The 225,706-nt window shown below is 74.8% G+C and carries 218 protein-coding genes, 1 other RNA gene and 1 riboswitch (2 of these 220 cut by a window edge); of the genes, 94 read left to right on the forward strand and 125 right to left on the reverse strand.

The features are described 5' to 3' along the window. The 5 genes in view from KPF22_RS18405 to KPF22_RS18425 are tightly spaced (at most 59 nt apart) and all read right to left on the reverse strand, a layout consistent with a single transcriptional unit that may run on beyond the window. On the reverse strand, positions 1–545 hold the 5' portion of the coding sequence (locus KPF22_RS18405; protein WP_208819579.1) for a carbohydrate ABC transporter permease. Its footprint begins 352 nt before the window's first position; the window shows 545 of its 897 coding nt (coding positions 1–545); it begins with the start codon at positions 543–545; the stop codon falls past the left edge of the window. Further along, positions 542–1,408, reverse strand: coding sequence for a carbohydrate ABC transporter permease (locus KPF22_RS18410; protein WP_062402601.1), 867 nt, complete (start codon positions 1,406–1,408; stop codon positions 542–544). Before KPF22_RS18410 ends, KPF22_RS18405 begins: the two co-directional genes overlap by 4 nt. 39 nt (positions 1,409–1,447) lie before the next feature. Further along, positions 1,448–2,782, reverse strand: coding sequence for an ABC transporter substrate-binding protein (locus KPF22_RS18415; protein WP_224402791.1), 1,335 nt, complete (start codon positions 2,780–2,782; stop codon positions 1,448–1,450). Positions 2,783–2,794: 12 nt separating this feature from the next. Next, positions 2,795–4,114, reverse strand: coding sequence for a histidinol dehydrogenase (gene hisD, locus KPF22_RS18420; protein ID WP_224402792.1), 1,320 nt, complete (start codon positions 4,112–4,114; stop codon positions 2,795–2,797). A gap of 59 nt (positions 4,115–4,173) precedes the next feature. Next, the gene (locus KPF22_RS18425) at positions 4,174–5,487 is read right to left on the reverse strand and encodes an extracellular solute-binding protein (protein ID WP_224402793.1); all 1,314 of its coding nucleotides are present in this window, start codon (positions 5,485–5,487) and stop codon (positions 4,174–4,176) included. Positions 5,488–5,593: 106 nt separating this feature from the next. On the opposite strand from KPF22_RS18425, the gene KPF22_RS18430 reads away from it, so the two are divergent. The 6 genes from KPF22_RS18430 to KPF22_RS18455 all read left to right on the forward strand — a co-directional run bounded on the left by KPF22_RS18430 (position 5,594) and on the right by KPF22_RS18455 (position 11,663). Beyond that, positions 5,594–6,574, forward strand: a complete 981-nt coding sequence (locus KPF22_RS18430) for an NlpC/P60 family protein (protein ID WP_208819576.1) — start codon at positions 5,594–5,596, stop codon at positions 6,572–6,574. Positions 6,575–6,650: 76 nt separating this feature from the next. Beyond that, positions 6,651–7,880, forward strand: a complete 1,230-nt coding sequence (locus tag KPF22_RS18435; RefSeq protein ID WP_224402794.1) for a precorrin-3B synthase — start codon at positions 6,651–6,653, stop codon at positions 7,878–7,880. After that, positions 7,877–8,518, forward strand: coding sequence for a precorrin-8X methylmutase (locus tag KPF22_RS18440; protein WP_224402978.1), 642 nt, complete (start codon positions 7,877–7,879; stop codon positions 8,516–8,518). Before KPF22_RS18435 ends, KPF22_RS18440 begins: the two co-directional genes overlap by 4 nt. Then, the gene (locus KPF22_RS18445; RefSeq protein ID WP_224402795.1) at positions 8,515–10,071 is read left to right on the forward strand and encodes a precorrin-2 C(20)-methyltransferase; all 1,557 of its coding nucleotides are present in this window, start codon (positions 8,515–8,517) and stop codon (positions 10,069–10,071) included. The genes KPF22_RS18440 and KPF22_RS18445 overlap by 4 nt, the downstream gene beginning before the upstream one ends. A gap of 58 nt (positions 10,072–10,129) precedes the next feature. Then, positions 10,130–10,585 (forward strand): GNAT family N-acetyltransferase, encoded by a 456-nt coding sequence (locus KPF22_RS18450; RefSeq protein WP_208819573.1) that lies wholly within the window; start codon positions 10,130–10,132, stop codon positions 10,583–10,585. A gap of 61 nt (positions 10,586–10,646) precedes the next feature. After that, positions 10,647–11,663, forward strand: coding sequence for an alcohol dehydrogenase catalytic domain-containing protein (locus tag KPF22_RS18455; RefSeq protein WP_224402796.1), 1,017 nt, complete (start codon positions 10,647–10,649; stop codon positions 11,661–11,663). Positions 11,664–11,714: 51 nt separating this feature from the next. Here KPF22_RS18455 and KPF22_RS18460 read toward each other — a convergent pair whose 3' ends face one another. Then, a complete protein-coding gene (locus tag KPF22_RS18460) occupies positions 11,715–12,470 on the reverse strand; it encodes a cobalt-precorrin-6A reductase (RefSeq protein WP_224402797.1) in 756 nt (251 codons plus the stop codon). Positions 12,471–12,488: 18 nt separating this feature from the next. Here KPF22_RS18460 and KPF22_RS18465 point away from each other — a divergent pair, with 18 nt between their 5' ends. Then, a complete protein-coding gene (locus KPF22_RS18465; protein WP_208819570.1) occupies positions 12,489–13,151 on the forward strand; it encodes a haloacid dehalogenase type II in 663 nt (220 codons plus the stop codon). A 42-nt stretch (positions 13,152–13,193) separates the two neighbouring features. Here KPF22_RS18465 and KPF22_RS18470 read toward each other — a convergent pair whose 3' ends face one another. From KPF22_RS18470 to KPF22_RS18500, 7 genes are all read right to left on the reverse strand, one after another. Continuing rightward, positions 13,194–14,366, reverse strand: a complete 1,173-nt coding sequence (locus KPF22_RS18470) for an ROK family protein (RefSeq protein WP_062404671.1) — start codon at positions 14,364–14,366, stop codon at positions 13,194–13,196. 1 nt (position 14,367) lies between these two features. After that, positions 14,368–15,870: an ABC transporter permease gene (locus tag KPF22_RS18475; protein ID WP_208819569.1), complete on the reverse strand. Its 1,503-nt coding sequence runs from the start codon at positions 15,868–15,870 to the stop codon at positions 14,368–14,370. Beyond that, complete coding sequence (locus tag KPF22_RS18480) at positions 15,870–16,643, reverse strand: ATP-binding cassette domain-containing protein (RefSeq protein ID WP_100880336.1); 774 nt, start codon at positions 16,641–16,643, stop codon at positions 15,870–15,872. The genes KPF22_RS18475 and KPF22_RS18480 overlap by 1 nt, the downstream gene beginning before the upstream one ends. Before the next feature lie 74 nt (positions 16,644–16,717). Then, positions 16,718–17,866 (reverse strand): sugar ABC transporter substrate-binding protein, encoded by a 1,149-nt coding sequence (locus tag KPF22_RS18485; protein ID WP_208819568.1) that lies wholly within the window; start codon positions 17,864–17,866, stop codon positions 16,718–16,720. Between the two features lie 251 nt (positions 17,867–18,117). Next, the gene (locus tag KPF22_RS18490; RefSeq protein ID WP_224402799.1) at positions 18,118–18,846 is read right to left on the reverse strand and encodes an ABC transporter ATP-binding protein; all 729 of its coding nucleotides are present in this window, start codon (positions 18,844–18,846) and stop codon (positions 18,118–18,120) included. After that, on the reverse strand, positions 18,843–19,610 hold the full coding sequence (locus KPF22_RS18495; RefSeq protein WP_224402800.1) for an ABC transporter permease: 768 nt from the start codon (positions 19,608–19,610) through the stop codon (positions 18,843–18,845). The genes KPF22_RS18490 and KPF22_RS18495 overlap by 4 nt, the downstream gene beginning before the upstream one ends. Beyond that, positions 19,607–20,632, reverse strand: a complete 1,026-nt coding sequence (locus KPF22_RS18500) for an ABC transporter substrate-binding protein (RefSeq protein ID WP_224402801.1) — start codon at positions 20,630–20,632, stop codon at positions 19,607–19,609. Before KPF22_RS18500 ends, KPF22_RS18495 begins: the two co-directional genes overlap by 4 nt. Continuing rightward, positions 20,624–20,737: riboswitch (TPP riboswitch) on the reverse strand. (Overlaps the previous gene by 9 nt.) 226 nt (positions 20,738–20,963) lie before the next feature. On the opposite strand from KPF22_RS18500, the gene KPF22_RS18505 reads away from it, so the two are divergent. Continuing rightward, positions 20,964–21,686, forward strand: coding sequence for a hypothetical protein (locus tag KPF22_RS18505; protein ID WP_224402802.1), 723 nt, complete (start codon positions 20,964–20,966; stop codon positions 21,684–21,686). 7 nt (positions 21,687–21,693) lie between these two features. Here KPF22_RS18505 and KPF22_RS18510 read toward each other — a convergent pair whose 3' ends face one another. Next, positions 21,694–22,119, reverse strand: a complete 426-nt coding sequence (locus tag KPF22_RS18510; RefSeq protein WP_208819562.1) for a hypothetical protein — start codon at positions 22,117–22,119, stop codon at positions 21,694–21,696. Positions 22,120–22,240: 121 nt separating this feature from the next. On the opposite strand from KPF22_RS18510, the gene KPF22_RS18515 reads away from it, so the two are divergent. Beyond that, positions 22,241–23,944 carry a choline dehydrogenase gene (locus KPF22_RS18515; protein WP_208819560.1) on the forward strand — a complete coding sequence of 568 codons (1,704 nt, stop codon included), beginning with the start codon at positions 22,241–22,243 and terminating at the stop codon, positions 23,942–23,944. Between the two features lie 92 nt (positions 23,945–24,036). Here the strand turns inward: KPF22_RS18515 and KPF22_RS18520 are convergent, their stop codons facing one another. Next, complete coding sequence (locus tag KPF22_RS18520) at positions 24,037–24,222, reverse strand: hypothetical protein (protein ID WP_062402550.1); 186 nt, start codon at positions 24,220–24,222, stop codon at positions 24,037–24,039. 362 nt (positions 24,223–24,584) lie between these two features. Between KPF22_RS18520 and KPF22_RS18525 the strand changes: the two genes are divergently transcribed. Beyond that, positions 24,585–25,448 carry a DMT family transporter gene (locus KPF22_RS18525; protein ID WP_208819642.1) on the forward strand — a complete coding sequence of 288 codons (864 nt, stop codon included), beginning with the start codon at positions 24,585–24,587 and terminating at the stop codon, positions 25,446–25,448. A 341-nt stretch (positions 25,449–25,789) separates the two neighbouring features. On the opposite strand, the gene KPF22_RS18530 is transcribed toward KPF22_RS18525, so the two are convergent. Both KPF22_RS18530 and KPF22_RS18535 read right to left on the reverse strand, forming a co-directional pair. Continuing rightward, on the reverse strand, positions 25,790–27,517 hold the full coding sequence (locus KPF22_RS18530) for a DEAD/DEAH box helicase (protein ID WP_224402803.1): 1,728 nt from the start codon (positions 27,515–27,517) through the stop codon (positions 25,790–25,792). A 167-nt stretch (positions 27,518–27,684) separates the two neighbouring features. After that, positions 27,685–28,320 (reverse strand): class I SAM-dependent methyltransferase, encoded by a 636-nt coding sequence (locus tag KPF22_RS18535; RefSeq protein WP_208819558.1) that lies wholly within the window; start codon positions 28,318–28,320, stop codon positions 27,685–27,687. Positions 28,321–28,434: 114 nt separating this feature from the next. Between KPF22_RS18535 and KPF22_RS18540 the strand changes: the two genes are divergently transcribed. From KPF22_RS18540 to KPF22_RS18550, 3 genes are all read left to right on the forward strand, one after another. Then, complete coding sequence (locus KPF22_RS18540) at positions 28,435–30,177, forward strand: hypothetical protein (protein ID WP_224402804.1); 1,743 nt, start codon at positions 28,435–28,437, stop codon at positions 30,175–30,177. A gap of 76 nt (positions 30,178–30,253) precedes the next feature. Continuing rightward, entirely contained in the window at positions 30,254–31,099 is an 846-nt protein-coding gene (locus KPF22_RS18545) for an alpha/beta fold hydrolase (RefSeq protein ID WP_062404658.1), read from the forward strand. Between the two features lie 57 nt (positions 31,100–31,156). Further along, positions 31,157–31,717 (forward strand): N-acetyltransferase, encoded by a 561-nt coding sequence (locus KPF22_RS18550; RefSeq protein ID WP_224402805.1) that lies wholly within the window; start codon positions 31,157–31,159, stop codon positions 31,715–31,717. Between the two features lie 6 nt (positions 31,718–31,723). Here KPF22_RS18550 and KPF22_RS18555 read toward each other — a convergent pair whose 3' ends face one another. Genes KPF22_RS18555 through KPF22_RS18565 form a run of 3 tightly spaced genes read right to left on the reverse strand, consistent with a single transcriptional unit; the run spans position 31,724 to position 33,295 of the window. Next, the gene (locus KPF22_RS18555) at positions 31,724–31,978 is read right to left on the reverse strand and encodes a DUF3039 domain-containing protein (RefSeq protein WP_062404655.1); all 255 of its coding nucleotides are present in this window, start codon (positions 31,976–31,978) and stop codon (positions 31,724–31,726) included. 26 nt (positions 31,979–32,004) lie between these two features. Then, positions 32,005–32,403: a DUF3099 domain-containing protein gene (locus tag KPF22_RS18560; protein ID WP_224402806.1), complete on the reverse strand. Its 399-nt coding sequence runs from the start codon at positions 32,401–32,403 to the stop codon at positions 32,005–32,007. Continuing rightward, positions 32,396–33,295 carry an alpha/beta fold hydrolase gene (locus KPF22_RS18565; RefSeq protein ID WP_224402807.1) on the reverse strand — a complete coding sequence of 300 codons (900 nt, stop codon included), beginning with the start codon at positions 33,293–33,295 and terminating at the stop codon, positions 32,396–32,398. Before KPF22_RS18565 ends, KPF22_RS18560 begins: the two co-directional genes overlap by 8 nt. Positions 33,296–33,335: 40 nt before the next feature. On the opposite strand from KPF22_RS18565, the gene KPF22_RS18570 reads away from it, so the two are divergent. Continuing rightward, positions 33,336–35,075 (forward strand): GNAT family N-acetyltransferase, encoded by a 1,740-nt coding sequence (locus KPF22_RS18570; protein ID WP_208819549.1) that lies wholly within the window; start codon positions 33,336–33,338, stop codon positions 35,073–35,075. A 25-nt stretch (positions 35,076–35,100) separates the two neighbouring features. On the opposite strand, the gene KPF22_RS18575 is transcribed toward KPF22_RS18570, so the two are convergent. The 3 genes from KPF22_RS18575 to KPF22_RS18585 are packed head-to-tail and all read right to left on the reverse strand — an operon-like array spanning position 35,101 to position 37,313. Beyond that, positions 35,101–36,291 carry an AMP nucleosidase gene (locus tag KPF22_RS18575; protein ID WP_100880327.1) on the reverse strand — a complete coding sequence of 397 codons (1,191 nt, stop codon included), beginning with the start codon at positions 36,289–36,291 and terminating at the stop codon, positions 35,101–35,103. Further along, positions 36,288–36,695: a helix-turn-helix transcriptional regulator gene (locus tag KPF22_RS18580; protein WP_062402532.1), complete on the reverse strand. Its 408-nt coding sequence runs from the start codon at positions 36,693–36,695 to the stop codon at positions 36,288–36,290. The genes KPF22_RS18575 and KPF22_RS18580 overlap by 4 nt, the downstream gene beginning before the upstream one ends. 27 nt (positions 36,696–36,722) lie before the next feature. Next, positions 36,723–37,313 carry an HhH-GPD-type base excision DNA repair protein gene (locus KPF22_RS18585; protein WP_179760274.1) on the reverse strand — a complete coding sequence of 197 codons (591 nt, stop codon included), beginning with the start codon at positions 37,311–37,313 and terminating at the stop codon, positions 36,723–36,725. A 31-nt stretch (positions 37,314–37,344) separates the two neighbouring features. On the opposite strand from KPF22_RS18585, the gene KPF22_RS18590 reads away from it, so the two are divergent. From KPF22_RS18590 to KPF22_RS18600, 3 genes are all read left to right on the forward strand, one after another. Continuing rightward, positions 37,345–38,904 carry a methyltransferase gene (locus tag KPF22_RS18590; RefSeq protein ID WP_224402808.1) on the forward strand — a complete coding sequence of 520 codons (1,560 nt, stop codon included), beginning with the start codon at positions 37,345–37,347 and terminating at the stop codon, positions 38,902–38,904. Then, positions 38,901–39,362 carry a D-aminoacyl-tRNA deacylase gene (gene dtd, locus KPF22_RS18595; RefSeq protein ID WP_208819543.1) on the forward strand — a complete coding sequence of 154 codons (462 nt, stop codon included), beginning with the start codon at positions 38,901–38,903 and terminating at the stop codon, positions 39,360–39,362. Before KPF22_RS18590 ends, dtd begins: the two co-directional genes overlap by 4 nt. 69 nt (positions 39,363–39,431) lie before the next feature. Then, positions 39,432–39,716 carry a YggT family protein gene (locus tag KPF22_RS18600; protein WP_224402809.1) on the forward strand — a complete coding sequence of 95 codons (285 nt, stop codon included), beginning with the start codon at positions 39,432–39,434 and terminating at the stop codon, positions 39,714–39,716. A gap of 13 nt (positions 39,717–39,729) precedes the next feature. Here KPF22_RS18600 and KPF22_RS18605 read toward each other — a convergent pair whose 3' ends face one another. From KPF22_RS18605 to KPF22_RS18620, 4 genes are all read right to left on the reverse strand, one after another. Continuing rightward, positions 39,730–41,040 carry a patatin-like phospholipase family protein gene (locus tag KPF22_RS18605; RefSeq protein ID WP_224402810.1) on the reverse strand — a complete coding sequence of 437 codons (1,311 nt, stop codon included), beginning with the start codon at positions 41,038–41,040 and terminating at the stop codon, positions 39,730–39,732. A gap of 103 nt (positions 41,041–41,143) precedes the next feature. Further along, positions 41,144–41,506: a hypothetical protein gene (locus KPF22_RS18610; protein WP_062402515.1), complete on the reverse strand. Its 363-nt coding sequence runs from the start codon at positions 41,504–41,506 to the stop codon at positions 41,144–41,146. A 109-nt stretch (positions 41,507–41,615) separates the two neighbouring features. Next, a complete protein-coding gene (locus tag KPF22_RS18615; protein WP_224402811.1) occupies positions 41,616–42,113 on the reverse strand; it encodes a helix-turn-helix domain-containing protein in 498 nt (165 codons plus the stop codon). 220 nt (positions 42,114–42,333) lie between these two features. Beyond that, a complete protein-coding gene (locus KPF22_RS18620; RefSeq protein ID WP_224402812.1) occupies positions 42,334–44,124 on the reverse strand; it encodes an alpha/beta hydrolase in 1,791 nt (596 codons plus the stop codon). A gap of 335 nt (positions 44,125–44,459) precedes the next feature. Here KPF22_RS18620 and KPF22_RS18625 point away from each other — a divergent pair, with 335 nt between their 5' ends. From KPF22_RS18625 to KPF22_RS18640, 4 genes are all read left to right on the forward strand, one after another. After that, complete coding sequence (locus KPF22_RS18625) at positions 44,460–45,746, forward strand: alpha/beta fold hydrolase (protein WP_062402508.1); 1,287 nt, start codon at positions 44,460–44,462, stop codon at positions 45,744–45,746. 203 nt (positions 45,747–45,949) lie between these two features. Next, positions 45,950–47,098 carry a sigma-70 family RNA polymerase sigma factor gene (locus KPF22_RS18630; protein ID WP_224402813.1) on the forward strand — a complete coding sequence of 383 codons (1,149 nt, stop codon included), beginning with the start codon at positions 45,950–45,952 and terminating at the stop codon, positions 47,096–47,098. A gap of 257 nt (positions 47,099–47,355) precedes the next feature. Next, positions 47,356–47,871 (forward strand): flavin reductase family protein, encoded by a 516-nt coding sequence (locus tag KPF22_RS18635; protein WP_208819535.1) that lies wholly within the window; start codon positions 47,356–47,358, stop codon positions 47,869–47,871. Further along, a complete protein-coding gene (locus tag KPF22_RS18640; RefSeq protein WP_224402814.1) occupies positions 47,868–48,413 on the forward strand; it encodes an NAD(P)H-dependent oxidoreductase in 546 nt (181 codons plus the stop codon). Before KPF22_RS18635 ends, KPF22_RS18640 begins: the two co-directional genes overlap by 4 nt. 15 nt (positions 48,414–48,428) lie before the next feature. Here the strand turns inward: KPF22_RS18640 and KPF22_RS18645 are convergent, their stop codons facing one another. The 6 genes from KPF22_RS18645 to KPF22_RS18670 form a co-directional block, all read right to left on the reverse strand. Further along, entirely contained in the window at positions 48,429–49,328 is a 900-nt protein-coding gene (locus KPF22_RS18645) for a pseudouridine-5'-phosphate glycosidase (RefSeq protein ID WP_224402815.1), read from the reverse strand. Next, positions 49,325–49,660 carry a hypothetical protein gene (locus KPF22_RS18650; protein ID WP_224402816.1) on the reverse strand — a complete coding sequence of 112 codons (336 nt, stop codon included), beginning with the start codon at positions 49,658–49,660 and terminating at the stop codon, positions 49,325–49,327. Before KPF22_RS18650 ends, KPF22_RS18645 begins: the two co-directional genes overlap by 4 nt. Before the next feature lie 33 nt (positions 49,661–49,693). Continuing rightward, on the reverse strand, positions 49,694–51,052 hold the full coding sequence (locus tag KPF22_RS18655) for an MFS transporter (protein ID WP_208819529.1): 1,359 nt from the start codon (positions 51,050–51,052) through the stop codon (positions 49,694–49,696). A gap of 63 nt (positions 51,053–51,115) precedes the next feature. Further along, positions 51,116–51,790: an HAD family hydrolase gene (locus KPF22_RS18660; RefSeq protein WP_224402817.1), complete on the reverse strand. Its 675-nt coding sequence runs from the start codon at positions 51,788–51,790 to the stop codon at positions 51,116–51,118. Between the two features lie 86 nt (positions 51,791–51,876). Then, a complete protein-coding gene (locus KPF22_RS18665; RefSeq protein ID WP_224402818.1) occupies positions 51,877–52,425 on the reverse strand; it encodes a GNAT family N-acetyltransferase in 549 nt (182 codons plus the stop codon). A gap of 35 nt (positions 52,426–52,460) precedes the next feature. After that, positions 52,461–54,158, reverse strand: a complete 1,698-nt coding sequence (locus KPF22_RS18670) for an L-lactate permease (RefSeq protein WP_224402819.1) — start codon at positions 54,156–54,158, stop codon at positions 52,461–52,463. A 180-nt stretch (positions 54,159–54,338) separates the two neighbouring features. Between KPF22_RS18670 and KPF22_RS18675 the strand changes: the two genes are divergently transcribed. Further along, positions 54,339–55,553, forward strand: coding sequence for a cytochrome P450 (locus tag KPF22_RS18675; RefSeq protein WP_208826713.1), 1,215 nt, complete (start codon positions 54,339–54,341; stop codon positions 55,551–55,553). A 22-nt stretch (positions 55,554–55,575) separates the two neighbouring features. Further along, a complete protein-coding gene (locus KPF22_RS18680; protein WP_062402483.1) occupies positions 55,576–56,196 on the forward strand; it encodes a TetR/AcrR family transcriptional regulator in 621 nt (206 codons plus the stop codon). Between the two features lie 195 nt (positions 56,197–56,391). Here KPF22_RS18680 and KPF22_RS18685 read toward each other — a convergent pair whose 3' ends face one another. After that, positions 56,392–57,438, reverse strand: a complete 1,047-nt coding sequence (locus KPF22_RS18685; RefSeq protein WP_224402820.1) for an ABC transporter substrate-binding protein — start codon at positions 57,436–57,438, stop codon at positions 56,392–56,394. Between the two features lie 81 nt (positions 57,439–57,519). Beyond that, positions 57,520–59,448, reverse strand: a complete 1,929-nt coding sequence (gene htpG / locus KPF22_RS18690; RefSeq protein WP_224402821.1) for a molecular chaperone HtpG — start codon at positions 59,446–59,448, stop codon at positions 57,520–57,522. 156 nt (positions 59,449–59,604) lie between these two features. On the opposite strand from htpG, the gene KPF22_RS18695 reads away from it, so the two are divergent. Together KPF22_RS18695 and secD are read left to right on the forward strand one after the other, a co-directional pair. After that, positions 59,605–59,973, forward strand: coding sequence for a hypothetical protein (locus tag KPF22_RS18695; protein WP_208826711.1), 369 nt, complete (start codon positions 59,605–59,607; stop codon positions 59,971–59,973). Positions 59,974–60,068: 95 nt separating this feature from the next. Then, entirely contained in the window at positions 60,069–62,375 is a 2,307-nt protein-coding gene (secD, locus tag KPF22_RS18700) for a protein translocase subunit SecD (protein WP_224402822.1), read from the forward strand. Between the two features lie 11 nt (positions 62,376–62,386). Here the strand turns inward: secD and KPF22_RS18705 are convergent, their stop codons facing one another. The 3 genes from KPF22_RS18705 to KPF22_RS18715 form a co-directional block, all read right to left on the reverse strand. Further along, positions 62,387–62,863: a hypothetical protein gene (locus KPF22_RS18705; RefSeq protein ID WP_224402823.1), complete on the reverse strand. Its 477-nt coding sequence runs from the start codon at positions 62,861–62,863 to the stop codon at positions 62,387–62,389. 67 nt (positions 62,864–62,930) lie between these two features. After that, a complete protein-coding gene (locus KPF22_RS18710; protein ID WP_224402824.1) occupies positions 62,931–63,440 on the reverse strand; it encodes a hypothetical protein in 510 nt (169 codons plus the stop codon). Between the two features lie 51 nt (positions 63,441–63,491). Continuing rightward, on the reverse strand, positions 63,492–64,409 hold the full coding sequence (locus KPF22_RS18715; RefSeq protein WP_224402825.1) for a LysR family transcriptional regulator: 918 nt from the start codon (positions 64,407–64,409) through the stop codon (positions 63,492–63,494). An 87-nt stretch (positions 64,410–64,496) separates the two neighbouring features. Between KPF22_RS18715 and KPF22_RS18720 the strand changes: the two genes are divergently transcribed. After that, positions 64,497–64,910 carry a VOC family protein gene (locus KPF22_RS18720; protein ID WP_208820245.1) on the forward strand — a complete coding sequence of 138 codons (414 nt, stop codon included), beginning with the start codon at positions 64,497–64,499 and terminating at the stop codon, positions 64,908–64,910. 16 nt (positions 64,911–64,926) lie between these two features. Here KPF22_RS18720 and KPF22_RS18725 read toward each other — a convergent pair whose 3' ends face one another. Both KPF22_RS18725 and KPF22_RS18730 read right to left on the reverse strand, forming a co-directional pair. Continuing rightward, positions 64,927–65,631, reverse strand: a complete 705-nt coding sequence (locus KPF22_RS18725) for a hypothetical protein (protein WP_224402826.1) — start codon at positions 65,629–65,631, stop codon at positions 64,927–64,929. A 62-nt stretch (positions 65,632–65,693) separates the two neighbouring features. Beyond that, positions 65,694–66,287 (reverse strand): DinB family protein, encoded by a 594-nt coding sequence (locus KPF22_RS18730; RefSeq protein ID WP_224402827.1) that lies wholly within the window; start codon positions 66,285–66,287, stop codon positions 65,694–65,696. Positions 66,288–66,485: 198 nt separating this feature from the next. On the opposite strand from KPF22_RS18730, the gene KPF22_RS18735 reads away from it, so the two are divergent. Beyond that, positions 66,486–67,124, forward strand: coding sequence for a LysE family translocator (locus tag KPF22_RS18735; protein ID WP_224402828.1), 639 nt, complete (start codon positions 66,486–66,488; stop codon positions 67,122–67,124). A gap of 46 nt (positions 67,125–67,170) precedes the next feature. Here the strand turns inward: KPF22_RS18735 and rnpB are convergent. After that, positions 67,171–67,573: RNase P RNA component class A (rnpB, locus tag KPF22_RS18740), an RNA gene on the reverse strand. 19 nt (positions 67,574–67,592) lie between these two features. Beyond that, entirely contained in the window at positions 67,593–68,882 is a 1,290-nt protein-coding gene (locus tag KPF22_RS18745) for an NAD(P)/FAD-dependent oxidoreductase (protein WP_224402829.1), read from the reverse strand. A 58-nt stretch (positions 68,883–68,940) separates the two neighbouring features. Here KPF22_RS18745 and KPF22_RS18750 point away from each other — a divergent pair, with 58 nt between their 5' ends. Continuing rightward, positions 68,941–69,576: a TetR/AcrR family transcriptional regulator gene (locus KPF22_RS18750; RefSeq protein ID WP_224402830.1), complete on the forward strand. Its 636-nt coding sequence runs from the start codon at positions 68,941–68,943 to the stop codon at positions 69,574–69,576. Here the strand turns inward: KPF22_RS18750 and KPF22_RS18755 are convergent. After that, entirely contained in the window at positions 69,554–70,981 is a 1,428-nt protein-coding gene (locus tag KPF22_RS18755; protein ID WP_208820240.1) for a YdiU family protein, read from the reverse strand. The two genes, KPF22_RS18750 and KPF22_RS18755, sit on opposite strands and share 23 nt — an antisense overlap. A 74-nt stretch (positions 70,982–71,055) precedes the next feature. Here KPF22_RS18755 and KPF22_RS18760 point away from each other — a divergent pair, with 74 nt between their 5' ends. Further along, positions 71,056–71,820, forward strand: coding sequence for a sulfite exporter TauE/SafE family protein (locus KPF22_RS18760; protein WP_208820239.1), 765 nt, complete (start codon positions 71,056–71,058; stop codon positions 71,818–71,820). Continuing rightward, positions 71,817–73,073 (forward strand): SLC13 family permease, encoded by a 1,257-nt coding sequence (locus tag KPF22_RS18765; protein ID WP_208820237.1) that lies wholly within the window; start codon positions 71,817–71,819, stop codon positions 73,071–73,073. The genes KPF22_RS18760 and KPF22_RS18765 overlap by 4 nt, the downstream gene beginning before the upstream one ends. 70 nt (positions 73,074–73,143) lie before the next feature. On the opposite strand, the gene KPF22_RS18770 is transcribed toward KPF22_RS18765, so the two are convergent. From KPF22_RS18770 to cobC, 5 genes are all read right to left on the reverse strand, one after another. Continuing rightward, complete coding sequence (locus tag KPF22_RS18770) at positions 73,144–73,311, reverse strand: hypothetical protein (RefSeq protein WP_020622575.1); 168 nt, start codon at positions 73,309–73,311, stop codon at positions 73,144–73,146. Between the two features lie 187 nt (positions 73,312–73,498). Continuing rightward, the gene (locus KPF22_RS18775) at positions 73,499–74,644 is read right to left on the reverse strand and encodes a bifunctional RNase H/acid phosphatase (protein WP_208820270.1); all 1,146 of its coding nucleotides are present in this window, start codon (positions 74,642–74,644) and stop codon (positions 73,499–73,501) included. 2 nt (positions 74,645–74,646) lie between these two features. Continuing rightward, complete coding sequence (locus tag KPF22_RS18780) at positions 74,647–75,372, reverse strand: zinc ribbon domain-containing protein (protein WP_224402831.1); 726 nt, start codon at positions 75,370–75,372, stop codon at positions 74,647–74,649. Beyond that, positions 75,369–76,547, reverse strand: a complete 1,179-nt coding sequence (locus KPF22_RS18785) for a Nif3-like dinuclear metal center hexameric protein (protein ID WP_374107512.1) — start codon at positions 76,545–76,547, stop codon at positions 75,369–75,371. Before KPF22_RS18785 ends, KPF22_RS18780 begins: the two co-directional genes overlap by 4 nt. Positions 76,548–76,552: 5 nt before the next feature. After that, on the reverse strand, positions 76,553–77,644 hold the full coding sequence (gene cobC, locus KPF22_RS18790; RefSeq protein WP_224402832.1) for an Rv2231c family pyridoxal phosphate-dependent protein CobC: 1,092 nt from the start codon (positions 77,642–77,644) through the stop codon (positions 76,553–76,555). Positions 77,645–77,752: 108 nt separating this feature from the next. Between cobC and KPF22_RS18795 the strand changes: the two genes are divergently transcribed. Together KPF22_RS18795 and KPF22_RS18800 are read left to right on the forward strand one after the other, a co-directional pair. Then, on the forward strand, positions 77,753–78,211 hold the full coding sequence (locus KPF22_RS18795; protein WP_224402833.1) for a low molecular weight protein-tyrosine-phosphatase: 459 nt from the start codon (positions 77,753–77,755) through the stop codon (positions 78,209–78,211). Continuing rightward, entirely contained in the window at positions 78,208–79,053 is an 846-nt protein-coding gene (locus KPF22_RS18800; RefSeq protein ID WP_374107501.1) for a fructosamine kinase family protein, read from the forward strand. Before KPF22_RS18795 ends, KPF22_RS18800 begins: the two co-directional genes overlap by 4 nt. 9 nt (positions 79,054–79,062) lie before the next feature. Here KPF22_RS18800 and KPF22_RS18805 read toward each other — a convergent pair whose 3' ends face one another. After that, positions 79,063–80,340, reverse strand: coding sequence for a class I SAM-dependent methyltransferase (locus tag KPF22_RS18805; protein WP_224402834.1), 1,278 nt, complete (start codon positions 80,338–80,340; stop codon positions 79,063–79,065). Between the two features lie 38 nt (positions 80,341–80,378). Continuing rightward, positions 80,379–81,743, reverse strand: coding sequence for an FAD-binding oxidoreductase (locus KPF22_RS18810; protein WP_224402835.1), 1,365 nt, complete (start codon positions 81,741–81,743; stop codon positions 80,379–80,381). A 120-nt stretch (positions 81,744–81,863) separates the two neighbouring features. Here KPF22_RS18810 and KPF22_RS18815 point away from each other — a divergent pair, with 120 nt between their 5' ends. Then, positions 81,864–82,568 (forward strand): dienelactone hydrolase family protein, encoded by a 705-nt coding sequence (locus tag KPF22_RS18815; RefSeq protein WP_224402836.1) that lies wholly within the window; start codon positions 81,864–81,866, stop codon positions 82,566–82,568. A gap of 4 nt (positions 82,569–82,572) precedes the next feature. Here KPF22_RS18815 and KPF22_RS18820 read toward each other — a convergent pair whose 3' ends face one another. From KPF22_RS18820 to KPF22_RS18845, 6 genes are all read right to left on the reverse strand, one after another. After that, positions 82,573–83,559 (reverse strand): aldo/keto reductase, encoded by a 987-nt coding sequence (locus KPF22_RS18820; protein ID WP_224402837.1) that lies wholly within the window; start codon positions 83,557–83,559, stop codon positions 82,573–82,575. Positions 83,560–83,608: 49 nt separating this feature from the next. Further along, complete coding sequence (locus KPF22_RS18825) at positions 83,609–85,144, reverse strand: AbgT family transporter (RefSeq protein ID WP_208820218.1); 1,536 nt, start codon at positions 85,142–85,144, stop codon at positions 83,609–83,611. Then, positions 85,141–86,166 (reverse strand): PHB depolymerase family esterase, encoded by a 1,026-nt coding sequence (locus tag KPF22_RS18830; protein WP_224402838.1) that lies wholly within the window; start codon positions 86,164–86,166, stop codon positions 85,141–85,143. The genes KPF22_RS18825 and KPF22_RS18830 overlap by 4 nt, the downstream gene beginning before the upstream one ends. A 229-nt stretch (positions 86,167–86,395) precedes the next feature. Continuing rightward, positions 86,396–87,160 (reverse strand): creatininase family protein, encoded by a 765-nt coding sequence (locus tag KPF22_RS18835; protein WP_224402839.1) that lies wholly within the window; start codon positions 87,158–87,160, stop codon positions 86,396–86,398. After that, on the reverse strand, positions 87,157–87,819 hold the full coding sequence (locus KPF22_RS18840) for a FadR/GntR family transcriptional regulator (protein ID WP_224402840.1): 663 nt from the start codon (positions 87,817–87,819) through the stop codon (positions 87,157–87,159). Before KPF22_RS18840 ends, KPF22_RS18835 begins: the two co-directional genes overlap by 4 nt. Before the next feature lie 368 nt (positions 87,820–88,187). Beyond that, the gene (locus KPF22_RS18845) at positions 88,188–89,291 is read right to left on the reverse strand and encodes an alpha/beta fold hydrolase (RefSeq protein WP_208820212.1); all 1,104 of its coding nucleotides are present in this window, start codon (positions 89,289–89,291) and stop codon (positions 88,188–88,190) included. 84 nt (positions 89,292–89,375) lie between these two features. On the opposite strand from KPF22_RS18845, the gene KPF22_RS18850 reads away from it, so the two are divergent. Further along, the gene (locus KPF22_RS18850) at positions 89,376–90,524 is read left to right on the forward strand and encodes an acyl-CoA dehydrogenase family protein (protein WP_208820210.1); all 1,149 of its coding nucleotides are present in this window, start codon (positions 89,376–89,378) and stop codon (positions 90,522–90,524) included. Here KPF22_RS18850 and KPF22_RS18855 read toward each other — a convergent pair. From KPF22_RS18855 to KPF22_RS18870, 4 genes are read right to left on the reverse strand one after another with little or no spacing between them, the layout of a single operon-like run. Next, positions 90,514–91,737, reverse strand: coding sequence for a PLP-dependent aspartate aminotransferase family protein (locus KPF22_RS18855; protein ID WP_224402841.1), 1,224 nt, complete (start codon positions 91,735–91,737; stop codon positions 90,514–90,516). The genes KPF22_RS18850 and KPF22_RS18855 overlap by 11 nt on opposite strands. Positions 91,738–91,745: 8 nt before the next feature. After that, positions 91,746–92,642 (reverse strand): ABC transporter ATP-binding protein, encoded by an 897-nt coding sequence (locus tag KPF22_RS18860; RefSeq protein ID WP_224402842.1) that lies wholly within the window; start codon positions 92,640–92,642, stop codon positions 91,746–91,748. Continuing rightward, positions 92,639–93,739, reverse strand: coding sequence for an iron chelate uptake ABC transporter family permease subunit (locus KPF22_RS18865; protein ID WP_224402843.1), 1,101 nt, complete (start codon positions 93,737–93,739; stop codon positions 92,639–92,641). The genes KPF22_RS18860 and KPF22_RS18865 overlap by 4 nt, the downstream gene beginning before the upstream one ends. Continuing rightward, positions 93,736–94,791, reverse strand: coding sequence for an iron ABC transporter permease (locus KPF22_RS18870; protein ID WP_224402844.1), 1,056 nt, complete (start codon positions 94,789–94,791; stop codon positions 93,736–93,738). The genes KPF22_RS18865 and KPF22_RS18870 overlap by 4 nt, the downstream gene beginning before the upstream one ends. A gap of 131 nt (positions 94,792–94,922) precedes the next feature. Between KPF22_RS18870 and KPF22_RS18875 the strand changes: the two genes are divergently transcribed. The 16 genes from KPF22_RS18875 to KPF22_RS18950 all read left to right on the forward strand — a co-directional run bounded on the left by KPF22_RS18875 (position 94,923) and on the right by KPF22_RS18950 (position 107,398). Next, positions 94,923–95,645: a dihydrofolate reductase family protein gene (locus KPF22_RS18875; RefSeq protein ID WP_224402845.1), complete on the forward strand. Its 723-nt coding sequence runs from the start codon at positions 94,923–94,925 to the stop codon at positions 95,643–95,645. 98 nt (positions 95,646–95,743) lie between these two features. Beyond that, positions 95,744–96,238: an Asp23/Gls24 family envelope stress response protein gene (locus KPF22_RS18880; protein ID WP_224402846.1), complete on the forward strand. Its 495-nt coding sequence runs from the start codon at positions 95,744–95,746 to the stop codon at positions 96,236–96,238. A 2-nt stretch (positions 96,239–96,240) separates the two neighbouring features. After that, positions 96,241–96,621: a hypothetical protein gene (locus KPF22_RS18885; protein ID WP_224402847.1), complete on the forward strand. Its 381-nt coding sequence runs from the start codon at positions 96,241–96,243 to the stop codon at positions 96,619–96,621. Between the two features lie 18 nt (positions 96,622–96,639). After that, a complete protein-coding gene (locus KPF22_RS18890) occupies positions 96,640–96,987 on the forward strand; it encodes a hypothetical protein (protein ID WP_224402848.1) in 348 nt (115 codons plus the stop codon). Continuing rightward, on the forward strand, positions 96,984–97,160 hold the full coding sequence (locus tag KPF22_RS18895; protein WP_167410056.1) for a hypothetical protein: 177 nt from the start codon (positions 96,984–96,986) through the stop codon (positions 97,158–97,160). Before KPF22_RS18890 ends, KPF22_RS18895 begins: the two co-directional genes overlap by 4 nt. Next, on the forward strand, positions 97,157–97,585 hold the full coding sequence (locus tag KPF22_RS18900) for an Asp23/Gls24 family envelope stress response protein (RefSeq protein ID WP_208820199.1): 429 nt from the start codon (positions 97,157–97,159) through the stop codon (positions 97,583–97,585). The genes KPF22_RS18895 and KPF22_RS18900 overlap by 4 nt, the downstream gene beginning before the upstream one ends. Positions 97,586–97,628: 43 nt before the next feature. Beyond that, on the forward strand, positions 97,629–98,177 hold the full coding sequence (locus KPF22_RS18905) for a DUF6286 domain-containing protein (RefSeq protein ID WP_208820197.1): 549 nt from the start codon (positions 97,629–97,631) through the stop codon (positions 98,175–98,177). Beyond that, a complete protein-coding gene (locus tag KPF22_RS18910) occupies positions 98,177–98,854 on the forward strand; it encodes an alkaline shock response membrane anchor protein AmaP (protein WP_208820195.1) in 678 nt (225 codons plus the stop codon). The genes KPF22_RS18905 and KPF22_RS18910 overlap by 1 nt, the downstream gene beginning before the upstream one ends. 67 nt (positions 98,855–98,921) lie before the next feature. Beyond that, the gene (locus tag KPF22_RS18915; RefSeq protein ID WP_178375173.1) at positions 98,922–99,674 is read left to right on the forward strand and encodes a 3-hydroxybutyrate dehydrogenase; all 753 of its coding nucleotides are present in this window, start codon (positions 98,922–98,924) and stop codon (positions 99,672–99,674) included. 53 nt (positions 99,675–99,727) lie between these two features. Beyond that, positions 99,728–101,308, forward strand: coding sequence for an alpha/beta hydrolase (locus KPF22_RS18920; protein WP_208820190.1), 1,581 nt, complete (start codon positions 99,728–99,730; stop codon positions 101,306–101,308). 410 nt (positions 101,309–101,718) lie between these two features. Next, positions 101,719–102,402: an ABC transporter permease gene (locus tag KPF22_RS18925; RefSeq protein WP_208820188.1), complete on the forward strand. Its 684-nt coding sequence runs from the start codon at positions 101,719–101,721 to the stop codon at positions 102,400–102,402. 13 nt (positions 102,403–102,415) lie between these two features. After that, positions 102,416–103,468, forward strand: coding sequence for an ABC transporter ATP-binding protein (locus tag KPF22_RS18930; protein ID WP_062402403.1), 1,053 nt, complete (start codon positions 102,416–102,418; stop codon positions 103,466–103,468). Next, positions 103,465–104,271 (forward strand): ABC transporter permease, encoded by an 807-nt coding sequence (locus KPF22_RS18935; protein ID WP_208820186.1) that lies wholly within the window; start codon positions 103,465–103,467, stop codon positions 104,269–104,271. The genes KPF22_RS18930 and KPF22_RS18935 overlap by 4 nt, the downstream gene beginning before the upstream one ends. 55 nt (positions 104,272–104,326) lie before the next feature. Further along, entirely contained in the window at positions 104,327–105,298 is a 972-nt protein-coding gene (locus tag KPF22_RS18940) for a glycine betaine ABC transporter substrate-binding protein (RefSeq protein ID WP_224402849.1), read from the forward strand. Positions 105,299–105,457: 159 nt separating this feature from the next. After that, positions 105,458–106,432 (forward strand): glycine betaine ABC transporter substrate-binding protein, encoded by a 975-nt coding sequence (locus tag KPF22_RS18945; RefSeq protein ID WP_224402850.1) that lies wholly within the window; start codon positions 105,458–105,460, stop codon positions 106,430–106,432. Positions 106,433–106,435: 3 nt separating this feature from the next. Beyond that, positions 106,436–107,398 (forward strand): ATP-dependent DNA ligase, encoded by a 963-nt coding sequence (locus tag KPF22_RS18950; RefSeq protein ID WP_208820183.1) that lies wholly within the window; start codon positions 106,436–106,438, stop codon positions 107,396–107,398. Here KPF22_RS18950 and KPF22_RS18955 read toward each other — a convergent pair whose 3' ends face one another. Next, a complete protein-coding gene (locus tag KPF22_RS18955) occupies positions 107,399–107,593 on the reverse strand; it encodes a hypothetical protein (protein WP_062402385.1) in 195 nt (64 codons plus the stop codon). A gap of 71 nt (positions 107,594–107,664) precedes the next feature. Continuing rightward, entirely contained in the window at positions 107,665–108,456 is a 792-nt protein-coding gene (locus KPF22_RS18960; RefSeq protein ID WP_224402851.1) for a hypothetical protein, read from the reverse strand. Between the two features lie 189 nt (positions 108,457–108,645). Between KPF22_RS18960 and KPF22_RS18965 the strand changes: the two genes are divergently transcribed. From KPF22_RS18965 to KPF22_RS18975, 3 genes are read left to right on the forward strand one after another with little or no spacing between them, the layout of a single operon-like run. Next, complete coding sequence (locus tag KPF22_RS18965) at positions 108,646–109,269, forward strand: hypothetical protein (protein ID WP_224402852.1); 624 nt, start codon at positions 108,646–108,648, stop codon at positions 109,267–109,269. 7 nt (positions 109,270–109,276) lie between these two features. Next, the gene (locus tag KPF22_RS18970; protein ID WP_224402853.1) at positions 109,277–110,458 is read left to right on the forward strand and encodes a sensor histidine kinase; all 1,182 of its coding nucleotides are present in this window, start codon (positions 109,277–109,279) and stop codon (positions 110,456–110,458) included. Beyond that, positions 110,455–111,129 (forward strand): response regulator transcription factor, encoded by a 675-nt coding sequence (locus KPF22_RS18975; protein WP_208820172.1) that lies wholly within the window; start codon positions 110,455–110,457, stop codon positions 111,127–111,129. Before KPF22_RS18970 ends, KPF22_RS18975 begins: the two co-directional genes overlap by 4 nt. Positions 111,130–111,135: 6 nt before the next feature. Here the strand turns inward: KPF22_RS18975 and ligD are convergent, their stop codons facing one another. Further along, on the reverse strand, positions 111,136–112,164 hold the full coding sequence (gene ligD, locus KPF22_RS18980; RefSeq protein ID WP_374107502.1) for a non-homologous end-joining DNA ligase: 1,029 nt from the start codon (positions 112,162–112,164) through the stop codon (positions 111,136–111,138). A gap of 35 nt (positions 112,165–112,199) precedes the next feature. Here ligD and KPF22_RS18985 point away from each other — a divergent pair, with 35 nt between their 5' ends. Next, positions 112,200–112,481 carry a hypothetical protein gene (locus tag KPF22_RS18985; RefSeq protein ID WP_062402379.1) on the forward strand — a complete coding sequence of 94 codons (282 nt, stop codon included), beginning with the start codon at positions 112,200–112,202 and terminating at the stop codon, positions 112,479–112,481. 42 nt (positions 112,482–112,523) lie between these two features. Then, positions 112,524–112,976 (forward strand): peptide-methionine (R)-S-oxide reductase MsrB, encoded by a 453-nt coding sequence (gene msrB / locus KPF22_RS18990; RefSeq protein ID WP_208820170.1) that lies wholly within the window; start codon positions 112,524–112,526, stop codon positions 112,974–112,976. A gap of 31 nt (positions 112,977–113,007) precedes the next feature. Here the strand turns inward: msrB and hemQ are convergent, their stop codons facing one another. The 3 genes from hemQ to hemE are packed head-to-tail and all read right to left on the reverse strand — an operon-like array spanning position 113,008 to position 116,381. After that, entirely contained in the window at positions 113,008–113,703 is a 696-nt protein-coding gene (gene hemQ, locus KPF22_RS18995; RefSeq protein WP_224402854.1) for a hydrogen peroxide-dependent heme synthase, read from the reverse strand. 33 nt (positions 113,704–113,736) lie between these two features. After that, a complete protein-coding gene (hemG, locus tag KPF22_RS19000) occupies positions 113,737–115,290 on the reverse strand; it encodes a protoporphyrinogen oxidase (protein ID WP_224402855.1) in 1,554 nt (517 codons plus the stop codon). Continuing rightward, positions 115,287–116,381, reverse strand: coding sequence for a uroporphyrinogen decarboxylase (hemE, locus tag KPF22_RS19005; protein WP_208820164.1), 1,095 nt, complete (start codon positions 116,379–116,381; stop codon positions 115,287–115,289). The genes hemG and hemE overlap by 4 nt, the downstream gene beginning before the upstream one ends. A gap of 95 nt (positions 116,382–116,476) precedes the next feature. Here hemE and KPF22_RS19010 point away from each other — a divergent pair, with 95 nt between their 5' ends. The 3 genes from KPF22_RS19010 to KPF22_RS19020 all read left to right on the forward strand — a co-directional run bounded on the left by KPF22_RS19010 (position 116,477) and on the right by KPF22_RS19020 (position 119,344). After that, positions 116,477–117,097 carry a DUF3000 domain-containing protein gene (locus KPF22_RS19010; protein ID WP_179760319.1) on the forward strand — a complete coding sequence of 207 codons (621 nt, stop codon included), beginning with the start codon at positions 116,477–116,479 and terminating at the stop codon, positions 117,095–117,097. A gap of 418 nt (positions 117,098–117,515) precedes the next feature. Then, positions 117,516–118,076, forward strand: a complete 561-nt coding sequence (locus KPF22_RS19015; RefSeq protein WP_029239699.1) for a response regulator transcription factor — start codon at positions 117,516–117,518, stop codon at positions 118,074–118,076. 86 nt (positions 118,077–118,162) lie between these two features. Further along, positions 118,163–119,344 carry a ribonuclease D gene (locus tag KPF22_RS19020; RefSeq protein WP_224402981.1) on the forward strand — a complete coding sequence of 394 codons (1,182 nt, stop codon included), beginning with the start codon at positions 118,163–118,165 and terminating at the stop codon, positions 119,342–119,344. A gap of 79 nt (positions 119,345–119,423) precedes the next feature. Here KPF22_RS19020 and KPF22_RS19025 read toward each other — a convergent pair whose 3' ends face one another. The 3 genes from KPF22_RS19025 to dxs are packed head-to-tail and all read right to left on the reverse strand — an operon-like array spanning position 119,424 to position 123,212. Next, on the reverse strand, positions 119,424–120,590 hold the full coding sequence (locus tag KPF22_RS19025; protein WP_224402856.1) for a cell wall metabolism sensor histidine kinase WalK: 1,167 nt from the start codon (positions 120,588–120,590) through the stop codon (positions 119,424–119,426). Positions 120,591–120,594: 4 nt separating this feature from the next. Continuing rightward, entirely contained in the window at positions 120,595–121,272 is a 678-nt protein-coding gene (locus KPF22_RS19030) for a response regulator transcription factor (RefSeq protein WP_224402857.1), read from the reverse strand. Continuing rightward, complete coding sequence (gene dxs / locus KPF22_RS19035) at positions 121,272–123,212, reverse strand: 1-deoxy-D-xylulose-5-phosphate synthase (protein ID WP_208820160.1); 1,941 nt, start codon at positions 123,210–123,212, stop codon at positions 121,272–121,274. Before dxs ends, KPF22_RS19030 begins: the two co-directional genes overlap by 1 nt. A 669-nt stretch (positions 123,213–123,881) precedes the next feature. Between dxs and KPF22_RS19040 the strand changes: the two genes are divergently transcribed. After that, positions 123,882–125,261, forward strand: coding sequence for a diguanylate cyclase (locus KPF22_RS19040; RefSeq protein WP_208820158.1), 1,380 nt, complete (start codon positions 123,882–123,884; stop codon positions 125,259–125,261). Between the two features lie 171 nt (positions 125,262–125,432). On the opposite strand, the gene KPF22_RS33210 is transcribed toward KPF22_RS19040, so the two are convergent. The 4 genes from KPF22_RS33210 to KPF22_RS19060 all read right to left on the reverse strand — a co-directional run bounded on the left by KPF22_RS33210 (position 125,433) and on the right by KPF22_RS19060 (position 129,604). Further along, entirely contained in the window at positions 125,433–126,752 is a 1,320-nt protein-coding gene (locus KPF22_RS33210) for a GGDEF domain-containing protein (RefSeq protein ID WP_224402858.1), read from the reverse strand. 199 nt (positions 126,753–126,951) lie between these two features. Continuing rightward, positions 126,952–128,286 (reverse strand): MFS transporter, encoded by a 1,335-nt coding sequence (locus KPF22_RS19050; protein ID WP_208820154.1) that lies wholly within the window; start codon positions 128,284–128,286, stop codon positions 126,952–126,954. A 291-nt stretch (positions 128,287–128,577) separates the two neighbouring features. Further along, the gene (locus KPF22_RS19055) at positions 128,578–129,174 is read right to left on the reverse strand and encodes a histidine phosphatase family protein (protein WP_208820152.1); all 597 of its coding nucleotides are present in this window, start codon (positions 129,172–129,174) and stop codon (positions 128,578–128,580) included. A 4-nt stretch (positions 129,175–129,178) separates the two neighbouring features. Continuing rightward, on the reverse strand, positions 129,179–129,604 hold the full coding sequence (locus tag KPF22_RS19060; RefSeq protein WP_208820150.1) for an HIT family protein: 426 nt from the start codon (positions 129,602–129,604) through the stop codon (positions 129,179–129,181). 79 nt (positions 129,605–129,683) lie between these two features. Here KPF22_RS19060 and KPF22_RS19065 point away from each other — a divergent pair, with 79 nt between their 5' ends. The 3 genes from KPF22_RS19065 (at position 129,684) to treY (ending at position 134,859) form a co-directional block, all read left to right on the forward strand. Continuing rightward, a complete protein-coding gene (locus tag KPF22_RS19065; RefSeq protein WP_208820148.1) occupies positions 129,684–130,151 on the forward strand; it encodes a PPOX class F420-dependent oxidoreductase in 468 nt (155 codons plus the stop codon). A gap of 169 nt (positions 130,152–130,320) precedes the next feature. Further along, positions 130,321–132,489, forward strand: coding sequence for a glycogen debranching protein GlgX (gene glgX, locus KPF22_RS19070; RefSeq protein WP_208820144.1), 2,169 nt, complete (start codon positions 130,321–130,323; stop codon positions 132,487–132,489). A 3-nt stretch (positions 132,490–132,492) separates the two neighbouring features. Beyond that, on the forward strand, positions 132,493–134,859 hold the full coding sequence (treY, locus tag KPF22_RS19075) for a malto-oligosyltrehalose synthase (RefSeq protein ID WP_224402859.1): 2,367 nt from the start codon (positions 132,493–132,495) through the stop codon (positions 134,857–134,859). An 88-nt stretch (positions 134,860–134,947) separates the two neighbouring features. On the opposite strand, the gene KPF22_RS19080 is transcribed toward treY, so the two are convergent. Continuing rightward, on the reverse strand, positions 134,948–135,460 hold the full coding sequence (locus KPF22_RS19080) for a DUF5709 domain-containing protein (protein WP_224402860.1): 513 nt from the start codon (positions 135,458–135,460) through the stop codon (positions 134,948–134,950). A gap of 81 nt (positions 135,461–135,541) precedes the next feature. On the opposite strand from KPF22_RS19080, the gene treZ reads away from it, so the two are divergent. From treZ to KPF22_RS19125, 9 genes are all read left to right on the forward strand, one after another. After that, complete coding sequence (gene treZ, locus KPF22_RS19085; RefSeq protein WP_208820138.1) at positions 135,542–137,287, forward strand: malto-oligosyltrehalose trehalohydrolase; 1,746 nt, start codon at positions 135,542–135,544, stop codon at positions 137,285–137,287. 147 nt (positions 137,288–137,434) lie between these two features. Beyond that, positions 137,435–138,397: a carbohydrate ABC transporter permease gene (locus KPF22_RS19090; protein WP_224402861.1), complete on the forward strand. Its 963-nt coding sequence runs from the start codon at positions 137,435–137,437 to the stop codon at positions 138,395–138,397. Then, positions 138,394–139,269, forward strand: coding sequence for a carbohydrate ABC transporter permease (locus KPF22_RS19095; protein ID WP_202416725.1), 876 nt, complete (start codon positions 138,394–138,396; stop codon positions 139,267–139,269). The genes KPF22_RS19090 and KPF22_RS19095 overlap by 4 nt, the downstream gene beginning before the upstream one ends. Positions 139,270–139,316: 47 nt before the next feature. Next, a complete protein-coding gene (locus KPF22_RS19100; RefSeq protein WP_224402862.1) occupies positions 139,317–140,648 on the forward strand; it encodes an ABC transporter substrate-binding protein in 1,332 nt (443 codons plus the stop codon). 15 nt (positions 140,649–140,663) lie between these two features. Further along, entirely contained in the window at positions 140,664–141,728 is a 1,065-nt protein-coding gene (locus KPF22_RS19105) for an ABC transporter ATP-binding protein (RefSeq protein WP_224402863.1), read from the forward strand. Between the two features lie 288 nt (positions 141,729–142,016). Beyond that, positions 142,017–144,218 carry a catalase/peroxidase HPI gene (gene katG / locus KPF22_RS19110; RefSeq protein WP_224402864.1) on the forward strand — a complete coding sequence of 734 codons (2,202 nt, stop codon included), beginning with the start codon at positions 142,017–142,019 and terminating at the stop codon, positions 144,216–144,218. A gap of 663 nt (positions 144,219–144,881) precedes the next feature. Then, positions 144,882–145,361: an MSMEG_3727 family PQQ-associated protein gene (locus KPF22_RS19115; protein WP_062402320.1), complete on the forward strand. Its 480-nt coding sequence runs from the start codon at positions 144,882–144,884 to the stop codon at positions 145,359–145,361. Positions 145,362–145,376: 15 nt separating this feature from the next. Then, positions 145,377–147,059, forward strand: a complete 1,683-nt coding sequence (locus tag KPF22_RS19120; RefSeq protein ID WP_208820129.1) for a PQQ-dependent dehydrogenase, methanol/ethanol family — start codon at positions 145,377–145,379, stop codon at positions 147,057–147,059. 104 nt (positions 147,060–147,163) lie between these two features. After that, on the forward strand, positions 147,164–147,361 hold the full coding sequence (locus KPF22_RS19125; RefSeq protein ID WP_178375198.1) for a recombination activating protein 1: 198 nt from the start codon (positions 147,164–147,166) through the stop codon (positions 147,359–147,361). A 15-nt stretch (positions 147,362–147,376) separates the two neighbouring features. Here the strand turns inward: KPF22_RS19125 and KPF22_RS19130 are convergent, their stop codons facing one another. Further along, complete coding sequence (locus KPF22_RS19130) at positions 147,377–148,774, reverse strand: DNA-binding protein (RefSeq protein ID WP_208820126.1); 1,398 nt, start codon at positions 148,772–148,774, stop codon at positions 147,377–147,379. Positions 148,775–149,126: 352 nt separating this feature from the next. Here KPF22_RS19130 and KPF22_RS19135 point away from each other — a divergent pair, with 352 nt between their 5' ends. Then, the gene (locus tag KPF22_RS19135) at positions 149,127–150,584 is read left to right on the forward strand and encodes a DNA-binding protein (protein WP_224402865.1); all 1,458 of its coding nucleotides are present in this window, start codon (positions 149,127–149,129) and stop codon (positions 150,582–150,584) included. Here the strand turns inward: KPF22_RS19135 and rpe are convergent, their stop codons facing one another. Next, positions 150,585–151,292 carry a ribulose-phosphate 3-epimerase gene (gene rpe / locus KPF22_RS19140; RefSeq protein WP_224402866.1) on the reverse strand — a complete coding sequence of 236 codons (708 nt, stop codon included), beginning with the start codon at positions 151,290–151,292 and terminating at the stop codon, positions 150,585–150,587. Positions 151,293–151,443: 151 nt separating this feature from the next. On the opposite strand from rpe, the gene hxlA (KPF22_RS19145) reads away from it, so the two are divergent. Both hxlA (KPF22_RS19145) and KPF22_RS19150 read left to right on the forward strand, forming a co-directional pair. After that, positions 151,444–152,073 (forward strand): 3-hexulose-6-phosphate synthase, encoded by a 630-nt coding sequence (hxlA, locus tag KPF22_RS19145; protein WP_224402867.1) that lies wholly within the window; start codon positions 151,444–151,446, stop codon positions 152,071–152,073. Positions 152,074–152,090: 17 nt separating this feature from the next. Beyond that, positions 152,091–152,363 carry a hypothetical protein gene (locus KPF22_RS19150; RefSeq protein WP_208827026.1) on the forward strand — a complete coding sequence of 91 codons (273 nt, stop codon included), beginning with the start codon at positions 152,091–152,093 and terminating at the stop codon, positions 152,361–152,363. A 123-nt stretch (positions 152,364–152,486) separates the two neighbouring features. On the opposite strand, the gene KPF22_RS19155 is transcribed toward KPF22_RS19150, so the two are convergent. Genes KPF22_RS19155 through hxlA (KPF22_RS19175) form a run of 5 tightly spaced genes read right to left on the reverse strand, consistent with a single transcriptional unit; the run spans position 152,487 to position 158,248 of the window. Further along, on the reverse strand, positions 152,487–153,857 hold the full coding sequence (locus KPF22_RS19155) for an ATP-dependent 6-phosphofructokinase (protein ID WP_208827022.1): 1,371 nt from the start codon (positions 153,855–153,857) through the stop codon (positions 152,487–152,489). After that, positions 153,854–154,825 (reverse strand): fructose-bisphosphatase class II family protein, encoded by a 972-nt coding sequence (locus KPF22_RS19160; protein ID WP_208827020.1) that lies wholly within the window; start codon positions 154,823–154,825, stop codon positions 153,854–153,856. The genes KPF22_RS19155 and KPF22_RS19160 overlap by 4 nt, the downstream gene beginning before the upstream one ends. A gap of 42 nt (positions 154,826–154,867) precedes the next feature. Beyond that, the gene (gene hxlB, locus KPF22_RS19165) at positions 154,868–155,455 is read right to left on the reverse strand and encodes a 6-phospho-3-hexuloisomerase (protein WP_073573858.1); all 588 of its coding nucleotides are present in this window, start codon (positions 155,453–155,455) and stop codon (positions 154,868–154,870) included. 31 nt (positions 155,456–155,486) lie between these two features. Next, complete coding sequence (gene tkt, locus KPF22_RS19170) at positions 155,487–157,589, reverse strand: transketolase (RefSeq protein ID WP_224402868.1); 2,103 nt, start codon at positions 157,587–157,589, stop codon at positions 155,487–155,489. Positions 157,590–157,618: 29 nt separating this feature from the next. Further along, positions 157,619–158,248: a 3-hexulose-6-phosphate synthase gene (hxlA, locus tag KPF22_RS19175; RefSeq protein WP_224402869.1), complete on the reverse strand. Its 630-nt coding sequence runs from the start codon at positions 158,246–158,248 to the stop codon at positions 157,619–157,621. Positions 158,249–158,761: 513 nt separating this feature from the next. Here hxlA (KPF22_RS19175) and KPF22_RS19180 point away from each other — a divergent pair. From KPF22_RS19180 to KPF22_RS19190, 3 genes are read left to right on the forward strand one after another with little or no spacing between them, the layout of a single operon-like run. Next, positions 158,762–159,754, forward strand: coding sequence for a LysR family transcriptional regulator (locus KPF22_RS19180; RefSeq protein ID WP_208820795.1), 993 nt, complete (start codon positions 158,762–158,764; stop codon positions 159,752–159,754). A gap of 35 nt (positions 159,755–159,789) precedes the next feature. Beyond that, positions 159,790–160,767 (forward strand): class I fructose-bisphosphate aldolase, encoded by a 978-nt coding sequence (locus KPF22_RS19185; RefSeq protein WP_224402870.1) that lies wholly within the window; start codon positions 159,790–159,792, stop codon positions 160,765–160,767. Between the two features lie 37 nt (positions 160,768–160,804). After that, positions 160,805–161,770, forward strand: coding sequence for a fructose-bisphosphatase class II (locus KPF22_RS19190; protein WP_224402871.1), 966 nt, complete (start codon positions 160,805–160,807; stop codon positions 161,768–161,770). Here the strand turns inward: KPF22_RS19190 and KPF22_RS19195 are convergent. Then, a complete protein-coding gene (locus KPF22_RS19195; protein WP_208820791.1) occupies positions 161,763–162,749 on the reverse strand; it encodes a malate dehydrogenase in 987 nt (328 codons plus the stop codon). The two genes, KPF22_RS19190 and KPF22_RS19195, sit on opposite strands and share 8 nt — an antisense overlap. Positions 162,750–162,848: 99 nt before the next feature. Between KPF22_RS19195 and KPF22_RS19200 the strand changes: the two genes are divergently transcribed. From KPF22_RS19200 to KPF22_RS19210, 3 genes are all read left to right on the forward strand, one after another. Continuing rightward, on the forward strand, positions 162,849–164,111 hold the full coding sequence (locus KPF22_RS19200) for a DUF418 domain-containing protein (RefSeq protein WP_224402872.1): 1,263 nt from the start codon (positions 162,849–162,851) through the stop codon (positions 164,109–164,111). A 112-nt stretch (positions 164,112–164,223) separates the two neighbouring features. Beyond that, positions 164,224–164,766 carry a hypothetical protein gene (locus KPF22_RS19205; RefSeq protein WP_208820787.1) on the forward strand — a complete coding sequence of 181 codons (543 nt, stop codon included), beginning with the start codon at positions 164,224–164,226 and terminating at the stop codon, positions 164,764–164,766. A 258-nt stretch (positions 164,767–165,024) separates the two neighbouring features. Beyond that, the gene (locus KPF22_RS19210; RefSeq protein WP_062402294.1) at positions 165,025–165,249 is read left to right on the forward strand and encodes a hypothetical protein; all 225 of its coding nucleotides are present in this window, start codon (positions 165,025–165,027) and stop codon (positions 165,247–165,249) included. A 121-nt stretch (positions 165,250–165,370) separates the two neighbouring features. Here KPF22_RS19210 and KPF22_RS19215 read toward each other — a convergent pair whose 3' ends face one another. From KPF22_RS19215 to pyk, 5 genes are read right to left on the reverse strand one after another with little or no spacing between them, the layout of a single operon-like run. Then, positions 165,371–165,850, reverse strand: a complete 480-nt coding sequence (locus KPF22_RS19215) for a CoA-binding protein (protein ID WP_224402873.1) — start codon at positions 165,848–165,850, stop codon at positions 165,371–165,373. Further along, positions 165,847–167,160 (reverse strand): O-acetylhomoserine aminocarboxypropyltransferase/cysteine synthase family protein, encoded by a 1,314-nt coding sequence (locus tag KPF22_RS19220; RefSeq protein ID WP_374107503.1) that lies wholly within the window; start codon positions 167,158–167,160, stop codon positions 165,847–165,849. The genes KPF22_RS19215 and KPF22_RS19220 overlap by 4 nt, the downstream gene beginning before the upstream one ends. Positions 167,161–167,179: 19 nt before the next feature. Next, complete coding sequence (locus tag KPF22_RS19225) at positions 167,180–167,890, reverse strand: dienelactone hydrolase family protein (protein WP_208820781.1); 711 nt, start codon at positions 167,888–167,890, stop codon at positions 167,180–167,182. After that, on the reverse strand, positions 167,887–168,804 hold the full coding sequence (locus tag KPF22_RS19230) for an acyl-CoA thioesterase II (RefSeq protein ID WP_224402874.1): 918 nt from the start codon (positions 168,802–168,804) through the stop codon (positions 167,887–167,889). Before KPF22_RS19230 ends, KPF22_RS19225 begins: the two co-directional genes overlap by 4 nt. Before the next feature lie 25 nt (positions 168,805–168,829). Next, positions 168,830–170,254: a pyruvate kinase gene (gene pyk, locus KPF22_RS19235; RefSeq protein ID WP_208820777.1), complete on the reverse strand. Its 1,425-nt coding sequence runs from the start codon at positions 170,252–170,254 to the stop codon at positions 168,830–168,832. A gap of 112 nt (positions 170,255–170,366) precedes the next feature. On the opposite strand from pyk, the gene KPF22_RS19240 reads away from it, so the two are divergent. Beyond that, entirely contained in the window at positions 170,367–170,717 is a 351-nt protein-coding gene (locus tag KPF22_RS19240; RefSeq protein WP_224402875.1) for a VanZ family protein, read from the forward strand. 43 nt (positions 170,718–170,760) lie between these two features. On the opposite strand, the gene KPF22_RS19245 is transcribed toward KPF22_RS19240, so the two are convergent. The 6 genes from KPF22_RS19245 to KPF22_RS19270 all read right to left on the reverse strand — a co-directional run bounded on the left by KPF22_RS19245 (position 170,761) and on the right by KPF22_RS19270 (position 176,720). Beyond that, positions 170,761–171,792, reverse strand: a complete 1,032-nt coding sequence (locus KPF22_RS19245) for a M28 family peptidase (RefSeq protein ID WP_224402876.1) — start codon at positions 171,790–171,792, stop codon at positions 170,761–170,763. A gap of 177 nt (positions 171,793–171,969) precedes the next feature. Next, a complete protein-coding gene (locus tag KPF22_RS19250; RefSeq protein ID WP_208820773.1) occupies positions 171,970–172,608 on the reverse strand; it encodes a DUF2461 domain-containing protein in 639 nt (212 codons plus the stop codon). Beyond that, on the reverse strand, positions 172,605–173,537 hold the full coding sequence (gene lgt / locus KPF22_RS19255) for a prolipoprotein diacylglyceryl transferase (protein WP_224402877.1): 933 nt from the start codon (positions 173,535–173,537) through the stop codon (positions 172,605–172,607). Before lgt ends, KPF22_RS19250 begins: the two co-directional genes overlap by 4 nt. A gap of 3 nt (positions 173,538–173,540) precedes the next feature. Continuing rightward, a complete protein-coding gene (gene trpC, locus KPF22_RS19260) occupies positions 173,541–174,410 on the reverse strand; it encodes an indole-3-glycerol phosphate synthase TrpC (protein ID WP_307799238.1) in 870 nt (289 codons plus the stop codon). Between the two features lie 49 nt (positions 174,411–174,459). Continuing rightward, entirely contained in the window at positions 174,460–175,110 is a 651-nt protein-coding gene (locus KPF22_RS19265) for a Trp biosynthesis-associated membrane protein (RefSeq protein ID WP_083474955.1), read from the reverse strand. Then, positions 175,107–176,720, reverse strand: coding sequence for an anthranilate synthase component I (locus tag KPF22_RS19270; protein ID WP_224402878.1), 1,614 nt, complete (start codon positions 176,718–176,720; stop codon positions 175,107–175,109). The genes KPF22_RS19265 and KPF22_RS19270 overlap by 4 nt, the downstream gene beginning before the upstream one ends. 57 nt (positions 176,721–176,777) lie before the next feature. On the opposite strand from KPF22_RS19270, the gene KPF22_RS19275 reads away from it, so the two are divergent. Further along, entirely contained in the window at positions 176,778–177,425 is a 648-nt protein-coding gene (locus KPF22_RS19275; protein WP_224402879.1) for a TetR family transcriptional regulator, read from the forward strand. Here KPF22_RS19275 and KPF22_RS19280 read toward each other — a convergent pair. After that, positions 177,383–178,051: a response regulator transcription factor gene (locus KPF22_RS19280; RefSeq protein WP_208820767.1), complete on the reverse strand. Its 669-nt coding sequence runs from the start codon at positions 178,049–178,051 to the stop codon at positions 177,383–177,385. The two genes, KPF22_RS19275 and KPF22_RS19280, sit on opposite strands and share 43 nt — an antisense overlap. A 28-nt stretch (positions 178,052–178,079) precedes the next feature. After that, complete coding sequence (locus KPF22_RS33215) at positions 178,080–179,321, reverse strand: histidine kinase (RefSeq protein ID WP_224402880.1); 1,242 nt, start codon at positions 179,319–179,321, stop codon at positions 178,080–178,082. Positions 179,322–179,431: 110 nt separating this feature from the next. Between KPF22_RS33215 and KPF22_RS19290 the strand changes: the two genes are divergently transcribed. Beyond that, on the forward strand, positions 179,432–180,319 hold the full coding sequence (locus KPF22_RS19290; RefSeq protein ID WP_224402881.1) for a hypothetical protein: 888 nt from the start codon (positions 179,432–179,434) through the stop codon (positions 180,317–180,319). Between the two features lie 53 nt (positions 180,320–180,372). Further along, on the forward strand, positions 180,373–181,293 hold the full coding sequence (locus KPF22_RS19295) for an oxygenase MpaB family protein (RefSeq protein ID WP_224402882.1): 921 nt from the start codon (positions 180,373–180,375) through the stop codon (positions 181,291–181,293). A gap of 12 nt (positions 181,294–181,305) precedes the next feature. On the opposite strand, the gene hisI is transcribed toward KPF22_RS19295, so the two are convergent. From hisI to priA, 3 genes are read right to left on the reverse strand one after another with little or no spacing between them, the layout of a single operon-like run. Next, a complete protein-coding gene (gene hisI, locus KPF22_RS19300; protein WP_224402883.1) occupies positions 181,306–181,683 on the reverse strand; it encodes a phosphoribosyl-AMP cyclohydrolase in 378 nt (125 codons plus the stop codon). Further along, positions 181,680–182,453 carry an imidazole glycerol phosphate synthase subunit HisF gene (gene hisF, locus KPF22_RS19305; protein ID WP_208820757.1) on the reverse strand — a complete coding sequence of 258 codons (774 nt, stop codon included), beginning with the start codon at positions 182,451–182,453 and terminating at the stop codon, positions 181,680–181,682. The genes hisI and hisF overlap by 4 nt, the downstream gene beginning before the upstream one ends. Beyond that, positions 182,453–183,202, reverse strand: a complete 750-nt coding sequence (gene priA, locus KPF22_RS19310) for a bifunctional 1-(5-phosphoribosyl)-5-((5-phosphoribosylamino)methylideneamino)imidazole-4-carboxamide isomerase/phosphoribosylanthranilate isomerase PriA (protein WP_208820754.1) — start codon at positions 183,200–183,202, stop codon at positions 182,453–182,455. Before priA ends, hisF begins: the two co-directional genes overlap by 1 nt. A 37-nt stretch (positions 183,203–183,239) precedes the next feature. On the opposite strand from priA, the gene KPF22_RS19315 reads away from it, so the two are divergent. Then, a complete protein-coding gene (locus KPF22_RS19315; protein ID WP_208820752.1) occupies positions 183,240–184,022 on the forward strand; it encodes an Fpg/Nei family DNA glycosylase in 783 nt (260 codons plus the stop codon). Positions 184,023–184,059: 37 nt separating this feature from the next. Then, positions 184,060–184,746: an SDR family oxidoreductase gene (locus KPF22_RS19320; protein ID WP_208820750.1), complete on the forward strand. Its 687-nt coding sequence runs from the start codon at positions 184,060–184,062 to the stop codon at positions 184,744–184,746. A 49-nt stretch (positions 184,747–184,795) separates the two neighbouring features. Here KPF22_RS19320 and hisH read toward each other — a convergent pair whose 3' ends face one another. Together hisH and KPF22_RS19330 are read right to left on the reverse strand one after the other, a co-directional pair. Continuing rightward, positions 184,796–185,431, reverse strand: a complete 636-nt coding sequence (gene hisH / locus KPF22_RS19325; protein ID WP_224402884.1) for an imidazole glycerol phosphate synthase subunit HisH — start codon at positions 185,429–185,431, stop codon at positions 184,796–184,798. 288 nt (positions 185,432–185,719) lie between these two features. Next, complete coding sequence (locus tag KPF22_RS19330; RefSeq protein WP_224402885.1) at positions 185,720–186,460, reverse strand: helix-turn-helix domain-containing protein; 741 nt, start codon at positions 186,458–186,460, stop codon at positions 185,720–185,722. 65 nt (positions 186,461–186,525) lie between these two features. On the opposite strand from KPF22_RS19330, the gene KPF22_RS19335 reads away from it, so the two are divergent. Then, a complete protein-coding gene (locus KPF22_RS19335; protein WP_208820807.1) occupies positions 186,526–187,911 on the forward strand; it encodes a CoA transferase in 1,386 nt (461 codons plus the stop codon). On the opposite strand, the gene KPF22_RS19340 is transcribed toward KPF22_RS19335, so the two are convergent. From KPF22_RS19340 to hisD (KPF22_RS19355), 4 genes are read right to left on the reverse strand one after another with little or no spacing between them, the layout of a single operon-like run. Next, entirely contained in the window at positions 187,878–188,930 is a 1,053-nt protein-coding gene (locus tag KPF22_RS19340) for an LLM class flavin-dependent oxidoreductase (RefSeq protein ID WP_178375225.1), read from the reverse strand. The genes KPF22_RS19335 and KPF22_RS19340 overlap by 34 nt on opposite strands. A 36-nt stretch (positions 188,931–188,966) precedes the next feature. Further along, a complete protein-coding gene (gene hisB, locus KPF22_RS19345) occupies positions 188,967–189,566 on the reverse strand; it encodes an imidazoleglycerol-phosphate dehydratase HisB (protein WP_224402982.1) in 600 nt (199 codons plus the stop codon). Between the two features lie 11 nt (positions 189,567–189,577). Continuing rightward, positions 189,578–190,699, reverse strand: a complete 1,122-nt coding sequence (locus tag KPF22_RS19350; RefSeq protein ID WP_224402886.1) for a histidinol-phosphate transaminase — start codon at positions 190,697–190,699, stop codon at positions 189,578–189,580. Next, the gene (hisD, locus tag KPF22_RS19355; protein WP_062404579.1) at positions 190,696–192,024 is read right to left on the reverse strand and encodes a histidinol dehydrogenase; all 1,329 of its coding nucleotides are present in this window, start codon (positions 192,022–192,024) and stop codon (positions 190,696–190,698) included. Before hisD (KPF22_RS19355) ends, KPF22_RS19350 begins: the two co-directional genes overlap by 4 nt. Positions 192,025–192,117: 93 nt before the next feature. Between hisD (KPF22_RS19355) and KPF22_RS19360 the strand changes: the two genes are divergently transcribed. Next, a complete protein-coding gene (locus tag KPF22_RS19360) occupies positions 192,118–193,308 on the forward strand; it encodes a winged helix DNA-binding domain-containing protein (RefSeq protein WP_224402887.1) in 1,191 nt (396 codons plus the stop codon). A gap of 76 nt (positions 193,309–193,384) precedes the next feature. On the opposite strand, the gene nadC is transcribed toward KPF22_RS19360, so the two are convergent. Genes nadC through nadA form a run of 3 tightly spaced genes read right to left on the reverse strand, consistent with a single transcriptional unit; the run spans position 193,385 to position 196,865 of the window. Beyond that, complete coding sequence (gene nadC / locus KPF22_RS19365) at positions 193,385–194,272, reverse strand: carboxylating nicotinate-nucleotide diphosphorylase (protein ID WP_208820742.1); 888 nt, start codon at positions 194,270–194,272, stop codon at positions 193,385–193,387. Then, the gene (locus KPF22_RS19370) at positions 194,269–195,870 is read right to left on the reverse strand and encodes an L-aspartate oxidase (RefSeq protein ID WP_224402888.1); all 1,602 of its coding nucleotides are present in this window, start codon (positions 195,868–195,870) and stop codon (positions 194,269–194,271) included. Before KPF22_RS19370 ends, nadC begins: the two co-directional genes overlap by 4 nt. Continuing rightward, on the reverse strand, positions 195,867–196,865 hold the full coding sequence (gene nadA / locus KPF22_RS19375; RefSeq protein ID WP_062402227.1) for a quinolinate synthase NadA: 999 nt from the start codon (positions 196,863–196,865) through the stop codon (positions 195,867–195,869). The genes KPF22_RS19370 and nadA overlap by 4 nt, the downstream gene beginning before the upstream one ends. A gap of 166 nt (positions 196,866–197,031) precedes the next feature. Between nadA and KPF22_RS19380 the strand changes: the two genes are divergently transcribed. Both KPF22_RS19380 and KPF22_RS19385 read left to right on the forward strand, forming a co-directional pair. Beyond that, positions 197,032–197,742 carry an NUDIX domain-containing protein gene (locus KPF22_RS19380; RefSeq protein ID WP_307799233.1) on the forward strand — a complete coding sequence of 237 codons (711 nt, stop codon included), beginning with the start codon at positions 197,032–197,034 and terminating at the stop codon, positions 197,740–197,742. Between the two features lie 13 nt (positions 197,743–197,755). Continuing rightward, positions 197,756–198,427 carry an LON peptidase substrate-binding domain-containing protein gene (locus tag KPF22_RS19385; protein ID WP_208820803.1) on the forward strand — a complete coding sequence of 224 codons (672 nt, stop codon included), beginning with the start codon at positions 197,756–197,758 and terminating at the stop codon, positions 198,425–198,427. Positions 198,428–198,429: 2 nt separating this feature from the next. Here KPF22_RS19385 and KPF22_RS19390 read toward each other — a convergent pair whose 3' ends face one another. Together KPF22_RS19390 and KPF22_RS19395 are read right to left on the reverse strand one after the other, a co-directional pair. Next, a complete protein-coding gene (locus tag KPF22_RS19390) occupies positions 198,430–200,058 on the reverse strand; it encodes an ABC-F family ATP-binding cassette domain-containing protein (protein WP_224402889.1) in 1,629 nt (542 codons plus the stop codon). 128 nt (positions 200,059–200,186) lie between these two features. Beyond that, complete coding sequence (locus KPF22_RS19395) at positions 200,187–200,723, reverse strand: type II toxin-antitoxin system PemK/MazF family toxin (RefSeq protein WP_208820733.1); 537 nt, start codon at positions 200,721–200,723, stop codon at positions 200,187–200,189. Between the two features lie 80 nt (positions 200,724–200,803). Between KPF22_RS19395 and KPF22_RS19400 the strand changes: the two genes are divergently transcribed. Continuing rightward, the gene (locus tag KPF22_RS19400; RefSeq protein ID WP_224402890.1) at positions 200,804–201,841 is read left to right on the forward strand and encodes a zinc-dependent alcohol dehydrogenase family protein; all 1,038 of its coding nucleotides are present in this window, start codon (positions 200,804–200,806) and stop codon (positions 201,839–201,841) included. A 58-nt stretch (positions 201,842–201,899) separates the two neighbouring features. On the opposite strand, the gene KPF22_RS19405 is transcribed toward KPF22_RS19400, so the two are convergent. The 7 genes from KPF22_RS19405 to KPF22_RS19435 all read right to left on the reverse strand — a co-directional run bounded on the left by KPF22_RS19405 (position 201,900) and on the right by KPF22_RS19435 (position 209,445). Then, positions 201,900–202,121 (reverse strand): hypothetical protein, encoded by a 222-nt coding sequence (locus KPF22_RS19405; protein ID WP_218622632.1) that lies wholly within the window; start codon positions 202,119–202,121, stop codon positions 201,900–201,902. Continuing rightward, complete coding sequence (gene bioB, locus KPF22_RS19410) at positions 202,118–203,125, reverse strand: biotin synthase BioB (protein ID WP_224402891.1); 1,008 nt, start codon at positions 203,123–203,125, stop codon at positions 202,118–202,120. The genes KPF22_RS19405 and bioB overlap by 4 nt, the downstream gene beginning before the upstream one ends. After that, the gene (gene bioD / locus KPF22_RS19415) at positions 203,122–203,826 is read right to left on the reverse strand and encodes a dethiobiotin synthase (protein ID WP_208820727.1); all 705 of its coding nucleotides are present in this window, start codon (positions 203,824–203,826) and stop codon (positions 203,122–203,124) included. The genes bioB and bioD overlap by 4 nt, the downstream gene beginning before the upstream one ends. After that, complete coding sequence (locus KPF22_RS19420) at positions 203,823–205,004, reverse strand: 8-amino-7-oxononanoate synthase (protein WP_062404560.1); 1,182 nt, start codon at positions 205,002–205,004, stop codon at positions 203,823–203,825. Before KPF22_RS19420 ends, bioD begins: the two co-directional genes overlap by 4 nt. Before the next feature lie 75 nt (positions 205,005–205,079). Further along, on the reverse strand, positions 205,080–205,469 hold the full coding sequence (locus KPF22_RS19425) for a co-chaperone YbbN (protein ID WP_062402218.1): 390 nt from the start codon (positions 205,467–205,469) through the stop codon (positions 205,080–205,082). Positions 205,470–205,518: 49 nt separating this feature from the next. Next, complete coding sequence (locus tag KPF22_RS33220; RefSeq protein ID WP_224402892.1) at positions 205,519–207,828, reverse strand: bifunctional SulP family inorganic anion transporter/carbonic anhydrase; 2,310 nt, start codon at positions 207,826–207,828, stop codon at positions 205,519–205,521. A gap of 279 nt (positions 207,829–208,107) precedes the next feature. Then, a complete protein-coding gene (locus tag KPF22_RS19435) occupies positions 208,108–209,445 on the reverse strand; it encodes an adenosylmethionine--8-amino-7-oxononanoate transaminase (RefSeq protein ID WP_224402893.1) in 1,338 nt (445 codons plus the stop codon). Positions 209,446–209,486: 41 nt separating this feature from the next. On the opposite strand from KPF22_RS19435, the gene KPF22_RS19440 reads away from it, so the two are divergent. Then, on the forward strand, positions 209,487–210,422 hold the full coding sequence (locus KPF22_RS19440; RefSeq protein ID WP_224402894.1) for a PaaX family transcriptional regulator C-terminal domain-containing protein: 936 nt from the start codon (positions 209,487–209,489) through the stop codon (positions 210,420–210,422). 145 nt (positions 210,423–210,567) lie between these two features. Here the strand turns inward: KPF22_RS19440 and dnaE are convergent, their stop codons facing one another. Beyond that, positions 210,568–214,116, reverse strand: coding sequence for a DNA polymerase III subunit alpha (dnaE, locus tag KPF22_RS19445; protein ID WP_224402895.1), 3,549 nt, complete (start codon positions 214,114–214,116; stop codon positions 210,568–210,570). Between the two features lie 344 nt (positions 214,117–214,460). Between dnaE and KPF22_RS19450 the strand changes: the two genes are divergently transcribed. After that, a complete protein-coding gene (locus KPF22_RS19450) occupies positions 214,461–215,087 on the forward strand; it encodes an HAD-IA family hydrolase (protein ID WP_208820719.1) in 627 nt (208 codons plus the stop codon). A gap of 253 nt (positions 215,088–215,340) precedes the next feature. Here the strand turns inward: KPF22_RS19450 and KPF22_RS19455 are convergent, their stop codons facing one another. From KPF22_RS19455 to KPF22_RS19475, 5 genes are read right to left on the reverse strand one after another with little or no spacing between them, the layout of a single operon-like run. Beyond that, the gene (locus KPF22_RS19455) at positions 215,341–216,063 is read right to left on the reverse strand and encodes a hypothetical protein (RefSeq protein ID WP_224402896.1); all 723 of its coding nucleotides are present in this window, start codon (positions 216,061–216,063) and stop codon (positions 215,341–215,343) included. A gap of 3 nt (positions 216,064–216,066) precedes the next feature. Continuing rightward, entirely contained in the window at positions 216,067–216,978 is a 912-nt protein-coding gene (locus KPF22_RS19460) for an RluA family pseudouridine synthase (protein WP_062404557.1), read from the reverse strand. A 10-nt stretch (positions 216,979–216,988) separates the two neighbouring features. Beyond that, complete coding sequence (gene lspA / locus KPF22_RS19465; protein ID WP_224402897.1) at positions 216,989–217,537, reverse strand: signal peptidase II; 549 nt, start codon at positions 217,535–217,537, stop codon at positions 216,989–216,991. A 43-nt stretch (positions 217,538–217,580) separates the two neighbouring features. Then, positions 217,581–219,074 (reverse strand): potassium/proton antiporter, encoded by a 1,494-nt coding sequence (locus KPF22_RS19470; protein WP_208820715.1) that lies wholly within the window; start codon positions 219,072–219,074, stop codon positions 217,581–217,583. Positions 219,075–219,087: 13 nt separating this feature from the next. Further along, positions 219,088–219,897: a methyltransferase domain-containing protein gene (locus tag KPF22_RS19475; RefSeq protein ID WP_224402898.1), complete on the reverse strand. Its 810-nt coding sequence runs from the start codon at positions 219,895–219,897 to the stop codon at positions 219,088–219,090. 66 nt (positions 219,898–219,963) lie between these two features. On the opposite strand from KPF22_RS19475, the gene KPF22_RS19480 reads away from it, so the two are divergent. Further along, positions 219,964–220,572 (forward strand): hypothetical protein, encoded by a 609-nt coding sequence (locus KPF22_RS19480; RefSeq protein WP_224402899.1) that lies wholly within the window; start codon positions 219,964–219,966, stop codon positions 220,570–220,572. Between the two features lie 23 nt (positions 220,573–220,595). On the opposite strand, the gene ileS is transcribed toward KPF22_RS19480, so the two are convergent. The 3 genes from ileS to KPF22_RS19495 all read right to left on the reverse strand — a co-directional run. Then, entirely contained in the window at positions 220,596–223,781 is a 3,186-nt protein-coding gene (ileS, locus tag KPF22_RS19485) for an isoleucine--tRNA ligase (RefSeq protein WP_224402900.1), read from the reverse strand. A gap of 266 nt (positions 223,782–224,047) precedes the next feature. Continuing rightward, positions 224,048–225,598 carry a hypothetical protein gene (locus tag KPF22_RS19490; RefSeq protein WP_224402901.1) on the reverse strand — a complete coding sequence of 517 codons (1,551 nt, stop codon included), beginning with the start codon at positions 225,596–225,598 and terminating at the stop codon, positions 224,048–224,050. Between the two features lie 88 nt (positions 225,599–225,686). Continuing rightward, on the reverse strand, positions 225,687–225,706 hold the 3' end of the coding sequence (locus tag KPF22_RS19495) for a DivIVA domain-containing protein (protein WP_062402187.1). Its footprint extends 835 nt past the window's final position; only the last 20 of its 855 coding nucleotides appear in the window; its start codon lies off the right edge, out of view; the stop codon is at positions 225,687–225,689.

Here is a 225,706-nt window from a genome sequence, read left to right on the forward strand (position 1 = left end):
TTGCGCAGCAGCCAGATGGAGAACGGCTGGTTGATCGCCACGAGCGCCGCGGCGACGGCGAAGGTCGTGTCGTAGATCCCCAGCGAACGCGACAGCTCGTACATCGGCAGCACGACCGCGAACCGGGGCAGCGCGCGGAAGATCAGCGCCGCGATGAGCAGCGCGACCGACACCCAGCCCGGGTAGCGCGACAGCGCGTACGCGGCGGGGATGCCGATCAGCAGCGCGATGACCGTGCTGATCAGCGCGACGACCAGGGTGTTGAGCAGGTACCGGTAGAACTCGGTGGTCTGCCACAGGTCGACGAACGCGGTGAAGGTGGGCTCCCAGGTGAACACCGGCGGGTCGAGGAAGGCGACGTCGGTCGGCTTGGTGACCGACATGGCCGTCCACAGCACCGGGCTCAGCATCACCCAGCAGATCACCAGCAGCAGGCCGCCGACCAGGACGGTCCGCCCGCGCGGGCGGCGGCGGGCCGGGGCGGGGCCGGTGTCGTCGGGCGGGCCGGGGGTGGTCGCCGGCGGGGCGGTCTGCACGCTGCTCACTGGCGGGCCTCCTTGGCCATGTCCCGGATGAACGGGGAGAGCAGCAGCACGATCAGGACGATGAGCAGCACGTTGATCGCGCTGCCGAGCCCCAGCTGCTGGCCGCCGTCCTGGAAGGCGATGTTGTAGATGTAGAGCATGATCGACTCGTTGCCGATCTGCGGTGCCTGCGGCGAGAGCGGGACGAGCTGGTCGAACGTCCGCAGCACGTCCATGATCGAGATGATCGAGACGAAGGTGAGGACGCCCCGGATGCTCGGCACGATCACGTGCCAGTGCACCCGCCAGCCGGTGGCGCCGTCGATCCGGGCGGCCTCGACGATCTCCCCCGGGACGCCCTGCAGCCCGGCGAGGATCACCAGCATGGCGAACGGCAGCATGAACCAGACCGTGTTGAGACCGATCATCACCCGGTTCGCCCACGGCTCGGTGAACCAGAGGATCTCGGCCCCGGTGAGCTCGGTGATCAGGTAGTTGACGACGCCGCCGAAGTTGGAGTCGAACAGCCAGGAGAACATCGTGGCGCCGACGACGTTGGGCACGACGTAGGACACCAGGAGCACGCCGAGCACCCAGGGGCGGGACCGGCCGAGCCCGTTGACCAGCACGGCGAGCAGGTAGCCCCCGACCAGCAGGACGGCGACGACGGCGACGGTCAGGCCGACGGTGAACAGCACCGCCCGCCCGAGCCGCGGGTCGGACAGGGCCTGGGCGTAGTTGTCCAGGCCGAGGAAGGTGCCGGGTTCGCCGTAGTTGACCCGCTGCAGGCTCCACTCCACGGTCTTGTAGAGCGGGAACAGCAGCAGGCCGAGCATCACCAGCAGGCTCGGGGAGACCAGTCCCAGGAACTCGCGCCTGCGCATGGTCGCCTCACCTCGCTCTCGTGGGTGGTGGGAAGGGGGTCAGCGCCGGTACTCGGCGACGATCGCGGTCGCGATCTCCTGCATCCGCTGCTGACCGTCCGGGATCGTCGTCCGGCCGGCCAGCACGTCGGCGACGACCGGGCGGGTCTCGTTGCTGATCCGTGAGGTCCACGGGAACGGCTCCGGCGGGGACGCCCGGCCGATCGCGTCGAGCTGGGCCGCGGCGAACGGGCTGCTCGCCGGGGTCACCATGCCCTCGCGGGCCGGGAACGCCGCGGGTACCGCGGCCCGCGACGACTCCTCCCCCACCGACGCGGCGACCAGCCGGAACAGCAGATCCTTGTCCACCTCGGTGTTCTCCGGGATGGCCCAGCCGTCCACCGACAGCGCGTTGTAGAGGACGTCCCCGCCGGCGACCGACGGCGGTGGGGCGAACGCGAAGTCGGTCGCGAACCGGCTGTTCGCCGGCAGGGTGAGGTCGAGCATACGGCCGCTGAACATGATCGCGATCGCCGCCGAGCCGTTGTACATCTGCTGCTGCACCGCGGGCTGGGCGAACGTCGTCACCTGCGGGTCCATGAACGGCAGCAGCGACCGCAGCTCGGTGAACGCCCGTGCCGCGGCCGGGGTGGTGAAGTTCGGGCGGCCGGTGTCGCGGTCGACGTAGTCGGTGCCCAGCGAGCCCAGTGCCGCGTCGTAGGCCGTCGCGACGTCCGAGCTCGCCAGCAGCGGCAGGGCCAGCGGGTAGCGGATCCCGCCGTCGCGCTGGATGCGGCCTGCGACCTCGCGCAGCTCGGCGAAGGTCCGCGGCGGGGTGATGCCGAGGCGGTCGAACACGTCGCGGCGGTAGGCCATGACGAAGGTCTGCGCCTGCATCGGGATGCCGTAGAGCTTCCCGTCGTAGGACAGCGCCGCGCGCATCTGCGGGTCGAGCCGGTCGAGCCCGAACTGCGCTCCGTAGCGGTTCATCAGGTCGTCGAGCGGGTGCAGCTTGCCGGTCGAGGCCTGCTGCGGGACGACGAACCCGTAGGTCTCGAGGATGTCGTAGGTGCCGTAGCGCCCGGCCAGCGTGGCCGTCGTCTTCTGCGACTGGCCCGCGTAGTCGACCGGCTCGTGGTGCAGGGTCACCCCGTCCTTGGAACAGCTGCGCACCATCGAGTTGGTGAACGGGTCGATCGCCGAGGAGTTGTAGGCCAGGACGTTCACGTCCACCGACGACGGTGGCGGTGGGAAGTCGCACGGGACGAGCGTGGCGGTGGCGGCGGGTGTCCGCGACCCGGCGCCGCACCCGGCGAGCAGCAGGACGACGGCGACCACCACCGCGACCATCGGCGGACGGGCGCCACGGCCGCCGGAAGCGGCTCGCTCGTACATACGCATGCGCGTTCAGTCCCGGAGCGCGTCGAGTCGGATGCGGGCGCTGTCGCGGTGCCCGACGAGCTGCTCGAAGTCCGAGACGGTGACCGTCGGCCCGGCCTGGGCGAGCGTGGCCTCGCGGGTCGCCCGCTGGTAGGTCAGCTGCTTGAGGAAGCCGGCCACCGACAGCCCGCCGGTGTAGCGCGCGCCCCGGGTCGTCGGCAACACGTGGTTGGTACCGGACATGCCCTTGTCGGCGTAGGCCACCGTCGAGTGCGGACCGAGGAACAGCGATCCGTAGTTGCGCAGCCGGCCCAGCCACCAGTCGAGGTCCTCGGCGATCACTTCGAGGTGCTCCGGAGCGAGGACGTCCATGACCCGGGCGACCGTCTCCCGGTCCGGTGCCAGGTAGACCGTGCCGTGGTCGCGCCAGGCCGCCCCGGCGATCGGGGCGGTCGCCAGGCCCGCGAGCTGCTTCTCGATCTCCCGCGGCACCTCCTCGGCCAGCCGCCCGGAGGTCGTGACCAGGGATGCGGGCGAGGTCGGCCCGTGCTCGGCCTGGGCCAGCAGGTCCGCGGCGACGGTCGCGGCGTCGGCGGTGTCGTCGGCGATCACGGCGACCTCCGACGGCCCGGCCAGCACGTCGATGCCCACCTGTCCGTAGAGCTGGCGCTTGGCCTCGGCCACGTAGGCGTTGCCGGCGCCGACGATCATGTCCGAGGGCGTCCCGTCGAGCAGCCCGAACGCCATGGCCGCGAGCGCCTGCACACCGCCGACGGCGTAGACCGCGTCGGCACCGCTGATGTGCGCCGCGTAGAGCACGGCCGGGTGCGGGCGGCCGTCGCGCGAGGGCGGGGTGGCCGCGACGACGTTCGGCACGCCCGCGACCCCGGCCACGCCGACGGTCATGAACGCGCCGGCCAGCAGCGGGAACCGGCCCGCGGGGAGGTAGGCGCCGACGTTCTGCACAGGGACCAGGCGCTGTCCGCACACGACCCCGGGCAGCACCTCGGACTCGAAGTCCTGCAGCCGCGCCCGCTGCATCCCGGCGAACCGGCGGGTCCGGTCGGCGCCCGCGTCGAGCGCCGAGCGCAGGTCCGCGGGCAGCTCGTCCCCGGCCCGGGCGAGCTCGGCGGGACCGACGAGCAGGTCGGAGCCGGTGAACCCGTCGAGGTCACGGGCGTAGCGCAGCACCGCGTCCATCCCGCCTGCGGAGATGGTGCGCAGCATCTCCGAGACGGTGGCGACCACGGCCGGGTCGCGCAGGTCCGCGCTGTCGGCGACGGCCGGCGCCTTCGCCACGGTGACGGGCGAGCCGATCCGCCGCATGTCCGCTTCAGTGAGGTGCATACGCATACACTAGAAGTCGCGGGCCGCACCTGACAAGGGCCGGACGACGCCCGGGCGGCTCAGCCCACCTCCCGGTACTCGGCGACGATCGCCGTGGCGATGTCCTGCATCCGCTGCTGCCCCTGGTCCACGGGGATCCGCCCGGCCAGCACGTCGGCCACCACCGGCCGCGTCGCGACCGAGATGCGCGAGGTCCACGGGAACGGCTCGGGCGGCGGGGCCTTCCCCAGCGCCTCCAGTTGTGCCGGCGCGAACGGGCTGCTGGCCGGCGTCACGCTGCCCAGCCGCGACGGGAACGCCGCCGGCACCGCCGCGCGCGCCGACTCCGGTCCCACCGACGCGGCCAGGAACCGGAACAGCAGGTCCGGGTCGACCTCGGTGTTGGCCGGGATCGCCCAGCCGTCGACCGACAGCGAGTTGTAGAGCACGTCGCCACCGGCGACCGACGGCGGCGGGGCGAACGCGAACTCCCGGGAGAAGCGGCTGTTGCGCTCCTGGACCAGGTCGAACATCCGGCCGCTGTACATGATCGCGATCGCCGCCGAGCCGTTGTACATCTGCTGCTGCACCGCGGGCTGGGCGAACGTCGTCACCTGCGGGTCCATGAACGGCAGCAGCGACCGCAGCTCGGTGAACGCCCGTGCCGCGGCCGGGGTGGTGAAGTTCGGGCGGCCGGTGTCGCGGTCGACGTAGTCGGTGCCCAGCGAGCCGAGCGCGGCGTCGTAGGCGGTGGCGATGTCGGCGCTCGCGAGCAACGGCAGCGCCAGCGGGTAGCGGATCCCGCCGTCGCGCTGCACCCGGGCCGCGACCTCGCGCAGCTCGGCGAAGGTCCGGGGTGGGGCCAGGCCGAGCCGGTCGAACACGTCGCGGCGGTAGACGAGCGTGAACGGCTGGGCCATGGTCGGCAGCCCGTAGAGCTTCCCGTCGTAGGACAGCGCCGCCAGCATCTCCGGGCTCAGCCGGTCCAGGCCGTACTCCTCGCGGTACCGGGCGACGAGGTCGTCGAGCGGTCGCAGCTTCCCGGTCGAGGCGAACTGCGGCACCACCAGCCCGTAGGTCTCGACGATGTCGTAGGTGCCGTAGCGCCCGGACAGCGTCGCGATGGTCTTCTGGGTCTGCCCGGCGAAGTCGATCGGCTCGTGGCGCAGCGTCACGCCGTCCCTGGAGCAGCTGCGGACCATCGTGTTCGTGAACGGGTCGACGGCCGAGGAGTTGTAGGCCAGCACCCGCACGTCGAGGCTCTGCGCGGGCGGCGGGAACGCGCACGGCACGAGCGTCGCCGTCGCGGCCGGGGTGCGTGAGCCCGCACCGCAGCCGGCCAGGAGCAGGGCCAGCACCGTCACGACGGCCGCGGTGATCCGGTGGGGGCGCACCGCACCATGAGAACCCACCCGTGTGGGCGGGGCCACTCCACCCGTCGTGGTGACCCGGCGGTGTGGCTGCTTGCCCCGGCCCACCCGGCTGTCGAGAGTCCCCGCCGTGCCCCGTGTCCTGTCCGTCCTGTTCGCCGCGGTGCTCGGCTGCGCCGTCCTGCCCGCGGTCGCCCTGCCCGCGGCCGCCGACGGACCGGGGCGCACGTTCGTCGCCGTGTCGGTCGCGACCGTGTGGACCTCACCGGACAGCCCGCGCCCGCGGGACCGGGCCGCCGTCGCCGCCCCGGCCGACCCGGCCGCGTGGATGGGGTCGATGAGCAGCGCGGACCGCCGCGAGCTCACCACCGCCTCGCGGACCCAGACCCAGGCGCTGCTCGGCGCCCCGGTGACCGTGACCGAGCGCCGCGACGGGTGGGCGCGGGTCGTCGTGCCCGGCCAGCCGTCGGGCAAGGACGGCCGCGGCTACCCCGGCTGGGTCCCCGCGGCCCAGCTCGTCGACGACCCCGCGTTCGGCGCGCTCGCCGCGGGGGCGCCCACCGGCACCGTCGACGGGGTCGCGACGGCCTGGCTGTACCGCGACCCGGCACGCACCGAACGGCTGCGCGAGGTCAGCGTGGGCACCCGGCTGCCGGTCGTCGGCGAGGCGGGCGACGCGGTCCGGGTCGCGCTGCCCGGCGGCGACCAGGCGTGGCTGGCGGCGGGTGAGCTGCGCGGAGGGGCCCCGCCCTCCCCGACCGGAGAGGGTCTGGTCACGACCGCGCGGCTGTTCCTGGACCGCCCCTACCTGTGGGGCGGGCGTTCCGGGTTCGGCCCGGACTGCTCGGGGCTGACCGGGCTGACCTACGCCCTGCACGGGATCACCGTCGGGCGGGACGCCTCCGACCAGTCCCGCGGCGGGCGCCCGGTCGACGACCCCGCCGACCTGCGCCCCGGTGACCTGCTGTTCTGGAACTCCCCGGCGACGCACGTCGCGATGTACGCCGGCGACGGCACGATGATCGAGGCCTTCGACGCGGCCACCCCGGTCCGGGTGACCCCGGTGCGGTTCGACGCGGCCTACTCCGGTGCCCGCCGGTACCTGCCGTGACCTGAACACCTGACGAGGTGTGACCGCCGCCCCGGGCGGGTCCCCCCACCGGTCGTGGATGCCTACAGTGTCCGGCGTGCCGTCGCCGACCACCCGTACCCGCGCCGACGCCTGCCCCGGCGTCGTGTCGCCGCACGCGGCGGCGGACGGGGCCCTGGCGCGGGTCCGGCTGCCCGGCGGGACGGTCACCGCGGCGGCGCTGCGTGCGGTCGCGGCGCTGGCCCGCGACGCCGGCGACGGCGCCGTCCACCTGACCTCGCGCGGGAACCTGCAGCTGCGCGGCCTCGACCCGGCCGACCCGCGCCCGGTGGAGCGGCTGACGGCGGCCGGGCTGCTGCCGTCGAGGACCCACGAGCGGGTCCGCAACGTGCTGGCCTCCCCCCTGTCGGGGATCGACGGCGGCCTCGCCGACGTCCGCGGCCTGGCCACCGTGCTCGACCGCGGCCTGTGCGCGCGCCCCACGCTGTCGGCGCTGCCCGGCCGGTTCCTGTTCGCCCTCGACGACGGCCGCGGCGACGTCGCCGCCGAGCGCCCCGACCTGTGCTGGCGGGCGCGGGGCTCCGACGGGGGCGAGCTGGTCGTGGCGGGCGAGACGACCGGCCTCTCCTGTCCCCCCGCCGAGGCCCCCGTGCTGCTGCTCGACGCGGCCGCGGCGTTCCTCGACCTGCGGGCCGCCCACAGCGCCGACCCGGCCGCGCGGGCCTGGCGCGCCGCGGAGCTGCCCGGAGCCGCGACCGGGATCCCGGCCCGGCTCTCCGGCCGCAGGACGACGCCCGCGCCGGGACCCGGAGCCCGGTCCGCGGGCGACACCGGTGGTCGATCGGCACGTTCCCGCCGCGCGGAGGGCGCGAACGTGCTCGTCGGCGTGTCCGACGGCGGAGCACTGGGCGTCGCGCCCCTGCTCGGGCAGCTCTCGGCCGCGCAGCTCGACGTGCTGGCCGGTGAGGCCCCGGGGCTGCTGGTCACCCCGTGGCGCACCCTCGTGCTGCCCACCCCGGCAGCCGGTGCCGCCGACCGGCTGGCCGGGGCGGGACTCGTCGTCGACCCCGGGCACCCCGCGCTGCGGGTGAGCGCCTGCGCCGGATCGCCGGGCTGCGCGAAGTCCCTGGCCGACGTGCGTGCCCATGCGCTCGATCTGATCGGCCGGGGCGGCCCGCGGACGGGCGCGGGGCCGGACATGCTGCACGTCGTCGGCTGCGCCCGCCGCTGCGGCGCCCCGCACACCGCGCACCGCGTCGCCGTGGCCACCGGGCCGGGCACCTACGTCATCGACGGACACACGATCACGACCGAGGAGCTCCGCTGAGCGGGTACGACTACATCACCGACGGCAACGAGATCTACCGCCGCTCGTTCGCGACGATCCGCGCGGAGACCGACCTCTCCGGACTCCCGCCCGGCGTCGACGACATCGCCGTCCGCATGATCCACGCCTGCGGCCAGGTCGACCTCGTCGACGACATCGCCGCCTCCGACGGCGTCGTCGCGGCCGCACGCGCCGCGCTGCGGGCCGGTGCCCCGATCCTGTGCGACGCGATGATGGTCGCCTCCGGGGTGACCTCCGCCCGGCTGCCCGCGGACAACGAGGTGCTCTGCCTGCTGCGCGACGCCCGGGTGCCCGACCACGCGCGCCGGATCGGCAACACCCGGTCCGCGGCCGCGCTGGAGCTGCTCGCCGACCGCTTCGAGGGCGCGGTGCTCGCGATCGGGAACGCCCCGACCGCGCTGTTCCACGTGCTGGACCTCATCGACCGCGGCGACGCACCCCGCCCGGCCGCGGTCATCGGCATCCCGGTGGGGTTCATCGGCGCCGCCGAGTCCAAGGCCGCCCTCGCCGAGCGGACCGACCTGGAGCACCTCGTCGTCCACGGCCGGCGTGGCGGGTCGGCGATCACCGCGGCGGCGCTGAACGCGTTGGCCCACGAGCAGGAGATCATCGCGTGACAGGCACCCTCTACGGCGTCGGCCTCGGTCCGGGCGACCCCGAGCTGACCACGATCAAGGCCGCCCGGCTCGTCCGCGACGCCGACGTGATCGCCTACCACTCGGCCCGGCACGGCCGCTCCATCGCGCGCCGGATCGCCGAACCGCACCTGTCGGGCACCGCGATCGAGGAGGCGCTGGTCTACCCGGTCACCACCGAGGCCACCGACCACCCCGGCGGCTACCAGGGTGCGATCGACGCGTTCTACACCGAGGCCGCCGCCCGGCTCGCCGCGCACCTCGACGCGGGCCGCGACGTCGTACTGCTCGCCGAGGGCGACCCGCTCTTCTACGGCTCCTACATGCACATGCACAAGCGGCTGGCCGGGCGCTACCCGACCGAGGTCGTCCCGGGCGTCACCTCGATCAGCGGCGCCGCCGCGGCGATCGGGCAGCCGCTGGTGGAGCGCGACGAGGTGCTCACCGTGCTGCCGGGCACGCTGCCCCGCGAGGAGCTCGCGAGGCGGCTCGCGGGCACCGACTCGGCGGCGGTGATGAAGCTCGGGCGCACCTTCACCACGGTCCGCGGGGCGATGGCCGACGCCGGCGTGCTCGACCGCGCCCGCTACGTCGAACGGGCCACGATGGAGGGCCAGCGGACCGGCCCGCTGTCCGACGTGGACCCCTCGGACGTGCCCTACTTCGCGATCGCCCTGGTCCCCGGTGAGGTCGCCGCCTCGGTGCCCGAGGAGGCCGTCGCGTCCGTCGTGGAGCCCGCAGGCGCGGCGGCCGAGGAGCGGTCGGTGCGCGGGCCGGGTGAGGTCGTCGTGGTCGGGACCGGTCCCGCCGGGCGGGACTGGCTGACCCCGCAGGTCGCCCGCGCCCTGTCGGAGGTGGACGACCTCGTCGGCTACGGCCCCTACCTGGACCGGGTGGCGCCGAACCCGCGCCAGACCCGGCACGCCTCGGACAACAGGGTCGAGTCCGAGCGGGCGGCGCACGCGCTGGACCTGGCCGCCTCGGGGCGGCGGGTCGCCGTCGTCTCCGCCGGGGACCCGGGGGTGTTCGCGATGGCGACCGCGGTGCTGGAGGTGGCGGCGGAGCCGAAGTACCACGACGTCCCGGTCCGGGTGCTGCCCGGCATGTCCGCGGCGCAGGCCGTGGCGGCCGCCGTCGGTGCCCCGCTGGGGCACGACCACGCCCTGATCTCGTTGTCCGACCGGCTCAAGCCGTGGGACGTGGTCGCGGACCGGCTGCGTGCCGTGGCCGCGGCGGACCTGGCGATCGCGATCTACAACCCGCGCTCGAAGGCCCGGCCGTGGCAGGTCGGCGCGGCCCGTGACGTGCTGCTGGAGCACCGTGCACCGGAGACCCCGGTGGTGCTGGGCCGCGACGTCGGCGGCGCCGGGCAGCGGATCGTCGTCACCACGCTGGGCGAGCTGGACCCGGAGCAGGTCGACATGCGCACCCTGGTGGTGGTCGGCTCGTCGACGACCCGGGCGGTCGAGCGCGGCGGCGCGACCGTCGTGTTCACGCCCCGGCACTACGGCCCCGGCGGCACGACGACCGACTGACCACATCCGCCGGTTGTCGACATCCTGACGGATGCCGGTTCCGCGCTAGCGTCACGCCGTGCAACTGCAGGTGCGGCGCTTCGGGCCCGACGACTGGGAGCCGGCCCGCGCAGCCCGGCTCGCCTCGGTACGGGACGGCTTCGGTGAGGACAGCGACTTCTACCGCGAGCAGGCGGCCATGGAACCGGCCGCCTGGCGGCTGGTCCTGGCCGAGCACGTCCGTTTCGGCGCCTTCGACGGCGACCGGCCGGTCGGCACCGCCTGCTGGCGGGCCGGTGACGACGGCGACGGGCAGCTCTACGGCATGTGGGTCCATCCCGACGCGCGCGGGACCGGGCTGGCCGACGCGCTCGTCGACGCCGTCGTCGCGGCCGCGCGTGAGCTCGGCTCGGCCACCCTGTCGCTGAAGGTCGAACCGGGCAACGCCCGGGCGATCGCCTTCTACGTCCGCACCGGTTTCGTCGCCGACGGCGACCCCGGCCCGGGGCTGGTCGTCATGACCCGCCCGGTCTGACCGCGTCGGCGAGCCCCGGCAGGGCCGTCAGCCCGGTCAGGCCCGCTGGGAGGATCGCCCCATGCGAGCAGTACGGATCACCGCGTTCGGCGCGCCGCCCGAGGTCGTGGACCTGCCGGACCCCACCCCGCCCGCGGGTGGGGTCGTCGTGCGGGTGGAGGCGACCGGGCTGTGCGCCAGCGACCGGTTCGCCTGGGCCGGGCACGACGGTGACGTGACGCTCCCCCACGTGCCCGGCCACGAGCTGGTCGGGCACGTGGTCGCGACCGGCGCCGGGGTCACCCGGTTCCGGTCCGGTGACCGGGTCACGACGCCGTTCGTCTGCGGCTGCGGTGTCTGCCCGGACTGCCGGGCGGGCCGCGCGCAGGTCTGCCCGCACCAGCAGCAGCCCGGGTTCACCCACGACGGGTCCTTCGCCGAGCTCGTCGCGCTGCACCACGCCGACCACAACCTGGTGCCGGTCCCCGACGACACCGACGCCGCCGGCGCCGCACTGCTCGGCTGCCGGGTCGCCACCGCGCACCGGGCGCTCGTCGGGCGCGGCCGGCTGACCTCCGGGGAGCGGGTCCTCGTGCTCGGAGCGGGTGGGGTCGGGCTGGCCGCGGTGCTGATCGCGTCGGCTCTGGGCGCCGAGGCGGTCGTCGCGGACCCCTCGCCCGCGGCGCGGGCCCGGGCGGTCGGGCTGGGCGCGGTCGCGGCGGTGGACACCGCGGACGGCCCGGACGCGGTGCGCGGGGCCGTCGGCGACGGCGGCGCCCGCCTCGCGGTGGAGGCCGCGGGCCGCGCGGACGCCCTGGACCTCGGCGTCCGGTCGCTGCGCAGGCAGGGGACGCTGGTGCAGGTCGGTCTGCTCTCCCGGGAGCCGGTGGTGCCGGTGCCGCTGATGATCGCGCACGAGCTGACCGTCACCGGCAGCCACGGCATGGCCGCATCGGACTACCCGGAGCTGATGGCGCTCGTCGCCGACGGGCGGCTCGACCCGGGCCGGCTGGTCACCCGGCGGGCCGGGCTGGACGCGCTCGCCGGGGCGCTGGCCGCGGCTCCCGAGCCGGGCGGGATCCTCGTCGGTCTGCCGTGAGACCCGGCCGCGGCCCGCTCGGCCCTCCCGGTGCAGCCGGTCCCCGGGTGATCAGTCCCCGAGCAGCCGGGCCAGCGCCGCGTCCACCGTGGGCTCCACCGCGACCCCGCCGGGCAGCGGCGGCCGGTCGACGACGAGGACCGGCACCCCGCGCTCCCGGGCGGCGGTGAGCTTCGGCGCGGTCGCCGCACCGCCGGAGTCCTTGGTGACCAGCACGTGCGGGACCACGGCCCCGAACAGGGCGCGCTCGTCGTCGAGGGCGAACGGGCCCCGGTCGAGCAGCAGCTCGTGCCGGGCGGGCAGCGGGCCGTCGGGCGGGTCGACCGCGCGGATCCAGAACGCCGCGTCGACAGCCGCGAAGTGCGCCAGTCCCCCGCGGCCGGTCGTCAGCAGGACCCGCCCGGCCGGGCCGGGGAGCAGGCCGGGCAGCGCGGCCGCCGCGGCGGCGACCGAGGCGACCCGGTGCCACCGGTCCCCCGGACCGGGCGTCCAGCCCGGCCGGCGCAGCACGACCAGCGGCACCCCGGTCCCCGCGCAGGCGGCGGCCGCGTTCGCGGTCATCGTCGAGGCGAACGGATGGGTCGCGTCGAGCACCGCCACGACCCGCTCGGCGCGCAGGTGCGCGGCCAGCCCCTCGGCACCGCCGAAGCCGCCGATGCGGACCTCGCCGTCGGGCAGGGCCGGGCTGCGCACCGCCCCGGCCAGCGACGACACGACCCGGACGTCGTCCCGGCCTGCCAGCGCGGCGGCCGCGGCCCGGCCCTCGGTGGTACCGCCGAGGACCAGCACCGTGCGGGGAGCGCTCACACCCGTCAGGGTAGGGGGATGGCGATCACGACCGTGGTGTTCGACGTCAACGAGACCCTGTCGGACCTGGCCCCGATGGGGGCCCGGTTCGCCGCGCTGGGCGCTCCGGAGGGGCTCGGGCCGCTGTGGTTCGCCGCGACCCTGCGCGAGGGCATGGCGCAGGCCGCCGGTGGGGAGCTGACGCCCTTCGCCGAGCTGGCGACGGCGACCGCGGCCGGGCTGCTGCGCCGGCACGGCGTCGCCGACCCCGACGCGGGCGCGCGGCACGTCGTCGACGGGTTCCTGGAGCTGCCGGTGCACGACGACGTCCACGGCGGGGTCGCGGCACTGCGGTCCGCGGGGCTGCGGCTGGTGACGCTGTCGAACGGCGCCGCGTCGGTGGCCGAGCGGCTGCTCGGCGACCACGGCCTGCGCGAGCAGTTCGACGCGGTGCTGTCGGTGGAGGACGCCGGGGTCTGGAAGCCGGCTCCCGCCTCCTACGCGTACGCGCTGCGGGCCTGCGGGGTCGACGCGGCCGAGTCGGTGATGGTCGCGGTGCACCCGTGGGATCTCCACGGCGCCGCCCGGGCCGGGATGGCGACGGCCTGGCTGGACCGCCACGGCGACACCTGGCCCGGGTACCTCACCCCACCGACCTTCACCGTCGGCGCGCTGCCCGAGCTGGCCGGCCACCTGGCCTGAGCCCGCGGGACGCCGGGAGCGGCGCCGTCCGGCCCGCTCCCGTCAGACCGCCGCCAGGACCGGCTCGAACGCGATCTCGGCCGCGCCGACCAGCGCGCCGTCGCGGCCGAGCGGAGAGACCGCGAGCCGGGTCCCGCCCGCGGCCCGGCTCACCAGGCTGCGCCGGCGCAGCTCGGACCCGATCCGCTCGACCACCGAGGGCGGCAGCGCGCCGAACAGGTCGCCCAGCACGACGAGCTCGGGGGCCAGCATGTTCACCACGGTGACCAGCCCGGCGGTCATCCACCCGGCGTAGCCCTCCAGCAGCCGGTCGGCCCGGCCCGGCACGACGGCCAGGTCGCGCAGCTCCGCGACGAGCACCCCGCGCGGGGTGTCCTCGGGCAGGCCGAGCGCGCGGCACAGCGCGGGCTCGCCGACCTCGGTCTCCCAGCAGCCGTGCGAGCCGCAGAAACACTCCCGCCCGTCCGGGCGGACCATGAGGTGGCCGAGCTCGCCGACGTAGCCGCCGGTGCCGCGCAGCGGCTGCCCGCCGGACACCACGCCGCCGCCGACGCCGACGTCGGCCGAGAGGTAGACCATGTCGGCGACGTCGCGGCCGATCCCGCGCAGGTGCTCGGCGAGTGCGCCGGCCTCCGCGTCGTTGGCGACCTGCACCGGCCGGGCGAGGACGGCGGCGAGCCGGGCCCCCAGCTCGACGTCGCGCCAGCCGAGGTTGGGCGCCTCGTGCACGAAGCCGTCGGAGCGCCGCACGACGCCGGGGACCGAGACCCCGACCGCCTGCTCGGCGACGCCCAGCTCGTCGCGCAGCAGGGCGGCGGACTCGGCGAGGTGGGTGATCACCTCGCCGGGCAGCCGGGTGGTGCGGTGCAGGTTCCAGCTGTGCCGGCCCAGGATCTGGCCGCCGATGCCGACCATCGCCAGCGCGACCTGCTCGACCCGGATGTCGACGGCGAGCACCACCGCCGCCTGCGGGTCGGGCAGCACCAGCAGCGACGGCCGCCCGGCCCCGGAGCGCTGGGCCGGGACGGCCTCGGTGACGACGCCCGCCTCGGCGAGCCCGTCCACCACCGCCTTGATCGTGCTGCGGTTGAGGCCGAGCTCGCCGGCCAGCGTCGCGCGGGTGCAGGGACCCTCGACGTGCAGCCGGCGCAACAGGACGGCCCGGTTGTGCCGGCGCGCGTCGTCGGGTCGGGTCCCCGATCCGGGCTGGGTCATGTCACCGGCCGCTGGCCGCCGCCCGGCGCCGTGACGCCACGTCGACACCGGCCGCGAGCAGCAACACCAGGCCGGTCACCACGAACACGACGGCGGCGGGCTGCTTGAGCAGGCCCAGACCGTTCTGCACCGTGGCGAGCACCGTGCCGCCGATGACGGCGTTGCTGATGCGGCCGCGGCCGCCGAACAGCGACGTGCCGCCGATGACCGCGGCGCCGACCGCGAACAGCAGGGTGTTGCCGCCACCGGCCGCCGGGTTCACCGACCCGATCTTCGACGAGTAGACGATCGCGCCGATCGCGGCGAAGGCGGTGGAGATGACGAACACCGACGCCCGGATGCGGGCGACGTCGATGCCGGCCCGGCGCGCGGCCTCCCGGTTGCCGCCGACGGCGTAGACGTGACGGCCGAACCGGGTCCGGTCGAGCACCCAGGTGCCCGCGACGAGCAGCACCAGCACGACCGGGACGACGTAGGGGATCCCGGCGATCGCGATGACGCCGGGCGAGCGGTCCTGCACGAGTGCGAACGTCACCAGCCCGCCGAGCACCACCACCGCTCCGATCTTGAGTGCGACCAGCCCCGTCGGCGGCGCGACCAGCCCGCCGCGGAGCCGGGTCCGCAGGCGCACCACCTGGACGGCCGCGTAGCCGCCGGCGACGACCACGAACAGCACCCAGGACGCCGTGACCGAGAGATTGCCGTTCGCCACGGCGTTGATCAAGGGGTCGCGCAGCGCGATGGTGCCGCCGTCGCCGATGAGCTGCAGGATCACGCCCTGCCACGTGATGAACAACGCCAGCGTCACGACGAACGACGGCATCCCGATCCGGGCCACGAGGAACCCGGTGAGGCAGCCGATCACCACCCCGACGCCGACGGCGAGCCCCATCACGGTGAACGCGTTCGCCGGTACCCCGATCACGAGCACGACCGCGGTGAGCAGGCTGATCACCGACCCGGCCCACACCCGGACCAGCGCGGCGAGCACGGCACCGGCCAGCATCACCGCCACCAGCAGCACGAACACGGTGGTGCCGGTGGCGCCGAGCACGTTGCCGTCGCTCATCAGGTGCAGCGCCATCAGCGCCGCCGCCAGCCCGGACGCCGTACCGGCGGCCAGGTCGATCTCCCCGGTGAGCAGCACGAACACCAGGCCCATCGCGATGATGGTCGGGCCGGCGCCCTGCTGGAGCAGGTTCGCCAGGTTGAGCAGGCTCGGGAAGGTGCCGCCCGAGTCCAGCACGCTGAACAGCACGAACAGCGCGGCCAGGCCGAGCAGCGCCGGCAGCGAGCCCAGGTCACCGCCACGCAGGCCGCGCAGGTACGCCGTGATCGCCTCGCGGGTGGTGCGGGCGGTGGTGTCGATGCCGAAGTCGGCGGCCCGGTTACCGGGGTTCGCCCGGCGGGCCGCGCTCTGCTCCTGCTCGGGCGCGGGCGTCCGTTCGGTCACGGTGTCTCCTCCCGGGCCGGCGGGGCCGGACGGATCGGGGTGGGGGGCCATCAGGTCACCGCCTGCTCGGGCCGCGGCAGCCCGAGCTCGCCGGAGCGGCCCGCGGTGATGAGCTGGACGACGTCGGAGTGGGTGACCTCGCGGGTCGGGACCTGCGCGACCATCCGGCCGAGGTAGAGGCAGGCGATCCGGTCGGACACCTCGAACACGTCGGCCATGTTGTGGCTGATGAGCACGACGCCGAGGCCCTGCTCGGCCAGCCGTCGCACGAGGTCGAGCACCTGGCGGGTCTGGGCGACGCCGAGCGCCGCGGTCGGCTCGTCGAGCAGCACGACGCGCGAGTCCCAGAGCACCGCCTTGGCGATGGCGACGGTCTGGCGCTGCCCGCCGGACAGCGACGCGACCGGGGTCCGGACCGAGGTGACGGTGCGGACCGAGAGCGACGCGAGGGTGTCGCGGGCGGCCTGCTCCATCGAGCCCTCGTCGAGCATCCAGGAGCGGCCGCGCTCGCGGCCGAGGAACATGTTCTGGACGATGTCGAGGTTGTCGGCCAGCGCGAGGTCCTGGTAGACGACCTCGATGCCGAGCCGGGATGCGTCCGACGGCCCGGCGACGGTCACCGGCGCCCCTTCGAACAGGACCTCGCCGGAGTCGATCGGGTGGATACCCGCGACGCACTTGACCAGGGTGGACTTGCCCGCGCCGTTGTCGCCGACGAGCGCGGTGACCTCGCCGGCGCGCACGGTCAGGTCGACGTCGTGCAGGACCTGCACGGCGCCGAAGCTCTTCGACACACCGCGCAGGGAGAGGATGGGGTCGGCCACTTCGGGCACCTTCCACGTGGGCGTCGGCCGGGCCGCGGCGGGGTCTCCGCCGCGGCCCGGTCCGGCTGCGGGTCCTACTTGATGCCGAGCTGGCCGCAGGCGGCCTGGGTCTCGGCGTTGCAGATCTCCGAGGCCTTGACGTAGCCGGCGTCGGTGACCTTCTTGACCGAGTCCTTGGTGATGAGCTGCGGCTCGAGCAGCACCGACTTGACGTCGCGGTTGCCCTTCGGGTCCTCGACCGTCTGGGTGGCGACGCCGTCGGCGGCCGCGGTGTCGCCCTTGGCCAGGGCACCGGCGAGCTTCGCGGCGGCCTCGGCCTCCTGCTCGATCGGCTTGAACACCGTCATGTACTGGTCCCCGCGCAGGATCGCGGCGAGTCCGTCGGCGGTGGCGTCCTGGCCGGTGACCACGACCTTGCCGTTCAGGCCGTACTTGGCCAGCACCGTGACGATGGCGCCGGCGAGGCCGTCGTTGGCGGCGACGACGCCGTCGACCTTGCCGCCGTTACCGGTGAGGATCTGCTCGAAGGTGGTGCCACCGACCTGGTTGTCCCACTTGTCGATCTTCTGGCTCTGCACCAGCTTCAGCGCCCCGGACTCGTACTTGGGCTTCAGCACGGTCTGCTGGCCGTTGTAGAACAGGGTCGCGTTGTTGTCGGTCGGCGCGCCCTCGATCTCGATGACCTGGGCGCCCGGCTTGTCGCCGATGCCCTGGACCAGGCCCTCGCCCTGCAGGGCGCCGACCTTCTCGTTGTCGAAGGAGACGTAGTAGTCGCTGACGCCGCCGAGGTTGAGCCGGTCGTAGTCGATGACCGGGATGCCCTGGGCCTTGGCCTTCTGGGCGACGGCGGTCCCGCCGTCGCTGCTGATCGAGGCGATGATCATGACCTTGACGCCGCTGGAGATCATGCCGTCGGCCAGGGTGGAGAACTTCTGCTCGTCACCCTGGGCGTTCTGGATGTCGGGGTCCATGCCCTGGGCGCGCAGCGCCTTGTCCAGCATGGGCTTGTCGAAGCCCTCCCAGCGGGCCGAGGAGTCGGTCTCGGGGAGGATCACCCCGACCTTCACCCCGCCGCCGGACCCGCCGGACCCGCCGCCGGCGGCCTCCCCGCCGCCGCCGGCGCTGTTCTGTCCGCAGCCCGCGACGGCCAGCAGCAGGCCGAGACCCGCCGCCGCGACCGCCCGACGCAGCCGGGGACCGCGCCCCGTGTTCCGTGCCCCCATCGGGGTCTCCCTCCACCACGTTGTGGACCGCTCGCATGATCACGAACGGGTGAATGTTGCGAGCGCCAACGTATTGGGCGGAACCGGTTCTGCGACAGCCTTCTGAATCGAGAGAGTTCCCCTTCTGACATCACGATCCGGTTACGAACATCGACTTTGTTGCCCTGCGGCACGATCCGGACGGCCGCAACGGCACCGGAACGCAGTGGCGGGCGGCGACCACCGGTCCCTGCCCCCGGGGTCGATCCACCTCAGCCGCGCAGGGTCTCCAGCAGGTCCGCCTCGACCGCGGCCAGGGTCGGGTCGGTACGGTTGCGCGGCCGCCCGGCGTCGACGACGACCTCCCGCACCACGGTCGCCGGGCGCGGCGAGAAGACCAGCACCCGGTCCGAGAGCAGGACCGCCTCCCGCACGTCGTGGGTGATCAGGACCGTCGTCCAGCCGTAGCGGGCGCGCACCGACTCCAGCCAGTCCTGCATCGCGGTCCGGGTGAGCGCGTCCAGCGCGCCGAACGGCTCGTCGAGCAGCAGCACCTCGCGCCCCCCGACGACGGTGCGCAGCAGCGCCGCGCGCTGGCGCATGCCGCCCGACAGCGCACCCGGGCGGGCGTCCTCGAAGCCGGCGAGCCCGAACGGCTCGAACAGCGCGCGGGCACGCTCGCGGGCCTCGCGGCGCCCCACGCCGGCGACCTCCAGCCCGAGGGTGGTGTTGTCGAGCACGGTGCGCCACGGGAACAGCAGGTCCTGCTGGGGCATCAGGCCGAACGGGGCGCCGCGCACCGGGCCGCCGTCGACCTCGATCCCGCCGGTCACCGTCGCCCCGTCGAGGATGCCCGCCAGGGCCCCGAACAGCGTCGACTTGCCGCATCCCGACGGCCCGACGAGCGACACGAACTCCCCCGGCGCGACGTCCAGGCTCACCCCGGACAGCACCGGCAGGTCGCCGTAGGAGACCGACAGGTCGCGCACCACGACCTTCACCGCGCACCGTGCCCGTCGTGGTCGGCCACGTACCAGGGCGTGACCAGGCGCTGCAGCAGGAAGGTCAGCGCGAACAGTGTCACCGACAGCACCGCGGTCACGCCGACGGCGGCGAGCACCAGGTCGGTGCGGAACTGGTTCTTCTGCAGCTGCATGAAGATGCCCAGGCCGGCCCGGGCGCCGACGTACTCGGCGAAGATCGCCCCGGTGACGGCGTAGGTGATCGCGATCCGCAGCGCCGTGAAGAACGACGGCAGCGCCCCGGGCAGCCGCACGTAGCGGAACCGCTGCCAGCGCGAGGCCCCCATCGACCGCAGCAGCGCGGTCGCGGACCGGTCGGTCGCGGCGAAGCCCTCGATCAGCCCGACCGCCACCGGGAAGAACGTCACCAGCGCGATGACCAGCACCTTCGGCAGCAGGCCGAACCCGAACCAGATGATGAGCAGCGGGGCGATCGCGACCACCGGCAACGTCTGCGAGGCCACCAGCAGCGGGGTCAGCGCCCGGCGCAGCCACGGCGAGAAGTCCACCGCGACCGCGGCCGCCCAGGCCAGCGCCATCGAGACGGTGAACCCGATCAGCGTCACCTGGACCGTCGGCAGCGTGTTCGCCCACAGCTCGGCCCGGAACGCCCAGCCCTGCTCGACCACCCGCAGCGGCGAGGGCAGTAGCTGGGGGCGGGTGCCGGCGACGGTGACCGCGACCTGCCAGGCGACCAGCAGGGCGGTGACCAGCGCCGCGGCCGGCCACAGCCGGCGGATCACGGTGCCAGGTAGTCGTTGGTGAACCAGGTCGAGAAGTCCGGCTTCTGCCGCACCGGGGCGCCGTCCGGCCCCGCGACGGTGCCCGTGTCGTAGAGGAACCCGGAGAACCCGGCCCACTGCTGCGGGGTCTGGAACCCGACGCGGCCCTGCGTGTCGCGCAGGAAGCGCTCGCTGAGCATCTGCGCGCCCCGGTCGACCAGCGCGTCGGAGGTGAAGGCTCCGGGGTTGGCCTCCTTCAGCATCCGGGCTGCGGTCGCCGGGTCCTGCGCGGCCAGCGCATAGCCCTTCTGGACGGCCTGCACGAACGCGCGGGCCCGGTCGGGGTTGTCACGCAACCAGGTCGAGTTGCCCAGCAGCAGCACGTTGTAGGAGTCCGGGAAGCCGTAGTCGGTGTAGCGGAAGGTGCGGATCGGCTCGCCCCGAAGCTGCGCCTCGATGCCCTCGACGTTGACGAACGGCTCGGTGAAGTCGGCCTGGCCGGAGTAGAGCGCCTCGTAGGCCGCGGTGGACAGGACCTCGGTGCGGAAGTCGCCGCGCCCGCCGTCGGCCCGGATCACGGCCTGCATCTTCTGGTTCTCACCGGGCCCGCCGAACCCGGCGTAGACCTTGCCGTCGAGGTCACGCGGGCGCCGGATGTCGGTGCGGTCGGAGCGCACCGCGATCTCGGTCGCCCAGTGCTGCAGGATCGCCATCACCGAGGTGATGTCGGCGCCCGCGGCCTTCGAGAACGTGAAGGAGTCCTGGAAGCCGATGCCGAAGTCCGCGGCGCCGGAACCGACCAGGGTGTCCGGTGAGGTCTGGTTGTAGGGCAGGAACTCGACGTCGAGGCCGGCGTCGCGGAAGTAGCCCGCCTGCTGGGCGGCGAACAGCCCGATGTGGTTGGTGTTCGGCGTCCAGTCCAGGGCGACGCGGATCGGCCCGCCCCCGGCGGGGCCGCCGGGGCCGTCGGCCACGGCGCAGCCGGACAGGGCCAGCGCGAGCGCCAGCGCGACGGCGAGCGGACGGAGAGCACGTGACAACACGGAGCGGCCTCCCTACGCCGGTGTGACCCGGATCAGGTTCGAACGGTCGGCGGCCGGTCCTGCCGCCCTCTCAGCCTCGGTGCGCGGGCTCCCGCGGTACGTCCTCCGAACCTTACGCGGCCCACCCGGTCCTGCCGGGGGGACCTCCGTCGCACCGGCCGACCGGACACCCCCGGTCACCGGAGCCTCCGGTTCCGTCACCTGCGGTGATCGCCGGGACGGGCCGGGCGAGCCGCCGTCCGCGGCGGCGACCACGATCGTTATCCTCGCCACCACACCCGCGACGCTGTGTCACGAACCCGCTCGCGGGAGCTGACGCGGAAGGGACGAGATGGCGGCCTCGCTCTGGACCTCCGGTACGACCGGGCGGCCGACCCCCGACCCGGCACCCGCCCTGGTGCGGGTCGCGTTGCAGGCCGGCGCCACCTCCGTGGCGCACGCCGACGTCGCCGCGATGCTGTCCGGGATCTGTGTCGCGCTGGTGCCCGCCGCCCGGGTCGGGGGTGCCGCGCTGCTGCTGCGCGAGCCCGCCGACCCCCGCGACCCCGAGGCCCGGCGGGTGTTCGGCTCCGACACCGCCGCGCTGCGCCTGGGTGAGCTGCAGCGCCGGGCCGACGCCGGGCCGGGCCCCGCCGCCGAGCGCGGCGACCGCACGCTGACCACCCCGGACCTGACCCGGTCCGGACCGCCCGAGCTGGCCGCCGCCGCGGCCGACTGCGGCCTGGTCCGCTCGCTGTCGGTGCCGGTCCCGGTCGCCGGGCGCACCGCGGGCGTCCTGCAGCTGTTCGCCCGCGGCGGGCCCGACGACCCGCTCGGCGAGCGTCTGGTCGTCGCGCTGGCGCCGGTGGTGACCGCGCTGGCGGCCCGGCTCACCGACGTCCGCGAGCTGGCCCGGCTGCAGCTGCGCGCCGCGCAGCCGTCGGTGCCGGAACAGCCCGACGCGCTCGACCGCACCGCGCTGATCCCGGCGGCCCGCCGCCCCCCCGTGGTGCCGGTGGCGCCGCGGGTGCCCGTCCAGCGGCAGGCGCGGCACCGCAGGCACGACCAGGGCTGACCCGGGTTCAGGCTTCCGGCCGGTCCCGGCGGGCCGCACAGCGTTCGAGGAGCTGCTGGTGTTCCTGCAGGTAGGCCGACACGCGCTGGCGGCTGACCCCGAACAGCCTGCCGATTCCGGCGATCGTCTCGCCCTCGCCGTGCAGCGCGACGGCCTCCTCGCGTCGGAACCGGCCACCGACGGCGCCCAGGCCGTCGAGGGTGCGGGTGAGGGTCTCCACGATCAGCGGCCGTGCCTCGCGCGGGACGATCGCCCGCCAGCTCAACCCCTGCGACCGCAGCTCCTGCAGCTCGGCCACCCGTTCACGGGCCGAGGACAGCTCGGCGACCGACGCCTCCAGCTGGGCGGCGAGGGCGGCCAACGCGGCGTCGGCGTCGTCCGCGGCGGCGTCGCGGAGGTGCGCTCCGTCCTCGGCGTCACGCTCGGTCGTCATCACACCATCGAGCCTACGGGGGCGGCGGCGACGGCCGGTGGGCGCGGCGTACCGTGATCCACGCAAGGGGGGTTGCTCCCTCGAACAGGGCAATCCCGACAGTGGGTGTGGAGGGCGCGCAATGGGCCGGTACGACGTCGTCATCGTCGGCGGGGGATCCGCGGGGTCGGTGCTGGCCGCCCGGCTCACCGAGGATCCCACGCGCCGGGTGCTGATGCTCGAGGCGGGCCGGCCCGACCACCGCTGGGACCCCATCATCCGGATGCCCGCCGCGCTGTCGAAGGCGTGGGGCAACCCCCGCTACGACTGGTGCTACGTCACCGAGCCCGAGGCCGGTCTGGCCGGGCGCCGGATCGCCGTCCCGCGCGGGAAGGTGCTGGGCGGCAGCAGCAGCATCAACGGGATGGTCTACCAGCGGGCCCATCCGGGCGACTACGACCGCTGGTCCCGCCTGCCCGGCTGCGGACAGTGGAGCTCGGCCCACCTGCTGCCCTACTTCCGCCGCCTGGAGCGGCGGATGTCCGAGCACGGCACCCCGCTGGCCGACGGCGGCCACGGGCCGCAGGTCCTCGAGCGCGCCCCGGCCGCGGGCCCGCTGAACGCGGCGTTCCTGGCCGCGGCGCAGCAGGCCGGGCACGCGCTGCTCGACTCGACGAACGGCCCGGTCCAGGAGGGCTTCTCGCGCACCGAGCGCACGATCTCGCGCGGGCGCCGCTTCTCGGCGACCGACGCCTGGCTGCACCCGGTCGCCGACTCGCGGCCCAACCTGACCGTCCGCACCGGCGCCCTGGTCCGCGCGCTGCGCACCGACGCCCGCGGTACCCGGGTCATCGGCGTCCGCTACCGCGCCGCCGACGGCACCCTCCGCGACGTCGACGCCGGCGAGACCCTGCTGGCCGCCGGCTCCATCGCCACCCCGCAGCTGCTCCAGGTGTCCGGCTTCGGCGACCCGGAGCACCTCGCGGGCATCGGCGTCGAGACCCGGGTGGCGCTGCCCGGGGTCGGCGCGAACCTGCAGGACCACCTCGCGGTGCACCTGCAGCACGCCTGCTCCCAGCCCATCTCGCTGGCCCCGCACCGGGCCCCGCACCGGCTGCCCGCCGCGGCGGCCCGCTGGCTCGTCTCGGGCACCGGGATCGGGGCCAGCAACCACTTCGAGATCGGCGGGTTCGCCTCCACCTCGATGGCCGGGGGCATCCCCGACGTGATGATGCTGTTCGCGCCGGTCGCGATGCGCTTCGCGCCGGACGTCCCGCCGGTCGGGCACGGCTACGAGATGCACGTCTCGGTGATGGCGGGCGACGTCCGCGGGACGGTGCGGGCGGTGTCCCGCGACACCGCCGTCCCGCCGCGCCTGGTGCAGAACTACCTGGTCACCGACGGCGACCGGCGTCGCTGGGTGGAGGCCGTCGGCCTGGCCCGGGAGATCCTCACCCAGCCGGCGTTCGCGGGTCTCGACGCCGGGGAGACCTTCCCCGGTGAGGGTGTCCGCTCCGACGCCGAGATCCTCGACTGGGTGTCCCGGCGCGCCCAGAACGGGCTGCACCCGACCAGCACCGCGCGGATGGGTACCGACGCCGACGCCGTCGTGGACCCGTCGACGCTGCGCGTGCACGGCACCGAGGGTCTGCGGGTCGTCGACGCGTCGATCTTCCCGGACGTGCCCAACGCCAACACCTACGGCCCGGTGGTGATGGTGGCCGAGCGGGCCGCCGACATCGTCACCGGCGCCACGCCGCTGCCCGCCGACCCGGCGCCGTCGCGGCCGGCCGGGGCGTACGGGGGCCCGGGCACCGGCCCGGAGCCGCTCGCACCGGTGTCCTGAGCACCCCCGGACATGCCGAACGGGGCGGGGATCCGATCGGATCCCCGCCCCGTTCGCGGGTCTGAGTGGGGGCGCGGGTGGCGCCCCGGGTGTCACTCCCCGGTCTGCACCTGCACCCCGGACTCACGCAGCTTGGCGGCGTGGGCGTTGCCGTGGTGGTTGCAGAACAGGAGTTCCCCACCGGAGGGCAGGATCGCGCGCACCTTGGCAGCCGCACCGCAGCGGTCGCAACGGTCGGCAAGGGTCAGTTCGGGCCGGGTCAGCGTTTCGGGCTGCATAGCGGTCTCCCTCCGTCGCGGCGGCGGGCTTCGGGCGCTCGCCGCCGTATCACTGTGACGACCGCACGAGCGGCTCGCCCACACCTGTACAGACGCCCGAGGCCCCTGTACGTGTTCCCGGGATGCGTCGCGACGTCCGTCACGTGTGGCGTGCGCCGCACGGTTCGGTGGCGCCGCGATGTACCCGCGGTGACCGATTGCGTATGAAGTTGACTGCGTGTGAATCATGCGGGCAACTCGCCCGACGTGCAAGCGCGCCACGGTAAATACGGTGTGTCGCGGTCTACGTTGGCCGGGTGAGTCCCCGCCCGTCGCCCGATCGTGTTCCCGCTCCGTTGCTGTTCCTGGCCGGTGGGACCTCGATGTACGTGGGGGCCGCGCTGGCCGTCGGGCTGTTCGACCGGCTCGCGCCGTCGGCGGTCGCCGAGCTGCGCCTCATCGGTGCCGCGCTGGTCCTGCTGGCGTGGCGCCGTCCCGGCCGCGACGCCTGGCGTGGCGTCCGGCTCGTCCGCGCGGGGACGTTCGGGCTGGCCACGGCGCTGATGAACGTCGCCTACTACGAGGCGATCGCGCGGCTGCCGCTCGGCACCGCGGTGGCGGTCGAGTTCACCGGCCCGGTCCTGGTCGCGGCGCTCGCCTCGCGCCGGTTCCGCGACGTCGGCGCGGTCGGCCTGGCCGCGGCGGGCGTGCTCCTCATCGCCGACGTCCGCTGGTCCGGCAGTCCCGCCGGGGTGCTGTGGGCGCTGGGTGCGGCGGCGATGTGGGCGGCCTACATCGTGCTGGGCAAGCGGGTCGCGCGGGCCGGTTCCGGCATCGACGACCTGGCGACCGGGTTCACCGTGGCCGCCGTCGTCCTGGTCCCGCTGCTGTTCACCGGGGGTGCGGGTGCCGCGACCGGGTTCGGCGTCGCGAACCTCGCGCCGCTCGCCGATCCGGTGGTGCTCGGCCTGTCCGTCGGGCTGGGTGTGCTCAGCTCGGTGGTCCCCTACGTGCTGGACCAGGTCGTGCTGCGCCGGGTCGGGCAGGCCCGGTTCGCGGTCCTGCTGGCGCTGCTGCCCGCCACCGCGACGCTGGTCGGGCTCGTCGTGCTGGGGCAGCTCCCGGGGGCGCTGGAGGCGGTCGGGATCGGCCTGGTGGTCCTCGCCGTGGCGCTGCGGTCCCGCGACGGCGACGAGCCCGTCCCCGTCCCCGCCGCGTCCGCCCGGGATCGGTCCGCCCCGTCCTGACCGCTCGGGCGGTGCCACGTCCGCTCGCCGACCCGCGGCCGCGCGCCGAGCCGCAGTCCGCGCGCAGATCCACGGTTCGCGCGCAGATCCACGGTTCGCGCGCAGATCCGCTCGGCGCGCGTGTCCGGCCGCGCGCGCCGAGCGGATCTGCGCGCGCAGAACGGATCACCGGGTGGCCGGCCGCGCCGTCGTCGCTGTCGCCGCGCCGATGTCGTGGTCGTCGCGGTGGCGCGGAGGTCCCGCGGCGGTGGCGGGCCGACCCCGCCGCGCCCGCACGGGCCGCGACGGCCTCCGGCAGGACAGGGCCAGGACGGCGACACGGCGGCCCGGCAGGGCGGCTCTCAGCGCCAGGACCGCAGGGTCGCGATGCGTTCCTCGAGCTGCACGATGGTCGCCATCGCCACCGGCGGGCCGCCGCAGTGCGCCCGCAGCTCGTTGTGGATCTTCCCGTGCGGCTTGCGGGTCTTGTGGTTGTGCAGCGCGACCAGGGTGTTGAGCTCCTTGCGCAGCGTCTGCAGCCGCTCCCGCACGCTCTGGCCGCGCTCGGCGGCCGGCGGCGGGGTGGGCTCGGTCGCCGGGGTGGCGCGGGCCTGGGCGCCGGTGCGCGGCGAGCCCTTCGCGATCCAGTCGGCCTGCCGCTGGGACAGCAGGGTGCGCACCTGGTCGGGCTCCAGCAGCCCGGGCAGCCCGAGGTAGTCCTCCTCGTCGGCGGAGTAGGTGGCGCCCTCGTAGATCAGCTGGTCCAGCTCGGCGTCGGCGCCGAGGGAGGTGAACGCCTTCTCCTGCTCGCCGGGCTCGTCCTTGACCTTGTTGGCCTCGTTGAGCTCGGCGTCGTTCCAGACCTCCTCGGGCCGCTGCGGCTTGCCGAGGACGTGGTCGCGCTGGGCCTCCAGCTCGCTGGCCAGGCCGAGCAGCACCGGGACACTGGGGACGAACACCGACGCGGTCTCGCCCTGCCGCCGCGACCGCACGAACCGGCCGATGGCCTGGGCGAAGTACAGCGGGGTGGAGGCGCTGGTGGCGTAGACGCCGACGGCCAGGCGCGGCACGTCGACACCCTCGGACACCATCCGGACCGCGACCATCCACCGCTCGGTCGAGCGGGAGAACTCCGCGATCCGGTCCGAGCCGCCCGCCTCGTCGGACAGGACGACCGCGGGCCGGACCCCGGTGATGCCGGTGAGCAGCGCGGCGTAGGCACGGGCGGCCGTCTGGTCGGTGGCGATGACGAGGCCGCCCGCGTCGGGCATGCCGCCGTCGCGGTGGCTCTGCAGGCGCCGGTCGGCAGCGGCGAGCACCGCGGGCATCCAGTCGCCCGAGGGGTCCAGCGCGGTCCGCCAGGCCATCGCGGTCTGCTCGCGGGTCAGCGGCTCCCCCAGCCGGGCGGAGATCTCCTCGCCCGCGCTGGTGCGCCAGTTGGACGTACCGGAGTAGGCCAGGAAGACGACCGGCCGGACCACGTTGTCGGCCAGCGCCTCGGCGTAGCCGTACTGGTGGTCGGCCCGGCTGCGCGGGGCGCCCTCGGCGTCGGGGACGTACTCGACGAACGGGATCGGGTTGTCGTCGGAGCGGAACGGCGTCCCGGTCAGGGCGAGGCGCCGGGTGGCGGGCTCGAACGCCTCGTAGACGCCCTCGCCCCAGCTCTTGGCGTCGCCCGCGTGGTGGATCTCGTCGAGGATCACCAGCATCCGGCGGTTCTCGGTGCGGTTGCGGTGCAGCATCGGGTGCGCGGCGACACCGGCGTAGGTGATCGCGATGCCCTGGTAGTCCCGCGAGGTACCGCCCGCGGAGTTGCGGAACTCCGGGTCGAGCGCGACGCCGGCGGCCGCGGCCGACTCGGCCCACTGGTACTTCAGGTGCTCGGTCGGGGTGACGACGGTGATCGCGTCGACGACCCGGTCGCGCAGCAGCTCCGACGCGACGCGCAGGGCGAAGGTCGTCTTGCCCGCGCCCGGGGTCGCGACCGCGAGGAAGTCCCGCGGCGAGGTCGCGAGGTAGCGGGCGAGTGCGCTGCGCTGCCACGCGCGCAGCGGGCGGGTCTCGGGCGACACGAGCTGGGTCTGCGACACACGTCTCCCCTGGTCCGTGGGTCGTTCCCGGGCGGGAACCGGCGATCCCCGGCAGGTCCGCGCGTCGACGCCGACCGGGCTGCGGGGCGCGGATCAGGGTAGCCGGGGGCCGCACCGTCACCGCCCGGTGGGCGGGCCCGGGACCTCCCCGGCGGCGACGGGCCAGGTCAGCCCCGGGGCGGCCGCGGACGGCGGGCGGTGAGGACGAACGCGGGCGGGACGTTGGCGAGCACCGTGCGGCCGTGCACGACCTCCTCGAACGCCGCGGCGAGCCGCCGCCGGAGCCGCCGGGCGGGCGGCAGGGCCCGGGTCACCGAGTAGCCGAACTGGGTCAGGGCGCCGTCGGGGTGCAGGCAGCCGGCGACGACGTCGGTCAGCCAGGGCTCGTCGCGCGGGTAGGCCGCCCACGGCAGCCCGGAGACCACGACGTCGGCGCCGCCGAGCCCGCGGGCGGCGAGCAGCGCGGGCAGCTCGGCCGCGTCGGCGACGGCGACGTCGAGCCCGGGGTGGCGGGCCCGCAGCAGCGCGGCCAGGCGCGGGTTCAGCTCGACGGCCAGGTGGTGGCCGCGGCCGCCGAGCCGCTCGGCGACGACGTCGGTGAACGCCCCGGTGCCCGGCCCCAGCTCGACGACGACCGGGTCCCCGGTCGCGGGGACCGGTGCGGTGGCGGCGAGGGCCAGCGCCCGGGAGCTCGGCAGTGCCGACGCCGTGCGCAGCGGGTCGCGCAGGAACTCCCGCAGGAACGCACCCGTCCCGGCCGGGGACGCCTGCGGGGACGGGGTGGACGGGGTGACGGTGCTCATCGGGCTCCGGGGTCTCGTGCGGCGCGACCGGGTCACCGTGCCGGTCCGGTCCGAACGCCGTCCGACGACGGGGTGAACGCGCCGCGACCGGTGGCGGTGGGGATGATGGAGGTGATGAGCGAGCGCGACCGCACCCCAGCCGACGCCGGCCCCCTCGCCCTGCCCGCGGCGGGACTGCGGCTGGCGGCCGCGGTCTCCGCCCGGCCGCTGCTGCTCCTGCGCCGCGGCGGCGACTGGGTCGCCGAGCTGGGCCGGGTCGGCCTGGGCCGCTCCGCCCTCGCCCCGGACGTGCCCGCCGGTCCGGTCGCGCCGGTGGCGCGGTGCGCGGCCCAGGTGCTGCTCGCGACGACCGGGGCGGTCTCCGGGCTGCTCGACGACGCCGTCGCGAGCCCGGACGTGCCGCTGCCCGCCGCGGACGCCGAGCGGCTGCGCGCGACCCTCGCGGGGCTGACCGCCCTGCTGCTCCCCGGCCCGGGCCCCCTCGTGATCACCGGATCGGAAGGGAACGCTGCCACCGACGGCATCGATCCCTTCCCGGACGACGATCACGGTCGGGTCGCCCTCGGGACCGCGGGCCCCCAGGACTCCCCGGCAGCGGCCGAGGTCGCCGACCGGGTCTTCACACCGCCCGGCGCCGACACGCCCTCGGTGCCCTTCGACACCGGCGCCCGCGACGCCCGGGGCGGCCCCGTCCCCGGCCGCGACGTCGCCGCCACGCCCGGCGCGGTCGTCCTGCGCACCCCGATGTTCGAGCTGCTGCAGTACCTGCCGCGGACCGAGAAGGTGCACGACACCCCGGTGCTGGTCGTCCCGCCGCTGGTGCACCGCTACTGGCTGGCCGACCTCGCGCCCGGGTACTCCCTGGTCGAGCACCTGCTCGGGAAGGGCCTGCAGGTGTTCGCGCTGTCCTGGCGCCCGGCGGGCCCCGCCGACGCCGATCGCGACCTCGACGCGCACGCCGCCGCCGTCCTCGACGCCGTCGACGCCTGCGGGCGCATCACCCGCGCCCCGCGGGTGTCGCTGCTCGGCGTCCGCACCGGCGGGCTGCTGACCGCGGCGGTGCAGGCCCACCAGGCCGCGATCGGGCTCGACGACCGGGTCGCCGCCGTCGCCTACCTGGCGACCGTCCTCGACCAGTCCGACGCGCTGCCCGGCTTCGCCCCCGACCCGGCGACCGTCGCCGAGACCGCGGGCCTGGCCGCCCGCGACGGCGTCCTCGACGGCGCGACGGCGGTGCGGGCCTGGGCGTGGCGGCGCGGGCCGGACCGGGTGCTGCCGTGGGCGGTGCCGCACGGTGGCGGGACCGCCGACCTGGACGGGCGCGCCGCGCGGGCGATGCGGGCCTGGGTGTCCGACCTGCTGCCGCTGCCCGCCGGGCTGCACACCGACCTCGCCGCGCTGGCCGCGGCCTCCGGCGACGGCGCGGGCCCGGACCGGCCCGACGTGCGGGTCCTCGGCACCCCCGTGCGGTTCGCCGAGCTGCGTCGCGACAGCTACCTCGTCGCCGCCGACGACGACCCGGTGCAGCCCTGGACGGGCGGGTACCGCACCGCGCAGCGCCTCGGGGGAGCCTGCCGGCTCGTCCTGGCCCCCGGCGACCAGGCGGGCGCGCTGATCGCGCCGCCGTCGGTGGCGACCGGGTTCCGCGCGGCACCCTGCTCCACCGGCGACGGCGTGGCGCAGCGCTGGCGGGCCGGGGCCGAGGCCGTCGGGGGCTCCTGGTGGGACGACCTGGCCGCCTGGCTGGTCGAACGCTCCGGCACGATGCGCGACGCGCCCCCGGAGCTGGGCGGACGTCGTCTGCGCCCGCTGTTCCCGGCCCCGGGGACCTACCTGGGCGAGCCCGCCCCCGTCTGAGGGTGGGGTCCGGGATCGTCACACCCGGGGCCGTCCGCACCCCACCGCCCGGCCGTGGCACCTAGGCTCGGCGGTGATGACCACTTCCAGCTCCCGGCCCGTGGGCGGCGCGGGCCTCGAGGAGCACGACGTGCTCGTCGGCGGCCGTGCCCTGCGCGTCGTGCGTCGCCCCGCCTCCGGCCCGGGCCCCCGCCGCACCCCGCTGCTGCTGTGCAACGGCATCGGCGCCGCCACCGACGTGCTCGACCCGCTGGTCGCGGCGCTGCCCGCGGACCTCGACGTCATCCGGTTCGACCCGCCGGGCATCGGCGGGTCGGCGGTGCCGCGGATGCCGTACCACCTGACGTGGATGGCGCACCGGCTCGGGCAGGTGCTGACGAAGCTGGGCGTGCGGGAGGCCGACGTCCTGGGGTTCTCCTGGGGCGGGATGCTGGCCCAGCAGCTGGCGATCAGCCGTCGCCGCCGGGTGCGCAAGCTCGTGCTGGCCGCGACCGGTCCGGGGGCGCTGATGATCCCGGCGTCGCCGCGGGTGATGGCGGTCATGACCTCGCCGAAGCGCCACCAGGACCCGTCCTACGTCGACGCCGTCGCCGCCCGCATCTACGGCGGCTCGCTGCGCGACCACCCGGAACGGGCCGCGGAGGCGCTCGGCGCGGGGGCCCGGCGCGGCCCGATGCGCGGCTACTACTACCAGCTGATGGCGCTCTCGGGCTGGACCAGCCTGCCGCTGCTGCCGGCGATCACCGCGGACACCCTGATCATCGCCGGCGACGACGACCCGATCGTCCCGCGCGGCAACGCCACGATGCTGCACCGCGGGATCCGCCGCTCCCGGATCAGCCGCTACCCCGGCGGCCACCTGGAGCTGCTGCTCGACCCGGAGCCGTTCGCGGCGGAGATCGACGCCTTCCTGCGGTCCTGACCCCGCCACCGCGGCCCCGGCCGAGCGGGACCGCGCGGGTGGACGCACGATGGCCGGGTGGCGACCCCCGCACGGACGACCGGTGAACGCACGACGCCCGCACGCCCGGCCCGGGACTCCGTCCTGCGCCCGTGGCGCGGCCCGGCGGACTCCGCCGCACTGGCCGCGCTCGACGACGGCGCCCCGGGCATCGGCGTCGCCTGCGGACCGGAGTGGCACGACGACGCCGCGGCCGACCCCGCGCGGCTGCACCTGCTCCTGGAACGCCCGGGCGAGCCCGGCCCGGCGGGCTACGCCGTGCTGGCCGCACCCCGCGGCCCGGAACCGGGGGTCGAGCTGCACCGGCTCGTGGTCCACCCCGACCGGCGCGGCACCGGGGCCGGACGGGCCCTGCTCGGTGCCGCCCTCGCCGTCGCCGGGGTGCCCGGAGCGAGCGGCGACGCCCCCGAGGGGCCGCCGTGGGCGGGCCCGGGGCGGCTGTGGCTCGAGGTGGCCGCGGACAACGTCGCGGCGCTGGCGCTCTACCGGTCGGCCGGGATGGTCACCGAGACCGTGCTGCGCACGGTGCCCGGCGATCCGTCCTCCACCCCGCTGCGGATGCTGCTCGCGCGGGGCTGAGGGGTCTCACTCCCCGTCGCCGCCACCCGGGGGGAGCCCCTCGAAGATCTCCTTGCACTGCGGGCACACCGGCGACCCCGGCTTGGGCGACTTGGTCACCGGGAAGGTCTCGCCGCACAGCGCCACGACCATGTTCCCCAGGACCGCGCTCTCGGCGATCCGGTCCTTCTTGACGTAGTGGAACATGTCCGGCCGGTCGTCACCGGTCTTGTCGGTGGTCTCCGGCCGGGTGTCGACCTCGGGCAGCGTCGTCGTGGACATGGCGTCCATGATGCCCGAGACCGACCTCAGGGCGGGGAGGCGGTGCCGCCCCCCGTGGTCCCCGTGGGCTGTTCGTCGTCGGTGGTGGGCCGGGGGCCGGCGGGATCGTCGCCGCCCTGGTCGATCACCGGACGCGGGCCGGTCTCGATCGCCCGGTGGTCCTGCCGGTGCCGGTTGGGCGTCTCCGCCTTGCGCGGCAGCCGGTCGTTCGCGATGAGCACCGCGATCCACGGCAACGGCACCGAGATCGCGAGCAGGGTCACCGCGACCCACGGGATCTGGTAGAAGACGCCGGCGAGGATCATGCACGGGATCCGCATGCCCATCGTCCACTTGTAGCGCCGCTTGCGGATCTCCAGTTCCTCTTCGTAGGACATCTGCGCGTCCGTGATGAGAACGGGGTCCACGCGTCGCCGCTCAGCCACTGTCGAACCACCTCCCTTTCCATGGTGACACCCCTACGCGATCCCCGCGCGGGCGCCCGCCGGTCGCCTCGCGCACACCCGCGGGCCCGCCGTCGACGGTGGGGTCGAGCGTCTCCCAGCGGCGCAGCCGCGCGGCGAGCAGCCGCGACCACCAGACGACGTCGTCCGGGGTCGCCGCGATCGACAGTCCGGCCGCGGGCAGCCGCTCCCGCAGGGTCTGCGCGGTGGACTCCGGATGGCCCGGGTCCCCGGTCCAGGCCAGTACCTGCACCGGCACCGTGATCCGCTCCAGCTCCTCCGGTGCGGGGAGGTCGGTGGCGGCCGCGCCGCGCAGGATCGCCGGGAGCAGCTCGGCACGCACGTCGGGCCCGGTCCGCGGGCGGCCCCGGGCGGCCGGGGGCAGGTCCGCGTCGTCGGCACCGGCGTCGAGCGCCGCGACACCGTCGGCCTCCACGGCCGACGCGGACCGCTCGTAGTCGCGGGACCGGGCGCGGCGGGTCCCCCAGGCGGTCGGCGGCAGCATGAGGGTGAGGCTGGCGAACCGGCCCGGTTCGGCCAGCGCGGCGTGCAGCAGCGTCCCGGCGCCCATCGACGGCCCGACCCCGTGCACCCGCTCCCCCGGCACGACGTGGTCGAGCAGCCCCAGCAGGTCCCGGGCCAGCGCGGGCCACCGGTAGTCCGCGGGATCGGCGGTACCACCGGAGCGGCCGTGGCCGCGCGCGTCGTAGCGCAGCAGCCGCACGCCCTCGACCCGGGAGGCGATGTCGAGCCGCATCAGGGCCTCACGGCGACGGCTGGAGGTGAGGCCGTGCAGCGCCACCACCGCCGGACCACCGGAGGTGTCGCGGACGTCGAAGTCCAGTGTCGCCCCGGCGATCCCGAACGTGGCCATGCGCTACGCCTCCCGATCTTCGTCGGCCTAGGTTATGGCCATGCGGCTGACGAGCGTGACGCACCTGCGCCTGCCCTACGGGACGCTGCTCGGCTACGACGTCGCCGTCGGCCGGACCGGGCACCCGGTCCCGGTCTCGTTCGACCAGCGCCGCCACGTCGGCCGCGGGGACCGGCCGGGCTCGTGGATGGCGATCACCTGCCGGCTGCCCGCGGTGGACCTCGACGCGCTGGCCGGGGCCTGGCTGGCGGTGCTGCGCCGGCACGGGACGCTGCGCACGGTGTTCTCCCCCGGCCCGGCCGGCCCCCGGCTGCACGAGGTGGACCTGCGTCCCGGCCGCTGGGTCACCCACCCGGTCGCGCCCGGCCAGGCCGTCGACGACGCCGTCCGCCGGATGCTCGACGAGCGCTGCACCCCCTATGCGGCGCCGTCGCACCGGCTCTGCGTGATCCTCACCGCGGACCGGCCGACGCTCGTCGTGGCCGCCGACCACGCCCACGTGGACATGTGGTCGCTGCTGGTGGTCCTGCGCGACCTCGTGCAGGGCCTGGGCGGGACGCTGCCGCCCGGGACCGTGCGCCCCTTCGCCGAGCACACCGCCGCCCTGGCCGGCCGGGAGCCCGCGCCCGACGGGGTCCGGCAGCGCTGGGCCGAGATCCTGGCCGCGGGCGGCGACGTGATGCCCCGCTTCCCGCTGCCGCTGGGCGAGCTCACCCCCGCTCCCCCGGAGCGCGTCGAGGTGCGTGACGTGCTCGGCGTCGACGACTGCGCGCTGTTCGAGCGCCGGGCCCGCCGGTCCGGGGTCTCGACGCTGGCACTGGTCACCTCGGTCATGACCCGCACCACCCGGGAGCTGGCGCACGCCCCGCTGCGCGCGGTGTTCCCCGTGCACAGCCGCTACGACGACCGCTGGCACGGCTCGGTCGGCTGGTTCATCACCAACGCGGTGATCGACGCGCGCGACCCGGACCCGCGGGCCTGCGCCGACGCCGTCCGCGAGGCCGTGCGGCTCGGCTCCTGGCCGCTCGACGACGTGCTGGCCCCGTGGGGCGGGATGCCCGAGGCGCCCGGCATGTTCGCGATCTCGTGGCTGGACCTGCGACGGCTGCCGGTGCGCATCGACCACGCCGGGCTCGACGCGCAGTACGTCAGCTCGGCGGGCGACGCCGACGGCGTGATGGTGTGGTTCATCCTCGACGAGGCGGGTCTGCACCTGCGCTGCCGCTACCCCGACACCGACGAGGCCCGGGAGAACGTCGGCGCCTGGCTGGACCGGGTCGTGGACGGCGTCCGGTCCAGCGCCCACCCGGCGGGCGCGGACGTCGTGCTGGCCGGGGACCGGCTCGTCGTCGACCGGGCCACCCGGGCCGACGTGGCGGCGGTCGTCGCGCTGCTGTCGGGTTCCGGGGACGCCGACGCCGACGACCCGGACCTCGCGCCCTACGAGGAGGCCTTCGACGCCCTGGACCGCGACCCCGGCCGGTTCCTCGCGGTCGCCCGCGCCGGCGACGGCCGGGTGGTCGCGACCGTGCAGCTGACGATCCTGCCCGGGCCCGCCCTGCGCGGCGCGACCCGGCTGCAGGTCGAGGGGCTGCGGGTCGCCGTCGGGTGGCGACGGCGCGGGGTCGGGTCGGCGCTGGTGGAGTGGGCGCACGAGCACGGGCGGGCCCGCGGCGCCGTCCTGGCGCAGGCCGGGGACACCGCCGGGGACGGGCCGCACCGGTTCCTGGCGCGGCTGGGCTACGAGCCCGACCGGACCGGGTACACGCGGCCGCTCTGACCCCCGCCGTCGCCCGGGCCGCCGGTCAGGCGCCGTCGGGCCCGTTGCCGAGCAGCGGCTCGTCGGCGGAGCGGACCTCGGAGCCGGGCAGGCCGTCGGGGTGCTCGTCGCGGACCCGGTCCAGCGCGTCCAGCGCGATCCCGAGGTGCTTGCGCTTGCTCGCCTCGTAGAACGCCCGCGCGCCGCCGGCCAGCTTGGGCTCGGCGTGCAGCGGCTTGTCCGACACGCACAGCAGGGTCGCGTTCGGGATCCGGTAGCGGAACCCGTTGGCGGCGATCGTCGCGGACTCCATGTCCACCGCGACCGCGCGGGCCAGCCGCATCCGGTGCAGCGTCGCGGCCTGGTTGAACTCCCAGTTGCGGTTGTCGGTGGTGTGCACGACCCCCGGCCGCCAGGTCGCCTCGGCCGCGCCGAGCGCGTCCATCAGGTAGCCGTTGAGCCGGATGCTCGGGATGACCGGCACGTCGGCCGGGAGCACCTCGTCGAGCACGTGGTCGGCCCGCTGGTAGGCGGTGGCCAGCACGAAGTCGCCCAGCTCCTGGCGGTTCCGCAGGCCCCCGCAGTGCCCGATCATGATCATGGTGTCCGGGCGGAGCACGGCGAGGTGGTCGGTGACGGTCTTGGCGTTGGCCGGGCCCACGCCGATGTTCACCAGGGTCACGCCGTCGCCGTCGGCGCCCGGGTGGTGGTAGGCGGGCATCTGGACGCCGGCGCGGTCGGGCCGCTCGGCGTCGGGGAAGCGCTCCAGGAACGACTCGACGTGCATCGCGTAGTTGGTGAACAGCACGTGCCGCTGGAAGGACTCGGCGGGGGTGCCGGTGTAGTGCGAGAGGCGGTCCAGCGAGAGCGCCATGCGCTCCGGGCCGAACAGGAACAGCTTCTTGACCCGCAGGTCGAAGCGGTCCTCGTCGAGCGCGGCGAAGAACTCCGGGTCAGTGAACGCCCGGGCCGGGCGGGCCGCGCGGGCGGTGACGGTGGCCCCGGCGGCGAGCAGTCCGCGCAGCTCCCGGTGCAGGTAGCGGCGGATCGCGCACGGCCGGGCGAACTCCCCGGAGATGCGCGGGTTGTGCGTCGACCAGGGGCGCACGACCTCGAGCTCGGGGTACCAGCCGTCGTCGTAGACCGACTGGAGGGCGTCGAGCAGCCGGGCGATCTCGTGGTCGAGCTTCTCCGCCGGGACCGGCGGGCGGACCTGCTCGATCATCGCGGGCGTCACGACGCGTCCCCGTCGTCGGCGCCGTGCGCATGCAGCGCGCCCGGGGCGACGGCGACCGCCGACACGATCTCCAGCACGCGGCGGGCGAGCCCGTCGGTCAGCCGGTAGCGGACCAGCCGCCCCTCCCGGTGGGCGGTGACCATGCCGTGCGCGCGCAGCAGCCGCAGCGCGTGCGAGACGGCCGAGTCGCTCATCCCGACGGCGACGGCGAGGTCGGAGACGCAGAGGTCCCCGGCGTGCTGCAGCGCGAGCAGCAGCGACAGGCGGTTGACCTCGCCCAGGACGTCCAGGACGGTCGCGACCTCGGCCACCTTGGTGGCGTCGGCGAGCACCGCGACGGCGTCGCAGACCTGGTCCGGGTCGATCACGCGTGCGCCGGCGAGCGCCTCCGGAACCTTGTGCACGCCTGTGATGCTAGCCCTGCCGGCGGATCACTTCGCCGCAGCGGCCTTCTTCTCGCGCGCCGCGGCCTTGATCGCCTTCTTCGTGTCGCGCACCTCGAGCAGGGTCCGGGAGTCGACGACGTCGGCCGCGGAGAGCCGGGTGCCGTCGGCGCCGTAGTCCCCGGCGGCCTCCCGCCAGCCGTCCGGGGTGACCCCGTACTGCTTGCCGAGGATCGCGACGAAGATCTTCGCCTTCTGCTCGCCGTAGCCGGGCAGCGCCTTGAGCCTGCGCAGCACCTCGCGCCCGTCGGGGTCGTCGCGGGTCCAGATCGCGGCCGGGTCCCCGTCCCAGTCCTCGACGATCGCGCGGCACATCTCCTGCACCCGCCTGGCCATCGAGCCGCCGTAGCGGTGGATGGCGGGCGGGGTGGTGGCCAGCGTCGCGAACCCCTCGGGGTCGTGGTCGGCGATGACGCGCACGTCGAGCCCGCCGAGGCGTTCGTGCAGCTTCAGCGGGCCGCGGAACGCGACCTCCATCTGGATCTGCTGGTCGAGCAGCATGCCGATCAGCAGCGCGAGGGGCTCGCGTTCCAGCAGCGCGTCGGCCTCCGGTTCCTGGGCGATGCAGATCCCGCTCATGCCGCACAGGATGGCACGCGACAATGGGCGGGTGCTCCCCCATCTCGACGCCGGTGACATCGAACGCGTCCGCGGCTGCCTGCTCGACGCCGGCTACACCCCGGACGGCGTGCGCGCCCTGCTGGGCCGCTCCGCGCACGACGCGCTGACCCGCGGCGAGCCGGAGCCCGCCGCCCGGGCCAGCCGCGACGGCGGGGAGCTCGGCACCCTGGTGCGGCTGTTCCTGCTGGAGGACACCGAGCCCGAGCCGGCGGTGACCGCGGCGCTCGGCGACCTGGACCCGCTGCTGGAGGGCCGGATCCTGCGCCGCACCCCGGAGGGCATCCGGGCCGCACTGGACGTGCGCCCCTACGGCGAGGGCCCCGGCGGCGACGGCGAGCCGGGCACCGACTGGTGGGTCGTGTCCGACATCGACACCCCGGCCGCGCGGCAGGACCGCGAGCACGTCACCGGCGTCGGCGGGGCGTCGCTGACGCTGGCCGCGGCGACCGTCCGCCGCCCGGTCGGCACCCTGCTCGACCTGGGCACCGGCTGCGGGGTGCAGGCGCTGCACGGCTCCCGGCACGCGCTGCGGGTCACCGCGACCGACGTGCTGCCGCGCGCGCTGGCGCTGGCCCGGCTGTCGCTGGGGCTGTCCGGGGTGGAGGTCGACCTGCGGGAGGGCCCGTGGTTCGCCCCGGTGGCCGGGGAGCGCTTCGACCAGGTGGTGTCCAACCCGCCGTTCGTGCCGGGCCCGCCGCGGGTGGACTACGTCTACCGCGACTCCGGTGCGGCCGGGGACTCCGCGCTGGCCGGACTGCTGGGCGAGCTGCCCGGCCTGCTCAACCCGGGCGGGGTCGCGCAGCTGCTGGGGTCGTGGCTGCACGTGCGCGGCGAGGACTGGCCGGACCGGGTGCGGTCCTGGCTGCCCGACGGCGTCGACGCCTGGGTCCTGCAGCGCGAGGTCGTCGACCCGGGCCTGCACGTCGGCACCTGGCAGCGCGACGCCGGGCTGGTCCCGACCTCCCGGGCGGCCCGCGAGCAGGCCGGGGCGTGGCTGGACTGGATGGCCGCCGAGCGGGTCGAGGGGGTCGGGTTCGGCTTCCTCATGCTGCGCCGCACCGACAGCGAGCCGACCGTCGTGGTCGAGGACCTGCCCGGCGAGCTGGGCGAGGGCCTGGGCCGGGAGATGACCGGCTGGCTGGACCGGGTGGACTGGCTGCGCGCCCACACCCGCGACGAGGACCTGCTCGGCGCGCGGCTGCTGCTCGCCCCGGAGACGGTGCTCGAGTCGGCCTCGTCGGTCGACCCGGACGGCGGCTGGGCCGAGCTGTCGACGACCGTGCGCCGCTGGGGCGGCCCCGGCTGGGAACACCCCGTCGACGCCCCGGCCGCGGCGCTGCTGGCCGGCTGCCGCGGCGACCTGCCGCTGTCCGAGCTGCTCGCGCTGCTGTCCTACGCCCACGACCTGCCGGTCGACGCGCTCGTCGCGGCGACGCTGCCCGCGGTGCGGGAGTTCGTCCGGCACGGCCTGCTCCAGCCGGTCGACGGCTGGCCGCACCCGGTGCCCGCGCGGACCGCGGCCGCGTCGCCGTCGGGGCCGGTCGGGTGAGGGCCGTCGTCGCCCGCGTACGACGGGCGTCGGTGACGGTCGAGGCGCCCGACGGCACACCGCTGCGGGTGTCCGGTGAGATCGGGCCCGGGCTGCTGGTGCTGCTCGGCGTGCACGCCGACGACGTCGGCACCGACCCCGCCGCGACCGCGCGGAAGGTCGACACGATGGCCCGCAAGCTGCACGAGCTGCGCCTCCTGCGCGACGAGCGCTCGTGCGCGGACGCCGGCGCCCCGCTGCTGGTGGTCAGCCAGTTCACCCTGTACGGCGAGACCCGCAAGGGACGCAGGCCGTCCTGGTCGGCGGCGGCCCGCCCGCAGGACGCCGAGCCGGTCGTCGACGCGGTGGTGGCCGCGTTGCGCGGGCGCGGCGCCACGGTCGGGACCGGGGAGTTCGGCGCGCAGATGGCCGTGGAGTCGGTCAACGACGGCCCGTTCACGGTCCTGGTCGAGGTCTGAGCCCGGTACCGGGCCCACGTCTCAGCCGTCTCTCACCGGACTCTCAGCCGGAAAGGGGACGATGGGGACATGGTCGCCTACCTGCTGTCCTGGCTGTTGGGGCTGTTCCAGCTCGTGCTGGTCGCCCGGGTCGTCGTGGACTGGATCGACGTGCTCGGCTCCGGGCGCGGCGGCGCCGTGCTCGACACCGCCCGCCGCGTCACCCACGGCCTGACCGAGCCGGTCGTCGCCCCGATCCGCCGCCGCGTCCAGCCGGTCCGGATGGGCGCGGTCGGGCTGGACCTGTCGGTGCTGATCGTGTTCGTGGCCGTGCTGCTGGCGCGGCTGGTCGTGGTGCCGCTGATCCCGTTCTGATCCGGGCCCGGGGTCAGGGGCGTGGCCCGAGCCGCAGCGCGGTGACCCGGCCGTCGTCGTCGAGGCCGGCCTCGGCCAGCCCGTCGGTGACACCGCCGTCGCGGTGCACCCGCACCGCCCACTCCGCGGTGTCGCGGGCGACCTGCTTGCGGGTCGGGTCGACGGTGAACTCCCCGTCGAGCAGCTCACCGAGGTGGGCGAGCAGCGGCACCGGGGACGGCCGCTCCCGGAACGGGGCGGTCGAGGTCAGGGTCGCGTCCGGGGTGACGGCGGCCGCGAGCGCGACCGGGTCGCCGTCGCGCACCGCCCGTTCGAAGGCCAGCGCGCCGAGGAACCGGTCGGCCGCGGCGGCGCCCCGGCGCTGCAGGTGGTCGAGGAACGCGACGTCGCGGTCGATCTTGGAGGCGGCACCGAGCAACCGGGACCGCACCGCGCCGGCCGGCATCTCCAGCACCCGGACGGTCACCTGCCGGTAGCCCGAGTCCGGGCCGAGGCTCCCGTCGGCGAGCAGCCGGTCGATCGTCTCGATGAACCCGAGCTCCTGGTTGAGCGACAGGTTGCCGGCCAGTGCGTTGCGCCGGTCGGCGATCTCGATCGGGCTGCGCGGCTCGCCGTCGATCTCCGACGGGTTGATCTGCACGACCCACAGCTCGTCGGGGTCGGTGTCGAGCAGGTCGCGGGTGGGCGGGTTCTGCGAGAACAGCCCGTCCCAGTAGACGCCGCCCGCGGTGTGCACCGCGCGGAACAGGGTGGGGATCGCGGCCGAGGCGAGCACGGTCTCGGCGGTCAGGGTGTCGGTGCGGCTGGAGAACGCCCGGAACTCCCCCGTCAGCACGTCGACGGCGCCGAGCAGCAGCAGCGGCGCGGCGCCTGCCGGGTCCGGACCGATGGCGGCGAAGTCCACGTGCCGCGAGACCAGGTCGAGGAACTGGCGGGTGCCGTCGAACGGGCGCGGCACCAGGTACGGGGTGCCTGCCGGGACGAGCCCGAGCCCCTGCAGCGCGCCCGCCGTCACCACGCCCAGGTTGGTGAGGCGCTCCAGCGGGGTGCGGGCGGCGTTGTCGGCCCAGAACTCCTCCAGCGCCGTCGCCGCGGCCTCGCGCCGGTCGGGGGTCTGGCCGTCGCGCAGCCGGTCCCAGGCGACGAGTGCGCAGATCGCGCCGCCCGAGGTGCCCGAGATCGCGACGACCTCGGCCGGGTCCGCGGCGGAGCCGAGCGCGTCCGAGCGCAGCAGCCGGGCCAGGACGCCCGCGGTGAACGCGGTGTGGCTGCCCCCGCCCTGGCAGGCGATCGCGATGCGGCGGGGCCGGGTGCGGGGGCTCATGGGGCCACCCTGGCGCGGACCGGTGGGTAGGGACAGCGCGACCCGGTCACACACGACGACGGCCCCCACCCGAGGGCCGGGTGGGGGCCGTCGTCGCGCGGGGTCACTTGCCGGCGGCGCTCCGGGTGGCGCGCGCGGTCTTCTCCGCGGCGGCCTCGGTGCTGCGCCCGGCGTGCTCGGTCACGGCCTCGGCGGCCTTGGTCGCCTGCTCGGTGACCTGGTCGAACACCGAGGTGCCCGCGCCGACGACGGTACGGGCGAACTCGCGCTGGTGGCCGAGCACCTGCTCGTAGAAGTCGAAGACGCGCTCGACGGCGGCACCCGCGTCGGGCAGCTGCGGGCGGTCACCGGCGCCGAACTGGCGGGCCAGGCCGCTCGCGGCCTCGGTCCACCCGCGGACGGACTCGGTGACCAGGTCCTGGCCGCGCTTGGCGATGTCGACGAACTGCTCGGTGGAGGCGGTCATCGGTACTTCCCTCCCGGGAGACGTTTCTCGGCGTGGACGGGGTGCTGACGAGCACCCCGGCATGCCAAGAAAACTACGCACACCCGTTAAGTATGTCAAGCAGGGCAGCTCAGTCCCGCTGCACGAAGCTCCGGTACACCCCCAGCAGGGCCGCCTTCTGCTCGTCGGACAGCCGCGCGTCGGATTCGATCGCGGCCTCGACACCCGGCGGCGGCGCGGCCACGGAGGCGGCCTCCTCGGCCGGCGCGGCGTCGCCCGCGGTGTCCGGGTCGCCGACCGACCAGCCGGCCCGGCTGAGCATCTGGTCGGTGTTGAGGTGCAGCGCGTCGGCGATCGAGCGCAGCACCTTCAGCGACGGCTGGTGCAACCCCCGCTCGACCTGACTGAGGTAGGCGTTGGACACCTTGGTCATCGCCGCCATCTCGCGCAGCGAGAGCTTGGCCATCTGGCGCTGCGCCCGGATGAACCCGCCCAGGGCGTTCACCTGAGCACTCCACGCGTCCTCGGCGGCCCGGCGGCCGTTCTCGCGCAGCTCGTCGGCGGCGGTCTCCCCGGCGGTCCGCGGCCGGCGCCCGCCGTGCGTGCGGGCCTCCCCCGCGCGGCTCACGGCGTCCCCGCCCGGAGGGTCCCGCGCGGCGGTCGCCGGCACGCGGGCACAGAACGTACGCGGTCCATGGCGACGCATTCTCCCCGCCGGACGGCGGTTGCGCACGCATCCGATGCAGTGTCGACAGTGGACAGCACGGACCAGCGTCCATCGTGGACACGCCACCGCCCCGGTGACCAGCGGTGATCACCGGGGCGGCGGCGGGGTGGCGGGCGGCGGCTCAGCCGCTCAGCACGTAACGGCCGGGAGCGGGCTCCAGCGGCGGGTGCGCGTCCGACCCGATCTTCTTCGGCGCCGCGACCTCCTTGCCCGCGCGCTCGGCGATCCACGGCGTCCAGTCCTCCCACCAGGAGGCCTTGCGCTCGGTGGCGTCGTCGCGCCAGTCCTCGGCGCGGGCCGGGAGGTCGTCGCTCTCGCCGAACCAGTGCCGCGACTTCGGCGACGGCGGGTTGACCACGCCCGCGATGTGCCCGGAGTTCGACAGCACGAACCGCACCGTACCGCCGAGCTTCGACGCCCCGGTGTAGACCGACTTCCAGGGCGCGATGTGGTCCGACTCGGCGGTGACGATGTAGCTGTCGGGCCGGATGTCGGCCACGTCGAGCCGCTCCCCCGCGAGCTCCAGCTTGCCCTCGGCGAAGCGGTTCTCCAGGTACAGCGTGCGCAGGTACTCGGTCTGCATGGCGGCCGGCATGCGGGTGGAGTCGGAGTTCCAGGTCAGCATGTCGAACGGCTTCGGGTCCTCGCCGAGCATCCAGTCGTTGACGACGTAGTTCCAGACCAGGTCGGTGGCCCGCAGCAGGTCGAAGGTCGTCTTCATGCTGGTGGCGGGCAGGTACCCGTCCTTGCGCATGCTCCGCTCGAGCCGGTCCACCGTCTTCTCGTCGGTGAACACGCCCAGCTGGCCCGGGCCGGAGTAGTCGAGCAGCGTGTTCATCAGGGTCAGCGAGTTGACGCGCTGGTCGCCCTTGGCCTCCAGCCACGCCGTCATCGCGGCGGAGAGCGCGCCGCCCAGGCAGAGCCCGGCGACGTTGACCGTGTCCCGGCCGGTGATCTCGCGGACGACGTCCAGGGCCGTGACCGGGCCCTCCTGCAGGTAGTCGCTCATCGTCACGTCGGCCAGCGACGAGTCCGGGTTGCGGTAGCTGATCATGAAGACGGTGTGGCCGTGCTGCACCGCCCACTCCACCAGCGACTTCTGCGGCGCGAGGTCCATGATGTAGTACTTGTTGATCCACGGCGGGCTCATGAGCAGCGGGACCTCGTGCACCTTGTCCGTCTGCGGCTCGTACTGGATGAGCTCGATCAGCCGGTTGCGGAAGACCACGTGGCCCGGGGTGACCGCGAGGTCCTTGCCCACCTGGAAGGCGCCGGGGGTGACCTGGCGCGGCATCCCCTGGTTCTGCACGGCGTCGCGCAGCATGTTGCGCGCGCCCCGCACGATGTTCAGCCCGCCGGTCTCGACGATCTTCTTCGGCCAGGCCGGGTTGGTGACGATCGCGTTCGGCGGGGCCAGCGCCTCGACGATCTGGCCGACCAGCCAGTCCAGCTTGCGGCGCGCGGTCGGCGAGACGCGGGCGGCCTGCGACAGCTCGGTCAGCCGGTCGGCGAGCAGGCTGTGCTCCTGGCGGGCCAGGTAGTACCAGGCGTTGCCCTCCCAGGCCGGGTCGGCGTAGCGCTTGTCCTTCTCGGGCAGCGACGCCGGACCGGTGGTCGTCCGGCCGACGGCGCGCGCGGCCGCGGCGGACACGGCCTTGGCCGAGTCGACGCCGAAGCCCAGCCCGGTGCGCAGCACCGCGCCGGGCCGGGTGGCCAGCGAGCGGGCGGCCTCGCCGAGCGCCCCGCCGAAGCCGACCGGGTCGACCTTCGCGGCGAGCCCCTCGGGGCTGGCGAGCTCGCGCAGGTCCCGCACGAGGCCGGCCGCCTGCCGTCGCAGCACCTCCGCGGCCTGGTTCGACGCGGCGGCGCTGCCGTTCTCGGACTCGGGCTGGGGTACGGGCTGCGTGGTCACTGTTCGTCACTCCTGACGGCCGGTTCGGTCTCCGTGCCTGGGTTCCCGCGCTCCCTGAGGGAACGGGAGGCGCAACGGGATGGACACATGGTGACCGCGTACTCACCGGTAGGCAGCCCCGGATTGTTGTAAGGCCTCTCACCTGCGCTAAGCGAAGCAAGCACTACTCCGGAGTAGGCCAGCGCTTGCTTGGCATACCGATCGCGTTTTACCGTTCGGTAACCCGGATAGCCCCCGGTCATCAGAGTTGATGGGAGAGGCCCATGAGCACGGCGATCACCCGACGGTCCGCACCCTCCAGGGAGCACGGACCGCGTGCCCTTCCCGAGACCCCCGTGGCCGCGGCCACCGGGAGCGACGACCGGCCGGACCCCCTCCGGTACCTCGTGTCGTACAACACCCGGAACCTGACCAAGGTGGTGGCCGAGGTCGGCCGGGCCACCGGCGCCTACTGGATCGACGCGGTCCAGCGGATCGCCCGGCCCGGTGACGCCGCCCGGCGCGGGCTCCTGTGGATCTCGGCGATGGCCGACCGGCGCGAGCCGACCTGGCACCTGGCCAACGAGGTCGTGCTGTCGACGCCGTTCGCGTCGCTGCGTGACTTCACCGCCGCCGAGCACCGCGACGACGACGTGGTCCCCACCCTGGTGCTGCCGCCCCAGGCCGGGCACTCCTCGACCGTCGTGGACTACTCGCCGCAGCAGAGCCAGATCGCCATGATCCGCGCCTCGGGCCTGACGAAGGTCTACGCGCTGGACTGGCGGCCCGCCACGACCGCGACGAAGAACGTCACGATCACCGACTACCTCGAGGTGATCGACCGGTCCATCCGGCGGATGGGCGGGAAGGCCAACCTGGTGGGCGACTGCCAGGGCGGCTGGCTGGCGACGATCTACGCCGCACTGCACCCGGACCGGGTGAACACCCTGACCCTGGCCGGGGCGCCGATCGACTTCCACGCCGGCGAGTCGGTGATCGCCGCCTCGACCCGGCTGATGGCGGGGACGATGGGGATGGCGCCGTACAAGGCGCTGGTCGCCGCGGGCGGCGGCAACATGCCGGGCTCGGCGGTGCTGTCGAACTTCATCTCGATCCAGCCGCAGTCGGAGATCTCCCGGCAGCTGCAGCTGCTGGAGAACATCGACGACCCCACCCACGTCGAGCGCTACCGGGTGTTCGAGGACTGGTTCAAGTACACCCAGGACATCCCCGGCGCGTTCTACCTGTGGCTGGTGGAGAACCTGTTCTGGAAGAACCGGCTGATCAAGGGCACGCTCACCGTCGACGGCCGGACCGTCGACATGGGGGCGATCGACTGCCCGCTGCTGCTGCTGGCGGGCTCCGCGGACCACATCACCCCGGCCCCGCAGCTGTTCGCGGCGGCGGAGAAGGTCGGGACCCCGGCCGCGGACGTCACCTACCGGACGGCGACCGCGGGCCACCTGGGGCTGTTCATGGGCCGTGACGCACTGCGCCACGACTGGCCGGTGCTGATGGAGACCGTCTACGGCCACTCGGTGCCGTCGAAGAAGGACACCGGGGCCGGCAAGGCGTCGCGGCGGCGCAGCAGCGTCCGCGCCGTGGCCGACCCACGGGACACCCCGCGGGTGCCCGCGCCCTGACCGGTACGCCCGGCGGGCTCGCTCTCTAAGAGGACCCTGAGAGAACCGCAACTGCATGTGACCGACGACACGGCCCCGCAGGCACATTTCCCGGCCTGCGGGGCCGCGTCGTGGGAACGATCCCCGGAACGGATGCGTTGACCCCGTACAGGGCAAGCGGTGAGGCCCATCAATCGCCCGCCGCAGCCCGCGCAGGGGAGGAAATGCACATGACGGTGACCACGACCGCTCCGGCCGTACCCGGCCCGCGCCTCACGACCGAGGCCCCCGCTCGCGCCACCGTGTCGTCGTCCGGCGCGAAGCGGACCGCCCCGAAGGTCGCTCGCAGCTCCCGCCGTCGCACCGACGGCGACGGAGGCACCGCACTGGAAGCCACCGTACCCGGTGCCGCGGCCGCGGTGGCGGAGGATCTCGACGCCCAGAGTCCCGCCGCGGACCTGGTGCGCGTCTACCTCAACGGGATCGGCAAGACCGCACTGCTGACCGCGGCGCAGGAGGTCGAGCTGGCCCGGCGCATCGAGGCCGGCGTGTTCGCCCAGCACCGGCTGGACACCGCCGCCGCCGACGGCACGCTGGACGGGCTGGACCTGCAGTACCGCCGCGACCTGCGCGCGGTCGTCCGCGACGGGCTGCTGGCCAAGAACCACCTGCTGGAGGCGAACCTCCGGCTGGTGGTCTCGCTCGCCAAGCGCTACACCGGGCGCGGGATGCCGCTGCTGGACCTGATCCAGGAGGGCAACCTCGGCCTGATCCGCGCGGTGGAGAAGTTCGACTACACCAAGGGCTTCAAGTTCTCGACCTACGCGACCTGGTGGATCCGGCAGGCCATCACGCGGGGCATGGCCGACCAGGCCCGCACCATCCGGCTGCCCGTGCACCTGGTCGAGCAGGTCAACAAGCTGGCCCGGATCAAGCGGGACATGCACCAGCGCCAGGGCCGCGAGCCCAGCGACGCCGAGCTGTCGGCCGAGTCGGGGATCCCGGAGCACAAGATCCAGGACCTGCTCGACCACGCCCGCGACCCGGTGAGCCTGGACATGCCGGTCGGGTCCGAGGAGGAGGCGCCGCTCGGTGACTTCATCGAGGACGCCGAGGCGACCGACGCCGAGAACACCGTGATCTCGAGCCTGCTGCACGACGACCTCCGCCGGGTGCTGGCGACCCTGGAGGACCGCGAGCAGAAGGTCATCCGGATGCGCTTCGGCCTCGACGACGGCCAGCCGCACACGCTCGACCAGATCGGGCGCGCCTTCAAGCTCTCCCGCGAGCGGGTGCGCCAGATCGAGCGCGAGGTCATGTCGAAGCTGCGGGTCGGCGAGCGCGCCGACAAGCTGCGCGCCTACGCGAGCTGACCCGGGCCGGCCGGGCGTCCCCCCACCCGGCCCCCGGCGACGGACGGCCGGCGGAGCGATCGCTCCGCCGGCCGTTGCCGTCTCGGGCACCCCGGGGCTCCCCACGAGTTCGGGATGCACGGCACGGGGAGTTCTACCGGATCGATTCCGCAGCGGTCACGGCGACACGGTGGCGGCCGCGGCACGGCACGGCGTGTTCCCCACCACCCCGGGCCGGATCGTTGGCCGAGCGCTCCGTCCCCGCCTAGGGTCGGGTCATGTCGCGTTCCCTCCCCGGCCCGGTCACCCCCGTCGTGACCCCGGAGTCCATGCGCGACGCACTGGGCGCGTTCGCGTCCGGCGTCGTCGTCGTCACCGCGATCGGCCCGGACGGGCCCATCGGGTTCACCTGTCAGTCCTTCGCGTCGCTGTCGCTGGACCCGCCGCTGGTGAGCTTCGCGCCGTCACGCGGGTCCTCGACCTGGCCGCGCATCCGCGAGGTGGGCCGGTTCTGCGTGAACGTGCTGGCCGCCGACCACGAGCACCACAGCGCCGGGTTCGCCCGCTCCGGGGTCGACAAGTTCGCCGGGGTGACCTGGGCGGCGGCGCCGTCCGGCTCGCCGGTCCTCGAGGGCGTCGGCGCCTGGGTCGACTGCGCCCTGTGGAACGAGTACGACGGCGGCGACCACACGATCGTCGTCGCCCGGGTCGACGCGCTCGGCGCGGACCCGGACCGGCTGCCGCTGCTGTTCCACCGCGGCACCTACGCCCTCACCCCCCGGGCCGGCTCGTGAGCGGCACCGTGGGCCGGATCATCGGGGTCGTCGCGGGCCCGGAGCCGGGCGGGCGCACGGCGGCCGCCGTCGCCGGGATCCTCGCCGGCACCGGGGCCGACACCGCCCTGATCGAGCTGTCGCAGACCCCCGTCGCCGAGGTCACCGCGGCCTTCGCCGACGCCGACGCCGTCGTGTTCGGCAGCCCGGTCTACCGGGCCGGGCACACGGCGTCGCTGCGGGCGCTGCTGGAGGCCACCGAGCGCGGGAAGTGGGGCGAGAAGACCGCCCCGCTCCAGGGCAAGGCGGCCGCGGTCGTGCTGACCGGCGCGAGCGGGCACCACTTCCTCGCCGTCGACGGGCTCCGGTCGGTGCTGGCCGGGTTCTTCGCCGTCCAGGTCCTCTCCCCCGGGCTCTACCTCGACCACTCCGGCTACGTCGACCGCAACACCCTCACCGAGCAGTCCGCGGAGCTCGCGGCGGCGCACGGGCGGGCACTGGCCGACCTGACCACGGCGGTACGCGGCTCCGAGGCGCTGCGGGCGATCACGCCCGTCGTCTGAGGCGGCACCGGCGCGTCACCGCCCGGCCAGGGCGGTGGCGATCCGGGCGCCCAGCGCCACGTTGTGCCGGTACACCGCGACGTTGACCTCCAGGCTGGCCTCGCCGGTCGCGGCGCGGACCCGCGCCAGCAGGAACGGGGTCGCGTCCTGCCCGCCGATCCCGGCGTCGTCGAGTGCGGCCAGGGCGTCGGCCAGGGCGGTGTCGTGGAGCGCGGGCGGGAGCTGCTCGGCGGCCGGGACCGGGTTCGCCACCAGCAGGGCCCCGGGCAGGCCGAGGTCGCGGGCGGCCCGCCAGGCCGCGGCGACCTGCTCCGGGGACTCCAGCCGCTGCCCGACCCGGTGCCCGGAGTCGGCCACGTAGAAGCCGGGGAAGGCGTGCGTGCGGTACCCGGCGACGGTCACGCCGAGGGTCTCCAGCCGCTCCAGGGTGGCCGGCACGTCGAGCACCGACTTCACCCCGGCGCTGACCACGACCAGCGGCAGCGCGGCGAGCGCGGTCAGGTCGGCCGACTCGTCGAACGTGCGCGCGGCACCGCGGTGCACCCCGCCGAGGCCGCCGGTGGCGAACACCCGGATGCCGGCCCGGTGCGCGAGGTGCGCGGTCGCGGCGACCGTCGTGCCCCCACTCGCGCCGGTGGCGACGGCGACCGGGAGGTCCCGGGCGGACAGCTTCACCACGCCCGGGGCGGTCGCCAGCCGGGCCAGCTCGTCGTCGGTCAGCCCGACGACGACCTCGCCGTCGAGCACCCCGACGGTCGCGGGGACCACCCCGAGCGCGGCCACGAGCTCCTCGGCCTCCCGGGCGACGGCGAGGTTGCGCGGCGCGGGCAGGCCGTGGGTGACGATCGTCGACTCGCACGCCAGCACCGGGCGGCCGACGGCCAGGGCGTGGGCGACCCGCTCCCCCACCCTCATGCGGCAGCCGGCGCACGCAGGGCGGCCTCGCCGCCGTCGACGGGTGAGGTGCCGGACGCGGTCACCGAGCCGGGCGCGTGCCGGTGCACCCGGTCCGCCACCCGCTCGAACAGCTCCGGGCACTGCGGGGGCGTGCGGAACCCGCCGCCGCGGGCGGGCGGCGCCGCGGTGACCCGCGGCAGCCCGTCGTCCGGGCCGACGAGGACCTCGGTCGTCCCGGTCCCGGCCGCGCGGTGGCCGTCGCGGCCCCGTTCCGGGGCGGCGGGCACGGGCGCCGGGTCGTACCCCGGGATCCGCGCCGGGTCGGAGCCGATCACCAGCAGCGTCGTCACGTCCCCGCACGCTGCTCGCCGCGGCACCGGCCGTCAACCCTGCGGCGCCGGGACCGGGGTGCGGGCTGCCGAGCGGGCACAGACCAGCGCGACGAGTGCGCCGAGCAGCGTGAACCCGGTCGCGACCAGTACGGCGACGTGCCAGCCGGCCAGCAGCTCCGGCACCGGCTCGTCGCCCGCCGGTGAGGTCAGCACCGAGGTCAGCGTGACGCCGACGGCGGCGCCCAGGTAGCGGGTGGTGTTGTTGATGCCGCTGCCGGTGCCCGCCCGGTCCGGCGGCACCGAGGCGACCGCCTCGCGGCCGAGCGTCGCGTTCACGACCCCGGTGCCGACGCCGACGACGACGAGCGCGGCCAGGACCGCCCCGGTGCCGGACCCGGTCGCGAGCAGCCCGAGCTGACCGGCCGTCATGACCAGCAGGCCGACGCCGAGGCGGACCCCACCGGTGACCCGTTCGCTGATCCGGCGGGTGAGCAGCGCGGTGACGATGCTGGTGCCCGACCAGCCGAGCAGCAGCAGCGCCGCCGTCGCGGGGGCGGTGCCGTGCACCGGGGCGAGAAGCGCGGGCAGGTAGGAGCTCAGCGAGATGATGCCGAGCCCGGTGGCGAGGCTCGCGACCGTGGCCGCGACCAGCCCGGGATGGCGGAACAGCTCCGGCCCCGCCATCGGGTGCGCGACGACGAACTGGACGGCGACGAACCCCGCCAGCAGCGCCACCCCGGCGACCAGCAGCACGAGGGTCGCGGTGGTGACCGGCAGCCGCCGGGCCTCGGTGAGGCCGGCGAGCAGCACCGCCAGCCCCGCGGCGAGCAGCACCATCCCGGCGACGTCGACCGGGCGCGGCCGCCCGGCGGTGGACTCGGTGAGCAGCGTGCGTCCGGCGAGGGCGAGCGCCAGCCCGGCGACCGCGACGGCGAGGTAGAGCACCCGCCACGGCAGCAGGCCCGCGAGCAGCGGGCCCGCCGCGATCCCGGCGGCCAGCGCCGCGCCCCACAGCCCGGTCGCGGCCGAGCGGCGCGGGCCCGGCGGCAGCGCGTGGCCGATCAGCGCGAGGCTGCACGCGACGACCGCGGCCGCCCCGACGCCCTGCCCGATCCGGCCGGCGACGAACCCGGCGGTGCCGGTGGAGAACGCCCCGCCCGCCGAGGCCAGGGCCAGCACGACCGCGCCGGCCGTGAACACCGCGCGCCGCCCCAGCCGGTCGGCCAGGGTCCCCGCGGTCAGCAGCACCGCGGTGAGCCCCAGGCTCATCGAGCTGAGGATCCAGGAGCGCCCCGACGGCGAGGAGCCCAGGTCGGCCGCGATCGGGGCCAGGGTGGCCAGCGGCGCGGTGTAGCCGACCAGGGCCAGCGTCGTGCCGAGCGACGCCACCGCCACCGTGCGTCGGGCCACGCCGCCACCCCCGTCGTCACCGCGGACCGGTCAAGATCAGGACGGACGGTACGCCGTGCGGGCTCAGCTGGGGAGGCCGAGCAGCGCGGGCAGGTCCGCGACCGAGTCGATGACGGCGTCGGCGCCCGCCGCACGCAGCCGCGGCTCGCCGTGCGCCCCGCCCCGCACCCCGACGGCGAGCCCCGCCCCCGCCCGGACGGCGGCGTCGATGTCGGCGGTCGCGTCACCGGCCACCGCGACCTGGGTGGGCCCGGTCCCGGCCCGCCGGGCCGCGGCGTGGAGCAGGTCGGGCTCGGGCAGGCCGCGGCCGTCGACGTCGGCGGGCGACAGGACCATGTCCGCCCGCTCGGTGAACCCCAGCGCCGACACCAGCCGGTCCCGCAGCTCGGGGTCGAAGCCGCAGGTCAGGGCCACGCTCAGGCCGGCGTCGCGGAGCGCGTCGAGGGTCTGCGCGGCGCCGGGGACCGGGCGGACGCGGCCCGCGTCCAGCGCGGCGTGCAGGTGGTCGGCGAACGCGGAGTGCGCGCGGCGGGCCCGGTACATGTCGCCGTCGAGGAGCTCGCCGAGCACCGTCATGACCGGGCGGTCCATCGTCGCGCGGGCCTGCCTGTCCAGCGCCGGGTAGCAGGGGCCGTCGACGCGGACCCCGGCGGCGCGCAGACCGGCGCGCAGACCGGCGAGTACGAGCCCGTCGTCGGCCATCGTCGTACCCGCCAGATCGAGCACCGCCAGTTGCACGGGTGAACTCCACCGCCGCCGGATGACGATCACCCGACTCCTGGTCGACATCCGGGTGAACCGGCCGCGTCACTCCGGGGCGGGCGTCACCACAGCTCGCCGTCGCGCCAGTCGCAGACCAGCGCGCGGGCCGGGTCGAGCGGCGCGTCGACGGGCAGGACGTGCACGGCGCCGCGCTCGTCGGGGGTGTCGACGACGCCGTCCGGGGTGAGCGCGGCGAGCGGGCCGCACCACGGTTCCCAGCCGTGCCTGCGGTAGAGCCGCGCGGCGCGGGCGGCGGCGCCGAGCGCCCCGAGCCGGTACCCGCCGCGCACGATCCGGTCCACCTCCGCCATGAGCAGCCCGCCGAGCCCGCCGCCCTGGCTCCCGGGCCGCACGGCCACGGCCTCGACATAGCCGGTGCGCAGCGCGACGCCGTCGTGCAGCAGCCGGCGGCCCACGACGGCCGCGTGCCCGACCGGGTCGTGCAGCGGACCGGCGAGCACGTGCACCCCGCCGAGCGCGTGGTCGAACGAGGCGTCGTCGAACCCGCCGGACCCGTCGGCGTCGGCGGGGAACGCGGCGTCGAGCAGGGCGCGCAGGGCCCGGAGCCCGTCGCGCCCGAGATCGGCGGTGGGCAGGACGGTCAGGCGCACCCGGGCGATCCTTCCGCAGCGCCCGGCGGCGTGCCTCAGAAGGTCGGGAGCATCCATCCGAGCACCGGGGTCGACTGCAGGAACACCAGTACGCACAGCACCGCGAGCAGCCCGACGCTCCACAGGATCGTCCGCCGGAACAGCTCGGACTCCCGGCCCGCGATGCCCACGGCCGTCGCCGCGATGGTGAGGTTCTGCGGACTGATCATCTTCCCGACGACGCCGCCGGAGGTGTTCGCCGCGACCATCAGGTGCGGGTCCAGGCCCGCCTGCTCGGCCGCGGTCTGCTGCAGCGTCGCGAACAGGGCGTTGGCCGAGGTGTCCGAGCCGGTGACCGCGGTGCCGAGCCAGCCGAGGATCGGCGAGAGGAACGCGAACGCCGCGCCGGTCCCGGCGATCCAGGTCCCGATGGAGATCGTCTGCCCGGACAGGTTCATCACGTAGGCCAGTGCGAGGACGGTGGCCACGGTGAGGAAGGCGAACCGCAGCTTGTACGCGGTGGCGGTGAACTCCCGGACCGCCGTCGCGGGCGTGAGCCGGTACATCACCGCGACGCCGATGCCGCAGATCAGCAGCAGCGAGCCGGGCGAGGACAGCCACTGGAAGCTGTAGGTCGTGGTCGACACCGGGTCCCCGGACGCGCCGAGAACCTGTCCGTCGAGCCCCGGCCAGCCGATCTTGAGGTCGGTGCCGGTCAGGAAGGTCGACACCGGGCCGACCAGCTTCGCCACCGAGAACACCACGATGATCAGCAGGTACGGCGCGAAGGCCATGAACAGCCGGCCGACCGACAGCGCCTGCGAGCGCTCGGCCAGGGTGCGCTGCTCGGTCGCGACGGACCCGCCGCCGTCGCCGCCCGGGTCCTCGACGGGTGCGTCGGCGGTGCGCTCGACGCGCAGCGTCTCCATCGCCTCGGCGCCGCCGCGCGGCTGCCAGAAGCGCAGCAGGACCACGCCGGCCGCCAGCCCGGCCAGCGCGGCGACGATGTCGGTGAGCTCGACCGAGAGGTAGGTGGCGGCCAGCCACTGGGCGACGGCGAACGCGAGACCGATGACGAGCGCCACCGGCCAGACCTGGCGCACCCCGCGCTTCCCGTCGACGAGCAGCACCAGCAGCGTCGGGACGATGAACGCGAGCACCGGGGTCTGGTGTCCGACGACGGCGCCGATCTCGTTGTACGGGATCCCGGTGAGGGTGCCCGCGGTGATGATCGGCGTGCCGACCGCGCCGAACGCGACGGGGGCGGTGTTGGCCAGCAGCACGACGACCGCCGCCCGGACCGGGGAGAACCCGAGCGCCATCAGCATGACGCCGGTGATCGCCACCGGGGCACCGAACCCGGCCAGCGCCTCGAGCAGACCGCCGAAGCAGAACGCGATGATGATCGCCTGCACCCGGGGGTCGTCGGAGATCAGCCCGAAGGCGGCGCGCAGGTCCTCGAACCGGCCCGCGGCGACGGTGAGCTGGTAGAGCCAGATCGCGGTGAAGACGATCCACATGATCGGGAACAGGCCGAAGACCGCCCCCTCGGTGGCCGAGAGCAGGGCCAGGTGCACCGGCATCCCGAAGGCCGCCACCGCGACCACGACCGCGACGACGAGTGCGGCCAGCCCGGCCCAGTGCGCCTTCCAGCGCAGGGCACCCAGCGTCACGAAGATCGCCACCAGCGGGAGCAGTGCGACGAGTGCGGACAGCCAGAGGCTGCCGAGCGGTTCGGGATCTTGCTGGAACACGGATCTCCCCCGGGGTGCCGTCGCCGATGACGGTCGCAGCCTGTCACGGTTCGCCCGGTTTCACCGGTTCGGCGGTCATCCGGGGCGTACCGGACAGGCGACGCGAAATGAGAGCACACTGTCGTTTGAGCGGTTACCGTGGAGTGCGACGCGCCCGCCGACCCTCCGGAGGCCAGCACCATGACCGACACCGCCACGGACTTCACGCTCCCGCTGCACATGCGCCGCGACCGGTTCCTGCCCGACGCCGAGCTGGAGCGCATCCGCGACTCCGGCGACGTCCCACGGGTGCGGACCGCGTTCGGCGCCGAGGCCTACCTCGTCACGCGCTACGACGACGTGCGGCACGTGCTCGGCGACGCCGCGACCTACTCCAACGCCGGGAGCGCCGAGCTGACCCGCCCGGACGCACCGCCGCTGTCGGAGCGCGAGCAGGAGCAGATGCGGGCCGGCCAGCTGCTGCTGCAGGACCCGCCGGAGCACACCCGGCTGCGCCGCTTCCTCACCCGCGAGTTCACCCAGCGCCGGATGGCCCGCCTGGAGCCGCGGATCACCGAGATCGTCGACGAGCACCTCGACGCGCTGGAGGCCGCCGGGCCGGGTGCCGACCTGGTCGCCCTGTTCGCCCTGCCGGTGCCGTCGATGGTCATCTGCGAGCTGCTCGGGGTGCCCTACACCGACCGCGACGAGTTCACCGCCCGGTCGACGCGCCTGCTCGACGTGTCCCTGCCCGCCGAGGAGCGACTGGCCGTGGGCCGGGAGAACCGCGCCTACATGGCCCGGCTCGTCGACGCGGCTCTGGCCGACCCGGGTGAGGACATCCTCGGCATGCTGATCCGCGAGCACGGCGAGGAGATCAGCCACGACGAGCTGGTCGGGATCGCGTCGCTGCTGCTGATCGCCGGGCACGAGACGACGTCGAACATGCTGTCGCTGGGCACCCTGGCGCTGCTGGAGGACCCGGAGCAGGCCGCGCTGCTGCGCAGCGACCCCGGGCTGGCCCGGCCCGCCGTGGAGGAGCTGCTCCGGTGGCTGTCGATCGTGCACACCGGGGTGGTCCGGGTGACGACGACCGACACCGTCCTGCGCGACACCCCGATCCCGGCGCGGTCGCTGGTGATGTGCTCGCTGCCCACCGCCAACCGCGACACCGGGTCCGGGTTCGACGACCCCGCCCGGCTCGACCTCACCCGCGGCGCGGCCGGACACGTCGCGTTCGGGCACGGCGTGCACCACTGCCTGGGCGCACCACTGGCCCGGATGGAGATGGCGACGGCGTTCCCCGCCCTGCTCCGCCGCTTCCCCACCCTCGCCCCGGCCGGGCCGGTCCCGCCCGAGGCCTTCCGGGCCTACCACTTCGTCTACGGCATGCACACGCTGCCGGTGACCTGGTGAGGCCGGGCGATACCGTGCAGTGATGACCGCTTCGTCGCTCGACGGCTCCCCGGCGGGCCGTCCGCTGCGCGCCGACGCCGCCCGCAACCACCGCCGGATCGTCGACACGGCGGCCGCGGCGTTCGAGTCCGACGGAGCGGACGTCCCGCTGGAGGAGATCGCGCGCCGGGCCGGGGTCGGCGTCGCGACGCTGTACCGCCGGTTCCGGACCCGCGACGTGCTGGTGCGGGCGGTGCTGGACCAGGTGTTCGTCGCGGAGATCGAGCCGACCGCGGCCGCCGGGGACGGCGACCCCTGGGCCGACCTGGCCGGGTCGCTGGGCCGGGCGGTGGAGGCGATCGCCGGACGGCGGACGATCCTGCAGCTGGCCCGCGAGGCCGGCGCGTTCGACGTCGAGTCCGCCGAGCGCTACGGCCGGACGCTGACCCGGCTGCTGGACCGGGCGCGCGAGGCGGGCGCGGTGCGCCCGGAGCTCACCCCGCGGGACCTGTCGGCGGTCCTGGTCATGGCGCTGGCCGTCGCCGAGGGGTCGGACGCGGCGGAGACGGCGTCGGGCGAGGACCGCGCCCGCTACCTGGCGCTGCTGCTCGACGGGCTGCGACCGGGCAATCCCCCGCTCCCCCCGGGCTCGGAGGAGCCCTAGCAACGATCGGGGCACGGTCGCTGTCGCGGGCGGCGCGGACCCGCTACGGTTCCGGTCGTCCGCTCGGCAACGGCGCCGGGCGGATCCGCACTCCCTCCCCCGGAACCCGGGTGGTCCCCGGGCCCGCCGGTCCGACCGGCCGCGGTGCGGGCGCCGTCCACGGCCGCCGAGCCGGTCGGGGTGCGGATTCCGCTCTCAGCCGCCGAACCGGTCGGGGTGCAGCCGCCGGGCGAGCGTCGCGACCGCCTCGGCGTTGCGGATGCCGGGGCTGATCTCGGCGAAGGTCGTGGTGAACACCCTCCCGTCGCGGACCGCGGGGACCGTGGCGAGCGCCGGGTCGTTCCGCAGCCGCTCGGCCAGCGGCTCCGCGCCCTCCGGGCCGACGTCGCGCCCGCAGCAGGCCGGAATCACGATCACGTCCGGGCTCGCCGCGACGACGCCCTCCAGGGACACGGTGCGCTGCCGGCCGGCGAGGGTGTCGAACGCCTGCCGCCCGCCCGCGGCCTCGATGATCGTCGTCGCGACGTCGCCGGTGCCGAAGACCCGCAGCTCACCGGTACTGCCCGGGGAGTTCAGCATCGCCACCCGCGGACGGTCGGTGACACCGTCGAGCCGGGCGGCGACGTCGGCGAGGGTGCGGCGCATGCCGGCGACGACCTGCGCGGCCCGGTCCTCGGCGCCCAGCAGGCGTCCGAGGTCGGTGAGGTCGCGTTCGACGCCGGCGAAGGACACGTCGTTGTCACCGATGCTCTGCTGGTCGCCGCCGTCGGCGGTCGGGCAGTAGGCGCTGAACAGGAAGGTCTCCGTGCCGGTGGCACCGAGCTCGGCGCGGGTGCCGAGGCCCTCCCGGGTGAAGGCGCCGGTGAAGCCGGAGACGACGAGGTCGGGGTCGACCCGCAGCACCTCCTCGCGCGACGGGTACTCCTCGGGCCAGTAGCTCTGCGGCCGGAAGTCCGGGTCGAGCTGAGCCGGCAGCGGGTTGTCCAGGTAGGCCGCGCCGACCAGCCGGTCCCCCGCCCCGAGCGCGAGGACGGCCTCGATGCCGTTCTGGAACATCGCGACGACCCGCTCCGGGCGCTGCACGGGCACGTCGACGCCGCAGTTGACGACCGCGTCGGCGGCGGGGCCCGTGGCGTGGTCGCCGTGCCCGGCGGGTGCCGCGACCGGGTCACCCGCGCCGCACCCCGCGAGGAGCACCAGTCCGGCGAGCAGCGGCGCCCAGCGGCGCGGGTTCCCGATCACCGCGACAGCATAGCCACGACACCTGAGTAACTCTTCAGATGTGCGGCTCTCGTCACGGCTCGGTCCCCGCGCCGCCCGGCGTCAGAGTGCGTGCTGCAGGCGCTCCGCGAGCAGCCCCACGAACCGGGACGGGTCGGCGAGCTCGCCGCCCTCGGCCAGCAGCGCCATGCCGTGCAGCAGCTCGACGGTGCCGCTCTCGTCCTTCCCTGCGGCGCGGGCGTCACGCAGCCCGGTGACCAGCGGATGCGACGGGTTGAGCTCGAGGATCCGCTTCACCTTCGGCGGCTCCTGCCCCATCGCCCGGTACATCTTCTCCAGGGTCGGGGTCATGTCGAACTCGTCGCCGACGAGGACGGCCGGGGAGGTGGTGAGCCGGGTGGAGAGCCTGACCTCCTTGACGTCGGAGGCCAGGACCTCGGCCATCCAGGTGCAGAGGTCGGCGAACTCGGTCTGCTTCGCCGCCGCCTCCTCCTTCTCCTCGTCGGTCTGCAGGTCCACCTGGCCCTTGGCGATGGAGCGCAGCGGGGTGCCGTCGAAGCCGTCGACGGCGTCGACCCACACCTCGTCGACCGGGTCGGTGAGCAGCAGGACCTCGTAGCCCTTGTCCCGGAACGCCTCCATGTGCGGGGAGGCCTCGATCGCGGTCCGCGAGTCCCCGGTCATGTAGTAGATCGCGTCCTGGCCCTCGCGCATCCGCTCCTTGTAGGCGGCGAGCGAGGTCGGCGCGTCGGCGTCGTGGGTGGTCGCGAACGCCGAGACCCCGAGGATGGTGTCGCGGTTGTCGGCGTCGGACAGCAGTCCCTCCTTGAGCGCCCGGCCGCACTGCTCCCAGAAGGTCGCGTACTTCTCCGGCTCGTTGTCGCGCAGCGAGCCGAGCACCGACAGCACCTTCTTCACCAGGCGCCTGCGGATCGCCGAGATCTGACGGTCCTGCTGGAGGATCTCCCGCGACACGTTCAGCGAGAGGTCCGCGGCGTCGACGACGCCCTTGACGAACCGCAGGTACTCGGGGACGAGCGCCTCGCAGTCGTCCATGATGAACACGCGCCGGACGTAGAGCTGGACGCCGCGGCGGGCGTCGCGCATGTAGAGGTCCATCGGCGCGACCTTCGGCAGGAACAGCAGCGCCTGGTACTCGAAGGTGCCCTCGGCGGCGAGCCGGATCGTCTCCAGCGGCTCCTGCCAGTCGTGGCTGACGTGCCGGTAGAACTCGGCGTACTCCTCCTCGGTCACGTCCTTCTGCGGGCGGGCCCACAGCGCCTTCATCGAGTTCAGCGTCTCAGGCGCGGCGTCGTCGGTGTCCCCCGCCGTGCCGATTCCGGGAGGCATCCGGACCGGCCAGGTGATGAAGTCGGAGTAGGTCTTCACGATGCGCCGCAGGACCGCGGGGTCGGCGTAGTCGTGCAGCTGGTCCTCGGCGTCGGACGCCTTGAGGTGCAGGGTGACCGCGGTGCCCTGCGGGGCGTCGGCGACGGGCTCGATCGTGTAGGTGCCCTCACCGTCGGAGGTCCACCGCACGCCCTCGCCCGCGCCGGCCTTGCGGGTCACGAGCTCGACGCGGTCGGCGACCATGAACGAGGAGTAGAAGCCGACGCCGAACTGGCCGATGAGTTCCTGGCGGGCGTCGTCGCCGGCCTCCCGGAGCGTCGCGAGGAGCTCCGCGGTGCCCGACCGCGCGATGGTGCCGATCAGGTCGACGACCTCGTCGCGGGTCATCCCGATGCCGTTGTCGCGGACGGTGAGGGTGCGCGCCCCGGCGTCCGGCACGAGCTCGACGTGCAGGTCCTCGGTGTCGGCGCCCAGGTCCTTGTCCTGGTAGGCGGCGAGGCGGAGCTTGTCCAGCGCGTCGGAGGCGTTGGAGATCAGCTCGCGCAGGAAGACGTCCTTGTTCGAGTAGATCGAGTGGATCATCAACCGCAGCAGCTGCCGGGCCTCGGCCTGGAACTCGATCGTCTCCCCGCCCGTCGTGTCGGAGTCGATCGTCTCGCTGGTCGACGGATCCGTGCTCACGTCAGTCGTCCTCTCTGGGTCGTCACGCTGGTGCGGTCGCGATTGTGCCGAACGGCCAGCGGCCGCGCGCCCGGTGCCCGACCCTGCGCCGTCGTCGCCGGTGCGGAGACCGGTACCGTCGCCGCAGGAAACCCCCGAACCGGACGGATCACCCTCGTGCGCACGACCCGCAGCCCGGCCCGCCGCCTCGTCGCGGTGCTGCTGCTGTCGCTGGTCGCGGCGCTCGCCCCGATCGCCGGGTCGCTGACCGCCGGGGCCGTCCCGGCCACGGCGGCGGCCTCGGTCGGGCAGGACGTCGCGCCCGCCGAGGCGGCCCGGCCCGCGCTGCTGGGGCGCTCCGCGCACGACGGGCCGGTCGCCCCGGACGCGACCGGCCACCCCGGGCCCGCCCTGGACGTGCTGGTCCTCGACGCCGCCGGGCTCGGGCACGGTGCGCCCGCGCCCGCCGACGACCGGACGACGGCCGCCGCCCCGGAGCCCGGGACCGGCGCGGACATCGGGTCGCGGGGTCCGCCGCGGGCCTGACCGGACGACCCCGCCGGTCGCCACCGCCCGCCACTCCCCCGCACCACCCCGCCGTGCCCCGGTCCCGACCGGGGCGCCCGCCGCCGAGGATTCCTGTGAAGCCACGCCCCGTGCTCTGGCGGGCGCTCATCGCGCTCGCCGTGCTCGCCCTGTCCTCCGTCGTCGCGCTCACCACCGCCCCCACGCTGGGGCTGGACCTGCGCGGCGGCACCCAGATCGTCCTGGAGACCCGCGACACCCCCGAGGTCGTCGCCGACGGCGAGGCCACCGACCGCGTGCTGGAGGTGCTGCGCGGGCGCATCGACGGGCTCGGTGTCGCCGAGCCCAGCCTGGCCCGGTCCGGGGAGAACCGGATCATCGTCGAGCTCCCCGGGCTGACCGACCCCGCCGAGGCCGCGGAGACCCTCGGCCGCACCGCGCAGCTGACGATGCACCCGGTGCTCGGGATCGGTGACCCCGCCGCCGGGGGCGCTCCCGGCACCGACGAGCAGGGCCAGCCGCTCCAGCTCGGCCCGCCGGCGCTGACCGGCGACATGGTGGGCTCGGCGATGTCCTCGCCCAACCCGCAGGGCGTCGGGCACATCGTGAACATCAGCTTCGACGGCGACGGCCCCGCCCGTTGGCAGTCCCTCACCGGCCAGGCCGCGTGCGCGCCGCCCGGCGACCCGCAGCGCCGGGTCGCGATCGTCCTGGACCAGCAGGTCATCTCCTCCCCGCAGGTCGTCGAGGACATCCCGTGCAACGTCGGCATGCTCGGCGGGCAGACCCAGATCACCGGCAACTTCTCCCCCGAGCAGGCCTCCGAGCTGGCCGTGCTGATCGAGGGCGGCGCCCTCCCGCTGCCCGTGGAGATCATCGAGCAGCGGACCGTCGGCCCGACCCTGGGTGCGGACGCGATCTCCGCGAGCGCCTGGGCCGCGATCATCGGCTCGGCGCTGGCCGGAGCGTTCCTCATCGTGGTGTACCGGCTCGTCGGGCTGGTCGCCGTCGTCGCGCTCGGCGGGTACGCACTCGTCGCCTACGCGGTGCAGACCGGGCTCGGTGCCACGCTGACGCTGCCCGGCCTGGCCGCGTTCGTCCTCGCGGTCGGCATGGCCGTCGACGCGAACGTGCTGATCGCCGAACGGTCCCGCGAGGAGTACGCGGCGAAGCCACGCCTGGAACGCGCCTCGGAGATGGGCTACGCGAACTCGCTGTCCGCGGTCGGCGACGTCGCCGTGACCTCGCTGCTCGCCGCCGTGCTGCTGTTCGGGCTCGCCTCGGGCCCGGTCCGCGGGTTCGGCGTCACGCTGGTCATCGGTGTGGTCGTGTCGCTGTTCTCGGCGCTGGTGCTGTCCCGGCTGCTCACCCTCGCCGTCCTGAAGATCCCGGCGGTGAAGCGCAGGCCGAGGATCACCGGCATCACCGAGATCGGCCCGGTCCGGCGCCGCCTCGAGGCGAGCGACCCCGGTTTCCTGCGGCGGCCGGCGCGCTACCTCGCCGTCGCCGGTGTCGTGGTGGTGGTGATGGTGTCCGGCCTGTTCGTGCGCGGCCTGGAGCTCGGTGTCGAGTTCACCGGCGGCCGGCTGGTCGAGTTCACGACGTCGAACCCGGTGAGCGTGGAGCAGGTCCGCGACGCCGTCGGCACCACCGGGATCGGCGGGCTCACCGTCACCGAGACCGGCGACGGCGCGGTCGCGCTGCGCTCCGGCGAACTCACCGACGCCCAGGTCGGGCAGCTGCGCGAGGTCGTCGGCGCGGCAGGCGGCGGCGCGGAGGTGCTGCGCGACGAGCTCATCGGCCCCAGCCTCGGTGCCGAGCTGGCCCGCGGCGGCATCATCGCGCTCGGTGTCGCGCTCGCCGCGCAGTTCCTCTACCTCGCGTTCCGGTTCCGCTGGACGCTCGGCGCCGGCGCGGTCGCGGCGCTGCTGACCAACGTGCTCGTGGTGGTCGGGGTGTTCGCCTGGACCGGGCGCACCGCCGACGGCGTGTTCCTCGCGGCGCTGCTCACCGTCATCGGCTACTCGGTCAACGACACCGTGGTCGTGTTCGACCGCGTGCGCGAGCACTGGGCACGCAACGCGAAGGTGCCGTTCCACAGGGTCGTGGGGTCGGCGGTGCTCTCGACGCTGCCGCGGACGGTGAACACCGGCATCTCGACGCTGACGATCCTGGTCGTGCTGCTGTTCCTCGGCGGGGCGACCCTCGGGGACTTCGCACTGGCGCTGATCGTGGGCATCGTGGTCGGGACGGTGTCGACGATCGTCGTCGCCGGGCCGGTGTCGATCCTGCTGCAGCAGCGCTGGACCGGGCCCGCGCCGCGGATCTCCGGAGCGAAGCAGCCGGTCGGCAAGGCGGGACGGCGGCACCCGTCGAAGGCCGACCGGGCACGGCGCCGCGCCGGCGACGGCGCGGTCGTCTGAGTGCGGCTCCCTCACCTGCGGTCGCCGAGGTCGAGGCGTTCGCCGCAGCGGTCGATCCCGGCGCGGATCATCGCGCCGTAGCCGTCGTCGGGCAGCGCCCCCACCCGGTCCCGGGCCCGGGTCAGGTGGTGGCGCGCCCGGTCGTCGTCGCCGAGGCGGCGGTGCACGTCGGCCAGGTTCAGGTGCAGCGACGGCAGGAACCCGCCGACCGTCAGCCCGGCGTGGTGGCGCTGCGCCCGCTCGTCGGTCAACTCCTCGGCGGCGGCCAGGGCGCGCTCGTCCCACAGCAGCTCGGCGTGCGGGTCGTCCTGCACGTCGGCGGCGTAGTGGGCCAGCGTGCACCGGTGGAACGGGTCGCCGTCGGCGGTCACCTGCGCCCACAGGGCGTCGAACCGGGCGCGGGACCCGGCCCGGTCACCGGCACGGCCCGCCTCGACGGCGGCGCCGACGGCGTCCATGACGGGATCCGCGGTGACGGGCTGGTCCACGGGGGGCCTCCGGTACTCGGGGGGGTGGGTCGGGACGCATGCTGCACCGGACCCCCGACAGTTCCGCTCAGCCGCGGGGCAGCTCCCGCCAGCGCGCCTCGACCGCGCGCCACTCGCGGTCCAGCCGTCCCGCCGCCCGTGCGCGGCCGGCGACGCCGGCGGCCGCGTACACCGCGACCAGGCCGGCCCCACCGACGCCCAGCACCGTCGCCGACCGCAGGATCCCGGCCGTCCGGACCTCGGTCGGGTGCTCCGGGGCGGCCGGGACCCCGTCGGGGCCGATCCACAGCCCGACCGTCCGGCCGGGTGCGACCCGCCCGCCGACGGTCACCGTGGCGGTCCGCACGACGCCGCGGCCGTCGGTCCAGCCGACGTCGACGGGCCCCGGTCCCGCGGTCGTCCCGAGCACGGTCGCGCTCACCCGGGTGGTCCCGGCCCCCCGAGCGGCGGCGGTCTCGGCGGCGTCGCCGACCGCGATCGCCAGCAGCAGGAGCAGTCCGGCCGCGACGGGCACGACGACCCGCCGCAGCCCGGTCAGGGCCCGCTCGACACCGTCGGGCTCGCCGGAGGGGTTCATGGGTCGAGGGTCGGCCCGTCCGGCTCACCGGACAATGCGGAAGTTCCGCTCTCAGCCTTCGGCTGTGACAGAGACAGCGTGGATGTGGTCCGCGAGAGCCAGCACCGCGGGCCATCCCGGCGAACTCGGCTCGAGGGCCGCGCCCCGGCACAGCGACAGCCCGCGCCGCGCCCACGGCTCCCCCAGCGCGACCACCTGCAGACGCCCGGCACGGGCCGGGACGGCGGCCGCGCGACGGGGCACGACGGCGATCCCGGCGCCCGCCTCGGCCAGCGCGACCACCGTGCCCAGGTCCGCGGCGCGGGTGCGGTACCGCGGCGCGAGCCCGGCGTCGGCCGCCTGCGCGTCGAGCGAGAGCTGCAGCGGCGACGACGCGGCCAGCCCCACCATCGGGTGCTCGGCCGCCTCGGCGAACGCGATCGTGTCCCGACCGTCGAGCACACCGTGCCCGGCGCCGACGACGACCAGCGAGTCGTCGCACAGCGGCTCCGCGCGCAGCCCCTGCCCGGCGGCCACGTGGTCGAGCACGATCCCCAGGTCCGCCCGGCCGTCGGCGAGGGTGCGGGCGGTCTCGACGCTGCGCCGCAGGGTGACGTCGACGTCGGAGTGCGGCCGGGCCAGCAGGAACGCCGTCACCGCCCGCGGCACGAGGTCGTGCATCGCCGAGCTCCCGGCGAGCAGCGACAGCGGCGCGCTCGCCGGCCGGGAGTAGGAGGCGATCGCGCCGTCGAGGCGCGCCGCCCGGTCGAGGACCTCGCGGGCGTGCCGGGCCAGTGCCCGCCCGGCCGGGGTGGTGCGGACCCCGCGCCGCTCCCGGACCAGCAGCTCGACCCCCGCATGGCGTTCCAGGGCGCGGACCCGTGCGCTCGCCGACGGCAGGCTCAGGTTGGCCCGCGCGGCACCGCCGGTGATGGAGCCCTCGGCGACGACGTGCAGGAACAGCCGCAGGTCGGTGAAGTCGTACTGCACCCGCCGAGCCTATGGCAGCTCCGTACCCTGGGTCGACACGTCCGATGCGGACGGGCGCCGTCCGCGTCGGGGGCCAGGATCGTCGCCGTGACCCCGACCCTGCAGATCGCGTTCGACGCCGCCGACCCGCATGCCCTCGCGCGGTTCTGGGCGGCCGCCCTCGGCTACGAGGTGGAGGACCACACCGCCGTCGTCGACGGTCTGCTGGCCGCCGGCCACCTCGGCGAGGCCGACGTGCTCGTCGACGGCGACCGGCGCGGCTTCCGCGACGTCGCCACCGCCCGCGGGCCGGGTCCGCGGCTGTTCGTGCAGCGGGTGCCGGAGCCGAAGTCGGCCAAGAACCGGGTGCACCTGGACCTGCAGGTCGGCCCGGAGGAGGCCCCCGCGGAGGTGGAGCGCCTGGTCGCGCTCGGCGCCCGGGTGCTGTGGACGACGGCCGACCGCGGCCCGGTCACCACCACCCTGTGCGACCCCGAGGGCAACGAGTTCTGCGTGACCTGAGGCCGCCGCGACCGGCTCAGCCGGGCTCGAAGTCGTAGGTCCGCCCGCCGACCCGGAGCAGGTCGACGGCCGAGACCAGCCCGGCGTCGCCGCCGCCCTGGTTGAACCCGGCGGCGTAGGCGGTCATGTCCGGGTACGCGGCCATGATGTCGGACAGCGTGCGCTGCTCGCCGCCGTCGCGGCACTGCCGGTAGGCGTCGACCCGGCCGATCTGCTGTGTGGTGCAGTAGGTGCCGGACCCGACGTCGTAGCGGGTCCAGGTGCCGGCCGGGGCCCGGTCGGGCAGGTAGGTGAGGACGTACAGGTCGCCGGCTTCCAGGGTGCCGCCGTTCACGTCGACGGCGATCGCGAACGACGGCATCGCCCCGCTCGACGACGCCGGGTCGCGGTACGCCCAGTAGCTCGCGTCGGTGAACCGGGACAACGGGCCGGCGACCTCGTCGGTGACGTACTGGCGCTTGTCCCCGTCGCCCGGGGTGCGCAGCTCGAGGGCGCCGCCGCCGCCGTCGGGCGGGGCACCGTGGCGGGCGGTGAACTCGCGGCTGCCGGAACCCTCGTCGAGGGTCCCGGCGAACTGGTTCGACGCCGCCGGGGTGACGGTCACCCGCCCCGAGGGGCCGAACGGACCGACCGCGACGGCGGGCTGCAGCGAGGCGAGCCCCACGAGCGCGACGACGGCCGCGGCCGTGGCGATCAGTCCGTTCCGTCGTCCTCGACGCATCCGCCCTCCCCGAGCCGGTCGTGGGGATCAACGACCGGGGACGCCAGGGGATACCGCCCGGTTCAGGCCAGCAGCGTGCCCGGCGCCGCCTCGTAGGGCTGGAAGAAGTCGTTGGCGGGCGCACCGGCGAGGGTGAGCACCAGCGCGGGTACCGCGACGCCGTCGATCTGCTCGCGGAGGATGTCGGCGTGCCCCGCGTGCCGGGCGAACTCCTCGACCAGGTGCACCAGGTAGTAGCGGGCGTGGATCGGCCGCGCGTCGTAGATCCCGTGCCAGGGGGCGGGCGGGGCGGTCGAGTCGCCGGCCGGGTCGGTCTTCGCGACGGTGGCGAGCAGCTCGGCCCGGACCCGGTCGAACTCCTCGACGGTCGCGGCGACGGTCTCGTCGTCGCCGACGGTGAAGCTGCCGGTGAACAGGGCGACCGCGGCCGCGTCGAGCGGCTGCTCGGTGACGTCACCGGTCAACCGGTCCAGCGCGCCGCGCATGCAGTAGGCGGCGTGCTTGACCAGGCCACCGACGGACAGCGCGCTGCGGCACGGGGTCGCGCGGGCCTGTTCCTCGGTGAGGCCGAGGAGCGCGGAGCGGATCGCCGTGAGCTGCACGTCGATGTAGTTCAGGAGGCCGGTGACCTCGTCGTGGCGGGCGGGTGCGTACATGGGGTCCTCCGGTGCTCGGGAGCGGTTCGAGGACGACTGTGCCGCCCGATGCGGTCAGGTCCGGTCCTCGATGGAGGAGGAGCTGCGACCGGTCCCATGGGAACCACCCGAGCGACGCAGCACACGTGGGAATCCACTGGTCGGCGGGCCGTCGCCGTGTTTCGCTCTCGATCACGACCCGTTCGGTGAGGAGCCGCCGTGATCGAACCGTCCGCAGCGCTGGGGGTTGTCGTGATCGCCCTCGGCATGGTCCTCACCCCGGGGCCGAACATGGTGTACCTGACCTCGCGCGCGATCTCGCAGGGCCGACGCGCCGGACTCGTGTCGCTCGCCGGTACCGCGGTGGGCTTCCTCTGCTATCTCCTCGCCGCGACGGCCGGTCTCTCGGCGCTGTTCGTCGCCGTCCCCGCCGCCTACACCACGGTCAAGATCGCGGGAGCGCTCTACCTCGCGTGGCTGGCCTGGGGCATGTTGCGCCCCGGCGGCACCTCGCCGTTCGCGGCCCGTGACCTCGCTCCCGAGCGCGATCGGCGCCTGTTCGGCATGGGGCTGCTCACCAACCTGCTGAACCCGAAGATCGCGCTGATGTACGCCGCGCTGCTGCCGCAGTTCGTCGATCCCCACGGCGCCACCGGGAGCCAGCTCCTGCAGCTCGGGGCGGTCCAGATCGTCGTCGCGGTGACCGTCAACGGGCTGATCGTCCTCACCGCCGCGTCCGTCTCGGGCTTCCTGGCCGCGCGACCGCGGGCGATGACCGTCCAGCGGTGGGTCGCGGGCACCGTGCTCGGTGGGTTCGCGGTCAGGACCGCGCTCGGGCCCTCCCCCACCACGACCTGAGCCCGGCCGGTCCGGTGTCGACCGGGCAGGTCAGGGGGCCGGTGTGCGGACGAGCCGGTCTGTAAGCCGGATCCTGTTCCCGGGCACCTCACGGTGCTCCGTTCGGCGACCATCCATCTCGGCCTGCCGTCGCCGGCAGGCTCCAGCGGTCCACCCGCAGGCTCGGGCGGGCAGCCCTCATGCGCCTGCGCAGCCGTACACGTACGACCTCTCGACCTTGCTCCGGGTGGGGTTTACCGAGCCACCCCGGTCACCCGGGGTGCTGGTGGTCTCTTACACCACCGTTTCACCCTTACCCCGCGGCTCCGGGGAGCCGCGTGGCGGTCTGTTCTCTGTGGCACTGTCCCGCGGGTCGCCCCGGGTTGCCGTTGACAACCACCCTGCCCTGTGGAGTCCGGACTTTCCTCGGCGGGACCCGGAGGTCCCGCCGCGGCCGCCCGACCGACTCGTCCGCGTACACGAGGATACTCACGCCGCGACGGCGGCCCGCACGACCTCCGCCAGCTCGTCGCGGCCGGGGCCGTCGGCGAGCGGAGCCCGCCATCCGCCCTGGTAGACGGCGCGGGCGAGCGGCTCCACCGGGTCGAGGGACTCCGGGCCGGCGAGCATCGCGAGGTAGGGCCCGAGCGCCGGCGCGATCCGCGGGTCGGCCGCGGCGGCGGCGAGGATCAGGTCGCTCGGGATGCGCCGGGTGAGGTCGACGTCGCCGCCGGACCATACGCGTCGCCAGTGGTCGTCGGAGCGGGTGTGGTCGTGCACCCACGGGAGCATCGCGGCGTCGCACCACGCCCCGAACGAGGCGGTGTCGCCGGTGTCGACGCGGTCGAGCAGCGCCCGGACCTGCATCGCGGTGGTGGCGAGGCCGCGGCCGAACATCGGGGTGGTGGTACAGACGGCGTCGCCGAGCAGCACCAGCCCGTCGACGTCGGGCTGGGCGCAGTAGTGGTTGTACAGCCGTCCGCCGGGCAGCACCGGGGTGATCGGTGCGGACCGGTCGGGGTCGGTCCAGTCGCGCAGCCCGGGGACGGCGCGGCAGGCGGCGGTGAACGCGGCCTCGTGACGGAGGTCGTGCAGCGCATGGGCCGGGCGGACGAGGAGCACCGAGAAGATTCCGCGCTCGTGCCGGAACACGATCACCTGGTAGCCGTCGAGCCGGGCCTCCCAGGCGAGCGGGTTGCTCATCGGACCGGGCTCGGCGCCGTCGTGCAGCCGGTACTGGCGGCTGACGTAGGCGATGCCGGTGTCGCCGCCCGCGACCGGTGCCGGGCCGAGGTCCCGGGTCACCCGGCCGTTGCGGCCCGAGGCGTCGACGACCAGGTCGACAGGGAGGTGCTCGCCGTCGACGACGAGCCCGCGGGCCCGGCCGTCCTCGACGCCCACCCGGTCGACGTGGCCGCGGCGCAGGGTCAGCCCCGGCTGCCGGGCCGCGACCGAGCGCAGTGCCCGCTCGAAGGTCTCCCGCCGCACCCGCATCCCGGCGGGCACGCGGGTGCCGTCGTCGAGGACGAAGGTGAGCGGCTCGGCTCCGGCGGCCAGGCAGGCGTCCCACGCCTCGGGCAGCTCCGCGCGCAGCGCCTCCCCCATCTGCTGGCGGACGCCGTGCGGGTGGTGGAACTGCATGACCCCGCGCCGCTCCCAGCGACCGCCGGTGCCCGGCCCGGGATCGGGGTCGACCGCGACGACCGCGTGCCCGCGTCGCGCCAGCGCGGCCCCGAGGAGCAGGCCCGCGGGGCCGGCGCCGATGATGCCCACCTGCACGACGCCTCCCGGCTATATTGACTGCACTCAGAGTGCACCGAATTGAGGGTGATGTCCAGTGACGCGGGCCTACCGCTCCACGACGCGCGACGAGCGGGCGCGCGCGACCCGGCGGACCGTCGTCGCGACGGCGGCGGAGCTGTTCGTCCGCGACGGATGGACCGCCACCACCCTCGACGCCGTCGCCGCGGCCGCCGGGGTCAGCCGCCGGACCGTCGTCAACGCCGCCGGGGGCAAGCCGGCGCTGCTGTCGCTGGCGTGGGACCACACCCTCGTCGGCGACGACGAGCCGGTCCCGATGGCCGAGCGGCCCGCCGTCGCGCGGATCCTGGCCCGCACCGACCCGGCCGGCGCGGTAGCCGCCTGGGTGGACATGGTCGTCGAGGTCCAGGGCCGCGCCGCGCCGCTGGCCGCGGTGATCGACGCGGCCGCGGACGTCGACGCCGACGTCGCCGCCCTGCGCGACCGTGCCGAGACCGAGCGTCTCGCCGGGGCCCGGGCGTTCGCCGCCCACCTGGCGACGCTGGACCCGGACCTCGACCCCGGCCCGGTCGCGGACCTCGCGTGGACGCTGAACGACGGCACGGCCTACCGGCGCCTGGTCGTACTACGTGGCTGGCCGGTCGATCGCTACCGGGAGTGGCTGGTCACGGTCGCGCAGTGCTCGCTGCTCACGTCCCGCAGAACGTCGTGAACGGCGGCGAGTCCGGCCCCGCGGGCCGGGCGTAGCGCTCGTAGCCCTCGCGCTCGGTGAACGGGTCCGCGAGGACCTGCAGCAGCCACTGCACCGGCTCCAGGTCCCCCTCGACGGCGGCGCCCAGCGCCTCCTCGACCAGATGGTTGCGCGGCACGTAGACCGGGTTGACCCGGTCCATCGCGTCGGCGTCCGGACCGGCGGCCCGCCAGGACTCCAGCCACGGGTCCAGCGCGGCCGGGTCGGACAGCAGGGCGCGGACCGGCCCGGCGTCGCCCCGGGCGGCCTCGGACAGCCGTCGGAAGAACAGGGTGTGGTCGGGCTTCTGGTCCTCGATCACCGCGAACAGGTCGGCGAGCAGCTCCGGGGTCCCGACGCCGATCTTGGCGAGGTAGCCGCGGTCCCGGGCGGCGAGGTAGGCGTCGGCGAAGCCCGCCAGTTCCTCGGTCGCGAGGCGCACCGCCTCCTCCTGGGAGTCGGCGAACAGCCCCAGCAGCGACTCGCCGAGCCGCGCGAGGTTCCACTGGGCGATGCCGGGCTGGTTGCCGTAGGCGTAGCGACCGCCGGAGTCGATCGAGGAGTACCAGGTCGCCGGGTCGTGGGCGTCGAGGAAGGCGCACGGGCCGTAGTCGATGGTCTCGCCGGAGATCGTCATGTTGTCGGTGTTCATGACGCCGTGCACGAACCCGATCTGCATCCAGCGCGCGACGAGCCCGGCCTGGACGGCGATCACCGCGCGGTAGAGCTCCAGCGGCGAGGACGCCTGCGGGTGGTGCCGGGCGATCGCGTACTCCGCGAGCCGGCGCAGCACGTCGACCTCCCCCGTCGCGGCCGCGAACTGGAAGGTCCCCACCCGCAGGTGGCTGGCCGCGGTGCGGGCGAGCACGGCGCCCGGCTCCGGGCCGCGGTCGCGCAGCACGGGCTCGCCGGTGGCGACGACGGCCAGCGACCGTGTGGAGGGCACCCCGAGCGCATGCATCGCCTCGGAGATCACGTACTCGCGCAGCATCGGCCCGAGCGGGGCCCTCCCGTCGCCGCCGCGGGCGAACGGGGTGCGTCCGGACCCCTTGAGGTGCAGGTCGCGGCGGGCGCCGTCGGGGGTGACCAGCTCGCCGACCAGCAGCGCACGGCCGTCGCCGAGCCGCGGCGAGTAGTTGCCGAACTGGTGCCCGGCATACGCCTGCGCGACGGTCGTCGCCGAGTCGGGCACGGTCGTGCCGGTGAGCAGCGCGACACCCTCGGGCGTGCGCAGCTGCGCCGGGTCGAGGCCCAGCTCACCGGCCAGGGACTCGTTGAGCAGCACCAGCCGCGCGTCCGGCGCCGGGGCGGCCTGCCAGGGCAGGTAGAGCCCGTCCAGGTCGCGGACGAAGGTGTTCTCGAACGCGATCTCCGTGGCAGCGGTCATGGCCTCCAGGCTACGGACCCGCACGGTCGGCTGCCGGGGAGGACCGCGGCGTTGCACCGGGATACCGTCCGGTGGTGATCGACCTCTCCCAGCCGTGGGCGCTGGTGTTCCTGCTGGTGGCCGGGCTGCTCGCGGGTGCCGTGAACGCCGTCGCGGGCGGCGGGTCGCTGCTGGTGTTCCCGGCGCTGCTCGGGGTGGGGTTCCCGCCGCTGGCGGCGAACGTCACCAACTCGGTCGCCCAGTGGCCCGGCTACGCCGGGCTGGTGCTCGGGGCCCGCCGCGAGCTGCCCGGACAGGGCAGGCGGATCGCGGTCACCGCGGTCGCCGCGGCTCTCGGCAGCGGAGTGGGCTGCACCCTGCTGCTGGTGCTGCCCAGCAGCGTGTTCGACGCCGTCGTGCCCGTCCTGGTGATCCTGGCCAGCCTCACGATGGCGGTCGGGCCGTGGCTCAAGCGCCGGATCGGCGACCCGGCCGCCCGGGGGCGGGACCGCACCCCGGCGCTGCTGGTCGCGGTGTTCCTCGCCGCGGTCTACGGCGGCTACTTCGGCGGCGCCCTGGGCGTGGTGCTGATCTCGACACTGTCGCTGTTCGCCCACGACGAGCTGCGCAGGCTCAACGCGCTCAAGGGCGTGCTGTCGCTGGTCGTCGCGACGGTGACGGTCGTCGTGTTCGCCCTCGGCGCCCCGGTCGACTGGCTCGCCGTCGCGCTGCTCGCCCCGACCACGCTGGTCGGCGGCTACGTCGGCGCCCTGGTCGCGCGGCGGATGCCGGAGACCCTGCTGCGCTGGGCGGTGGTCCTGCTGGGCCTGGCCGTCGGCGTCGCCCTGCTGTCCACGTGAGCCTCCTGCTGGCGGTCGCCCTGCTGGCCGCGGTCCTGGCCGCCGCGACGCTGCGCCCGTTCGGGCTGCCCGAGGCCGTGGTCGCGGTCCCGGCGGCACTGGTCGCCGTCGTCGCCGGGCTGGTGACCCCGGCCGGGGCGTGGACCGAGATCGGCGAGCTCGCCCCGACCGTCGGGTTCCTCGCCGCGATCCTGCTGCTCGGGCACCTCGCCGACGCCGAGGGCGTGTTCCGCTGGCTGGGCGCGCGGCTGGCGACGGCGTCGGCCGGGTCCCCGCGTCGGCTGCTGGTCGCCGTCTTCGCCGCGGCGGCCGGGACGACCGCGGTGCTGAGCCTGGACGCGACGGTGGTCCTGCTGACCCCGGTGGTGCTGGCGACGGCGGCCCGGCTGGGGGTGGCGTCGCGGCCGCACTCGTTCGCCTGCGCGCACCTGTCGAACTCGGCGTCCGGACTGCTGCCGGTGTCGAACCTGACGAACCTGCTGGCGTTCTCGGCGTCGGGGGTGGGGTTCCTGACCTTCGCGGGGCTGATGGTCGGGCCGTGGGTGGCGGTGATCGTGGTCGAGTACCTGGTGCTGCGGTGGGTGTTCCGGCGCGACCTCGCCGCGGGGCCGGAGCCGGCCCCGGCCGGTCCCGCGGTGCCCGCGCCGGCGGCGCCGGTCGTCGCGCTGGTGGTGCTCGGGCTGACCCTGGCCGGGTTCGCGGTGGCCTCGCCGCTGGGCGTCGAACCGGGCTGGGTCGCCGCGGCCGGGGCCGCGGTGCTGGCGGTGCGGGCGCTGGTGCGGCGCGAGACCGGGCCGCTGCGCCTGGTCACCGCGGCCTCCCCCGGGTTCTGCCTGTTCGTGCTGGCCCTGGGCGTGGTCGTCGCCGGGCTCGGTGCCCAGGGGCTGTCGGGCTGGATCGGTGCGCTGCTGCCCGCCACCCCGGACCTGACCGGGCTGCTGGTCACCGCAGCCGTCGCGGCGGTGCTGGCGAACCTGGTGAACAACCTGCCCGCGACGCTGGTGCTGCTCACCGCGCTCGGCCCGGCCGCGCACCCCGGGCTGGTGCTGGCGATGCTGCTGGGCGTCAACATCGGGCCGAACCTGACCTACGCCGGGTCGCTCGCGACGCTGCTGTGGCGGCGTATCGCCACCGGCCACGGCGACCCGCCGCGGCTCGGCACGTTCCTGCGGCTGGGGGCGCTCACCGTCCCGCTGGGCCTGCTCGCCGCGACGACCGCGCTCTGGGCCGCGCTCGCGGTGCTTCCCCGGTAGCGGCACGGCCCGGACAGCACGACGGCCCCGCCCGGAAGGGGCGGGGCCGGCCGCGGACGGTGGGCAGGGATCAGAACTCGTGGGCCATGTCGTGGCCGAGGTCGGTGTCCGGGTCCATCTCGCGGGCCGGGACACCCATCGGGCGTGAGCTGCCGCGCCGCTGCTGGGGCAGCCGCGCGATCACCTTCATCTCGTGTGCCAGGTCGTAGCCGTAGTCGTGCTCGTGGATCTGCGACATCGCTGTCCTCACCGTCTCCCTGTTCCCCGCCGACACCGAGACTGTCGTTCACGCTCCGTAGGTTGACCACCCCGTACGGTGCACGCGAAGCATCGCTCAGGTGAGGAAAGGGGACAACTGTCCGGAGTCGACACCGCCCGAACGGGTCAGGACGGTATCGATCCAGCAGGCGGTGACGGGCCGGTGACTACCGGAGGTCGTCCAGGTAGGACGTCTCGTTGACCAGACGCACCGAGGCGCCCCCGTCGGGGTAGAAGTCGGCGATGTTGAGGCAGGCCAGGTCCAGGTGCATGCGGTAGAGCACCTCGTCGCCGGCGCCGAGCGCGGTGCGCAGCAGCATCTTGATCGGGGTGACGTGGCTGACCAGGACCACCGTCCGACCGGCGAACTCCTCGACGATCCGGGCCCGCTCGGCCTCGACCCGCTCCCCCACCGCGCGGAAGCTCTCGCCGCCCGGCGGTTCGACGTCGGCGGATCCGAGCCAGCGGCCGTGCAGCTCGGGGTCGCGCTCGCGGGCCTCGGTGAAGGTGAGGCCCTCCCAGCCGCCGAAGTCGGTCTCGATCAGGCCGTCACGGACCTCGAGGTCCGCCCCGGTCGTCTCGGCGACGGCGGCCGCGGTCTGGCGGGCCCGGCGCAGCGGCGAGGACAGCACCACGGCCGGTTCGACACCCTGGCCCGACAGCCGGGTCGCCAGCGCGCGGGCCGCGGCGGCGGCCTGCTTCTGGCCCAGCTCGGTCAGCTCGGGGTCGCCGTGGCCGGAGTAGCGGCGCTCGACCGACAGCTCGGTCTGGCCGTGGCGCAGCAGGATCAGCCGCGTCGGGGAGCCCGTCTGCCCGGTCCACGCGGCCGCGGCGGCCGCGGAGTCCGTCGACGCGGTCGCGCCCGCGGGCGGCTTCGGCGCCGGTCCCACCACCCCGGACGGGTCCAGGGTGGGGTTCGACTCCCCGTCCATCGCCCGGTTGGCGAGCGCGTCGGCGCGGGCGTTGTCCTTGCGCGGGATCCACACGAAGGTGACCGCGTCGAACTCCGCGGCCAGCTCGCGGGCGGTGTCGGCGAGCTCCTGCAGCGGCGGGTGCTTGATCTTCCAGCGCCCGCTCATCTGCTCGACGACGAGCTTGGAGTCCATCCGGGCCTCGACCTCGGTGGCCCCCAGGCTGCGGGCGGCCCGCAGCCCGGCGATCAGGCCGCGGTACTCGGCGACGTTGTTGGTGGTGGTCCCGAGGCCGTCGTAGACCTCACCGAGCACCTGGCGGGCGCCGGCGTCGAGCACCACCGCGCCGTAGCCGGCGGGCCCGGGGTTGCCGCGGGAGCCGCCGTCCGCCTCGACGACCAGCTTCACTTGCCACGCACCAGGATCGCGCCGCACTCCTCGCAGTGGACGACCTCGTCGGCGGCCGCCGTGCGGACCTGCCCGAGGAAGGTCCGGTCGAGCTCGAGCCGGCACGCGCCGCAGCGGGACTCGCGCAGCTGTCCGGCCGCGACCCGGCCGCCGGCGCGGATGCGCTCGTAGTCGGCGAGCAGGTCCGCGGGCAGCGCGGCGACGACCTCGGCGCGGGCGCGGTCGCGCCCGGCGCGGGTGGCGTCGATGTCGCCCTCGGCGGACTCGCGCTTCGCGGTCACCTCGCCGACCGCGGTCTCGGCCTCGGCCAGCTCGCCCCGGGCGTGGTCGAGTTCGATGCCGACGGCCTCGCGCTCCTCCATGATCCCCAGCTGCTCGTCCTCCAGGACGCCCTGGCGGCGGGCGAGGGTGTCGAGCTCGTGCTGCAGCTCGGTGGCCTGCTTCGCGGAGATGCCCGAGCCGGCGAGCAGGGTGTGGTCGCGCTCGGTGCGGGCCCGGACACCGTCGATGTCGCGTTCGAGCCGGGCGATGTCGCGGTCGAGGTCACCGGCGCGGGTCTCGGCGCGGACCAGGGCGTCGCGCGCCGCACGGACCCGCTGCTCGGCCTCGTCCAGCTGCGCGAGCTCGGGCAGCGTCGAGCGCCGGTGGGTGAGCCGGCCGATCTCGGCGTCCACCTCGGCCAGCGTCACCAGCTTCGCCTGCGCGGTGGGATCGGCCTTCATGCACTCGCCTCCGGTTGTCCTGCTGTCGTGTCGGATCCGCTGCTCGGGGCGGCGGTGGTCCAGGGGTCGGTACGGGCCCGCGAGACCGCGACCGAGACGCTACCTGCGAGGGCCTCGGCCACGACCCCGGCCGCCTGCCCGCACCACGGCCACTCCGAGGCCCAGTGGGCGACGTCGACCAGCGCGGGGGTCGGGCCGCCGGGGCCGGTCCCGGCGAGCGCGTGCTCGGACGCGGGGTGGTGGCGCAGGTCGGCGGTGACGAACGCGTCGACGCCGGCCCGGGCGGCCGAGTCCAGGGCCGAGTCCCCGGCGCCGCCGCAGACCGCGACCCGGCGGATCGGGCGGTCCGGGTCCCCGGCACCGCGCACCCCCCATGCGGTCGCGGGCAGCGCCGCGGCGACCCGGCGGGTGAACGCCGCGAACGGCTCGGCGGCGGCGAGCTCCCCGACCCGGCCCAGCCCCAGCGACGACGGCAGCGGCGCCATCTCCAGCAGGTCGAAGGCCGGTTCCTCGTAGGGGTGTGCGGCCCGCAGCGCGGCGACGACCTCGCGGCGCCGCGACCGGGGCAGCACCATCTCCAGCCGGGTCTCCGCGACGCGCTCCAGGCGCCCGACCGACCCGACGACCGGGGCGGCGCCGTCGAGGGGAAGGAACTGGCCGGTCCCGGCGGTGGCGAACGAGCAGTGCGAGTAGTTGCCGATCGCGCCGGCACCGGCGTCGGACAGGGCGGTGTGCACGGCGGCGATCGACGGGCCGACCGGAACGAAGGTGACGATCTTGTCCAGGGCCGGGCCGGGTTCCGGTTCCAGCGGGCCGGACACGGTCAGCCCGAGGGCGGCGGCGAGCGCGTCGGAGACGCCCGGGTCGGCGACGTCGGCGTTGGTGTGCGCGGTGAACAGCGCGACCCCGGCCCGGATCAGCCGGTGCAGCAGGGCGCCCTTGGGGGTGTCGGCGCCGACGCCGTGCACCCCGCGCAGCAGCAGCGGGTGGTGGGTGACCAGCAGCTGGGCGCCGGAGGAGATCGCCTCGTCGACGGTCTCCGGGGTGGGGTCGACGGCGAACAGCACCCGGGAGACGGTGTCGTCGGGGTCGCCGCAGACGAGGCCGACCGCGTCCCAGTCCATCGCGAGCCGGGGCGGGTAGGCGGCGTCGAGGGCGGCGACGACGTCGCGCAGCGTGCTCACGCCGACACCGCCAGCCGGCGCAGCGCGGCGTCGAGGGACTCGACGAGGCGGCGGACCGTCTCCGGTGGGCGGACCGCGACGCGCAGGTGGTCGGGCCCGAGACCGGGGAAGGTGTCGCCACGGCGCACCGCGATCCCGGCCTCGCGCAGCAGGCGCCGCACCGCCTCGCCGGTGCCGTCGGGCAGGTGCAGCAGCAGGTACGGGGCGGGCCCCGCCGACACGCCGACGCCGTCGAGGCCCGACAGCGCCGCGGCCATCGAGACGCGGTGTGCGGCGAGCTCGCGGGCCTTCCGGTCCGCGGCGGAGACCGCCTCGGGCTCGCAGCAGGCGATGACCGCCTCCAGGGCGGGGGTGGAGACCGGCCACGGCGGGCGGGTCGCCGCGACCCGGGCCAGCAGATCGGGGGCGCCGAGCGCGTAGCCGGCGCGCAGCCCGGCCAGCGCCCAGGTCTTGGTCAGCGAGCGGAACACCAGCAGGCCGGGCACGCCCGCGTCGCCGGCGAGGGTCTCCGGCTCGCCGGGGACGGCGTCGGCGAACGCCTCGTCGACGAGCAGGGTCCGCCCCGGGCGGGCGAGCGCACGCAGCGCGGCGGCCGGGTGCAGCACCCCGGTGGGGTTCGTCGGGTTCCCGACGACGACGAGGTCGGCCTCCTCGGGCACCGCGGCCGGGTCGAGCGCGTGCCCGGTCGCGGCGTCGGTCAGCACCCGCACCACGTCCACCCCGCCACCGCGCAGCGCGGCCTCCGGCTCGGTGAACCCGGGGTGCACGACGGCGGCGAGCCGGGGGCGCAGCGACGGGAGCAGCGCGAAGCCCTCCGCGCTGCCCGCGAGCACCAGCACCTCGTCCGCGTCACGACCGTGCCGAGCCGCGACGGTGGCGCGGGCGCGGGCGTCGTGGTCGGCGCGCGGGTAGCGGCCGAGTCCGTCCAGGGTCGCGACGAGCCGGTCCCGCAGCCAGGGCGGGGGGCCGTCGCCGATCACGTTGACGGCGAAGTCGACGAGCCCGTCGGCGGCCTCGGCGTCGCCGTGGTGCCGCAGGTCGTGCCCGCCCGCGTGATCCGTCCCGGCCGCATGGTGATCGAACGGCATCGGGCCACCCTACGGCGCGCACCGGTGCGCGGTGGACAATGGCCCGGCCACCCCACCCGAGGCGTCAGGGTCGACGTCGGTGCCCCCGCTCCCCGGAGGAACGTCGCAGTGAACGTCGTCTTCGTCTGTACCGGCAACATCTGCCGGTCCCCGATCGCCGAGAAGATCCTGGCCGCCGAGGTCGAGGCCGCCGGGCTGGCCGACCGGGTGCGCGTGACCAGCGCCGGGACCGGTCACTGGCACATCGGGCAGCCCATGGACTCCCGCGCCGCCGAGGTGCTGGCCGAGCACGGCTACGACACCGCCCACAGCGCCCGCCAGGTCGACTCGGAGATCCTCTCCGCGGACCTGCTGGTGGCGCTGGACATGGGTCACCTGCGGACCCTGGAGCAGTCGGTGCCCGATCCCAAGCGGGTCCGGCTGCTGCGCTCGTTCGACCCGGCGGCCCCCGCGGGCGCCGAGGTGCCCGACCCCTACTACGGCGGCCCGGACGGGTTCGCCGAGGTCCACGCCATGATCGTCGCGGCGGTGCCGGGCCTGGTCGAGTTCGTCACCCGGAACGCGTGACCGACCGCGTCGCCCGGCTGACCGGCCGCGCCGTGCGGGACAGACCGGCCGGGCACCCGCCGCGCGCGACCCTGGACGACGGCACCGTCGTCGTGGTCAAGGACTCCTCGGCCGACCCGGGTGCGGCCGCGGCCGAGGCCGCCGGGCTGCGCTGGATCGCGGTGCCGGGCGGGCCACCGGTCCCACGCGTGCTGGGCGCCGACGACGCGCTCCTGGTCACCGGGTTCGTCCCCGCGGGCCGGGCGACGACCGGCGCCGCGGAGCGGTTCGGCCGGGAGCTGGCGACGCTGCACGCCGCCGGGGCCGAGGCGTTCGGCGCCCCGCCGCCGGGCGGCAGGGCGCGGGCGTGGATCGGGCACACGCGGATGGAGAACCGTCCGCACGACGGCCCGTGGGGCGACTGGTTCGCCTCCGACCGGGTGCTGCCCTACCTGCGGGCCGCCCGGGACCGCGGCGCCCTCGACCCGGCCGGCGCCGCCGCCGTCGACGACGTGTGCGGACGGATCGGTGCCCTGGCCGGTCCGGACGAGCCGCCGGCCCGCCTGCACGGGGACCTGTGGTCGGGCAACGTGCTCTGGTCGGGCGACGGGGACGGCGCCGCGTGGCTGATCGACCCGGCCGCGCACGGCGGGCACCGCGAGTCCGACCTCGCGATGCTGGACCTGTTCGGGCTGCCGCACCTCGACGTCGTCCTCGCCGCCTACGACGAGCACTCCCCGCTCGCCGACGGGTGGCGCGAGCGGGTCGACCTGCACCAGCTGTTCCCGCTGCTGGTGCACGCCGTGCTGTTCGGGGGCGGGTACGGCGCGCAGGCCGCCGCGGCCGCGCGCCGTCTCCGCTGATCCCCGGTCTCAGTACGCCCCGTGCTCCCCGCGCAGCGGGAACCCGGCGGCGCCGCCGTCGCCGAGCTTCACGCCCAGCACCTGGTGGAGCTGGATGTTGTTCAGCTCGAAGCCCAGCCGGCACGCGGCCATGTAGAGCCGCCACACCCGGGCCCGGCCGACGCCGACCTCGGCGACGGCGTCGGTCCAGTTGCGCTCCAGGTTCGCGCCCCAGTCCCGCAGCGTCATGGCGTAGTGCTCGCGCAGGTTCTCCTCGTGCCGGATCTCGAACCCGGCCTCGTTCATCGCGTCCACCAGCGCCGCGACCGGCTCCAGCTCCCCGTCGGGGAACACGTAGCGGTGGATGAACGGGTCGGTGTGACGGTGGTCGGGCCGGTGCGGCTGGGTGATGCAGTGGTTCAGCATCCGCCCGCCGGGCCGGAGCTTGGCGTACATCGACGCGAAGTAGGAGTCCAGGTTGGCCTTGCCGATGTGCTCGGTGAGGCCGATGGAGGACACCGCGTCGTAGACGCCGTCGGGGACGTCGCGGTAGTCGAGGTGGCGGACCTCGGCCAGGTCGGACAGCCCCTCTCGGGCGATCGCCTCCTGCGCCCAGGCGGCCTGCTCCTTCGACAGGGTCACCCCGAGCGCGCGGACGCCGTGCTCGCGGGCGGCGTGGCGGACCATGCCGCCCCAGCCGCAGCCGACGTCGAGCAGCCGCATCCCCGGCTTCAGGTCGAGCTTCGTCGCGACCAGCTCGTACTTGGTGGCCTGTGCGGTCTCCAGCGACGCGGCGGCGTCGGGGTAGGCAGCACAGGTGTAGGTCATCGACGGCCCGAGCACGAACTCGTAGAACCGGTTGGACACGTCGTAGTGGTGCGAGATGGCCTGCGAGTCACGCCGCCGGGAGTGCAGCAGCCCCTTGGGGCGGGCCTCCAGGTCGGGCGGCGGCATCCGGTGCTCGCGCCAGTAGGGCAGCAGCCGCCGCGCCAGCCACAGCTGCTCGCGGCGCGGGATCGAGTGCAGCGTCACCTCCGACATCGCGCGCAGCGCGGTGTAGAGGTCCCCCTCCACGTCGAGCTCCTCGGTCACGTACGCCCGGGCCAGCCCGAGCGAGCCCGGGGCGCTCACCAGCCGGGCCAGCGCCCGGGGCGAGTTCACCCGCAACGTGACCGGGGCGTCGTCGGGTCCCGACCGCGACCCGTCGAACCCCTCCACCCGCAGCTCACGCGTGGAACCCAGGACGTGGGACAGGATCCCCGCCACCGGCTCGGTCGTCGTGGCCCGCCCTTCCAGTACTCCTGTCATCGCCGATCCCTCCCCTGTCGATCCCCGCGGTGCGCTCGTCAGCGGCCGGTGACCTTGGCGAACAGGTCGGGAGACCGACCGTCCGGGTCGTACCGCTGCTTCACCGCCCGGTAGGCCGCACCGTTGTAGTGCGACCAGAACTCGTCCTCGCCGTAGTGCACGGTCGAGTACAGCGACTTGTGCCCGCCCAGGTCGGCGACACACTCCTCGATCAGCCGGTTGTGTGCCCACGGGTCCCCCGGCTTCTCCGCCACCGAGGACCAGAAGCCGACGTTGACGTAGAGCCGGCCCGGCTCCATCGGGTACAGCGGCCAGCTCCGCTCCCCGCGCAGCTGCAGCGGGCACAGCCACACCGGCTCGATCCGGATCTCCCGGTGGAAGAACTCGAGGAACTCCCCGAGCCGCTCGACCGGGATCTCCACGTCCTGCACGACCATCTCCTCGGCGGTCCCGCCGAGTGCCTCACGGACCCGGTTCGACGCGCCGTGACGCTGGTCGAGGGCGACGAGACGGCGGTAGACGTCCGAGCGGCGCAGGCGGCGTGGCCAGAACCGGCGCACCACCGGGTGCTGCACGCCGAACGCACGCGAGCACCAGAACCAGTCGGTGTCCCAGCGCCAGATGTAGTCGTGCACGGTGAGGTGGTCGACCGGGCGGCGCTGCAGCGACCGGTAGAACACCTCCTGACCGGTGTAGTCGGAGATCCGGGCGCCCGGCATCGGGGCGTCGACGAACTCCCCGGTGGTCAGGTACTGCTCGTCGGGTCCGAACACGACGCCGTCGAGGAAGTCCACCTCGCCCGCCGCCACGAACCGCTCGATCGCCGCCGACGCGGCGGAGGCGCTCGCGTACCGGTGGTGGGTGAGCTTCACGAAGGGCTTCACGGGCGCCAGCTCGACGACCAGGCGGACCGCGTAGCCGAGCGTGCCGTAGGAGTTGGGGAACGCCGCGAACAGGTCGGCGTGCTCCCCGTCGGGGGTGACGAGCAGCAGCTCCCCGGCCGGGGTGAGCACGTCCATCTCGAGCACCGACTCGTGCGGCAGCCCGTCGCGGAACGACGTCGACTCGACCCCGAGCCCGGTGACCGCGCCCCCGAGGGTGATGGTCTTGAGCTGCGGGACCACCAGCGGCATCAGCCCGTGCACGAGGGTGGCGTCCACGATGGTCTCGTAGGTCGCCATCCCCTGTACCTCGGCGGTCCGCCGGTCCGGGTCCACACCGAGGAGACCGTCCAGCGCGGAGGTGTCGAGGCGGCGCGCGGCGGCGCCGGTGTCGCGGTCGCCGAACCGGAACAGGTTCGACGACGGCTTCCCCAGCTGGACGGCGCCGGCTCCGGCGCGCGCCCGGCGCAGGTTCTCCACCGCGGCGTCGTGCGCGGTTCGGGTGGCGGTCCCGGCGAGCATGGCGGTGACGATAGACCCATATCGTTTGCGACGCTCATGATTAACGGAGGGTCCTCCGTCACAGGACGCAACGATCTTCCCGGCGGGCGGTACCGGCACCGTCGTGATGTCATCGCGCCCGTGGCACACACCAACGAGAACCCCGCGCAGAACGTCACCTTCCCCTCCGGCGGCGGCACCGCGCACGGCTACCTGGCCCTGCCCGAGTCCGGGGCCGGACCCGGTCTGATCGTCATCCAGGAGTGGTGGGGCCTGACCGACCACATCGTGGATGTGACGAACCGGTTCGCCGCCGAGGGCTTCGTCGCACTCGCCCCCGACCTCTACGGCGGGCGCACCACCCACGACTCCGACGAGGCCGGGAAGCTCATGGGCGAGCTGCCCGTGAACGGCGCGGCGACCGACCTGGCCGGGGCCGTGGAGTTCCTGCTCGGGCGCGACGACGTCACCTCCTCGGCCGTCGGCGCGGTCGGCTTCTGCATGGGCGGCGGCTTCGTGCTGGTCCTCGCCGCGCAGCAGGGCGACAAGGTCGCGGCCGCCGTGCCCTTCTACGGGGTGCTCAAGGAGGACTACCCGTCGTTCGCGAACCTGACCGCGGCCGTGCAGGGCCACTTCGGGGCCGAGGACACCATGGCCCCGCCGGACGCGGTGGAGTCCCTCGCCGACCGCATCCAGGCCGAGTCCGGCACCCGCCCGGAGTTCCTGCAGTACCCGGCCGGGCACGCGTTCTTCAACGACGAGAACCACATGGGCACCTACGACGCCGAGCAGGCGGAGATCGCGTGGACCCGCGCGACGCAGTTCCTGCGCGAGCACGTCAAGTAGCGGCTCAGCGGGAGCGCAGCAGCTCCCGGGCCACGGCGGGCAGCGTGGCGGGACCGGTGCGCAGCCGGACCCGCTGCGCGGCCGCGGTGAGACCGACGTACTCGTCGGAGGTCAGCACGATGTCCGCCGCGGCCACGTTGGACTCCAGCTGCGCCACGCTCGACGCACCGGGGATCGCCACCGTGTTCGGGTGGTACACCACCCACGCCAGCGCGACCTGCGACGGCGTCGCGTCGTGGGCGGAGGCGACGTCGCGCAGGGCGTCGGTGAGCGGGGCGAGGGCGGCCAGGTTCTCCGGCAGCCACTCCGGCTTGCTGCGGCGCACCGCGTTGGTGGGCCGGTGGCCGGCGTCGTACCGGCCGGTGAGCAGGCCCTGGGCGAGCGGGCTGTAGGCCATCACGATGCGGCCGTGCGCGGCGGCGTGCGGGACGAGGGCCGCGACGGGCCTGCGGCGCAGAAGGCTGAACTCGACCTGGTTGGACAGCACGGGTCCGCCGAGCGCCTCCTCCGCGGCCAGCCAGCGGTCCAGCGTGTACGACGACACGCCGGCGTCGCGGACCAGCCCGGTCCGCTGCAGCCCGGCCATCCCGCGCATCGCCGACGCGTCGCCGACCAGCGGGTGCGGCTTGTGCACCTGGTAGAGGTCGATCTCGGTCACCCCGAGCCGGGCGGCGGAGGCGGCCGCGCGGTGCCGCAGCACCGGGCCCAGGGGCAGGACCGGGAAGAACTTCGTCGCGATCACGACGTCGTCGCGCCACCCGGGGCCACCGCAGGCGCGCAGCGCGTCGCCGAGGATCCGTTCGCTGCGCAGCGGGCCGTAGAGCTCCGCGGTGTCGAACACGGTGACGCCCAGCTCGCGGGCGCGGGCGACGATCCGCCCGGCCTCCAGCGCGTCGCCGTAGCCCCACTCGCTCGTGCCGAACTGCCAGGTGCCCAGGCCCATCACCGACCAGCGTCGTGGGCCGGGACCGGGACCGTCGAGGTAGCGCACCTGCGCCAGTGTCCCCGACCGTCCCGGTCCCCGCCCCGCGTCCGTCCCCTCAGCGGACCGGGGCCCCCGGGCCCAGCGGGATCCCCAGTGCCCACCAGGCGAAGAACAGCAGCGTCCAGACCGCCGTCATGGCGACGGCCAGGGGCAGCGTGTACGACGCGAGCGTCCCGATGCCCGCGTCCTTGCGGTACCGCTGCAGGAACCCCAGCGCCATCACGAAGTACGGACTCATCGGGGTGATCGCCGTCGAGCCGGAGTCGGCGATCCGGAACAGCGCCTGGGTGGTCTCCGGCGGCACCTCGACCAGCATCAGCATCGGCACGATCACCGGCGCCGCGATCGACCACATCGCCGTCCCGCTGGTGACCATCACGTTCACCACGGTGAGCACGGCCAGCACCATCAGGAACACGACCGGGATCGGGACGCCGGTGGTGCGCAGCGCGTCCGCGGCGACGACGGCGAGCACGTCCCCGACGTGGGTCCAGTCGAAGTAGGCCAGGAACTGGGCGATCGCGAAGAACAGCGCCAGGACGGGGGCCATCTGCCGGATCCCGTCGGCCATCAGCCTCGGGACGTCGGCGGCGGTGGCGATCGTCCCGACCGCGCGGCCGAAGACGGTGCCGAGCAGGCCGAACAGCAGCGCGATGACCGCGCCGATGCCCTCGACCAGCGGGGACTCGACGATCGAGCCGTTCTCCCCGCGCAGCGGGGACCACTCCGGCGCCACGACCGCGACGAGCAGCACCGCACCACCCAGCAGCACCCAGCCGGCGCGGCGCAGGCCGGACCGCTCGGCCGCGGACAGGCTCAGCCCGGCGACGTCGTCGTCGGGGGCGTCGGGGTCGGGGTCCAGGTCGGGCCGCTTGGCCAGGACGACCCGGGTGACCAGCGTGATCACCAGCGCGAGGACGACCGAGGAGGCGATGTTGAAGAACCAGTTGCCGACCGGGGTCACCACGGCCGCCGGGTCCACGATCCGGGCCGCGGCGGTGGTGATGCCGGCGAAGATCGCGTCGTTCGGGGTGGGGACCGGGCTGGCGTCGTAGCCGGAGGCGATGGCGGTGTAGGCGACGACGATCCCGAGGATCGGCGACCGGCCGACCGCCCGGAACGCGAGCCCGCCCAGCGGCACCAGGATCACGTACGCCGCGGCCGAGGCGACGTGGGCGACGGTCCCGGCGAACGCGACCGCGAACACCACCAGCGACGCGGGCACCCGGGCGACCCCGGCCCGCATGGCCGCGGCGAGCAGCCCGCTGCGCTCGGCAACCGCGACGCCCATGATCACCGTGACGATGGTGGCCATCGGCGGGAACTGCGCGAAGTTGTCGATCATCGACGAGACGGCCATCGCGAGGCCGTCGCCGGAGAGCAGGTTCCGCACCGCGACGGGCTCGCCGTCGGGGGCGACGACGGCGACGCCCGCCGCCGCCAGCCCGGCGCTGACCACGGCGAGGATCGCCGACAGCACCCAGAACAGCCAGAACGGGTGCGGCAGTGCGTTCCCGACCCGTTCGACGACGGCCATCGCCCGCACGAGTCGGGGCAGCTCCCGGTCCCGGGTGGCGGCGGGGGTGCTCATCGCGGTCCCCCGAGGCCGAAGAAGTCCCCGACCAGCGCGGTGGCGCGGACCGTCTGCGTGGTGACGCCGCCGCCGGAGTAGGCGGTCGCGCCCGGCCAGGTGTGGCCGCCGCCGTCGACGGCGACGTGCTGCACCCGGGCGCCGTCGCGGCAGCCGCGCCAGGTCGCGATGGTCACGTCGGGCTCGATCCGGCGGGTCTGCGGGCGGGCCCGGCAGCCGTCGCGGGCGACCCATTCGGCGACCTTCGCCGGGATCGCGGGCAGGCCGCGCTCGGCGTCGCCGGTGTAGGGGATGGTGGCGTCGCCCGTGCCGTGCACGAACAACGCCGGGACCGGACGGCCGGGCCGGCACGGCGGTTCGCCGTCGCGGTAGTAGGCGCCCGCGACCGGGGCGATCGCGGCGATCCGGTCGGACATCCGGCAGGCCAGGATCTCGGTGAAGCCGCCGCCGTTGGACTTGCCGGTGGCGAAGACCCGGCCGGGGTCGACGCAGAGGCCGGCCTCGAGGCCGTCGAGGAGGTCACCGGTGAAGGCGACGTCGTCGACGCCCGGCGCCGAGTACGGGGCGCCCTGCCAGGACCGCTTCCCCTCACCGCCGGGGACCCCGTCGGGGTAGGCGACGACGGCGGGCAGCCCGGACAGGCCGGAGAAGTCCTCGGTGGTGGCGCCGTCGTTGCCGCGGCCGTGGAAGACCAGGACCACCGGGGTGGGCCGGTCGGAGCGGTAGCCCTCGGGCAGGTGGACGCGCACGGTGCGGGCCAGGCCGCCGCTGTCCACGGTGCGGACGGCGGTGGTGCCCGGTGCCTGCGGCGGGGTGAGGCCGCAGCCGGGGCTCCGCGCTCCGGGCGGGCCGCCCGCCGGTCCGGCCGCAGCGCCGGGGCCGGCAGGTCCGTCGGGAGCGCCGGGACCGGCGGGTCCGGCCGGCGACCCGGATGCGGTCGGGACCACGGCGGCGTCGGACGGTGTCGGGGCGACGGCGGCGCCGGTGGTCAGGGCGGCCGCGGCCAGGCAGGCCGCCGCCACGGCACGCAGGCGGCGTCCCCCGCCACGTCGCGTCGCGCCCCCGGTCGGGCGTCCCGGAACGGACGGTGTCGCTGCGGACGGTCTCGGTGCGGACATGGGGTTCCCTTCGGACGGCGTCGTCGACGGCCGGTGCTGTGGCCCCGCCCGGGTCGCGGGCAGGGTCGTGCGACGGGGGCGCCGGGTGGCGCCACCGCGGGAGTGCTGTGGGTCCGTGCGGGTCGGAGGGGCGTCAGGCCGTGAGCCAGGCCGTGACGAAGTCGGTGATCCGGTCGACGATCGCGGCGACGATCGCCTCCCCGTGCTCCGGATCGGCCCGGCGGGGGTCGCCGAGGACCCCGTTGCCGGACAGGCGGTCGTAGGGCGCGGTGAGCGTCGGACCACCGCGCCGCCGGGCCAGTGCGCCGAAGGCGTCGAGCTCGGCGAACCGGGTGGTCCCGGCCGCGAGCCGGTCGGTGTGCACCAGGTGCGGCGCGACGGCGAGCATCTGCGCCGTCTCGGCCTGCCCGCTGTGCCCGCTGACCTCGGGCGGCCCGGCCGCGGCGACGACGTCGGCGGCCAGCGTGGTGAGCGGGCTCCAGGCGAACTGCAGGTCCGGACGGGCCGCGAGGAGGTCCTGCGCGACCGTCGCGAGGGTGGCGTCGTTCCCGCCGTGCCCCGTGACCACGCAGATCCGGCGCCAGCCGTGCCGGTACAGGCCGTCGACGTACTCGCGCACGAGCGTGGCGAACGTCGTGGTGGTCAGGCTGACCGTGCCGGCGAAGGCCAGGTGGTGCGGCGACACCCCGACCGGCAACGACGGTCCGACGACCGCGGTGCCGCCCAGTGCCTCGGCGACGCGGTCGCAGACCGCCTCGGCACGGATCAGGTCCGTCGCGAGCGGCAGCCCCGGCCCGTGCTGTTCGAAGGCCCCGGCCGGCAGCAGCACCACCGGGCTGTCGAAGACGGCGGCCGCGGCCTCGACCGTCGTCATCTCCCCCAGGCGCCGCGTGCTCACGCGCCCACCGCCGCGGCGATCGAGGCGAGGTGCTCGCGGCAGAGCCGCTCCGCCAGGTCCGGGTCGCCCCCACGGACGGCCTCGAGCAGCGCGACGTGCTCGGCGTGGTCGCGCTCGCGGTCGTCGTAGCGGTGCCGGATCTCGACCTGGTCGCGCGCCCGGATGTGCAGCAGCGCCTCCACCGTCTCCCGGAGCAGCGCGTTGCCGCTGGTCGCGGCCAGTGCGACGTGGAAGTGCACCGCCGGGCGGAGATCGCCGACCGGCGGGTGCAGGGCGTTGGTGACGCTCTCCGAGAGCAGCGCGAGCCCGGCGGGGTCGCGCTCCCGGGCCGCGGCAGCCGCGATCGGCGGCTCCAGGACGAGCCGGGCGCGGATGAGCTCGTGCACGCCGTCGGGGGTCCGGGACGGCCGGTGCGGGTTGGCGAGCAGCCGCCGCCCGACCCCGGCGCCGACGTAGGTGCCCGAGCCGTGCCGGAACTCGACGGCCCCGGTGGCCTCCAGGCGTCGCAGCGCCTCGCGGACGGTCGGGGTGGTGACCTCGAACCGCCGCGCCAGGTCGCGGGAGGACGCGAGCTGGTCCCCCGGGCCGAGGTTCCCGGTCCGGATGATGTCCATGATGTCGTCGGCCAGGCGCTCCGACAGCGTCTCCCCTGCGGTCATAAAGTGACTAAATCACTTAGAGACATGACCGGTCAACCCTCCCCCACCGTCCCGTCCCGCCACCTCCGGACGGTGGTGATCACGAATCCGCGCGCTGATCCGCGGGGCGCGCGCGTCCGGACGCACGCGGAACGCGGATCACCGCGCGCACCCCGGATCACCGCGCGCACCCCGGATCACCGCGCGCACCCCGGATCACCGCGCGCACCCCGGATCACCGCGCGCACCCCGGATCACCGCGCGCACCCCGGATCACCGCGCGCACCCCGGATCACCGCGCGCACCCCGGATCACCGCGCGCACCCCGGATCACCGCGCGGACCGGGCCGCCCAGGCGGCAGGGGCGGCAGGGGTCGGACCGGCCCCGGTCAGGCCCCGGCGGCGGCCGGGCCGTCGGCGACGTCGGGGGTGTCCGCGGCGGCGTCCCAGTCGGCCAGGGCCCGGTCGAGCTCGGGCCAGGTCGTGTCCCGGGCCCGGCGCCCGGTCAGCACGCCCAGGTGCCCGCCCGGTGAGGTCGTGAACCGCACCTCCGGGCTGCCGGTCAGCAGCGGCACGCCGGCGCGCACCGCCCGCAGCGGGGCGATGACGTCGTCCCGCCCGGCGACGACGAGCACCGGCACCCCGACGTCGGACAGCTCCACGTCCCGCCCGCCCAGGCGCAGTCCGCCGTCGGCGAGGTCGTTGCTGCGCAGCAACAGGTGGAAGATCTGCCCGAACACCCGGCCCGGGTAGCCGTGCATGTTGCTCATCAGGTGGTCGACGGCCTCGATCTGGGCCAGGCAGTCCCGGTCGTCGATCCGCGACGCGATCGCCAGCGGCTTGGTGACGAGCTTGTCCACCGCGGTCAGCTGGAACGCCCAGCTCACCATCGGCGCCGGGAAGCTGCCGACGCCCCGGTAGATCGAGGAGATGAGCCGGCCACCGGTGATCTGCGCGAGCGGCCGGATCGGCGCCACCAGCGGCACCCGGGAGATGTCGACCGGGGTGCCGATCGCGGCGACCGAGCGCACCGGCAGCGGGTCGCGCGCCTGCACCGCGGCGGCGACGGTGAGCAGGGCGAAGATCCCGCCGAGCGACCAGGCGACGAGGTGCACCTCGTCGTCGGTCTCCTCGGCGACCCGGCGGATCGTGTCGGGCAGCAGCTCGTCGACCCAGCTCTCGATGCCCAGGGTCCGGTCGGAGAACGACTTGGGGCCGTAGTCGATCAGGTAGACGGTCCGGCCCTGCTGCAGCAGGTGCTCCACCAGCGAGCAGCCGCGACGCAGATCGTAGGCGAAGTCCGGGGCGCCCAGCGGCGGCACGAGCAGCACCGGTGCACCGCCGGAGGGGTCCACACCGGACAGCGGGCGGTACCGGAACAGGATGCCCTGCGGCGAGCCGACCACCGCGTCGCGCGGCATCCGTCGCAGGTCGGCGAGGTGACCGACCACGGCCCGGTCCCACACGTTGGCGACGGCGTCCACGAGATCCACGGCCGCACCCTACCGGCACGCACGGGTCACCGACGGCCCGTGAGGACGACCGGAGTTACCGGCGGGTATGTGAGACTGCCGGGCATGCAGCGCGAGATCTTCGACGACGAACACGACGCGTTCCGGGACCTGTGCCGGACCTTCATCGCGAAGGAGGTCACCCCGCACCACGAGCAGTGGGAGGAGAACGGTCAGGTCGACCGCTCGGTGTGGACCGCCGCGGGCGCGGCCGGCCTGCTGGGCACCGCGGTGCCCGAGGAGTACGGCGGCGGCGGGGTCGACGACTTCCGCTACAACGCGATCCTGGCCGAGGAGATCGTCGCCGCCGGGGCCAGCGGGATCGGCTTCCCGCTGCACAACGACGTGGTGCAGCCCTACCTGCTGCGCCTGTGCACCGACGAGCAGAAGCAGCGCTGGCTGCCCGGGTTCTGCAGTGGTGAGCTGATCACCGCGATCGCCATGACCGAGCCCGGCACCGGCTCGGACCTGCAGGGCATCGCCACCAACGCCAAGCAGGACGCGAACGGCGACTGGATCCTCAACGGCTCCAAGACCTTCATCACCAACGGCATCCTCGCCGACCTGGTGATCGTCGTCGCCAAGACCGACCCGGACGCCAAGCACCTCGGCTTCACCCTGTTCGTGGTGGAGCGCGGGATGGAGGGGTTCGAGCGCGGCCGCCGTCTGAAGAAGGTCGGCATGAAGGCCCAGGACACCGCGGAGCTGAGCTTCACCGACGTCCGGGTGCCCGACGCGAACCGGCTCGGCGAGGTCGGCCAGGGCTTCATCTACCTCATGCAGAACCTCGCCCAGGAGCGGCTGTCGATCGCCGTCGCCTCGGTGGCCGGCGCCGAGGCCGCGGTGCGGATGACGCTGGAGTACACCAAGGAGCGCACGGCCTTCGGCCGCCCGGTGGCGAACTTCCAGAACACCCGCTTCGAGCTCGCCGAGATGGACACCGAGGTCTCCATCGCCCGGGTCTTCGTGGACCGCTGCATCACCGAGCACAACGGCGAGGGCGAGCTGTCGGTGCCCGACGCGGCGAAGGCCAAGTGGTGGTGCTCGGACCTGCAGAACCGCGTCGTCGACCGCTGCGTGCAGCTGCACGGCGGCTACGGCTACATGCTCGAGTACCCGATCGCCCGCGCGTTCGTGGACTCCCGCGTGCAGGCGATCTACGGCGGCACGAACGAGATCATGAAGGAGATCGTCGGCCGGTCGCTCATCGGCTGACGGGAGCTCCCGCACCGTCCAGGGCCCGCGCGATGTCGGCGACGAGATCGCGCGGGTCCTCCAGCCCCACCGACAGGCGCAGGAGCCCGAGACGGCGGAACTCCGGTGGGAAGTGCGCCGCCCGGCCGTCGCCACCCGCCCCGACGTGCACGATCAGCGACTCGTCGTGGCCCAGCGACACCGCCGAGGTGATCACCCGCAGGCCCGCGACGAAGCGGTTCTGCCGCTCCGGCGGCCCGTCCAGGGCGAAGGCGAGCATGCCGCCGTACCCGCCGTCGAGGGTGCGGGTCGCGAGCGCGTGCTGCGGGTGCGACGCCAGCCCCGGGTAGGCGACGTAGGCGACCTCCGGGCGGGACTCCAGGTACTCCGCGACCTGCTGGGCGCCGGCGCAGTGCGCGCGCATCCGCATCGGCAGGGTCACCGCGCCGCGGGCGATCAGCCAGGCGTTGAACGGGCTGATCACTCCCCCGGCGTCGACCATCGCGTCGGCGCGGATCCGCTCGACCAGCTCGCGGCGGCCCAGCACGGCGCCGCCCATCGCGTCGCCGTGGCCGTTGACGTACTTGGTCAGCGAGTGCACGACGAGGTCCGCGCCCCGCTCCAGCGGCCGTTGCAGCACCGGGGTGGCGAAGGTGGCGTCCACGCTGAGCAGGGCACCCGCCTCGTGTGCGACGCCGGCGACGGCGTCGACGTCGGTGATCCGGGTCGTCGGGTTCGCCGGCGTCTCGACGTGCACCAGCCGGGTCTCGGGGCGGACCGCGGCACGCACCGCCTCCGGGTCGCTGGAGTCGACCAGCGTCGCGGTGATCCCCCACCGCTCGGGCAGCAGCTCGGTCAGCAGCCGGTGGGTGGCGACGTAGGTGACGTCGGAGCTGACGACGTGGTCACCGGAGCGCAGGAACGTGAAGAACACCGCGTGCAGCGCCGCGACCCCCGAGGCGAGCGCGACCGCCGCGCAGCCGCCCGGGGACACCCCGTGCGGGTCCTCCAGGGCGACGAGCTTGTCCTCCAGCCAGCCCTGGTTCGCCCCGCCGTTGCGGGTGTAGAGCCGGGTCGCGGTGCCCGACCAGTCCAGCTCGGAGGGGTCCTCGGGCAGCGCGTAGGAGTTGGCCGCGACGATCGGTCGCCGGATCGCGCCGGTGCCGGGATCGACGTCGTTGCCCGCGTGCACCGCGCGGGTGGCGAGGAAGGGCGGTCGGTCGCCGGAGGTCACGCCGGAGATCATGCCTCGGCGATCGGCTCCGGGGCGCGCAGCGACGGACCCGCGTCCGGCACGACCAGCGGGGTGCCGGTCACCGGGTCGGGCAGCACCCGGGCGCGCAGCCCGAACACGTCGGCCAGCAGCTCCTCGGTGACGACCTCGGAGGGCGACCCCGCCGCGACGATCCGGCCGTCCTTCATCGCGACGAGCCGGTCGGCGTAGCGGGCGGCCAGGTTGAGGTCGTGCAGCACCATGACCACGGTGCGGCCCGCCTCGGACTGCAGCCGCCGCACCAGCTCCAGCACGTCGACCTGGTGGGCCAGGTCGAGGAAGGTGGTCGGCTCGTCGAGCAGCAGCAGGTCGGTCTCCTGAGCCAGGGCCATCGAGATCCAGGCCCGCTGGCGCTGGCCGCCGGACAGCTCGTCGACCGGGCGCTCGGCGAGATCGGACAGGCCCGTCCAGGTCAGCGCCTCGGCGACGGCGCGCTCGTCGTCCGAGGACCACTGCCGGTACCAGGCCTGGTGCGGGTGCCGCCCGCGGGCGACGAGGTCGCCGACGGTCAGCCCCTCGGGCGCCAGCGGCGACTGCGGCAGGATCCCCAGGACCCGGGCGACCTCCTTGGTCGGGGTGCGGTCGATCCGCTTGCCGTCGAGCAGCACCTGACCGGTCCGGGCGGGCAGCAGCCGCCCCAGCGCGCGCAGCACGGTGGACTTGCCGCAGCCGTTCGGGCCGATGACGGTGGTGACCGCGCCGGGCAGCACCTCCAGGTCGAGCCCGTCGACGATGGTGCGGTCGCCGTAGCCGAGCGTGACCTGCTCGGCCGACAGCCGGACCACACCGGGACGGACGGGGTCGCCCGCCGTCGTCGTCCGGGAGGTGGTGGCCTCCGCGACGCTGATGTCCTCGACGGTGCTCATCGACGGGCCTCCTGGCGGGTGCGGGCGAGCAGGTACAGCAGGAACGGGGCGCCGAGCACCGCGGTCACGATGCCGACCGGGAGCTCGACCGACCCCAGTGCGGTGCGGGCGATCAGGTCGGACAGCACGGTCAGTGCCGCGCCCAGCACGAGCGAGACCCCGATCGGCGGGGTCCCGACCCGGCAGAGCCGGCGCGCGATCTGCGGGGTGACCAGCGCGATGAAGGCGATCGGGCCGGCGGCCGCGGTCGCGACCGAGGCGAGCCCGACGGAGACGAGCAGCAGCGCGGTGCGGGCGCCGTTCACCCGCACGCCGAGGCCGCGGGCGGTGTCGTCGTCGAAGCGCAGGGCGCCGAGCAGGTGCACCAGGGCCAGCGCCGCGGGCACGAGCACCAGCATGGAGATCGACAGCGGGACGACCTCGTTCCAGCTGCGCGCGTTCAGGCTGCCGTTGAGCCAGACCTGGGCCTGGGCGGCCTGGTAGATCTGGGCGACGGTCAGCAGCCACTGCACCGCGGCGACGAGCACGGCCTGGATGCCGATGCCGATCAGCACGAGCCGGAAGCCCTGGATGCCCTTGCGCCAGGCCAGGACGTACACCGCGACCGACGACACGAGCCCGCCGATCAGGGCGGCGAGCGGGATGCCGAGGGAGGCGAAGGCGCCGCCGACCCCGGCCACGCCGCCCCCGAGCACGATGACGAACACCGCCGCCGCGCTGGCGCCCCACTGGACACCGATGATGTCCGGGCTCGCGAGGGGGTTGCGGGCGACCGACTGCAGGATCGCGCCGGAGACGGCGAGCGCGCCGCCGACCAGCGCACCGACCAGGGTGCGCGGGAGCCGCAGCTCGAGCACGACGAGCTGCTGACCGGCGTCGCCACCGCCGAACAGCGTCGCCAGCACGTCGGTGATCGCGATCGGGTAGTCGCCGCGGCCCATGTTGACCGCGGCGGCGAGCACCAGCGCGACGGCACAGGCGAGCAGCACGACCGCGGTGCGGACGCGCAGCACGCCGGAGAAGCGGCCCGCGCGGACGGCGCGGCGGCCGGGGACGGCCACCGTGCTCGGCGGGCCGGGTTCGGTCACGGTGCTCACACGGCCCCCAGCTTGCGACGGCGCACGAGCGCGATGAAGAACGGCCCGCCGATCAGCGCGACCACGATGCCGACCTGCAGCTCACCGGGGCGGGCCACCACCCGTCCGACGACGTCGGCGAGCAGCAGCAGCACCGCCCCGGCGAGCCCGGAGGCGGGCAGCAGCCAGCGGTGGTCGGGCCCGGTGAACACCCGCACGACGTGCGGCACGATCAGTCCGAGGAACACGATCGGCCCGCAGGCGGCGGTGGCCGCCCCCGCGAGCAGCGTGATCGCGACGACGCCGACGACCCGGGTCCGGCGGACCGAGTGCCCCAGCGAGGTGGCGACGTCGTCGCCGAGGGAGAGCGCGTTGAGGGCGGGCGCGCTGGCCAGCGCCAGCGCCGTGCCCGCGAGGATGAACCACACCACCTGGCCGCCGACCGCGGCGTCGCGCCCGGCGAGCGATCCGACCACCCAGAACCGGTAGGCGTCGAGGCTGGTCTCGTCGAGCAGCACCACCGAGGACGTGCCCGCCTGCAGCAGGAAGCTGACGGCGGCACCGGCGAGGGCCAGCGACACCGGGGTGGCGCCGCCGGGTGCCCGGGTGCCGATCACGAACACCACGACGCTGGCGACCAGCGCCCCGGCGAAGGCGAACCAGACGTAGCCGAACAGCGTGCTGACACCGAAGACGTAGATGCCGATGACGACGAAGAACGCCGCACCCGCGTTGACGCCCAGCAGGCCGGGATCGCCGAGCGGGTTGCGGGTGAAGCCCTGCACGAGCGCGCCGGCCAGGCCGAGCGCGATCCCGACCAGTACCCCGAGCAGGGTGCGCGGGATCCGCAGGGAACGGATGACCACGTCGTTCTCGCTGCCGGTCGGGGCGACCAGCGCGGAGAACACCTCGTTCACCGGGATGACCTTGGTCCCGATCGCGATGCTGGCGAGTACCGCGAGCAGCAGCGCCGTGGTCAGCGCGGCGAGGCCGAGCAGCCGCCTGCGCCGGAGCGACCGCCGAGGGGGCGACGGCTGTTCCACCGACGGTGGTCGGACGCGGATCGCGTTCACCTTGCTCGTGGCCCCCTGCTCGACCGGATGGCCCCACCCGTCCGGTGCGGCTCCGCTCACCATAAGTGAGGCTGCCCTACGACAGAACACCCCCGTGCGTCACGTCGCCCGCGCGGCGGGATGCTCGGGCGGTGCCCGTCGAGCCCTCCGCGTCCGGTCCCCCGCCCGTCCGACCGCGGGTCACCGCGGTCATGGTCAGCTCCGCCGACGGGGCCGTGACGGCGGGCGGAGCGGGGTCCGGCGGCCTGTCCACCCCGGCCGACCGCGACCTGTTCCGCGCCCTGCGACGGTCGGCCGACTGCGTTCTCGTCGGGGCGGGCACCGCGCGGGACGAGGACTACCGGGGCGTCCGGCCACGCCGTCCCGGGCCGGACGGGCGGCCGCCCGGGCCGCCCCCGCCGGTCGTCGTCGTGAGCGGGTCGGCCGGGCTGGACCCGGGTGCGCGGCTGTTCACCGACACCGTCACGGCGCCGGTCGTGCTGACCACGGCCGCCGCCCCCGCGGACCGGCGCGCCGCGCTGGGCGCCGCGGGGGCCGAGGTCGTGCTGCTCGACGACCTCTCCCCCGCCGCGCTGCTCGCCGCGCTCGCCCGCCGCGGCCACACCTCCGTGCTGTGCGAGGGCGGGCCGACCCTGCTCGGCGCGCTGGTCGGGGCCGACGTCGTCGACGAGCTGCGTCTCACCCTGGTCCCGGTGCTGGTCGGGGGCCCGGAGGGACGGATCGCGACCGGGCCGCGGTCCCTGCCCGTACCGCGCGCGCTGCACCTGGCAGGCCACGAGGCGGCCGCCGACGGGACCCTGCTGCTGCACTACGTCCGCGCCGCCCCCGGGACCCCGGCTCCGCCGAACGAGTGAACCACCGTGAGGGAGGGCCACGGACGGGCATCCCACGGGGGACACCACACGCACCGCGGCGGGCCCCCACCCGGGGCCGGCCCGTGAGAGGAGCACCGATGACCTCCGGCACCCCGACCACCACCCCGGCCACCACCCCGGGCGCGGCCCCCGCGGGACGCCTCGCCGACGGCACCGGCCAGGGCCGCACCACCATCGCCGCGTCCGTCGTCCAGAAGATCGCCGGCATCGCCGCGCGCGAGGTCTCCGGCGTGTACTCGATGGGCTCCGGCGCGTCCCGCGCCTTCGGTGCGCTGCGCGAGCGCATCCCCGGCGGCGGCACCAGCGGCGCGTCCACCGTCGCGGGTGTGGCCGTCGAGGTCGGCGAGAAGCAGGCCGCGGTCGACCTGGACGTCGTCGTCGAGTACGGCGTCGCCATCGCCGACCTGGCCTCCGCGGTCCGCCGCAACGTCGTCGGCGCCGTCGAGCGGATGACCGGGCTGGAGGTCATCGAGGTCAACATCTCGGTGAACGACATCCACCTGGCCGGCGAGGACGACAACCGCGACGAGGCCCCGGTGGCTCCCGCCCCGACCGGCCGCGTCGTGGAGTGACGGTGCCCGAGCCGACCCCGCCCGGCGCCCGGTCCCCCGCCGCCGTCGTCACCGGTCCGCCCGGTGCGGCGGAGGTCGCCGCGCAGCGGCGCCGGGAACCGGCACCGGCCGCGCTGGCCGAGCTGGTCGCCGAGGCCGTCGTCGCGCACCCGTCGGTGGTGCGGCTCGACGGCGGCGCCTTCGGGACCGTCGCGACCTGGCTGTCCGGGCGGCGGCTGGTCGGCGTGCTCGTCGGCCGTACCGACGAACCGGTCGAGATCGGGGTGGTGCTGCGTCTGGACCGGCCGATCCCGGCTACCGTCGCGGCGCTGCGGGCATCCCTCGCGCCGTTGGTCGACGGGGCCCCCGTCGACGTGACGGTCGCGGACGTGGAGGTCCCCTGAGGTGGAGGTGGGTACGGGATGGACGAGCCGGATCCCGGCGGGCACGGGGGCCTGACCCCCGCGCAGCGGTCGGCCTACCGCTCGTTCGTCCGTACCCACCACCCCGACCGCGGCGGTGACCCCGAGGTCTTCCGCGCCGGGCTGGCCCGCTTCCGCGCGATGGCGTCCGGGCGGGACGCCGGCCGGACGCCCGACCCGGACGACCGCCGCTACGACGCGCCGATCGAGATCGTGCCCGACCTGCCGCTGCCGACCCGGGTCCTGGTGGCCCTGATCCGCACCGTCCGACGTCGCACGCACCCCCGGGTCGACCGGCCCGGCCGGCACACCCACCGCTCCACCCGTCCCGGAGAGGACATCCCATGAACGCCACCCAGACCGGCCTGCTCGCAGGCCTCCTGCTGGGAGTCGCCGGTGCCACCGGCGGCTTCCTCGCCTTCGTCATCACCCTGGTGCTCGGCATCATCGGCCTGGTCGTCGGCCGCCTCCTCGACGGCGAGCTGGACCTGTCCGGCCTCGGCCGGGGCCGCGACCGGTGAGCACCCTCCCCGACCCCGCCGAGCGCGGTGTCCTGGAGATCGACCCGGCGGTGCTGCGCAAGATCGTCGAGTACGCCGCGGACACCGCCCCGGCCACCCGGCACCGCGCCCGGCGGGTCGCCGGGCTCGACGTCGGCGAGTCCGGGCCGACCGCACGGGTGACCCGCCGGCCCGGTCCGGCACGGGGCACGGTCGGGGCCGCCGTCGGCGCCGCGACCGGCGACGCCGGTGAGGTCGACGTCCGGCTGCGGCTCACCCTGGCCCACCCCGGGTCGGTGCGGGCCGCCGTCGCCGACGTCCGGGAGCGGATCGACGCCGACCTCCGTCGCACCACCGGGCACCGGCTGCGCGGCCTGACCGTCGAGGTCGAGGCCCTCCGGCCGGAGGACGCCCGGCCGCGCCCGGACTCCCCGCGCGTGCAGTAGAACCGTCGGATCCTGAACGAGTCGGAAGAGGGAGGCCGGGCCCGTGCGTGTCCTGCTCCGCGTTCTCGCGCCGCTGCTGAGCCTGGTGGTGGCCGCGATCGGCGCGCTCGTCGTCGTCGAGGTGGTGGCCGCCTGGATCGGCCGGGTCTCCGGCGCCGGGCTGCTCGTCCCCTGGCGGGACTGGCGCACCACCGTCCAGAACACCCTGTGGACCGCCCAGCCGGTGCTCTGGATCGCCGTGGGGGTGATCGTCGCCGGGGCCGCGCTCCTGCTCGTCGGGCTGCTCGCCCGCCGCCACGACGTCGCCCTCGACGCGCCGTCGCCCGGGCTCACCGTCGCCACCGCGCCGCGGGTGCTGGCCCGGCTCGTCGGCACCCGGGTCCGGGCCGCGGACCCGGTCACCGCGGCGTCGGTGACCGCGTCGGCCCGGTCGGTCGTGGTGAACGCCCGTGGCCGCGGCGACACCGACGCGCTGCGCGAGGCGGCCCGCGGTGCCGCCTCCGGCGTCCTCGACGCGCTGCCCCTCGCGCGGCGCCCGCGCCTGACCGTGCGTGCCACCCCGGAGCAGCCGGGCTCGAAGGGAGTGCAGTGATGGCCGACGCCGTGACCTCGACGGGGAGCACGCCGGGGACCTCCGGCCCGAACCCGCGCCGCGCCGCCCGGACCGCGCGGCGCGCCCAGTACCGCTCCGCGGGCGGCGCCCGCGGCGGGCTCGTCCTGCTCGGCGTGGTGCTGCTCGCCGTCGGCGTGCTCACCGTGCTGCTGGTGACCGGGGTCTTCGGGCGGGGCCGCCCGCAGCGCCCGCTGCTCGACCCGGTGGTCGAGCAGTTCCTGCTGGCCAACGGCACCGCCGCCCGCCTGGTCGCGATCCTGGCCGGTCTCGTGCTGGTGCTGCTCGGGGTCTGGTGGACCGCGCGGTCGCTGCGCCCGGAGAGCCGGCCGGACCTGGTCCTGGACGGCGGCCCGGACACCGAGATCCGGATCGGCGCCTCCGCCGCGGCCGACGCCGTCGCCGACGGGGCCGCCACACTGCCCGGGGTGACCCGGGCCCGCGCCCGGATGGTCGGCAGCACCTCCGCGCCCGCGGTGCGCGCCACCGTGTGGGTCGGCGAGGACGTCGCCGACGGGGAGGTCAGCGAGATCTGCCGCCGCCTCGACGCCGAGATCCTGCCCGGGATCCGCGACGCGCTGGGCATGGCGGACCTGCCCGTCGCGGTGCGCCTGGAGCTGGACGCGGCCCGCCGCGACGACCGCCCGCGGGTCTCCTGACCCACCGGCCGGGTCCGTGACCCGGCTCACAGGAGCCGGACCGGTCGACGACCGTACGGTCGTCGGCATGAGCGCAGTGCTGGACGGCAGGACGGCCCTCGTCACCGGGGCGGGCAGCGGGATCGGGGCCGCCGTGGCCCGCAGGCTCGTCGCCGACGGGGCGAGGGTGTACGCGGTGGACCTCGCCGAGGACCGGGTGGCCCCACTGGCCGCCCAGAGCGACCTGGTCACGCCGCTGGGCTGCGACCTGTCCGACCTCGACGCCGTGGAGCAGCTGCCCACCGACGTCGACATCCTGGTCAACAACGCCGGCCGCCAGCACGTCTCGCGGCTGGAGGAGTTCGACCCGGAGATGTTCTCGAACATCCTGCGCCTGATGCTGGAGTCGCCGTTCCGGCTGATCCGCCGGTCGCTGCCGCACATGTACGCCCGTGGCTGGGGGCGGGTCGTGAACATCTCGTCCGCGCACGGCCTGCGGGCCTCGCCGTACAAGTCCGCCTACGTCTCGGCCAAGCACGGCCTGGAGGGCCTGTCGAAGGTCACCGCACTGGAGGGCGCCGAGCACGGCGTGACCAGCAACTGCATCAACCCCGCCTACGTGCGCACGCCGCTGGTCGAGGCGCAGATCGCCGACCAGGCCCGCACGCACGGGATCTCCGAGGACGAGGTCGTCACGAAGATCATGCTCACCCCGGTGGCGGTGAAGCGGCTGATCGAGCCCGCCGAGACCGCGGAGCTGGCCGCGCTGCTGTGGGGGCCGGCGTCGGCGTCGATCACCGGCACGTCGCTGTCCCAGGACGGCGGCTGGACCGCCCGGTAGGGGGTGCGGGCGCTCACCGCGGCCACACCCCGGTACGGGCATGATCGGTGCTCGTGCGGCGGTGGAGTGTGCTCGGGGTCCTGCTGCTCGCCGTACTGCTGCTCGCCGGGTGTGCGGTCGGGCCGTCGCAGCGACCGCCGGTGGCGGTGCGGGGCGAACAGCTGCCCGCCGCGCCCCCGACGTCGGCCGCGGGCCCGCCCGCCGACCCTGACCTGCTGCCCGACTCCGACCCGGTCCGCACCACCGGGTTCACCGACTGCACCGCCGACACGGCCGCGGCGCTGACCACGGCGGGCACCCCGCTGCCCGCCGGGCGCGTGCTGTCCGTCGGCTGCGCCCGGCTGACCGTGCCCGCCGACCGGGACCGTCCCGAGCTGGGCCCGGCCCGGCTCGGCCTGACCCGGGTCACGACACCCGGCGCGGCGGACGGGCGCCCGGCGCTGGTCGTGCTGGGTGACACCGGCACCGACGGGTCCGCACGGGCGGCGGTGAGCCTCGCCGCCCGGCTCCCCGCCGCCGTCCTCGACCGCTACCAGGTGATCGGCGTGGACCGCCGCGGCGCCGGGGAGGACCTGCTCGACTGCGCCCCGGTCGACGCCCGCGCCGCCCTGCTCGACGCCGGACCGGACCGCCGCGACGAGGCCGCCATGACGGCGCTGCTGGAGCGGGCCCGCGAGGTCGTGCAGGACTGCAACCTGCTGCTGTCGGGCACGGTGACCAGCTACCGCGCCGCGAGCGGAGCCGACGACCTGGAGTCGCTGCGGTCCGTGCTGGGCGCGGCCCGGCTGGACCTGCTCGCCGTCGGCGACGGTGCCGACGCGGCGGCCGCCTGGATCGGCGCCCACCCGGGCTCCGTCGGGCGGGTCGTGCTCGACGGGCCCGGTGACCCCACCCTCGACGAGCCGGCCCGGACCGAGACCACGACCGCGGCGGCGGAGAAGGCCTTCGATGCCTTCGCCGGGGCCTGCACCGCGTCGCCGACCTGCCCGCTGGGTCCCGACCCGCGCGGCTACGTCGACGAGCTCGTGTTCCGCCTGTCCCGCACCGCGCTGCCCGTCGGCGACGGCGACGCGGTCACCGCGGGCGCGACGCTGCGCGCGGTCCGGTCGGTCATGTCCCAGCCCGCGCGCTGGCCGGAGCTGCAGTCCGCGCTGGTCGCGGCCGGCGACGGCGACCCGGCGGGACTGGTCCGCATCCTCGCCCCGCTCGGGGGTCCGCAGGGCCGTTTCGACGCCACCCTGGCCACCCGCTGCAACGACAGCCGGGTGCGGGTCACCCCGGGCGAGGCCGCGGACCTGGCCGGGCAGTGGGAGCAGCGCTTCCCGCTGTTCGGGGTCGCGGCGGCGCAGGAGCTCGTGGCCTGCGGGCCGTGGCCGTCGGGCGGGCCGGTCGTCCCGGCGGCGCCGCGGGGCGCTCCCCCGCCCCCGGTCGTCGTGATCGGGACCGCGCAGGACCCGCGGTCGCCGCAGAGCGGTGCCGAGCGGACCGCCCAGCAGCTCGCGACGGGGCGGCTGGTGCGCTGGCAGGGCAGCGGGACCGGGGCCTACCCGCGCACCCCGTGCGTCACCGACGTCGTCGACCGGGCGCTGCTGACCGGCCGGGCGCCCTCCCAGCCCGTGGTCTGCCCGCCGTAACCGCGTGCTCCGGGCGGCTCACCCTGGGTAGGTCCGGACCATGGCCGGGATGCGACGAAACCGGCGCAGAAGGTCACGATTGCGTATCCGCCGTTTTCCGGGACGGTTGCGGGAACGGCGTTGTCGCCCATCCTCACCTGCGACAACGGGCGTACGAAACGTTTCCGGAATGGCTACGCCATCGTCGCGGAACGGTCCGTTCGGCTTACCGGGGCCACCGTTCTGCGGCTAGGCTCCGTCCGGCGAGCGGGAGACCGCAGGTCGCGCCCACCACACCGGTGGGCGTACGCGAACTCCCGGTCACGTCGTTCGGGTGGGTGTAACGCCGAACGGACCCGACGACGAGTGGTGCGGAAGGACCGTGCTCCTGCCCCGAGCGGCGGGCACGGACCCCGGGCGGAAGGAGCACGGTGGATTTCTTCACCTATGTCGGCACCCAGCTGAACCAGTTGGTGTTCTACGGCCAGCAGCATTTCCTGCTGGTCGCGATCTCGGTCGGAATCGCGGTCGTGATCTCGTTGGTGGCGGGCACCCTGCTGCACACCAATCGGCTGACTCCCGACTCGTGGAGCCGGCCGGTCCGGGCGGGCTCCCGCGAGGCGTTGCTGATCGTGTTCTCCGCGGCGCTGACGATCCCGTCGCTGGCGCTGTTCGGTCTGCTGCAGCCGATCCTCGGGCTCGGCGTCACGCCGTCGCTGACGGCGCTGACGATCTACGCGATCTACCCGGTGCTGCGTAACGTCGTGGCCGGGCTCTCCTCGGTCGACGACGCCGTCCTCGAGTCCGCCCGCGGGATGGGGATGGGCTCGGTCCGGCGGATGTTCACCATCCAGCTGCCGCTGGCCTGGCCGGTGATCCTCTCCGGCATCCGGGTCGCCGTCCTGATCATCATCGGTATCGCGGTCGTCGCCGGCGCCATCAACGGCCCGGGCTTCGGCTCCTCGCTCTTCCTCGGCCTGCAACGGCTGGGATCGGTCAACTCGTTCAACCAGGTTCTGGCGGCCACGCTCGGCTGCCTCGTCGTGGCTGCGGTCTACGAGGTCGTCTTCTGGATCGTGCAGCGTTTCACCACCCCGAGGGGGATCCGTGTCTGATTCCGGCAAGCCGATGATCGCTCTCGAAGGCATCAGCAAGACCTATCCGAAGTCCACCACCCCGGCCGTGCAGGAGCTCGACCTGCACGTGCCCGAGGGCACCATCTCGATGTTCATCGGGCCGTCCGGCTGCGGCAAGACGACCACGCTGAAGATGATGAACCGGCTCATCGAGCCCAGCACCGGCCGCATCCTGCTCGACGGCGACGACGTCACCGACGTCAACGCCGACGAGCTGCGCCGCCGCATCGGCTACGTCATCCAGCAGGTCGGCCTGTTCCCGCACTTCACGATCGGCGACAACATCGCCGTCGTCCCGCGGATCCTCGGCTGGGACCGCAACCGGATCACCGCCCGGGTCGACGAGCTGCTCCACCTGGTCGGGCTCGAGCCGAAGATGTACCGCGACCGCTACCCCCGCCAGCTCTCCGGCGGCCAGCAGCAGCGCGTCGGCGTCGCCCGCGGGCTCGCCGCGGACCCGTCGGTGATGCTGATGGACGAGCCGTTCGGCGCGATCGACCCGATCACCCGCGAGCGCATCCAGGACGAGTTCCTGGAGCTGCAGCAGCAGATCGCCAAGACCATCTGCTTCGTCACCCACGACCTCACCGAGGCGGTCAAGCTCGGCGACCGGATCGCGGTGTTCGGGCCCGGCGGCACGCTGCAGCAGTACGACACCCCCGACATGATCCTGACCCACCCGGCCAACGACTTCGTCGCCGAGTTCGTCGGCGCCGGCGCCGCGGTCCGACGGCTGTCGCTGCTGGAGCTGTCCCGCCTGGAGCTGCAGTCGGTCGACCTCGACGGGACCGCCGCCCGCAACGGCTCCCCCACCTACGAGGCCGACGCCGAGGGCCGCCCGGTGCGCTGGGCCTACCTGCCGGGCACCGCCGACCTGCCGAAGCTGGTGACGGTCCCGCGCACCGGCACCGTCTACGACGCCGTCGACGTCATGCTCGACTCCCAGACCGAGCTGGTCGGTGTGGTCGACGAGCAGCAGAAGCTGCAGGGCGCGCTCTGGTGGCGCGACCTGGTCGAGGGCCTCAAGACCAAGGCCGGTTCGTGAGCGCCCCCGCCACCGAGGAGACCGGCGGAGCCGCGCCGTCCGGGTCGCCCTCGGCCGAGCCGGTCGTCCGCAGGACGCGGCGGCTGGACCGGTCGCTCATCGTCAACCCGCTCATCGCCGTCGCCGGCGTGGTGCTGGTCCTGATCTACGCCGCGTCCCGGGGGCTCGACGACGTCGAGGCCTCGGTCATCAACGCGTCCTCGCTCGGGCAGCGGCTCGGCGAGCACCTGATCCTGACCGGGCTGTCCACCCTCGTCGTGATCATCGTGGCGATCCCGGCCGGCATCGCGATCAGCCGCCCGTCCGCGCGTCGCATCCAGCGTCCGATCCTGGCCTTCACCGGGTTCATGCAGGCGCTGCCCGCGTTCGGTGTGATCGTGCTGCTCGCGTTCTCCCCGCTCGGTCTCGGCCTGCCGACGGCCGTCGTCGCGCTCGCGCTGGCCGCGCTGCTGCCGGTGCTCACCAACACCGTCGTCGGTCTCCAGCAGGTCGACAAGGCGCTGATCGAGGCCTCCCGCGGCATCGGGATGTCGGCGCGGCAGACGCTGCTGCGCGTCGAGCTGCCGCTGGCGACGCCGGTCATGGTCGCCGGTGTCCGCGTCGCGCTCGTCCTGAACGTCGGCACCGCGGCCCTGGCCACCTACGTCGGCGCCGGCGGTCTCGGCGAGCCGATCAAGGGGATGCTCGAGCTCGGCCGCCCCACCGGAACCCTCGTCGCGGCGACCATCGTCGCCGCGCTGGCCCTCATCGTGGACTGGCTCGCCGGTCTCGCCGAGTACGCCGTCCGCCGCAACGCCGGCTGACGCGGGCCCCCGCTCGCCCCCGAATCCCCGCAGTACCGCATTCCCTGGAGGACACGTGAAGTTCGGACGATCCCGGCGTCTCGCCCTGACGGCGATGGCCGCCGCGGCGGCGCTCGCCCTGGCGGGCTGTGGCGGCCTGAGCGGCAGCGGCCCCTCGGCCTCGGGCGGTTCCCTGGCCCAGGCCGGCAACCTGAGCGGACAGAACTACGTCGTCGGTGGCAAGAACTTCGACGAGCAGCTGGTGCTCTGCCAGATCACCGTCGCCGCCCTCGAGTCGGCAGGCGGCAGCGTCACCGACCGCTGCAACACCGGTGGCACCGACGTCACCCGCCAGGCACTGCTGGCCGGGGACATCAACATCTACTGGGAGTACACCGGTACCGCCTGGGCGTCCTTCTTCAAGGAGACCCGCCGGATCACCGACGACAACGAGCTCTACAACCTCGTCGCCCAGCGCGACCTGGAGCAGAACAAGATCCAGTGGCTGGACAAGGCCAACTTCAACAACACCTACGCCTTCGCCATGACCGAGGCGAAGTCGCAGGAGCTCGGCATCACGACGCTGTCGCAGATGGCGGACTACATCAAGGCGGGCAAGGCGCCGGCCGGCTCGATGTGCGTGGAGACCGAGTACAACTCGCGTGACGACGGCCTGCGCGGCCTGGAGCAGACCTACGGCTTCACCGCCCAGAACCCGCAGGTCCTCGCCACCGGCGTGATCTACCAGGCGACCGCCGACAACAAGTGCCTGTTCGGCGAGGTCTTCACCACCGACGGCCGCATCCCCGGCCTGAAGCTCAAGGTCCTCGACGACGACAAGCGCTACCACGTCACCTACAACGCGGCGCCGACCATCCGGGCCGACGTCTACAACGCCAACCCCGCCGTCCGGCAGGTGCTGGCGCCGATCGCCCAGGCCCTGGACTACAACACCATCCTCGACCTGAACGGCAAGGTGTCCTCCTTCGGCCAGAACGAGCGCGACGTCGCCCGTGAGTGGCTGACCCAGAAGGGCTTCATCGGCTGAGGTGTCCCGGTACACCCACCGCGTCCCCGCCCCGGCTCCACCGGGTGCGGGGACGCGGTGTGTTCCGGGTCGATCACCGTGTGTGCGTGGGCGTTGCGCCGACGGACGGATCGTGGTCGGCTGGCCGGACCACCCATCCCCGCGAACCAGGACGATCCCGTGAGCCCCTTCCCCGGCCGCAGGCTGCGGACGCTGGTCCCGGCCCTGCTCGCCGTCGCGCTGCTGGCGGGCGGCTGCACCGGGCTCGCCGGAGGCGGGCCGCGGGCCTCCGCCGGGTCGCTCGCCCCGCGCGTCGACCTGTCCGGCCGGACCTACGTCGTCGGGTCGAAGAACTTCGACGAGCAGCAGATCCTCTGCCAGATCTCGATCGCGGCGCTGGAGTCCGCCGGGGCGTCGGTGACCGACCGGTGCAACGTCGGGGGCTCCGACGTGACCCGGCAGGCGCTGCTGTCCGGGGACATCTCGACCTACTGGGAGTACACCGGCACGGCGTGGGCGTCGTACCTGCGCGAGACCCGTCCCCTCCCCGACGACCAGGTCCTCGCCGAGCTGCGCACCCGCGACCGCGCGCAGAACGGCGTGGTGTGGCTGGACCGCGCGGGGTTCGACAACACGTACTCCTTCGTCGTCGACGGGGCGACCGCGGCGCGGCTGAACCTGAACACGATCGGCGACATGGCCGCCTACGTCCGCTCCGGTCAGCCCGGCGACGTCTGCGTCGAGACCGAGTACGCCTCCCGCGCCGACGGCCTCGCCGGGCTCCAGCGCGCCTACGGCTTCGAGCTCCCCCGCGACCGCCGCGAGACCCTCGAACAGGGTCTGATCTTCCAGTCCACCGCCGACGGCGTCTGCCTGTTCGGCGAGGTCGCCGCCACCGACGGCCGCATCCCGGCGCTGGGCCTGAAGGTCCTCACCGACGACCGCGGCTACCACATCACCTACAGCGCGGTCCCGGTCTTCCGGGCCGACGTGTTCGACCGGGCCCCGCAGGTCGCCGACCTGTTCGCCCCGATCACCGCGGCCCTGGACCAGCAGACCATGCAGCAGCTCAACGGCCGGGTCTCCGCAGGCGGGCAGAGCCCCCGTGACGTCGCGCGGGCCTGGCTGGCCGAGCGCGGGTTCATCGGGAGCTGAGCCGTGGCGCGCCGGCAGGTCGACGAGGTCCGCGACGGCGTGGAGCTCACCAGTCTCGACGCCGAGGCCTTCGACGGCGCCGGCGTCACCAAACGGGCCCTGCTCGACCACCTCGACGCCGTCGCCGCGCTGCTGCTGCCCGCGCTGGCCGACCGGCCCCTGTCGGTGGTGCGGGCCCGCCCCGGCCAGGCGCCGTTCATGCAGAAGAACCTCCCGCGCGGGGCGCCCGGCTGGATCCCGACCGTGGACGTGTGGGCGGACTCGTCGCAGCGCACCGTGCACTACCCGCTCTGCCACGACCGCCGCACGCTGCTGTGGTTCGGCAACCAGCGCGCCGTCGAGTTCCACCCGACCCTCGTGCCGCACGGTGCGACGACCACCGGCGAGCTCGTCGTCGACCTCGACCCGCCCGACGGCGCCGGCTTCGACCGGGTCGTCGCCGCCGCGCACCCGGTCCGGGCGGCGCTGGCCGAGCTGGGCCTCGCCGCCGCGGTGAAGACCAGCGGCGCGACCGGCCTGCACCTGGTGGTCCCGCTGTCGGAGCCGCTCCCGGTCGACGACGCGTTCGCCGCGACCCGCGCGGTGTGTGCCCGTGCCGCGGCGCTGGCCCCCGACGTCGCGACGACCGCGTTCATCCGGGACGACCGGGGCGGCCGGGTCTTCCTCGACCCGACGCGCGTGGGCGGCGCCACCCTCGCCGCGCCCTACAGCCCGCGGGCCCGCCCCGGCCTGCCGGTGTCGTTCCCCCTCACCTGGGACGAGCTGGACCGGGTCACGCCCGCCGACTTCACGGTGGGCACGGTGGCCGGGCTGCTCGCGGGCCGTCCGACCTGGGCGGAGCTGCGGCCCGGGCCGGCCCCGCTGCCGGAGGTCCTGCTCACCGAGGGCCGGGCGATCCCGGTGCCGCGGGTCGCGGCCATGCACGAGGGGAAGCGCCGCAAGCGCGCCCGCGAACGCGGTGAGTGATCACTCGTCGATGTCGCCGCGGGCGCGCCGGTAGATCCACCGGTCGGCGTCGGCGTGCGGACCGATCAGGACGTAGCCCCTCGGGTCCCCGCCGGGGTCGGACAGCTCGATCGTCCGCGGCGGACGGCCCGTGGCGTCGGGGTCGATGCGCACCTGCTCGCCGGCGTAGGGGCCGTCGTCGATGACCGCGTACATGGGAGACGATTGTGCCACCCCGGGCGCCCCGCCCGGCCCCGTCGGACGAGGGGGCCGGGCGGGGCGTGGACTCAGCAGTTGCCGTAGGAGTTGGTGGTGCCCGCGCGGGTCACCACCCCGGTGGCGGTGTCGGCGACGACGACCGGGATCCCCAGTGGACCGTTGCCGTTGCGGTAGACGTCGCGCAGCTTCGTCGACGGGACGACCCCGGCCCCGTCGGCCCGCGCGACGCCCGCCCGGATCGTGCCGTACCCGGGGACCCCGACGCTCCAGAACCACTGCTCGGCGCCGGGGGTGGCCCGCCCGCTGCCGTACATGTAGCAGGACAGCTGGTCACGGCTGTTGGTGATCGACACCCGCCCGGACGGGACGCCGGCCGGGTCGGCGAGGTTGAGCACGCCGTTGCCGTTCTCGCTCCGCACCCGGTCCCGGGCGGCTCCGGAGAACGACACGCAGACGTGGTCGGAGGGCTGGGCCTCCCGCCACACGAAGCCCGGCTTGCAGGTGTCCGGGCCGTACGGTCCGGACCCGGCGCGGTTCGCGGGGCCCGCCGCGGTCTCGGCGCGGGCGGTGGTGCGCGAGGCGACGCTCACGCAGACCGGGTCGCTCGGCCCGATCTCCCGCCACACGAAGCCGCTCTTGCAGGTGTAGGGGCCGTAGGGCAGCGCGGCGGGCGCCGGACCCGCCGGGGCGGGCGCCGTCGGCGGGGCGGCGAGCGCGGTGCCGGCGCCGCCGGCGAGCAGCGCGGCACCGAGCGCCGCGGTCACGCCGAGGCGACGGACGGCACCGCGCGCCGCCCGGGGCCGTCGGGTCCCGGCCGGCCGGCCGGTGGTCGTCGTCGGTGTCGTCGTCGGTGTCGTCATCGTGGGTGTCCCCTCACCCCGGGCGCTCCGCCGGCGGTGTCGCCGTGTCCCGGTGCCGTCCGATCCTGGGCACCGGCGGCGCCCGCGGAATCGGCGCGGCGGCGTATCCCGTCGCTGCCGCAACGATTCGACCGCACGTACCGCAGAGAGTTGATGACACCGGTCGGTGGGCCCGCGAGGCTGATCGACATGACCGACTCACTCGTGGCGATCCTCCTGCCGGGCGCCGGCGGCCGCCCGGAGCTCGGCGGGACCGGAACCCTGGTGACGCCCACCGCCGTCCTCGTCCACCCACCGCTGTCGCGACGGCTGCGGGCCGGCGAGGGCCCCGCACCCGTCCGGGTCGCGGTGTGCGGCTGGGACCCGGCCGGGACCGAGCTGATCGACGTCGCCGGGGTGCAGGTCAGCGGCCGGTCCCCGGCCGGGGCGGACGAGCCGGTCGTCGGGCTGGTGCTGGCGACGCCGTCGTCGCGGGCCGGGACGGACGGCTTCGGCAGCGAGGAGGCGGTCGCGGCGCACCTGCTCACCCCGTACGACGCCGTGACCCGCCCGGCCGCCGCCCCGGGCCCCGCCGTCGACCCGGGTGCCACGGTCGACCCGGGCCCCGGTGGGCGGTCCGGTGGGACCGGTGACCCGTCCCCCGGTCGCGGTGTCCCGGGCGGGCGGCCCGCCGGGTCCGGCGACGCGGAGGAGGACGGCACGGGCGTCGGCACCGGGCCGCCGGCCGGTCCGGGTGACGGCGAGGGCGGGCGTCGGCCGCCGCCGGAGTCCCCGTCGATCCTGTGCAGCTTCCTCGGGATCTTCTGCCGGTAGGGACGTGATGACCACCCGGCGCCGCTCGGTCGGCGAGATCCTGGTCGTCGGGCTGGCGGTCGGGGCCGACCTCTACGTGCACGGCGGCGACAGCAGGCTGCGCGGCGGCGGAGAGCTCCCGGCGTGGGTGGTGCCGGTCGTCGAGGTGGTCGTGCTGGCGACGCTGCTGCTCCGGTGGCGGTACCCGTACCGGGTGTTCGCCCTCCAGTGGTGCTGGGCGCTGGCCGGGCTGGTGCTGCCCGGGTTCGCCCCGTTCGCGGGGCTCCTCGTGGCGCTGCACGCCGTCGCCTGCCGGGCGCCGGCCCGGTACTCGCTCGCGGTGCTCGCGGCGAGCCCGGTCCCGCTCGCGGTGAGCAACGCCAACGCCGCCGGTGGGGTGGGCTCGCGCTTCTTCGCCGCGCTGTGTCTGGCCTGGGCCGTCGTCCTCGCCGCGGTCTGGGCGGTCGGGCGGCTCACCCACCTCGCCGAGCGGCGGACACGGCTGGTGGAGGAGCTGCGCGAGCGCGACGCCGCCGACGCCGTCCGGGCCGAGCGGCTGCACCTGGCCCGGGAGCTGCACGACATCGTGGCGCACACGGTCAGCGCGATGGTCCTGCAGACCGCGGGGGCCCGGGCCCGCCTGACCGCGGGCCCCGACGACGACCCGACCCGGGCCGAGGTGGTCGCCGCGCTGGCGGCGGTGGAGGCGAGCGGGGTGACGGCGATGACCGAGATGCACCGGATGCTGGGGCTGCTGCGCGCGCCCTCCCCCGGCCCGGACCCGGCCGGGGACGGCGTCGTCGCACCGCGCCTGGCCGACGTGCCGCACCTGCTGGAGACCTCCCGCGCGTCCGGGCTCGACGTCGAGCACGTCGTCGACGGCGATCCGGGCCGGGCCGACCCGAGCGTGGAGCTGACCGCCTTCCGGGTCGTGCAGGAGGGGCTCGCCAACGCGATCAAGCACGGCGGCGCCGGGGCACTGGTCCGGGTGCACGAGCTGTGGGAGCCCGGACGGCTGCGGATCACCGTGCGCAGCTCCCCGGGGATCACCGGCCCGGACCACCGGCTGCCGGTCGGCGGGCACGGGCTGCGCGGGCTCGCCGAACGGGCCGCGCTGGTCGGCGGGCACATCGAGTCCGGCCCGGGCGGCGGCGGCTTCGTGCTGCGTGCCGAGCTCCCGCTCGACGGCTCCGGGGCGGGGGCGCGGTGACCGTCACCGTGGTCGTCGCCGACGACGACCCGCTCGTCCGCACCGGTGTGGGCATGCTCCTGCGCAGTGCCCCGGACCTGGCCGTGGTCGGTGAGGCCGCCGACGGCGCCGCCGCGGTCGAGCTGGTGCGGCGCGACCGCCCGGACATCGTCGTGATGGACCTGCGGATGCCGGGCACCGACGGGACCGCCGCGACACGGGCGATCACCGCGGACCGGGCCGACGACCCGGACCTGCTGACCCGCGTGCTGGTGCTGACCACCTTCCACGACGACGACGCCGTGTACGGCGCCCTGCGCGCGGGTGCCAGCGGCTACCTGCTCAAGCACGCGGCCCCGGCCGACCTGGTCCCGGCGGTGCGCCGGGTCGCGGCGGGCGACGCGTGGCTCGACCCGGAGGTCGCGAGCCGGGTGATCGCCGCACTCGTGGCCACCGACCCCGACCGCGACGACCCGCCCCAGCTCCTGGCCCGGCTCACCGCGCGTGAGCGCGAGGTGCTGACCCTCATGGCGCACGGACGGTCCAACGACGAGATCGCCGCGGGGCTCGTGCTGTCCGGTGCGACGGTCCGCACCCACGTCAACCGGATCCTGATGAAGACCGGGTCGGGGAACCGGACGAACGCGGTGATCCTCGCCTTCCGCAGCGGGCTGGTGGACCCGCGGCGGTGAGGACGCTCAGTCCTGCTTCCGCGCCCGGCTGGGCTGCACCCGCAGCGGCTCCCCGGGCATCTTCGGGTACTCCGGCGGGTAGGGAAGGTCCCCCAGCCCCCGTTCGGCCTCGTCCTCGGCGTACCACTCCAGCGCGGTCGCGCAGCTCCCCCGGTTCTCGCCGGCGCCGGCGTGCGGGTCCCCGTGCCGTTCCAGCAGCCCGGGCACGGTGCGCAGGGTGAACCCGGCGGGGTCGACCTCGGGCAGGTCGTCCCAGGTGACCGGCATGGAGACGGTCGCGGCGGGCAGCCCGCGCACCGACCAGGCCGAGGCGATGGTGCGGTCGCGGGCGGCCTGGTTGTAGTCCAGGAACACCCGCTCGCCGCGCTCCTCCTTCCACCAGTCGACGGTGGCGAGCTCCGGGATGCGCCGGCAGACGCGGCGGGCGAGCGCGATGACCGCGTGCCGGACCTGCACGAAGTCCCACTCGGGCCGGATCGGGCAGGCGACGTGCACGCCCCGCCCGCCGGAGGTCTTGGCCCATCCGGTCAACCCGGCCTCGGTGAGGACCTCGCGCAGCGCCTGCGCCACGACGACGGCGTCGCCGAAGTCGGTGCCCGGCTGCGGGTCGAGGTCGATGCGCAGCTCGTCGGGGTGCTCGGTGTCGGCGCAGCGGACCGGCCACGGGTGGAAGTCGAGGGTGTTGAGGTTCGCCGCCCAGACGATCGTCGCAGGCTCGGTGACCGACACCGACTCGGCGGTACGGCCGCTCGGGAAGGTCACCGTGCAGGTCCGCACCCAGTCCGGCGCGCCCTTCGGGACGCGTTTGACGAAGAACGGCTCGCCGTCCACCCCGGAGTTGAACCGCTTCAGGTTGGTGGGGCGGTCGCGCAGCGCGGCGGCCATGGGCTCCGCCACCGCGACGTAGTACTCGACCACCTCGCGCTTGGTGATGCCGAGCTCGCCGAACACGACCTTGTCCGGGCTGGTCAGGCGGACGTCACGCGGCCCTTCGGGCCCGTCCACCTGCAGCATCACGACCTCACGGCTCGCCACCCGGCGAACCTACCCCCGGCGTCTATCGTGTGCCCATGAGTTCCGACCGGTCCCCCCGGTTCGACGACGACCTGCTGGGCCTCGACCCGGACGACCCGGAGGCACGCGCGTTCGCCGCGCACCTGGACCGCATGCAGCGGGTGCCGTCGTGCTCGGTGGAGGGCTACATCCGCGGCGTCGGGGACTTCGCGGAGTCGGCGAACCGGCTCCGGGGGCCGCAGCGCGCCGCCGCCGTCGGGGTGACGGTGCTGCTGCTGCTCGTCGCGGCCTGGGTCATCGCGAACGCGGCCGGGTTCGTCGTCGCCACCTGGGTCTGACGACCGGCGGCGCACGACCGATCAACGGGTTACCGTGGATGCATGGGTCTGTTCAGCCGCAACACCACCACCTCCGACGCCGAGCTCCCGGCGGCGCCGGTGCAGAAGTCCGACGACGAGTGGCGGGCCCAGCTCAGCCCGGAGGAGTACCAGGTGCTCCGCAAGGCCGGGACCGAGCGCCCGTTCACCGGTGAGTACACCGACACGACCACCACCGGGGTCTACCGCTGCCGGGCGTGCGGGGCGGAGCTGTTCCGCAGCGACTCCAAGTTCGAGTCGCACTGCGGGTGGCCGTCGTTCTTCACCCCGCTCGCGGGTGAGGCCGTCATCGAGCGCACCGACTCCAGCCTCGGCATGACGCGCACCGAGGTGCTGTGCGCGACCTGCCACGGCCACCTGGGCCACGTGTTCGCCGGAGAGGGCTACGGCACCCCCACCGACCTGCGCTACTGCATCAACTCCGTGTCGCTGACCCTCGAGCCCGCCGCGGAGTAGGGGCCGCCGGGCGGCGGTCCCCACCCGCCGCTCAGGGCAGGGACGCGACGAGGTCGCCGACCTCGACCCGCGGGCCGGTGTAGAACGGGATCTCCTCGCGCACGTGGCGGCGGGCCTCGGTGCCGCGCAGGTGCCGCATGAGGTCGACGATGCGGTACAGCTCGTCGGCCTCGAAGGCGAGGATCCACTCGTAGTCGCCGAGGGCGAAGGCCGGGACGGTGTTGGCGCGCACGTCGGCGTAGTCCCGGGCCTCCTTGCCGTGGTCGGCGAGCATCGTCCGACGCTCGGCGTCGGGCAGCAGGTACCACTCGTAGGACCGGACGAACGGGTAGACGCAGACGTAGCGCTTCGGGTCCTCACCGGCCATGAACGCCGGGACGTGGCTCTTGTTGAACTCCGCCGGGCGGTGCAGCGCGGTCTGGCTCCAGACCGGCACGCTCGCCCGGCCGAGCGCGGTGGTGCGGCGCAGGTCGGAGAAGGCGGCCTGCAGCGACTCGATCTCCGAGGCGTGCCACCAGATCATGTAGTCGGCGTCGTGCCGCACACCGGCGAGGTCGTAGACGCCGCGGACGGCGACGTCCTTGTTGGCGAGCGAGTCGAGGTACTCGGTCGCCTCGCGGGCGGCGGCCGAGCGGTCGTCGCCGAGGCGGCCGGGCTCGACCCGGAAGACCGACCACATGGTGTAGCGGATGGTGTCGTTGATCGCTTTGACGTCCACGCGGGCCATGTCCGGCATGGTACGCGGCCGGTGAGGGTGCCCTCAGCGACCGGTCCGTGCGGCGGGCAGGGCCGGGGCGAGCCGCTCGGCGGCGGCCCGGGCGGTCGCGACACAGGCGGGGACGCCGACCCCGTGCAGCATCGACCCGGCGACCTCCAGCCCCCCGACGGCGGCGACGGCGGACTCCAGCGCGTCGACGACCGCGCCGTGCCCCACGCCGTACTGCGGCAGACCGCCGCCCCAGCGCTGCACGAACGACGCGACCGGGACGGCGTCGACGCCGTCGAGCACGGCCAGGTCGGCACGGACACGGGCGACGAGCTCGGCGTCGTCGACCTGTAGGCCCGCCTCCTCGCCGAACCGGCCGATCGACGCCCGGAGCCGGACCAGGCCGTCCTCACCGAGGTGGGCCCACTTCGTCGACGCGTGGGTGACGCCCTTGACCGACAGGGGCTCGTCCGCGGCGACCAGACAACCGGAGGTGCCGGGCATGCCGGCGACGTCGGCGGCCCGGAAGGCGAGCGCGACGACCGCGGAGGAGGCGAGCTCGATCCGCCCGGCCGCGGCGGCCGCGGCCGGTGCGACCGGCTCCAGCAGCCGGCGGGCGGCGGGTGCGGGGACGGCGAGGACGACGGCGTCGACGTCGAGCGCCTCCGGCTGCGGGACCGGTCCGAGGACGAGCCGCCAGCCGTCGGGGCGGCGGTGCAGCTCCCGCACGGTGACGCCGGTGCGCACCCGGGCCCCGGACGCGGCGACGAGTGCGGCGATCACCTCGCGGTAGCCGCCGCGCACGGCACCGAAGACCGGTCCCGCGGCCACCGGCTGTGGCACCGCGGAGGGGCCGGCCCCGGAGCCCGCGGCGGCGGTCGGCACGGCGGCCCGGCTCCCGGTGACCCGGCTCCCGGCGACCGGCGGTGTGGTGGCGCCGACCCCCGCGGCCGGTGTCCCGGCGGCGAGGGTGCCGCTGCGCTGGCCGGACGCGGCCATCCCGGTACTGGCCGCCTCGGTGAGCGACCCGGCCCCGGCGTCGAGCGCGGCGGCCAGCGCCGGGACGGTGGCGCGCAGGCCGAGCCGGTCGACCCGCCCGGCGTAGACACCGCCCAGGAGCGGGTCGGCGATCCGGTCGACGACCTCGGGGCCGAACCGGCGGCGCAGCAGCGCCCCGAGCGCGACGTCGGTGCCCGGGTCCCAGTCCAGCGGCGTGGTCGGCTCGGCGGCGACCGCGGCCCGTCCGGCGTCGGACAGCACTCCCCCGAGGTCGGCGTCACGGCCGGGCACGCCCATCAGGGTGCCGCGGGGCAGGCCGACGGTCCGCCCGCCGGCGCGGATCGTCGCCGTCGCCGCGGTGGGGTGGGTGAGCGCGTCGGCCAGCCCGATCTCGGTGAGCAGCGCGGGGACCTCGGGGCGGCGGGCGAGGAAGGCCTCGGCGCCGACGTCGAAGGGCGTCCCCGCGAGGTCGACCGTGCGCAGCACGCCGCCGAGCCGGTCACGCTGCTCGAGCACGACGATCTCGGCGGCCGGGCCGAGCAGCGTGCGCAGCCGGTGCGCGCAGGCCAGACCGGAGACACCGCCGCCGACGACGGCGACGCGGGTCATCGCGACGGACGGTCGCCCGTCGGACCGCCCACGGGCTGGGCGTGCACCGTCTCGACGGTCCGGGTGATCGCGTCCGGGTCGGTGGGGGGCAGGACACCGTGGCCCAGGTTGAACACGTGCCCGCGGGTGCGGGCCCCCTCGGCGGCGATCCGCACGACCTCGGCGTCGACGGCCTCCTGACCGGCGAACAGCACCGCCGGGTCCAGGTTGCCCTGCACGGGCACCGCACCGCCGGCCCGGCGCGCCGCGACGTCGAGCGGGGTCCGCCAGTCGACGCCGATCACGTCGGCGCCGGCGTCGGTCATCGCGCCCAGGAGCTCGGCCGTGCCGACCCCGAAGTGGATCCGCGGCACGCCGGCACCGGCGAGCGCGCCGAGCACGGCGGCGGAGTGCGGCAGCACGAACTCGCGGTAGTCGCGCTCGGACAGCGCGCCCGCCCAGGAGTCGAACAGCTGGACCGCGTCCACCCCGGCGGCGACCTGCTGCTGCAGGAACGTGCCGGTGAGCACGGCGAGCTTGCCGAGCAGGGCGTGCCACACGTCGGGGGCCGAGCGCATGAGGGACTTGGTCCGCTCGTGGTTGCGGCTCGGGCCGCCCTCGATGAGGTAGGAGGCGAGGGTGAACGGGGCGCCCGCGAACCCGATCAGCGGGACGCGGCCCAGCTCGGGCAGCAGCAGGCCGATCGCCTCGGTGACGCGCGCCACCTGCTCGGGCGCCAGCTCGGGCAGCGCCGCGACGTCGGCGGCGGTGCGGACCGGCGAGTCCACGACGGGTCCGGTACCCGGCACGATGTCCACCCCGATGCCCGCCAGGTACAGCGGCACCACGATGTCGGAGAACAGGATGGCCGCGTCCATGTCGTGGCGGCGGACCGGCTGCAGGGTGATCTCGCAGGTCAGGTCCGGGGTGAGACACGCCTCGAGCATCGCGTTGTCCCGGCGCAGGGCCCGGTACTCCGGCAACGAGCGACCTGCCTGGCGCATGAACCAGACCGGCAGCCGCGACGGCGTCGCACCGCGCGCCGCGTCGAGGAACGGTGCTCCCGCGAGGTCGCGGCGGGCGGGGGGCGCGGAGACGATGCCTGCAGTCATGACCTCCGGATGATCCCACGCGGACCGGGCCGGTGCTCGGGCGCCCCGGCGCGCCTGCCAGGTACGACGGGTATCGCACCCTAGAGTCCGACGCCGTGCCGGACCCGAACTCACCACCACCAGCAGCGTTCCGCAGCGCGGTCCGCTCGCTCGCGTCGGTCCGACCGCGCCCCGAGCTCGTGGTGCGGCCGCTCGAGGCCCCGCCCCGGCTCGCGCCGTACAGCTGGGCGACCAGCGTCGAGGCCGACATCGGGCACCGCGGCGACGGGACCGACGACCTCGACGAGCCGGACACCTCCGGCCGGTTGATCCTGCTCCACGACCCCGACGGCCAGGAACGCTGGGAGGGCACCTTCCGGCTGGTCTGCTTCGTGCAGGCCCGGCTGGAGCCCGGCCAGCTCGGCGACGACATGCTGCCGCGGATCGGCTGGTCCTGGCTGACCGACGCGCTCGAGCACGCCGGCGCCGGGTTCACCGCGCTCGGCGGGACCGTCACCCAGACCTCGTCGGTCCGCTTCGGCGGGCTCAGCGGCGGCGGTGGCGGCCCCGGCGAGGGGCCGCCGCGGGAGGACGACGTCGAGCTGCGCGCCTCCTGGTCGCCCACGGAGAGCGACGGCGATCTGTCCCGACACGCCGTCGCGTTCGCGTCCCTGGTGTCGACCGCTGCGGGTCTGCCGCCGGTCGGCGCAGTGCCGTTGAGCCGATCACCCGGCTGAACGTCGCAGGTCAACGGCATGCGTCGGAAATCTTTCACCCGGAGGGGTGGGACCGCGCCCACATGCATGTAACTTTCCAGGCCGGAAAGACGAATGCACACCAGACGTTAGGCCGCATGGAGGGATACCATCTCTTCCATGGCACCCGCCCGGGCGGCCGAGCGCCACTCTCCGTCCCTCGGGTTCCGGTGTTGGTCGGGGGCGTACGACCGACTCCAGGAAGGTTGACGACGTGGCTGTACTTGGCCAGCAAGTGCCGGCGCAGAGCTCCGGCAGCACCACCCCAGGTGGCGCTCCGATCGGTGGAGCAGTGCTCTCGCCGGGGATCGTCCCGCAGCCGCGGGAGGAGCTGTTCACGGTTCTCGTCGTGGACGACCACCCGCTGCTCCGTGAGGCGATCGCCGGACGGCTGCGCTCCATGGGAGCGGGCACCGTGCACGAGGCCGCCTCGGTCACCGAGGCGCGGGCTCGCGCCCACGCCGCGGGTCCCTGCGACCTCGCGATCCTCGACCTGACCCTGCCGGACGGCAGCGGGCTGGACCTGGTCAGCGAGCTCCGCTCGCTCGGCTGGAACCGGCTGGTCGTGCTCGCCTCCTCCGACGACCCGTACGCGGTCCGCTCGGCGTTCCAGGCCGGCGCGCAGGCCTACCTGCTCAAGTCGGCGTCGCCCTCGGTCGTGACCGACGGCGTCAAGCGGGTCCTCGACGGCGGCGTCTACGCCGACCCGACGGTCGCCCCGCTGCTCGCCACCGGGTCCCGCGTGCCGGGCACCGACAACACCCCGCGGGAGCTCTCGGCCCGCGAGGTCGAGGTGCTGCAGCTCGTCGCGGACGGCCAGTCCAACAAGGAGATCGGTGAGGCCCTGAACCTCTCCGCCCTCACGGTGAAGAGCCACCTCTCCCGGATCGGCCGCAAGCTCGGCACCGGTGACCGCGCCCAGATGGTCGCGCTCGCCATGCGCGCGGGGGTCATTCGCTGACTCCCCGGACCGGCGCCGCCGGCGGTACGGACACGACCCGGCCGCCGGTCTCGGCGACTCCGGACGGTTCACCCGATCCGGTACCGCTGCTCCGTCCCGCCGACGGCCTCCCCCCGGTCACCGCGACCGCCGACGACCTCGCCCGCGTGGCCGCGGCGATCGCCGGCGGCAGCGGACCGGTCGCCGTCGACGCGGAGCGTGCCTCCGGCTTCCGGTACTCCCAGCGCGCCTACCTGGTGCAGCTGCGGCGTGCCGGGGCCGGGTCCGCGCTGGTGGACCCGATCCCGCTGCGCGGCGAGCTGGGCCCGCTCGCCGAGGCCCTCGACGGCCCGGAGTGGGTGCTCCACGCGGCCTCCCAGGACCTCCCGTGCCTGGCCGAGCTGGACCTGCGCCCGGCGTCGTTGTTCGACACCGAGCTCGCCGGCCGGCTGGCCGGGCTGCCCCGGGTCGGGCTCGGCCCGATGGTGGAGAACCTGCTCGGCCTCGGCCTGGAGAAGGGGCACGGTGCCGCCGACTGGTCGCGTCGCCCGCTCCCCGAGGACTGGCTGGTCTACGCCGCGCTCGACGTCGAGGTGCTCGTCGACCTGCGCACCGTCCTGACCCGGATGCTCGACGAGCAGGGCAAGCTCGACTGGGCCCGCCAGGAGTTCGAGGCGGTCCGCACCGCCCCGCCGCCCGCGCCGCGCGCGGAGCCCTGGCGACGCACCTCCGGCATCCACAAGGTCCGCCGCCCCCGCCCGCTCGCTGCGGTCCGGGAGCTGTGGCAGGCGCGTGACTCCCTCGCCGCCGAGCGCGACATCGCCCCCGGCCGGGTCCTGCCCGACGCCGCGATCGTCGACGCCGCGGTGCGCAACCCCGACTCCCCGCAGGCACTGGCCGAACTGCCGGTGTTCCGCGGACGCTCCCAGCGCAGGCTGGCCCGGTACTGGTTCGACGCGCTGCGCCGGGCCGCCGACCTCCCCGAGGCCGAGCTGCCGCGCGGCGCCGCCACCACCGACGGCCCGCCACCGGTGTCGCGCTGGGCCGACCGCGACCCCGACGCCGCGGCCCGGCTCGCCGCCGCCCGCGCGGCACTGACCACGGTCTCCGAGCAGCACGACGTGCCGGTGGAGAACCTGTTGCAGCCCGACCTGCTGCGCCGGGTCTGCTGGACCCCGCCCACCGACGGCGACCTCCCGGCCGCCCTGGTCGCCGGCGGCGCCCGCCCGTGGCAGGTCGAGCTGCTCGCCCCGCTGCTCGAACCGGCCCTGGCCACCCGGGCCCGCTGAGCCGCCCGAGCCTCCCCCGCCCGCGTCCCGGTGGAGCCACCCGCCCCGGGTGAGCCACCCGGACCGGGCCGGCCTCCGGTCAGCGGGCGAGGACCGGGGCCCCGCCCGAGGGCGCCGGGGCCGTGCTGTCGTCGGGCAGCGCGACGTGCACCTCGAGTCCCCCGCCGGGCACCGCCTCGGCGTGCACGGACCCGCCGTGCGCGGTGGCCACCGACCGCACGATCGACAACCCCAGCCCGGAGCCGCGGGTGTGGGCGGTGCGGGCCACCGGGCCCCGCCGGAACGGCTCGAACAGCTCGGCCACCCTGTCCGGCGCCAGCTCCGGCCCGGACGACGCGACCCGCAGCACGACCCCCGGCTCGGGCGCGCCGGTCCCGCAGCCGACCTCGATCCAGCCGCCGTCGCGGTTGTGCCGCACCGCGTTCTCCAGCAGGTTCGCCACCATCCGGCGCAGCAGCGGCTCGTTGCCCCGGGTCGTCGCGGGCCGCGGGTCGGTGCGCACGACCAGGCCGCGGACGGCGACGTCCCCGGCCACGGCCGCGAGCTCCGCGGCGACGAGCGCGGCCAGGTCCACCGGCACCCGGTCGGAGCCCGGCATCGCTCCCCCGGCCTCGGTGCGGGCCAGCAGCAGCAGCCCGCTGACCAGCTCGTCGCAGCGGCGGCCCGCCTCGCGGACGACCCCGGCCATCCGGCGCAGCTCCTCGGCGTCGGCGTCGGGGTCCTGGAGCGTCACGTCGATCTCGGTGCGCAGCACCGCGAGCGGGGTGCGCAGCTCGTGCCCGGCGTTGGCGACGAACCGGGACTGCGCGTCGAACGCGGCCTGCAGCCGGTCGAGCATCGCGTCGACGGCGGCGGCCAGCTCGGCGACCTCGCCGCGGGCACCGGCGAGCGCGACCCGCTCGTCGAGCGAGCTCGCCGAGAGCCGCGAGGTGGTCTCGACGACCCGGCGCAGCGGGTGCAGCACCCGCCCGACCAGCATCCAGGACGTGACCGCCCCGGCCGCGACGACCAGCGGGAACGCGATCAGCCCGGCCCGCAGCACCTCGGCGCGGGCCGCGGCGGCGACCGCGTCGCGGGCGGTCTCGGCGGGCACGGCGACCCCGCCGACGAACACCGTCCCGGGCAGCGCCGGGGTGCCCGCGACCACCGCGCCGACCAGCATCCAGCCGAGCCAGAGCAGCAGCGCGGCGACCGCGGCGACGAGCGCCGTCGCGAGCAGCGTCAGCCGCGGCCGGAGGGCGCCCACGCCGTCACGCCGAGGGGGTCCCGTCGGCGGGCACCCGGTACCCGGCACCGACGACGGTGTCGATCGGACCCGGCGCACCGAGCTTCTTGCGCAGGGTCATGACGGTGACCCGCACCGTGGTGGTGAACGGGTCGGCGTTCTCGTCCCAGACGCGTTCGAGCAGCTCCTCCGACGACACCACGGCCCCGCCCGCGGCGAGCAGGACCTCCAGCACGCCGAACTCCTTGCGGGTCAGCTCGACCGGCCGCCCGGAGCGCAGCACGGTGCGCCGGGCCGGGTCCAGCACGACGTCGCCGGCCCGCAGCGTGGGCGGCACCGCCGGGGTCGCCCGACGACCGAGCGCCCGGACCCGGGCGACCAGCTCGGGGAAGTCGAACGGTTTGGCCAGGTAGTCGTCGGCGCCACGGGACAGGCCCTCGACCTTGTCGGCCGGGGTGCCCGACGCGGTGAGCATCAGCACCCGGGTCAGGCCGCCCGCGGCGACGAGCTCGTCGCACAGGTCGTCGCCGCTGCGGCCGGGCAGGTCCCGGTCGAGGACGGCGACGTCGTAGCGGGTCACCGACAGCTTCTCCGAGCCCTCGTCGCCGTCGTAGGCCACGTCGACGGCCATCCCGTCCCGGCGCAGGCCGCGCACGACGGCGTCGGCCATCGCCGGCTCGTCCTCGACGACGATGACGCGCATCAGCGGGTGCGCTCCCGCCCGGGAACGGCGTCCTCGGGGGTCGAGGGGACCGCCGCGGCCGCCCACTCGGTGATCCGGCGGGCCATGTCCTGCTCGGTCAGCCCGGTCGCGGCGAGCACGTCGTCGCGGCTGCCGTGTTCCAGGTACTCCTGGGGCAGCGCGAGGTCGCGCTGGCGCACGTCGAGCTCGGCGGCACGCAGCGCGTCGGACAGCGCGGAGCCGAACCCGCCGTGCGTGCCGCAGTCGGAGACGGTGACTACGAGCTGGTGGTCGGCGGCCAGCGTGAGCAGCTCCCGCGGGACCGGCAGCACCCACCGCGGGTCGACGACGGTCACGTCGACGCCCTGGTCGGCGAGCCGCTGCGCGACGGCGACGCCGGCCTTCGCGAACGCCCCGACGCAGACCAGCAGCACCTGGGAGCGCCCGTCGGACGGCTCGTGCAGCACGTCGACCCCGGCCGGGCCGTCGAGACGGCGCAGCGCGGGCACCGAGCCGATCACCGAGCCCTTGGGGTAGCGCAGGGCGGTGGGGCCGTCGGTGACCGCGGTGGCCTCCCGGAACTCCTCGCGCAGGGTCTCCTCGTCGCGGGGGGCCGCGACCCGCATGCCGGGCACGATGCCCAGCAGCGACAGGTCCCACATCCCGTTGTGCGACGGGCCGTCGCTGCCGGTGACCCCGGAGCGGTCCAGCACCAGCGTGACGCGCTCGCGGTGCAGGCCCACGTCCATCAGCAGCTGGTCGAAACCGCGGTTGAGGAACGTCGAGTACAGCGCGACGACGGGGTGCCGCCCGGCCCGGGCCAGCCCGGCGGCGGTGGTCAGCGCGTGCTGCTCGGCGATCCCGACGTCGACGATGCGGTCCGGGTGGGCGGCCGCGAACGGCGCCAGGCCGGTCGGGCCGAGCATCGCCGCGGTGATCGCGACGACGTCGGTGCGCCGCGACCCCAGCGCCACCATCTCCTCGGCGAACACGTCGGTCCAGCCGGTGACCGGGGTACCGGTGGGCAGACCGGTCTCCGGGTCGAACGCGGCCGGGCTGTGCATCTGCTCGGCCTCGTCGTTCTCCGCGGGCGGGTAGCCGTTGCCCTTGCGGGTGACCGTGTGCACGATGACCGGCCCGCCGAAGCGCTTCGCCCGGCGCAGCGCGGACTCGAGCTGGCCGATGTCGTGGCCGTCGACCGGGCCGAAGTACTTGAGCCCCAGGTCGGAGAACAGCTCCTGCGGGGAGAGCGCGTCCTTCACCCCGGCCTTGAACGCGTGCAGGCCTGCGTAGAGCGCGGGCCCGACCACGGGGGTGCCGCGGACGGTGCGCTTGCCGGCCTCGAGCACCCGCTCGTAGCCGGGCTGCAGCCGCAGTGACGCGAGCCGGTCGGCCAGCCCGCCGATGGTCGGCGAGTAGGAGCGGCCGTTGTCGTTCACGACGACCACGACGTTGCGGTCCTCGCCGGCCGCGATGTTGTTGAGCGCCTCCCAGGCCATGCCGCCGGTCAGCGCCCCGTCGCCGATCACGGCGACGACGTGCCGGTCGACCCCGGTCAGGGCGTGCGCGCGGGCGATCCCGTCGGCCCAGGACAGCGACGACGACGCGTGGCTGGACTCGACGTGGTCGTGCTCGGACTCGGCGCGGCTCGGGTAGCCCGACAGCCCGCCGGTCTTCTTCAGCCGGTCCCAGCCCTCCTGACGGCCGGTCAGCAGCTTGTGCACGTACGCCTGGTGTCCGGTGTCCCAGATCAGGGTGTCCTGCGGGGACTCGAAGACCCGGTGCAGGGCGATGCTCAGCTCGACCACACCCAGGTTGGGCCCCAGGTGGCCCCCGGTGCGGGACACCGCCTTGATCAGGAACCCACGGATCTCGGCCGCGAGCGAGGTCAGCTCGTCGGGCCCGAGCCCTCGCAGATCGGCCGGGCGCCGGATCGCCGAGAGTCCCCGGTTCGTCGTCACGTACTGCCTCCTCGCCGCCGGCCCTGCTCGGGCGTCCTCCACCACGGAGGACCGGCATCGACTCGTGGTCCCACTCTACGGACCGGTAGCCGAGGCGACCCGGTGGCGCTGCCGGGCGCGGCGGGCGTCGTCCGTCACCCGGACGGTGCCCGCCGCGTCCCGTGCTGCGACGCGGTACGTCCACTGTTCTCACCAACCCCAGTTACGCATTGTCGATCTCCTTTCGCACTCGGACCCACAGTTGATCGACACAATGGCCGCGGCCCTTACCGCGGACGCGTTCACCAACCCCAGTTGCGCATCGGACACCCCTTTCCTGATCGACATCCCGCACGTCGTGGCGCCGCCGTGACATCGCGGTACCGCGATTACCGGCATACCGACATGGTCTCCCACGCATTCACCGGTGCCGCCGCCGAAAAGGGTGACCCGCCGCCGATCCGCGAACAAACCAGGGAGCACCATTGCGATATCAACAATCACCGGTCCGGCCGTGCGGCCGGCACTCAGCGTGATCACGCCACTCGTCCGAGCAGCTACGACGCGATCACGAAGCCGTATCGATCACTGACGGCGACGAGTGCGGTTAGGATCACGGAGGGGCGGCACGCCGGTCGCTGCTGCGGACGGGCAGGATCGGGTGGGACGACGCCGGCGAGGGAGGGACGTATGGCCCCGGAACCGGTCCGGCTGCACCAGGTCACCCGCTGGCCGATCTGGTCCATCCCGGGGCGGCTGCTCGGCCCGGTCCTCGCCGTGGAACTGCTGGCGGTCTGCCTGGTGCTCGCCGGGCTGCTGAACCCGCCCCGGCTCGACCACGCGACACTGGTGCTGCTCGCCACGCTGACCGTGGCCGGGATCCTGCACACCGAGGTCGTGGCCGGCGTCGAACGCATCCGGCGCTACACCGCCGAGACCCACCACGTGAACCTGACCTCGGTCTGGACCTTCGCCTCGGCCCTGCTGCTGCCACCGGTACTGGGCGCATTCGTGGTGGTGGTGGTCTACACCCACCTCTACGTCCGGGTCCTGCGGCCGGTGCCGCCCCCGGACCGCAGGCCGGTCTACCGCGAGGTCTACAGCACCGCGACGGTCATCCTGTCCGTGCACGCGGCGGCCGGGGTGCTCGCCGCGACCCGGCCCGGCGAGCTCTACGGCAGCCTGCCCGGCACCCTCGCGCTGCTGCTCGCGCTGCTGACCTACACCGTCGTCAACACCTGCCTGGTCCTCGGCGTGGTCGCGGTGGCCAGCCCGGACACCCGGGTGGTGCGGATCCTGTTCGGCGGCGACGAGCTCACCCTGGAGCTGGCGACCCTCTGCCTGGGGGCGCTGACGGCGGGGGCGCTGGCCGCGAGCGGGCCGTTCGTCGCGCTGCTCGCGGTGCCGCCCATCCTGGCCCTGCACCGCACGATCCTGGTCCGCCAGCTGCGCGAACGGGCCGACACCGACGCCAAGACCGGGCTGCTCAACCACGCGGCCTGGCACCTGCGCGGGACCCACGAGCTGGCCCTGGCCGAACGCGAACGGCGGCCCGCGGCGCTGCTGATCCTCGACCTGGACCACTTCAAGGAGATCAACGACACGCACGGCCACCTCTACGGCGACCAGGTTCTCGCCGCCACCGCCCAGATGCTGCGCGAGGAGCTGCGCGACCACGACCTCGTCGGCCGGTTCGGCGGGGAGGAGTTCGTCGTGCTGCTCCCCCGGCTCTCCGGGAACGACGGGCGCGAGGAGGTCCGGCAGATCGCCGAGCGGCTGCGCAGGCGGATCGCGGGCGGCTCCGGCCCGGTGGCTCCGCCGGACGGGGTCCCGGCCCAGCGGCTGCCCGCACCGGCCCCGGGCGCCGCCGGGACCGACGGCCGTCCGTCGCCCCGGGCCGGCGCCGGGATCACCGTCTCGATCGGTGGGGCGCTGTTCCCCGACGACGGCCACGCCCTGACCGGCCTGCTCGAGGTCGCCGACTCCGCGCTCTACGCGGCCAAGCGGGCCGGGCGCGACGCCGTGCGGATCGGGCGCCACACCTTCCCGGCCGAACCCGAACACGCCTGAGCCCCCGCGCCGACGCCCGTCCCGTCGGGACCGAGCCGATCGGCCGCCACGGCTCGGCGCCCCCGGGCGGCCCGGAGCCCGCTGTGCCCGGCGACCCGGTGGCGCATCCCCCGTCGCCCACGCCGGCCCTGGGCCCCGGTGCCCGGTGCGGCGGACCCGGTCGCCCGGGGGTCAGCGGCCGGGGACGCTCCCGTCGCGCCCGGTCCGGACCTGGTCGCGCCCGGCCCGCTTGGCCGCGTAGAGGGCGTGGTCGGCGACCTGCAGCAGCTCGTCGAGGGACTCGTCGTCGCCGCCGGTCACCGCGACCCCGACCGACACCGACAGGTCGCAGATGGTGATGCCGCCGCCCGGGCCGTCGACGTGCACGGCCAGCGACCGGACGGTCCGCCGGATGCGCTCGGCCGCGTTGTGGGCGAGCTCGCGCCCCTCCGGCCCCACCGGCAGCCCGGCCAGCAGGACGACGAACTCCTCCCCGCCGAAGCGCCCGACCGGGTCGACCTCGCGGACCTGGGCCTTCAGCGTCCCGGCGACGGCGGAGAGCACCTCGTCGCCGGCGAGGTGGCCGTAGCCGTCGTTGACGGCCTTGAAGTGGTCCAGGTCGAGGATCAGCACCGCGACCGCACCGCGCTGGCGCCGCGCCCGGGCGAGCGCCCGGTGCGCCCGGCCCCGCCACGCGACGGCGGTCAGCAGGTTGGTCTTGGCGTCGGTGTTCGCCCGTTCCTCCAGCTGCCGGATCAGCACCGCCCGGTGCAGCACCAGCAGCGGCGGGAGGACCAGCAGCACGAGCAGCACCTGGCGCTGCACGGCGAGCGCGGCCAGCACCGCCAGACACAGCGTCGCGCCCTCCAGCACGTGGTCGTCCCAGTCCCCCACCAGACGTCGCCAGTCGGGGCGGTGCGGCGAGGACAGCGCCAGCGCGGTCGCGACGAGCAACTGGTTGACCAGCCCGTAGACCGCCATGGCCAGCAGCAGCGACAGGTAGCCGACCACCTGGCTCCCGCCACCGACCCCCGCCGCCGCGGTGAGCGACTCGGACGGGACGAGGACCGAGGCGGCCATCGCGGCGAGCACGACGGTCGCGGTGGTGTAGGCGTGCCGGTACAACTGCGCCCCGGCGGGACGCCAGACCCGCCACCACAGGTGGCCGTAGACGGCCACGACCACCAGGCCCGCCACCCCCGGCGGCAGCAGCAGCGCGGCCGCGAAGGTCCAGACCGTCGACAGGTCGAAGTAGGAGACGTGTGCGACCCGCCGGCGCACCCGCTCGATGCCGGTCGCCAGCTCGGTGTGCACCGCGCCGAGCGCCGCCAGACCGAGTGCGCCCAGCGCCAGCAGGCCGGTGTCGCGGTTCCAGGGCAGCCGGGCCAGGTCGGTCACGACGAGCACCACGGCGGTGAGCTCGACGAGCACCAGCACGGCGAGCACCCGCGCCGGCAGGCCGCGGAAGGGCCAGCGGGGACGTTCGGGGGCACCACTCCGGATCCCGGTCACGGACACCTACCCGAAAGGACGGGACCGATCGACACATCGCGTTCGTCGGCCACCGTCGACATCACCCGAACGGGTACAATGAACGTCGATTCGTCACGATGAGTGACGAAACAGGCGGCGGTGACGCCATACCGGACGACAGGAGGTGACGTCGTGCGCAACCGAGGCTGGTGATCACCGGGAACGACGCGTGCCGGGGTCATGCGACCGCCCCCGGACCGGCCGACCGGAGCATCCGGAACGCACCGAGGGCGAGCACGATCCCCACCGCACCGAACACACCGAGCGCCGTCGCCGGAGCGGTCCACTCGGCCAGTACCCCGCCGGCGAGGACCGCGACCCCCTGGGTCGCCACGAGACCCGACGCGGCGACGCCCACGGCGCTCCCGCGGACCGCGCTCGGCGTGGCCCGCGCGAAGCCCGACTGGGCCGCGATCAGGCAGGCCGTGGCGCAGGCTCCCGAGACCGCCCAGAGTGCGACCGCCTGCCACAGGCCCGTCGCCAGCGGCGTCAGTGCGAGCGGCAGCGCCGCCCCGACGGCCAGCGGTACCAGGCCGCGCTCGCGCAGCCGGGCCGGCAGCACGTAGGCGACGACCAGGGCCCCGACCGCGCTGCCCGCCGGGTCGGCCGCCATCAGCAGCCCGGTCGCCGCCGGGCCCGCCCCGATCGCGACGGCGTAGGCCGCCGCCAGCGCCTCGGGCAGTACGAAGATGCCGAGCATCCAGGCCATGAGGGCCAGCGAGCGCCGCCGGGGGTGGCCGAACACGATCGGCAGACCGGCCAGCGCCGACCGCCACCAGGCGCCGGACCGGGCCGCCCACCGCGTCGCCGATCCGGGCCCCGGCGCCGCCGCGGTCGCCGCGGCCGCGGCCGTCGCCGCCGACGGTCCGGCCGCGACCGCCGCGTGCCGGGACCGGACACCGAGGGCGACGAGCACCGCCGAGCCGACGAACGTCGCGGCGTCGACCAGCAGCGCGCCGCGCGGGGCCAGCGTCGCGACGAGCAGACCGCCCCCCGCGAAGCCGGCCACCTGCGCCACCTGCACCGAGACCTGACGCAGCGCCAGGCCGCGGGCGAGCAGGTCGCCGGACAGCAGGTCGGGCAGCAGGGCCGAGCGGGCCGCGGTGTGCGGGCCGCCCAGCAGGACGACCAGCACCAGCAGCGCCCCCAGGACCGGCAGCCCGGGACCGGGCACGGCCATGGCGACGACGAGACCGGCCCGGGCCAGGTCGGTCCCGATCAGCAGCCGGCGACGCGGCCACCGGTCGGCGAGGTGGCCGAGCAGCAGCCCGCCGAGCAGGGCGGGCAGGAAGGTCAGCGCGTAGACCCCCGCCGACCACGCGACCGAGCCGGTCTCGCTCAGGACCAGGACGGTCAGCGCGACCCGCGCGACCTGGTCGCCGGCGACCGACAGGACCTCCGCGGTCCACAGCGCGCGGAAGTCCGGGACGGAGAAGGGGCCGCGGACGCCGGCGGCGGGATCGGGGTCGCGAGCCTCGTCGCCTCCCGTCCCGGAGCCGCCGCGCTCGACCATCGGCGTGGGGTCCCTTCGGAGTCCGGCGTGGGTGGCCCGCCGCGGACCCGGCACCCGACCTCGGCACGGGCCTACCACCTCGGCGTCGGCGGCGGGCAGGAGTTCCCGTCGAGCCTAGGTACACCCCGCCCGGTCGTCGCCCCCGATGATCCGCCTGAAGCCGGGCGGCGCAACGACGGCGGCGAACGGCGCATGAGCGGCGTCACAGGTCCGCGCCGTGGACCACCGTCGACGTCAAACGGTCGACGGCAAGCGGTCGACGTGACCGTCACACAACGGTCCGCACCGGGATCAGAGCAGGTCCGCGACGTGGGCCGTCTCGTTCACCGTCCGGACCTTGCGCATCCCGTCGCGGGCGCACACCACCCGCGAGATCCCGACGTAGTCCAGCGGGAACGGCAGGTCCCGGCCGATGCCCAGCACCTCGGCGAGATAGGCGTTGACCACGCCCGCGTGCGCGACGACGACCACCGTCGCCCGCCCCGGGTGGGCCGCGACGACCTCCTCGATCCCGGCGCACACCCGGGCCCGGAACGCGGCGCCGTCGACGTGCTCGGGCAGGTGCCCGGCCCGCATCCGCTCCCACGCCGCCGGGTCGGCCTGCGCCATCCGTGCGACCGGCACGTAGAGCGAGCGTTCGGCGTCGTACTCGCGCAGGTCGGAGCGGGTGTGCGGGGTGAGACCGCGCTCGCGCGCGAGCGGCTCGGCGGTCTGGACCGCGCGGAGCATCGTGCTGGTGTGCAGCGCGTCGACCGGGGTGCCGGCCAGCGCGTCGACCAGCCGGGCCGCCTGGTCCCGGCCCTGCGGCGCGAGGCCCGGGTCGGCGTGGGTGCCGTCGTCGTGCTCGACGGCCTCGGGCAGCGCGTGCCGGACGAGCAGCAGGCGCACCCGCTCAGCCCGGGACGTGCGCGTCGTGCCCGGCGGCCCGCAGCGCCGTGCGCAGGGCGTCGGCGTGCCCGTCCTGCTCGGCGCCGTCGACGGTGGCGGCCGCGTTCGCGAAGTCGAAGGCCCGCATGTCCCAGGCCGGGAACACGTGGACGTGCAGGTGGGGCACCTCGAACCCGGCGACCAGCAGACCGACCCGGGGCGGCGACCAGATCTCGCGCACCGCGAGCCCGACGGTCCGCGACACCTCGGTGAGGTGGGCGACGAGCCCGGCGTCGGCGTCGACCCACTGGTCGATCTCCGCGCGCGGCACGACGAGCGTGTGCCCCGGGCCGAGCGGGTTGATCGACAGGAACCCGACGCACTGCTCGTCGGCCCAGACGAACCGGCCCGGGATCTCGCCGTTGATGATCTTCGTGAAGACGGTGGCCACGGATCCGGACCCTAGTGGCCCGCGGCGCGGGGTGAGGAACGGCGGGCGCGGGGCCCCCGGCCGCCCTAGGATTTCGGGCATGCCCCGCACCATCGCCCGCAACGACCGCGTCGACCGGGACGAGCTGCTCGAGTTCGTCCGTCCCCGGCACCACATGGTGCTGATGACCACCCGTTCCGACGGCGGCGTGCAGGCCTCCCCGGTCACCGGCGGCGTCGACGACGACGGACGCATCGTGATCGCCACCTACCCCGAGCGCGCCAAGTCGGCCAACGTCGCGAAGGCCGGCCGGGCCGCGGTCGTCGTGCTGAGCGAGGAGTTCGACGGCGCCTGGGTGCAGGTCGAGGGCGACGCCGAGCTCATCACGCTGCCGGACGCGCTCGAGCCGCTGGTCGACTACTTCCGTGCCGTCTCCGGCGAGCACCCGGACTGGGACGAGTACCGCCGCGCCATGTCCGACCAGGGGAAGGCCCTGATCCGCATCACCCCGGCCCGGTGGAGCCCGGTCGCCACCGGCGGCTTCCCCGCCCGGCTCGCCGACTCCTGACCGCTCCTGGGACGATCGACCGCCCCGGTCCGCAGCTGCTGCGGGCGCGGGGGTGATGTGGCGTGGACCGCTGACGGCCCCGCCCACCATGCGGCAACGGTGCCCGCCCGACACAGTGTGAGCGTGCCCGCGGCCTGCGGCCGGGGCGCGCGACGAGAGGACGCAGACCATGCAGGCCTGGCCCGGGCACGCCTACCCGTTGGGTGCCAGCTACGACGGCACCGGCACCAACTTCGCCCTGTTCTCCGAGGTCGCCGAGGGCGTGGAGCTGTGCCTGTTCGAGCCCGACCCGGGCGCCCCCGGCGGGCTCGCCGAGACCCGGGTCCCGCTGACCGAGGTCGACGGCTTCGTCTGGCACGGCTACCTGCCCGGCGTCGAGCCCGGCCAGCGCTACGGCTACCGGGTGCACGGCCCCTACGACCCCGCCCAGGGTCTGCGCTGCAACCCGAACAAGCTGGTCATCGACCCCTACGCCAAGGCCCTCGACGGCCCGGTCGACTGGGACGAGGCCGTGTTCGGCTACAACTTCGGCGACCCGGACTCGCGCAACGACACCGACTCGGCGCCGCACGTGCCGAAGTCGGTCGTGGTCAACCCCTACTTCGACTGGGGCTCGGACCGCCCGCCGAAGATCCCCTACAACGAGACCGTCGTCTACGAGGCGCACGTCAAGGGTCTGACGATCCAGCACCCGGAGGTCGAGGAGGACCTGCGCGGCACCTACTCCGGCGTGGCGCACCCGGCGATGATCGAGCACTACAAGCGGCTCGGGATCACCGCCGTCGAGCTCATGCCGGTGCACGAGTTCGTGCAGGACCACCACCTCACCGAGAAGGGCCTGTCGAACTACTGGGGCTACAACACCATCGGATTCCTGGCCCCGCACCACGCCTACTCGGCCGGCTCGGTCCGCTCCGGGTCGCAGGTCGCGGAGTTCAAGGCGATGGTGCGCGACCTGCACGACGCGGGCATCGAGGTCATCCTCGACGTGGTCTACAACCACACCGCCGAGGGCTCGGACATGGGTCCGACGCTGTCCATGCGCGGCATCGACAACCACGCCTACTACCGGCTGGTCGACGACGACGCCCGCTACTACATGGACTACACGGGCACCGGGAACTCGCTCAACGTCCGCAACCCGCACACCCTGCAGCTGATCATGGACTCGCTGCGGTACTGGGTGACCGAGATGCACGTCGACGGCTTCCGCTTCGACCTCGCCTCGACCCTGGCCCGCGAGTTCTACGACGTCGACCGGCTGTCGACCTTCTTCGACCTCGTCCAGCAGGACCCGGTCATCTCCCAGGTCAAGCTGATCGCCGAGCCGTGGGACGTCGGCCCCGGCGGCTACCAGGTGGGCAACTTCCCCCCGCTGTGGACCGAGTGGAACGGCAAGTACCGCGACACCGTCCGCGACTTCTGGCGCGGTGAGGCGGGCACCCTCGGCGAGTTCGCGTCCCGGATCACCGGCAGCTCGGACCTCTACCAGGCCGACGGGCGCCGCCCGTTCGCCTCGATCAACTTCGTGACCGCGCACGACGGGTTCACCCTGGCCGACCTCGTGTCGTACAACGACAAGCACAACGAGGCCAACGGCGAGGACGGCAACGACGGGGAGAGCCACAACCGGTCCTGGAACTGCGGCGTCGAGGGTCCCACCGACGACGAGACCGTGGTCGAGCTGCGGGCCCGCCAGCAGCGCAACTTCCTGGCGACGCTGCTGCTCTCCCAGGGAACCCCGATGCTGCTGCACGGCGACGAGGCGGGGCGCACCCAGGGCGGCAACAACAACGTCTACTGCCAGGACAACGAGATCGCCTGGCAGGACTGGGAGGTCGCGGGCAAGCACGACGAGCTGACCACCTTCACCGCGGGCGTCGCCGCGCTGCGGCACGCGCACCCGGTGTTCCGCCGGCGCCGGTTCTTCGCGGGCCGCCCGATCGGCCGGTCGTCCACCAGCGAGGACGTCGCCGACATCGGCTGGTTCACCCCGGCCGGGCGGGAGATGACCGAGGAGGACTGGGACAACGACCTGGGCCGCTCGGTGGTCGTGTTCCTCAACGGCAGCCAGATCGCCGACGTCGACCAGCGCGGCCAGCGGATCGTCGACGACTCGTTCCTGCTGTGCTTCAACTCCTTCTGGGAGGACATCGACACCACGCTGCCGCCCGCCGAGTTCGGGCAGGCGTGGGAGATCGTCGTCGACACCCACTCGGGCGAGGTGCACCCGCCGAACGCCGCCGGCGTCACCGGGACCGACCTCGACCCGGTGTCCGCGGGCTCGGTGCTGACCCTGCCCGCCCGTTCCCTGCTCGTCCTGCGATCGAAGGGCTGAGGCGTGACCCGCCTTCCGGGATCGACCTACCGGCTGCAGCTGTCGGCCGACCAGACCTTCGCCGACGCCGCCGCGCTGACCGGCTACCTGGACCGGCTGGGGATCGGGGCGCTCTACGCCTCGCCGCTGCTGGAGTCCACGGCCGGATCCACCCACGGCTACGACGTGACCGACCCGACCCGGGTGTCGGGTGAGCGCGGTGGTGAGCAGGGGCTGCGGTCGCTGCTCGCGACGCTGCGCGAGCACGGGCTGACGATGCTGATCGACATCGTCCCCAACCACGTCGGCGTCGCGAGACCCGCGGAGAACCCGTGGTGGTGGGACGTGCTCACGCACGGCGAGGCGTCGCGCTGGGCGGGGCACTTCGACGTCGACTGGGGCGCCGGGCCGATCCTGCTGCCGGTGCTCGACGCCGACGAGGAGAAGGCGCTCACCGAGCTGTCGGTGACCGACGGCGAGCTGCGTTACTACGAGCACCGCTTCCCGGTCGCGCCCGGGACCGGCGAGGGCACCGCGCAGGAGGTGCACGACCGCCAGCACTACCGGCTGGTGTCCTGGCGGCGCGGCGCCGCGGAGCTGACCTACCGGCGGTTCTTCGACGTCAGCGACCTCGCCGCGGTCCGGGTCGAGGACCCTGCGGTGTTCGCCGACGCCCACCGCACGGTTCTCGACATCGTGCGCTCGGACGACACCGTCGTCGGGCTGCGGGTGGACCACCCCGACGGCCTGTCCGACCCGGGCGGCTACACGCGCCGGCTGCGCGCCGAGCTCGGCCCGGGCCGGTGGCTGCTCGTCGAGAAGATCCTCGGGGTCGGCGAGGAGCTCCCGATCTCCTGGCCGGTCGACGGCACCACCGGCTACGAGGCGCTGCGCGAGGTCTGCGGGGTGCTCGTCGACCCGGACGGGGCGGGGCTGCTCACCCAGTTCGCCGCCGAGCACACCGGGGAGAAGCGCTCCGCGCACGCCGTCGAGGACGACGGCCGCCACCTCGTCGTCCGGGAGATCCTGGTCGCGGAGGTGCGCCGGATCGCCGACGCCTTCCGCGCGGGACCCGGCGCCGACTCCGGCACCACCGGGCTCGACCTGGCCGACGTCGCCGCCGAGGACCTGCACGACGCGGTCGCCGAGCTGCTGTGCGGGTTCCCGGTCTACCGCTCCTACCTCACCCCGGAGATCACCGAGGGCCGGGCGGCCGCCGACACCGCGGTCGCGGTGGCGCGCACCCGTCGCCCCGACCTGGCCGCGGTACTGGGTGCGCTGCACTCCGGGCTGGTCCGCGAGCCCGGATCGGACTACGCGACCCGGCTGCAGCAGACCTCCGGGATGGTCACCGCGAAGGGCGTCGAGGACACCGCCTTCTACCGGTACAACCGGCTCGTCGCGCTGAACGAGGTCGGGGGCGACCCGGCCCGGTTCGGGGTGACGCCCGAGGAGTTCCACACCGGGCTCGCCCGCCGGGAGGCCGGGCGGTCGCGCACCATGACCTCGCTGTCCACGCACGACACGAAGCGCTCCGAGGACGTCCGGGCGCGGCTCGCCGTGCTCGCCGAGCGTCCCGCGTCGTGGGCGGCGAAGGTCCGCGAGTGGTCGGTGCGCCACCCGCTGCCGGACCGGTCGCTGGAGCTGCTGGCCTGGCAGTCGCTGGTCGGGGCGTGGCCGATCCCGGCCGACCGGCTCGCGGGCTACCTCGGCAAGGCCTCCAAGGAGGCCAAGCTGGTGACCTCGCACATCGACGCCGTCGCCGAGGTCGACGAGGCGGTCGCGGCCTGGCCGGGGCAGGTCCTCGCCGACACCGAGCTCGTCGCCGAGATCGAGGCGTTCGTCGCGGAGATCGCCGAGCCCGGCTGGTCGAACTCGCTGTCCCAGAAGCTGCTGCAGATGGCCGGGCCCGGCGTGCCGGACGTCTACCAGGGCACCGAGCTGTTCGAGTACTCGCTGGTCGACCCGGACAACCGGCGCCCGGTCGACTGGGACGCCCGGCGCGCGATCCTGGATCGTCTCGACGCCGGCGAGCAGCCCCCGGTCGACGGAGGCGGTGCGGCGAAGCTGCTCGTCACTTCGGCGACGGCGCGGCTGCGGCGGTTCCGCCCCGAGCTGTTCAGCGGCTACGGCCGGGTCGACGCCCAGGGCACCGCGGCGCAGCACGCCGTCGCGTTCTCCCGCGGCGGGGGCGCGCTCGTCGCCGTCGCGACCCGGCTGCCCGAGGGGCTGGCCCGCCGCGGCGGGTGGGGCGACACCCGGCTGCCGCTGCCCGGCGGCTTCGACGACTGGCACGACATGATCGCGAACCGCCCGGTGGACGCTCCCGCACCCGCGCTGGCCGACCTGCTGGCCCGCTACCCCGTGGCGCTGCTGGTCCGCCCCGCCTGACCCGGCACCGTCCTCCGGGCGGTCCCCAGGGGAACCCTCGTAGCGCTCTACGCCACGAAGGTTCCCCTGGGGGCGCCCGTGGCGGGGGTCAGGGCTCGTCGACGACGTGCACCGCGGCCTCCTCGGCCGAGGCACCGGCGCCGTCGATGCCGGCGTCGCCCGCGACGAGGTCCTTCTCGCCGCCGTCGCTGCCGTCGAAGCTTGCGTCGTCGATCGTGAGGCGCCCGGCGCGGCGGTCGCCCACCTCGTCGTCGGCGAGCAGCTCGCCGTCGGTGCCCGGGGCGTCCCCGAGCAGGTCGCCGGTGGCGTCGTCGACGTCGGAGAAGTCCTCGCGGGAGTCCGGGTCACCGACCACCCCGGCCGCCCGGGCGTCGTCGCGGTCCTCCGCGTCGGCGGTCGCATCGAGCTCGGCCGCCCAGGTGTCGGGCTCCTCGTCGGCGAGGCGCTCGTCGAGGGTCTCGTCGTCGCGGTCGTTCCAGGGGCGCTCGGGCGGTGAGTAGCCCTCGTCGAGCACGTCGGTGACGCCGCCGTACTCGAGGGTGTCCTCGGGCTGCAGCTGCGCGTCGGAGTCGAGGTCGTCACCGGAGTCGGGGTCGCTCATCACGGCAGCGTAGCGACGCGTGAGCCGACCCACCCCCGCCGGACGCGCCACGCGCCGCAAGGTGCGGAAGGATCGGCTTCCGTGACGGAGTTCGCCGTGTGGGCCCCCGACAGGAACCGCGTCAGCGTGCTGGTGGGTGAGCAGCGGATCGCGCTCGACCCCGCCCCGGGGGGCTGGTGGCACACGGACCAGCCCGACCACGGGCACGGGACCGACTACGCGTTCCTGCTCGACGACGACGCCACGCCGCTGCCCGACCCCCGCTCCCGCTGGCAGCCGAAGGGGGTGCACGAGCGCTCCCGCGTCTACGACCACGACGCGTTCTGGTGGACCGACGACACCTGGACCGGCCGCGCGCTGGCCGGTTCGGTGCTCTACGAGTGCCACATCGGCACCTTCACCGACGGCGGCACGTTCGACTCCGCGATCGGCCGGCTCGACCACCTGGTCTCGCTCGGGATCGACCTGGTCGAGGTGCTGCCGGTCAACGCCGTCGACGGCCCGGTGAACTGGGGCTACGACGGCGTCGGCTGGTACGCCGTCACCGAGAACTACGGCGGCCCCGACGCCTTCAAGCGCTTCGTCGACGCCTGCCACGCGCGCGGCCTGGGCGTGGTCCTCGACGTCGTCTACAACCACCTCGGGCCGTCCGGGGCCTACCTCGACCGGTTCGGACCGTACTTCGCCGGCTCCAACATCTGGGGCCCGTCGCTGAACCTCGACGCCGCGGGCTCCGACGAGGTCCGCCGCTACATGATCGACAACGCGCTGATGTGGCTGCGCGACTTCCACGTCGACGGGCTGCGCATCGACGCCGTCCACGCGCTGCGCGACACCCGCGCCCAGCACGTGCTGGAGCAGCTCGCCGTCGAGGTGACCGCGCTGGAGGCACACGTCGGCCGCCCGCTGTCGCTGATCGCCGAGTCCGACCTCAACGACCCGAGGATGATCACCGCCCGGGAGGGCGGCGGCCACGGCCTCGACGCCCAGTGGGCCGACGACGTCCACCACTGCCTGCACACCGTGCTCACCGGCGAGTCCCAGGGCTACTACGGCGACTTCGCCGAGGCGGGCCTCGACGGGCTCGCGCACGTGCTCACCCGCGGGTTCCTGCACGAGGGCACCTGGTCGTCGTTCCGGCGGCGCAGCCACGGCGCCCCGATCGACACCGCCCGCATCCCCGGCTCGCGGCTGGTCACCTACCTGCAGAACCACGACCAGATCGGCAACCGCGCCACCGGCGACCGGCTCACCCACACGCTGTCCCCCGGCCTGCTGGCCTGCGGCGCGGCGCTGCTGTTCACCTCCGGGTTCACCCCGATGCTGTTCATGGGCGAGGAGTGGGGCGCGCGGACGCCGTGGCAGTTCTTCTCCCGCTTCGGCGACCCGGGCCTGCAGAAGGCCGTCCGCGACGGCCGTCGCGCCGAGTTCGCCGACCACGGCTGGGACGACGCCGCCGAGGTGCCCGACCCGAACGCCGAGTCCACCTTCACCGACTCCCGGCTCGACTGGTCCGAGCCCGAGCAGGAGCCGCACGCGACGCTGCTGCGGATGCACCGCGAGCTCATCGCGCTGCGCCGCGCCTGGCCGGAGCTGTCGGACCCGTGGCTGGACCGGATCGGGGTCGACGTCCACGAGCAGGCGCGCACGCTCGTCGTCGCCCGCGGGCGGATGCGGGTGGTGGTGAACCTCGGTCCGGAGCCGGTGACGCTGTCGCTCGGGTCGGAGATCACCCGGATCCTCCTGGCGTCCGAGCCGACGACCAGTGACGGCTCCTCGTTCACCGTTCCGGCGGAGGCATTCGCCATCTGCCGCGTGGCGGAGTAGCGGGAGCCTCTCGCGTCACCCGTCCGAGTGTCGTCGTTCACCTGTTCGCCGGACACGTGACACCGCCGGGCCACACGAGACTGCGAGGGTCTGCGAGGTCGCGACGGTGCGATCCCGTGTTCGCCCCTGCGACAGACGTGAGGTCACGTGACGTCCACCCCCACCCGGTCCGCCTCGACGCCGACGGCGCCGGGAACGACCTCGCACCCCCCGCCGCGGCGACGGCGACGCTTCACCGCCCGGGACCGGCACGACTTCTGGGTGTTCCTCGCCCTGGTGCTGCCCAACGCCGCGCTGATCGTCGCCTTCGCCTACCGCCCGGTCGTCGAGAACGTCCGGTACTCGCTGCTGAACTGGACCCTCGGGTCACCGTCGGCGACGTTCGTGGGGCTCGGGAACTACGTCACGTTCCTGACCTCGCCGTCGTCGGCGGAGATCGTCTGGACGACGCTGGTGTTCACCGTCGTGACCGTCGGCGGGTCGATGGTGCTGGGTCTGCTGATCGCGCTGGCGCTCAACCGGCGGGTGCCGGGGACCGGCGTCGCGCGGGCCGCGGTGTTCTCCCCGTACGTGCTGTCCGGGGTCGGTGTCGGGCTGGTGTGGCTGTTCGTGTTCGACCCGTCGATCGGGGTGCTCGGCGCGGTCGTCCGGGCCTTCGGCGGGACCGCACCGGACTTCTTCAACGACCCGTCGATGTCGCTGGCGATGATCTGCATCGTCTACGTCTGGAAGAACATGGGCTACGCCGCGGTGATCTACCTGGCGGGCCTGCAGTCGATCCCGAAGGACCTCCTTGAGGCCGCGGCGCTGGACGGGGCGTCGTCGACGCGGACGTTCTTCCGGGTGGTGCTGCCGCTGCTGTCACCGGTCACGTTCTTCCTGGTCGTGACCAGCGCGCTGAACTCGCTGCAGGCCTTCGACCTGATCCGGATCATGACCCCGCTCGGGCAGGGCACGACCACGCTGATCTACGAGGCCTACCTGCAGGCGTTCGGGTCGAGCAACCGGGCCGGCTACTCGGCGGCGGTGTCGACGGTGCTGTTCGTGGTGCTGGTGGTCTTCACCCTGGTCCAGCTGCGGTGGATGGAACGGCGGGTGCACTACGCATGACCACCACCGCTCCGGAGCCCCGGTCGTCCCGCGCGCTGTCGCCGCGGGCCCTGTTCGAGGTCGTGACCAGCGCCTACGTCCCGCTGCTGGTCGCCGTGCTCGTCGTGCTGTTCCCGCTGCTGTGGATGACGCTGTCGTCGTTCAAGCCGCTGACCGAGATCATCACCCAGACCCCCGCGCTGCTGCCCGCCGCGCCGACGACGGAGAACTACTCCACCGTCGCCGAGCGCCTGCCGTTCGGCCGGGTGTTCCTGAACTCGGTACTGGTCACCGCGGTCGGTGCCGCGCTCAAGGTGGCGCTGGCCGTGTTCACCGCCTACGGGCTGGTGTTCGTCCGCTTCCCGTTCAAGAACTGGATCTTCGCCGGGCTGCTGGTGACGCTGATGGTGCCGCCGCAGGTGGCGCTGCTGCCGAACTACACGCTGATCACCGCGCTCGGTGGCGCCGACACCTACTGGGGCATCATCCTGCCCGGTCTCGGGACGGCGTTCGGCACGTTCCTGCTGCGCCAGCACTTCCGCACGCTGCCGCCGAGCCTGCTCGAGGCCGCGGAGCTCGACGGCGCCGGGCACTGGCGCCGGCTCACCCGGGTCGTCCTGCCGGTGTCCGCGCCGACCGTCGCCACCGTCGCGCTGATCACCATCGTCTACGAGTGGAACGACTACCTCTGGCCGCTCGTGATCATCTCGAAGCCGGAGATGATGACGCTGCCGGTCGGGCTCACCCTGCTGGCCAACGTGGACAACCGGGCCGCGGCCTACGGTCAGCTCATGGCCGGGTCGGTCGCCGTCATCGTGCCGGTCCTGATCGTCTTCATCGCGCTGCAGCGCCACATCATCGCCGGGCTGACCCAGGGTGCGGTCAAGGACTGAGACCGCTCCCCGCTCCTCCTCCCCACCCCGAAAGGACGCCAGCTGCCATGCATCTCGACCGTCGCGGATTCCTGAAGTTCGCCGGCATCACCGGCGCCGCCGCGGCGCTGGCCGCCTGCGGTGGCCCCTCCACCAGCGGCGGCGGGCCCGCCGCCGTCCCGGAGGTCGACTACTCCGGCGTGCAGCCGGCGAAGGAGATCACCTGGTGGACGAACAACCCGGGCAGCTCGGAGACGGTGTCGCGGCAGATCATCGACGCCTACCAGCGGGCCAACCCGGGCACGAAGGTCAACCTGGTGACCGCGGGCGCGAACTACGAGGAGATCGCGCAGCGCTTCCAGACCGCGCAGGCCGGCGGCGGCTCCCAGCTGCCCGACCTCGTCGTGCTCTCCGACGTCTGGTGGTTCCGCTACTACATGCAGCGCTCCATCGTGCCGATGGACCCGCTGATCGCCGCGACCGGCATCGACACCGCCGACTACCGCCAGCAGCTGATCGAGGACTACCGCTACGACGGCAAGCTCTGGGCGCTGCCCTGGGCCCGCTCGACGCCGATCTTCTACTACAACAAGGCGCACTGGCAGAAGGCCGGCCTGCCCGACCGCGCGCCCGCGACCTGGGCCGAGATGGCCGAGTGGGGGCCGAGGCTGCAGGCCGCGGGCACCGGTGCGCAGAAGGCGTACCAGCTCCCCGCCCTGGCCGACTACGCCGGCTGGTCGTTCCAGAACAACCTCTGGGGCGAGGGCGGTGCGTGGTCGGACGAGTGGGACGTCACCTGCGACTCCCCCGAGGCGGTCCGCGCGGTCTCGGCCCTGCAGAACGCGGTGACCTCGGGCTGGGCCGGCGTCGCCGCCACCGACGGCACCACCGACCTGGGTGCCGGGGCGGTCTCGGCGACGGTCGGCTCCACCGGCTCGCTGGTCACCGTGCTCGACGCGGCCCGGTTCGACGTCGGCGCCGGCTTCCTGCCCGCGGGCCCGGTCCCCGGGCCGGTGTGCCCGACCGGCGGCGCGGGGCTCGGGATCCCGGCCGGGGTCCCGCCGGAGCGCCAGCTCGCCGCGGCGGCGTTCGCGAAGTTCCTGACCAGCCCGGAGAACACCGTGCTGTTCTCCCAGGCCACCGGCTACCTGCCGCTCCGGACCTCGGCCGACACCGGCCCGCTGCTCGCCGAGACCCCGCTGCGCAAGATCGCCATCGACCAGCTCGACCGGACCCGCACCCAGGACCGGGCGCGCGCGTTCTTCCCGGGCGCCGACCAGGAGATCGCGCGGACCTGTGCCAACATCCTCAACCAGCGGGCCGACGTGCAGGGCGAGCTCACCACCCTCAAGGGCACGCTGACCCGGATCTTCGACACCGACGTGAAGCCCAACATCTGATGGCGGGACGCTGACATGGCAACGGTCACCTACGACTCGGCGACGCGGATCTACCCCGGGTCGGACACCCCCGCCGTCGACGGGCTGGACCTGGAGATCGCCGACGGCGAGTTCCTCGTGCTCGTCGGGCCGTCCGGCTGCGGGAAGTCGACGTCGCTGCGGATGCTCGCGGGCCTGGAGGACGTCGACGCCGGCGCCATCCGGATCGGCGACCGCGACGTCACCGACGTCCGGCCCAAGGACCGCGACATCGCGATGGTGTTCCAGAACTACGCGCTCTACCCGCACATGACGGTCGCCGCGAACATGGGCTTCGCGCTGACCAACGCGGGCCGCCCGCGCGACGAGATCGCCCGCCGCGTCGCCGAGGCGGCCAAGATCCTCGACCTGGAGGGGCTGCTGGACCGCAAGCCGCGTGCCCTGTCGGGCGGGCAGCGTCAGCGGGTCGCGATGGGCCGGGCCATCGTGCGCGAGCCCGCCGTGTTCTGCATGGACGAGCCCCTGTCCAACCTGGACGCGAAGCTGCGGGTGTCCACCCGCACCCAGATCGCGTCGCTGCAGCGGCGCCTGGGTGTCACCACCGTCTACGTCACCCACGACCAGGTGGAGGCGATGACGATGGGCGACCGCGTCGCGGTGCTCTCGGGCGGGGTGCTGCAGCAGTGCGCGACCCCGCGCGAGCTCTACGAACGGCCGGTGAACGCCTTCGTCGCCGGGTTCGTGGGGTCGCCGGCGATGAACCTGGTGACGGTGCCGGTGGACGGCTCCGGGCAGGTCGCCCTGGGTGGGGCACAGATCGCGGTGCCGGCCTCGTCGTCGGGCACGGTCACGGTCGGGATCCGGCCGGAGGACCTGCGCCCGGCCGGGGCCGGGGACGGGCTGGAGGTGACCGTCGACGTCGTCGAGGAGCTGGGGGCCGACGCCTACGTCTACGGCACCCTCACCGACGGCTCCGGGACCTCGCTCGTCGCCCGTACCGACGCGCGGGTCCCCCCGGGACGCGGCGACCGGCTGCGGCTCGCCCCGGACCCGCAGCGCATCCACGTCTTCGACGGTGGGACGGGCGGGCGCCTGACCTGACCCCCGGCGCCGTGCGGGCCGGCAGCCGGTCCGTTCGCCTTCGTCCCGTCCCCGTTCGGCACGGATCGGCAGCCGCTGGTACACGCCCCCTTGCGATGCCCCGTCGCGCCAGCGATGCTCCGAAGGGCCCCGCGCACGGACCGGGAACCGGCCCCGGGCGGGCGGGGCCGCCAGGAGCGGGTCCGACATCGCCGGCGCGATGCCCACGGGGACCGGCCGGGGCGTCGACGCCCCTGTCCGACCGGGGGCGGCGGGGCACGATGGACGGTCGACCCGGGGAGGACGACGATGCCCGAGAACCCCGACACCCACGTCTACCGCACCTACGACCAGATCCTGGCCGGCGCAGGGTCCGGCGCCGAGGCCGCCCACCTGCGACCTCGGGACTGGTGGCCGCAACGGCTCGATCTCGCACCGCTGCGCAGGCCGCACCCGCGTGACGACGACTACCCCTCGCGCTTCGCGACCGTCGATCTCGACGAGCTCGCCCGGGACGTCGACGAGGTGCTCACCACCTCGCAGGACTGGTGGCCCGCCGACTCCGGTCACTACGGACCGCTGGTGCTGCGCATGGCCTGGCACGCGGCGGGCACCTACCGCGCCGGTGACGGCCGGGGCGGAGCCGCCGCCGGCATGCAGCGCTTCGCCCCGCTGAACAGCTGGCCGGACAACCGCAACCTCGACAAGCCGCGGCGCCTGCTCTGGCCGGTGAAGCGCAAGTACGGCCGGTGCCTGTCCTGGGCCGACCTGATGATCTTCGCCGGCAACCGTGCACTGGAGTCGATGGGGCTCACGACGCTCGGGTTCGCCGGCGGGCGCCCGGAGGTGTGGGAACCGGACGACACGTACTGGGGCCCCGAGCGCAAGTGGTTGTCGGAGCGGCGCTACACCGGTCTCCACGAGCTCGACGAGCCGCTGGGTGCGAGCGAGATGGGGCTGATCTACGTCGACCCGCAGGGCCCGGCCACCAACCCCGACCCGAAGCTGTCCGCGCGCGACATCCGTCAGACCTTCCGCCGGATGGCCCTGGACGACGCCGAGACCGTCGCACTGATCGCGGGGGGTCACACGTTCGGCCGGATGCACGGCCCGGCGGACCCGATGGTCACCGCGGGACCGGAACCCGAGGCAGCTCCGCTGACCGCCCAGGGCATGGGCTGGAGCGGTGGTCACGGCACCGGCCTCGGCCCGGACACGGTGACCGCCGGGCTGCACGGCGCGTGGACACGCACCCCGACCCGCTGGGACCACACCTACCTGGAGACCCTCTTCGGGTACGAGTGGGACGTCGAGCTGAGCCCCGCCGGCCTGTGGCAGTGGGTCCCCCGCGACGGCGGCGGCGCGGGCACCGTGCCGGACCCGTTCGACCCCGGGGTCCGCTCGCACCCGGTCATGCTCACCACCGACCTCGCGCTCCGGGCCGATCCCGGGTTCGAGTCGATCGCCCGTCGCTACCTCGACGACCCGGACGAGTTCGCCGACGCCTTCGCCCGGGCCTGGTTCAAGCTCACCCACCTCGACATGGGCCCGGCCCGCAGGTATCTGGGTCCCCTCGTCCCCGAGCAGCAGTTCCTCTGGCAGGACCCGGTCCCCGAGGTCGACCACGAGCTGGTCGACGACGACGACGTCGCCGCTCTCAAGCGGATGGTCCTCGGGTCCGGCCTGACCGTCGCCCAGCTCGTCGGCACCGCGTGGGCGTCGGCCTCGACCTACCGCGACACCGACAAGCGCGGAGGCGCCAACGGGGCACGGATCCGGCTCTCGCCCCAGCGTCACTGGGCGGTCAACGACCCGGACCAGCTCGACGAGGTCCTCACCGTCCTGGAGGGGGTCCGGGAACGGTTCGAGGGGGCGCACACCGGCGGCAAGCGGATCACGATGGCGGACCTCGTCGTGCTCGGCGGGTGCGCGGCGGTGGAACGCGCCGCCGCGGACGCCGGGCACGAGGTCGTGGTGCCGTTCCGGCCCGGGCGCACCGACGCGACGCAGGAGTGGACCGACACCGGATCGTTCGCGGCCCTGCAGCCGCGCGCCGACGGATTCCGCAACTGGGTCGGCGACACCTCCGGTATCGCGCCCGAGCACCTGCTGGTGGACCGGGCCGCGCTGCTGACGCTGACCCCACCGGAGATGACCGTCCTCGTCTCCGGGCTCCGTGTACTCGGAGCCACCCACCGCGGTTCCCGTACGGGCGTGCTGACGACGTCGCCGGGGACGCTGACCAACGACTTCGTCGTGAACCTCCTCGACGGTCGCACCCGGTGGTCGGCGAGCCCCGAGGGCGACGGGTCCGTGTTCGAGGGCCGGGACGTGGACACCGGTGAGCTGCGGTGGACCGCGAGCCGGGTCGACCTGGTCTTCGGGTCCAGCTCGGAGCTGCGGGCGCTGTGCGAGGTGTACGCCGCGGACGACGCGGCCGACCGCTTCGTCCGTGATTTCGTCGCGGCATGGGTCAAGGTCATGGAGCTCGACCGTTTCGACTTGATCTGATCCTGCGCCCGGACAGGCGATCGTGGGCGGTCCGGGAAATTGCGACCAACGCGTCTGTGGGACCGGCGATCTCCGTGTGGGAGATCAGGTCCGGCCGGCGGCCGGCGCCGCCGGACGCGCGGAACACGGCACCGGCACACGACGCCGGCGCCGCCGTACGGTCGTCCCGCGCGGTGCCGGCCGCGGCGGCGGACCGGCCGCTCCCACCGTGTGGACGTCGTCTCCGTACGGCGGGGACCGGCGCGACCGGCAGGGCCGGAGATCGGCTGCGCCAGGACGCGCCGGGGTGGTCGCGACGGCCTCGGCACCCGCGTGACGTGCGGTTCATCCATGTCAACGGCTCTGGACCGGGCCGCGGCGACACTGCCGGGGCAGCGGCCCCGGGACTGCCCCGCGGGCTCCGAGGGGTACGAACGGTAGGCCGCGACCGGCGAACGGGGTCTGTCGCCCCGTCAACGGCGAGCCATACCGCAACACCCTCGTGCGATGTAACGTGTGTTGCGCGGCGAGTGATGGCAATCACCACGGGAAATGGTGGCCGGATGATCGTCCCATTCCCGCATCGGCTGTTGTATCGCAGTCGACCGGCGCGTGGGACGCGCGTGTTCCGCACACACCGGCGCCGCCGAATTGCTTTTTTCTCAACGACGAGGAGGCGAAGCGATGACATCCATACAGGACCGCGAGGACTCGGCCCAGGACAGCCGGGAGGAACTCCTGGCCGAACTCAGCGGGCAGAATCGCGCGACCATCGGCGCGGTGCTCGGGACCGGCTCGGTCGCCCGGGCGACCGAGCGTCCCGACGGCGTGATGGAGGCGACGATCAGGATCCCCGAGGACGCCATGACGTGGGATCCGGCGATCTTGATCATGCCGCACAGCGGCACCCTCGAGCTGACCATCATCAACGACGACAAGAACACCCACGCGTGCCTGCTGCCCAGCAACGGGGACCGGCAGTTCATCGGCCTGGTGAACCACTCCAAGGGGAGCGCGACGATCGAGCTCGACGGTCCCGGCTGCTACTGGTACGGCTCCCCGGCGGGTAACGACGAGGGCCGTGGTCTGACCGCCGCGATCGTGGTGACCGGTGAGGTGCCACCGGAGGCGAAGCTCGACCGTCCTGCCCAGCCGCGACCGTAAGAAGGGCGAATCACCATGACCATCGAGTACGTGGACGCAGGCAAGGCGTTCGACCACAGCAAGCTCTCGAACCTCCCGCACAGCGCACCGGACGTGACACGCGGGCTGGACTACGACCGGATCCTGCAGGCGCGCAGCGAGTCGCACAACTGGATCACCTACTACGGCGACTACGACGGCAAGCGCCACAGCCTGCTGGACCAGATCAACGCCGGGAACGTCAAGGACCTGAAGGTCGCCTGGATCTTCCAGGCGAGCGCCACCGGCATGATGGCCTCGACCTCCACCTACGCCTTCGAGGCGTGCCCGATCGTCGTCGACGGCGTCATGTTCGTGACGGGCTGGGACGGCCAGATCTGGGCGCTCGACGCCGTGACCGGCGAGCAGCTGTGGCGCTACAAGCACGCCATCCCGATCGACGTGACGCTGTGCTGCGCCAACGTCAACCGCGGTTGTGCGGTCGCCAACGGCAAGGTCTACATGGTGACCCAGAACGCGCAGCTGGTCGCACTGGACGCCACCACCGGGCGCAGGGTCTGGCAGAAGACCATCGGCGACGTCCGCGCCGGCGAGAGCGCCTCGATCGCGCCGCTGGTCATCAAGGACTTCCTCATCACCGGCTCCGCCGGCGGTGAGTACGGCGTCCGTGGCCACATCGACGCCTGGGACCTGGAGACGGGCGAGCAGCGCTGGCGCACCTACACGGTGCCGAAGCCGGGCGAGCCGGGGTCCGAGACCTGGCCCGACGACGGTGAGGCGTGGCAGCGCGGCGGCGCGAACCACTGGGTCACCGGCACCTACGACCCCGAGCTGAACCTGTACTACGCGGGCACCGGCAACCCGGCCCCGGACTTCGACGGCGAGGTGCGTCCCGGCGACAACCTCTACACCGACAGCGTCGTCGCGCTGGACGTGGACACCGGCGAGATCAAGTGGCACTACCAGTTCACGCCGCACGACCTCTGGGACTACGACTCCACGATGGAGATGACCCTGTTCGAGCGGGACGGGAAGAAGCTCCTGGCCCACTTCGACAAGAACGGGTACATGTTCGTCCTGGACCGGACGAACGGCGAGCTGCAGCACGTCACCCCGTTCGTGGACCGGATCGACTGGGGCGTCATCACGCGCGACGGCAAGGTCACCCCGCGCAAGTACCCGGACAAGGAGGGCGAGCCCTGCCACTTCTTCCCGGGACCGGCGGGCGCGAAGGAGTGGACCCACGCGTCCTACAACCCCGACCACGACCTGTTCTACGTCCCGGTCGCCGACGTCGGTGCCACCGCCACCCGCCGGCGCCGTGAGTTCAAGGAGGGCATGCCCTACTGGGGTGCCGCCGTCGAGGTCGACATCGACAACATGGCCGGTTCGGTCAGCGCGTTCGACTCGCACGGCGAGGAGAAGTGGCGCTACCGGCTCAAGGACATGCCGATGGCCGCCTCGACCCTGAGCACCGCGGGCAACCTGGTGTTCGCCGGCACGCCGGCGGGCGAGTTCCTGGGTCTGCACGCCGAGACCGGCGAGAAGCTCTGGAGCTTCCAGTGCGGCAGCGGCCATCACAGCAGCCCGAGCACCTTCACCGTGGACGGCAAGCAGTACATCGCGGTCCCGGTCGGATGGGGCGGCTGGCTGGAGGGCATCGTGCCGGGTCTGTCCGGACAGGGACACGGGGCATCACTGATCGTGTTCTCCCTGTGACACCGGTCCTCTGACCAGCACCCGGCCGGTGGGGACGTGGTCGCGTTCTGCGGCCCCACCGGCCGGGTGTACCGGCCCGACCACGGAAACCGACGGTGATGACGATGACCCAGCCCCCGGCCACACGACCGCGGCAGAACCTGCCGTGCATGCTGTGCGGCGAGCGCTTCGGGCCCGAGGACATGGCCCGCCACACCGAGCCGGTGGAGTGCGGTCCCTGCATCACCTGCGTCGGGAAGCCCGAATGCTTCGAGTGCCGGCTGATGTACTGCGTCTGCGACGTGCACCGTTACCGCGGCTGAGGGCCGCGGCCCGGGTCAGAGTTCGAGTGCGCGACGGACCGTCGGGATGTTGCGGCGGGACACCGGCACGACCGTCTCGGCCGGGTCGTCCATGACGAGCACCAGCTCGCCCTTCTCCCGGCGTTCGACCTCCCGGATCCGGCTGAGGTTCACCACGAACTGGCGGTGCACCCGTAGGAAGCCGGCGCCGCTGAGCTCGGACTCGAGCCGGTCGAGCCCCAGCGACGCGGACCGCATCTGCCCCTCGTCGGTGGTCAGCCACACGTCGTTGCCGTCGGACTGCGCGAACGCGACCTCCGCCAGGCGCAGCAGGACCATCCTGTTCTCGCGGGCCGCGACGAGCCGGCGCGGCGGGGTCTGCGGGGCGGCCGGCGCGTCCGGGGCGTCCGTCGACGCGGGCAGCGGCTCGCCCTCCGAGACACCGAAGGAGACGATGTTGCCGACCAGGTGCCCGGCAAGGAACACGGGACGGAAGCTGATCGTCATCGGCTCGCGGGAGAGCCGGGTGAGGATCTGCGTCGAGCCGGTCCAGCCGGCGTCCCTGCCCGCCTGCCCCGCGGCGTACCGGGCGGCCCGGATGAACTCGGGCAGCTCGGGCCTCCACCGGACCGCCGGGTCCGGTGCCGGTGTGGAGCCGGGGATGCCGAGCAGCACCCCGGCGGTGTCGTCGGCGACGACCACCCGCCCGGCCGGGTCGACGCCGGCGAGCGGAGCTGTCGTCGACGACCGCGCGTGGTTGACCGCGGCGATCAGCTCGGTGCCGTCGCCCCGCGCGCGCTGGCGCAGGATGCGCTGTGTCGCGGACGCCGCGGTGCCGAGCCATCCCTGCGCCGACCGGGGGAGCTCGCGCCGCCAGCAGGAGATGTTCAGGACCGCCACCGGCTGTCGGCTCACCGCGTCGCGGACGGAGACCCCGGTGCAGTTCCAGTCGTGGAACGCCCCGCACCAGTGCTCGGCGCCGCGGACCGTGACGGGGGTGTGCGACGCGAGCGCGGTCCCCATGCCGTTGGTGCCGACCGAGCTCTCCGACCAGCAGTACCACTGCGCGAGGTTGGCCTCGGCGGCGAGTGCACGGGTCGCCTCGTCGCCCCACTGCGCGAGCACCCGGCCGTTGGCGTCGGCGATGGTGACGATCCCGCCCTCACCACTCAGCTCGTGGGCGATGGGGCCGGCTCGGAACCCGAGCTCGGCGATGACGACGTCGTGTTCCAGGGTGTGGACGACCTCGGTCACGGCGGCCGGGGCCTCGGAGATGAGCGGGTCGACCCCGTACTGGTCCCGGCACCGGTGCCAGGACACCGCGATCTCGGGCCGGATCCCGCTGAGCGCGTCGTCACCGGCGGCGAACCGCTCCCAGGCCCGCCGTACGTCCGCGTCCTCCGGGCCGGTGCCGGGACGCACTACCTGTGGCATGGCGACCGCCTTTGGTCTGTCTCGCTCGAGCGCGGTGATGCAACCTGACTCGCACGCTAAACGCACGGTCGAATCGAGGGCAAGCGGACTGCGCCGGTAGATCACGAACGGCGGGGAATGCGTGACAGGCGGGCGCGGCGCGCTCTCCGGGAGAAGCGTCCGATCAGTGCGCAGTCGAAACGGGACACGCTTCCCCGCGTGCCGGACGTCGTCGGCTGAGTGTGCCGGCGCGGACGTTCCCGCGGATCCGGCACAGGGCGCCGGCACCGCACGTGCCGGCGGGAGGAAATGCAGAACGGATGTGGGTGCCCGGGGCGACCTGACCCCGGCGCCCGGCGACAAGGAGATCGCGATGACGGGGAGAATTCCGCCGCTGGTCCTGGCTCCGGAGCGAAGCGGGAGCCGGAACGTCGCCCCACGGGGCCCGCTCGTCGCGGCGTCGTCGGCCCGGGAGGTCGCACGGGCCTGGGAGGACTTCGCCGCGGGCAACGAGGTCAGGACCGGGGTGCGTCCCGAGATCCTCGCGTCGTGGTACCGGTGCCGGGACCGCTACGGGGTCGACAGCACCCTGGACGTCGCCCCCGGAGCCGGCAGCGGCGCGGAGAGCCCCCGGGTCGACGACGGCGTGGTGTTCACCGCCCTCGGTGGGCTGGGCGCGATGGCCGGCCGCGAGATCGAACGCGACGGGGGCGTCGTCACCGTCGCGGACAGCCGGGGGCGGGTGCTGGGCGCCTGGGGCGACTCGTCGGCGCGGCGCCGTGCCGAACTGCACAACCTCGCTCCGTGGTCGTCGTGGTCCGAGGCGTGTACCGGGACCAACGGGATGGGCACCTCGCTCGAGGTGGACGGCCCGGTGACCGTGACCGGTCCGGAGCACTGGTGCCAGGGGTTCCACGACTGGGCGTGCGCGGGCATCTCGGTGCGGGACGTGGTGACCGGCGCACCCGTCGCCTCCATCAACATCTCGCGGTGGAACGCGTCCCTCCCGCCTCTCGTGCTGCCGTGGCTGACGGAGGCCGTCGCCTGTGTCGAGCAGGTGATCCGCCGGCGGGCCGCGTACGAGGCAGATGTCGTCGTCGCCGCGTTCGAGGCGCGGGCGGCCCGGCCGCGGGGCGCACTCGTCGCGATGGACCGGGGCGGCAGCGTGATCGCCGCCGACGACGAGGCGGCCGTGGCACTGGGGCTCACCGGCGCGGCACCCGTCGTCGGAACGTGCGCGACCGCGGCGCGCCGGGTGCCCGACGTCCCCGGTCTGCCCGAGGTGGTCCGCTGGGCGATCGAACGGTCCGGGTGCGGCCCGGACTGGTGCGGACACGCTCGCCTGGCGGTGTGTCCCGGTGAGGCGGAGGTACCGCTCACCCTGTGGCCGGTCGTCGACGGCCAGGGCGTGGTGGGACTGCTGTGCGCCGTCGGGGTCGCGGACGGGGAGGCCTACTCCCCCGGTGACGCCGGTGACCAGGCCTCCGATGTGCTCCCGCGGCGGGTGATCGGCGTGCGTGACGACCGGCTGGTCCTGCTGACCCCGTCGGAGATCCGCTACGCCGAGGCCGACCGCAACACCGTCTGGCTGGTCACCGAGCGGGGCCGGATCCAGTCCGCCACCCGCGGGCTGGACAACGTCGAACGGGCCCTCGCCCCGTTCGGGATCCGACGGGTCCACCGGCGCTACCTGGTGAACCTGCGCCGTGTGGCCGAGATCGAGCGGGGTCCGCGCGGTGAACTGTTCCTGGTCACCGACGGCCGGTCGCACGAGGGCGTGCCGGTCTCCCGGCGCCATGCCCCGGACGTCCGGCGCAGGTTCGGCATCTGATCACCGACGCCGGTCGCGGACGGCGTCGACCTGGCGGCGCAACCCCTCCAGCGCACGTGCCGGATCCGCGGCCGAGTACACCGCGGATCCGGCCACGAAGCAGTCGACGCCGGCCTCCGCCGCCTGCTCGATCGTGTCGGCGTTGATGCCACCGTCGATCTCGACGACCAGGTCCAGGTGTCCGGTGTCGACCAGTGTGCGGGCCCGGCGGACCGTGTCGAGGACATCCGGGTCGAAGGCCTGACCGCCGAACCCGGGCTCCACCGACATCACCAGCAGGGTGTCGAAGTGCCGGAGCACCTCGAGGTAGGGGTCCAGGGGGGTGCTGGGCCGGATCGCGAGCCCCGCGCGGGCGCCTGCCGCGCGCAGGTTCTGTGCCAGGGCCACGGGATCGGCGGCGGCCTCGGCGTGCACCGTGACGTTGTGGGCACCCGCCTCGGCGTAGCCCGTCGCCCAGCGGTCCGGGTCCTCGATCATCAGGTGACAGTCCAGCGGCAGGTCGGTCGCGGCCAGCAGCGAGGAGACGACCGGCAGGCCCAGGGTCAGGTTCGGCACGAAATGGGCGTCCATGACGTCCACGTGCAGCCAGTCGGCGCCCCGGCCGTCGACACCGCGCACCGCGTCCGCCTCCTCGGCGAGACGGGCGAAATCGGCGGAGAGGATGGACGGGGCGAACAGCGTTCTTCTCGACGAATGTCTCGACACCATTCGATCGTAGGGCGGTCGTTCCGGTTGTGGGGGTATTCGGGGTGCGGATCGGGTGATCGGTTTTCCGGATGTGTGGTGGTGTTGTGGGTGGGTGTCGGCGGGGCGACGGTGGGGGTGTTGTTTTTCCTGTTGTCGTGGTGAGGAGTTCGTCGTGCAGTTGCAGGTGGCTTTGGATGTTCTGGATCTTCCGTCGGCGTTGACGCTGGCGAATCAGGTGTCGGAGTTCGTGGACATTCTGGAGTTGGGGACGCCGTTGGTGAAGTCGGCGGGTATCGCGGCGGTGACCGCGGTGAAGGCGGCGCATCCGGACAAGCTGGTGTTCGCGGACCTGAAGACCGCCGATGCCGGTGAGCTGGAGGCGGATCTGGCGTTCGGTGCGGGTGCGGATCTGGTGACGGTGATGGGGGTGGCCGACGACGACACGGTGCGGGGTGCGGTCGCGGCCGGTGCCCGGCACGGGAAGCGGGTCGTGGCGGACATGATCGGGGTGGTGGACGGGCGGGTCGAGCGGATCCGTCAGGTCGCGGAGCTGGGTGTGGCGTTCGTGGAGATCCATGCGGGTCTGGACGAGCAGGCGCGTCCGGGCTACTCGATCGACCGGTTGCTGGCCGACGGTCGGGCGGCCGGGGTGCCGTTCTCGATCGCCGGTGGGGTGAAGGCGGACACCATCGGGTCGGTGCGTGAGGCCGGGGCGGTGGTCGCGGTGGCCGGTGGGGCGATCTACAACGCCGACGATCCCTCCGCCGCCGCCGCCGAACTCCAGAAGCGCATCGTCGCGTGAGTGGAGCGCCCGTGGAGATGCGACGAACGAGTCCGGAGACACCGGTGAACGCCTACGGCGACCTGATGCTGCAGACCGCACGGGTGGTGCGGATGCGCTACGTCCGCTGCACCCGTGACCCGCGGTTGTCCCCCGCCGAGGCGGACGAGCTGGCGGACCTCTTCGAGCGGCTCGCCCGGGGCGACTCCGGTGTCGACCAGATCGATCCGAACGAGGCCATCGGTCTCGCGTTCCGCATCCTCGACGACGACCATCCGGAGTTCTCGAGCCTCTGGCCACGGCGCTCCTGAGCCCGGACGGCCCGTGGGCCGATGCGACGACGGCGGCCCGGGACAGGAACCTGTCCCGGGCCGCCGTCGTGCGCTGTCCTCCCCCGGCGCGGGTGGGTCCGTACCCGCAGCGACGGGCAGGGCTCAGCAGAACCCCGCGTGGAGGGGGTGTGCGCCGGCCGCGCCGAACCCGGCGGGCTGGCAGGTCGCCTCCAGCACCGACAGCCACATGTCGCCGTTCGGGTCGACCTGGTTACGACGGCTGGTCATCAGGGTCAGCGGGACGTGGACGAACCGGCGACGCCAGCGCGCGACCGCGGCCTCGGTGCGTCCCGCCATGGCCGCGTGCACCGCGGCGTGCGCCAGGCGCAGGCAGTAGACGCTGTCGTAGGCGTTCGCGGCCACGCTGCGGATCGCGTAGCTGGGGTCGATGTAGCGGATGGTGGGGGCGAGGCCCGCGTCGGTGAGGTGCGTGCCGACGCGCTCCCGCAGGAGCTCGGCGACGTCGCCCAGCCGGACGTTCCCCGAGGCGTCCGTCGCCGACCCGACCGCCGGGTGCTCCGCCAGCAGGTCCTGACCCGCCCCCTCGGCGAGGACGATCACGACGTGTCCCGCGGTCCGCACGTGCCTCTCGACGTGCGCGAGGAGGCCGTCGTCACCGTCCAGGGCGAACGGCACCTCGGGGATCAGCACGATGTCGGCCAGACTCGAGGCCAGCGCCGCGTAGCTCGCGATGAACCCCGAGTGGCGGCCCATGAGCTTGACGATGCCGACACCGTCGCGGCTCGCGGCGGCCTCGACCGCGACCGCGGTGATGAACTCCGTGGCCCGGGCGAACGCGCTCTGGAACCCGAACGACTGGTCGGTGAAGGGAAGGTCGTTGTCGATCGTCTTCGGGACGCCGATGACGGCGATGTCGAGGCCCCGTGCCCGGATCGCCGTGCTGATGCAGGTGGCCGCGCGCATCCCCCCGTCGCCCCCGACCACGAACAGCATGTCGACACCGCGGGACACGAGGCTGTCGACCATCTCGTCCGGGTCGTGGCCGCCGCGCGAGCTGCCCAGGATCGTGCCCCCGGAGTTCTGGATGTCGCGGACGTCGTCGAGGGTCAGCTCGATCGTGTCGTCGACACGGGCAGCCGTCAGCCCCTCCAGACCGTTGCGGAAGCCGAGGATGCGCTCGACCCCGTAGTGCACGGTCAGCTCCTGCACCAGGCCGCGGATGACGTTGTTCAGGCCGGGGCAGAGCCCTCCGCAGGTGACGATCCCGGCGGTGACCCCGTCGGGCCGGAAGTAGATCCGCCGACGCGGACCTGCCGCCTCGAAGCTCGCGGCCTCGACGGAGGGCCGGTCGTGCTCGGCCAGCATCGAGACGGTGTCCTCGAGGAGGACCCGGTCGCCCTCGGCCACGTAGTGCGGTGAGGTCTGTTTGGCGGTGAGCAGGCCCGCCATCGGCGAGTCGTACCGGCACTCACCCAGTTCGCGGACCCGGAGGTCGTCCCGGTGCAGGGTCACGGCTGTTCCCTCCTCGTCCCGGTGGCCCGGTCGAAGGTCGTGTGGGTGACATGGCGGATCTGCCCGTCGGTGATCAGCAGGGACTCGACGACGGTGGTGCCGCCGTTGCTGCGGGGCCTGCCGAGCAACGGGCCCCCGTTCACCCCGGAGGCGGCGAAGAAGGCCGTGTCCGACACCAACTCCTCACAGCGCAGGATGCGGTCGGTCGACCGGCCCGCGGCGCGCAGGGCTGTCGCCTCCGCCTCGCGCTGCGGTGCGAGCCGGCCCAGCATCCCGCCGCCGAGCGCGCGGACGGCGGCTGCCGTCAGCACACCCTCCGGGGTGCCCCCCACGCCGAGCAGGAGATCCACGTCGAGGGTCGGCGTCAGTACCGCCAGGCTCCCGCCGACGTCGCCGCCGGCCGGGGTCTGCACCGCCGCTCCGGCCCGCAGCACCCGGGCGATCAGCTCCGCGTGGCGTGGCTTGTCCATGATCATCACACGCAGGTCGCCGACCTTCTTGCCCACGGCCTCCGCCACCTTGGCGACGGTGCGCTCGGGCGGGTCGTCCAGATCGACGACGTCGCGCGCGGCCGGCGGAACGACGATCTTGTCCATGTAGAAGCCGGGGCCGGGCGACCAGAACGATCCCGTCCGGCCGAACGCGATCGTCGCCAGCGCCCCGGGCAGGTCCCGGGCACAGAACGACGTGCCCTCCAGGGGGTCGACGGCGATGTCGAAGTCGGGCCCGTCTCCGGTCCCGACGACCTCGCCGTTGAACAGCATGGGGGCGTCGTCCTTCTCCCCCTCCCCGATGACCACCGTCCCCCGCCCCGGTGCGCGGGCCAGCGCTGTGCGCATCGCCTCGGTGGCCGCGGCGTCGGCCGCATCCTGATCGTCACGGCCGGCCCACGGGTAGGCGGCCACCGCGGCGCTGCGGGTCGCCTCCAGGGCCACCGCCTCCAGTGTGCTGATGTCGGGTGCCGACATGTCGGGCTCCTCGGGTCGGTCGGGCGGGCACGGCGGTCGGGCTCACTCGAGGTTGGCGTGCAGCCGCCAGAGGTCGCGGGCCTGGCTGTCACCGGACTTCCAGAGCGTGTGGAACAACGCGTCACTGATCAGCAGCACCGACTGTTCGAAGAGACTGCCCGCGTACTGGACGGAGGCGCTGCCGTCGAAGTCCTGCTTGTCGGCGGCCGGCACCACCAGGGTCTCGGTCGCGATCTCGGCCAGCGGCGAGCCGGCCGCCGTGGTCAGCGCGATCACGTCCGCGTCCTGGGCCCGGGCCGTCTCGGCCGCCCGGACCACACGTCCCGTCGTGCCCGAGCCCGACGCCGCCACCAGGACGTCGCCCGCTCCGATCGCCGGAGCGGTGACCTCCCCGACGACGTGGGTCGGCAGCCCGAGGTGCATGAAGCGCATCGCGGCCATGTTCAGTGCCAGACCGCTGCGCCCGGTCCCCACGGTGAAGACCGTGCGGGCGCGCAGCAGCAGGGCGCCCGCACGGGTCCATGCCTCGGGCTCGATCCTGGCGCTGACCCGCTGCACCTCGTCGACGACGGCGCGGGTGGCGACCGAGAACTCGCCCGGGGTCAGGTCGTGGGTCATCTGGCGGGTCATCGCGTTCTCCCTCTCGTCGTCGTGGTCCCGGTCATGCCCGGCCGACCGACGCCAGGCTGCGCCGGGCGGCCTCGGCCACGGCCGCGGCGGTGATGCCGAACTTCTCGAACAGCGTCGCGACGTCGGCCGACGCCCCGAAGTGCTCCAGCGAGACGATCTCGCCGGCGTCCCCCGCGATGCGGTGCCAGGGCTGCGCCACGCCGGCCTCCACGACGACCCTCGCCCGGACCGACGGGGGCAGTACCCGGTTCCGGTAGTCCTCGTCCTGGCCGTCGAACCACTCCAGGCAGGGCATGGAGACCACCCGGGTGGCGACGCCCTCCGACTCGAGCATCCGTCTCGCCCCGAGGGCGAGCTGGACCTCCGACCCGGTGCCCACGAGCACGACGTCCGGACGTCCCGACGAGGCCTCCGCGAGCACGTACCCGCCCCGTGCGACGCCCTCCCGCGAGGTGCCCTCCAGGGTCGGCACGGCCTGGCGGGTCAGGGCCAGGCCGGCCGGGCCCGCGTTCTCGAGCACCGCCCGCCAGGCGTACGCGGTCTCGTTCGCGTCGGCGGGGCGCACCACGGACAGGCCGGGGACGGCGCGCAGCGAGGCCAGCTGCTCGACGGGCTGGTGGGTCGGCCCGTCCTCGCCGAGCCCGATGGAGTCGTGCGTCCACACGAAGACGACGGGCAGCTCCATCAACGCGGCCAGGCGCACGGCGGGCCGCATGTAGTCGCTGAAGACGAGGAAGGTCCCGCCGTAGGGCCGGGTCCCCCCGTGCAGCGCGATCCCGTTGAGGATCGACCCCATGGCGTGCTCGCGGACGCCGAAGTGCAGCGTCCGTCCGTAGGGCTGGGCGTTCCAGCTCGACGTCGAGATCCCGGCCGGGCCGAAGGAGTCCGAGCCGGCGATCGTCGTGTTGTTGCTCCCCGCCAGGTCCGCCGAACCACCCCACAGCTCGGGCAGCCTGTCGCCGAGCGCCGCCAGCACCGTCCCCGATGCCTTGCGGGTGGCGACACCGGCATCACCGGGCTCCCAGACCGGCAGCGCGTCCGCCCAGCCGGGGGGTAGCTCGCGTCGCCGGAGCCGGTCCAGCAGTGCCGCGCGTTCCGGGTTCGCCCGGGCCCACGCGTCCGCCTCGACCTGCCACTCGGCGCGGGCGGTACGGCCGCGGTCGGCCGCCTCCCGCGTGTGCCGCAGCACGTCGTCGTCGACCTGGAAGCTGAGTTCCGGGTCGGCACCGACGCTGCGCTTGACCGCGGCGAGCTCCGCACCGCCCAGTGCGGCGCCGTGGACGGCGCCGGTGTTCATCAACCCGGGGGCCGGATAGCCGATCACCGTGCGCAGCACGATCAGCGTCGGGCGGGTGCTGTCGGCCCTGCTGTGCTCGACGGCGTCGAGGAACGCCGCGACGTCCTCGCCGCCGTCGACGGTCAGGACCTGCCACCCGTAGGCCTCGTACCGTGCCGCGGTGTCCTCGGAGAGCGCGATACGGGTGTCGTCCTCGATGGAGATCTCGTTGCTGTCGTAGATCACCGTGAGGTTCCCGAGCTGCTGGGTCCCCGCCAGCGACGACGCCTCGGAGGTCACCCCCTCCTGGATGTCGCCGTCGGAGGCGATCACGTAGATCCGGTGGTCGAACACGCTGGTGCCGGGTTCGGCGTCCGGGTCGAGGAGGCCGCGTTCACGCCGGGCGGCCATCGCCATCCCGACCGCGTTGGCCAGGCCCTGCCCGAGCGGGCCGGTGGTCGTCTCGACACCGGCCGTGTGGCCGTGCTCGGGGTGGCCCGGAGTGCGCGAGCCCCATGTCCGCAGGGACCTCAGGTCGTCCAGCTCCAGGCCGTACCCGCACAGGTAGAGCTGGATGTAGAGGGTGAGACTGGAATGACCGGCCGAGAGCACGAACCGGTCCCGGCCGAGCCAGTCCGGATCGGTGGGGTCGTGCCGCAGGACCCGCTGGAACAGCGCGTGGGCGACCGGCGCGAGGCTCATGGCGGTCCCGGGATGGCCGCTCCCGCACCGTTCGACCGCGTCGGCCGCCAGCACGCGTGCGGTGTCGACGGCGCGCCGGTCGAGTTCGGTCCAGTCGGCGGGGACACGGGGGGCGGTCAACCGGGCCAGCTCGTCGTCGGACCGGGGCGGGGACACGGACACCTCCGGCGGCGCGGTACGGACGGTCACCGGCCGATGCGCTTCTGGAGTTCGGCGGCGGCGGCGGAGGGATCGTCGGCGTTGTAGATCGCCCCACCGGCCACCGCGACCACCGCCCCGGCCTCACGCACCGACCCGATGGTGTCCGCCTTCACCCCACCGGCGATCGAGAACGGCACCCCGGCCGCCCGACCGTCGGCCAGCAACCGGTCGATCGAGTAGCCCGGACGCGCCTGCTCGTCCAGACCCGCATGGATCTCCACGAACGCCACACCCAGCTCCGCGACCTGACGGATCCGCTCGACCCGCCCGTCCACCACCCCGATCATGTCCGCCACGACCCGCTTCCCGTGCCGGGCACCGGCCGCGACCGCACCCCGCACCGTGTCGTCGTCGGCCACCCCCATCACCGTCACCAGATCCGCACCCGCACCGAACGCCAGATCCGCCTCCAGCTCACCGGCATCGGCGGTCTTCAGGTCCGCGAACACCAGCTTGTCCGGATGCGCCGCCTTCACCGCGGTCACCGCCGCGATACCCGCCGACTTCACCAACGGCGTCCCCAACTCCAGAATGTCCACGAACTCCGACACCTGATTCGCCAGCGTCAACGCCGACGGAAGATCCAGAACATCCAAAGCCACCTGCAACTGCACGACGAACTCCTCACCACGACAACAGGAAAAACAACACCCCCACCGTCGCCCCGCCGACACCCACCCACAACACCACCACACATCCGGAAAACCGATCACCCGATCCGCACCCCGAATACCCCCACAACCGGAACGACCGTCGGCGTACCCGGTGCCGGAGGGGCGTCATCGCGCTGTCGAGGGGGTCCCGCCGCAGCTCGGACCGGGTCGGTCGGTCCCGGAGCTCCTGGCTGCGCCGCCACCCGATGCGCGTTCTCCGGGACGAACGGCGCCCTCCGAGGAACGAACGACGCAGTTCCGTGAACCGGCGGAGAACCGGGACGGAAAACACCATCCGGTCCTCGTCCCGCACCGCAGGAGACGCGAATCCCGCCTCTCGTACGCGGATCACGTGCGTTCGTGTCCGTGCGGTTGACCCGTTCTCCCCCGGTCCGCATCATCGCCGGGCGCCGCGTTTCGACGGAGTTTCGCGGGCGGAGCGAGAGGACAAGAACGTTGGTGATTCCGTCCCGGATGCCCCAGCTCGCAGACCTCGATCTCCTGCTGTCGGTGGCGAGCCGTGGCAGCGTCGGAAAGGCAGCGCAGGAACACCGCATCTCCCAGCCTGCCGCCAGCACGCGGATCAGTGCGATGGAGAGACGACTCGGCCTCCGGCTGCTCGAGCGGTCGCCTGCCGGGTCGACGCTGACCACGGAGGGCGAGGTACTGGCGCGCTACGCACGCAACGTGATCCGGGCGGCCGACGAGCTGCTCGAGTTCGGCTCCCGCATGGGGTCCACGGAGGCCCGCAGGCTCCGCATCGCGGGCAGCCCCGCGATCTCCGAGCACCTGATCCCCGACTGGCTGAACCACGCCGGCTCCACCACCGACGACGTCCTCGTCGAGGTGCGGACCGGCAACCTCGAGACGCTCCACCGCCTGGTCCTGGAGAGCCGGGTCGACCTCGCGTTCGTCGACGGATGGTGCGGTACCGGCGACCGGACGGGCGCGGCGCACCACGACGAGCTGGTGACCCGCGACATCTGCGACGACCGGCTGGCCGTCGTCGTCGGGCCCCGGCACCCCTGGGCGGGCCGGAGGACACCCGTCACCGTCGCCGAGCTCGCGGGTGCACCTCTGGTGCTGCGGGAGCGCGGGTCGGGCCTGCGCGCGTTCACCGACGAGCTCCTCGCCCCGCACCGGCCCTCCGGCGGCCAGGTCGAGCTGCCGTCCAGCAGCGCGCTCAAGCTCGCCGTCGCCACGAGCAGGCGGGTGACCGTCCTGAACGTGTCGACCGTCCGTACCGAGATCGCGGACGGTCGGCTCCACCTCGTCGCCGTGGACCACGAGATGCCCGGGCGTCCCATCCGCGCGACCTGGAACCGGCAGCGCGGGCTCACCGGGCACGCGGAAGCCCTCGTCGAGATCGCCGCGGCGAAGGGCTCGCCGCCGCCCGGCCCCCACGACGACCCGGAGACCGGAGGCACGCCCGGACGCGACCACGCAGGCCACCGGGCGATCGCATGACCGCCCGCGACCGTCAATTCCCAGGAGGGGACGAAGTGTCAGCTCTGAACAAGATCGCCCGCACGATGGTCTCGCACCGGCGGGGGATCCTCGCCGCCGACGAGAGCATCGGGACCATGTCCGCCCGGCTCGAGTCGGTCGGCGTCGCCCCGACCGAGGAGAACCGCCGCGTCTACCGCGAGCTCATCGTGACCACACCGCGGCTCGCCGAGTCGGTGAGCGGGGTCATCCTCGCGGACGAGACCTTCCACCAGCAGCTCGACGACGGTCGGTCGTTCCCCGAGTACCTGTCCGACATCGGGATCCTGGCGGGCATCAAGGTCGACACCGGGGCGAAGCCGCTCGCCGGGGCGTCCGGCGAGAAGATCACGGAGGGACTCGACGGGCTGCGCGAGCGCATCGCGGACTACGTGCGGCGCGGCGCGACCTTCGCGAAGTGGCGGGCGGTCATCACCATCGGCGACGGGCTGCCGTCGGACCGCGCGGTGCGCGCCAACGTGCACGCACTGGCCCGCTACGCCGGCCTGTGCCAGGAGGGCGGGCTGGTGCCGATCGTGGAACCGGAGGTGCTCATGGACGGCGACCACTCGCTGGCCCGGTGCCGGCAGGTGACCACGGATACCCTCGAGGAGCTGTTCGAGGAGCTCGACCTCCTGCAGGTACAGCTCGACGGGATCGTCCTCAAGCCGAACATGGTGGTCCCCGGCTCCGGCAGCGGCGAGCAGGTCACGGTCGCCGACGTCGCCGAGGCCACGGTCGAGACACTGCGGGAGACCGTCCCCCCGGCCGTCCCGGGCATCGCCTTCCTGTCCGGGGGCCAGGACCCGGAGGTGGCGACGGAGCACCTCGGGGCGATGCAGGGTCTCGACCCGCTGCCATGGGAGCTCACCTACTCCTTCGGCCGGGCGCTGGTCGGGCCCGCGCTGGAGGCGTGGCGAGGGCAGGAGCAGAACCGGGACGCCGCACAGTCGGCCCTGTCCGCCCGTGCCGTGGCCAACGCCGCGGCGCGCTGACCGGCGCCTCGCGGTGCGGACGGCACACGGTGACGGGGTGGACCCGCCGCCCGACGAGGTGCTGATGCTGGAGCTCGTCCGCGCGACGGAGTCGGGCGCCGTGGTGGCCGGGCGGTGCTCCGGCCACCACGGCGCCGCCGGGACGAGGGGCGACGACCGCGACCCGGACCGGGACCGGGCGGTCGCCGCGATGCGCGCCCGTCTCGCCGACCTGGGCCTGCCCACCGCCGTCGCGCTCGGACGTGACCGCCCGTCGGGGGGCGCGCCGGCGTGCATCGCGGCGTTCGGGCTGACGCGCGGTACACCGTCGGCCGGTGGAGGGGCGCCGGCCGCGTTCGCCGCCGCGGTCGTGGCCCGGTCCGGAGCGGTCCGGGTGCCGCCCCCCGGCGAGCACGGTCTGGTCCGCGCCGTGGGCGCCGGCGTCCACGGCGCGGAGGTGGGTCACCCGGTGCCCGACATCCTGCGGGCGGTGGCCGCGGCGCGAGGGGTCCGCGTCGCCGACCTGGTGGTCGCCTGCGTGGACACGGCGGGGCGGGGACCCGCCGACGCCGTCCGTGCCGCGGGCGCGCGGACCGTCGTCCCGGCCGGGGGCGTCCTGGAGGGAGCGATCACCGCCGCGTGCCCGACGCGGCCCGTGGACCTGATGCTCGGGCACGGTCCCGCCGCAGAGGCCGTCCTCGTCGCGGCGGCGGTGAGGTGCCTGGGGGGTTCGGTGCAGTTCCGGACCGGTGCCGGCGGCCTGCGGCGCACCGAGGACCTCGTGGGGAGCGGTGGGGTGGTGTTCTGCGCCACCGCGGTGGTCGACGGCACCCTGCTGCGTGGTGTGCGGGTTCAGGCAGGGCGCGTCATCACCCGGTCGCTGACGCTGGCGTCGGCTCCGCGGTCGGCCCGGCTGGTCGAGACCGAACGCGGGCTGCGACCGGATCCGGACGCCGCCGGGACGACCGCACGGGCCACGGACGGCGTCCGTCCGTGGCCCGTGCGGGGCGACGGTCTCAGATGAGGCCGAGCGTGGCGACGGTGTCGCGCTCCTCGACCAGCTCGGCGACGCTCGCGTCGATCCGCGCGCGGGAGAACTCGTCGATCTCCAGGCCCTGGACGATCTTCCACTCGCCGTTCTCGGAGGTCACCGGGAACGAGGAGATGATCCCCTCGGGGACGCCGTAGGAACCGTCCGACGGGATCGCGGCGGAGGTCCAGTCACCGGCCGGGGTGCCGTTGACCCAGTCGTACACGTGGTCCACGGCGGCGTTCGCGGCAGACGCGGCCGAGGACGCGCCCCGGGCCTCGATGATCGCGGCACCGCGCTTGGCGACGGTCGGGATGAAGTCGTTCTCCAGCCACTCCCGCTCGACCTGCTCGGCGGCGATCTTGCCGCCCACCTCGGCGTGGAAGAGGTCCGGGTACTGGGTGGCCGAGTGGTTGCCCCAGATCGTGAGCTTGCTGATCTCGTCGAGGCCGACGCCGAGCTTCTTCGACAGCTGCGCCAGCGCGCGGTTGTGGTCGAGGCGGGTCATCGCGGTGAACCGGTCCGCCGGGACGTCGGGCGCCGAGGCCTGGGCGATGAGGGCGTTGGTGTTGGCCGGGTTGCCGACCACCAGGACGCGGACGTCGTCCGCGGCACCGGCGTTGATCGCCTTGCCCTGCGGGCCGAAGATGCCGCCGTTGGCCTCGAGCAGGTCGCCCCGCTCCATCCCCTTGCTGCGGGGACGGGCGCCGACGAGCAGCGCGACGTTGGTGCCGGAGAACGCGGCGTTCGCGTCGTCGAAGATGTCGATGCCGCGCAGCAGCGGGAAGGCGCAGTCGTCGAGCTCCATCGCGGTGCCCTCGGCGGCCTTCACGGCCTGCGGGATCTCCAGGAGGTTCAGCTTCACCGGGGTGTCGGGCCCCAGCAGCTGCCCGGAGGCGATCCGGAAGAGCAGCGCGTAACCGATCTGGCCAGCGGCTCCGGTGACGGTAACGGTAACGGGGGTAGCAGACACGCCACGGACCCTAGCCCTGATCGCGCCCGCGTACCGCGACGGGGAGCACACCCACCGCCACGCGTGGCGGGAACCACACCGCCGGTAGCGTAGGGCGTGATGCGTGACGTCCCGGTGACCGGTCGTGCACCGGCGCCGGACCTGGCCCGCGGCGCGGCGCTGCTGCTGATCGCCGTCGCGAACGCCCACACCTTCGTCACCCACCGCGGCATCGGTGTGCGCACCTACCCGCTCGACCCGACCGGCGTCGACGCCTGGCTCGCCGCGGCGCAGCTGACCCTGGTCGACGGCCGGGCCTATCCGCTGTTCGCGCTGCTGTTCGGCTACGGCATCGCCGGGCTCGCCCGCCGTGCGGGCCGCGACGGTGCCGGGCCCGACCAGGTCCTGGCCCTGGTGCGTCGCCGGGGCGGGGCGCTGTTCGCCGTCGGTGCCGCGCACGCGGTGCTGCTGTGGCACGGGGACTTCGTCGCCGCCTACGGGCTGATCGCGGTGGTCCTCGCGCCGGTGCTGGTCCGTGGGTCGACCGCGGTGCTGGTGCTCACCGGGGTGGCCGCGACGACGCTGCTGGCGCTGCTCTACGCCCCCGTCGCGCTGACCCGGTCCGACGCGCCGACGGCGTCGCCGTCGCTGGTCGCGCCGGACGTGCTGTCGGCGGCGGTGGAGCGGTTCGGCGAGTGGTTGTTCGGCAACCTGCTGATCAGCGCGCTCGGGCTCCTGGGCGCGGCGGTCGCGGGGGTGCTCGTCGCCCGCGCCGGGTGGCTCGACGCCCCGGACCGGCACCGGCGGGCGCTGCGCCGGGTCGCCGTCGCGGGGATCGGGGCCGGGGTCGTGGGTGGCCTGCCGCTGGGGCTGGTCGCCGCCGGGGCGTGGGTGCCGTCGGAGCCGGTGGCGCTCGTGGTCGGGGTGCTGCACGCGGTGACCGGCTACGCCGCAGGCGCCGGGTACGCGGCGCTGGCCGGGCTGATCGTCGCGCGGTGGTCACGGTCCGCCGGCGCGGTGCCCGCCGGGCCGTGGGCCACGTACCCGCTGCCGGGCGACACGGCCCCGCCCCCGGGCGACGCGGGCTCGGTCCCGGGTGGGCGGGTGGCCCGCGCCCTGGTCGCGCTGGGGCGGCGCTCGCTGAGCGGGTACCTGGCGCAGTCGGTGGCGTTCGTGGCCCTGTTCCCGGTCTGGACGCTCGGGCTCGGCGCGGGCCTGCCGCTGTGGGCGGCGACGCTGTGCGGGGCCGGGGTGTGGCTGGTGACCGTCGTCGTCGCCGTGGCGGTCGGGCGCCGTGGCCACCGCGGACCGGCCGAGGTGCTGCTGCGGCGGCTGACCTACGGCCGACCCCCGGTTCCGGCACACCGCCCCGCCGGACCATGATCGCCATGAGTGGAGCATCCGAGGCACCCCACTGCACTCCACCCTCCACTCATGGCGATCACCGTGCGGTGAGATCGGTCCCGCGGTGCGGGTGGCGGTCTAGGCTCCCGGCATGAGCGGCACCGACCCCGACGACCGGCCCGGCCCGGCCGAGCCGGGTCCGCCCACCAGGTCCGATCCGCCCACCACGTCCGGCCCGCCCGTCGAATCGGGTCCGCCCGGCCGGCAGGTGTGGCCCGACGTGCCCGGGGCGACGCCGTCGTGGCAGGGCGCCCCGGGGTTCTCGGGGGTCGCCCCCGATTCCGTCCCGCCCCACGCCCCGCTGCCGGGGGCGCCGCCGTACCCGCCGGGCACGGAGCCGGAGCGGGCCGCGGTCGCCGACCGGTCCCCGCAGCTCCCGGGCGTCGCCGCCGTGCTCCCCCGCTGTGTGGCCGCGGCCGCCGGCTGGGTCGCGGTGGCGCTGCTGCTGGCCCTGTTCACCGGGGTCGGGTCGTGGCCGCTGCGGGGGCTCGCACTGGTCGTGCCGTGGGGGCTCGCGGCCCTGGCGCTGGTGTTCCCGGCCCGGCGCGGGGTCGGCCCCGGCGGGCTGGTGGCGCTGGCGTTCGCCCCGTTCTGGCTGGTCCACGCCTTCCTGGTCGGTCTCCTCGGCTGGTGAGACCGGGGCCGGCGAACGGCCGTCCGACCCCGGTCCCGAACGTCACCCCCGACACCGTCATCGGGCGTCGCGTTCCGGTGGTCGTGACCACGCGGACGCAACGCCCGGCGCCGCACCCGCCGCTACGGCCGTCGTGCGGGAGATGCCGTAGCCCGTCGCTCCCGCGACCGTCGGCCGACGACCCCCTGCCACGAATGGCGCCGAGGTGCTGCGCCACGCAATGATGCCGCTCACACACTCGCCGCCGAGGAGGTTCTGGTGGACGGTCACGACCCGCAGGTACTGCAGATGGCCGACGTCGCCGACCGGTGGGTGGTGCGGTGCGACTGCGGGTGCGGGGTCCTCACGCAGTACGCGTCGCGGGACGAGGCCGAGGACGCGGCGGAGCAGGCCCGCGCCGAGGCCGACCCGCCGACCGAACGGGAGCTGGCGATCGACGACGTCGTCGAGGACGACGGCGAGCGGGCCCCCGAGCGGATCTGACCGCAACGGGCGCCGGTCCCGGCCGGTCGGCACAACCGGCCGGGCCGAGCGGGCCGGTCTCAGCGGGCCGTTCCCGACCGGGCCGAGCACGGACGGGCCGAGCACGGACGGCCGCGGCGGGTCAGTCCCGGCGCCGCGAGGTGATCACCCCGGTGTCGAACCCGGCCAGGTGCAGCCCACCGGCGAACCGCGCGTGCTCGACCTTGAGGCAGCGGTCCATGACGACGGTCAGGCCCGCGCTCTCGGCGCGGCGGGCCAGTTCCTCGTCGAAGAGCCCGAACTGCAGCCAGAACGTCGACGGGACCGGGTCGAGGGCGAGGACCTCGTCGAGCACGCCGCCGAGGTCCTCCGGCCGCCGGAACACGTCGACCAGGTCGGGCGCCACCGGCAGCTCCGCCAGCGACGGGTACGCCGCGCGCCCCAGGATCGTGCTCGCGTTCGGGTTCACGAAGTACACGTCGAAAGCGGTCGAGGCCAGCAGGTAGGTGGCGACGAAGTTGCTGGCGCGGGCCGGGTTGGGGCTCGCCCCGACGACGGCGACGGTGCGGGTGTCGCGCAGGATCTGCTGCCGCCGCCACGCGGGCGGGTTCTCCCAGGTCACGCGGTCTCCTTCTGCGAGGCGGTGAGGGCCTGGTCGAGGTCCCAGACGATGTCGTCCGGGTCCTCCAGCCCGACCGAGATCCGGATCATGTCCTCGGGGACGCCGGCGTGCTCCAGCTGCTCGGTGGTCAGCTGCTGGTGGGTGGTGGACCCGGGGTGCAGGACGAGGGTGCGGGCGTCGCCGACGTTGGCGAGGTGGCTGCACAGCTGCACCGACTCGATGAACCGCGCCCCGGCGGCCCGGCCACCGCGCACCCCGAACGCGAACACCGCGCCCGGCCCCGCGGGCAGGTACCGGCGAGCCCGCTCGTGGTGGCGGTGCGACGGCAGCCCGGGGTAGGTCACGTACTCCACCCGCGGGTCGGCCTCGAGCCACTCGGCGACCTTCTGTGCTCCTGCCACGTGGGCCTCCATCCGCTGCGGCAGCGTCTCGACGCCCTGCATCAGCAGGAAGGCCGAGTGCGCGGACAGCGTGGCACCGACGTCACGCAGCTGCTCGGCCCGCAGCTTGGTGAGGAACCCGAGCTCCTGGAAGTTGCCCCACCAGGTGAGGCCGCCGTAGGACGGGACCGGCTCGGTCATCCCGGGGAAGCGGCCGTTGCCCCAGTCGAAGCGGCCGGACTCGATCACGACGCCGCCGAGGGTGGTGCCGTGCCCGCCGAGGAACTTCGTCACCGAGTGGATCACGATGTCCGCGCCGTGCTCCAGCGGCCGGCACAGGTACGGCGTCGCCAGCGTCGCGTCGATGATCAGCGGGAGCCCGGCCGCGTGCGCGACCTCGGCGAGCCCGGCGATGTCGGCGACCTCGCCACCCGGGTTGGACACGACCTCGGCGAAGACGAACTTGGTGTCGTCGCGGATCGCGGCGGCGTAGTCGGCCGGGTCGGTGCCCGGCACGAAGGTCGTGTCGACGCCGAAGCGGCGCAGCGTCACGTCGAGCTGGGTGATGGTGCCGCCGTACAGCCCGGCCGCGGCGACGGCGTGGTCCCCCGCCCCGGCGAGCGCGGCGAAGGTGAGGAACTCGGCGGCCTGCCCGCTGGCCGTGCACACCGCGCCGATGCCCCCGTCGAGGCTGGCCAGGCGTTCCTCCAGCGCCGACACCGTCGGGTTGGCGATCCGGGAGTAGATCAGCCCGTACTTCTGCAGCGCGAACAGCGCCGCGGCGTCGTCGGTGTCGCGGAAGACGTAGCTGGTCGTCTGGTGGATCGGCACCGCCCGGGAACCGGTCGCGGCGTCCGGCACCGTCCCCGCGTGCACGGCCCGGGTGCGGAAGCCCCAGGCCCGGTCCTGCTGATCATCGCGCTCGCTCACACCCCCCATCCTGCCCCGGCTACAGGTGGTCGCGCAGGAAGGCCCGTACCCGCTCCGTCGCGTCCGTCGCCGACGGCTCGTGGTACTCCGCGTGCAGCGGCGTCCGGCGCGCCACCGCGCCCTTCACACCCGGCGTGCGCGTCATGAACGAGTGCCCGGCCTCGGGGTAGACGACGACGTCGTGCGGGATCCCCCGCTCGGTCAGGTCGGCCTCCAGGCGCTGCGGGTAGCCGTCGGCGAACTGCGCGTCCCGGCCGCCGAAGCTGGCGACGACCGGGCAGACCGGTTCCACCTCGACGCCGGCGCGGCCGTAGAACGGCACCGCGACCCGGTACAGACCGCTCTGGGACAGCAGCATCGCGAACCCGCCGCCCATGCAGAACCCCATGACCCCGATCCGGTCGGCGTCGACGGTGGGCTGGTCGGCCAGCCAGCGCCGCGCGGACTCGCAGTCGCCGAGCGCGGCGCCGCGGCCGGTGGCCATCGTCGCCACCGTCGAGGCGATGCACAGCGGCGTCACCCGGCCGCGGGCGAACAGGTCCGGGATCAGCACGGTGTAGCCCTCGCGGGCCAGCTCGCGGGCGATCCGGCGCATCTCCGGGGTCATCCCGAAGATCTCGTAGATCATCACGATCGCCGGGCCCGGGGTGGTGGTCTCGGGGCGGGCCAGGAAGCCGGGCAGCCTGCCGCCGTTGACGCTGGGCAGCGAGATCTCGGACTCGACGGTCATGGGCGTGCGTCCCTCCCGGCGCGCGGGACCCGGACGAGTCCCTCCTGCATGGTGGTGGCGACCAGGCGGCCGTCGGCGGTGAAGAAGCGGCCGCTCGCGAGGCCGCGCCCGCCCGACGCGGCCGGCGAGAAGCACGAGTACAGCAGCCACTCGTCGGCCCGGAACGGCGCGTGGAACCACATCGCGTGGTCCAGGCTCGCCATCTGCAGCCCGGTCCGGGGCACGTCGTGGCGGGCGACGACCGACCCCAGCAGGGTCAGGTCGCTGGCGTAGGTGAGCAGGCACACGTGCAGCAGCGGGTCGTCGGGCAGCTCGCCGTCGGCGCGCAGCCACAGCCGCATCGGGTCGTCGGACGGACCGGGGTGGTCCTGCGACCAGGACGGCTCGTCGATCAGCCGGATGTCCAGCGGGCGCGGCAGCCCGGCCATCCAGCCGCCGTCGCCGCGGGCGGCGCGGGTGCCGAGGTCGTCGACGGCGTCCGGCGCGGGGACCTCCGAGGGCATCGGCTGGGAGTGCTCCAGGCCGTTCTGCGGCAGCTGGAACGACGCCGACAGAGAGAAGATCGGCTCACCGCGCTGGATGGCGAGCACCCGCCGGGTGGTGAACGACCGGCCGTCGCGGACCCGCTCGGTCTCGTAGACGATCGGGATGCTCGGGTCCCCGGGCCGGATGAAGTAGGCGTGCAGCGAGTGGACGCCGCGGTCGGCCGCCACCGTGCGGCCCGCGGCGACCAGCGCCTGGCCCGCGACCTGCCCGCCGAACACACGGGGCAGCGACACCGGCGGGCTCACCCCGCGGAAGAGGTTGTCCTCCAGCCGCTCCAGGTCCAGCAGCGCGACCAGGTCGTCGAGGACGGCCTGGCCGCGCGGTTCACCGTCGGCGGCGGTCTGCGCGGTTGCGGAATCGGCACTCACGGTCGGTGAGTATGCCCAACCGGCCTCAGGCGTGGTCGTCCTCGCCCAGGCGGTGCACCCGGATCAGGTTGGTCGAGCCGACCGTGGAGGGCGGCGACCCGGCGACGACGACCACCAGGTCACCCGGCTTGAACCGGCCGATCGAGAGGATCGCGTGGTCGACCTGGCGGATCATGGCGTCGGTCGAGTCGACCTTGTCGACCAGGAACGTCTCGACGCCCCAGGTCATCGCGAGCTGGCTGCGCACCGCGGGCTCCGGGGTGAACGCCAGCAGCGGGAGCCGGGTGTGCAGCCGGGCCAGGCGGCGCACCGTGTCACCGGACTGGGAGAACGCGACCAGCGCCCGCGCCGAGAGACGCTCGCCGATGTCGCGGGCGGCGTAGGACAGCACGCCACGCTTGGTGCGGGGCACGTGGTTGAGCGGGGGCACGTCGGCCGGGCCCGCCTCGACGGCCTCGACGATCTCGGCCATCGTCCGCACGGTCTTGATCGGGTAGCGGCCGACGCTGGTCTCACCGGACAGCATCACGGCGTCGGTGCCGTCGAGGACGGCGTTCGCGACGTCGGAGGCCTCGGCGCGGGTCGGGCGCGAGCTGGTGATCATCGACTCCAGCATCTGGGTCGCGACGATGACCGGCTTGGCGTTCTCCCGCGCGATCTGCACCGCGCGCTTCTGCACCAGCGGCACGTTCTGCAGCGGAAGCTCGACGCCCAGGTCGCCGCGGGCGACCATGATGCCGTCGAAGGCGAGCACGACGGCCTCGAGGTTGTCGACGGCCTCCGGCTTCTCCAGCTTCGCGATCACCGGGACGCGGCCGGCGCCGGTGTTGTCCATGATCTTGTGGACGAGGTCGATGTCGGCGGGGCTGCGCACGAACGACAGCGCGACGACGTCGACCCGCAGCGACATCGCGAACTCCAGGTCCGCGATGTCCTTGTCCGACAGCGCGGGCACCGAGATGTTCATCCCGGGCAGCGACAGGCCCTTGTTGTCCGAGACGGGGCCGCCCTCGGTGACCCGGCAGACCACGTCGTTGCCGTCGACGGCGACGACCCGCAGGCCGACCTTGCCGTCGTCGACGAGCATCCGGTCGTCGACCTGGGCGTCCTGGGCGAGACTCTTGTAGGTGGTGGAGACCCGGTCGGGGGTGCCGGCCACGTCGTCGACCGTGATCCGCACCTCCTCGCCGGTCGCCCACTCGGTGGGCCCGTCGGTGAAGCGGCCGAGCCGGATCTTCGGGCCCTGCAGGTCGGCGAGGATGCCGACGGCGCGCCCGGTCGAGTCGGCGGCGTCGCGGACCATCTCGTAGACGCGCTTGTGGTCGGCGCGGTCCCCGTGGCTGAAGTTGAGCCGGGCCACGTCCATGCCCGCCTCCACGAGGTCACGGATCCGGTCCGGGGTCGCCGTGGCCGGACCGATGGTGCAGACGATCTTGGTTCGACGTGTCACGGCTATCAGGGTAGCGCTGTCTGGAACGATCAGGACGATCGGAACCCGGCCTGTCGGCGTCCGGTTCGACGGTGTTCATCCCGGCGGTCACCGGTGGAGCAGACTGGGGGGCGTGCGCGTCCAGCCGTTCGTCCTGTCGGTCCTGTTGAGCCTGGTGGTCCTGTTCACCCCGGCGTCCGGGGTCCCGACGGCACCTCCGGGCACCGACAAGCTCGTCCACCTGCTGCTGTTCGCGCTGCTGGCGTGGACCGGGCGGGCCGCCGGGATCCGGGTGTGGCCGCTGCTGGGCGGACTCGTCGTCTACGCCGCGGCATCGGAGGTCGCGCAGGCGCTGCTGCCGATCGGGCGCAGCGGGGACGTCCTCGACGCACTCGTCGACGTCGCCGGGGCGGCGCTCGGGGTGGGGCTGGCCGTGCTGGTGGCGCGCCGCCGGCCGGACCGCGAGACGTCGTCGCGGCTCTGAGCCGGAGCCGGTCCCCACGGCCGCCCGTGGGCCGGTCGTCGGCTCAGCCGGAGGGGCGCTGGGTGGCGTCGGCGAAACGGGCCAGGGTCGCCGCGATCGCACGGGTGTAGCGGTCCAGCTTCACGGTGTCGACGTTGCCGATCCGGTCGCAGGCCGAGTGGTAGCAGCCGTCGTAGGCCCGGCCCGCCTCACCGCCCCAGAGCTGGGCCTGGGAGCGGGACTTGGTGTCCTCGTCGCCGGTGACCGCGCCCGCGACCGGGATGCCGACCTCGGCGAAGGGGCCGTCGTCGTCGCCGTAGAGGCCGATGGTCTCGGGCTGCGGGGCGCCCGCCGCGGCCAGCTCCTCGGCCAGCACCGAGGCGACGACGCCGGACCCCGACGGGCCCCGCTCCTCGTCGTCCTCGCCGCGGCCGCCCTGCACGAAGTAGCCGCCGTTGGGTGAGCCGAGCATGTCGGCGTTGAGGTAGAGCAGGTGGTGCTCGCGCTCCTCCTCCGACAGGGACCGCACGTAGCCGGTCGAGCCCTGCAGGTCGTCCTCCTCCGAGCCCCAGAACCCGAAGGAGACGGTGGCGCCGACGCCCGGCCGCGGGCCGAGCGCGGTCGCCGCGGCGAGCAGCCCGGCGATGCCGCTGCCGTCGTCGTTGATGCCGGGGCCGGCCTGCACGGAGTCGAGGTGGGCGCCGGCGAGCACGATCCGGGCGGGGTCGCCGCCGCGGGTACGGGCGACGACGTTGCGCAGCTCGCGGCCGCCCCCGGCGTCGTAGGTGGGGGTGGTGACGTCGAACCCGGCGTCGCGCAGCACGCCGGCGACGTAGTCGACCGTCGCGTCGTAGCCGGGGGTCCCGGCGGCGCGGTTGCCGCCGTTGTCGTCGGCGATGCGTTCCAGGGCCCGCAGGTGCGGCACCGCGGCCTCGCCGGTCGCGGCGCCCGTGACCTGCTGGGACAGCGCCCCGGCGGGCGGCGGCGCGGTGGCGGGCCCGGCGGCGGTGCACCCGGCGACGACGAACGCCGCCGTCACCAGCGCCAGCAGCCCGTCACGGCTGCGCCGGCCACGCGGCCGCCCCTGCACTCCCATGCCCACTCCCCCGTACGTCGACCCGGACCGCGTCGGCCCGTCCGCGGTGTTCGTACCCCGGCCGTCGTCCGGATCACCGCGCAGGTTGTCGACCGTGTCACGGAAACCCGTCGGGCGCCGCCCGGACCGTCGGCGCGGCACGGTGACACGGCCCGGCGACAGCACGACGGCGGCGGGTCAGCGGCGCGGGAGCTCGCTGGGGCCGACGTGGTCGTCGAGCCACTCGGTGACCGGGCGGGAGGCCCGCCACACCGTGCGGACCCGGTCCCGGGCCCGCGGGCCGTGCAGCACGTCGTCCGGCGGCCAGCTCCGCGACACGTAGAGCCCCTTGTGCCGCAGCAGGTCGAGCCGCGGATGGCCGGGGTCGGTGCCACGCGGGCGGGTCCTGAGCGTCGCGCCGTCGACGGTGAGCCCGGCGGCGCGGGCGGTGTCGAGCCGGGCCCGCAGGTCCTCGCCGCGGCGCTCGTCGTCGACGCTCTCGCGGTAGCGGGTCAGCTGGTCGGGCGCCATGTAGTAGTAGCCGCCCGCGGCGAGCATCCCGTCCGCGGACACCTCGACGTAGAACGGCTCGGCGAAGCCGCCGCAGTGGGTCTTGTACGGCGTCTTGTCCGCGGCGAAGCGCACGTCGCGGTAGGGCCGGAAGACCTTGCCCGCCCCGAACTCCGGTTCGAGGTCGGCGAGCAGCGCCGTCATCGGTCCGCGGACGTCGCTCTCGTAGACCTCGCGCTGGTCGGTCCAGTACGCGCGGGAGTTGTCGGCGAGCAGGCCGTCGTAGAACTCGACGGCGCCGTCGCCGAAGCCCGCGAACGCGCTCACGCGTCCTCGTGCTCCTGGGGCTTGCCCTGCTCCCCGGGCGCGGTGGTGTCCGCAGGCTCGGGCGCGACGACGTCCTCCCGACCGCGCCGGGCGAACGCGACGTAGAGCACCGCCCCGACGAACACGACGGCCGAGACGACGACGTTGATCCGGACGTCGCCGAACACGCGGGTCGCCGGGTCGGTGCGCATGAGCTCGATGAAGAACCGGCCGAGGGTGTAGCCCGCGACGTAGAGCGCGAACACCCTGCCGTGGCCGAGCCGGAACCGGCGGTCGGCCAGCACGATCAGCGCGGCGACGACGAGGTTCCACAGCAGCTCGTAGAGGAAGGTGGGGTGCACGACCGCGATCGGCGTGGGGTCGAGCGCGACGCCGCCGAGCGGGTCCTCCAGCCCGGTCGCGGGGTCGACCCGGCGGTAGATCTCCAGGCCCCAGGGCAGGGTGGTCGGGCCGCCGTAGAGCTCCTGGTTGAACCAGTTCCCGAGCCGCCCGATCGCCTGGGCGACGATGATGCCGGGCGCGACCGCGTCGGCGAACAGCGGCAGCGGGACGCCGTGGCGGCGGCAGCCGATCCAGGCCCCGACCCCGCCGAGCGCGATGGCGCCCCAGATCCCGAGCCCGCCGTTCCAGATCTCCAGCGCACCCCACGGGTTGCCGCCGGGGCCGAAGTAGGTGCGCCAGTCGGTGGCGACGTGGTAGAGCCGCCCACCGAGCAGGCCGAACGGCACCGCCCACACCGCGACGTCGAGCACCGTCCCGGACCGCCCGCCGCGCGCCTGCAGCCGACGCTCGCCCCACCACAGGGCGACCGCGATCCCGGCGATGATGCACAGCGCGTACGCCCGGATCGGGACCGGGCCGAGGTGCCAGACACCCCGGTCCGGACTGGGGATGGAGGTCGGGAGCGCCGCGGCGAGCGTGACGAGCACGGCTCAGCCGCCGTTGCGGCTGCAGGACGGGTGGAACCCGGCCGCGACCAGCCCGCGCACCGCGGCCGACGGGTCACCGCTGGTCACCAGGCCCTCGCCGACCAGCACCGCATCGGCACCCCAGCCCGCGTAGGTGAGCAGGTCACCGGGGCCACGGACGCCGGACTCGGCGACCTTGAGCACGTGCGACGGCAGCCCGGGGGCGATCTCACCGAAGACCGACCGGTTCACCTCGAGGGTGTGCAGGTTGCGGGCGTTCACGCCGATCAGGGTGGCGCCGGCCTCCAGGGCGCGGTCGCACTCCTCCTCGGTGTGCACCTCGACCAGCGGGGTCATCCCGAGGGACTCGATGCGGTCCAGCAGCGAGGCGAGCACCGGCTGCTCCAGCGCGGCGACGATCAGCAGCACGACGTCCGCGCCGTGCGCACGGGCCTCGTGCACCTGGTACGGCGTGACGACGAAGTCCTTGCGCAGCAGCGGGGTGTCGACCCGGGCGCGGACGGCGTCGAAGTCGGCCAGCGAGCCGCCGAAGCGGCGCTGCTCGGTGAGCACGCTGATCACCCGCGCGCCGTTGGCGGAGTAGGCCTCGGCGAGGTCGGCCGGATCGGGGATGTCGGCGAGCGACCCCTTCGACGGGCTGGCCCGCTTCACCTCGGCGATGACGCCGACACCCGGCTCGCGCAGGGCCGCCATCGCGTCCCGCGGCGGCGGCGCGGCCGCGGCCCGCCGTTTGATCTCGGCGAGGTCGACGACGCTCTCGCGCTCGGCGAGGTCCTCCCGGACCCCGTCCACGATGGACTCGAGGACGCTGGGTACGCGACCCGGTGTCCCGTTCGGGTGTCCGGCAGTACCGGCAGTGCCCGTAGTGCTCACAGGGCCGACTCCTCCTCCGCTCGCGCGTCGCCCGGACGTCGAGGTCATGCTAGTTCTCCCCCTCACGCGGGCCGACGGTCGGGTCGCCGCCGGCGTCGAGCCGTTCCCAGGCCGCCCGGTCGGGGTCGGCCGGTGTCGTGGCCGCCTGCGTCCCGGGTGCGGCGTACCGGGCGCCGAGCCGCGGCAGCCGCGGCTCGCGGACCACCAGCAGCACCGCCGCGGCGAGCGCGACGACCCCGCCGGCGACGGCCAGCCAGGGCCACGGCGTGGCCGAGACCGCGCCGGAGCCCGCGGGGGCGTTCGGGGCGGTCAGCCCGGAACGGGCGGAGGCCAGCTCCACCGCCGACGGCGGCACGGCGACCAGCCGCAGGGTCAGCACCACCGCGGCCGCCCCGGCGAGCCCGACCAGCACGCCCAGCACGCGGCGGGCGATGCCGGACAGTGCGACCAGCGCGGCGACGGCCGCCACCAGCAGCGCCGCGACCGCGGTGACGGCGGGCTGCAGCTGCGCGCCGGTGGCGCCGAGCTCGACGGTGCCGCGGGTCGCGGTGGGCACCTCCAGCACGAACCACTCGGCCGCACCGGCACCCCACAGCGCACCGGCGCCGAGCAGCAGTCCGAGCACGGTCAGGCCCAGTGCCCGCCGGTCGGTGCGGTCCGCCGTGTGCGCGGCGGCGCCGTCGTCGCCGGGCGCCGTCACGCGCTGCCCGGGGCCGGCGGGGGTGACATGGACCCGGCCGCGGCGACGGCCGAGAGCACCGCCCGGGCCTTGTTCAGGCACTCCATGTCCTCCGCGGCCGGGTCGGAGTCGGCGACGATCCCACCGCCCGCCTGCACGTACGCGGTCCCGTTGCGGATCATCGCGGTACGGATGGCGATCGCGGTGTCGGCGTTGCCCGCGAAGTCGAGGTAGCCGACGATGCCGCCGTACTGACCGCGCCGGGTCGGCTCCAGCCGGTCGATGACCTGCATGGCCCGCACCTTCGGCGCCCCGGACAGGGTGCCGGCCGGGAAGCAGGCGACGACGGCGTCGAACGCGGTGCGGTCGCCGCGCAGCAGCCCGGTCACCGTCGACACCAGGTGCATGACGTGGCTGTAGCGCTCGATCTCGAAGAAGTTCCGCACGGTCACCGTGCCGGGCTCGCACACCCGGCCGAGGTCGTTGCGGCCGAGGTCGACGAGCATCAGGTGCTCGGCGCGCTCCTTCTCGTCGCCGCGCAGCTCCTTCTCCAGGAGCTGGTCCTCCTCGTCGGTCGCGCCGCGCCAGCGGGTGCCCGCGATGGGGTGCGTGGTGGCACGCCCGTCGAGCACGCTGACCAGCGCCTCCGGGCTGGACCCGACGATCGAGAACGGCGGCCCGCCCGCCGCGTCGTCGAGACGCAGCAGGTACATGTACGGGCTCGGGTTCGTGGTGCGCAGGATCCGGTAGACCTCGAGCGGGTCGGCGTCGCACTCCATCTCGAAGCGCTGCGAGAGCACGATCTGGAACGCCTCGCCGGCGCGGATCTGCTCCTTGGCGTCCTCGATCGCGGCGTGGTGCTGCTCGGGGGTGCGGCGGCGCAGGAACTGCGGGCGGGTCGGGGTGTAGACGGCGACCGAGCTGGGCGCGGGCACGGCGAGCTCGCCGGTCATCCGGTCCAGCCGGGCGACGGCGTCGTCGTAGGCCTGGTCGACGCGCTCGTCGGTGGCGTCCCAGTTGATCGCGTTCGCGATCAGGGTGACGGTGCCCTCGTGGTGGTCGAGCGCGGCCAGGTCGGTGGCCAGCAGCATGACCAGCTCGGGCAGCGCCAGGTCGTCGACGGCGGGGTCGTCCGGGTCCGCGATGCGCTCGACGCGGCGGACGATGTCGTAGCCGAGGTAGCCGACCATGCCGCCGGTCAGCGGCGGGAGCCCGGGCAGCGGCTCGGAGTGCAGCTCGGTGACCACGGTGCGCAGCGCGTCGAGCGGGTCGCCGGTGGTGGGCAGACCGTCGGGCACCTCCCCGGTCCAGACCAGCTCGCCGTCGACGGCGGTGAGCGCGGCGGCGCTGCGGGCCCCGACGAACGACCACCGCGACCAGGACCGGCCGTTCTCGGCGGACTCCAGCAGGAACGTGCCCGCGGTCCCGCCCGCGAGCTTGCGGTAGACCCCGACCGGGGTCTCGTCGTCGGCCAGCAGCCGCCGGGTCACCGGGATGACCCGGTGCGCGCGCGCCAGCTCCCGGAACTCCTCACGGGTGGGGCTCACCGCGCCCAGGGCGGCGACCGCGGGAGCCGCGGGGGCCCCGGTCGTCGTCGCGCCACCGGATGCGTTCTGGGTCCGCTGGGTCATGCGACTCATTGTCCCCGAGCAGTGACGGCCGCCCTCGCGCGGGTGAGGATGGGGCGCATGACCGAACCGAGCGCCACCGCACCCCCGGGCCCGGGGGCGTCGCCACGGCGTCGTGGCCGCCGGTCCGGCGGCGCGGACACCCGGGCCGGGCTGCTCGCGGCCGCCCGCGCCGAGTTCGCCGACCGCGGCTTCGACGGCGCCACGGTCCGCCGGATCGCCGAACGTGCCGGGGTGGACCCGGCCATGGTGAACCACTGGTTCGGCGGCAAGGAGAAGCTGTTCCTCGCCGCGCTGGACCTGCCGGTCGACGCCGGACAGATCCGGCGGACGGTGCTGGACGGCCCCGCCGACCGGGTCGGCGAGCGGATCGTGCGGGGGTTCCTGACGGTCTGGGACACCGGCGGCGGCGCCCCGATGGCGGCGGTGCTGCGCAGCGTCGCGGGTCACGACATCGCGGCCCGGATGCTGCGTGAGTTCGTCGGCGGCGCGATCCTGCGCCCGGTCACCCGGGCGCACTCCCCCGACCGGCCCGACGAGCGGGGCGCGCTCGTCGGCTCCCAGCTGATCGGGCTCGGCATGATGCGCTACGTGGTGCGGCTGGAGCCGCTGGCCTCGGCGCCGCGCGAGGACGTCGTCGCCGCGGTCGGGCCGACCGTGCAGCGCTACCTGACCGGGAACCTGGGGTCGACGAACCCCGAGGAGTAGGCGGCGACGACCGCCTGGGTCCGGTCCCGCGACCCGGTCTTGGCCAGCACCGCGGCGACGTGGGTCTTCACCGTCTCCACGCCCAGCACCAGCTCCTCCGCGATCTCGGCGTTGGACAGCCCGCGCGCCACGAGGCGCAGCACCTCGCCCTCGCGCGCGGTCAGCCCGGCGGCGGCGAGCCGGTCGCCGTCGTCGGGGGCGAACCCGGCCACGAGCTCACGCACCGCCGCCGGGAACAGCAGCGACTCCCCCGCGGCGACGGTGTGCACGGCCCGGACCACGTCGCGCGGCGGGGTCCGCTTCAGCAGGAAGCCACCGGCCCCGGCGCGCAACGCGTCCAGGACGTGCCGGTCGTGGCCGAACGTGGTGAGCACCAGCACCCGCGGTGGGTGGGGCCGGCGCAGCAGCGCCCGGGTGGCGGTGATGCCGTCGACCGCGGGCATCCGGACGTCCATCAGCACGACGTCCGGCCGCAGCCGGGTGACCAGCCCGGGGACCTCGGCGCCGTCGGCGGCCTCGCCGAGGACGGTGATGCCGGGGTCGGCCTCGAGCACCGCGCGCAGCCCGGTGCGGATCAGCTCCTCGTCGTCGACCAGCAGGACGCCGACCGTCGCGTCGCTCGTCATCGCTCCCCTCCGTACGCCGGTCCCCGTCCTACCCCGCCCGTCGGCGTGTCCCCGCGCCGCCGCGCCGACCGATCGGCGACGGGGCCACCGGAGGCGGTCCGCAGGGCAGCCGGGCCCGCAGGACCCACCGGCCGTCGTCCGGACCCGCGGTCAGGGTGCCGCCGAGCAGGTCGACGCGGGCGCCCGCCCCGGCCAGTCCCCGGCCGCCGCCCGACCGTCCGCGCCCACCGGCCGCCGCCGGGTTGACGAGCTCGATCCCGACCCCGTCGCCGGTGCGGCGCAGCGCGAGGTGGGCCCGGCCGGGCGTGCCGTGGCGCAGGGCGTTGGTCAGGCCCTCCTGCACGACCCGGTACGCCTCCCGGGAGACGGTCGCGGGGACCCCGGCGGCGGTGTCGACGTCGGCGACGAGGTCGAGCCCGGCCGCGCGGGCGCCGTCGAGCAGCCCGTCGAGGGCGTCCAGGTCACGGACGACGGCGGTGCGGTCGGTCTCGTCGTCGTGCAGGACGCCGAGGACGTGGTCGAGCTCGTCGAGTGCGGCCCGGCCGGTGTCGGCGATCGCGGTCAACGCCCGGCGCACGAACGCGGGGTCGGCGTCGAGCAGCTCGGCCGCGGCCCCGGCCTGCAGGGTGGTGACGGTGAGCGCGTGCCCCACCGAGTCGTGCAGCTCCCGGGCCAGCCGGGCCCGTCCGGCCTGGCGTTCGGCCCGGTCCCGGGCACGGGCCAGCTCCACGGCGAGCCGCTCCTCCCGGCCGGGGCCCAGGAACCGGGGCGCCAGCCGGGCCTGCCCGGCCCCGATCACGGCGGGGACGGCCACCGCGACCGGCACGAGCAGCACCCCGGCGGGCACCGCCCACCACGCGCCGGGCCCGGTGGGCAGCGGCGGCCGCGCCACCCACGGCGCCTGTACCAGCGCGACCGCGGTCGGCAGCAGCCACAGCACCGCGGCCGCTCCGACCGCCCCGGCGGCGGCGCCGAGCACGATCCAGGCCGCGGCCCGCCGGCGTGCCCCCGGGAGCGACCGCACCGGCGGGTCGGGCAGCGGCACGTCGAGCAGCGCGCGGGCGGCGGTCGTCGCCAGCTCCCGGACTCCCGGCAGCACCAGCACCGCCGCCCCGGCCGCGGCGGCGGGAACGCCCAGCGACCACCCGACCGCGGCACCGGCCTCCGTGCCGGTGCGCACGAGCACCCAGCCCGCCGCCAGGTACGGGAGCAGGACGACCGCGCCGAGCAGCACGTGCACAGCACGCCGCGCCACCCGTGTCCCGACCACGACGACGATCGTCGCAGACCGGCGGCCCGCCGCGGCTCCCCCGCGGGAGGGAGGCGGTCCCCCCGCGGGCGGGAGCCGCCGGCGCCGCCGGACCCGCAGTGTCGACCACCATGAACGACTCGATCCCCCTGCGCCGGGTGCTCGGCGCCGCCGCCGTGGCCGGCACGCTGCCGTACCTGACCCTCAAGACCCTCTGGCTGACCGGTCACCCGGTCGGTGTCACCGTGCCGGGTCTGCTCGACGGGCCCGCGATGACCGCGCTGAACACCGCCACCCTGCTCCTGGACCTGTGCGTGGTCGCGCTGGCCGCGGCACTCGGCGCCCGACGGCGGCTGCCCGCGGTGCCGCTGCTGCTCGCCGGGTGGGCCGCGACCGGGCTGCTGCTGCCGGTCGCCCTGCTCTCACCGGCGGCGCTGCTGCGGGCCGGGACCGACGGCGCCGGGCTGGCCGCGTGGGTGCGGCCGCTGGTCTACGGCGGTCTCGGCTGGCAGGCGGTGTTCCTGCTGGCGGCGTTCGCCCTGCTGGCCCGGGACCGCTGGGGTACGCGGGTGACCGTCCCGGTGCCCCCGCCCGGGGCGGTCGAGGGCCTGGCACGCACGACGGCGGCGGGTGGCGTCGTCGTCGGGCTGCTCGCCGTCGTGGCGGGGGTCGCGGCCGCCGCGGACCGTCCGTCGTTCCCCGGGGTCGTGGGCGCGGCCGTCGACGCGACCGCGGCGCTCACCGGGGCCCTCGGGGTACTCGCCCTGCGGCGCGGTCGCGCGGGGTGGTCGCCCGTTCTCACGACGTTCACCGGCAGCGCGGTGCTGTTCACCGGCGGCCTGTGGACGCTGGTGTCGGCGACCGCGGGGCCGCTCGCGACCGACCGGCCGCTGTACGTCCTCGCCCAGCTGTGCGGACTGCTCGCCGGGTTCGCCGTGGCCGTCGCCGGCATGCTGGTGGTCTCCGGTCGGATGTGCGGCCCGGTCACGGTGTCGCCCCGCCCGGCCCCCGTCCCCTGAGCCGGGACGTCCACCCGGTGGCCGCCGCCGGGGCACGACCGCACACTGGGGCCATGGTCGATCTGTCCGCCCGGCTCCCCGACGCCGTCACCGACCGGCTCGCGGCCCTGCGCTCGCGGGTCGGCTCGGCGGTGTTCAGCCGGGTCGCCGGGGACGAGGGCTCCGGCCGCCGGGCCCGCGTGCTCGGCGCCGAGGGCCCGCGCTGGTTCCCCGAGGACGCCGCGATCCGCACCGTGCACGGCGACGCGTCGATGTTCGTCGGCGGGCTGCGGGCGCTGCTGCTGCAGTCGCTGCACCCGCTGGCCATGGCCGGGGTCGCCGGGCACTCCGGGTTCCGGGGCGACCCGTGGGGACGGCTGCAGCGCACCTCCTACTTCCTGGCCGCGACGACGTTCGGCCCGGCCGAGGAGGCCGAGCGGGTGATCGCCCGGATCAGGCGGGCGCACGTCCACGTCCGCGGGACCGCGCCGGACGGGCGCCCCTACTCGGCGTCGGACCCGAACCTGCTGCGCTGGGTGCACATCGCCGAGATCGACAGCTTCCTCACCGCGCACGACCGCTACGGCAGCGCACCGCTGGACGCCGCGGGCCGCGACGCCTACGTCGCCGACGCCGCACGCGTCGCCCGTGAGCTGGGCGTGCCCGACCCGCCGGAGTCCACCGCGGAGCTGAAGGCTCAGCTCGACGGGTACCGGCCCGAGCTGGCCGGCACCCCCGAGGCGCGCGACGCCGCCCGGTTCCTGTTGTGGGAGCCGCCGCTGCCGCTCTCCGCGCGGGTGCCGTACGCGGTGCTGGCCGCCGCGTCGGTCGGGCTGATGCCGCGCTGGACGCGGCTGCCGCTGCGGCTGCCGTGGCTGCCGGTGGCCGAGCGGACGGTCGTGCGAGCGGGCGGGCACGCGATCACCGCAGGCATCCGGTGGGTGACGAGCACACCACAGCCCGCTCCCCCGCCGATGCCCCCGGCGCACCCCTGACCGGGCGCGCGCTCAGCCCCCGGCGAGCAGGACGTCGGAGTCGAAGCAGGTCCGGGTCCCGGTGTGACAGGCCGGCCCCTCCTGGTCGACGACGACGAGCACCGCGTCGCCGTCGCAGTCCAGCCGGACCTCGTGCACGTGCTGCACGTGCCCCGACGTGCCGCCCTTGACCCAGTACTCCTGCCGCGACCGCGACCAGTAGGTCCCCCGGCCGGTGGTCAGGGTGCGGTGCAGCGCCTCGTCGTCCATCCAGCCGACCATCAGCACCTCGCCGGCGCGGGACTGCACGACGGCGCAGACCAGGCCGTCGGCGTCGCGCTTGAGGCGGGCCGCGACCGCCGGGTCCAGCGCGGACTCGGCCGCGGACAGGCGCACGCCCTGTGCGGTCATCGGATCTCGACCCCTTCGCCCCGCAGCGCGTCCTTGACCTCGCCGATCCGCAGCTGCCCGAAGTGGAACACGCTCGCGGCCAGCACCGCGTCCGCTCCGGCCCGCACGGCCGGGGCGAAGTGCTCGACCGCGCCGGCACCACCGGAGGCGATCACCGGGACGTCGACCACCTTCCGGACCGCGGTCAGCATGTCCAGGTCGAACCCGGCCCGTGTGCCGTCGGCGTCCATCGAGTTCAGCAGGATCTCCCCGACGCCGAGCTCCTGGCCGCGCTCGGCCCACTCGACGGCGTCGATCCCGGCGGACCGACGCCCGCCGTGCGTGGTGACCTCCCAGCCCGACGGCTGCGGCTTCTCCCCCTCCGGCACCCGGCGGGCGTCCACCGACAGCACGATGCACTGGCTGCCGAAGCGGCGCGACATCTCGTGCAGCAGCGTGGGCCGGGCGATCGCCGCGGTGTTCACCGACACCTTGTCCGCGCCCGCGCGCAGCATCCGGTCGACGTCGTCGGGGGTGCGGATGCCGCCGCCGACGGTCAGCGGGATGAACACCTGCTCCGCGGTGCGGCGCACCACGTCGATCATGGTGCCGCGCTCCGACGACGACGCGGTGACGTCGAGGAAGGTGAGCTCGTCGGCGCCCTCGGCGTCGTAGACCCGGGCCATCTCGACCGGGTCGCCCGCGTCGCGGAGCTCCTTGAAGTTGACGCCCTTCACCACCCGTCCCGCGTCGACGTCCAGACACGGGATGACACGGACCGCGACGCCCATCAGGCGCTCACCGCCCGCACGGCCGCCAGGGCCTCGGGCAGGGTGAACCGGCCGGCGTACAGCGCCTTGCCGATGATCGAGCCCTCGATGTTCACGCCGGTCGCGGCGACCTCGGCGAGCCGGGTCAGGTCGGACACCTCCGAGATCCCCCCCGACGCGATGACCGGCGCGGTCGTGGCCTGCGCGACCTCGGTGAGCAGCTCGACGTTCGGGCCCTGCAGGGTGCCGTCCTTGGAGACGTCGGTGACGATGTAGCGGGTGGCGCCGTCGGCGTCGAGGCGGGCGAGGACCTCCCACAGGTCACCGCCGTCGGAGGTCCAGCCGCGCCCCGCGACCCGGCGCCGGCCGTCGATCATCTTGACGTCGAGCCCGATCGCGATCTTCTCGCCGTGCTCGGCGAGGACCCGGCGGCACCACTCGGGCTGCTCCAGCGCCGCGGTGCCGAGGTTGAGCCGGGCCGCGCCGGTGGACAGCGCACGCTCCAGGGACTCGTCGTCGCGGATGCCGCCGGACAGCTCGACCCGCAGGTCGAGCTTCCCGACCACCTCGGCCAGCAGCTCGGCGTTCGAGCCACGGCCGAACGCCGCGTCGAGGTCGACCAGATGGACCCACTCGGCGCCGCCGGACTGCCAGTTCAGGGCAGCGTCCAGGGGCGAGCCGTAGCCGGTCTCGGTGCCGGCCTCGCCCTGCACCAGCCGGACGGCCTGCCCGTCGACGACGTCCACCGCGGGAAGCAACGTGAAGCTCACCGCGCCAGGGTATCCGCGCCGCTCGTAGCCTCCGGGGGTGGCCGAGGGGGACAGCATCTTCCGGCTCGCGGCGCGGCTGGACGCGGCCACCGCGGGCGCGGTGATCGCACGCTCCGACGTGCGCCACCCCCGCTTCGCCGGCGCCGACCTCGCCGGGGAGGAGATCACCGGCTGGGTGCCGCGCGGCAAGCACCTGCTGGCCCGCACCGCGGGCGGCTGGACCGTGCACTCACACCTGCGGATGTCCGGGCGGTGGTCGGTGCTGCGGCCCGGGAGGCGGCTCCCCCGCGCCGTCGCGGCCGACCTGCGGATCGCGCTGCACCTCGTCGACGGCCGCACCCTGGCCGGGATCGGGCTGCCGGTGCTGGCCGTGCTCCCGACCCGCGACGAGCACACCGTCGTCGGGCACCTGGGCCCGGACCTGCTCGGCGACACCTTCGACGGCGACGCGGCCCTCACCCGGCTGCGCGCCGACCCCGGCCGGGCGGTGCTGGCGGCGCTGCTGGACCAGCGCGTCGTCGCCGGGCTGGGGAACATGTGGGCCCAGGAGCTGCTGTTCCTGGAGCGGATCTCCCCGTGGCGGGAGTGTTCCGCGGTCCCCGACCCCGGCGCGCTCCTCGGGCGCGGCCGCGCGCTGCTGCGCGAGGCGGTCGTCCGCAATCCCGCGCAGAACACCACCGGCCGGGTCCGGCCGCGGCACTTCGTCTACGGCCGCTACCGGCGGCCCTGTCTGCGCTGCGGGACCGCGGTGACGTTCGCGGCGCCGGAGCGCACCCCGCACGGTCGCGAGACCTGGTGGTGTCCGCGCTGCCAGCGGTGAACGCGCGGCCGTCGCCGGTTCGCCCTACCGTCGGATCATGGAACTCTCCGGGGCGCGGACGCTGGTGGTCGGGGCGACGGGTGTGCTGGGCGGCGCGCTCACCGAGGCGCTGCGCGACCAGGGCGCGACGCTCGCGCTGGCGGGCCGCACCGATCCCTCCGGGGCCGACGGCGAGCCCGCGTTCACGCTCGACGCACTCGACCTGGAACGCTGTGCCGCCGTCGTCGACGAGGCGGCGGACGCCCTGGGCGGGCTGGACCTGGTGTTCGTGGCGATCGGGGTGGCCGGGTTCGGGGAGGAGTCGGAGAACGACGTCGTCACCGAGCACCTGCTGACGGTCAACGCGCAGGCACCGATGGCGATCGGCCGGGCCGCCCTCCCGCACCTCACCGACTCCGGTGGCACGCTCGCGATGATCTCGGCGATCCTGGCCGACGTGCCGACGCCGGGGATGGCGGCCTACTCGGCGTCGAAGGCGGCGCTGTCGGCGTGGCTGACCGCGACCCGCGGTGGCCTGCGCAAGCAGGGGGTGCGGGTGCTCGACGTGCGGCCGCCGCACATCGAGACCGGTCTCGCCGACCGCGCCGTCGCCGGGACGGTGCCGTCCGGCATCAGGGCCGGTTCCGACGTCGCGACGCTCGTCGGGCAGGTGCTCGAGGCGCTGCGCTCGGACAGGCGGACGGTGACCTTCGACCTGCGTTCCGGGGAGTACGCGCTGGGCTGAGGCGCGTTCCGCGGAACGGCCCGCTCGCCCCCCCGACGCCGCCCCCGGCTCAGCCCTTGACCGAGCGCAGCCAGTTCTCCAGGACCGCGGCGCCGGCGTCGCCGGACTTCTCCGGGTGGAACTGGGTCGCCGACAGCGGCCCGTTCTCCACCGCGGCGACGACGTCCTCGCCGTGGTGGGTCCAGGTGACCTTCGGCGGGGCGATCGCGTGCGAGGGTTCCAGGGTCCAGCGACGGACGCCGAACGAGTGCACGAAGTAGAAGCGGGTGTCGGCGTCGAGCCCGGCGAACAGGGTGCTGTCCTGCGGGGTCCGGACCGTGTTCCAGCCCATGTGCGGCAGCACGTCGGCCTGGATCCGCTCGACCGTGCCGGGCCACTCGCCGCAGCCCTCGGTGTCCTCGTCGAACTCGACGCCACGCTCGAACATCACCTGCATGCCGACGCAGATCCCGAGGACCGGGCGGCCGCCGGCGAGGCGGCGCCCGATGATCTGCGGGCCGCGGACCGCGTGCAGGCCCCGCATGCACGCCGCGAAGGCGCCCACTCCGGGGACGACGAGACCGTCGGCCTCGGTCGCCGTATCGAAGTCGGACGTCACGGTGACGTCCGCGCCGACGCGTTCGAGGGCGCGCTCGGCGGAGCGCAGGTTCCCGGAGCCGTAGTCGAGGACGACGATGCGTGCCACGCGACCAGCGTAGTCGCCGCCCCGCGCGGCTCCCCGCGGCCCGGGGGCGGCGCCGTGATCATCGGTACCTGTGCGCTGCTCGGGCCGACCGGCGACGACGCCCAGGTACTGATGACCATGCCGACGGGTACGGGCGCGTCCGGCTCCCGGCCGGACGAGCCCGTGCAGGTGGGCCGTGGCCGCGGCGTCGCGCTGCCGGACGCGGGCGAGCGCGGTGAGGACCCGGGCGGACGGGGTGGTGTCGCGCCTGCAGGTGGGTGCTCGGCGCAGTGGTCCGGCCACGGGCCCCTAGGGCGCCCGCGTCTCCGGGGCCGCGAGGGCGGCGACCAGCCGGGCCGCGGCGCGGTCCAGGGTGACGCTGCGGTCGGCCCGGCCCCGCCGGGTGCCGGTGAGCACCGCCGCCGCGACCGTCTCCCCGCCCTCCTCCACCGGGACGGCGACGGCGCGGATCGCCGGGTCCGCCAGCCCGTCGCTGCGGGCCAGCCGGGTACGGACGATCTCCGGTCGCTCGGCGAGGTAGGCCGCGACCGCCGGCGGGTCGTCGACCCCGGCCAGCGCGCGGGCGGACTCCTCGGGATCGCCCAGGGCCAGCAGCAGCCGTCCCGCCGCGGTGCGCAGCGGTGGGCGGGGCCGGTGGTCGTCGGTCACCCGTTGCAGCCGGTCGGGGGCCCGAGGACCGGCGTGGTCGACGTAGCGCACCTGCCCGCCGACCAGCACGGCGAGCGCCACGGGGGCCCGGGCGGCGCGGCTGAGCGCGTCGAGATCGGTGTGCGTGAGCGCGGTCGGCGGGCCCACCCCGGCGAGCAGCCCCAGCACGTACGGCCGGTGGCCCAGGACGTGGCCGCGCCCCCGCAGCCGTACCCAGCCGGTGGCCCGCAGCTCGCGCAGCAGGTCCGCGGTGGAGCTGAGCGGCAGGTCGAGTGCGCGGGCCACCGCGGTCACCGACGGTGGTGTCGCAGCGGTCGCGACCAGCTCCAGGATGCGGTCGGCCCGGCCGACCGCGCGGGCGGAGGCGACGGGACCGGACACCCGACCGAGTCTACGGATATACGGAGGCCGTGGAGTGTCCCGCCGTCCCGTCGCAGGCTGGAGCCATGACCACGACGACCCCGCCCGCACGGTTTCCCTCCGCCGCCGACACGGCGGCGACCCTGCTGCCGGACGCTCCCCCGGTGCGCTCGACGCTGCGGGTGACCGGCTCGGACCCGCTCACGCCGTCGGTGCACCGTCTCGCCGACGCCATGTCCGCGGCTGCCGGGGCGTTCGGCCTGCAGGTCTGCGGGCTCGCCGAGGACGCCGGCGGCGCGCCCCGCGAGGTGACCGTCCGGGCGTCCGACGCGATCGACACGCTGCGGGCTCCGTTCCTGACCACGCTCGGTGGCGTGGACGTCCGGGCCGTGGCCGAGGACCCGACCGCGCTGGCCAACAACGGCTTCGTCCGTACCGCCGACGGCTGGATCTTCCTGATCACCACCTACCCGCACCAGCGCGACGCGATCTGCCGGGTGCTGGACTGCCCGCCGCTGCGCGGGCGCATCGCCGAGGAGGCCGTGCGGTGGCGGGCGGTCGAGCTGGAGGACGCCGTGTGCGACGCCGGCGGGGTCGCCGCCGCCGTCCGGACCGGGGAGCAGTGGGCGGCCCACCCCGCCGGGAGGCACCTCGCCGGGCGACCTGTGGTCGAGATCGAGCGGATCGGCGACGCCGCACCCGCCCCGGTCCCGGACCGGCTGCGCGTGCTCGACGACACCCATGTGATCGCCGGGCCGGTCGCCGCGAAGCTGCTCGGCACCTTCGGCGCGGACGTCCTGCACGTGTCCCGCCCGGACCTGCCCGACCCGCTCGCGATGGTCGCGCTGACCGGCGGCGGGAAGCGCAACACCTGGCTGGATCTGCGCGAGTCGGCGCAGGCCGGGCGGATGCGGGAGCTGGTGGGCGGGGCGGACGTGTTCGTCAACGCCTACCGCGGCACCGCCGCCCGCGGCTTCGGCCCTGCCGACCTGGCGGCGCTGCGGCCCGGGATCGTCGCGCTGGACCTGCACTGCTGGGGCGCCGACGGGCCGTGGGCCGCGCGCGGCGGGTTCGACCAGCTGGCCTGCTCCGCGACCGGGTTCGCGGTCGAGGAGGGCCGGGACGGCACCCCGTCGCTACCGCCGACGCATCTGCTCAACGACTATCTCGCCGCCTGGCTCGGTGCCGCCGGGGTGCTCGCGGCGCTGCGCCGGCGCGCCGTCGAGGGCGGCTCGTGGCGGGTGCGGGTCACCCTCGCCGGGGTCTGCACCTGGGTCCGGGGGCTCGGGATGTTCACCGCGGCGGAGGTCGCGGACCTCCCCCGGCCCGGTACGGCGACCATCGCCACGCACGCCGTCGACGGGCCGATGGGCCGGCTCGTCGAACCCGTGCTCCCGCTGGAGTTCGACGGCCGGCCCGCGCCGCTGCCCGGCCCGCCTCAGCTGCTGGGGACCGCCGCCGCCACCTGGTGACCGGCCGGCGCCCAGCCGATCGCCGGGGCGACCCGCTCGGCGATCGAGCGCAGCAGGTGCGCGTTGTACTCGACACCGAGCTGGTTGGGCACGGTGAACAGCACGTAGTCCGCCTCCCGCACCGCCGCGTCCTCGGCGAGCTCGGCGGCGATCCGGTCCGGGTCGCCGACGTAGCTGCGGCCGAACCGGGATCGGGCGCCGTCGAGGATCCCGACCTGGTCGTCCTCGCCGCGCTCACCGAAGTAGCGGCGGTCGAGGTCGGTCGTGACCGGGATGACGCTGCGCGACACCGACACCAGCGGGGTGCGCTCGTGCCCGGCGGCGGCCCAGGCCTCGCGGTAGCGCAGGATCTGCTCGGCCTGCAGTCGGTCGAACGACTCGCCGGTGTCCTCGGTGAGCAGCGTCGAGCTCTGCAGGTTCATGCCCTGGGTCGCGGCCCACTCGGCGGTGGCCCGGGTGCCCGCGCCCCACCAGATCCGGTCGCCGAGGCCCGGGGACTGCGGCTGCACCGGCAGCGCGACGTGCCGCCCGCGGGTGCGGGACGGGTCGGCGGGCGCCACCCCGGCACCGCGGATCGCGGCGAGGAACACCTCGGCCTTGGCGCGGGCGGCGTCGGCGTGGGTCTGCCCGTCGGCGGGCCGGTACCCGAAAGCCTCGGCACCGTTCAGCGCGATCTCGGGCGACCCCCGGCTCACGCCGAGCTGCAGCCGCCCGCCGGAGAGCAGGTCGGTCGCGGCGGCCTCCTCGGCCATGTAGAGCGGGTTCTCGTAACGCATGTCGATCACGCCGGTGCCCATCTCGATCCGGCTGGTGGTCGCCGCGATCGCTGCGAGCAGCGGGAACGGCGCGGCCAGCTGGCGCTCGAAGTGGTGCACGCGCACGAAGGCGCCGTCGATGCCGATGTCCTCCGCGGCGCGCGCCAGCTCCACGGTCTGGCGCAGCGCGTCGGCGGCGGTGGGGGTCCGGGACCCGGGGACCTCCCCGTGGTGCCCGAACGACAGGAACCCGATCTTCGTCATGCCCTCTGCAACAGAAGTTGAGGGCTCAACATTCCGTCAGAGGGCGCCCTTGGTGGACGGCACACCGGTGACCCGCGGGTCGGGCTCGGTCGCGGCCCGCAGCGCGCGGGCGACGGCCTTGAACTCGGCCTCGGTGATGTGGTGCGGGTCGCGGCCGTCGAGCACCCGGACGTGCAGGGCGAGGTGCCCGTGGAAGGCCAGGGACTCGAACACGTGCTTGTTCAGCACGGTCGGGTAGTGCCCGCCGACGACGAAGCCGCGCATCATCTCCGGCTCGCCGGTGCACACGGTGTAGGGGCGGCCGGAGACGTCGACGACGGCCTGGGCCAGCGCCTCGTCCATCGGGATCCAGGCGTCGCCGAAGCGGCGGATGCCCTTCTTGTCCCCCAGCGCCTGGCGGATCGCCTGCCCCAGCACGATCGCGACGTCCTCCACGGTGTGGTGGGAGTCGATCTCGATGTCGCCCTCGGCGTGCACGGACAGGTCGAAGCTGCCGTGCTTGCCGAACGCGTCGAGCATGTGGTCGAAGAACGGGACCTTGGTGGCGATGTCGGTGCGCCCGGTGCCGTCGAGGTCGATCTCGACGACGATCCGGGTCTCCTTGGTGACGCGTTCGACGCGTCCGGTGCGGCTCACCTTGTCGGTCGTCACAACAGCTCCTTGGTGGCGAGGTCGGTGGCGGCGGCGAGGAAGGCGTCGTTCTCCTCCGGCGTGCCCACGGTGACCCGCAGCCGCTCGGGGATGCCGACGTCGCGGATCAGCACGCCCTGGTCGAGGAACCCCTTCCAGGCGCGGCCGGCGTCGGCGAAGCGTCCGAAGAGGATGAAGTTGGCGTCGGAGGCGACGACGTCGTAGCCGGCGGCGGCCAGCTCGCCGGAGATCCGGTCGCGCTCGGCGGCGAGCAGCGCCACCGAGCCGAGGGTGGCCTCGGCGTGGCGGAGCGCGGCCCGCGCGGCGGCCTGCGACAGCACCGACAGGTGGTACGGCAGCCGCACGAGCTGGAGTGCGTCGATCACCGCGGGCGCGGCGGCGATGTAGCCCAGCCGACCGCCGGCGAAGGCGAACGCCTTGCTCATCGTGCGGGACACCACGAGCTTGTGGCCGTGCGTCGCCAGCAGGGTCGTGGCGCTCGGGCGGCCGGTGGCCTCGGCGAACTCGGCGTAGGCCTCGTCGACGACGACCATCCCGGGGGCGGCGTCGACCAGCCGGGCCAGGTCGTCCGGGGCGATCGACTGCCCGGTCGGGTTGTTCGGGCTGGTCACGAACGTGACGTCCGGGGCCTTCTCGGCCAGGACGGTGACGGCGGCGTCGACGTCGAGGGTGAAGTCGTCGCGGCGCGGCACCGGGACGAACCCGGTCTGCGTGCCGGAGGCGAGGATCGGGTGCATCGAGTAGCTGGGCACGAAGCCGAGCGCGGTCCGGCCGGGACCGCCGAAGGTCTGCAGGATCTGCTGGAGGATCTCGTTGGACCCGTTCGCGGCCCACAGGTTCGCCGTGGTCAGCTCGACCCCGGTCTGCCGGGACAGGTAGGCGGCGAGGTCGCCCCGCAGCGCGACGAGGTCGCGGTCGGGGTACCGGTGCAGCTCACGGGCGGCCTCCTCCACCGAGGCCGCGACGTCGGCGACCAGCTCGGGCGGCGGCGGGTACGGGTTCTCGTTGGTGTTGAGCCGCACCGCGACGTCGAGCTGCGGCGCGCCGTAGGGGCTCTTCCCGCGCAGGTCCTCGCGCAGCGGCAGGTCCGCGAGCCGGACCGTCGAACCGGCGGTCACGCCCCGGCCCCCTCGAACCGGGCGGTCACGGCCTCGCCGTGGGCGGGCAGGTCCTCGGCGTTCGCCAGGGTCACGACCCGGCCGGCGACCTCGGCCAGCGCCGCGCGGCCGTAGTCGACGACGTGGATGCCGCGCAGGAACGTCGCCGTCGACAGCCCGCCGGAGTGCCGCGCGCAGCCCCCGGTCGGGAGCACGTGGTTCGACCCGGCGCAGTAGTCGCCCAGCGACACCGGCGACCAGGCCCCGACGAAGATCGCGCCCGCGTTGCGGACCTTCGCCGCGTCGCCCGCGGAGTCGGCGGTCTGGATCTCCAGGTGCTCGGCGGCGTAGGCGTCGACGACGGCGACCCCGTCGGCGGTCGAGGACACCAGGATGACCCCGGACTGCGGCCCGGTCAGCGCGGTGCGCACCCGCTCGGTGTGCTTGGTCGCGCCGACCCGGGTCTCCAGCTCGGCCTCGACCCGCTCCACCAGCGCGTCGGAGGTCGTGACCAGCACCGATGCGGCGTTCGGGTCGTGCTCGGCCTGCGAGATGAGGTCCGCGGCGACGTGCGCGGCGTCCGCGGTGTCGTCGGCGAGGATCGCGATCTCGGTGGTGCCGGCCTCGGCGTCGATCCCGACCAGGCCGCGCAGCATCCGCTTGGCCGCGGTGACGTAGACGTTGCCGGGGCCGGTGACCATGTCGACCGGCTCCAGCTCGGCGCCGTCGGTGTCGGTGCCGCCGTAGGCCAGCAGCGCGACGCACTGGGCGCCACCGACGGCCCACACCTCGTCGACGCCGAGCAGCGCGGCCGCCGCCAGGATCGTCGGGTGCGGGCGTCCGCCGAACTCCGCCTGCGCCGGGGAGGCGACGACCAGCGACTCCACGCCCGCCGCCTGCGCCGGGACCACGTTCATGACCACGCTCGACGGGTAGACCGCCAGCCCGCCCGGGGCGTAGAGCCCGACCCGGCGGACCGGGACGAACCGCTCGGTGACGGTGCCGCCGGGGACGACCTGGGTGACCACGTCGGGCCTGCGCTGCTCGGCGTGCACGATCCGGGCGCGCTCGATCGAGGTCTCCAGCGCCGCGCGCACGTCCGGGTCGAGGTCGCGCAGGGCGGCGGAGATCGCCTCGGCCGGGACGCGCACGGTCTCCGGACGGACCCGGTCGAAGCGCTCGGTGGCGTCCAGCGCGGCGGCGGCGCCGCGGTCGCGCACGTCCTCCACCAGCGGGCGGGCACGCTCCAGAGCGGCGTCGATGTCCAGCTCGGCGCGCGGCATCATGCCGCGCAGGGTGGCCGGACGGGGCAGCGGTTCGGCTCGCAGGTCGAGGCGGCGGAGCATGACCCCCAGGGTACGGCGGGGGTCCGACACGGTCCCATCCCGGCGGGGTGAGCCACGTCCTCGCCGTCGGTGGGCCGTGGCAGTCTCCGCGGCGTGACCCGCCACGTGAGCGACGCCGAACGCCGGGCCCGGCTGGTGACCCGGCACCGGCTCGCCCCGCACACCCGCACCGACGACGTCGTCGCGATCAGCGACGACCTGGTCGCGCTGCACTCCACCGACCCGGTCACGGTGTACCTGTCGGCGGCCGCGCGGATGGCGGCCCCGTCGCTCGCCCCGGTCGACGCCGCGCTGCACACCGACCGCACGCTGCTGCGCCACCACGCGATGCGCCGCACGCTCTGGGTGTTCGGCCACGCCCACGCCGCGCTCGCCCACCACGCCGCCACCGTCGACGTCGCCGCCGTCCAGCGCCGCGACCTGTTGCGCCAGGCCGCCGCGGCCGGCCACGCCGACCCCGGGGCGTGGTACGCCGAGGCCGCCGGGCAGGTCCTGGAGGTCCTCGCCGAACGGGGGCCCACCGCCGCCCGCGACGTCGCCCGCGCACTGCCCGAGCTCGCCGCGCAGCGGCTCGTCCTGCCCGGCGGGAGTCCGCAGCCCGCCCACACCCGGGTGCTGCTGGTGCTCGGGTTCGAGGGCCGGGTGCTGCGGACCCGGCCGATCGGGACGTGGATCAACGGCCAGTACCGGTGGGCCGCGGCCGACGCCTGGGTCCCCGGCGGGATCGGCCCCGCCCCCGGCCCGGACGGTGACGCCCGTCGCGTCGCCGCGGCCGGGCTGGCCCGCGCCCAGCTGCGGGCGTTCGGGCCGGTCCGCCGCGACGACCTGAAGTGGTGGGCGGGCTGGACCGTCGCCACCACCACGACGGCGCTGGCCGACGTCGGCGCGGTCGAGGTGACCCTCGACGGCGGGGGCACCGGGTTCCTGCTCCCCGACGACCTGGACCCGGTCCCCGACCCCGGGCCGTCGGTGGCACTGCTGCCGGGCCTCGACCCGTCGACGATGGGCTGGAAGGCCCGCGACTGGTACCTGCCCGCCGAGGTGGCACCGGAGCTGTTCGACCGCAACGGCAACGGCGGACCGACGGTCTGGGTGGACGGGCGCATCGTCGGGACCTGGGTGCAGCGCCCGGACGGCGGGATCGCGACCCTGCTGCTCACGCCGGTCGCGGACCGGGCGCGGACCGAGGTGGCGGCCGCGGCGCGACGGCTGCGCGAGTTCCTCGGCGACACCCGGTTCTCCGCCCGATTCCCCGCCCCCGCCCAGCCCCGGCTGCTCGGCTGAGGGTGCCCGGCCCGCCGGGTGGCACGCCACGGACCCCCTCCGTGACGGGGTGCCCGGGCGTGCCGGCCGGCCGTGCTCACCCCAGGTCGAGCCCCAGGTCCAGCGCGGTCACCGAGTGGGTCAGCCCGCCGACGGCGAGGAAGTCCACGCCGGTGGCCGCGTAGTCCCGGGCGCTGCCCAGGGCCAGCCCGCCGGAGGACTCCAGCAGCGTCGCCCGGTCCCCGCGCCGCCGCACCGCCTCGGCCGTCTCCGCGACGGTGAAGTTGTCCAGCAGCACCAGCTCGGCGGCGAGCTCCAGGACCTCGTCGAGCTGGTCGAGCGAGTCGACCTCCACCTCGCACGGCAGGTCCGGGGCGAGCGCGCGGGCCGCGGCCAGCGCCGCGGACACCGACCCGGCCGCCGCGACGTGGTTGTCCTTGATCAGCACCGCGTCGCCCAGCCCGAGCCGGTGGTTCACCCCGCCGCCGCACCGCACGGCGTACTTCTCCAGCAGCCGCAGGCCCGGCAGCGTCTTGCGGGTGTCCCGGATCCGGGCCCCGGTGCCGTCGACGGCGTCCACCCAGGCGCGGGTGGCCGTGGCGATCCCGGACAGGTGCGTGAGCAGGTTCAGCGCCGTGCGCTCGGCGGTCAGCAGCCCGCGGACCGGGGCCCGCACCGTGAGCGCCGGGGTCCCGGCGGTGAGCCGGTCACCGTCGGCGGCCCCGGCGAGCACCGCGTACCCGCCCGCTCCCAGCACCTCGTCGAGCACGGCGCGGGCGGCCGGGAGCCCGGCGAGCACCCCGTCGGCCCGCGGGGTGAACGACGCGGTCGCCACGGCCCCGGCGGGCACGGTCGCCGCCGTCGTCGCGTCCGGGCCGTACCGCAGGTCCTCCTCCAGCGCGGTGCGCACGACGCGCAGCAGGTCGTCGGGGTCGGGGACGCCGACCTCGGTGACCCCGCCGACCCCGGCGGCGACGGTGCTCATGCGACACCCGCCAGCGTCTCGCCGGCCACGACGACCGGCCGTCCCGCGGCGTCGACCCGCACCCGCAGCGACGAGCGCTGGTACGTGTCGTCCCGGTCCGGGAAGTCGGTGCGCACGTGACAGCCGCGGGTCTCCCGGCGGGTGCCGGCCGCGGCCAGCACGGCCTGGGCGACCAGGGTGAGCGCGGCGTCCTCGACCCCGGCGCGGCCGGCCGGGACCGCGGTGGCGGTGACGGCCTCGATCGCGTCCGACGCCCCGGCGAGCCCGGCGGCGTCGCGGCCGATCCCGGCGCTCACCGACATCGCCCGCTGCACCACGGTGCGGTCGGCCACCGGCAGCGCCGGGACCGTCGCGGCCGGGGTCGGCACCCCGGTCGGGCCCGCGTCGGCGAGCACCGCGCGGACCACCCGCTCCCCCACGACCAGCCCCTCCAGCAGCGAGTTCGACGCCAGCCGGTTCGCCCCGTGCAGCCCCGTCCGGGCGACCTCGCCCGCGGCGTAGAGGCCCGGCACCCCGGTCCGCCCGGACGTGTCGGTGACGACGCCGCCACAGGCGTAGTGCGCGGCGGGGGTCACCGGGATCGGCTCGGTCAGCGGGTCGATCCCGGCGGCCCGGCAGGACGCGTACACGGTCGGGAACCGTGCGGCGAACCCGTCGAGCGCGGTGGCGTCGAGCCAGGCGCACGCGCTGCCGGTCTCGGCCATCCGGCGGGTGATCGCCGCGGCGACGACGTCGCGCGGGGCGAGGTCGGCCCGCGGGTGGACACCGGCCATGAACGCGGTGCCGGCCCGGTCGCGCAGGACCGCGCCCTCGCCGCGGACGGCCTCGGTCACCAGCGGGCGACGCCCGGCGGTGCCGCTGCCGGGGCCGGTCCACAGCACGGTCGGGTGGAACTGCACGAACTCCAGGTCTGCGGCGACCGCACCGGCGCGCAGGGCGAGCGCGACGCCGTCGCCGGTGGAGGTGCCCGGGTTGGTGGTGGAGGCGTAGAGCTGGCCGTAGCCGCCGGTCGCGAGCAGCACCGCGGGCGCGGACAGCACCCCGGCGCGACCGTGGGCGTCGAGCACCGTGAGGCCGGCGACCCGGCCGGCGTCACGCAGCACCTCGGCGGCGACGTGCCCGTCGAGCACGGTGAGCTGCGCCGAGCGGGTGGCGGCGACCAGGGCGCGCTCGATCTCCGCGCCGGTCGCGTCACCCCCGGCGTGGACCACCCGGTACGCCGAGTGGCCGCCCTCCCGGGTCCGCGCGGGGCGGTCCCCGCTCCGGTCGAACAGGGCGCCGCGGCCGCACAGCCTGCGCACCGCGTCCGGTCCGGCGTGCACGATCGTCCCGACCGCGGCGACGTCGTTCAGCCCGCCGCCCGCGGCGACCGTGTCGGCGACGTGGGAGTCGAGCGAGTCCCCCGCGACGTCGCCGAGCACGACGGCCACCCCGCCCTGCGCCCAGCGGGTGGAGCCCTCGCCGATGCCGTCCTTGGTGACCACCACGACGCGCAGCCCGGCCGCGGCCGCGTCGAGCGCGGCGGTCAGCCCGGCCACCCCGGACCCGACGACGACCAGGTCGGCGCCGGCCTCCCAGCTCACCCCCCGCGCCGTCACTCCCCACCTCCCGGCTGACCGATCTCGATCATCCGCTGCACGGCGGCGCGGCCGCGCGCGGCGAGGTCGGGGTCGACGTGGACCTCGTCGGTACCCTCGCGGACCGACCGCAGCAGCGCCTCGGCGGTGATCATCTTCATGTAGGGGCAGGACGCGTTCTCGTTCACCGCGCGGAACGCGATCTCCGGGGCGGCCAGGCGCAGCTGGTGCAGCATCCCGACCTCGGTCGCGACGAGCACCTCCGTCGCGCCGGTGGCGCGGGCGGCGTCGATCATGCCGCCGGTGGAGAGGATCCTGACCTGCTCGGCGGGCACCGCGCCGGTGCCGGCCAGGTAGAGCGCCGAGGTCGCGCAGCCGCACTCGGGGTGCACGAACAGGTCGGCGCCGGGGTGGGCCGCGGCCCGCTCGGTGAGCTGCTTGCCGTTGATGCCGGCGTGCACGTGGCACTCCCCGGCCCAGACGTGCATGTTCTCCCGCTCCAGGGTGCGCCGGACGTGCGCGCCGAGGAACTGGTCGGGCAGGAAGAGCACCTCGCGGTCACGCGGGATCGAGTCGACGACCTCGACGGCATTGGAGGAGGTGCAGCAGATGTCGGTCTCGGCCTTCACCGCGGCGGTGGTGTTGACGTAGGAGACGACGACGGCGCCCGGGTGCTCGGCCTTCCACTCCCGCAGCTGGTCGGCGGTGATCGAGTCGGCCAGCGAGCAGCCGGCCCGGGCGTCGGGGATCAGCACGGTCTTGTCCGGGCTGAGGATCTTGGCGGTCTCGGCCATGAAGTGCACGCCGCAGAACACGATCGTCGACGCCTGGGACTCGGCCGCGATCCGGGACAGCGCGAGCGAGTCCCCCACGTGGTCGGCGACGTCCTGGATCTCGGGCAGCTGGTAGTTGTGCGCCAGCAGGACCGCGTCCCGCTCGCGGGCCAGCGCACGCACCTCGTCGGCCCAGCCGGGGTCGGTCCCCGTGCCGCCGGGTGCCGTCAGCGTTCCGGTCATTGCGCCCTCCCGGGCCGTGTCGGGTTTTCGCCTAGCGGGCGGAAACTGAGCGGATGGTAGCACCGGTCGCGCGCCACCGGCACCTCCGTCGTGACCGGGACCTCACCCGACGGACACCCCGCCGTCACGTCCCGGTGCCGCGGCCGGTCCGCCCTAGGCTGGCCCCGTGACACCGCCACCCGCCCTGCACGAGGTCCTCGCCGTCGTGCTCAGGATCCGGGATGGCCGGGCGGGCGCCCTGCTCTGGCAGCGGGCCCTGGACCCGGACGCCGGACGCTGGGCGCTGCCCGGCGGCACCCTGGGCCCCGACGAGGACGTCGAGACCTCCGTGCGCCGCCAGCTCGCCGAGAAGGTCGACGTCCGCGAGGTCGCCCACGTCGAGCAGCTGTCGGTCTTCTCCGACCCGGCCCGCTCACCCGGCAAGCGCCGCATCGCCACCGCGTTCCTCGGCCTGGTCCCCTCCGACGCGGACCCCGAGCTGCCCGGGGACACCGCGTGGCACGACGTCGAGGACCTGCCCGCGACCGCGTTCGACCACGCCGCGATCGTCGCGGCGGGACGGGACCGCCTGCGCGCCAAGCTGTCCTACACCAACCTCGGGTTCGCGCTCGCCCCCGCGGAGTTCACGATCTCGGCGCTGCGCGAGCACTACGTCGCCGCGCTGGGCCACGAGGTGTCGGCGACGAACCTGCAGCGCGTGCTCACCCGCCGCGGCCTGCTGGAGCCCACCGGTGAGGTGGTCCCGTCGGGCCGTTCCGGCGGCCGCCCGGCCGCGGTGTTCCGGTTCACCGACCGCGGGATGCGGGTCACCGACGCGTTCGCCGTGCTCCGGCCACCTGCGCGACCCGGCGGGCCCCGCGACGGCGTACTACCGTGAGCCGGTGTCCGCCATGCTCCCGCTGTTCCCGCTGGGGACGGTGCTGATGCCGGGTGCGGCGCTTCCCCTCCACATCTTCGAGCCCCGCTACCGCCAGCTCACCGTCGACCTGCTCACCGGGGCCGTCCCCGGCCGCGAGTTCGGTGTCGTCGCGGTGCGCGAGGGCCATTCGCCGGACCGCTCCGGGGCCTCCGGGATGCACGCCGTCGGCTGCACCGCCGTGCTCATCGACGCCCGCCGGCTTCCCGACGGCCGCTACGACGTCGTCACCCGCGGGGCCCGCCGCTTCCGGCTGCTCGACCTCGACGCGGGCTCGCACTCCTACCTGTGCGGCGAGGTCGAGTTCCTGCCCGACGACACCGGCGACGGGGCCGACCCGCGGCTGGTGGCGATGCTGGAGCGGTCCGCCCGCGCGGCGCACCGCGAGTACTGCGACACCGCGTGGCGGACCGGTGACTGGTCCGAGCCCGCCGACGACACCCCCACCGCCGACCTCGCGCACCTGCTGGCCGGGGACTGCCTGCTGCCCCTGGGCGACCGCCAGCTCCTGCTGGAGCAGACCAGCGCGGTGCAGCGGCTCCGGGAGATCCGCAGGCTGCTCGCCCGCGAGCGCGGCCTGCTGGAGACCCTGCGGGCGGTGCCCGCGCCGCTCGGGTCGTTCCCCGACGAGCACAGCCCGAACTGAGCTCACCCGCCGACGGCGAGGTGCGGCCCCTCCCAGCGCCGGCGCAGCCACCGGTCGTGCGAGGTGACGACGACCGTGCCCGGCGCAGTGCCGAGCGCCGACTCCAGCTCCCCGGCCAGCCGCAGCGAGACGTGGTTGGTCGGCTCGTCGAGCAGCAGCAGGTCCGGGGCGTCGGCGACGACGACGGCCAGGGCCAGCCGCCGCCGCTGGCCGAGGCTGAGCTCTCCGACCGCGGTGCCGTGCTCGCGCGGGTGCAGCAGCCCCAGCTCGCGCAGCGGGACGGTCTCCGCCCGCTCCACGCCGACGGCCTCGGCGTAGGCGGTCGCGGCGCTGCGGTCGGGCGGGCCGACGTCGGGGTCCTGGGCCAGCAGGCCGATCCGGCGCGCCCGGACGTCCACGGTGCCCGCGTCCGGTGCGAGGTCGGAGTGCAGGACCGCCAGCAGGGTCGACTTCCCGGCCCCATTGGGGCCGGTGACCAGCAGCTTCTCCCCCACCGCCAGGTCGAGCAGGTCGAGCCGCAGCCGGCCGTCGACCCGCAGGTCCCGCACGCTCACGGCGAGCCCGCCGGCCGGGGCGTCGCCGGTGAGCTGCCCGGCGAACTCCAGCGGCCGGGGCGGCCTGCGGACCGCCTCGCGCTCGGCGGCCTCCAGGCGGCGCTGCGCGTCGTGGACCCGGCGGGCCCTGGTGCGTTCGACGCCCGCCCCCTTGAAGGCGTGGATGAACTTGTCGTTGTCGCGCGGTCCGCGCCCGGGGGCGATCGTCGACAGCCCGGCCCGCGCCTTCTCCCGCAGCGCGGCGATCTCCTCCTGCTCCGCGGCGAAGCGCTCCTCCCACCGGCGGCGGCTCGCCGCGGCGGCGTCGAGGTACTCGGTGAACGAGCCCCCGAACCGGCGCCCGCCGTACCCGTCGGTGCCGAGCTCGCCGGCGTCGAGGTCGAGCAGCTCGGTGCAGACCCGGTCGAGGAAGGTGCGGTCGTGGCTCGCCGCGACGACGACGCCGGGCAGCTCCACCAGCGAGCGTTCCAGCAGCTCCAGGGCGGCGTCGTCGAGGTGGTTGGTGGGTTCGTCGAGCAGCAGCACCGCGGGGCGGCGGACCAGGGCGGCGGCCATCGCGAGCCGGGTGCGCTCGCCCCCGGACAGGGTCGCGACCGGCCGGTCCCGCTCCAGGTCGGCGACACCGAGCGTGCCCGCGGTGACCTCGGCGCGCCGGTCGGCGTCCCACGCGTCGTGGGCGATCGCCCAGGCCAGCACCCGGTCGTAGGCGGCGGCGCCGCTGCCGTCGGCCAGACCGGCGGCCAGGCGCTCCAGCTCGGCGACGGCGTCGTGCAGCGGGCGCAGCGCCGCGTCGAGCAGGTCGCCGACGGTCCCCCCGTCGCCCAGGTCGGGTTCCTGCGGCAGGTACACCCGGTCCGCGGGGACCGTGAGCGTCCCGCCGTCCGGGGTGTCGACGCCGGCGAGCAGCCGCAGCAGTGTGGACTTGCCCGAGCCGTTCTCCCCGATCAGGCCGACCCGGGTGCCCGGCGCGGCGACGAGGTCGACGCCGTCGAGCACCGGCGGACGGCCGGCGCGGGCGGCGTGGGAACGGACCAGCCCGCGGGCGGTGACGGCGTGGACCTGCTCGGTCGATGACATGACGACGACTCCGGTGGAGACGGAGGAGGACCGCAGGGGCGTGTGCCGCGTCCGCGGTCGAGGGGGTCGTCAGTGCCTCATGATGACGGCGACCCTACCGGGTGCGCCCGCACGGGCGCACCCGGGTTTCAGCGCCAGCCGTAGCGCGACCGCAGCTCGGCCGCGACCCGGTCGAACCGCGCCCGGTCCAGCACCGCACCCTCCCGGCGGATGCCGTGCTCCTCCACCTCCAGCACCCGGTCGAGGCGGATGTAGGAGTCGCGGCCCTCGCGGTCCCAGGCGCCGGAGCCGATCCCGACCCAGTCCGGGTCGTGGGCCCGCTTGTCCTGGCTGGACAGCATCAGCCCGAGCAGCTCGCCACCCGAGCGCCCGACGACGAGCAGCGGCCGGTCCTTGCCCTGGCTCGCGTCCTCCTCGTAGGGCACCCAGGTCCAGACGATCTCGCCGGGGTCCGCGGCGCCGTCGGGCTCGGGGGCGTAGGCGACCTCCCGGGCACGGTCGCCGGTGGGCGCGGTGCGCACCCGTCCGGCCGTCGGCGGCGGGCCGGGCCGGGCGCCGCCGCCGTGGCCGCGCCGCGGGTCCTGCCCGTCCTTCCGCGAGTCCTTCAGGAACTGCACCGCCAGATCCGCGGCCTTGCGCAGCACCGAGCCCCAGTTGATCGCCATGCGCCCAGCCTGCCGCACGTGCGGCACGTCACGACCACCGGGCGCGCATGAACGGTTCCGCATACGGGAAGGCCGGGGGCATGAAGGCGACTCTGATCCACGGCAAGCACGACATCCGGGTCTCGTCCGACGTACCGGACCCGGTCATCCGTGACGACACCGATGCGATCGTGCGCGTGCTGCGCTCCTGCATCTGCGGCAGCGACCTGTGGCCGTACAACTCGGCCGACGACAACCCGCAGGGCGACCGGATCGGCCACGAGTTCCTCGGCGTGATCGAGGAGGTCGGGTCCGGGGTGCGGAACCGCACGGCGGGCCAGCTCGTCGTCGCACCGTTCGTCTGGGCCGACAACACCTGCGACTTCTGCGCGCAGGGGCTGCAGACCTCGTGCCGGCACGGCGGCGGCTGGGGCTCCGACGGCACCGACGGCGGCCAGGGCGAGGCGGTACGCGTCCCGTTCGCCGACGGCACCCTGGTCCCGATGCCGGGCGAGCCGGACGACGCGCTGCTCGCGTCGATGCTCACCCTGTCCGACGTGTTCTCCACCGGCCACCACGCCGCGGTCTCGGCGCGGGTGCGCCGCGGGGACACCGTGGCCGTCGTCGGCGACGGCGCGGTCGGGCTGTGCGCGGTGCTCGCGGCGAAGCGCCTCGGCGCCGAGCGGATCATCCTGCTCGGCCGGCACACCGACCGCACCGACCTGGGCCGCGAGTTCGGCGCCACCGACGTCGTGGCCGAGCGCGGCGACGAGGCGGTCGAGAAGGTGCGCGAGCTGACCGGCGGCGACGGCGTGGACGCCGCCCTGGAGTGCGTCGGCTACGTGGAGGCGATCCGCACCGCCATCGAGGTGACCAGGGACGGCAGGCTGGTCGGCCGCGTCGGCGTCTCGCAGTACTCCGACATCCCGCTCGGCGTCGGCGAGTTCATGCGCAACGTCGGCGTGCACGGTGGCGTCGCCCCGGCGCGCGCCTACATCGAGGAGCTGCTGCCCGACGTGCTGGAGGGCCGCATCCAGCCCGGACGGGTGTTCGACCGCACCATCGGTCTCGACGAGGTCCCCGACGGCTACCGGGCGATGAACGACCGCGAGGCGCTGAAGGTCCTGATCAAGCCCTGACCTGTGCGGACACCGGCGCGGCCCCCGCGCCACCGCGGGGGCCGCGCGCGGCGGCGGGTCAGGACGAGGTGCGCTCGCCGTGCCGGCTGCACCGGGCCGTCCAGCCGACCGGGTGGACCTGCACCACCATCCGCCGTGCGCAGTCCGGGCAGAACCGCGGCGGCTCCAGCTCGCGCCGCGCCGCGCACCGGTCGTGCCCGGCCGCGGAGTCCGGCGACCCGCACTGGTCGCAGTACCGGCCCCCGTCCTCGCGGGTCGGTGTGCCCACCGGCGCCGTCACAGCGTCTCGTTGAGGGCCTTGATCGGCATCTCCAGCTCGCCGAGCAGGTCGATGTCGGACTCGGCCGGACGCCCCAGCGTCGTCAGGTAGTTCCCCACGATGACGGCGTTGATCCCGCCGAGCAGCCCCTTGCGGGCACCCAGGTCGCCGAGGGTGATCTCGCGGCCGCCGGCGAAGCGCAGGATGGTGCGCGGCAGCGCCAGGCGGAACGCGGCGACGGTGCGCAGCGCGTCCGGCCCGGACATCGGCTCCAGGTCCCCGAACGGGGTGCCCGGGCGCGGGTTGAGGAAGTTCAGCGGCACCTCGTCGGGCTCCAGCTCGGCGAGCTGCCCGGCGAACTCGGCGCGCTGGTCCAAGGTCTCCCCCATCCCGACGATGCCGCCGCAGCACACCTCCATGCCGGCGTCACGGACCATGCGCAGGGTGTCCCAGCGCTCCTCCCAGGTGTGGGTCGTGACCACGTTCGGGAAGTGGCTGCGGGCGGTCTCGAGATTGTGGTTGTAGCGGTGCACGCCCATCGCGGCGAGCTCGCCGACCTGCTCGGCCGTGAGCATCCCCAGCGAACAGGCGATGTTGATGTCGACCTCGTCGCGGATCGCCGCGATGCCGGCCGCGACCTGGGACATGAGCCGCTCGTCGGGCCCGCGGACGGCGGCGACGATGCAGAACTCGGTGGCCCCGGTCTTCGCGGTCTGCTTGGCGGCCTCGACGAGCATCGGGATGTCCAGCCAGGCCGAGCGCACCGGCGAGGCGAACAGGCCCGACTGGGAGCAGAAGTGACAGTCCTCCGGGCACCCGCCGGTCTTGAGCGAGATGATCCCCTCGACCTCGACGTCCGGCCCGCACCAGCGCATCCGCACCTCGTGGGCCAGCTCGAGCAGGTCGTCGAGACGGTCGTCGGGCAGGTCGAGCACCTCGCGCACCTGGGTGACGGTGAGGCCGCGACCCTGGTCGAGGACCTGGTCGCGCGCGACGGTGAGGACGTCGGTCCGGGCGGTCGTCATGCCCGTGGATCCTGCCAGTCACCCAGCTGGATCGGCCCCAGTGTGTCCCGGGCCACCGCGACGAAACGGTCCGGTGTCACCCGTCCGAGGCCCTCGGGCAGCAGGCCGCGGACCAGCGTCCGGGTGATCATCGGCAGGTCCTGGAGGTTGCAGCGCTCCGCCAGGTCCGGCTCCGCCGGCCAGGACCCGATCACGATCCCCGCGCAGGTCAGGCCGCGCGTCCGGAGCGCCTCGACGGTGAGCGCGGTGTGGTTGAGCGTGCCGAGCCCGGCCGCCGCGACCACCACGACCGGTGCGCCGAGCAGCCGGGCGACGTCGGCGAGGGTGCCGCCCTCGTCGGTGAACCGGACGAGCAGCCCGCCCGCACCCTCGACGAGGACGAGGTCGTGGTGGTCGGCCAGCGTCCGCGCGGTCACCGCGGCCTGCTCCGGGGTCACCGGGCGTGCCCCGCAGCGCCGGGCCGCGGTCGCCGGGGCCAGCGGGTCGGGGTAGCGGGCCAGCTCCCGGGTGGTGACCTCGGGGACGAGGCGGGCGACCTCGTCGACGTCGCCGGGGTCGTCCGGGCCGACCCCGGTCTGGGCGGGCTTGAGCACCGCCACCCGCTCCCCCGCCGCGACCGCGACGGCGGCCAGCGCGGCGGTGGCGACGGTCTTGCCGACCCCGGTGCCGGTGCCGGTGACGACGACGAACCGCCCGGTCACGCCCGGGCTCCCGTCCGGGCGTCGGCGAGCACCTCGGCGAGCACGCCGGTCGCGAACGACAGCTGCGCCCCGGTCAGCCCGGCGCGGGCGGTGAGCCGGAGCCGGGAGGTGCCCGGCGGGACCGACGGCGGCCGGAAGCAGCCCACCCGCAGACCGCGCCGCAGGCAGGCGGCGGCCGCGGCGACCGCGGGGCCGGGCTCGCCCAGCACCACCGGGACGACCGCGGACACCGGCACCGCCGCGTCGCAGGCGGCGGCGAGCGCACCGGCGACCCGCAGCACGTCCGCGGCCCGCTCGGGCTCGGAGGCGAGTACCCGCAGCGCGGCCAGCGCCGCACCCGTCGCGGCGGGGGCGAGGCCGGTGTCGAAGATGAACGAGCGCGCGGAGTCGACCAGGTGCGCGGTGACCGCGGCCGGGCCGAGCACCGCACCGCCCTGGCTGCCGAGCGCCTTGGACAGGGTCACGGTGGCGACGACGTCGTCCGCCCCGGCCAGCCCGGTCTCGGCGAGCAGGCCGCGCCCGCCCGGACCGCGTACCCCGAGCCCGTGGGCCTCGTCGGCGAGCAGCACCGCGCCGCGGGCCCGGCAGACCCGGTGCAGCGCGGCGAGCGGGGCGAGGTCGCCGTCGGCGGACCCGACCGAGTCGGTGACGACGAGCGCGCGGGTCTCGGTGCGGGCGGCCAGCGCGGCGTCGACGGCGTCGACGTCGGCGTGCGGCACGACGACCACCCGGGCCCGGGAGAGCCGGCAGGCGTCGACCAGGGAGGCGTGCGCGGCGGCGTCGGACACGATCAGCGCGCCGGGGCCGGTGAGGGCGGTGACCACCCCGAGGTTGGCGGTGTAGCCGGAGGAGAACACCAGGGCGTCGTCGTGGCCGCAGAACGCGGCGAGCTCGGCCTCCAGCTCGGCGTGCAGCGCGGTCGAGCCGGTGACCAGCCGTGACCCGGTGGCGCCCGCACCCCAGGTGCGCAGCGCCGCGGTCGCCCCGGCGACGACCCGCGGGTCGGCCGAGAGCCCGAGGTAGTCGTTCCCGGCGAGGTCGAGCGCGGGCCCGCCCGCGGGGTCGGCCGGACGCGGGGACAGCCTGCGGCGCAGACCGGCCTCGGTTCGGGCGCGGGCGTGGGTGTCGAGCCAGGCCAGCGGGCGGGGCCCGGGCGGCGTCGGGTCGGGGCCGGTCACGCCCACACCCTAGGCACGACGGAGCCCCGCCCACCCTGAGGTGTGCGGGGCTCCGGGGGTCGTGCGGGCGCCGGGTCAGGCCTGCGGCGCCTCACCCTCCTGCTTCTCCTGCTCCGCGACGGCGGCGCGGACCTCGTCCATGTCGACCGCCTTCACCTGGCCGATGAGGTCCTCGAGGGCCTCGGCGGGCAGCGCGCCCGGCTCGGAGTAGAGCACCACTCCGTCGCGGACGGCCATCACGGTCGGGATCGAGGAGATCCCGAACGCGCCGGCCAGCGCCTGCTGGGCCTCGGTGTCGACCTTGCCGAAGGTCACGTCCTGGTGCTTCTCGGAGGCGGCGTCGTAGACGGGGGCGAACTGGGTGCACGGCCCGCACCAGGACGCCCAGAAGTCGATGAGCACGGTCGTCCCGGGCGCACCCACGACGTCGTCGAAGTTGTCGGTGGTCAGTTCCACGGTGGCCATACGGTCCCCAACGACGTCGTGGGTGCGGATTGTTCCCGGATGCGCGGGCTCAGACCTTCAGCAGCCGGCGGGCGGCGGCGGTGGCCCCGTGCCCGTGTCCGGCGGCGATCCGGCCGAGGTCCGAGACCCCGGTGCCGAGGTCGGCGCGGGGCTCGACGAACCGGCCCGCGGCCTCGTCGAGGACGAGCACACGGGCGCTGCGGATGTCGTAGAACAGGCCCAGCACCTCGGCGCCGGAGTCCTGCGCCCGCAGCATCTCCAGCTGCATCGCCACGTTCACCATCGCCAGCTGGTCGGCCTCGCCGAACCCGTCCCGCGCGGCGGCGACGGCGACCGGGTGACCGTTCTCGTAGGCGCGCAGCACCGGCCGCGCCTCGCGCAGCCACTGGCCGAGCGCGGAGTCCCCGCTCGCGCCGCCGGCGAGCAGCCCCTGCATCGCGCCGCAGCCGGAGTGGCCGCAGACGGCGACGATCGGGACGTCGAGGGTGCCGGTCGCGAACTCGACGGCGGCCGCGGTGCCGGGCCCGACGACGAGGTTGCCGACGTTCTGCACGGTGAACACGTCGCCCGGGCCGCTGTGGGTGATGACGTGCGGCAGCACCCGGGAGTCCGCGCAGGTGATCATCATCGCGGACGGGGACTGTCCGTCGGCGAGCCCGGTCATGGTCGGGAGGATCGCCTCGGAGGTGTTGTCGTGGTACGCGGCGACGCCCGCCATCAGCGTCCCCGACGCACGCCCCTCGGTCTCCCTGCCCTGCCACTCGCCCCAGGTCAGGAAGCCGGCGCCGGGCGCGGTGGCGCGGCGGGCCTGCTCGGGCTCGATCACGGTCACGGTGGCGCCGGTGCCCTCGTGGCGGGCCTTCCAGGCGAGCAGGTGGTCGTAGGCGGCGTGGTCGAGGTAGTCGGTGACCAGCCGGACGGTGACGTCGCAGCCGCGCGGGACGGAGTTCAGCTCGCGGGACAGCCGCGGCACGGCCAGGAAGCTCAGCGAGCCCTCGACGACGAGCTCGCAGCTGCCGTCGTCGGCCTGCTCCAGGTGCGGGCGGGACCGGACGGCGCGCCAGAGCAGCATCAGCCCGGCCAGGACCAGCCCGATGACGACGCCCTCGAGCAGGTTCAGGAACACGACGCCGAGCAGGGTGGCGGCGTAGATGGCCAGCTCACCGTGCTGCCGGGCGGTGCGGATCTCGGCCGGCTTGACCAGCCCGACACCCATCATGACCAGCAGACCCGCCAGTGCGGCCATCGGGATCAGCTCGATGACGCCGATCAGCACGATCGCGAAGAGCGCGATCCAGACGCCGTGCAGCACCGCCGACGCGCGGGTCTCGGCGCCGGCCTTGACGTTCGCGGCGGACCGGACGATCACCCCGGTGATGGGCAGGCCGCCGATCATGCCGGAGACGGTGTTGGCGGCACCCTGGCCGAGCAGCTCACGGTCGGTGTCGGTGCGGGTGCCGGGCCTCATGCGCTCCACCGCGACGGCGGACAGCAGCGACTCGACGCTCGCGATCAGCGCGATGGTCAGCATGCCGAACAGCACGCCGCCCCAGTTCGACTCCGGCAGCGCGGGCAGCGACAGCGCGTCCAGGAGCGAGCCCCCCAGCTGCACCCGGACGACGTCGGCGAAGGCGAGGGAGACGACGGTGGCCGTGACGATCGCGACCAGCGCGGCCGGGACGACGGTCACCTTCGCGGGCAGCCGGTTCCAGGTCAGCATGATCGCGATGACGATGCCGCCGAGGAGCAGCGCGGGCCAGGACAGGTTCGCGATCGCGCCGGGCAGCGCGGCGATCGAGTTGACGCCGCCGGTCTGCGCCTGACCACCGAACACGACGTTCAGCTGGCCGAGGGCGATGGTGGCGCCGATGCCCGCGAGCATGCCGTGCACGACGGCGGGCGGGATGGCCTGGGCGAACCGGGACAGCCGGGTCAGCCCGAAGACGATCTGCAGGACACCGGCGCCCGCGGTGATCAGCGTGGTGACCTGCCAGCCGAAGGTGTTGACCAGCTCGGCGACGATGACGGTCAGACCGGCGGCGGGGCCGGAGACCTGGAGCTTGGAGCCGCCGAGCAGACCGGCGACGACGGCACCGACGACGGCGGCGATGAGGCCGGCCAGGATCGGGGCGCCGGAGGCGACGGCGATGCCCAGCGACAGGGGCACCGCCACGAGGAACACGACGATCGAGGCGGAGAAGTCCGCCCGGGCGTGCGGGAACGTGCGGCCGAACCAGGAGCCGCCCGGCGGCGAGTGCTCACCGCGGCCGGACTCGGCCGGGGCGTGCTCGTGATCCTGCACGCGGTGTTCGGAGTTACTGGTGGGGCTGGTGGTGCTGGAGTGACTGTGCGTGGGCACCGGATCCTCCGTATCGGTCCGTGGGGGGCGCCGGACCGCGACGGTGCGGTCGACTGGGGCGGGTCGCGCGGTGCGCGACCGGCGGAGCGGGTGCGGCCGACTGGACGAATGCGACCGGCCGACACCGTTTCACCCCGACCACGGAAACGGATCATGATGAGAACGCTTCTCATCGTTTCGGACGTCCACGACGAAACGCCCGGTCAGCGCCGTACACCTCTGCGTAACGTGAGGTGGAACACACCGAAGTCCACCGGATCGGTGGTCCGGATCACCGACTCAGCGCTGGTCCCGCTGCCCGGCAAGGGCCGCGGCCCGCATCCCGGCGGTGATCAGCGCCACGTCGTCGCGGGTGCTGACGAACGGTGGCATCGCGTAGACGAGGTTGCGGAAGGGCCGTAGCCAGACCCCGGCGAGCACGGCGGCGGCGGTCGCGGCGGCGACGTCGACCTCCTCGGCCATCTCGACGACACCGATCGCGCCCAGGATCCGGACCTCCCGCACGCCCGGCAGCGACCGGGCGGGGGCCAGCCCGGCGCGCAGCCCGGCGGCGACGTCCTTCACCTCGCGCCGCCAGTCGCGTTCGAGCAGCAGCGACACCGAGGCGTGGGCGACGGCGGCGGCGAGCGGGTTGCCCATGAACGTCGGCCCGTGCATGAGCACCCCGGCCTCGCCGTCGGTGATGCCGCGGGCCACCCGGGTGCTGCACAGGGTCGCGGCCATCGTCAGGTAGCCGCCGGTCAGCGCCTTGCCGACGCACATCACGTCCGGGGCGACGGCGGCGTGGTCGGCGGCGAACAGCTCGCCGGTGCGGCCGAAGCCGGTGGCGATCTCGTCGAACACGAGCAGCACGTCGTGGGCGTGGCACAGCTCGCGCAGCACGTGCAGGTAGCGGGGGTCGTGGAAGCGCATCCCCCCGGCGCCCTGCACCACCGGTTCGACGACCACCGCGGCCAGCTCGTCGGCGTGGGTCTCGACGAGCTCGGCGAGGTGGGCGACGTAGTCGTGGGTGAAGTCCTCCGGTGGGGCGTCGGCGAACACCTGCTGCGGGAGGACGTCGGACCACAGCGAGTGCATGCCGCCGTCGGGGTCGCAGACGCTCATCGCGCCGAAGGTGTCGCCGTGGTAGCCGCGCCGCCACGTCATCAGCCGGTGCTTGCCGGGGCGGCCGCGGGACCGCCAGTACTGCAGGCACATCTTGATGGCGACCTCGACCGACACCGATCCGGAGTCGGCCAGGAACACGTGCTCCAGCCCCTCCGGGCTGACGTCCACGAGCAGCCGGGCCAGGTCGACGGCCGGGCCGTGGGTCAGGCCGCCGAACATCACGTGGCTCATCCGGCCGAGCTGGTCGCGTACGGCCGCGTCGAGCCGCGGGTGGCGGTAGCCGTGGATGGCCGACCACCACGACGACATCCCGTCGACGAGCTCACGGCCGTCGGGCAGCCTCAGCCGCACCCCCTGCGCGGACTCCACGACGATCGGCGCCCGGGTCGCCGGCATCGGCGCGTAGGGGTGCCAGACGTGGTCCCGGTCGGTGGCGAGCAGTGCCCCCGTGTCGAGCGGGGATCCGGAGAGGGTCGGGTCCGGGACACGCCCGGGGCCTGCGGTGGTCACGGACGCCCACGCTAGTGCCGACCCTCTACGCTGGCCCGACCATGGCCACGCCCGACTCCGTGTACGAGCCGGAGGGGCCCGACGGGTCGGCCCTGCGCCGTCGCGAGCTCGGGCAGACCTCCGCCCGATCGTTGCTGCTCACCGTGCTGGGCGAGTTCGTCCTCCCGGCCGGGGAACCGGTCTGGACCCGGGCCCTGCTCGACGTGCTGGGCACGCTCGGGGTGGAGGCCAAGTCGGCCCGCCAGGCACTGGCCCGCACCGCGGGCGAGGGCCTGCTGACCTCCGACCGCGACGGCCGCCGGGTCCGCTGGTCGCTCACCCCCGCCGGGTCGGAGCTGCTGTCCGACGGCGCCGCCCGCATCTACGGCTTCGGCCGTCCGACGACCGGCTGGGACGGCCGCTGGCTGGTCCTGCTCGCCTCGGTCCCGGAGTCGCGCCGACGCCTGCGCCACCGGCTGCGCACCCGGCTGGCCTGGGCCGGACTGGGCTCCCCCGCCCCCGGGGTGTGGGTCAGCCCCGACCCCGGCAAGGAGGCCCGCGTCGCGGCGGTGCTCGACGAGCTCGACCTCGCCGGGTCCGGGTACTCCTTCGTCGGGCACTACGGCGGCATCGGCCGCGCCGACGACATCGTGGCCCAGGCCTGGGACCTCGACGTCGTGGAACGGGCCTACTCGGAGTTCCTCGACGAGTTCGGCCCCCACCTCGACGCGGCCTCCGCCGCGTCCTGCGCGGCCGCCGCCACCTCGGCCCCGGGCGCCGCCGGTCCCGCCACCGAGGACGGCGGCGACGTCCTCGCCCGCCAGGTCCGCCTCGTCCACGCCTGGCGACGGTTCCCGTTCCTGGACCCCGAGCTGCCCGCCGAGCTGCTGCCCGAGCAGTGGGCCGGGTCCCGTGCGGCGGAGCTGTTCACCACGCTGCACGAGCGCTGGGACGCCCCCGCCCGCGCCGCCTGGGCCGACCTGGCCCGCCGGGCCTGAGCCCTGCCCACCGCGACACCCCGCCACACCCGGGCCCCCCGTCGCGCGCCGGCGCCACGGGCCGGTCGGCGCCGCACCCACACCCGTTGCCCGGCGTCCGCACCCGTGGCAACGGGTGCGGACGCCCGGGGAGGGGTGTGGGCGGTCAGCCGCCGAGGCAGCCGGGGCCGAGCAGGGCCTTCAGGTCCCCCATCAGCGCCGAGGTGTGCATGACCTTGAGCGAGTCGTCCAGCCGCAGGGCGGTCGTCTTGCTGCCGTAGACCAGGGTCAGGTGCACCTCGGAGGTGCCGGGGTGGTGGGTCAGCACCTCCTTGAGCTTCGCGACGCGCTCGGGGGTGCACTGGTCGGTACGCAGGCTGACCTTGATCGGCAGCCCGGCCTCGCCGGTGGCGAGCTCGGGCACCGCGAGGTCGTTCGCGATCAGTGACACGCGGTCGTCGCGCTTGTTGACCCGCGCCTTGACCAGCACGATCGCGTCCTCGGCGACGTCGACGCCGACCACCTGGTAGGCCCGCGGGAAGAACAGCACCTCGATGCCGCCGGCGAGGTCCTCGATCTGCGCCGACGCCCACGGCTCGCCGTTCTTGTTCACCCGGCGGTTGACGTTGGCGAGGATGCCGCCGACGGTGACCTGCGCGCCCTCGGCGACCGAGCCCTCGACGATGTCGGCGATCGAGGTGTCGGACTTCGCGGCGAGCGCCTGCTCGAGGCCCTGCAACGGGTGCCCGGACACGTAGAGGCCGAGCATCTCCCGCTCGACGGCGAGCTTGTGCTTGGTGTCCCACTCCTCGTCGGGCACCTTCACGTCGAAGATGCCGCCGAGACCGCCGTCGTCGCCCTCGCCCGGGCCGTCCAGCGAGCCGAACAGGTCGAACTGGCCCATCGAGGCGGCCTTCTTGGTGCTCATCACCGCGTCGATGGCGTCGGCGTGCACGAGCAGCAGGCCCTTGCGGGAGTGGCCGAGCGAGTCGAACGCGCCCGCCTTGATCAGCGACTCGACGACCTTCTTGTTGCAGACGACCGCGTCGACCTTGCGCAGGAAGTCGGAGAAGTCGACGAAGTTCCCCTTCTCCCGCCGCGCGGCGACGATCGCGTCGACGACGTTGTGCCCGACGTTGCGGATGCCGCCCAGGCCGAAGCGGATGTCGTCGCCGACCGGGGCGAAGTTGCGCACCGAGTCGTTGACGTCGGGCGGGAGGACCGTGATGCCCATCCGGCGGCACTCCGCCAGGTAGACCGCGGCCTTGTCCTTGTCGTCGCGCACCGAGGTGAGCACGCCGGCCATGTACTCGGCCGGGTAGTTCGCCTTGAGGTAGGCCGTCCAGTAGGACACGACGCCGTAGGCGGCGGAGTGGGCGCGGTTGAATGCGTAGTCGGAGAACGGGAGCAGGATGTCCCAGAGCGTCTTGACGGCGTCGGCGGAGTAGCCGTTGTCCTTCATGCCCTGGGCGAAGCCGGCGTACTCCTTGTCCAGGATCTCCTTCTTCTTCTTGCCCATCGCGCGGCGGAGCAGGTCCGCCTGGCCGAGCGTGTAGCCCGCCAGCACCTGCGCGATGGACATGACCTGTTCCTGGTACACGATCAGGCCGAAGGTCTCGCCGAGGACCTCCTTGAGCGGCTCGGCGAGCTCCGGGTGGATCGGCGTGATCTCCTGCCGGCCGTTCTTGCGGTCGGCATAGTCGTTGTGCGCGTTCGCACCCATCGGGCCCGGGCGGTACAGCGCGCCGACCGCGGAGATGTGCTCGAACTCGCTGGGTGCCATGCGGCGCAGCAGGTCCCGCATCGGGCCGCCGTCGAGCTGGAACACGCCGAGGGTGTCCCCGCGGGAGAGCAGCTCGTAGGTCTTCCGGTCGTCGAGCTCGACCTTGTCCAGGTCGACGGCGGGCTTGCCGTTGAGCTCGATGTTCTCCAGGGCGTCGTCGAGGATGGTGAGGTTGCGCAGCCCCAGGAAGTCCATCTTCAGCAGGCCGATGGTCTCGCAGACGCCCATGTCGAACTGCGTGATGATCGCGCCGTCGGACTCCCGGCGCTGGATCGGGATCACGTCGATCAGCGGCGTCGAGGACATGATCACGCCCGCGGCGTGCACACCCCACTGCCGCTTCAGTCCCTCGAGGCCCCGCGCGGTGTCGACGATCTCCTTGACCTGCGGGTCCGCCTCGTAGAGGGCGCGGACCTCGGTCGCCTCGGAGTACCGCTTGTGCGACGGGTCGAAGATGCCCGACAGCGGGATGTCCTTGCCCATCACCGCGGGCGGCATGGCCTTGGAGATGCGGTCGGCCACGGAGTAGCCGGGCTGGCCGAACAGCACCCGCGCCGAGTCCTTGATCGCGGCCTTCGCCTTGATCGTGGAGTAGGTGATGATCTGCGCGATCCGGTCCTCGCCGTACTTCTCGGTGACGTAGCGGATCATCTCGCCGCGCCGGCGCTCGTCGAAGTCCATGTCGATGTCGGGCATCGACACACGGTCCGGGTTCAGGAACCGCTCGAAGATCAGCTTGTGCCGGATCGGGTCGAGGTCGGTGATGCCCAGGACGTAGGCGACCAGCGAGCCCGCCGCCGAGCCACGGCCGGGGCCGCAGCGGATGCCGACGGACTTGGCGTGCTGGATGAGGTCCGCGGTCACCAGGAAGTAGCCGGGGTAGCCCATCTTGATGATGACGCCGACCTCGTAGTTGGCCTGCTGCCGGTACTTCTCGGTGACGCCGTCGGGGAACCGCATGTGCAGTCCCCGCTCGACCTCCTTGATCAGCCAGGACTCCTCGGTCTCCCCCTCGGGGACGGGCGCCTTGGGCTGGAGGTCCTGGCCGGTGGTGAAGTCGATGTTGCAGCGCTCGGCGACGAGCAGCGTGTTGTCGCAGGCCTCGGGGTGGATCGGGTCCCAGAGCTGGCGCATCTCGGCGGCGGACTTGAGGTAGAAGTCCTGCGCGTCGAACTTGAACCGGTTCGGGTCCGCGAGGGTCTTGCCGGTCTGGACGCACAGGAGCACCTCGTGCGCCTTGGTGTCGTCCGGGTAGGTGTAGTGCAGGTCGTTCGTCGCGAGGCCGGGCAGGTCGAGCTTGTCCTTGAGCCGGAACAGGTCCTCCTGGACCCGCTTCTCGATCTCGATGCCGTGGTCCATGAGCTCCAGGAAGAAGTTGTCCTTCCCGAAGATGTCGCGGTAGTCGCTCGCGGCCTGGCAGGCGGCGTCGAAGTCGTGCTGCTGGAGCAGGCGCGCGACCTCGCCGGACGGGCAGCCCGTCGTCGCGATCAGGCCCTTGCCGTACTTCTCCAGCAGCTCGCGGTCCATACGCGGCTTGTAGTAGTAGCCCTCGAGGCTGGCCAGCGAGGAGAGCCGGAAGAGGTTGTGCATCCCCTCCGTGTTCTCCGCGAGCAGCGTCATGTGGGTGTACATGAGGTCGGGGTTGTTCTCGCTGCCGTTGCCCAGCGCGGTGCGCTTGCGCTCGTGCCGCGACCCGGGCGCGAGGTAGCCCTCCATGCCGATGATCGGCTTGACGTCGTGCGCCTTCGCCTTGCGCCAGAACTCGAAGGCGCCGTAGACGTTGCCGTGGTCGGTCATCGCGATGGCCGGCATCTCGTGCTTGGCGGCCTCGGAGAACAGGTCGTCGAGCCGGGCGGCACCGTCCAGCATCGAGAACTCGGTGTGCGTGTGCAGATGGACGAAGGAGCGACTCCCGGATCCGGCACTGCCCATGTGTGTCCCGCGCTCCTCTCCCGCGCCGCTGGGACGGCGCGGACCTCCGCTGGTGCGCACGCCCGTCGGGGCGGACGTGCCGACACCGGGCCGGCGGCGCGGACGGGCAGGGGCGTCGGCGCCGGTACGCGGACCTGGCGGGGCCCGCTCGCCGGAGCCGGTGGACCCTGCGGGTCCGGACCGACCGGATCGGTGAGGGCCCCAGCGTAACGGTGGGGTCCGACGGTTCCGGCGACGGCGGCCGGGCACGATCGGGCTCCGCGTGTCGGGCCTGCTCACCCCCTGTCCACCCCGGACGACGGCGTGTCGCGGACGGCCCGGCGGCGGGTTAGGGTCGGGCCACGATGCCCACCGCCCCCGAGCCGACGACGCCGCCCGGCACCGTGGTGTTCGACCTCGGTGAGGTGCTGGTGCCGTCCGCGGGCCTGGAGCGCCGGCTGGCCGGGGTGTTCGCCGTACCCGAACCCGTGCTGCGCGAGGCGTACTGGCGCCACCGCGCCCGGCACGACCTGGGTGACCCGCCGGACCGCTACTGGACCGCCGTCTGCGCCGACCTGGGCCTGGCACCCGAGCGCGCCCGGATGGACGCCGCCGAGCGGGTGGACGTCACGTTCTGGTCGACGCTGCCGCCGTCGTCGTCGATGCTGATCGCCGACCTCGCGCGGGCCCGGGTGCGCCTCGCCGTGCTGTCCAACGCGCCGCGCGGGCTGGCCTCCGCGGTGCGTGCCGCGGCCTGGAGCAGCCCGTTCGACCGGTTGCTGTTCTCCGCCGACGTGGGCGCCGCGAAACCGTCGCAGGACATCTTCCGGCGCGCCGACGTCGAGTTCGGCACCGCACCGGAGCAGGTGCTGTTCTTCGACGACCGCGTCGACAACGTCCGCGCCGCGTCCGCGCACGGCTGGGACGCCCACCGCTGGGAGGGCGCCGCCCGGGCCGTGCGGGTGCTGCGCGAGCGCGGGGTGCTGGGCTGACCGGTCCCCCGGGACCAGCGGCAGCGACGGTCGTGCACTGCGGTCAGGGGGGGGCCGCCGACCCCGGGCACCGTCGGGCTCATGATCGGCACGCGTGCAGCGATCGGTGCCACATCCGGCACCGATCGGCTCGGTCGTGCTGATCATGGACGGTGAGCCGGGGCGACCAGGGCCGGGACCTGACGAGGGCCGGGGGCTGACGAGGGCCGGGGGCTGACGAGGGCCGGGAACGCGGCTCGGGGACGCGCGCGGCTCAGGGGACGGGGCCGTCGTCGGGCGGCGGGCTCGCGGTGGTGGTCTGCTCGGGCAGCAGCGGCGACAGCGCGAGCTCCGGTGCGCCGGTCCCGGCCGGCGCGGCCTGCACGCCGCGCACGCCCGGGCGCGCGGCGAGCGCCTCGAGCCCGGCCCGGTCGGCGGTCACGACCAGCGCGACCACGCAGGCGCAGCCCGGGTCGGCGAGCGCGCGTCGCTCGGCCGCGGCCACGGCGGCCCGCCGGGTCAGTGCCGCGCGGGCCTCCGGCGTGGCCGCTCCCCCACCGTCGCGGGCGGCGCGGTCGGCGTCGGCCTCGGCGGCGTAGGCGGCCCGCTCACGGGCGACGCCGAGCGCGGCCGCCGGGTCCCCGGTGCCGGTGACCGGCTCGAACCGCAGCGCGGTCTGCACCCGGTCGAACGGCACCCGGAACACCGCGGTCGTGGTCGTCGTCCCGGAGCCCGCGGCCGCGGCGTCGGACGGGGCCAGCGGGCGGGTGAACTGCACGAGCGCGGGCACGGACACCCCCGGTGCCGGCAGCGTCGCGGGCAGCCCGGCGAGGTAGCCGGCGACGTCCTGGCCGGGGCCGGGGCCCAGCCGCACCGACCCCGTCGCCGCCGGGGGCCCGGCCGACGGACCGGACCCGGCGGCCCAGAGCGCACCGAGGAACACCACCGCCATCGCCGCGGCGATCCACGCCAGGGCCCGGGTGCTCAGACCGGTCACGCGTCAGTCCCGCAGGACGTCCAGCGCCGCGTCGAGGTCGGCCGGGTAGGGGCTGGTGAACTCGACGTGCCGCCCGTCGGCGGGGTGGGCGAACCCGAGCGTGCGGGCGTGCAGCCACTGCCGGGACAGCCCGACCCGCTTGGCCAGCGTCGGGTCGGCGCCGTAGGTGATGTCGCCGACGCAGGGGTGGCGCAGTGCGGAGAAGTGCACCCGGATCTGGTGGGTGCGCCCGGTCTCCAGGTGCACGTCGAGCAGGCTCGCCGAGCGGAACGCCTCGATGGTGTCGTAGTGGGTGACGCTGGGCTTGCCGCTCTGCATCACCGCGAACCGGTAGTCGTGGCGCGGGTGCCGGTCGATCGGGGCGTCGATCGTGCCCGACGACGGGTCCGGGTGCCCCTGCACGACGGCGTGGTAGCGCTTGTCGACGGTGCGTTCCTTGAAGGCCCGCTTGAGCTCGGTGTAGGCGTGCTCGGAGGTGGCGACGACCATCACCCCGGTGGTGCCGACGTCGAGCCGGTGCACGATGCCCTGCCGCTCGGCGGCGCCGGAGGTGGACAGCCGGAACCCGAGCGCGGCGAGCCCGCCGGTCACGGTCGGACCGGTCCAGCCCGGGGAGGCGTGCGCGGCCACCCCGACCGGCTTGTCGACGACGACGATGTCGTCGTCGGAGTGCAGCACCGTCAGGCCCGCGACGACCTCCGCCGGGCCCTCGATGACCGCGGGCGCCGGCGCGTCGGGCAGCTCGACCTCCAGCCAGGACCCGCCGGGCAGCCGGTCGGACTTGCCGGCCTCGCGGCCGTCGACCGAGATCCGGCCGGACTCGGCCAGGGTCGCGACGACGGTCCGGGACAGACCCAGCAGGCGCGACAGCCCGGCGTCGATCCGCATGCCGTCCAGCCCGTCGGGCACCGGCATGCTGCGTACCTCACCCACGTTCGCGGCTCCCGTCGATCTCGATGCCGCGCACGGCCATCAGCACCAGCAGGATGCCGCCGCACACGATGCCGGTGTCGGCGATGTTGAACACGGGGAAGACGCTCCCGTCCGGGGAGAAGAAGGCCAGCATGTCCACGACGTGCCCGCGCATCGGTCCGGGTGCGCGGAAGAACCGGTCGACCAGGTTGCCCAGCGCGCCGCCGAGGACCAGGCCGAGGCCGATCGCCCAGCCGGTCGAGGCGAGCCGCCGCGCGATCCGGATGATGACGCCGACGACCACCACGGCGACGATCGTCAGCACCCAGGTGTAGCCGGTGGCCATGGACCAGGCGGCGCCCGGGTTGCGCAGCAGCGTGAGGTAGAAGAACCCGTCGATCACGGTGACCGGCCGCTGCCCCTCCAGCGTGGCGACGGCGGCGATCTTGGTGACGAGGTCGAGCGCCAGCCACACCACGGCGATGCCCGCCAGCAGCGCCACACCGCGCCGTCGTACGGCGGGGTCGATCGGCGCGGTGGGGGGTGGGGGGTCGGCACTCACACCCGTGATTATGCGGGTCGCCCCGACACCGCCGACCGGCCGGTCAGCCGGCCCGCCCGCTCGGCCGGCCCCGGCCCTCGTGCCAGCGGACCAGCTTGCCGCCGCGGTCGACGTCGCGGATCCGCTGTTCGGTGTCCTCCCGGTTGTCCCGGGTGCTGACGACGAGGAACTGGTCCCCCTCGCGCAGCCGGGTGTCCCCGCCCGGGGAGAACGCCTCGGCGTCGCGTACGACCAGGCTGACCGTGGCCCCGCGGGGCAGCCGCAGCTCGCGCAGGTAGACGCCGTGCAGCCGGGACCCGGGGGGCACCTTCACCTGCAGGAGCTCGGCGTCGACCTCGTCGAGCGGGGCGGCGTCGACCTCGACGCCGCGGGTGTCGGTGCGCGAGACCACCCCGAGCAGCCGCGCCACCCAGGGCAGGCTGGTGCCCTGGACCAGGGTGAGCAGCACGACCAGCACGAACACGACGTCGACCAGGCGTTGGTTCTGGCCGCCGCCCTCGGTGACCGCGACGAGGGCGAGCACGATCGGCACGGCTCCGCGCAGCCCCGCCCAGGACAGGAACGCCTGTTCGCGCCAGGGCACCCGGAACGGCAGTGCGGCGGCGGCGACCGACAGCGGCCGCGCGGCGAGCAGGACGACCGCGGCGCAGATCAGCGCGGGCGCCACGGCGGCGGGCAGCCGCTCGGGCACCGCGTACAGGCCGAGCAGCACGAACAGCCCGATCTGGGCGATCCACCCGGTGCCCTCGGCGAAGGAGACGACGCCGCCGCGGTGCGGCAGCCGGGAGTTGCCCAGCACCAGCGCGGCACAGTAGGTGGCGAGCAGCCCCGAGGCGTGCACGCCCTGCCCGGCGGCGAAGGCCAGCAGGCAGGACGCGATCGCCGCGAGCGGGTACAGGCCGGTCGACGGCAGCGCGGCGCGGCGCAGCGCCCACGCCGAGCCCAGCCCGAGCGCGACGCCGACGACGGCGCCCGCGACGAGCTCGTAGACGATCAGCAGCGGCGTCGTCCAGCTGATGGCCTCGGTCCCGGCCAGGACGACGACGGCGATCACCACCGGTGCGTCGTTCATCCCGGACTCGAGCTCCAGGGTCCCGGCGAGGCGCTGCGGGACGGCGACCCCGCGCAGCACGGAGAACACCGCGGCGGCGTCGGTGGAGGACAGCACCGCGCCCCACAGCAGCGCGGTGCGCCACTCCAGGTCGAGCAGCAGGTGCAGCAGCCCGCCCGCGACGGCGATCGACACCAGCACCGACAGCGTCGACAGCAGCAGCCCGAGCCCGAGCGCGGGCCGCACCGCCGACCAGCGGGTGGTGAGCCCGCCCTCGGTGAGGATCAGCACGAGCGCGGTGAGGCCGAGGGACTCGGTGAGGCCGGTGTCGTCGAACGGGATGCCCAGCACGGACTCGCCGAGCAGCACGCCGATGCCCAGGTAGAGCAGCAGCGACGGCAGGCCGAGCCGCACCGAGACGCGCACCGCGAGCACGCCGAGCAGCAGCACCCCCGCGGAGATGCCGAGCAGCAGTTCCAGACTCACCGGGGCCCCCTGCTCAGGGCGACCAGGTCAGGGTGACGGCGTCGGTGCGCCGCGGCGGGAGGTCCACCAGCGCGGCGGCGACCGCCTCGACGCGGTCGGCGGGCAGGCAGAGCCGGCGGGTGACCCAGGCGGCGTCGTGCGGCAGGCGGGCCGCACGGGTCCAGGTCAGGACCTCCGGGTCGACGCCCTGCTGTTCGCGCAGCACCGCGACGGCGTCGTCGTGGGTCGCCGACGGCGGCCGGACCACGTCGTGGAAGCGCTCCCACAGCGGGTCCAGCCAGGCCAGTGGGTGCTCGGTCAGCATCTCGACCACGACGCCGCCGATCCCGCCGCGGGTGCGGACGGCGCCGGTCAACGCGGCGAGGAACGGGGGCAGGTCGACGACGTTGTGCAGGACGTGGTGGCAGACGACGACGTCGTGCCGTCCGGCGTCCCCGGCCGCGTCGGGCCAGCTGCCGTGCACGGTGCCGTGGGGCAGGTCCCGGGCGCGGGCCGCCGCGGCGAACACCGCCAGCATGTCGGCCTGCCGGTCGACGCCGACCACCCGCGCCACCGGCGACGGCTCGGGCCACGCCGCGCCGAACGCGGCGTCCCCGCCCCCGCAGCCGACGTCGAGCACCGACGCCCCGGCGCAGGTCCACGCCGCGGCACGCTCGGCGATCGCCCGCGCCGCCCGGTGCGACGGCGTGTCGGCCGGCTCCGCGGGCGGGGTGAAGTCGGCGGGGTCATGGGTCCACGGGTCGGCGGGGGCGTGCCGGAGGACGTGGTCGGGGATCCCGCGGCCGGTCTGGCGTTCCCGCCACCGTTCCGCCGCGTCACCCATGGGGTGAGGATAGGGCCCGGTGGTTCTGCGGAGTTGCGGCCGGTCCCGGTCGGCCAGACCGTCCCCGTGCCCGATCGACCCCGTCCGCCCCGGTGGTGGCTGCCGCTCACCGTCGGCGTCGTGGTCCTCCCGACCGCGCTGGTGCTGTGGTCGCAGCACGAACCGCTGCCGTCGCCGGCCGAGGGCGCGGCGCTGCTGGTCGAGGCGGCGACGGGCCGGGAGCACTCCGGCGTCACCGCCGACTGCCGGGTCCTGGACGGTGACGACCCGGTCCTCGGCTGCCGGATGCGCGACGACGGGGGCCGCCACGGCTGGGGCACCGTGCGCGTCGACGGGACGCGGGTGGAGGGCGCCCGCGGGTCCACCCCGCAGGACGTCGTGCGGACCCGCTGGGACTTCCCGGTGTCCGCCGACGGCGTCGCGGAGCTGGACGTGGTCGTCCCCGGCCCCGGCCCGACCGGGACCGACACGCTGGCCGGGGTCCTGATGTTCGCCGTGCGCGACCCGCTGCGCGCCGCGGGCCACGACGCGGTGCTCCTGTCCCCGCGCTGCCCGCCGGTGGCCGAGGGCGCGACGGTCGTGTGCCGGATCGACGGGGTCCCGGCGACCGTCGAGGTCACCCGGGTCTCCGGCGCCGACCACCGCGTCCGTCTCACGGTGACACCCCGCCCCTGAGCGGTGGTCGGCGCCGGTACCGGTCAGGCGCGGGCGACCGCGGTCGACAGCGTGACCGACGCGCCGTCGGGGCCGACGACCTGCCCGCTCGACGCGCCGTCCCCGGCGGCGCCGTAGGCGACCGAGGTCGCCAGCACCTCCCCGGCGACGAACGCCTCGTGGGTCCGGACGGCGTCGAGCACCGCGTCCGGACCGTCGAGGGTCAGCGCGATCCGGTCGGACACGTCCAGACCCGCGTCACGGCGGGCCTGCTGCACGACGCGCACGACGTCGCGGGCGGTGCCCTCCGCCGCCAGTTCCGGCGTCACCGTGGTGTCGAGGACGACGAGCCCCGCGTTCCCGGGCAGGGCCTGGGTCCGCTCCGGGTCGGCGGCGACGAGCTTCTCGGTGAACTCGCCCGGCTGCAGCGCGATCCCCGCGGCCACGACGGTGTCGCCCTCCTGGGACCATTCCCCCGCCTTGACCGCGCGGATGCAGGTCTGGACGTCCTTGCCCAGGCGCGGCCCGGCGACCCGGGCGTTGACGGCGATCTCGAACCGGCCGTGCGTGGCGACGTCGTCGGTCAGCTCGACCGAGCGGACGTTGACCTCGTCGGCGAGCAGCCCGGTGAAGTCCTCCAGCGCCTTGGCGTCGCCGGCGGCGACGGTCAGCGCGGGCAGCGGCTGGCGCACCCGCACCTTCGCGGACTTGCGCAGCGACAGCGCCGCGCTCGCGACCTGCCGGATCCGGTCCATCCCGGCGACGAGGCCGGCGTCGTGCGGCAGCCCGGCTCCGGCCTCACGGTGCGAGACCGACGGGTCCGACCCGGCGGGCCAGTCGGTGAGGTGCACCGACCGCTCCCCCGTGAGACCGCGCCAGATGGCCTCGGTGGTCAGCGGCAGCAGCGGCGCCGCGACCCGGCAGGTCACCTCCAGCACGGTGTGCAGGGTGTCGACGGCGTCCTGGCGCACGGCCGGGTCCTCGGACCAGAACCGCTCGCGGGAGCGGCGGACGTACCAGTTGGTCAGCGTCTCGGCGTGGTCGCGGATCCGCTCGCAGGCCCCGGCGATGTCGTAGGCGTCCATGGCCGCGGTGACGCCGTCGACGAGGTCGGCGGTCTTGGCCAGCACGTACCGGTCGAGGACGTGCGGGCTGTCGGTGCGGAACGTGCCGCGCTCCCCGCCCGCGTAGAGCGACAGGAAGTACCAGGTGTTCCACAGCGGCAGGATCGCCTGGCGGACGCCCTCGCGGATGCCCTGCTCGGTGACGACGAGGTTGCCGCCGCGCAGGATCGGGCTCGCCATGAGGAACCACCGCATGGCGTCGCTGCCGTCGCGGTCGAAGACCTCGTTGACGTCGGGGTAGTTCTTGCGCGACTTGGACATCTTCGCGCCGTCGTCGCCCAGGACGATGCCGTGCGCGACGCAGTTGCGGAACGCGGGCCGGTCGAACAGGGCGGTGGCCAGCACGTGCAGCGTGTAGAACCAGCCGCGGGTCTGGCCGTTGTACTCGACGATGAAGTCGCCCGGGTAGTGGTGCTCGAACCAGTCGCGGTTCTCGAACGGGTAGTGGACCTGCGCGAACGGCATCGAGCCGGACTCGAACCAGCAGTCGAGCACCTCCGGCACCCGGCGCATGGTCGAGCGCCCGGTCGGGTCGTCCGGGTTGGGCCGGGTCAGCTGGTCGACGTACGGCCGGTGCAGGTCGGTCGGGCGCACGCCGAAGTCGCGCTCGATCTCGTCGAGCGAGCCGTAGACGTCGGTGCGCGGGTAGCGCGGGTCGTCGGACTGCCACACCGGGATCGGGCTGCCCCAGTAGCGGTTGCGGGAGATGCCCCAGTCGCGGGCACCCTCGAGCCACTTGCCGAACTGGCCGTCGCGCACGTGCGCGGGCGTCCAGTCGATCTCCTGGTTGAGCTCGACCATCCGGTCCCGGAACTGGGTGACGCGCACGAACCAGGAGTCGACGGCGCGCTGGATCAGCGCGTTGCCGCAGCGCCAGCAGTGCGGGTACGGGTGGTCGTAGGTCTCGTGGCGCAGCAGGACGCCCTGCGCGTGCGCGTTGCCGTCCTTCAGGTCGCGGATGACCTGCGGGTTCGCGTCGAACACCTGCATGCCGGCGTACGGCGGGACCTCGGTGGTGAACTCGCCGCGGGAGTCGACCGGGTTGACGACCTCGATGCCGGCCGCGTCGGTGACCTCCTTGTCCTCCTCACCGAAGGCGGGGGCGATGTGGACCAGCCCGGTGCCGTCCTCGGTGGTGACGTAGTCCGCGGCGAGCACGCGGTGGGCGTTCTCGCGGCCGGTGAAGAAGTCGAACGGCGGGGTGTAGCTCGCGCCGAGCAGGTCGGACCCCGTCACCCGCGCCAGCACCGGCGGCTCCTCCCCCAGCTCGCGGGCGTACGCGGCGACCCGGGCCTCCGCGAGCAGCCAGCGCTCGGAGTTCGCCTCCACCACCACGTAGTCGACGTCGGGGTGCACGGCCACGGCGAGGTTCGACGGCAGGGTCCACGGAGTGGTCGTCCAGACCAGGGCGAGGGCGCCGTCGGTCTCCGGGCGGTCCGGCGTCGACAGGCGCAGTCCGACGGTGACCGCCGGGTCCTGCCGGTCGGTGTAGACGTCGTCCATCTTGGTCTCGGTGGCGCTCAGCGGCGTCTCGCAGCGCCAGCAGTACCAGAGCACCCGGAAGCCGGAGTAGACGAGACCCTTGTCCCACAGCGACTTGAACGCCCAGAGGACGGACTCCATGTAGTCCAGGTCCAGGGTCTTGTAGTCGTTGTCGAAGTCGACCCAGCGGGCCTGGCGGGTCACGTAGTCGCGCCACTCGCCGGTGTAGCGCAGCACGGACGTGCGGCACGCCTCGTTGAACGCGGCGACGCCCATCTCGTCGATCTCGGACTTGTGCTTGATGCCGAGCTGGTTCTCGGTCTCGACCTCGGCGGGCAGGCCGTGGGTGTCCCAGCCGAAGCGGCGCTCGACCCGGTGGCCGCGCATGGTGCGGTACCGCGGGACGACGTCCTTGACGTAGCCGGTCAGCAGGTGGCCGTAGTGCGGCAGGCCGTTGGCGAAGGGCGGGCCGTCGTAGAAGACGTACTCGTCGGCCCCGTTCTCACCGGCGGGGCGCCGGTCGACCGACGCGCGGAAGGTGTCGTCGGTGTCCCACGACGCGAGCACGTCCTGCTCGAGCGTCGGGAACGACGGGTGCGCCGGGACGTCGGGATAGCCGCTCACGTGTGTCGCTCCTCGTGCGTGCTCTCGCTTCGCACGGGGACGACGACGGCTCTGGAGAGCCGGGCCGCGGTACCACCCCGCTTGCCCGTGCACGGGTGCACGGGCCTCTCGTTCGACGGCGATGACGGGCCGCACCCGTCCGGTTCTACTCCGGCCCGGGGCCGTTTCTTCCGGAGGCTCCCCGGTGATGGCCGGATCGGTGCCTGTGGAACCAGGGTAGCGCGCGACCGCGCCCCGTTATTCCGTGGGGCGCGCCGCGCTGCTGGTCAGCGGGCCTGGGCGGGGTGACGCTCGCCGAGGGTCCGGTTCGGTGCGCACCAGCCGCACGGGGTGAACCCGAGCTCGACGGCCTCGCTGACCGGCAGCGGGATCACCGGGCGACCGGTGAGGGCCCGGCAGGTCTGCACGTGGTACCGCGGGTGTTCGTCGATGACGAGCACCTCGTCGGGCAGGCGCGCGGCGAGTGCGGCGAGGGTCGGGTCGCGCGGCTCCTCCGGGGAGTCGCCGTCGGTCCCGGCGGGCGCGTCGGCCCCGACGGTGTCGGCCGGGGTGCCGTTCGTGTCCGCGCCGGCTCCGGCGGGCGTGCCCGCGGGTGTCCCGGCCCGGGTGTCGTCGGCGGGGGCCCCGGATCCCGCGGCCGCGGCGCCCGCGGACACGGCGGCGTCGGGATGGTCCGCGCCGGACGGGTTGCCCGCTCCGGCCGGTCCGCCGGAGCCGCCCGCGCCCGGTCCCCCGGGTGCACCCGCGGCGCGGGTCACCGTGGTGGCGTCGGCCGGTCCGGGGGTGCGGGTCGCGGTGGTCGCGTCCGCCGAGCCCGGAGCGGCGTCCGCGGTGGTCGTGTCCGCCGTTCCCGGGGTACGGGTCGCGGTGGTCGCATCGGAGGGGCCGGACCGGCCCTCCGGGCTGTCCGGCCGGTCGGATCCGGCGGCGGGCGGGGTGCCCGTGCCGGCGCCTCCCGTGCCGTCGGCGCCCGAGCCGGTGCCCGACCCCGAGCCGAAGCCCGGGTCGTCGGCACCGTCGTGGGCACCGGAACGTGCTGCCGGGCCGGAGTCCGACCCGCCGTCGCGGCCGGCTACCACGGCACCGGCCGTCCCGGCGGTGACCGCGCCTGCGGCTGCCGCCGTCACGGCCGACGTCGTGCCGGCGGCGCCGGTTCCGGTCGGCCGCGAGTCGGTCGCCCGCGTCGTCGCCCCGGCGGGCGGTTCCGCAGTGCCGGGTTCGGCCGGGCCGGACCGTGCCGGGTCGCCGCCACGACCCGCACCGCCCTCTCCGTCCGGTCCCGCCGACGCGTCCGGTCCCGCCGGGGCGCCCGCGTGCGACGCGGCCACCCCACTCGGGTCGGCCGCGTCCTCGGCCCCGGATTCGGTCACCGTGTGTGAGGAAAGTCCACCCGATCGAGATGCGCCGGGCGGTCCCTCCGCAGAGCCGGACGGCCTGACGACCGGCATCTGGATGGTCTGGTCGGTCGCGTTCTGCGCCGCCCCGGGCGTGCCCGAGGCCGCGCCGCTGTCCGGCCGGACGACCGGCAGGACCTGCGTCGCGGGCTCCATGTCGGCGCCGTAGCGCGCCTCCATGTCGGCCCGGTCGGCCCGGTCCGGCGCCGCGGGGGCGCCGGTGCCTCGACCGGAGGCGTCGGCCTCCGCCCGGTCACCGGCCTTCACCGCGGCACGGGTCTGCCACCAGTCGTAGGCGAGCACCAGGCCCGCGATCAGGCTGATGACCACCGATGTCCACGCCAGTGCCACCACGTGCAGGAACCATCCTGCGAGCAGCAGCACCAGCGCGATGACCACGAGGATCAGGACCAGCACCAGCATCGGCGAACTCCGTCGGTCGGCAGCGGCACCTGTCCGCTACCCGGTCGTCGTCGGTCGTCCCCGGCGCCTCGGAGGCGCCGTGGGGCGGTCAGCTCCCGGTGTCGGCCC

The organism is Pseudonocardia sp. ICBG1034, assembly GCF_020131375.1.
Taxonomy (GTDB): Bacteria; Actinomycetota; Actinomycetes; order Mycobacteriales; family Pseudonocardiaceae; genus Pseudonocardia; species Pseudonocardia alni.

Coding starts and splice junctions, on each gene's coding strand:
- KPF22_RS18410 (WP_062402601.1), bottom strand. CDS start 1,408: ATGCGCAGGCGCGAGTTCCTGGGACTGGTCTCCCCGAGCCTGCTGGTG.
- KPF22_RS18415 (WP_224402791.1), bottom strand. CDS start 2,782: ATGTACGAGCGAGCCGCTTCCGGCGGCCGTGGCGCCCGTCCGCCGATG.
- hisD (WP_224402792.1), bottom strand. CDS start 4,114: ATGCACCTCACTGAAGCGGACATGCGGCGGATCGGCTCGCCCGTCACC.
- KPF22_RS18455 (WP_224402796.1), top strand. CDS start 10,647: ATGCGAGCAGTACGGATCACCGCGTTCGGCGCGCCGCCCGAGGTCGTG.
- KPF22_RS18465 (WP_208819570.1), top strand. CDS start 12,489: ATGGCGATCACGACCGTGGTGTTCGACGTCAACGAGACCCTGTCGGAC.
- KPF22_RS18470 (WP_062404671.1), bottom strand. CDS start 14,366: ATGACCCAGCCCGGATCGGGGACCCGACCCGACGACGCGCGCCGGCAC.
- KPF22_RS18475 (WP_208819569.1), bottom strand. CDS start 15,870: ATGGCCCCCCACCCCGATCCGTCCGGCCCCGCCGGCCCGGGAGGAGAC.
- KPF22_RS18485 (WP_208819568.1), bottom strand. CDS start 17,866: ATGGGGGCACGGAACACGGGGCGCGGTCCCCGGCTGCGTCGGGCGGTC.
- KPF22_RS18505 (WP_224402802.1), top strand. CDS start 20,964: ATGGCGGCCTCGCTCTGGACCTCCGGTACGACCGGGCGGCCGACCCCC.
- KPF22_RS18510 (WP_208819562.1), bottom strand. CDS start 22,119: ATGACGACCGAGCGTGACGCCGAGGACGGAGCGCACCTCCGCGACGCC.
- KPF22_RS18515 (WP_208819560.1), top strand. CDS start 22,241: ATGGGCCGGTACGACGTCGTCATCGTCGGCGGGGGATCCGCGGGGTCG.
- KPF22_RS18520 (WP_062402550.1), bottom strand. CDS start 24,222: ATGCAGCCCGAAACGCTGACCCGGCCCGAACTGACCCTTGCCGACCGT.
- KPF22_RS18525 (WP_208819642.1), top strand. CDS start 24,585: ATGTACGTGGGGGCCGCGCTGGCCGTCGGGCTGTTCGACCGGCTCGCG.
- KPF22_RS18535 (WP_208819558.1), bottom strand. CDS start 28,320: ATGAGCACCGTCACCCCGTCCACCCCGTCCCCGCAGGCGTCCCCGGCC.
- KPF22_RS18540 (WP_224402804.1), top strand. CDS start 28,435: ATGAGCGAGCGCGACCGCACCCCAGCCGACGCCGGCCCCCTCGCCCTG.
- KPF22_RS18545 (WP_062404658.1), top strand. CDS start 30,254: ATGACCACTTCCAGCTCCCGGCCCGTGGGCGGCGCGGGCCTCGAGGAG.
- KPF22_RS18555 (WP_062404655.1), bottom strand. CDS start 31,978: ATGTCCACGACGACGCTGCCCGAGGTCGACACCCGGCCGGAGACCACC.
- KPF22_RS18565 (WP_224402807.1), bottom strand. CDS start 33,295: ATGGCCACGTTCGGGATCGCCGGGGCGACACTGGACTTCGACGTCCGC.
- KPF22_RS18570 (WP_208819549.1), top strand. CDS start 33,336: ATGCGGCTGACGAGCGTGACGCACCTGCGCCTGCCCTACGGGACGCTG.
- KPF22_RS18585 (WP_179760274.1), bottom strand. CDS start 37,313: ATGAGCGGGATCTGCATCGCCCAGGAACCGGAGGCCGACGCGCTGCTG.
- KPF22_RS18600 (WP_224402809.1), top strand. CDS start 39,432: ATGGTCGCCTACCTGCTGTCCTGGCTGTTGGGGCTGTTCCAGCTCGTG.
- KPF22_RS18605 (WP_224402810.1), bottom strand. CDS start 41,040: ATGAGCCCCCGCACCCGGCCCCGCCGCATCGCGATCGCCTGCCAGGGC.
- KPF22_RS18610 (WP_062402515.1), bottom strand. CDS start 41,506: ATGACCGCCTCCACCGAGCAGTTCGTCGACATCGCCAAGCGCGGCCAG.
- KPF22_RS18630 (WP_224402813.1), top strand. CDS start 45,950: ATGCACATGACGGTGACCACGACCGCTCCGGCCGTACCCGGCCCGCGC.
- KPF22_RS18635 (WP_208819535.1), top strand. CDS start 47,356: ATGTCGCGTTCCCTCCCCGGCCCGGTCACCCCCGTCGTGACCCCGGAG.
- KPF22_RS18645 (WP_224402815.1), bottom strand. CDS start 49,328: ATGAGGGTGGGGGAGCGGGTCGCCCACGCCCTGGCCGTCGGCCGCCCG.
- KPF22_RS18675 (WP_208826713.1), top strand. CDS start 54,339: ATGACCGACACCGCCACGGACTTCACGCTCCCGCTGCACATGCGCCGC.
- KPF22_RS18680 (WP_062402483.1), top strand. CDS start 55,576: ATGACCGCTTCGTCGCTCGACGGCTCCCCGGCGGGCCGTCCGCTGCGC.
- KPF22_RS18710 (WP_224402824.1), bottom strand. CDS start 63,440: ATGAACCCCTCCGGCGAGCCCGACGGTGTCGAGCGGGCCCTGACCGGG.
- KPF22_RS18725 (WP_224402826.1), bottom strand. CDS start 65,631: ATGCGTCGAGGACGACGGAACGGACTGATCGCCACGGCCGCGGCCGTC.
- KPF22_RS18730 (WP_224402827.1), bottom strand. CDS start 66,287: ATGTACGCACCCGCCCGCCACGACGAGGTCACCGGCCTCCTGAACTAC.
- KPF22_RS18755 (WP_208820240.1), bottom strand. CDS start 70,981: ATGACCGCTGCCACGGAGATCGCGTTCGAGAACACCTTCGTCCGCGAC.
- KPF22_RS18770 (WP_020622575.1), bottom strand. CDS start 73,311: ATGTCGCAGATCCACGAGCACGACTACGGCTACGACCTGGCACACGAG.
- KPF22_RS18780 (WP_224402831.1), bottom strand. CDS start 75,372: ATGAAGGCCGATCCCACCGCGCAGGCGAAGCTGGTGACGCTGGCCGAG.
- cobC (WP_224402832.1), bottom strand. CDS start 77,644: ATGCCGTTCGATCACCATGCGGCCGGGACGGATCACGCGGGCGGGCAC.
- KPF22_RS18805 (WP_224402834.1), bottom strand. CDS start 80,340: ATGACAGGAGTACTGGAAGGGCGGGCCACGACGACCGAGCCGGTGGCG.
- KPF22_RS18810 (WP_224402835.1), bottom strand. CDS start 81,743: ATGCTCGCCGGGACCGCCACCCGAACCGCGCACGACGCCGCGGTGGAG.
- KPF22_RS18825 (WP_208820218.1), bottom strand. CDS start 85,144: ATGAGCACCCCCGCCGCCACCCGGGACCGGGAGCTGCCCCGACTCGTG.
- KPF22_RS18840 (WP_224402840.1), bottom strand. CDS start 87,819: ATGACCGCAGGGGAGACGCTGTCGGAGCGCCTGGCCGACGACATCATG.
- KPF22_RS18850 (WP_208820210.1), top strand. CDS start 89,376: ATGCAGCGCGAGATCTTCGACGACGAACACGACGCGTTCCGGGACCTG.
- KPF22_RS18860 (WP_224402842.1), bottom strand. CDS start 92,642: ATGAGCACCGTCGAGGACATCAGCGTCGCGGAGGCCACCACCTCCCGG.
- KPF22_RS18880 (WP_224402846.1), top strand. CDS start 95,744: ATGACCTCCGGCACCCCGACCACCACCCCGGCCACCACCCCGGGCGCG.
- KPF22_RS18890 (WP_224402848.1), top strand. CDS start 96,640: ATGGACGAGCCGGATCCCGGCGGGCACGGGGGCCTGACCCCCGCGCAG.
- KPF22_RS18895 (WP_167410056.1), top strand. CDS start 96,984: ATGAACGCCACCCAGACCGGCCTGCTCGCAGGCCTCCTGCTGGGAGTC.
- KPF22_RS18910 (WP_208820195.1), top strand. CDS start 98,177: ATGGCCGACGCCGTGACCTCGACGGGGAGCACGCCGGGGACCTCCGGC.
- KPF22_RS18915 (WP_178375173.1), top strand. CDS start 98,922: ATGAGCGCAGTGCTGGACGGCAGGACGGCCCTCGTCACCGGGGCGGGC.
- KPF22_RS18930 (WP_062402403.1), top strand. CDS start 102,416: ATGATCGCTCTCGAAGGCATCAGCAAGACCTATCCGAAGTCCACCACC.
- KPF22_RS18955 (WP_062402385.1), bottom strand. CDS start 107,593: ATGTACGCGGTCATCGACGACGGCCCCTACGCCGGCGAGCAGGTGCGC.
- KPF22_RS18960 (WP_224402851.1), bottom strand. CDS start 108,456: ATGACGACACCGACGACGACACCGACGACGACCACCGGCCGGCCGGCC.
- KPF22_RS18965 (WP_224402852.1), top strand. CDS start 108,646: ATGACCGACTCACTCGTGGCGATCCTCCTGCCGGGCGCCGGCGGCCGC.
- KPF22_RS18970 (WP_224402853.1), top strand. CDS start 109,277: ATGACCACCCGGCGCCGCTCGGTCGGCGAGATCCTGGTCGTCGGGCTG.
- KPF22_RS18985 (WP_062402379.1), top strand. CDS start 112,200: ATGAGTTCCGACCGGTCCCCCCGGTTCGACGACGACCTGCTGGGCCTC.
- msrB (WP_208820170.1), top strand. CDS start 112,524: ATGGGTCTGTTCAGCCGCAACACCACCACCTCCGACGCCGAGCTCCCG.
- hemQ (WP_224402854.1), bottom strand. CDS start 113,703: ATGGCCCGCGTGGACGTCAAAGCGATCAACGACACCATCCGCTACACC.
- hemG (WP_224402855.1), bottom strand. CDS start 115,290: ATGACCCGCGTCGCCGTCGTCGGCGGCGGTGTCTCCGGTCTGGCCTGC.
- hemE (WP_208820164.1), bottom strand. CDS start 116,381: ATGACTGCAGGCATCGTCTCCGCGCCCCCCGCCCGCCGCGACCTCGCG.
- KPF22_RS19015 (WP_029239699.1), top strand. CDS start 117,516: ATGGGAGCGGGCACCGTGCACGAGGCCGCCTCGGTCACCGAGGCGCGG.
- KPF22_RS19030 (WP_224402857.1), bottom strand. CDS start 121,272: ATGCGCGTCATCGTCGTCGAGGACGAGCCGGCGATGGCCGACGCCGTC.
- KPF22_RS19040 (WP_208820158.1), top strand. CDS start 123,882: ATGGCCCCGGAACCGGTCCGGCTGCACCAGGTCACCCGCTGGCCGATC.
- KPF22_RS19050 (WP_208820154.1), bottom strand. CDS start 128,286: ATGGTCGAGCGCGGCGGCTCCGGGACGGGAGGCGACGAGGCTCGCGAC.
- KPF22_RS19065 (WP_208820148.1), top strand. CDS start 129,684: ATGCCCCGCACCATCGCCCGCAACGACCGCGTCGACCGGGACGAGCTG.
- glgX (WP_208820144.1), top strand. CDS start 130,321: ATGCAGGCCTGGCCCGGGCACGCCTACCCGTTGGGTGCCAGCTACGAC.
- KPF22_RS19080 (WP_224402860.1), bottom strand. CDS start 135,460: ATGAGCGACCCCGACTCCGGTGACGACCTCGACTCCGACGCGCAGCTG.
- KPF22_RS19095 (WP_202416725.1), top strand. CDS start 138,394: ATGACCACCACCGCTCCGGAGCCCCGGTCGTCCCGCGCGCTGTCGCCG.
- KPF22_RS19100 (WP_224402862.1), top strand. CDS start 139,317: ATGCATCTCGACCGTCGCGGATTCCTGAAGTTCGCCGGCATCACCGGC.
- KPF22_RS19105 (WP_224402863.1), top strand. CDS start 140,664: ATGGCAACGGTCACCTACGACTCGGCGACGCGGATCTACCCCGGGTCG.
- katG (WP_224402864.1), top strand. CDS start 142,017: ATGCCCGAGAACCCCGACACCCACGTCTACCGCACCTACGACCAGATC.
- KPF22_RS19115 (WP_062402320.1), top strand. CDS start 144,882: ATGACATCCATACAGGACCGCGAGGACTCGGCCCAGGACAGCCGGGAG.
- KPF22_RS19120 (WP_208820129.1), top strand. CDS start 145,377: ATGACCATCGAGTACGTGGACGCAGGCAAGGCGTTCGACCACAGCAAG.
- KPF22_RS19125 (WP_178375198.1), top strand. CDS start 147,164: ATGACCCAGCCCCCGGCCACACGACCGCGGCAGAACCTGCCGTGCATG.
- KPF22_RS19130 (WP_208820126.1), bottom strand. CDS start 148,774: ATGCCACAGGTAGTGCGTCCCGGCACCGGCCCGGAGGACGCGGACGTA.
- KPF22_RS19135 (WP_224402865.1), top strand. CDS start 149,127: ATGACGGGGAGAATTCCGCCGCTGGTCCTGGCTCCGGAGCGAAGCGGG.
- rpe (WP_224402866.1), bottom strand. CDS start 151,292: ATGGTGTCGAGACATTCGTCGAGAAGAACGCTGTTCGCCCCGTCCATC.
- KPF22_RS19150 (WP_208827026.1), top strand. CDS start 152,091: ATGCGACGAACGAGTCCGGAGACACCGGTGAACGCCTACGGCGACCTG.
- KPF22_RS19160 (WP_208827020.1), bottom strand. CDS start 154,825: ATGTCGGCACCCGACATCAGCACACTGGAGGCGGTGGCCCTGGAGGCG.
- hxlB (WP_073573858.1), bottom strand. CDS start 155,455: ATGACCCGCCAGATGACCCACGACCTGACCCCGGGCGAGTTCTCGGTC.
- KPF22_RS19180 (WP_208820795.1), top strand. CDS start 158,762: ATGCCCCAGCTCGCAGACCTCGATCTCCTGCTGTCGGTGGCGAGCCGT.
- KPF22_RS19200 (WP_224402872.1), top strand. CDS start 162,849: ATGCGTGACGTCCCGGTGACCGGTCGTGCACCGGCGCCGGACCTGGCC.
- KPF22_RS19205 (WP_208820787.1), top strand. CDS start 164,224: ATGAGCGGCACCGACCCCGACGACCGGCCCGGCCCGGCCGAGCCGGGT.
- KPF22_RS19225 (WP_208820781.1), bottom strand. CDS start 167,890: ATGACCGTCGAGTCCGAGATCTCGCTGCCCAGCGTCAACGGCGGCAGG.
- KPF22_RS19245 (WP_224402876.1), bottom strand. CDS start 171,792: ATGGGAGTGCAGGGGCGGCCGCGTGGCCGGCGCAGCCGTGACGGGCTG.
- KPF22_RS19270 (WP_224402878.1), bottom strand. CDS start 176,720: ATGACCCAGCGGACCCAGAACGCATCCGGTGGCGCGACGACGACCGGG.
- KPF22_RS19275 (WP_224402879.1), top strand. CDS start 176,778: ATGACCGAACCGAGCGCCACCGCACCCCCGGGCCCGGGGGCGTCGCCA.
- KPF22_RS19280 (WP_208820767.1), bottom strand. CDS start 178,051: ATGACGAGCGACGCGACGGTCGGCGTCCTGCTGGTCGACGACGAGGAG.
- KPF22_RS19290 (WP_224402881.1), top strand. CDS start 179,432: ATGAACGACTCGATCCCCCTGCGCCGGGTGCTCGGCGCCGCCGCCGTG.
- KPF22_RS19295 (WP_224402882.1), top strand. CDS start 180,373: ATGGTCGATCTGTCCGCCCGGCTCCCCGACGCCGTCACCGACCGGCTC.
- hisI (WP_224402883.1), bottom strand. CDS start 181,683: ATGACCGCACAGGGCGTGCGCCTGTCCGCGGCCGAGTCCGCGCTGGAC.
- hisF (WP_208820757.1), bottom strand. CDS start 182,453: ATGGGCGTCGCGGTCCGTGTCATCCCGTGTCTGGACGTCGACGCGGGA.
- KPF22_RS19320 (WP_208820750.1), top strand. CDS start 184,060: ATGGAACTCTCCGGGGCGCGGACGCTGGTGGTCGGGGCGACGGGTGTG.
- KPF22_RS19335 (WP_208820807.1), top strand. CDS start 186,526: ATGACCACGACGACCCCGCCCGCACGGTTTCCCTCCGCCGCCGACACG.
- KPF22_RS19340 (WP_178375225.1), bottom strand. CDS start 188,930: ATGACGAAGATCGGGTTCCTGTCGTTCGGGCACCACGGGGAGGTCCCC.
- hisD (WP_062404579.1), bottom strand. CDS start 192,024: ATGCTCCGCCGCCTCGACCTGCGAGCCGAACCGCTGCCCCGTCCGGCC.
- nadC (WP_208820742.1), bottom strand. CDS start 194,272: ATGAGCACCGTCGCCGCCGGGGTCGGCGGGGTCACCGAGGTCGGCGTC.
- nadA (WP_062402227.1), bottom strand. CDS start 196,865: ATGACCGGAACGCTGACGGCACCCGGCGGCACGGGGACCGACCCCGGC.
- KPF22_RS19385 (WP_208820803.1), top strand. CDS start 197,756: ATGCTCCCGCTGTTCCCGCTGGGGACGGTGCTGATGCCGGGTGCGGCG.
- KPF22_RS19390 (WP_224402889.1), bottom strand. CDS start 200,058: ATGTCATCGACCGAGCAGGTCCACGCCGTCACCGCCCGCGGGCTGGTC.
- KPF22_RS19395 (WP_208820733.1), bottom strand. CDS start 200,723: ATGGCGATCAACTGGGGCTCGGTGCTGCGCAAGGCCGCGGATCTGGCG.
- KPF22_RS19400 (WP_224402890.1), top strand. CDS start 200,804: ATGAAGGCGACTCTGATCCACGGCAAGCACGACATCCGGGTCTCGTCC.
- bioB (WP_224402891.1), bottom strand. CDS start 203,125: ATGACGACCGCCCGGACCGACGTCCTCACCGTCGCGCGCGACCAGGTC.
- KPF22_RS19425 (WP_062402218.1), bottom strand. CDS start 205,469: ATGGCCACCGTGGAACTGACCACCGACAACTTCGACGACGTCGTGGGT.
- KPF22_RS19440 (WP_224402894.1), top strand. CDS start 209,487: ATGGCCACGCCCGACTCCGTGTACGAGCCGGAGGGGCCCGACGGGTCG.
- dnaE (WP_224402895.1), bottom strand. CDS start 214,116: ATGGGCAGTGCCGGATCCGGGAGTCGCTCCTTCGTCCATCTGCACACG.
- KPF22_RS19450 (WP_208820719.1), top strand. CDS start 214,461: ATGCCCACCGCCCCCGAGCCGACGACGCCGCCCGGCACCGTGGTGTTC.
- KPF22_RS19460 (WP_062404557.1), bottom strand. CDS start 216,978: ATGCCGGTGCCCGACGGGCTGGACGGCATGCGGATCGACGCCGGGCTG.
- KPF22_RS19475 (WP_224402898.1), bottom strand. CDS start 219,897: ATGGGTGACGCGGCGGAACGGTGGCGGGAACGCCAGACCGGCCGCGGG.
- KPF22_RS19490 (WP_224402901.1), bottom strand. CDS start 225,598: ATGCTGGTGCTGGTCCTGATCCTCGTGGTCATCGCGCTGGTGCTGCTG.